The following is a 230686-nucleotide window of genomic DNA, read 5'->3' on the forward strand; positions in this document are numbered from 1 at the left end:
GACCTGGCCCACGGCGTGCTGCGCCTGCCGACGGCCCCCGGGGCGGCGCGGCCCTAGATGTACTGACCATGGAGGTTGGTGACAGGGTTCACGGTCGGGTGGTCTTGAAACGAGTGAGGGCCTTCTGGCCTGGTGTGGATTGCGACATCTGCACCGGCGACCAGAAAGGCCCTCATGCCACACCGTAACGCACCCCTGACCGAGACCGGACGCCTGCGCCTGGCCCGCTGCGTGGTCGAGGACGGCTGGCCGCTACGACGGGCCGCCGAACGCTTCCAGGTCTCACCGACCACCGCCAAGCGCTGGGCCGACCGCTACCGCGCGCTCGGCGAGGCCGGTATGGAAGACCGCTCCTCGCGCCCGCACCGCAGCCCGCGCCGGACCCCGACCCGAACCGAACGACGGATCGTCAAAGTCCGCGTCCTGCGCCGCTGGGGACCCGCCCGCATCGCCTACCTGCTGAACCTCAACCCGGCCACCGTGCACCGCGTCCTGACCCGCTACCGGCTCGCCCGCCTCGCCCACCTCGACCGCGCCACCGGCCGGGTGATACGCCGCTACGAGCACCGCGCGCCCGGCGAGCTGGTCCACGTCGACATCAAGAAACTCGGCAACATCCCCGACGGCGGAGGACACCGCGCCATCGGCCGCGAGGCCGGCCGCAGGACCCGCTCCGGCGCCGGCTACAGCTACTTGCACAACGCCGTCGACGACCACTCCCGCCTCGCCTACAGCGAGATCCTGTCCGACGAACGCAAGGAGACCGCCACCGCGTTCTGGACCCGGGCGAACGCGTTCTTCGCCCGGGCCGGGATCACCGTCCGACGCGTGCTGACCGACAACGGCGCCTGCTACAAGTCCCACCACTGGCGCGACACGCTGACCCGGGCCGGCATCACCCACAAGCGCACCCGCCCCTACCGGCCCCAGAGCAACGGCAAGGTCGAACGCTTCAACCGCACCCTGCTCGACGAATGGGCCTACGCACGGCCCTACCGCACCGAACAAGAACGCCGAGACGCCTACCCCGCCTGGCTCCACACCTACAATCACCACCGCGGACACACCGCACTCGCAGGCAAACCACCCGCCAGCCGCGTCCCCAACCTCACAGGACAGAACACCTAGAGCGCGCCGGACCCGCCCTGGGTCAGCAGTCGCTTCAACTCCTCGTCGCTGGGCAGCACTTCGGCCTCCCGGCCGTCCGGAACGAGTCGGTAGGTGCGCTCCAGCCAGGCCTTCACCTGCGGCCGGGACACCTCCAGCAGCGCGCTGCCGTACGGGGACTCCAACGCCACGTGCAGGGTGAGGCCGTGGCACGGGCAGTGGGTGGGCCACAGCTTGACGTCGCCCTGGCCGCTGAGCGAGTCCAGGCCGTCGCGCAGCAGCTCGCGGGAGAACACCCAGTCCGCCTCGTCGGGTCGGCCGACGTGGAAGGTCAGGCGCACCTCGTACGGCGCGGCCGCGTCGTAGCGGAACCGGGTGCGCACCTCGCCGAGCTGCTCCTCGTCCAGCGCGATCCGCAGCACCAGCACCTCCTCCACCGCACGGGGCTCGGCGGCCACGGCCTGCTCGCCGCCGGTGGGGGTGGCGGCGAGCGGCTGGTCGGACGGGGCGGACAGCGGATCGCGCGGCATGACGGTCTCTCCGAGGCGTGCTGGGTCTCCGCCCAGCCTGGCCCTGCGCACCGGCGCCTGCAACGGTTGCAGGGGGTTGCACACGCACTTTCGAACGGCCTGTTCCGGCCGTCCGCCGCCCCCGGACCGCAACGTCCCGATTCGCACCCCGGTTCGGTCCGGGGATCTGGCGGTCCGTCAGTCCGCTGATATTCTCGTCCCTCACGCGCCGTTCGCCCGGGCACCCCGGCGACACCGGGTGCGGCACCGGGTGCGGCGTCGCGTTCGGACCGGACGTCGGACGCGGACCAGACCCAGGAAGGGGAGCCCGGTGGCGCTCCGCGAGCACTCCCGGCCCGTCACCGCGGGCCGGACCGGACGGCACGGCCGGCCCCGGCCCTTCGGCGGCCGACTGCGGCTGCCCACCATCCGGTTCTCCGGCGCGGCGATGGCGATGTCCACCGTGGTCGGGATCAGCCTGGCCACCACCTGGCTCCTGAACGAGCAGCAGCAGATCGGCCGCCGCCCGGGCGTGACCGTCGGCGGCCCGCCCGTGCCCAGCCCCGACGCCTCCGCACCGACCGCCGACGCCACCCCCGTCGAGGAGCCCGTCGGCACCCAGGCCGTCCCGGTCCCCGCGCTCGGCACCGCGACCGCCTCCCCGCTCCCCGGCCCGACCCGCACCGCCGCCCGCCCGGCCGTCGCGACGAGCCGTCCGGCGACCCCGACGCCCTCGCCGTCGTTCAGCAGCCCCGCCGCGCCCACCGCGTCCCCGTCGCCGTCCCCCTCCGTGAGCGACAGCGGCACGCCGCTCGCCCCGTCCCCCTCCGTCCCGCCGCGCCCCGAACCGGACCCCACCCTGCCCCAACCGCTCAGCGGCACGGCCCGGGTGGACGCACTGGGCCGCACCGGCACCAGGCACGTCGTGCAGCTCCGACTCGACGAGACGATGACGGCCCTCCAGGTCGAGTTCCGCCTCACCCGCCCGGCCGCCCTCCCCGGCACCGTCCCCGCCACCGACCTCCCGGGCGCGGTCGCCACCGTCGCCCTGGAACGCGACACCCTGATCTACCGCTTCACCACCCCCTCCGACCAGCCGCTCCCCCCGGGCACCTACACCTTCACCGTCACCGGGGCGATCGCCGCCCCCACCCCCGCCACCCCCGAGACCTGGACCGCCTCCGCCTTCGCCCTCCCCACCACCCGCGCAGTCGCGGCGCGCGGCAGCTTCTGACGACCCCGCCAGGGGCTCGTGGGGGCACCCCCCGGCCTGGCGGCTGAGAGGTGCCCCCACGAGCCCCTGGCGGTTACCCCTTACTCGAAGGCCGCCCGCACCGCGCGAGTGCGTCGCAGGTCGTCGGTGCAGTCCGCCAGATTGCGGCGCAGCGAGGGCGTCAACTCCGGTGCAGCGAGCACCTGTTCCGCGGCGCTCAGCACCTCGGGGGTGGCGTGGGCGACGGGGTACAGGGTCTCGCCGAGCAGTCGGGAGATGATGTCGCCGCGCCGGTCGGCCTCGCCGATCCGTTCGAAGTAGCGCAGCGCGTACGCGCCCATCTCGTCGTCGGAGCCGGAGGTCCAGAACCCGCGGGCGGTGGCCTCCAGCACGCGGTTGGACATCGCGTCGGGCGTGAACAGGTCCTGCCAGGCCGCGGCCTTGGTCGCGCTCCCGGGGAGGGCGGCCCGGCAGCGCGCGGCGCCGAACTCGGCCTCGGTGCCGGGTTCGCGGGCGAGCTCGGCGGCGATCTGCGGTTCGTCGAGTTCGCCGAGCGAGGCCAGTCGGGCCAGGCCCGCCCAGCGCAGCTCGGGGCCGATCTCCAGCCCGGCGGGAACGCTCTCGCCGGTCAGCCAGCCGCGCAGTTCGGCGAGTTGCGGTTCGCCGCCGGAGGTCTCGACCGCGGCGCGCAGGGCGGCCAGCCGGATGCCGTCGCTGCTGTCGCCGGCGAGCAGGGCGCGGGCGGTGCGGCTGATCGCGGCGCGGCCTTCGGTGCGGCGGACGCCGGTCAGGTGGCGGCCGACGACGTGGACGTGGGCGAAGGTGAGCACCGCTTCGACGATGGAGTCGACGCTCTCGGCGGGCAGGTGGCGTTCCATCAGGCCGAGGTAGGCGGCCGGGTCGAGTTCGGCGTCCCGGACCAGGTCGCGGGCGTGGGCCCAGAGCACCGCGCGGGTGACGTCGTCCTCGACGGCGGACAGCGATTCGGTGACGAGCCGCCAGGAGTGCGCGTCCAGGCGGATCTTGGCCCAGGTGAGGTCGCCGTCGTTGGGGACGACCAGCTGGGCGCCGGCCTCGACCAGAGCGGGCACGGCGACCCGGCGGCCGGGGCCGAGCTCGACGGCGACGCGGCCGGCGGGGACGACGCGGCCGCCCTCGACCCGGTAGCCGCCGACCTCGATCAGGTGCGGACGCTCGCCCTCGTTGACCACGGTGAGCGCGGTCAGGGCGCCGTCGGCGGCGCGCTCGGTCTCGACCCGCAGGGTGTCGACGCCGCTGGTGCGCAGCCAGCTCTCGGCCCAGCCGTGCACGTCGCGGCCGCTGGCGGCGGCGAGCGCGGCCAGGAAGTCGGGCAGTTCGGCGTTGCCGTACAGGTGGTCGGCGAAGTAGGCGTTGAGGCCGGCGAAGAACGCCTCGTCACCGAGCCAGGCGACCAGCTGGCGCAGCGCGGACGCGCCCTTGGCGTAGGAGATGCCGTCGAAGTTGACCATGGCTTCGGCGACCGAGCGGGTGCCGTTGCCCGCCACCGGGTGGGTGGAGGCGCGCTGGTCGGCGTCGTAGCCCCAGCCCTTGCGCTGCACGGAGAAGCCGGTCCAGGTGCCGGTGAAGCGGGTGGATTCGGCGGCGATCCGGTAGCCGAGCATCTCGGCGAACGACTCGTTCAGCCACAGGTCGTCCCACCAGCGCATGGTGACCAGGTCGCCGAACCACATGTGGGCCATCTCGTGGCAGACCACCATGGCGCGGCGCTCGTGTTCGGCCTCGGTGGCCGGGGAGCGGAACAGCATCTCGTCGCGGAAGACCACGCAGCCGGGGTTCTCCATCGCGCCCCAGTTGAACTCGGGCACGAACGCCTGGTGGTACTCGCCGAACGGGTAGCGCTCGTCGAAGAGTTCGTGCAGCCGGTTGAAGGAGGCGGCGGTCACCTCGAACAGCTCGGGGGCCTCGCGGTCGAGTTCGGCGGCCAGCGAGCGGCGGGCGTGCAGGCCGAGCGGGATGCCGTCGTGCTCGCCGTACACCGAGTGCAGCGGGCCGGCGACCACGGTGAACAGGTAGGTGGAGATCGGCTTGGTGGCGACGAACTCCCACTGGCCGCCGTCGGACTTGACCGGTGCGCCGTTGGAGACCAGCGTCCAGTCGTCGGGGGCGGTGGCGGTGAGGGTGATCGGGGCCTTCAGGTCCGGCTGGTCGAAGCAGGCGAAGACCTTGGCCGCCAGGTCGGGGCCGCAGGTGGCGTACAGGTAGACGGCGTCGTCGGCCGGGTCGGTGTAGCGGTGCAGCCCCTCGCCGGTGCGCGAGTAGCGCATCTCGGCGTCGATGAGCAGCTCGTTCTCGGCGCGCAGGCCGGGCAGCGCGAGTCGGTTGCCGTCCAGGGCGGTCGCGTCCAGCGGCTGCCCGTTCAGGACGGCGCGGTGCAGGACGGCCGGTTCCAGGTCGACGAAGCTGTCACTGCCGGGCTCGGCGCATCCGAACCGGATCACGGTGGTGCTGCCGAACCGCTCGGGTCCGCGGGTCAGGTCGAGGTGGACGGTGTAGCCGCGGACCTCCAACAGGCGGGCACGGACAGTTGCTTCGGCTCGTTGCAGTGCTGGCATGACTGCATGCTCGCCGAGCCCGGCCGGGCCCGGCAAGCGGGTTGGACCCGGATTCGCTGGCGGCGTACCCGGGGCGGCCGGGAGGTTTGGCTAGGGTGTGTCGCGGCGGCGAGTCGAGGAGGAGCACGTGACGTCTGTTCTGGTGCAGGGCGGCAATGCGCCGCTCGGTGCGGGCCGGGTCGTGGTGGAGGTCACCGCGCCCAAGCAGCTGGACGTGTCCGGGCTACTGCTCGCCCAGTCCGGCAAGGTCCGTTCGGATGCCGATTTCGTCTTCTTCAACGCCCCGAACGGCCCCGGCGTGACGCACCGGCCGGCCGCCGGCGGCGCCCCCGACGCGATCGCCGTCGACACCGCGGCGGTGCCCGCGGACATCACCCGGATCGTGGTCACCGCCTCGCTGGACGACCGGCAGGCGACCTTCGCCGGCACCGAGCCGACCGCGACCGTCCGGGACGCCGACAGCGGCCGCGCGCTGTTCACCTTCACCCCGCCCCGGCTGGGCGTGGAGACCGCCCTGGTGGTGGTCGAGGTGTACCGGCGCGGCGCCGAGTGGAAGATCCGCGCCGTCGGCCAGGGCTACGCCAACGGCCTGGCGGGCATCGCCGGCGACTTCGGCGTCTCCGTCGAGGACGCGCCCCCGGCCCCGCCCGCCGCGCCGCCGATGCCCGCCGCCGCCCCGCCGATGCCGTCCGGGTCGCCGGCCGTCGGCAAGATCACCCTCGACAAGGGCCGGGTGAACCTGGTCAAGGGCGGCTCGGTCTCGCTGGAGAAGGCCGGAAAGCCGTTCCTCGCCGCGGTCCGGATGGGCCTGGGCTGGGAGCCCGCCGCGCACGGCCGGGGCATCGACCTGGACGCGTCGGTGATCGCCTTCGACGCCCGGCGCGAGAAGGTCGACACGGCGTGGTTCATGAAGCTGTCGGTCTTCAACGGCGCGATCGCGCACTCCGGCGACAACCTGACCGGCAAGGGCGGCGGCGACGACGAGTCCATCACCGTCCACCTGGAGGGCCTGCCCGCCGAGGTCTGCGGCCTGGTGTTCGTCGTCAACTCCTTCTCCGGTCAGAAGTTCACCGACGTGAAGAACGCCTACTGCCGGCTGGTCGACGCCGCCACCGGCGAGGAACTCGTCCGCTTCGACCTCACCCACGCCGAGCCCCGCACCGGCGTCGCCATGTGCAAGCTGGTCCGCCAGTTCTCCGGCGAGTGGGTGATGACCGCGCTCGGCGAGTACGTCGACGCCAAGACCGCCCGCTCCATGGTCAAGCCTGCCGCCGCGATGCTCTGAACCGCTCCCGCAACCCGCCCCCGCCGACTACCGTCTCCCCCAGCACGGCAACGACCGACCTGTTGGGCACGGCTGTTCGCGGGGGGCTTCGAATGAGCAACCAGATCGTCAAGGCGCTGGAGCACGGGGCGCAGAAGCTCGGCAGGACGCTGGCCGAGGACGCCGGGAAGGCGTTGAAGAACTTCTACCGGCACGCGGGCGACAACCTGAAGAAGGTCGCCAGGAACACCCGGGAGATCGAGGCCAAGCACGCCAAGGACCTGGAGAAGATCTTCAAGGGCGGCGGCAAGGGCGGCCCGGCGCACCCCCGTTCGGGCGGCGGGCGGCCCGGCCGACGCGGCGACTCGCATCCGAAGGGGCGCGGCCGCGACCAGGTGAAGAGCCCGCGCACGGAGGGCCGCGACCACGGCTCCCGCAAGTGTCCGGGCGAGCCGGTCGACATCGCCACGGGGCGGATGTTCATCGACCAGGTGGACGCCGCCCTGCCCGGTTCGCTGCCGCTGGAGTTCACCCGCAGCTTCGAGTCGGGTCTGCTGACGGGCCGTTGGATGGGCCCGAAGTGGATCTGCGCGTTCGACGAGCGACTGGAGATCGACGAGCAGGGCGTCGTCCACATCCGCCCCGACCGGATCACCCAGGCCTACCCCCACCCCGAGCCCGGCGACCCCGTCCACGCCTCGGCCGGCTCCCGCCGCGAACTCGACCTGGCAGACGGCCTGTTCACGATCACCGACCCCGCCACCGGCCTGGTCCGCACGTTCACCCCCACCCCGGCCGGCGACGAGGCCCTGCTCACCGAGGTCCGCGACCGCCACGGCCGCCACTACGCCCTCGCCTACGACGAGGACGGCGTCCCCCTCTCGATCACCCACTCCGGCGGCTACCGGCTCCTGGTCACCGTCGACGGCGACCGCATCACCGCCCTGCGCCTCGCCGGCGCCTCCGACACCGGCGGCGACGCCCTGCTCACCCGCTACGGCTACACCGACGGCCACCTCACCGCCGTCTACAACTCCAGCGGCAAGGCGATGCGCTTCACCAACGACGCCGCCGGCCGCCTCACCTCCTGGACCGACCGCAACGACTCCCAGTACCGCTACGCCTACGACGCCCACGACCGCGTCACCGACGAAGGCGGCACCACCGGCGCCCTCCGCTTCACCTTCGCCTACGGCGACCCCGACCCCGTCACCGGCCTCAGGACCCACACCGAGACCAACGCCCTCGGCCACACCACCGCCTACCTGATCAACGACCACGCCCAGGTCACCGCCGTCACCGACCCCCTCGGCCACACCACCCACTACGAACGCGACGACCACGACCGCCTCCTCGCCGAGACCGACCCCCTCGGCCGCACCACCCGCTACACGTACGACGGCGCCGGAGACCTCGTCTCGATCACCCGCCCCGACGGGCGGCAGTCCACGGCGCAGTACGGCGACCTCCTCGGCCTGCCGGTCCGGATCACCGAACCCGGCGGGGCCACCTGGCACCAGCGCTACGACGAGAACGGGCTGCGCACCGCCCTGGCCGGCCCGTCCGGCGGCGAGACCCGCTACGCGTACGACGAGCGCGGCCACCTGGCCTCGGTCACCGACGCGCTCGGCCACACCACCCGGGTGCGGTGCGACCCGGCCGGCCTGCCGGTCGAGGTCGTCGACCCCACCGGCGCGGCGGTCCGCTACGGGCGGGACGCCTTCGGGCGGGTCGTGGCCATCACCGACCCGCTCGGCGGCGCCGTCCGCTCACGCTGGACGGTCGAGGGCCACCTGGCCGAGCGGACCGGGACGGACGGCAGCACCGAACGGTGGACGTACGACGGCGAGGGCAACTGCCTCACCCACACCGACCAGCTGGGCCGGGTCACCGCCTTCGAGTACACCCACTTCGAGACCCTCGCCGCCCGCACCGGCCCCGACGGGGCCCGCGTCGAGTTCACCCACGACGCCCACATGCAGCTGGCGGCGGTCACCGACGCGCTCGGCCGGAGCTGGCACTACGCGTACGACGCGGCGGGCCGGGTGGTCGGCGAACGCGACTACCAGGGGCGTTCGTTGACGTACCGGCTGGACGCGGCGGGCCAGGTGCTCGCCGTCACCGACCCGCTCGGCCAGGTCACCGAGTACGCCTACGACCGGATCGGCCGCCTGGTCGGCCGGACCGTCGGCGACCGCCGGACGACCTACGCCTACAACGAGTCGGGCCACCTGGTGCGCGCGGAGAACCCCGACGCGACGGTCCTGCGCACCGTGGACGCGCTCGGCAACCTCCTCTCCGAGACGGTCGACGGCCGCACCCTGACCATCACCCGCGACCTGCTCGGCCGGCGCACCGGCCGGACCACGCCCTCCGGCCACCTCGGCGCCTGGACGTACGACGGAGCCGGCCGGGCGACCGCGCTGACCACCCCGGACGGCAGCCTCGCGTTCGACTACGACCCGGCCGGGCGCGAGACCCGGCGGACCGTCGGACAGCAGCTGGAGCTGTCCCGCACCTGGGACTCCCGGCACCGGCTGGCCGGCCAGTCCGCCCGGGCCGGCGGCCGCGTCCTCCAGCGGCGCAGCTACGACTACCGCGCGGACGGCGCCCTCGCCGCCGTCGACGACCTGCTCGGCGGCGCCCGCACCTTCGAGCTCGACCCGGGCGGGCGGGTCACCGCCGTCCGCGCGGCCGACTGGGAGGAGTCGTACGCCTACAACCCGGCCGGCGACCTCGTCTCCGCGCACTGGCCGGGCACCGGCGCCGTCCGGGCCGCGGTCGGGGAGCGGACGTACGCGGGCACCCAGGTCGTCACCGCGGGCCGGACCGGCTACGAGTACGACGCCGCAGGGCGCACCACGGTGCGGCGCGTCACCCGGCTGTCCCGCAAGCCCGACACCTGGCGCTACACCTGGGACGCCGAGGACCGGCTGACCGGGGTGACCACCCCGGACGGAACGCGCTGGCGCTACCGCTACGACCCGTTCGGACGCCGCACCGCCAAGGAGCGGCTGGCGGCCGACGGCACGGTCGACGAGCGCACCGACTTCACCTGGGACGGCTCGGTGCTCGCCGAGCAGACCACCCGCGCCCCGTACCTGCCGGGCCCGCACACCCTCAGCTGGGAGCACAGCGGCCTGCACCCGCTCACCCAGACCGAGTCCATCAGCACGGCCGAGCAGACCGACCGCCGGTTCTTCGCCATCGTCACCGACCTGGTCGGCACGCCCACCGAGCTGATCGAACCCGGCCACCGGGTCCATCGCCTGGCGCGCCACCCCGACGCTCTGGGGCCACACCAGCTGGCCCTCCGACAGCAGCACCTACACGCCGCTGCGCTTCCCCGGCCAGTACTTCGACCCGGAGACCCGGCTCCACTACAACGTCCACCGGTACTACAACCCGGAGACCGCACGGTATCTGACGCCGGATCCGCTCGGCCTGATCCCCGGCCCGAACCCGGACGCCTACGTCGGGAACCCGCAGATCTCCTGCGACCCGCTCGGCCTGTCGCCCCACCAGGACCACTCGGGCCCGCCGAAGGGCGAGCACAGCAATCCCTTCGAGACCCGCGAGGCGGCCGAGCGGGAGGCCTTCAAGCTGGCCGGCGTCCCGTACGGCGAGGAGCCGATCGCGCAGTGGAAGGTGGTCGGCGACAAGACCTACAAGAACATGCCGGGGCACGTCTACTCCAGCGATCCCACGCACTGGGGCAACTTCCGCCAGTTCGAGACCGAGCACGGGTCCCGGGTGGTCGTCGAGCACACCGACGACCCGGCCGGACTGCACTTCCACGCCGGCAAGCCCAAGGGCGACGACACCCGGGAACTGGTCAACTTCGGCTGGGACAACACGCCCAAGGGGTACACCGAGATGGAGCGCTACGGGAAGATCAACAAGCCCGGCGGCGACCACCACCTCTTCTACCGGAAGAAGTGACCCCGCCGCCTCGCGTCCGGTGACCGCTACGATCCCGGCATGCCGTTCCCGGCCCTCGCGGCCGGGAACGGCGACCACCGTCTCTTCGCATCGGAGGAACTGATGTCGGCCTCTCCCGAGGGATCTCCCGAGGAGTCGAGGACGCTCCTGCTGGAGCGCGCCGGTCTCACCGTCCTGGGCGCGCCGGACGAGGCCGGCCTGCCCGCCCCGGGTGTGGTCTGGAAGTCGGTCGCCGGGTTCCTCGTCGAGCCGGACGCCACCGTCCCGGTCTCGGCGCCCGACTGGGCCGAGCAGGTCGACGCCCGCTGGCTCGAACTCGCCCGCGACTCCGGCCTGATCGCCCCCGACGGCACGTTCCTGATCCACGTCGGCGGCCGCGGCCTGGGCCGCCTCGGCTGGGCCGTGGTCCGCTGGTCCGCCGGCGCGCGCCTCGCCGCCACCCTGACCGACGGCCCGCAGCAGCCCGAGTTCGTCACCATGGCCCGCGACGCCCACACCTCCTGCGGCGTGACGACCGAGGAGTACGACATCTGGCTGGTCCGAACGGACGACGGGACCCGCGGATTCGATCCGCAGGCCCCGTCGGGGAGTTGACGAACCGTCAGCCGCGGGTGGCCATCGCCCGCAGGAAGAAGGTCAGGTTCGCCGGGCGCTCCGCCAGACGACGCATGAAGTAGCCGTACCACTCCTGCCCGTAGGGCAGGTAGACGCGCATGGTGTTGCCGGCCTCGGCCAGGCGCAGCTGCTCCTCGGGGCGGATGCCGAACAGCATCTGGTACTCGAAGGAGGTGACGTCGCGGCGGTTCCACTCGGCCAGCTGGCCCGCGATCTTGATCATGTTGGGGTCGTGCGAGGCCACCATCGGATAGCCCTGACCGGCCATCAGGACCTTCAGCGCGCGGACGTACGCCAGGTCGACGTCGTGCTTGCCCTGGAAGGCGACCGACTCGGGCTCCTTGTAGGCGCCCTTGCAGATCCGGACCCGGGAGCCCTCGTGCGCCAGGTCGCGGCAGTCGGCCTCGGTGCGGCGCAGGTACGCCTGCAGGACGACGCCGAGCCACGGGAAGTCCTCGCGCAGCTCGCGGGCGATGGACAGGGTGGAGTCGGTGGTGGTGTGGTCCTCCATGTCGAGGGTCACCGTGGTGCCGGCGTCCGCGGCGGCCTGGCAGATCCGGCGGGCGTTCTCCAGCGCGATCTTCTCGCCGTCCACCGGCAGGAACTGGCCCACCGCGGAGAGCTTGACCGAGACCTCGGCGTCGGCGGCGAGGCCGGTCTCCTTGAGGGCGGTCAGCAGGTGCTCGTACGCCAGGGCGGTGCCCGCGGCCTGGGCGGCGTCCTTGGTGTCCTCACCGAGGTGGTCGAGGGTGACCTTGCGGCCGCTGTTGACCAGCGTCTCGGTCGCGGTCACACCCTGGTCGAGGCGGTCGCCGGCGACGAAGCGCTCGACTATCGCGTGGGTGGGCGGGAACTTCTCGACCATGGTGCGCACCTGCGGGGAGCGCGAGGCGGCGAGGAGGGCGGAACGGAGCATCGGGGACTCCCGGATCACGGATCAGCTGGTGGGGAGAGGTGGCGGGGCGGCCGGGGTGGCGGCCGCCCCGCCGGCGACATGGGGCTTGGTCAGCCCATGTGCGGGTAGCGGTAGTCCGTCGGCGGGACGAACGTCTCCTTGATGGACCGGGTGGACGTCCAGCGCATCAGGTTCTGCTTGGCGCCGGCCTTGTCGTTGGTGCCGGAGGCCCGGCCGCCGCCGAAGGGCTGCTGGCCGACGACGGCGCCGGTCGGCTTGTCGTTGATGTAGAAGTTGCCGGCGGCGTTGCGCAGCACGTGCATGGCGTGCTCCACGGCCTCGCGGTCCTGGGCGATGATCGAGCCGGTCAGGCCGTAGGACGACACCGACTCCATCTGCGCGAGCATCTCGTCGTAGTTCTCGTCCTGGTAGACGTGCACCGAGAGGATCGGGCCGAAGTACTCGTCCTTGAAGTACTCGGCGGACGGGTCCTCGCAGACCAGCACGGTCGGGCGGACGAAGTAGCCCACCGAGTCGTCGTAGGTGCCGCCGGCCAGGATCTCGACCTTCGGGTCGGCCTGGGCGCGGTCGATCGCGGCCTTGTTCTTGGCGAACGAACGCTCGTCGATCACGGCGCCCATGAAGTTCGCCAGGTCGGTGACGTCGCCCATGGTGAGCCACTCGACCTCGTCGCGGAAGTCGTCCTTCAGCTCGGCCCAGATCGAGGCCGGGACGTACGCGCGGGACAGCGCCGAGCACTTCTGGCCCTGGAACTCGAAGGCGCCGCGGGTCATCGCGGTCTTCAGGATCGCCTTGTCGGCGGACGGGTGGGCGACCAGGAAGTCCTTGCCGCCGGTCTCGCCGACGATCCGCGGGTAGGTGCGGTAGTTGGAGATGTTCTCGCCGACCGAGCGCCACAGGTGCTGGAAGGTGGCGGTGGAGCCGGTGAAGTGGATGCCGGCCAGCGCCGGGTGCTTCAGCGCGACCTCGGAGACGTCCAGGCCGTCGCCGGTAACCATGTTGATGACGCCCTTGGGCAGGCCCGCGGCCTCCAGCAGACGCATCAGGTAGTGCGCGGCGAACTGCTGCGTCGGGGACGGCTTCCAGATCACCACGTTGCCCATCAGCGCGGGCGCGGTCGGCAGGTTGAGGGCGATCGCGGTGAAGTTGAACGGGGTGATCGCGTAGACGAAGCCCTCCAGCGGGCGGTGGTCCATGCGGTTCCACACGCCGTCCGAGGAGATCGGCTGTTCGGCCAGGATCTGCCGGGCGAAGTGCACGTTGAAGCGCAGGAAGTCGACCAGCTCGCAGGGGGTGTCGATCTCCGCCTGCTGGGCGGTCTTCGACTGGCCGAGCATAGTGGCCGCGGCCAGCGTCTCGCGCCACGGGCCGGCCAGCAGGTCGGCGGCGCGCAGGAAGATCGCGGCGCGCGAGTCGAAGGAGAGCGCCTGCCAGGCCGGGGCGGCGGCCAGCGCGGTGTCGATGGCCTCGCGCGCGTCGTCCTGGGTGGCGTTGCGCAGCGTGCCGAGCCGGGCCGCGTGGTTGTGCGGCTGCACCACGTGGAACTCGGAGCCGCCGCCGAGGCGCTGCTCGCCGTTGATCGTCATGGTGAGCTGGATCGGCCCCTGGCCGCCCAGCTCCTTCAGCTTCGCCTCCAGGCGGACCCGCTCGGGGCTGCCCGGGGCGTAGCTGTGGACCGGCTCGTTGACCGGCGCGGGGACCTGGGTCACAGCATCCATGGCGCACGCTCTCCTTCTCGTCATGGGACTCCGACGGGGTTCACACGTCGGTCGTGAGACGAACGCTATTCCCCGTTCCCGCCGCCAACTGTTGGCCGCGCCGCCAAAGTCCCCCGCTCGCCGTTGTCCGCCCGGACGAACAGCGTCACGTCCCGGTCACGGCCGCCCGAACCTGTCCGGTTCACTAAACTCGTGCCCGGGATGTTGTCCGACCCGACGAAGACCGACGAGGACCGACGAAGCCCGACGAAGCCCGGACGAAGGACCCGCACATGAACGGCCTGCCGCTGCGCCAGCTGCTGATGTCGCTCGGCGAACCCCTGGTCGAACTCCAGGCCGCGCCCGCCGGCCTGGACGTCCCGGTCCGCCACGTCGCCATCCTCGACCCGGAGGACCCGCCGACCGCCGCGCCCGGCGAACTCGTCCTCGCCATCGGCGCCCGCGGCCGCGCCGCCCTCCCCGCCCTGCGGGCCGCCGGCCGCGCCCGGGCCGCCGCCGTCGCCGTCAAACTCGACGGCCCGGGCCAGGCCGACGCCCTGCGCGAGGCCGCCACCGAGGCCGGCGTCGCCCTGCTGTCGGTGCGCCGCGAAACCCGCTGGGAACACCTCGACTCGCTCGCCCGCACCCTGCTCACCGGCCCGGACAGCGCCGAACCCGGCGAGGCCGACACCGGCGACCTGTTCACGCTCGCCCAGACCGTGGCCGTCCTCACCGGCGGCATCGTCTCCATCGAGGACACCTCCAGCCGGGTGCTGGCCTACTCCCGGACCTCCGACTCCGACGAGGTCGACGACCTGCGCCGGCTCTCCATCCTGGGCCGCCAGGGGCCCGAGCCGTACCTCGCCAAGCTCCGCGAATGGGGCGTCTTCTCCCACCTGCGCGGCTCCGACGGCGCGATCGAGATCGCCGCCCACCCCGAACTCGGCATCCGCCGCCGCCTCGCCATCGCGATCCGCTCCGGCGCGCAGCCCCTCGGCACCATCTGGGTCCAGGAGGGCGCCCAGCCGCTCACCCCCACCGCCGACCGCGCCCTGGTCGGCGCCGCCCGCGTCGCCGCCGGCCAACTGGTGCGCCGCCGCCGCGAGTTGTCCGCCGACGCCCGACTCACCCAGACCCTGCTCACCGGCCTGCTCGAAGGCTCCACCGGCCCCCAGTCGCTCGCCACCCACCTCGGCCTCGACCTGCGCCGCCCCGCCACCGTCCTGGCCTACGCCCCGGCCGCCACCGCCGAACGCGACGCCGAACTCTCCCGCGACGAGGTCACCGGCCTGATCTCCGTCCACACCGCCGCCCGCCACCGCGGCGCCCTGCTCGCCCCGGTCGACTCCCGCATCTACGTCCTGCTCCCCGAACTCCCGCCCGGCCTCCCCCAGGCCACCCTCCGCGACTGGGCCCAGGAGACCGTCGACGCCGCCCGCACCCACCTCGCCATCCCGCTCCGCGCCGCCATCGGCCCCACCGTCCCCGCCCTCACCGACGTCCCCGCCTCCCGCGCCCAGGCCGACCGCATCCTCGACGCGATGGGCCGGGGCGGCGTCGTCCCGGACGTCGCCGCCCTGCACGACGTCCAGGCCGAGGTCCTGGTCTCCGAGGTCCTGGCCCTCCTCCACGACCGCCCCGAACTCCGCGACCCCCGCCTCACCGCCCTCACCACCTACGACGCCCGCCACCACACCCGCCTCGCCGAATCCGTCCTCGCCTACCTCGACGCCCTCGGCGAAGTCCGCACCGCGGCCGACACCCTCCACATCCACCCCAACACCTTGAGGTACCGGGTCCGGCGGGCCGAACAGTTGACGGGCCTGGACCTGGCCCAACCCCAGCAACGCCTCCTGGCCATGCTCCAGTTGAGGCTCACCGAATCCTGACCGGCCGCAGGCCGAACCCTCCTCCCCGCAGAAGTCCCGCGCCCCGACAGGGGCGCGGGGAACTGCGCGAGCAACCACCCGCCAACGGCAAGGTCCGCCCGAGGGAGAGCAACGCCCTTCCCCGGGCGGACCCCGGCCTCACCGCGGGTCACATCCGGTGCCACGGCCCCGTGATCGCCAGCATGATCCCGGGCTCCTGGATGTTCGCGAACAGCGTCCGCCCGTCGTGCGAGAACGTCACGCCCGTGAACTCGCTGAACTCCGGCGCCTCCGGCGTCCCGAGGTTCAGCTCGTTGCGCGCCAGCGCGTACGTCCGCCCCTCCGTCGTGGTGCCGAACAGGTGCTGCAGCCCGTTGCCGTCCTCGGCGATGATCAGGCCGCCGTGGGGCGAGACGGTGATGTTGTCGGGGCCGTCGAAGTTGCCCCTGTCGGTCCAGATGTCCGCGTTGACGCCGAGGATGACCTTCAGGGTCAGCGTCCGCCGGACCGGGTTGTAGAACCAGACCTGGCCGTCGTGCTGCAGCGGCGACTCCTCGCGGGCGAAGGAGGAGACGAAGTAGATGCCGCCGTCGCCCCACCACATGCCTTCGAGCTTGCGGGCCCGGGTGACCTCGCCGTCCTTGAACTGCTTGCGGATCGAGGTGGTCCGGGCGTCCCGGTCCGCGACCTTGACCCAGTCCGCGCCGTACGTGGTGCCGGGCTTGGTGGCCCGGGACAGGTCGTCGACCAGCTTGCCCTGGGAGTCGAACGCCTTCAGGGCCTCCAGGACGCCCGCGTCGGCGGCCAGCGTCCGCAGCTTGCCCTTGCCGTGCTTGAAGCCGGCCGGCGGGGTCCAGCGGTAGAAGAGCCCGTTGGGCTTGGCGGCGTCCTCGGTGAGGTAGGCGTGGCCGCGCTTCTCGTCGATGACGACGGCCTCGTGCGCGAACCGGCCGAAGGCCTTGATCGGCTGCGGGTTCCGGTTGGCGTCCTGGTCCTGCGGGTCGACCTCGAAGACGTAGCCGTGGTCCTTGGTGAAGCCGTTGGTGCCGGCCTTGTCCTCGGTCTCCTCGCAGGTCAGCCAGGTGTTCCACGGGGTGGCGCCACCGGCGCAGTTGGTGGCGGTACCGGCGATGCCGACCCACTCCCGGACCTTCCGCCTGCCGTGCCCGTGCCCGCGGCCCTTGCCCCGGTCGTCGCCCTGCTCGTCGTCGTTCCCGTGCCCGCGCCCGTGCCCGGACACCTCGACGACCGTGCAGCCGCCGGCCGCGGCCGGGTCGTAGACGTGGCCCTCCAGCAGCGGCACGGGGTGCGGCCACTTGGATCGCGCCCCGGCCAGCTCGTGGTTGTTGACCAGCAGGGTCGCCCCGTGGCGGCCCTCGAACGCGGCGGTGCCGTCGTGGTTGCTGGGGGTGCTCTCACCGGTGACCAGGGTGGTGGTGCCGGTCCGGGTGATGATCTCGTACGAGAAGCCCTTCGGCAGCGCCAGGATGCCCTCGGGGTCGGACACCAGCTCGCCGTAGCCGACCGCGGTGTGCCCGCCCTTGGCGAGAGCGGCCTCGCCGCCTTCCGGGGCGGCGATCGCCCCGGGGGCGGTGGCGAGCACCTCGGCGCTGCCGGCGATCAGCACGCCTGCGCCGAGCACGGTCGAACGGTTCACGAAGTCCCGGCGGGACAGCGACATGACGGTCACTCCTGAGGGGGAGGGTGCGGATCGGTGACCGTCAGAGTCCGGGCTGCGCGTGAACCGGACGTTAACCCGACGCTGCGTCAATGCGCCGATTGCCCGACCGTTTTACCAACCGGGGACCGCCGCATGACCAATGCTTTACCGCCGGCCGCGGTGCTGGGTGCGCTCGATCCGCCACTGCTCCCACGCGGTCAGCCAGGCCTCCTCGGTGCCGGACGGCAGCTCCGGGGTGCCGCCCGCCCACAGCCGTTCCCAGGCCCGCTGCGCGGGCAGGCTCGGCACCTCGCTGGCGAACACGGTGTACCGCACCACCTCCTCGACGGCCGCCGCGCCCTCCGGGGTGCCGGTCAGCCAGTCCACGTGGTGGGCGAGCCGGCCGAGGTGGTTGACCATCGAGGTGACGGCGACGTCCGCCTCGTCCTGGGTCTCCGAGGCGAGCCACATCTGCTGGCGCACCGTGCTCTCCCAGCGGACCCTGCGGTCCTCGCCGCGCAGGTGCCGGGGCAGCCGGGCGGAGCGGCCGGCCCGCAGCTGGGCCGCCATCGCGGTGGCCCGGGCGATGCCCTGCTCGACGAGTTCGCGGTGGGCGCGCAGGCCGAGTTCACCGGGGGTCGGCTCGGGCACCGGCGCGGGCGCGGCGGGCTGACGGGCGGCCAGGGTCCGCATCAGCGCGGTGCGGCCGATGATGTACTGCTCGAAGTCGGCGATCCGGCGCAGTTCGATCGCGCCGGGCGGCACGCCGCGTCCGGTGACGGTGACGGTCGCGCCGTCCATCCACAGCCGGCCGGCCCAGACGGTGCCTGCGCCGGGGCGGCGGTCCTCGTGGATCTGCAGGGCCCGCGGGTCGCCGTCCACGGTGATCCACTCGCGCAGCGCCCGGACGCCGCCGGGGGTGTCGCCCTCGTCGATGCCGAGGTGCTCGTACACCCGGTCGCGCTCGTCCTCGACCACGTCCTCCAGGTCGGGCAGCGGCTCGGTGAGCTCCACGTCGGGGCAGTAGGTGCGGACGGTCACGTACGGGCCGTCGGCCGAGTTCCAGTCGCCCGAACGGACCTCCACCCAGCCGAGTTCGCCGTTGTCGACGCCGAACTCGGCGAGCACGTCCCGCCCGGGCAGGCCGCCCGCGCGGTGCTCCCAGCCGAACACCGGGAACCCGGCCGCGGCCATCACCCGCCGGCTGTACGCCTCCTGGTCCGCGTAGACCTCCTCGATCTCCCACGGCCCGCTCGCGTGCTGCCTCTTCATCCCTCGCCGCACCCCCGGCACTCGCCACACCGTTCTCCCGCCGGGCGGGCCCGGCGCGTCCTGCCACCGGGCGGGCCCGGCGTCGCCCCACCATACGGCCCTGGGAACCTGTCGATCCATCAGCTCTTCGGCGGTCTTCCGACAGGTGGACGCGGCGAGGGCGCGCCCCGGTTGCCGTCAGCCCTGCGCGCGCAGCGAACGGGCCTTGATCGCGGCCCGTCGCGCCTCCTTGGCGACCTTGCGGTCCAGGTGGAGCGCGCCGACGACCTCCAGCACCTCGACGGTCAGCGGGTGCGGCACCCGCCACACCTCGCCGAAGTAGCTGGCCGGGTTGTCGGTGACCGGCAGGTCGGCGACCAGCGCCTGCAGGCGGCCGCCCTCGCCGGCGGTGAGCAGCAGCACGGCGGCCACCGAGTCGACCACCCGCCACAGCGCGACGGAGCGTTCGGCGGCCTCCACGTCCTCGTCGCGGGCCCGCAGCCACTCGCGGGCCAGGCCGCCGAGCTCGGGGTCGTCGACGACCTCCCGGACGGCGGGGACGGCGGCCGCGCCGAGGTCGCCGAGCGCGATCCCGCAGTAGTAGCGGCGCACCGGCGACTGCACGTCACGGCCCCGACCGCCGGACAGCAGCTCGCGGGCGGCGCCGACGGCGTCCTCCCGGGCGGCCAGCCAGGCCTTCAGCTCGGGCTCGGCGAGCCGGGCGCCGTTCTCGGCGAGGGTGCGCAGCAGGGCGGGGCCGTCGAGTTCGGCGAGGTCGCCGACCAGCGGGGCGTCGAAGCCGTCGGCGATCAGCCACTCGCGCACCGCGTACTGGCCGAGCGGGGTGAGCCGGACGGTGCCGAAGCGGGCGGCGTCCTCGTCGGTCAGCGGGTGGTCGGTGTCGACGGCCCCGGCGGCCGCGGTCGCGTCGTCCTCCTCCTCGAACAGCTCGGGGTCGATCGGGGTGTGCTCGACCAGGCCGAGTTCGGCGAGGTCGCCCAGCATCGGGTCGAGGACGACCATCAGGTCGGTGATCTCGCCGAGCATCTCCTCGTCGGGCTCCTCGCCCTCGGGGACGACCAGCAGCGCGGCCAGCACGCCGAGCGGCACGGTCTCGGCGCCGGGCTCGGCGAACGCGGTGGCCTCGTACAGCACGTGCAGCGCCTCGTCGAGGATCTCGGCGGCCTGGTCCCGGGCGTCCTCCACCTCGGCCAGTCCCTCGGGGTCGTCGCGCTCGCTGCCCTCGACCACCTCCGGGTCCACCGACTCGGCCTCGGCGGCGAGCTCGCGGACCAGCTCGGCGGCCTCGAACCACAGGCCGAGCACGGCTTCCGGGTCGCCGGCCTCGACGGCCGGCAGGTCGGGGCCGGGGACGGCGATGTGGGTGCCGCCCTCGGTGGTGCCGGTCTCCACCACGCCGAGGTCGCAGGCCAGCGCCCAGGCGCGCATCGCCTCGACCACGTCCTCCTCGTCCGGGTCCTCGATGCCGAGCATCCGGGCCGCCCGGACGCGGTCCTCCGGGCCGAGGTCGCCGTGCTCGTCGACGTCGCGGTGCGGGTCGACCCAGCGGCCCAGCGCGACCACCCGGGCGATCAGCGGGACGGCGAGCGCCGCGTCGGCGAGTTCGCGGTCCGCGGGCAGCACGATCGGCGGGACCAGCACCGCGGTGTCGTCGGGGTCCTCGTCGCCGCTCTGCGAGCCGTACAGCTCCGCAAGGTCGTAGTCGGCGGGCAGCAGGCCCTCGGCATCGGACGGCTGCTGCTCAGGGGTGTTCCGGCTTCGTCCGGCCATCGCGCGCGATCTCCCGCAGGTTCTTTCGGAGGACACCGCCGCCCGATGGGCAACCCGGCGGGTCCCGGCGGCGCGGGCCGGTGTGTCGGCCCGTCAACCCAGCGTATCGGCAGCCCTCACCGAACGCGTGACCTGCGCGGGCGTCCGCCCGAACGAGTGGGACGGTGCGGCCGAACGAGTACCCGGGTGCACGTATCCTTCGGTGGGCACCGCGCACACCCCCGCGCGTGCGCCCCCGGAGCGACGAGGCTCCGATCCCCTTTCATGCGCACACCCGCACCGTCCGGGTCCTGCCGCCATGCCACCACTCCCGGCCTGGTCGCACCCGACGGCGCCCGGCCACAGGAGACCCCTGCCATGGCGGACCTCTCCCCCGCCGGCCCCGGCCTGAGCACCGCTCAGTACGCCGGCCGCCGACTGTCGGAGGCCCTGCTTCCCCTGGAACTCGCCCCGCGGGCGCAGCTCCAGCTCTCCGCGATCAGCCGCTGGAACGCGCTGCGCGGCATCCGCGTCGGCCTGGTGGCCGCCGCCCTGCTGCTGATGCTGATCGGCGCCAACCTGGTCACGCCGCTCTACCCGACGCTCCAGCAGCGGCTCGGCCTGACCCCGCTCGACACCACGATCCTCTTCACGGTCTACGTGTTCGCCCTGGTCCCGGTGCTGGCCGCGGTCGGCCACTGGTCCGACCACCTGGGGCGACGCGCGCTGATCCTGCCCGCGGTGGCGCTCTCCGCCGCCGGCGACGCCGTCTTCGCCACCGCCGACTCGTTCTGGCAGCTGGCCGCCGGACGCGCCGTCCAGGGCATCGCGGTCGGCCTGTCCACCGGCGCGGCGGGCGCCGCCCTCGGCGACCTGCTGCCGGACCGGCCGACCCTGGCCGCCAAGCTCACGCTGGCCTGCTCGGCGGGCGGCGTCGCCCTCGGTCCGCTGGTCGGCGCGGCCATGGCCTCGGGTGCGAACCCGCTGCCCGACCTGTTCCTGGCGCACGCCGTCGCGCTGCTCGCCCTGTGCGTGCCCCTCGCCCTGGTGCATCCGCGGATGCCCGGCTCGGTCCGTCCGCCGGCCTCCCCGCCGCGCATCACCACGCCCGCGCACCTGCGCCCGCAGCGGCTGCGGCTGCCCCGCTCGGGCCGCCGCGAATTCCTCCTCGCCTCCGGCGCGGGCTTCGTCTCGTACGCGGTCTTCGGGGTCTACCTGGCCCTCGCCCCGGCGTTCGCCGGCACCCTGCTGCACACCGGGTCCCGGATGGCGGGCGCCGCCGTCGCGGCCCTGCTGCTCGGCTCCTCCGCGGCCGCCCAGCTGCTGGTCCCGCCGACCTCCGACCGCGTCGTGGTCGCCGCCGGCCTGATCGGCCTCGCCGCCGGCCTCGGCCTGCTCACCGCGGCCACCGCCACCGGCACCCCCGCGCTGCTCTTCATCGGCAGCGTGGTCGCCGGCGTCTCCCAGGGCATCGCCTTCCGCTCCCTGTTCACCACCACCGTCGCCGCCCTCGACCCGGCCCGCCGCGGCAGCGCGCTCTCCACCCTCTGGGTGATCGTCTACCTCGGCTCCTCCGCCCCGATCATCGCCGTCGGCGCCCTCACCCGCGCCTACGGCCTGCTCTCCGCCGTCACCGCCTTCGCCCTCCTCGCCGCCACCGCCTCCCTGGCCCTGGCCGCCGCGGTCCTGCGCAAGCGCTGACGGCGCCGCCCCGCGCCCCCGGGCGCCCCGGCGGCCGCCGGAGGGCATGCGGAAGGGGCGGGATCCGAGGATCCCGCCCCTTCCGGGCACTACTGGCCGATCAGACGTTGAAGCCGAGCGCGCGGAGCTGGTCGCGGCCGTCGTCGGTGATCTTGTCGGGGCCCCACGGCGGCATCCAGACCCAGTTGATGCGCAGGTCCTTCACCAGGCCGTCGGTGGCAGTGCGGGCCTGGTCCTCGATCACGTCGGTGAGGGGGCAGGCCGCGGAGGTGAGGGTCATGTCGACGGTGGCGGTGTCGTCCTCGTCGATGTGCAGACCGTAGATCAGGCCCAGGTTGACGACGTCGATGCCCAGTTCGGGGTCGACGACGTCCATCAGGGCCTCCATGAGGTCCTCGGTGGAGACGGTGCCGGCGGTGGTGAACGCACCGGGACTGTCGACCGCCACGGCCTCGGCCGGGGCGGCCTCGGGGGTCTCGTTCTCGCTCATGAATCAAGTGTCCTTACGGAGCGTCAGTCGGTGGTGATCTCGGGGTAGCCGGCCAGCGCCTTGGCGGTGGCGTCCTTCCAGGCCATCCAGCCGAGCAGGGCGCACTTGACCCGGGCCGGGTACTTGGAGACCCCGGCGAAGGCGACGGCGTCCTCCAGGATCTCCTCGTCGCCCTCGGACTGGCCCTTGCTCTGCATGAGTTCCAGGAAGGCCTCCTGGACCTGCTGGGCCTCGCCGACCGTCTTGCCGACCACCAGGTCGTTCAGCACGGAGGCGGAGGCCTGGCTGATCGAGCAGCCCTGCGACTCGTAGGAGACGTCCTGGACGACCGCCCCGTCGAGCTTCACCCGCAGGGTGATCTCGTCGCCGCAGGTCGGGTTGACGTGGTGCACCTCGGCGTCGCCGTCCCGCAGCCCCTTGCCGTGGGGGTTGCGGTAGTGGTCCAGGATGATCTCCTGGTACATCGAGTCGAGCTTCATGCGACCACCTCAGGCGAAGAAGTTGCGGACGTGGTGGAGGCCGTCGATCAGCGCGTCCACCTCACCGGGCGTGGAGTACAGATAGAACGACGCCCTGGTGGTCGCCGGAATTCCGTACCGCAGGCAGACCGGCCGTGCGCAGTGGTGGCCGACCCGGACCGCGATGCCCTGCTCGTCGAGCACCTGCCCGACGTCGTGCGGGTGAATGTCACCGAGCGTGAAGGAGATCGCCGCACCGCGGTCCACGGCCGTGCGCGGGCCGATGATCCGCAGGTCGGGCACCTCGGCGAGGCGCTCGATCGCGTAGGCGGTGATCGCGTGCTCGTGCGCGGCGACCTTGTCCATGCCGATCGCCGACAGGTAGTCGATGGCGGCGCCGAGGCCGATGGCCTGGGCGATCGGCGGGGTGCCGGCCTCGAACTTGTGCGGCGCGGGGGCGTAGGTGGACGAGCCCATGGTGACGGTCTCGATCATCTCGCCGCCGCCGAGGAACGGCGGGAGGTCCTCCAGGAGCTCCTGGCGGCCCCAGAGGACGCCGATGCCGGTCGGGGCGAGCATCTTGTGGCCGGTGAAGGCGACGAAGTCGGCCTCCAGCGCCTGCACGTCGAGGGCGGCGTGCGGGGCGGCCTGCGAGGCGTCGATGGCGACCAGCGCGCCGACCGACTGCGCCTTGCGGACGATGGTCTCCACCGGGTTGACGGTGCCCAGCAGGTTGGACACCAGCGTGACGGAGACGATCTTCGTCTTCTCGGTGATCAGCTCGTCGATGTTGGACAGGTCGAGCCGGCCCTCGTCGGTCAGCCCGAACCACTTCAGCTTCGCGCCGGTGCGCTGCGCGAGCAGCTGCCACGGCACGATGTTGGAGTGGTGCTCCATCTCGGTGATGACGATCTCCGAGTCGGCGTCCACCCGGTACGGCTCGTCGGCCCAACCCAGCATGTTGGCAACGAGGTTGAGCGACTCCGAGGCGTTCTTGGTGAAGATCACCTCGTTCCGGCTGGGCGCGTTGATGAAGGCCGCGACCTTGTCCCGGGCGCCCTCGTACAGCGCGGTCGCCTCCTCGGCGAGCACGTGCACGCCGCGGTGGACATTGGAGTTGTGCTGTTCGTAGTAGGCGTTCAGCGCGTCCAGCACCTGGCGCGGCTTCTGCGAGGTCGCCGCGTTGTCCAGGTACACCAGCGGCTTGCCGTCGTGCAGCACCCGCGACAGGACGGGGAAGTCCTTGCGGATCGCATCGGTGTCCAGAAGACCGGTCAGATGGGAGTAGGTCACTCGGAAGCGCCACCCTTCACGTAGCTCTCGTAGCCCTCTTCCTCCAGCTTGTCGGCAAGCTCGGCACCGCCGGACTCGACGATCCGGCCGCCCGCGAAGACGTGCACGTAGTCGGGCTTGATGTAGCGAAGGATGCGGGTGTAGTGGGTGACCAGCAGAGTGCCGACCTCGCCGGTCGAGCGGACCCGGTTGATGCCCTCGGAGACGATCCGCAGCGCGTCGACGTCCAGGCCGGAGTCGGTCTCGTCGAGGATCGCGACCTTCGGCTTGAGCAGCTCCAGCTGGAGGATCTCGTGGCGCTTCTTCTCACCGCCGGAGAAGCCCTCGTTGACGTTGCGCTCGGCGAACGCCGGGTCCATCTGCAGGGCGGCCATCGCCTCCTTGACCTCCTTGACCCACAGCCGCAGCTTGGGGGCCTCGCCGCGGACGGCGGTGGCGGCGGTGCGCAGGAAGTTGGAGACCGAGACGCCGGGGACCTCGACCGGGTACTGCATGGCCAGGAACAGGCCGGCCTTGGCGCGCTCGTCGACCGACATCTCCAGCACGTCCTCGCCGTCCAGCAGCACCTGGCCGCCGGTGACGGTGTACTTGGGGTGGCCGGCCAGCGAGTAGGCCAGGGTGGACTTGCCGGAGCCGTTCGGACCCATGATCGCGTGGGTCTCGCCCTGCTTGACCGTCAGGTCGACGCCCTTGAGGATCTGGCGCGGGCCGCCCTCGGCGTTGACGGAGACGTGCAGGTCGCGGATTTCAAGCGTTGCCATGGGGTACTCAGTTCTCCTGGTTGACGGAGACGAGCACATCGTCCCCTTCGATCTTTACGGGGTAGACGGCGACCGGCCTGGTCGCGGGCAGCCCGGACGGCTTTCCGGTGCGCAGGTCGAAGCTGGAGCCGTGCAGCCAGCACTCGATCATGCAGTCCTCGACCTCGCCCTCGGAGAGCGAGACGTTGGCGTGCGAGCAGATGTCGTTGATCGCGAACACGCCCTCGTCGGTCCGGACGATCGCCACCGGGACGCCGTTCAGCTCGACCTTCTTGGGCACGTCCTCCTGCAGCAGGCTCAGCGCGCAGGCGCGCACGTAGCCGGCGCTCATGCGACCGTCTCTTCCAGCTCGGCCTCGATCTTCGCCATCAGGCGGTCCTGGATCTCGGCGACGCCGATCTGCTGGACCAGCTCGGCGAAGAAGCCGCGCACCACCAGGCGGCGGGCCTCGTCGGCCGGGATGCCGCGGGACTGCAGGTAGAACAGCTGCTCGTCGTCGAAGCGGCCGGTCGCGGAGGCGTGGCCGGCGCCGACGATCTCGCCGGTCTCGATCTCCAGGTTGGGGACCGAGTCGACCCGGGCGCCGTCGGTGAGCACCAGGTTGCGGTTGAGCTCGTAGGTGTCGGTGCCGACCGCGGCCGCGCGGATCAGCACGTCGCCGATCCACACCGCGTGCGCGTCCTCGCCCTGCAGCGCGCCCTTGTAGGCGACGTTGGAGCGGCAGTGCGGGGTGTCGTGGTCGATGATCAGGCGGTGCTCCAGGTGCTGGCCCGCGTCCGCGAAGTACAGGCCGAACAGCTCGGCCTCGCCGCCGGGGCCCGCATAGGAGACCCGCGGGTGCAGGCGCACCACGTCGCCGCCGAAGGTGACCACCACGGACTTGAAGGTGGCGTCCCGGCCGACCAGCGCGTTGTGCTGGGCGGCGTGCACCGCGTCGCGCTCCCAGTCCTGGACGGAGACGAAGGTCAGCTTGGCGCCGTCGCCGACCAGCAGGTCGACGTTGGCGGCGCGGGTGCCGGTGCCGGAGTGGTTCAGCACCACGACGGCCTCGGCGAACGGCTTGACCTCGATCACCACGTGGGCGAAGCGGACCCCGCCCTCGCCGTGCACGTCGATCCGGACCGGCTCGGTCAGCACCGTCTCCGCGGGGACGGTCACCACCAGGGCCTGCTCGAAGGCGCTGAACGCCTGCGCGGCGACCCGGTCCACCGGGGTGCCGGCCTTGCCGATCCGGGCGTCGTCGCGGCCGACCAGCTCGGAGGTGACACCCTCCGGCAGGCCCAGCTCGATCTTGTCCTCACCGCGCACGGCATCGACCGCGGTGCCGTCGTGCAGGCCGGTGAGGCGGTGCATCGGCGTGAAGCGCCAGTCCTCCTCGCGGCCGGTCGGCACCGGGAAGTCGTTGACGTCGAAGGACGGCTTGACCGCGACCCGGGCGTCGATCGGCTGCCGGACGCTCTCGCGGCCGGTGCCCGGGCCGGCGAGCTGCGCGCCGGCGCCGGCGGTGCCCACCTCGATCGATCCGGCGGTGGTGGAGCCGGGGGTGTTCTGCTCAGCCATGGCTGTTCGTGTTGCTCTCTTTCGGAATGGTCGACGGACGGGCGGGGGCTGACGGCGCGTCAGCCGACCGCGCCCTCCATCTGCAGCTCGATCAGCCGGTTCAGCTCCAGCGCGTACTCCATCGGCAGCTCGCGCGCGATCGGCTCGACGAAGCCGCGGACGATCATCGCCATCGCCTCGGTCTCGGTCAGGCCGCGGCTCATCAGGTAGAAGAGCTGGTCCTCGGAGACCTTGGAGACCGTCGCCTCGTGGCCCATCGACACGTCGTCCTCACGGACGTCCACGTACGGGTAGGTGTCCGAGCGGGAGATCGTGTCGACCAGCAGCGCGTCGCACAGCACGTTCGACTTGGCGCCGTGCGAGCCCTCGCCGATCTCGATCAGACCGCGGTAGGAGGTGCGGCCGCCGCCGCGCGCCACCGACTTGGAGACGATGTGCGAGGAGGTGTTCGGCGCCATGTGGACCATCTTCGCGCCGGCGTCCTGGTGCTGGCCCTCGCCCGCGAAGGCGATCGACAGCGTCTCGCCCTTGGCGTGCTCGCCCATCAGGTAGACGGCCGGGTACTTCATGGTGACCTTGGAGCCGATGTTGCCGTCGACCCACTCCATGGTCGCGCCCTCGTACGCCACGGCGCGCTTGGTGACCAGGTTGTAGACGTTGTTCGACCAGTTCTGGATGGTCGTGTAGCGGCAGCGGCCGCCCTTCTTGACGATGATCTCCACCACCGCGGAGTGCAGCGAGTCCGAGGAGTAGATCGGCGCGGTGCAGCCCTCGACGTAGTGGACGTAGGCGTCCTCGTCGACGATGATCAGCGTCCGCTCGAACTGGCCCATGTTCTCGGTGTTGATTCGGAAGTAGGCCTGCAGCGGGATGTCCACGTGCACGCCCTTCGGCACGTAGATGAACGATCCGCCGGACCACACCGCGGTGTTCAGCGAGGCGAACTTGTTGTCGCCCACCGGGATGACGGTGCCGAAGTACTCCTTGAACAGCTCCGGGTGCTCGCGCAGCGCGGTGTCGGTGTCCAGGAAGATGACGCCCTGCTCCTCCAGGTCCTCGCGGATCTGGTGGTAGACGACCTCGGACTCGTACTGGGCGGCGACACCGGCGACCAGGCGCTGCTTCTCCGCCTCCGGGATGCCCAGCTTGTCGTAGGTCGCCTTGATGTCGGCGGGCAGGTCCTCCCAGGACTCCGCCTGCTTCTCGGTGGAGCGCACGAAGTACTTGATGTTGTCGAAGTCGATGCCCGACAGGTCGGAGCCCCAGGTCGGCATGGGCTTCTTGCCGAACAGCTTCAGGCCCTTGAGGCGAAGGTTGAGCATCCACTCGGACTCGTTCTTCTTCGCCGAGATGTCGCGGACGACCTCTTCGCTCAGGCCGCGCTTGGCGGCGGCACCGGCCGCGTCCGAGTCGGCCCAGCCGTACTCGTACGTGCCGAGACCTTCGAGCTCGGGGTGTGCGATGTCAGTCATGCGAGGTTCCTCCGCGCGGTGGAGCCGGTTTCGTTGGGGGACGTACCGGCAATCGGCACGGCACCGGGCGTCCGGGAGGACGACGGTGCGGCACCGGATGCCGGCACATACGTGGTGCAGACCCCGTCGCCGTGGGCGATGGTGGCCAGCCGTTGCACATGGGTGCCCAGGAGCTGCGAGAAGACCTCGGTCTCCGCCTCGCAGAGCTGCGGGAACTGCTCGGCGATGTGCGCGACCGGGCAGTGGTGCTGACAGAGCTGGGCGCCGGCCGGGGCGGCGGGCGCCGCGGCGGCGGACGGGACTCGCCGCACCGTGGCAGCGTACCCGTCGGCGCTCAGCGCCCGGGCCAGCGCCTCGGCGCGCTGCTGGGCGTCGGCCTGTTCGACCTCGCCCTGGTACTTCCGGCCCTGCTTGGCGAGCCGGGCCCGGGCGAAGGCGGCGACCGCCTGCTCGCCCGCCTCGCCGCCGCCGGCCGCCTCCGAGATCCAGCGCAGCGCGTCCGCGGCGAGCTGGTCGTAGGCCTGGTAGAAGGCGTCCCGCCCGCCGTCGGTCAGGGCGAACACCTTCGCCGGACGGCCCCGGCCGCGGCTGCCGTAGACCCGCTGCTCGCGGGACTCGACCAGCCCGGCGGCGGTCAGGCCGTCCAGGTGGCGGCGCACCGCGGCGGTGGTCAGGCCGAGGCGGCCGGCCAGGTCGGCGGCCGAGGACGGCCCGTGGTCGAGGATCGAGCGGGCGACTCGGTCCCGGGTCGCCCGGTGGCCGTCCACCAGGGCTTCGGCCGCCGTCGCGGGCACATCCCAGCTGGGAGCCTCGGGCTCCCGCTGGGCGTCGCGCTCGCGAATCTTTTTCACAACACGATTGTTGCGTAATTCGTCCGCGAGAGACAAGCCGTGACCCCGGTCTCACCGGTGGCCTCCGTCACGGAAGGCATGCCTTACCTGAAGAGGGCCGTGAACTGCTCCTACACTCGCCGGTATGCATGCAGACCCCGCCGTCGAGGTGACCGGACTGGTCAAGCGGTACGGCGACAAGACCGCCGTGGACGGCCTGGACCTGGCCATCGCGCGCGGCACCGTCACCGCGGTGCTCGGCCCCAACGGCGCGGGCAAGACCACCACGATCGAGACCTGCGAGGGCTACCGCCGCCCCGACGCCGGCGCCGTCCGGGTCCTCGGGCTGGACCCGGACGGGCAGGCCGGGCAGCTCAAACCGCGGATCGGCGTGATGCTCCAGTCCGGCGGCGTGTACGCCGGTGCGCGCGCCCTCGAAATGCTCCACCACACCGCGAAGCTGTACGCGAACCCGCTGCCGGTCGGCCCGCTCGCCGAACGCCTCGGCCTGGACTCCTGCGGCCGCACCCCCTACCGCCGCCTCTCCGGCGGCCAGCAGCAGCGCCTGGCCCTCGCCATGGCCGTGGTCGGCCGCCCCGAACTGGTCTTCCTGGACGAGCCCACCGCCGGCCTCGACCCGCAGGCCCGCCGCGCCACCTGGGAGCTGGTCACCGAACTGCGCGCCGCCGGGGTCACCGTCGTCCTCACCACCCACCAGATGGACGAGGCCGAACAGCTCGCCGACGACGTCGCGATCATCGACCGCGGCCGCGTCATCGCCCAGGGCTCCCCCGACCGGCTGCGCGGCGCCGACGCCCAGCTGCGCTTCGACGGCCCCGCCGGGCTGGACCTGGCCGGCCTGCGCAAGGTGCTCCCGGACGCCGCCGCGGTCGCCGAGCCCGCCCCCGGCTCGTACCGCGTCGAGGCCGTCCTGGACGCCGCCCTGCTCGCCGCCGTCACCGGTTGGTGCGCGGAGGTCGGGGTGATGCCCGACAAGCTCGCGGTGCAGCGCCGCAGCCTCGAAGACGTCTTCCTCGACCTGACCGGACGGGAACTGCGATGACCGCCACCGACCTCACCCCCCGCCCGGGCGCCGCCCCGGTCGGCCGGATGCTGCTCGCGCAGACCGCCCTGGAGACCAGGATGCTGCTGCGCAACGGCGAACAGCTGCTGCTCACCGTGGTCATCCCCACCGTGCTGCTGGTGCTGTTCTCCGCCGTCGACGTGGTCGCCGTGGACGGCCCCGGCAAACGCGTCGACTTCCTCGCCCCCGGCCTGCTGGCGCTCGCCGTGATGTCCACCGCCTTCACCGGCCAGGCCATCGCCACCGGCTTCGAGCGCCGCTACGGCGTCCTCAAGCGGCTCGGCGCGACGCCGCTGCCCCGCTGGGCGCTGCTCACCGCGAAGACCGGCTGCGTGCTGGTCACCGAACTGCTCCAGGTGCTGCTGCTCTCCGGCATCGCCCTGGGCCTCGGCTGGTCGCCGCACGGCAACCCGCTGGCGGTGCTGCTCCTGCTGGTGCTCGGCACCGCCGCGTTCTCCGGCCTCGGCCTGCTGATGGCCGGCACGCTGCGCGCGGAGGCCACCCTGGCCGGCGCCAACCTGGTGTTCATCCTGCTGCTGCTGGCCGGCGGCGTGGTCGTCCCGCTCGCCAAGTTCCCGGACGCGGTGCGCCCGGTGCTGGAGCTGCTGCCGATCTCGGCGCTCTCCGACGGCCTGCGCTCGGTCCTCCAGCTGGGCCATGGCATGCCCTGGTCCGACCTCGGCGTCCTGGGCGTCTGGTCGGTCCTCGGCCTGGCCGCCGCGGCCCGCTTCTTCCGCTGGGAGTAGCCCCCGGTCGGGGGCCACTCCGCGACGGCCCGCTCAGGAGGAGGCGGCGGCCTTCTTGCGCCGCGCCTTGTACACCAGGGCGCCGCCCGCGGCGAGCACCGCGGCGCCGCCGACGGTCAGCGGCACCAGCCCTTCGGCGCCGGTGAACGCCAGCCCGCCGCCACCGCCGCCGCCCGATCCGCCGTGGGTCGCCGACGGGGACGGCGTAGCGCCCGCCGGGGCGCTCTCCGACGGACCGCCCGAACCGCTCGGGCTCGGCGACTCGCCGCCGCCGGGGGTCGAGGCGCTGCCCGACGGCGACGGGCTCTCCGAGCCGCCGGTGCCGGTGGACGGCGACCCGGACGGGGTCGTGGTCGGCGTGGTGGGCGGCACCACGGTGCCCGGCAGGCACCCGGAGAACGGGTAGTGGTGGGTCTCGGCCCCGCCGCTGCCGGTGAGCGACTTGGCCCACACCGAGCCGTTGACCGGACCGCCCCTGCCCAGGTCGAACGCCGCGTTCGGGGCCAGGATGCTGCCCGGCCAGGCGTTGCCGCTGTGCTTGGTGATCTTCGTGGCGGTGGGGAAGTTCCACAGCAGCTTCGCGCGTTCGGCGCCGCCGTCCGCGGACTGCAGCTTGTCGTCCAGCACGTAGCTCTTCCTGGCGTTGTCCCAGATCAGGAAGCCGCTGGTGGGCGCCTTGGTCTGGTCGTAGCCGCCGCCGGTGACGGTGATCACGGTGGACGAGCCGGCCGGGACCTTCAGCTGGATCTCGTTCGCCTTCTGCAGGGTGTCCGCCGGGACCGTGAAGAAGTTGGCCCCGGCGTCGGAGCCGGTGAAGGTCAGCCGGCGGCCGTCGGCGACCGGGGCCGCGCCGGCGGTCTTCGCCAGCCCGGTGGAGAGCGCGCGCAGCTTGGCGAACTCGGCGGCGAAGTCGATCGGCGAGGGGCCCTTGGTGACGCCCTCCAGCTGGCCGCCGCCGATCACCTGGCCGGCCACCACGCCCTTGCCCTTCATCACCTGGACGTGGGCGCCGTTCTGGATCAGGTTGCCGCCGATCACCAGCGCGTTGCCGCCGGGGAGCGCGGCGACCTCGGCGGTGGTGAGCTCGTTGCCGACGGTGAAGCCGCCGTGGCTGAAATCGGCGTTGCCACCGACGGCCACCGCGCCTTCGGCGTCCGGGCTGTGGGTGTCGTCACCCTCGATGAACTCGCCGTACTTCCCGGCGACGCCGAGAGTGAGGCACTCGCCCTCGCCGGGGGCGGCGGTCGCGGTCGTCGGGACGACCAGGGCCGCGAGGGCGAGCGAGCCGCCGAGCGCCACGGCGGCAGCGGATATGGACTTGCGCATGTGCAGGACTCCGCGGGTGGATGCGGGCAGGAGATGAGGCCGACCCGTGAAAGGTCTGGACCAAGCCGCACTCTTTCGGCCAATTGTGAAGAGGTCAAGACCAATGACCGACACGCTCGAAATCGCCTGAATTGTCCGCGTGTCCCCTTTTCGCCCCCTCGGCCCGGCCACCGCGCCCGCCCCGACGCCCCCCGCCGGGGCCGCGCGTAAACCCGCCTACGATGGTCCGGTGACCAACCCGTTCTCCCTCCTCGCCGAGCGCTGGCACCCGAGCCCGCAGCACGTCCGCCGGGCGGCCATGGCCGCCCTGGTGATGAGCGTGGTGATCGTGGTCACCGGCGGCGCCGTCCGGCTCACCGACTCCGGCCTCGGCTGCACCACCTGGCCCCGCTGCACCGGCGAAAGCCTGACGCCGACCCCCGAGATGGGCATCCACGGCGTCATCGAGTTCACCAACCGGATGCTCACCTACGTGCTGTGCGCCGCCGTCGGCTGGTTCATCCTGGCCGCCCGCTGCTCCAAGCCGTGGCGGCACTCGCTCACCAGGCTCGGCTGGGCGCAGTTCTGGCTGGTGATGTCGAACGCGGTGATCGGCGGCATCACGGTGCTGACCCACCTCAACCCGTACGTGGTCAGCCTGCACATGGTGGCCTCGCTGGGCCTGCTGTGGACGGCGGTGCTCGGCTGGGAGCGGGCCAAGGAGGGCGACGGCGAGCCCCGGCTGCTGGTCGCCCCGGCGATCCACCGCTTCGCGCAGGTGCTGGTGGCGTCGATCGGCGCGCTCGCCCTGGTCGGCACCCTGGTCACCGGCGCCGGCCACCACCCGGGCTCGGCCGGCACCCCCCGCATCACCACCTTCGACTACGACCGGCTCACCCAGGCCCACGCCGACCTGGTGTTCCTCTCGGTCGGCCTGACGCTGGCCGCGCTGCTGGTGTTCGCCGCCGTGAAGGCCCCGGCGCCGGCCGTCGCCCGGGTCCGCGAGCTCTTCGGCCTGCTGATGATCCAGGGCGTGCTGGGCTTCATCCAGTACTTCACCGACGCGCCGGAGATCATGGTCGGCCTGCACATGCTGGGCGCCGCCCTGGTCTGGGCCGCCGCGCTGCGCATCCCGCTGGCGCTGCGCAGCCGCGCCGGGATCCCGGCGCAGGCCACCGCCCCGTCGACCGAACTGGTCGCCTGATCACCAGCGGTCCCAGTGCAGGACCTGCCCGCGCGGGATCCGCCGGGCCGGCCGGAAGTCGGTGCCGACGGTGTGGGCGAGCGGAATGAACGCGGCCAGCATCACCTCCCGGTGGGGCACGCCGAGCACCTCGGCGAGTTCGCGCTCCACCGGGCCCTGCGCCGTGGTCCACACGGTGCCCAGGCCGCGGGCCCGGGCGGCCAGCATGAAGCTCCACACCGCGGGCAGGATCGAGCCCCAGGTCATCGACTGGTCGAGCACCGAGGCGCCCTCGGTGCGGCCCTCGATCGCCGGGATCACGAAGGCCGGCACCCGGTGGACGTTGTCGTACAGGTGCTGCAGCCCGTCGTAGATGCGCTCCATGCTGCCGGGGTGGGCGTGCATCCGGGCGTGGTCGCGCGTGGTGGGCGGGGCGCCGCCGCCGGTGCGCAGCGCCGTGCGGAAGAGTTCCGCGACCCGCAGCCGCTGTTCGGTCCCGGTGACGACGAGGAAGTGCCAGCGCTGCCGGTTGCGGCCGGTGGGCGCCTGGGTGGCGAGGTCGACGCACTGTTCGATCAGCTCGCGGGAGACTTCGCGGTCGAGGTCCAGGCGCTTGCGAACGGCCCGGGTGGTGGACAGCAACTGGTCGGGGTCGAGGTCGAGCAGCACGGCACTCCCCTATCGTCTGACGGCAGACAGTTGTTGCGCAGATGATCCGGAAGCATACGAGTCCATCGATCGACGGTCAAACAATCTGCGGCCAGACGATTACACTGCACCGATCGACCGATCAGGAGGACGGATGACCGACGGCTACTTCCCGCAGCTCGCCGCCGAACGGCCCGACATCGCCCTGTGCCGCGCCTCGTCGGCGGTGGCCAGGGTCGCCGAGGCGCACGCCCGGGCGGCCGGCCTCGGCGTCGGCCCGCACCTGGTGCTGAAGATGCTCGCCGAGCGCGGCCCGGCCTCGCAGCGTGCCCTGGGCGAGCAGCTGCGGATCGACCGCACCGTGATGGTCGGCGTCTGCGACGGCCTGGAGCAGGACGGCCTGGTCCGCCGCGAACGCGACCCGGCCGACCGCCGCGCCTACGCCGTCACCCTCACCCCGGCGGGCCGCGCACGCCTGGCCGCCGCCGAACGCACGGTGCCCGCCCTGCTGGACGAGGCGCTCGCCCCGCTGAACGCGCAGGAGCGCGGACAGCTGTCCGCGCTCCTGCTCAAACTCACCGCCCTGGGGTGACGGGCGGTCAGATCTGGATGCCCGCCATCCGCTTCCACTCGTACGGGCCGGTCTTCACCTTCAGGCCCAGCTCGCCCTCGAAGTCGTCGTGCAGGGTGAGCCCGGCGAGCTCGGCGGCCCGGCGGCCGATCGCGTAGCTGGGCGCGACCTGGTCGCCCCAGGCGCCGTCCGCGCCGACCACCACGATGCGGGTGGCGGTGCGGCCGACGTACTCGACGACGCCGTCGGCGTGGCCGCCGTGCTGCGCGGCGAAGCTGCTCAGGTGCTTGGCAATGCGCTTGGCGCGGCGCTCGACGCGGGCGTCCGGCGCGGCGGTGGTGGCGGTCTCTGCGCTGGTCATGCCCGCATGCTACCGACCGGTAGCGCCGGTGGCGACGGCACCGCCCTGTGCCGACGGCCACATGGCGGGCAGCGGCAGCTCACCGGCCCCCGCGTAGGCCAGCGCGAAGGCCGCGCCCTCCGGCCCGGGGGCGGCGATCCGGCGGATCCGCTCCAGTCGCAGCCGCAGCGCGAAGCCGCGCTCGGCGGGCGGCAGCCCGGCGGGCAGGTGGAGCAGGTCGAGCAGCTGCTCGGAGAACTCCTGGGTCTGCCAGGCGGCGTCCAGCCGACGCCGCTGGTAGCCGTCCAGCCCGTCGCCGTCGTCGCCGCTCAGCTCGGCGAGCAGCGCGCCCGCCAGGTCGGCGGCGTCGGCGACCGCCGAGTTGAGGCCCTTGGCGCCGGACGGGGTGACGGTGTGCGCGGCGTCCCCGGCCAGCAGCAGCCGGCCCGACCGCATCCGGTCGGCGACCTTGCCGCGCATCCGCAGCATGCCGGTCTCCAGCAGCGCGCCGGGCGCGGGGTCGTCGGCGTCGAGCTCCAGCCGGCGGTGCAGCTCGCCTCGGATCCGCCGCTCGTCCCAGGCCGCCAGGTCCTCCCCGGCGGGGACCTCCAGGTAGAAGCGTCCGACGTCGGCGGTGCGCGGCATCATCCCGGCGAACCCGTCGGCGTGCACCGCGTAGCGGATCTGCTCGACCGGCCGGGGGATCCGGGCCAGCACCGTCAGCCAGTCGTACGGGTAGCGCCGCCCGGGCCCGTCGGCACCGTCGGGGAAGGCCGCGGCGACCGTGCCGTGCGCGCCGTCGCAGCCGATCGCGTACTCGGCGTGCAGCGGGCCGTCGGCGGTGTCCAGCACCGGCCGGCCGTCGGCGTCGAGCGCGACGCCCAGCACCGGGCGGTCGAACGCGATGCTGCCGCCGGCCTGCTCGTACGCGGCGATCAGGTCGCGCAGCAGCAGCTGCTGCGGGTACACCCAGTGCCGGACGCCCCCGGACAGCGCGCCGTAGTCGACCAGCACCCTCTCGCCGAGGCAGCTGATCTCGCACCGGCCGTGCCGCTCGCCCTCGGCGGTCAGCCGGTCGGCGAGGCCGAGCGCCCGCAGGTACTCCACCACCCGGTGCTCCAGCACCCCGGCCCGGGCGGCGCTCTCCACGGCGGCCCGGGAGAGCCGCTCGTGGACGGTGACGGCGACCCCGGCCCGGTGCAGCACGTGGGCGAGCACCAGCCCGGCGGGCCCGGCGCCGACGATCGCGACGGTGGTGGTGCGGCGGGTCATCGGCGGCCTCCGACGGCGAGCAGGGCAGCGACGGACGCGGCGGGCACCACGGCCGGGTTGAAGGTCTCGGTGACCACGGCCAGCGGCTGCGGACCGTGCCACATCAGGTAGGTCTTGTACGCGGCGTCCGCGCCGTCCCAGTCCCGCACCCCGGCGTCCAGCACGGTGCGCCGGTGGCCGGTGCCGGAGGCCTGCAGGGCGGCGCCGATCGGCGCCCCGGTGTCGGTCAGGCACTGCTCGGCGGCGGCGGAGAGCACCGGCCGGGCGACCACCGCGTTGCGGGAGAGCTCGACGCCGCCGTCGGTGAGCACCGAGCGGCGGACGATCAGCTCCTCGTCCGGGCCGGCCCGCAGCAGCGCCGCCGCGCCGGGCGGCGCCGCGGCCGCCGCGACCCGCAGGTGGTCGGCGCACCCGACCCGCACCGGCCCGCGGGTCCAGGCCGCCAGCAGGACGGTGGTGAGCCCGTCCGCGCCGAGCAGCATCCGGGTCGGCGGTTCGGCGAAGGCGCCGATCCGCTCGGCGAGCTCGGCCGGCTCCCGGGACAGGAACAGGTGTCCGGACAGGACGACGGACTGCAGCGGCATCGGTTTCCCCCGAAAGACGACGACAGGATCGCGGCGATCGCCGACCCTACTGGAGAACTGTTTCCGCTGACGAAACGTCACCCCTCGTCCGAGCACCGCCTCCCGCCCCGCGCCGCGCCGGCGTGAATACTGGCCCGGTGAACGATTTCCGTGGCTGGCCCGCCGAGGCGCTGGAGTTCTACGAACACTTGGAGGCCGACAACTCCAGGACGTTCTGGACGGCGCACCGCGCCCGGTACGAGGAGCAGGTGCGCGCCCCGATGGAGGCGCTGCTGGCCCGGCTGGAGCCCGAGTTCGGGCCGGGAAAGATCTTCCGGCCGAACCGGGACGTCCGGTTCTCGGCCGACAAGTCCCCGTACAAGACGCACATCGGCGCGGTGCTGGAGTCCGGCGGGTACGTGCAGCTGTCCGCCGAGGGGCTGGCCTGCGGGCTGGGCTACTACCACCTGGAGAGCGACCAGCTGGCGGCGTACCGCACCGCGGTCGCCGAGGAGCTGCCGGGCGCCGAGCTGGAGCGGGTGGTGGCGGCGGTGCGCGCCGCCGGGCCCGAGGTGGTCGGTCGGGACAGCCTGAAGACCGCCCCGCGCGGCTACCCGCGGGACCACCCGCGGATCGAGCTGCTGCGCCACAAGGGCCTGATCGCCTGGCAGGAGTGGGAGCCCGCGCCGTGGCTGGGCACCGCGAAGGCGTACGGCCGGGTCACCGGGTTCCTGCACGCGGCCGCGCCGCTGCACGAGTGGCTGGAGAACCACGTCGGCCCCAGCGGGCTTGCGCCGCGCTGAGGCCGAGGGGGTGGAACGGAGGGGGTGTCACCCGATGAACGGGTCGATCGCGATCTCCAGGAACAGCAGCGTCAGGTACGTGATCGACCAGTGGAACAGCCGCATCTCCTTGAGCTTGGCGCCCACGATGCCGGCCTTGGCGCGCGACTGGAGCGCGTACGCCTCCTTCATCCACAGCACGCCGAGCACGGCGGCGGTGACCGGGTACAGCCAGCTGGTGTGCGCGACCGGCCACACCAGCATCGAGGTCGCCACCATCACCCAGGAGTAGACGACGACCTGCTTGGCGACGCCGATGTTGCCGCGGATCACCGGCAGCATCGGCACGCCGGCCCGGGTGTAGTCGTCGCGGACCTTCATCGACAGCACCCAGGTGTGCGGCGGCGTCCAGAAGAACACCACCAGGAACAGCAGCAGCGCCGCCCAGGACAGCGAGTTGGTCACGGACGCCCAGCCGACGAAGACCGGCATGCAGCCGGCGATGCCGCCCCAGACGACGTTCTGCGCGGTGCGGCGCTTCAGGCCCAGCGTGTAGACGAACACGTAGAACAGCAGGGCGGCCAGCGCGAGCGCCGAGGACAGCCAGTTCACCAGGACGCCGAGCCAGACGGTGGAGACCACGGCCAGCGTGATGCCGAAGACCACGGCCTCCCGGGGGGAGACCATGCCGGTGACGATCGGGCGCCGCTCGGTGCGGGACATCACCGCGTCGATGTCGCGGTCGATGTACATGTTGAGCGCGTTGGCGCCGCCCGCGGACAGGTAGCCTCCGACCACCACCGCGAGCACCCGCCACAGGTTGGGCACGCCGCCCTGGGCCAGGAACATCACCGGCACCGTGGAGATCAGCAGCAGCTCGATGATCCGGGGTTTGGTGAGGGCGACGAAGGCCCCGATGCGGGCCCCGAACGGCCGGCGTACGGTGCTCGTCCCTACCACCCCGGCGGGGCGGGATTCGACGGCGGTCACGGACACCTCAACAGTCGATGAACTTCCACAGGCGTCCCGGAGACCCGCAGGGTGCCCACCGTCCGCGCTGCGCGTACCACGCAACCATAGACGCTCCATATCTCCCGATCCGCCCCGGGGTCCCCCGGCGAGCCGTGCGCCCGCGCGTCTTACGCCTCGGACGGGCAAACCCTCTCCTGACGGGTGAATGTAGGACAGAGGAATTGACGTCCCGACAGGGGAATGCGACGCCGCCGATCCTGGTTGCCCGGCACGCAGGGTGAGGTGCCTCGCAAACGGTAGGCTCGCACAGAGAAGCGGGATCAACCCTCCGTGATCGGCGCCGGCCACAGCGGCGTGGCCGACCGGTCCCCTTCACGGGGTGACACTTCTACAGAAATCCGGAAGGAGCCCTGAGTCAGGGTGAGCACGACGCCGAACGTATTCGAGTGGAGCGAGCTGGACCAGAGGGCCGTGGACACGGCCCGGGTCCTGGCCATGGACGCCGTGCAGAAGGTGGGGAACGGGCACCCGGGCACCGCCATGTCGCTGGCCCCCGCCGCGTACCTCATCTTCCAGCGCTTCCTGCGCCACGACCCGACCGACCCGACCTGGGCCGGCCGCGACCGCTTCGTGCTCTCCCCGGGGCACACCTCCCTCACGCTGTACACCCAGCTCTTCCTGTCCGGTTACGGACTGTCGCTGGACGACCTGAAGGCCTTCCGGGTCGCGGGCAGCCGCACCCCCGGCCACCCCGAGCACGGCCACACCGCCGGCGTCGAGACCACCACCGGCCCGCTCGGCCAGGGTGTCGGCAACGCGGTGGGCATGGCGATGGCCGCCCGCTACGAGCGCGGCCTGTTCGACCCGGACGCGCCGGCCGGCGCCTCGCCGTTCGACCACACCATCTGGGCGATCGTCTCCGACGGCGACCTCCAGGAGGGCATCTCCGCCGAGGCGTCCTCGCTGGCCGGCCACCAGAAGCTGGGCAACCTGGTCGCGCTGTACGACGACAACCACATCTCCATCGAGGGCGACACCGCCACCGCGTTCTCCGAGGACGTGCTGGCCCGCTACGAGGCGTACGGCTGGCACGTCCAGCGGGTCGTCCCGAAGTCGGACGGCGACATCGACGTCGTCGCGCTGGCCGCCGCGCTGGAGGCCGCCAAGGCGGAGACCGGCAAGCCGTCGATCATCGCGATGCGCACCATCATCGCCTGGCCCGCGCCGAACGCCCAGGACACCGCCAAGGCGCACGGCTCGGCCCTCGGCGACGCCGAGATCGCCGCCACCAAGAAGGTGCTGGGCTTCGACCCGCAGAAGACCTTCGAGGTGACCGACGAGGTCGTCGGGCACGCCCGCGAGGTCGTGCAGCGCGGCCAGGCCGCCCGCACCGCCTGGGAGGAGCAGCTGCGCGAGTGGCGCGCCGCCAACCCGCAGCGCGCCGCCGAGTACGACCGGATCCAGATCGGCGAGCTGCCCGACGGCTGGGAGAAGGCCCTGCCGGTCTTCCCGGCCGGCAAGGACGTCGCCACCCGCAAGGCCTCGGGCGACACGCTGAAGGCCGTCGGCAAGCTGGTCCCCGAGCTGTGGGGCGGCTCCGCGGACCTCGCCGAGTCCAACCTGACCACCATCGACGAGGAGTCCTCCTTCCTTCCGGAGGGCAACTCGCTCAAGAGCGCCTCGCCGTACGGCCGCACCGTCCACTACGGCATCCGCGAGCACGCCATGGGCTCCGTGATGAACGGCATCGCGCTGCACGGCCGCACCCGCATCTACGGCGGCACCTTCCTGGTGTTCTCCGACTACATGCGCCCCGCGGTCCGGCTCGCCGCGCTGATGAAGCTGCCGGTGGTCTACGTCTGGACGCACGACTCGATCGGCCTCGGCGAGGACGGCCCGACCCACCAGCCGGTCGAGCACCTGGCCGCGCTGCGCGCCATCCCCGGCCTCGCGGTGGTCCGCCCGGCGGACGCCAACGAGACCGCCGTGGTGTGGCGCACCGTGCTGGAGCGGCAGACCAGCCACCCCGGCCCGGTCGGCCTGGTGCTGACCCGGCAGGGCGTGCCGACCTTCGACCGCGAGGTGTTCGGCTCCGCCGAGGGCGCGGCCAAGGGCGGTTACGTGCTGGCCGAGGCCGAGGGCGGCGAGCCCAAGGTGATCCTGCTCGGCACCGGCTCCGAGGTGCAGCTGGCGATGCAGGCCCGCGAGGCGCTGCAGGCCGAGGGCACCCCCACCCGGGTGGTGTCGATGCCGTCCGTGGAGTGGTTCGCCGAGCAGGACCAGGCGTACCGCGACAGCGTGCTGCCGCCGAACGTCCGGGCCCGGGTCTCGGTCGAGGCGGGCATCGCCCAGGGCTGGCGCGAGCTGGTCGGCGACGCCGGTCGGATCATCAGCCTGGAGCACTTCGGCGCCTCCGCCGACTACAAGGTGCTCTACCAGGAGTTCGGCATCACCGCGGACGCCGTCGCCAACGCGGCCCGCGCCTCGCTGCGCACGGTCGAGGCCGTCTCCCGCTAGCGGTCACACCCGGCCCGGGGGGACCGCACTCCCCCCGGGGCCGGGTCCCCGGACTCCACCGCAGACGTACGAAGAACAGAAGAAGAGGGACTGAAGCACCATGACCGACGCATTGAACCGCCTCAGCGAAGAAGGCGTGGCGATCTGGCTGGACGACCTCAGCCGGGAGCGCCTGAACTCCGGCAACCTGGCCGAGCTGGTGCAGGAGAAGCACGTCGTCGGCGTCACCACCAACCCGACCATCTTCCAGAAGGCGATCGCCGGCAACGGCGCCTACAACCGCCAGCTGGAGGACCTCGCGGTGCGCAAGGTCACCACCGACGAGGCCGTCCGCATGATCACCACCTCGGACGTCCGCGACGCCGCCGACGTGCTGCGCCCGGTGTACGACGCCTCCAACGGCCGTGACGGCCGGGTCTCCATCGAGGTCGACCCGCGCCTCGCCCACGAGACCGCCGCGACCGTCGCCGAGGCCAAGCAGCTGTGGTGGCTGGTCGACCGCCCGAACGTGCTGATCAAGATCCCCGCCACGCTGGCCGGCCTGCCCGCGATCAGCGCCGTCCTGGCCAAGGGCATCAGCGTCAACGTCACGCTGATCTTCTCGCTGGAGCGCTACAAGGCCGTCATCGACGCCCACCTGACCGGCCTGGAGCAGGCCAAGGCCGCCGGCCTGGACCTCTCGCAGATCGAGTCGGTCGCCTCGTTCTTCGTCTCCCGGGTGGACACCGAGATCGACAAGCGCCTGGACGCCCTCGGCGGCGAGACCAAGGAGCTGCGCTCCAAGGCCGCCGTGGCCAACGCCCGCCTCGCCTACCAGGCGTACGAGGAGGTCTACGGCTCGGTCGACGGCGGCAAGCCCGCCTCGGCCCGCTGGGCGGCCCTGGAGGCGGCCGGCGCCAAGCCGCAGCGCCCGCTGTGGGCGTCCACCGGCGTCAAGGACCCGAACCTGCCGGACACCCTGTACGTGACCGAGCTGGTCGCCCCGGGCACCGTCAACACCATGCCCGAGGCCACCCTGGACGCCACCGACGACCACGGCGTCGTTACTGGCGACACCATCACCCCCAACTACGCGGACGCCAAGGCCGTGCTGGACGCGGTCACCGCGGCCGGCGTGGACTACGACGACGTGGTCCGGGTGCTGGAGGAGGAGGGCGTGCAGAAGTTCGAGGTCTCCTGGAACGAGCTGCTCGACACCGTCACCGCCGCGCTCCGGTCGCACGGCGACAACTGACACCTGCTCACGGAATCGACGCACGGAAAGCGGAGCACACCACAGTGAGCAACACCCAGCCGTACCCGGACGTGGAGGGAACGGAGCCGGCCGCGGGAGACACCCCGGTCCGGCCCGCCAACCCGCTGCGGGACCCCGCCGACCGCCGGCTCCCGAGGATCGCCGGGCCGTCCGGCCTGGTGATCTTCGGGGTCACCGGCGACCTGTCGCGCAAGAAGCTGATGCCGGCCGTCTACGACCTCGCCAACCGCGGCCTGCTGCCGCCGGGCTTCTCGCTGATCGGCTTCGCCCGGCGCGAATGGGCCGACGAGGACTTCGCGCAGGTGGTGCACGACGCCGTCAAGGAGCACGCGCGCACCCCCTTCCGCGAGGAGGTCTGGCAGCAGCTCGCCAAGGGCATGCGGTTCGTCCAGGGCGACTTCGGCGACGACGACGCCTTCGACACGCTGCGCCGCACCATCGAGGAACTCGACCAGGCGCAGGGCACCAGCGGCAACTTCGCGTTCTACCTGTCGGTGCCGCCGAAGTTCTTCCCCACCGTGGTCCAGCAGCTGAAGAAGCACGGCCTGACCGACCCGGCGCCGGGCTCCTGGCGCCGGGCGGTCATCGAGAAGCCGTTCGGCCACGACCTGGCCAGCGCCCAGGAGCTGAACCGGATCGTCCACGAGGTCTTCCCCCGTGACGAGGTCTTCCGGATCGACCACTACCTGGGCAAGGAGACCGTCCAGAACATCCTGGCGCTCCGCTTCGCCAACCAGATGTTCGAGCCGATCTGGAACCGGTCGTACGTCGACCACGTGCAGATCACCATGGCCGAGGACATCGGCATCGGCGGCCGGGCCGGCTACTACGACGGCATCGGCTCCGCCCGGGACGTCATCCAGAACCACCTGCTCCAGCTGATGGCGCTGACCGCCATCGAGGAGCCCGCGTCCTTCCACCCGAAGGCGCTGGTCGCCGAGAAGCTGAAGGTGCTCAGCGCCGTCAAGCTCCCCGCCGACCTGGGCAAGCACACCGTGCGCGGCCAGTACACCTCCGGCTGGCAGGGCGGCGAGGAGGTGGTCGGCTACCTGGACGAGGACGGCATCAACCCCGAGTCCAAGACCGACACCTACGCGGCCATCAAGCTGGAGATCAACAACCGGCGCTGGGCCGGCGTGCCGTTCTACCTGCGCACCGGCAAGCGGCTGGGCCGCCGGGTCACCGAGATCGCGGTGGTCTTCCAGCGCGCCCCGTACCTGCCGTTCGACTCCTACGCCACCGAGGAGCTCGGCCAGAACGCCCTGGTGATCCGCGTCCAGCCGGACGAGGGCGTCACCGTGCGCTTCGGCTCGAAGGTCCCCGGCACCGCGCTGGAGGTCCGCGACGTCACCATGGACTTCGCCTACGGCGAGTCGTTCACCGAGTCCAGCCCCGAGGCGTACGAGCGACTCATCCTGGACGTCCTGCTCGGCGACGCCAACCTCTTCCCGCGGCACCAGGAGGTCGAGCTGTCCTGGCAGATCCTCGACCCGATCGAGCAGTACTGGGACGCCAACGGCAAGCCCGCGCAGTACCCGGCCGGCACCTGGGGCCCGGTCGAGGCGGACGAGATGCTCGCACGAGACGGCAGGAGCTGGCGCCGCCCATGAAGATCGACCTGACGAACACCACGTCCAGCAAGATCAACGCTGCCCTGATGGACGCCCGCCGGGCCAGCGGTTCGACCGCCGCCGGCATGGTGCTGACCCTGGTCATCGTGACCGACGAGGGCAGCGCCTACGACGCCCTGAAGGCCGCCAACGACGCCTCCCGCGAGCACCCCTCGCGGACCCTGGCCGTCATCAAGCGGGCCGGCCGCTCGCCCCGCGCCCGGGCCGAGACCCGGCTGGACGCGGAGATCCTGGTCGGCAGCGACGCCGGCAGCGGCGAGACCGTCGTCCTGCGCATGCACGGCGAACTCGCCTCGCACGCCCAGTCCGTGGTGCTGCCGCTGCTGCTGCCGGACGCCCCCGTGGTGGTCTGGTGGCCGGACAACGCGCCGCTCAACCCCGCCCAGGACCCGCTCGGCGCGCTCGCCCAGCGCCGGATCACCGACGCGGTGACCGCCGAGTCCCCGGTCGGCCAGCTCGCCCAGCGGGCCTCCGGCTACACGCCCGGCGACACCGACCTGGCGTGGACCCGGATCACCGGCTGGCGCTCCATGCTGGCCGCCGCGCTCGACCAGCGCGACGTCGCGATCACCGCCGCGGTGGTCGAGGGCGAGTCGTACAACCCCAGCGTCGAACTGCTCGGCCTGTGGCTGCACAACCGCCTGCGGGTGCCGGTCGAACGGGTCGTCACCGGCGGCCCCGGCATCACCGCCGTCACGCTGCGCACCAAGGACGGCGACATCGTCCTGGACCGCCCCGACGGCCTGCTCGGCACCCTGTCGATGCCCGGTGCGCCCGACCGCATGGTCGCGCTCAAGCGCCGCGACACCGCCGAACTGATCGCCGAGGAACTGCGCCGCCTCGACCCCGACGACATCTACGCCACCGCCGTCCGCACCCCCGTGGACCGGCTGCGCGAACGGATCGCCGGAGTCGAGCACGCGGGCCCCGGCGGCACCGTCGAGGGCCACGCCGCAGAACACGCGGTCGCGGAACACCCGGTCGGCGAGCAGGAGACGCCCGCCGCCACCAAGAAGGCCGCCGCCCGCAGGAAGAGCGCCCAGTGAGCGCCGGGACGGTCCTGGTCCACCGCGACCCGGCCCTGCTCGCCGAAGCGGCCGCCGCCCGCCTGATCACCACCGTGGTCGACGCGCAGGCCGCACGCGGCAACGCCCACCTGGTGCTCACCGGCGGCCGCAACGGCAACGCCCTGCTCGCCGCGCTCGCCGCCCACCCGGCGCGCGACACGGTGAACTGGGCGCAGGTCGACCTCTGGTGGGGCGACGAGCGGTACCTCCCGCACGACGACCCGGAGCGCAACGCCGTCCAGGCCGCCGCGTTCCTGGACGCCGTCCGACCGCTCGGCGCCCGCATCCACCAGATGCCCGCCGACGACGGCGCCTCCCCCGAGGACGCCGCCGCCCGCTACGCCGCGGACCTGGCCGCGGCCGGCGCGGTCTTCGACGTCCTGCTCCTGGGCGTCGGCCCGGACGCGCACGTCGCCTCGCTGTTCCCCGGCCACCCCGGGGTCCACGAGACCGGCAGCACCGTCATCGCCGTCCACGACTCGCCGAAGCCCCCGCCGACGCGGATCTCCCTGTCCCTCCCCACCCTCCGCACCGCCCGCCAGGTGTGGCTCCTCGCCGCCGGCCCCGACAAGGCCGACGCCGTCGCCCTGGCCCGCACCACCGGGGACGCGAACACCGCCCCGGCGGGCGCGGTGACGGGCACCGAGAAGACCCTCTGGCTCCTGGACGAGGCGGCAGCCGCCAAACTGTCCTGACGCCCCGTCAACCCCCTGCGCCCACCCACCCGGCACCCCGCCGAGTGAGGTGACCCGACACCCGGACCGCCCGCAGCTTCCCACGCTCCATCAGGAACCTGCGGCCGGCCCGCGAAGGGGAACGCAGCAAGCCAGAAGCCGCCCACCCGGAGAACTCGAATCCCCGGGTGGGCGGCTTCAGCCGTTTCGGGTGCACTCCCGTGAGGGGCCGCGCACCCAGCAGAAAGCCGCCCGTCCAGGGAATCCGGTCCCCGGTGGGCGGCTTTCGCGTTGCCGTACGGCTCAGATCTCGCCGCGCAGCTTGGCCAGCGCCTCGGCGAGAATCGCCTCGCCGTCCGCGTCCGTCCGCCGCTCGCGCACATAGGCGAGGTGGGTCTTGTAGGGCTCGTTGCGGGCCGGGGCGGGCGGGTTGTGCTCGTCCTGGCCGGCGGGGAACCCGCAGCGGGGGCAGTCCCAGGTGTCCGGGATGGCCGCCTCCGCGGCGAAACTGGGGCGCGTCTCGTGCTTGTTCGCGCACCAGAAGGAGATCCGGTTGCGGGGGGCGGACTCGCCGCGCTCCGCCTCCCCCATCGGGCCGGCACCGACTCTGCTGCCTCGGATCGCGTTGCCACTTGCCACGGTCTGACTCCCCTGCGTGCTGGTGCCGTCCGGCCGCGGCTGGGCGGACGGTGGCGAAGTCGTCCTAGTGTAAGCGGCGGTTAAGGCTGCGCCACACCGCCGGCCGACTTCCTGTCAGATGCGAACGTCAGCTGCTGCCCTTGAGCAGCAGGCCGAGCACGATGATGCAGGCGAACCAGGCCAGGCCGATCACGATGGTGATGCGGTCGAGGTTCCGCTCGGCCACCGCGGAACCGCCGCCGGTGGACATCGCGCCACCGCCGAACATGTCGGACAGACCGCCGCCCTTGCCCTTGTGCAGCAGCACCAGCATGATCATCAGCACGCTGAGGACGATCAGCGCAATCTCGAACCCGAGAACCACGACGGGACCAACTCTCTCGAATCTTCGGCGAAGGGGCCGGGCCCGCGTTACGCGGTCCGGCCCCAAAGCCTACGTTGCTGCGGCGGCGTTAGCCTACTGCCTGGTCGCGGAAGCGCACGATCTTGACGAACTCGTCGGCGTCCAGCGAGGCGCCGCCGATCAGTCCGCCGTCGATGTCGGGCTTGGCCATCAGGCCGGCCGCCGACGAGGACTTCACCGAACCGCCGTACAGGACACGGACCTTGTCGGCCAGGTCGGTGCCGTACAGCTCGCCGAGCCGGGCCCGGATCGCGCCGCACACCTCCTGCGCGTCCTCGGGCGTCGCGACCTCGCCGGTGCCGATCGCCCAGACCGGCTCGTAGGCGACGACGATGCTCTCCGCGTCGCCGGCCGGGACGCCGTCCAGCGCGCCGTCCAGCTGCGCCAGGGTGTACGCGACGTGGGTGCCGGCCTTGCGGATCTCCAGCGGCTCGCCGATGCACAGGATCGGGGTGATCCCGTTGCGGTAGGCGGCCTTCACCTTGGCGTTGACGATCTCCTCGTTCTCGCCGTGGTACTGGCGGCGCTCGGAGTGGCCGATCACCGCGTAGGCGCAGTTCAGCTTCGCCAGCATCGCGCCGGACACCTCGCCGGTGTAGGCGCCGCCGTCGTGCTGGGAGATGTCCTGCGAGCCGTACTTGATCTTCAGCTTGTCGCCGTCGACCAGGGTCTGCACGGAGCGCAGGTCGGTGAACGGGACCAGCACCGCGACCTCGACGGCCGCGTAGTCCTTGTCGGCCAGCGAGAACGCCAGCTTCTGGGTGTGGCGGATGGCCTCGAAGTGGTCGAGGTTCATCTTCCAGTTGCCCGCCATCAGCGGGAGACGCTCAGTCATGTCTCTCTCAGTCCTCCAGGGCGGCGAGACCGGGAAGGGTCTTGCCCTCCAGGTACTCGAGGCTCGCGCCACCGCCGGTCGAGATGTGTCCGAACTTCGTCTCGTCGAACCCGAGGGTGCGCACCGCTGCCGCCGAGTCGCCGCCGCCGACCACCGTGAACGCGTCGGAGTCGAGCAGCGCCTGGGCCACGGCCCGGGTGCCGTCCGCGAACGCCGGGTGCTCGAACACGCCCATCGGGCCGTTCCAGAACACCGTCTTCGCGTCGGCGATCTTCTCCGCGAACAGCTGCGCGGTCTTCGGACCGATGTCCAGGCCCAGCGCGCCGTCCGGGATGGCGTCCACGTCGACCACCGCGTAGTCCTCGACCGGGGCGCCGGTCTTGACGTCCGGGAAGCTGCCGGACACCGCGGTGTCCAGCGGGATCACGAACTCCACGCCCTGCTCGGCGCCGCGCTTCAGGTAGTCCTGGACGACCGGGATCTGGTCCTCCTGGAGCAGTGAGGCACCGACGCCGTGGCCCTGGGCGGCAATGAAGGTGTACATCATGCCGCCGCCGATCAGGATCCGGTCGGCCTTGCCGAGCAGGTTCTCGATCACGCCGACCTTGTCGGAGACCTTGGAGCCGCCGAGCACCACCACGTACGGGCGGGCCACGTCCTCGGTGAGGCGCTTCAGGACGCCCACCTCGGTGGCGATCAGGTCGCCGACGGCGTGCGGCAGGCGGGCCGGCAGGTCGTAGACGGAGGCGTGCTTGCGGTGCACCGCACCGAAGCCGTCGCCGACGTACAGGTCCGCCAGGGCGGCCAGCTGATCGGCGAACGCGCCGCGCTCGGCGTCGTCCTTGGAGGTCTCGCCGGCGTTGAAGCGCAGGTTCTCCAGCAGCGTGACCTCGCCGTCGCCGAGAGCGGCGACGGTGGCCTTCGCGCTGTCCCCGACCGTGTCGGTGGCGAAGCTCACCGGGCGGCCCAGGATCTCGCCGAGGCGGACCGCCACCGGCGCGAGCGAGAACTTCGGGTCCGGCTCGCCCTTCGGGCGGCCCAGGTGCGAAGCGACGACCACCCGGGCGCCGCGCTCGACGAGCTTGGCGATGGTCGGCGCGACGGCGCGGATCCGGCCGTCGTCGGTGATGGTGTCACCGGACAGCGGCACGTTGAGGTCGGCGCGGACGAACACCCGCTTGCCGGAGACCTCCAGGTCTTCGATCGTCTTCACGGTCTTGCTCCTCGATGGATGGATCGGCAGGCGGCGACACGGGGCAGCGCATCACCGGGAAGGGTAGGACGGACGAGGGTGGGCGCAGCGGCAGGGCCCGGTCGGCGGTGACAGCCGTCCGGGCCCTGCCCCTTACGTCACGTCAGCTACCGCTGGGAGTCAGAGCTGCTCGCCGATGATGGCGACCAGGTCGACGAGGCGGTTCGAGTAGCCGAACTCGTTGTCGTACCAGCCGAGCACCTTGACCTGGTTCCCCTGAACCATCGTCAGCTTCGAGTCGAAGATGCAGGAGTGCGGGTCGTTCACGATGTCCGAGGACACGATCGGGTCTTCGGTGTACGCCAGGATGCCCTTCAGCGAGCCCTCCTGGGCGGCCTTCTGGAACGCGGCGTTGACCTCGTCCTTGGTGACCTCGCGCTCCAGGGTGACCACCAGGTCGGTGATGGAGCCGGTCGGGACCGGGACGCGCAGCGAGGTGCCGTCCAGCTTGCCCTTCAGCTGCGGCAGCACCAGGGCGGTGGCCTTGGCGGCGCCGGTCGAGGTCGGAATGATGTTCTGCGAGGCGGCGCGGGCGCGACGCAGGTCCTTGTGCGGGAAGTCCAGGGTGACCTGGTCGTTGGTGAAGGCGTGCACGGTGGTCATCAGACCCTTGACGATGCCGAAGTTCTCGTCCAGCACCTTCGCCATCGGCGCCACGCAGTTGGTGGTGCAGGAGGCGTTCGAGATGATGTCGTGCGCAGCCGCGTCGTACTTGTCGTCGTTGACGCCCAGCACGATGGTGATGTCCTCGTCGGTGGCGGGCGCCGAGATGACGACCTTCTTCGCACCGGCCGCCAGGTGCTTCTTCGCACCCTCGGCCTTGGTGAAGATACCGGTGGACTCGACGACGATGTCGGCGCCCAGCGCGGCCCAGGGAAGGTTGGCGGGGTCCCGCTCGGCGGTGACCTTGAAGGTGTGGCCATCGACCGTGATGGTGTCCTCGGTGTGCGAGACCTCGCCGGGGAAGGTACCGAGAGTGGTGTCGTACTTGAGCAGGTGAGCCAGCGTCTTGGTGTCGGTCAGGTCGTTGACGCCGACGATTTCGATGTCGGCGCCCTGCGCCTTGACCGCACGGAAGAAGTTGCGGCCGATGCGGCCGAACCCGTTGATGCCTACCCGGATCGTCACGAACCGATCTCCTTACAGGTACGCCGGGCCGGAGCCCGACGGGGGTGAAATTTTGGGTTTTCCCCGACCACTGCTGACCCTACCTCCCCCAAGTGTCGCAAGGCACATCGCCTCACCGGTAGGGCGCAAGGGCCCAGATGGCCGAAAGGAGCGTGCGGGCTTGTCCGCGGCGGATGCCGCGTCATGCTCCGCACGCCCCTTCGGGGTTGCGTTCCGGGAGGCTGACGGCCTGTCAGTTCAGGGCCATCTCCTCCGTGAGGTTGGCCTCGGTGTTGGGCAGGCCGAGTTCGGCAGCACGCTTGTCGGCCATCGCCAGCAGGCGACGGATCCGGCCCGCGACCGCGTCCTTGGTCAGCGGCGGGTCGGCGAGCGCGCCGAGCTCCTCCAGCGAGGCCTGCTTGTGCTGCATGCGCAGCGCGCCGGCCGCCGCCAGGTGCTCGGGCACCTCCTCGCCGAGGATCTCCAGCGCGCGGGCGACCCGGGCGCCGGCCGCGACCGCGGCGCGGGCCGAGCGGCGCAGGTTGGCGTCGTCGAAGTTGGCCAGCCGGTTGGCGGTGGCCCGCACCTCGCGGCGCATCCGGCGCTCCTCCCAGGCCAGCACCGACTCGTGCGCGCCGAGGCGGGTGAGCAGCGCGCCGATCGCGTCGCCGTCGCGGATCACCACCCGGTCGACGCCGCGCACCTCGCGGGCCTTGGCCGGGATGCCGAGCCGACGGGCCGCGCCGACCAGGGCCAGCGCCGCCTCCGAGCCCGGGCAGGTGATCTCCAGCGAGGAGGAGCGGCCCGGCTCGGTGAGCGAGCCGTGCGCCAGGAACGCACCGCGCCACGCGGCCTCCGCGTCGCAGGTCGCACCGGACACCACCGCCGGGGGCAGGCCCCGGATCGGCCGTCCGCGTCCGTCCACCAGCCCGGTCTGCCGGGCCAGCAACTCGCCGTCCTTCACCACCCGCACCACGTACCGGCTGCCGCGACGCAGCCCGCCGGGGGCCATCACCACCAGATCCGAGGAGTGTCCGAAGATCTCCAGGAGGTCCTTGCGCAGCCGCCGTGCCGCAATGCCGGTGTCCAGCTCCGCCTCGATCACGATGCGGCCGCTCACAATGTGCAGTCCGCCCGCAAAACGCAGGATCGCCGAGACCTCCGCCTTGCGGCAGCAGGCACGGGTGACGGGAAGCCGGGAGATCTCGTCTTTCACCGCTGCCGTCATCGCCATGGGCCGATCCTTCCATGAGTCCGGAAAATCCGGTCGTACGCCGCGGCCAAGAGCTCCGGGTCGTGTCGCGGGGTGCCGTCGGCGCGGGCCACCCGGTCGAGCACCAGGGCGGCGCCCATCCGCTTCGCGGCCTGCTCCAGGCCCGTCAGGTCGGCGATCCCGAAAGCGCCTCCGCTGACGGCCCGCTCATCCACCAGGATCGCATCCACCGCGAGGTCCGGAGCGTGGTCGGCGATCACCTCCAGGTGGCGCTGCGGGGTGAAGCCCTCGGTCTCGCCGGGCTGCGGCGCCAGGTTGAGGGTCAGCAGCCGGCGGGCCCGGGTCTCGACCAGGGCCTTGGCCAGCTCCGGCACCAGCAGGTGCGGCAGCACGCTGGTGAACCAGGACCCGGGGCCGAGCACCACCCAGTCCGCCTCCAGCACCGCCTGCACCGCGTCCGGGACGGCCGGCGGCTCGTCCGGCAGCAGCCGGACCGACTGCACCGTGCCGGGCGTCACCGCCACCGCGGCCTGGCCGCGCACCGCCGTCACCTCGCCCGGTCGCAGCGGGTCGTGGCCGCGCACCTGCGCCTCGATGTCCAGCGGCACCGCGGACATCGGCAGCACCCGGCCCTGCACGTTCAGCAGCCGGCCCACCCAGTTCAGCGCCTCCACCGGGTCGCCGAGCTTCTCCCACAGCGCCACGATCAGCAGGTTGCCGACGGCGTGGCCGCCGAGCTCTCCGTTGCCGGTGAAGCGCTGCTGGATCACCTCGGACCAGGTCCGGCCCCAGTCGTCGTCCCCGCACAGCGCGGCCAGCGCCTTGCGCAGGTCGCCGGGCGGGAGCACGCCGAGCTCGGCGCGCAGCCGCCCGCTGGAGCCGCCGTCGTCGGCGACGGTGACGACGGCGGTCAGCTCGGTGGTCAGCCGGCGCAGCGCGGACAGCGACGCGGACAGGCCCTGACCGCCGCCCAGGGCGGCGATCTTCGGCGCGCCGGGACGCTGCCCGGAGGTCCGCTCGGCAGGTCTGGTCCGGAGCTGCTGCCGCGCTGGCACGTATCCCGTCACGCCGACCCCATGTTCCTGTCTCGTGCACGGCCGGGGCGGCGGTACGGGTGGTTCCCGGCCGCTACTCCCGGCCCATGTCCCGGTGGACCAGCACCGTCTCGACCCCGTCCGCGATCAGACGTTTCGTCAGCTGCTCGGACATCGCGACACTGCGGTGTTTGCCTCCGGTGCAGCCTACGGCAAGCGTCATGTAGCGCTTCCCCTCGCGGCGGTAACCCTCGGTGATGATCCGCAGCAGCTCGGTGTAACCGTCCAGGAAGGGCTGCGCCCCGGGCTGCTGGAACACGTACTCTGCCACGTCCGGATCGGTTCCGGTACGGGCCCGCAGCTCCGGAACCCAGTGCGGGTTCGGCAGGAAGCGGCAGTCCACCACCAGGTCGGCGTCGACCGGCAGGCCGTACTTGAAGCCGAACGACATCACGGTGGCGCGCAGCTCCGGCTCGTCCTGGCCGGCGAACTGGGCGTCCATCTTGGCGCGCAGCTGGTGCACGTTGAGGTTCGAGGTGTCGACCACCAGGTCGGCCTCGCCGCGCAGCTCGCGGAGCAGCTCGCGCTCGCGGGCGATGCCGTCGACGATCCGGCCGTCGGCCTGCAGCGGGTGCGGGCGGCGCACCGACTCGAAGCGGCGCACCAGGGCGTCGTCGGAGGAGTCCAGGAACACCACCCGCAGGCGGACGCCGCGCTTCTCCAGCTCCTCCAGCGAGGTCAGCAGGTCGTCGAAGAACGTGCGGCCGCGCACGTCGACCACCACGCCGATCCGCGGCACCGCGCCCTGCGAGCGGGCCCCCAGGTCGACCATGGTGGGAATCAGCGCCGGCGGCAGGTTGTCGACCACGAACCAGCCGAGGTCCTCCAGGCACTTGGCCGCGGTGGAACGGCCCGCCCCGGACATGCCGGAGATGATCACCAGCTCGGGGGTGCTCTCTCCCCCGTTGGACACAGTCACGTCTCTTCCCCGCTTCTCGGTACTGCTGTGGCGCTACTGTCTTCGATGATCTCGCCGGTCGCGGTGTTCACTGCGAATGCGGCAGGTGTACGGGAGGCCAAGGCTGCGGCAACAGTCTCGGCCGTCCGGCGCCCGATCCCCGGGACCTCGCACAACTCGTCGACGGTGGCCGCGCGGAGCTTCTTCAGCGAACCGAAGTGCTTCAGCAGGGCCCGGCGGCGAGTCTCGCCGAGGCCGGGGACGGAGTCCAGTTCCCCCGCCGTGAGCCGCTTGGCCCGCTTCGAGCGCTGGTAGGTGATGGCGAACCTGTGCGCCTCGTCGCGCACCCGCTGCAGCAGGTACAGGCCCTCGCTGGAACGCGGCAGCACCACCGGGTCGTCCTCCCCCGGCAGCCACACCTCCTCCAGCCGCTTCGCCAGGCCGCACACCGCGACGTCGTCCATGCCCAGCTCGTCCAACGCCCGCTTCGCGGCCGCGACCTGCGGCTGCCCGCCGTCGACCACCAGCAGCTGCGGCGGGTACGCGAAACGCTTCGGGCGGCCGCTCTCGTCGATCAGCGACTCGCCCTCCTCCGGGACGGCCCACTCGCCGGTCTGCTCGCGCTCCTGGAGGTAGCGGCGGAACCTGCGGGTGATCACCTCGTGCATCGAGCGGACGTCGTCCTGGCCCTCGAAGCCCTTGATCTGGAACCGGCGGTACTCGCTCTTGCGGACCAGGCCGTCCTCGAACACCACCATGGACGCCACCACGTCCTCGCCCTGCAGGTGCGAGATGTCGAAGCACTCGATCCGCAGCGGCGCCGAGTCCAGCTCCAGCGCCTCGGCGATCTCCTGGAGCGCCCGGCTGCGGGTCGTCAGGTCCGAGGCGCGCTTGGTCTTGTGCAGCGCCAGCGCCTGCTGGGCGTTCCGCTGCACCGTCTCCATCAGGTCCTTCTTGTCGCCGCGCTGCGGCACCCGCAGATCGACCTGGGCGCCGCGCAGGCCCGACAGCCACTCGTGCACGGCCTCCTCCGGCATCGCCGGCACCAGCACCTCGCGCGGCACCTGCTCGGTGCCCGCGCCGTACAGCTGCTGCAGCGCGTGCTCGACCAGGCCCGCCGTGTCCACGTCCTCGACCTTGTCGGTCACCCAGCCGCGCTGACCGCGCACCCGGCCGCCGCGGACGTGGAAGATCTGCACGGCCGCTTCGAGCTCGTCCTCGGCGACCGCCAGCAGGTCCGCGTCGGTGCCGTCGCCCAGCACCACCGCGTTCTTCTCCATCGCGCGCCGCAGCGCCCCCAGGTCGTCGCGCAGCCGGGCCGCCTTCTCGTACTCCATCTCGGCGGCCGCGTCCTGCATCTGCAGCTCCAGGCGGCGCAGGTAGTTGCCCGTCCGGCCGGCCATGAAGTCGCAGAACTCCTCGGCGAGTTCACGGTGCTCGGCGGCGGTCACCCGGCCCACGCACGGCGCCGCGCACTTGCCGATGTAGCCCAACAGGCAGGGCCGGCCGACCTGTTGGGCCCGCTTGAACACGCCGTTCGAGCACGTCCGCACCGGGAACACCCGCAGCATCAGGTCGACCGTCTCGCGAATCGCCCACGCGTGCCCGTACGGGCCGAAGTAGCGCACGCCCTTCTTGTGCGCCCCGCGCATCACCTGGACCCGCGGGAACTCCTCGTTCAGCGTGACCGCCAGCTCCGGGTAGCTCTTGTCGTCCCGGTACTTGACGTTGAACCGCGGGTCGAACTCCTTGATCCAGGAGTACTCCAGCTGCAGCGCCTCGACCTCGGTGGACACCACCGTCCACTCCACCGACGCCGCGGTGGTCACCATCGTCGCGGTACGCGGATGCAGGTTCGCGACGTCCTGGAAGTACGAGGACAGCCGCTGCCGCAGGTTCTTCGCCTTGCCGACGTAGATGACCCGCCCGTGCGTGTCACGGAACTTGTACACCCCGGGCGAGAGCGGGATCGCCCCCGGAGCCGGACGGTAGGTGGACGGGTCAGCCATGCTCCTACCGTACCGACTGGCGCCGACACCTCGCGGCGATCACCAGCAACCGGACTCCTCCTGCCACGGACATCTACCACTCCGACCGGCTGTCCGCGGCAGATCCGCGAAACCGGACCCGGCCGGGCCGTTCTCCGCGAATCTGCGGTCGACCGATGTCAATGCCGCCCGGGAGAAGGACTGCTGTGAACGACCAGCCCCTGTTGGCCAACCCCGACCATTGGAGCGAGTTGGCCGGACTGCACCACTGGCGCACCCGGGCCTTCGTCGACCACCACGAGGAGCGCATCAGGCGCACCCAGCTGGAACACGACCTGCGGTCGATCGCGGCCATGGCCGCCGACCTGGCGGACCGGTCCAAGCGGATGCCGTGCTTGCTGCGCACGACGGTCGGGGAGGAACGGACCGTCTACCACTCGGCCGACGCCCCCTGCGGCCGGGTGACCGGCAGGGGGCGCAGCATCGAGTCGTTCACCCGGGTCCCCGAGGACCGAGTCGCGTACGCCGACCCCAAGTGGCGCTACATCTTCGTCGACCGCTGCTCCGCCTGTGGGTGGGACGACGCCGCCAGGGCCTACGGTCGGCGGCTGCTCGACACCAAGCTCCGTACGCAGTAGCGGATCGGGGCCCCGCCCCTGACGATGCGTCAGCCCTTGGTGACCTCCAGGTTCCCGTTCTGCACCGCGACCTGGTACTCCGGCAGCGGCTTCGGGGCCGGGCCGTCCAGCACCGCGCCGTCGGTGATCGCGAAACGGCTGCCGTGGCACAGGCACTGGATCTGTTCCTTGGCCACGCCGTTGACCAGGCAGCCGGCGTGGGTGCACTTCGCGCTGAAGGCCTTGTACTGGCCTGCGGTCGGCTGCGTCACGACGACGGCCTGGTCGCGGTACACCTTGCCGCCGCCGACCGGGATGCCCGCGGCCGAGCCGAGATCGATCGGGCCCGCGGACTTGGTCTCCTCCTTGCCGCCGTTCGACGAGCAGCCGGCCGCCGTGGCACCCGCCAGTGCAACGGCCGCGCAGCAGAGGACGGTACGACGGGACGCGACGGGCTCGGACATCGGGAACTCCTCGGTGCGGGGAAGGGCGCCAGCAACGTAGCACGCACAACGAGGTCCGCCCGGGGAGCCTCGTGCTCTCCCCGGGCGGACCTCGTTGACGCCCGCCGCCCGCCTTCGCGGGGGGCTACTTCTTCTTGCGCTTCACCGGCGTCGCGTCCGAGACGCCCGGGAGGATGTCCCTCAGGAACTTGCCGGTGTGGCTGGCCGTGGAGGCGGCGACCTCTTCCGGCGTGCCCTCGATGACGACGCTGCCGCCGCCGGAACCGCCCTCGGGGCCCATGTCGACCAGCCAGTCGGCGGTCTTGATGACGTCGAGGTTGTGTTCGATGACGATGACGGTGTTGCCCTTGTCGACCAGGCCTTCGAGGACCTTGATCAGCTTGCTGATGTCCTCGAAGTGCAGGCCGGTAGTGGGCTCGTCGAGGACGTAGACCGTGCGGCCGGTGGAGCGCTTCTGGAGTTCGGCGGAGAGCTTGACGCGCTGGGCCTCGCCGCCGGAGAGGGTGGTGGCGGGCTGGCCGAGGCGGACGTAGCCGAGGCCGACCTCCTTGAGGGTGCGCAGGTGGCGGGCGATCGCGGGGACGGCCTCGAAGAAGTCGAGGGCCTCCTCGATCGGCATGTCGAGCACCTCGGAGATGGACTTGCCCTTGTAGTGGACCTCCAGCGTCTCCCGGTTGTAGCGGGCGCCGTGGCAGACCTCGCAGGGGACGTAGACGTCCGGCAGGAAGTTCATCTCGATCTTGATGGTGCCGTCGCCGGAGCAGTTCTCGCAGCGGCCGCCCTTGACGTTGAACGAGAACCGGCCGGGCAGGTAGCCGCGGACCTTGGCCTCCTGGGTCTCCGCGAACAGCCGCCGCACGTGGTCGAAGACGCCGGTGTAGGTGGCCGGGTTGGAGCGCGGGGTGCGGCCGATCGGCGACTGGTCGACGTGCACGACCTTGTCGACCAGGTCGGTGCCGGTGATCCGGGTGTGCCGGCCGGGGACGCTGCGGGCGCCGTTCAGCTCACGGGCCAGGTGGGTGTAGAGGATGTCGTTGACCAGCGTCGACTTGCCGGAGCCGGAGACGCCGGTGACGGCGGTGAAGGTGCCGAGCGGGAAGGCGACCGTGACGTCCTTGAGGTTGTGCTCGCGGGCGCCGTGCACCACGATCTGCCGCTTCTTGTCGCGCGGGCGACGGGCGGCCGGGATCGGGATGGCGCGCTTGCCGGCCAGGTACTGGCCCGTCAGCGACTCGTCGTTCTTCAGCAGCTCCTTGAGCGAGCCGGAGTGGACGACCTTGCCGCCGTGCTCGCCGGCGCCGGGGCCGATGTCGACGATCCAGTCGGCGGTCTTGATGGTGTCCTCGTCGTGCTCGACGACGATCAGGGTGTTGCCGATGTCCCGCAGTCGGACCAGGGTCTCGATCAGGCGGTGGTTGTCGCGCTGGTGCAGGCCGATGGACGGCTCGTCCAGTACGTAGAGCACGCCGACCAGGCCGGAGCCGATCTGGGTGGCGAGCCGGATGCGCTGGGCCTCGCCGCCGGAGAGGGTGCCGGCGGCGCGGTTCAGCGAGAGGTAGTCGAGGCCGACGTCGACCAGGAAGCGCAGCCGCTCCAGGACCTCCTTGAGGACCCGCTCGGCGATCTTCTTGTCGCGGGCGTCGAGGCGGAGCGCACCGAGGAAGTCCGCGCAGTCGTTGATCGACATGGCGGAGACCTCGGCGATGGACTTCTCCATCACGGTGACCGCGAGGACCACCGGCTTGAGCCGGGTGCCCTTGCAGGTCGGGCAGGGCACCTCGCGCATGTAGCCCTCGAAGCGCTCGCGGCTGGAGTCGCTCTCCGACTCGGAGTGCCGCCGCGTCACGAACGGGACGGCGCCCTCGAACGCGGTGGTGTAGGAGCGCTCGCGGCCGTACCGGTTGCGGTAGCGCACCTCGACCTGGGTCTTGTGGCCGTACAGCAGGGCCTTGCGGGCGCGGACCGGGAGCCCGGCCCACGGGATGTCGGTGCGGAAGCCGAGTTCGCCGGCCAGCGCGTTGACCAGCCGCTGGAAGTACTCCTTGGTGGCGCCCTGCGACCACGGGTGGATGGCGCCCTCGTCGAGCGACTTCTCCGGGTCGGGGACGAGCAGCTCCGGGTCGACCTCCATCCGGTTGCCCAGGCCCGAGCAGTCGGGGCAGGCGCCGAACGGGGAGTTGAAGGAGAACGACCGCGGCTCCAACTCCTCGAAGGAGACGTCGTCGTAGGGGCAGTAGAGGTGCTCCGAGAACATCTTCTCGCGCTCGGGGTCGTCCTCCGGGAGGTCGACGAAGTCGAGCACCACCATGCCACCGGCCAGCTTGAGGGCCGTCTCCACCGAGTCGGTGAGGCGGCGCTTGGCACTGGACTTCACGGTGAGGCGGTCGATGACCACCTCGATGGTGTGCTTCTCCTGCTTCTTGAGCGTGGGCGGCTCGGTCAGCTGGACGGTCTGGCCGTCGACCCGGGCCCGGGCGTAGCCCTTGGACTGCAGGTCGGCGAAGAGGTCGACGAACTCGCCCTTGCGCTCCCGGACCACCGGGCTGAGCACCTGGAACCGGGTGCCCTCCTCCAGCGACAGCACCTTGTCGACGATGGCCTGCGGCGACTGCCGGGCGATCGGGCGGCCGCAGTGCGGACAGTGCGGCTTGCCGATCCGGGCGAACAGCAGGCGGAGGTAGTCGTACACCTCCGTGATGGTGCCGACGGTGGACCGCGGGTTGCGGCTGGTGGACTTCTGGTCGATCGAGACGGCCGGGGAGAGTCCCTCGATGAAGTCGACGTCGGGCTTGTCCATCTGCCCGAGGAACTGCCGGGCGTACGACGACAGCGACTCGACGTAGCGCCGCTGGCCCTCGGCGAAGATCGTGTCGAAGGCGAGCGAGGACTTGCCGGACCCGGAGAGGCCCGTGAAGACGATGAGGGAGTCCCGGGGCAGGTCGAGCGAGACGTTCTTGAGGTTGTGCTCGCGAGCACCGCGGACGACGAGGCGGTCTGCCACTGCTACTGGCGCCTTTCTCCGGGTCGAAATGTGAGGTGTGCTTCTTCCAGGATGCGCCCGCCAGCGTACTAGCTCATCTGTTCGAATACCGAACCTGTCCAGCGGGGTCCACCCAATTGAGTGAACGGCACCCGCGGCCGACGGTAGCGTCAACGACTGACAACCGTTCCGGGCAACGGCCCGGGCCGGTCGAGAACCGCCCGGAACCGCTCCACCGACCGTCGAAAGGCACCACCCGATGAGCGACGCGACCACCGCAGCCGAGCAGTTGCGGGCCACTGTCGAGAGCACCGACGTCCTGCTGCACACCCTGTCCGAGCTGAAGCCCGAAGACGTGTTCGAACCGTCCGGGCTGCCCGGCTGGACCCGCGGCCACGTGCTGGCGCACATCGCCCGCAACGCCGACTCGCTGGTCAACCTGCTGACCGGCGCCCGTACCGGCCGGGACATCCCGCAGTACGCGAGCCCGGCCGCCCGGGACGCCGACATCGAGGCCGGCTCCGGCCGGCCGCTGGAGGTGCAGCTGGCCGACGTCCGGGACAGCCAGCAGCGCTTCGTGGACGCCGCCCGGCTGCTCGCCCCCGAGCACTGGCAGGCCACCCTCACCCACCGCTCCGGCTACACCTTCCCGGCCTGGCAGCTGCCCGGGAAGCGGCTGGCCGAGTTGGAGTACCACCACGTCGACCTGAACGCCGGCTACACCCCGGCGCACTGGTCGGAGCCGTTCGCGATCGCCGAGTTCCGGCGCCTGGGCACCCACTTCGGCGCCCTCGACGGCCTGCCGGTGGTCCGGCTGATCGCCGAGGACACCGGACTGGAGGCCCGGCTCGGCGGCGCGGGCGAGCCGGAGCTGACCGTCGAGGGCCCGGTCCGGGCGCTCACCGGCTGGCTGTCCGGGCGTTCGGACGGCGACGGCCTGCAGGTGCACCGGGGCCACGAGGGCCTGGTCGACGCGCGCACCGCCCTGCCCGAGCTGCCCCCGATGGGATGATGGTGCCGGTTGACGGGACACCCCCAGCGGCAGCGAGGAGCGACGTGATGACGTACCACGGAACGGTCAGGGTCGGCGGTGCGCCGGACGTCCGGGAGCTGGCCCACCTGATCATCACCAAGGTGGCGGTCGGACCGTACGACAACAACGCCTACCTGCTGCGCTGCCGGGCCACCGACGAGCAGTTGCTGATCGACGCGGCCGCCGAGGCGCCGGTGCTGCTGGAGACCGTGGGCAGCCGGCTGGCCATGGTGGTCACCACCCACCGGCACCACGACCACTGGGGCGCGCTGGCCGAGGTGGTCGCCGCCACCGGGGCGCGCACCGCGGCCGGGCGGATCGACGCGGAGGGCATCGACGTGCCCACCGACGTCCCGCTGGAGGACGGCTCGGTGCTCCGGGTCGGGCAGATCGAGCTGACCGTCCGCCACCTGGTCGGCCACACCCCCGGCGCGATCGTGCTGGTCTACGACGACCCGCAGGGCCACCCGCACCTGTTCACCGGCGACTGCCTGTTCCCGGGCGGGGTGGGCAACACCTGGGGCGACCCGGCCGCCTTCGACTCGCTGTTCCGGGACGTCAACGGGAAGATCTTCGACGTCCTCCCGGACGAGACCTGGGTCTACCCGGGCCACGGCAACGACACCACGCTGGGCGCCGAGCGCCCGCACCTGCCGGAGTGGCGCGAACGCGGCTGGTGAGCGCACGCACGAGGGCCCCCGCCGGAGCGGGGGCCCTCGTGCGTGCCGTCAGGCCTCGATCTTCTCCGGCTTGTCGGAGTCGTCCTGCTTGCGCGCGGCGATCAGGCTGGTGACGGTGGTGACCGCCAGGGTGAGCAGGATGAAGCCCAGCGACACCGGGATGCTGATCTCCGGGACGTGCACCCCGGCCTCGTGCAGCGCGTGCAGCACCAGCTTCACGCCGATGAAGCCGAGGATCACCGACAGGCCGTAGGAGAGGTGGACCAGCTTCTTCAGCAGCCCGCCGATCAGGAAGTACAGCTGCCGCAGACCCATCAGCGCGAAGGCGTTGGCGGTGAAGACGATGTACGGGTCCTGGGTGAGACCGAAGATGGCGGGGATCGAGTCCAGCGCGAACAGCACGTCGGTGGTGCCGATCGCGATCATCACGATCAGCATCGGGGTCATCAGCCGGCGGCCGTTCTCCCGGACGAACAGCTTGGTGCCGTGGTACTGGTCGGTGGACGGGACGCGCTTCTGGATCGACTTGAGCAGCCGGTTCTCCTCGAAGTCCTCCTCGCCCTCCTCCTCGGCGCGGGCCTCCTTGAGCAGCTTCCAGGCGGTCCAGATCAGGAACCCGCCGAAGATGAAGAACACCCAGGAGAAGCTGGAGACCAGCGCCGCGCCGCCGGCGATGAAGACCGCCCGGAGCACCAGGGCGATGATCACACCGAACATCAGCACGCGCTGCTGGTAGATCTTCGGCACCGCGAACTTGCCCATGATCAGGATGAACACGAACAGGTTGTCGACGCTGAGCGACTTCTCGGTGATGTAGCCGGCGAAGAACTCCCCGGCCGGCTGCCCGCCGCCGTACCACCACAGGAATCCACCGAACAGCACCGCCAGCACGACCCAGACCGCGGTCCAGATCCCGGCCTCCTTGATGGAGACCTCGTGCGGCTTGCGACCGCCGATGAAGAAATCGGCCAGGATCAACAGGGCCAGCACCGCGATGGTGCCGGCCCACAGGCCTGCGGAAACGTCCATGACTGCTCCTCCGGCAGCTAGGCGAACATCGTCACTGCCGGAGGTCTCTTCCGCCGCACGGCGCGCCCATCGGTCGGCGCCGCACGGCCAGCGCCCCGGGATGCCGCGACGGGCAGCCGTGATGACGGGGTCACTGAACGGGGAATACTCCCCTCCGCTCCCGTCGAGAGTAACAGGAACGCCAAGGGAAGGTAAAGAAGGTAAAGGGATGCCCCCGGGTCGGGCCGGTCGGGCCTACAGGAAGGGCTCGACGAACGGCAGCATGTCCCGGAAGGTGCGGCCGGTGGCGGGCGCGCCGATCGCGGTCATCTTCCAGCCCGTGCCCCCCCTCTCCACCTTGGCCATGATCTGCCCGGTGTGGGTGCCGCCGCCGGTGAGGTCGTAGCGGGCCAGCTCCTGGCCGGTGGTCTCGTCGACCAGCCGGCAGTGCGCGTTCTGCACCTCCAGGAAGTTCTGGCCGCTGTACGAGCTGACGGTGAACACGATCTGGGTGACCCGGCGCGGCACCTTGGTCAGGTCGACCAGGATGCTCTCGTCGTCCTCGCCCGCGCCGACGCCGCCGACCAGGTTGTCGCCGGTGTGCTGCACCGACCCGTCGTTGCTGACCAGGTGCGAGAAGAACACCACGTCGCTCATCGCCTTGCCGTCGTACAGCAGGGCGGACGCGTCCAGGTCGATCTCCTTCGGGCGGCGGCTGAAGAAGCCGCGCTTGCCCGGAGCGGACTTCCAGCCGAGACCCATCCGGACCACGCTCAGAGTTCCGCCGCCGGACTTCGCCAGGCTGACGCTCTGACCCTTCGCCAGGCTCACCGACACGCCGACCACCCCATTCCTCCGGGTTGCCCCCGGTCTCGCACCCGACCGGCCGTGACAGGAGCGTCCTGGCCCCACGCCGGTCGCGCACCACCCTACGCTGCCGCCCCGCCGCCCCGGTCCGGGACGGCGAGACTGTGGCAGAACCACGACATGACGGCCGTTTCGGACCGTTCGGATCAGGCCATGCCGGCCTCTCGCATCTGGCGCAGCTCGCGCTTGAGCTCCTTGACCTCGTCGCGCAGCCGGGCCGCCACCTCGAACTGCAGCTCGGCGGCGGCGGTGTGCATCCGGTCCGTCATGTCCTGGATCAGCTCGGCGAGTTCGGCCGCGGGCAGGCTCTTGGCGGGCTTGCGGTCGAGGCCCAGCGAGGGCACCGGGGCCTTGCCCTTGCCCTGCTGGCGGTAGCCGGTGGCGAGCAGCTCCTCGGTGTCCACGTCCTCGCCGGCCATGGTGGAGAGCAGGTCGCCGATCTTCTTCCGCAGCGGCTGCGGGTCGATCCCGTGCTTCTCGTTGTACGCCTGCTGGACGATGCGACGGCGGTTGGTCTCGGAGATCGCCAGGTCCATCGCCGGGGTGATCTTGTCGGCGTACATGTGCACCTGGCCGGAGACGTTGCGCGCGGCACGGCCGATGGTCTGGATCAGCGAGGTGCCGGAGCGCAGGAAGCCCTCCTTGTCGGCGTCCAGGATCGCCACCAGCGACACCTCGGGCAGGTCCAGGCCCTCGCGCAGCAGGTTGATGCCGACCAGCACGTCGTACTCGCCGGCCCGCAGTTCGCGCAGCAGCTCGATCCGGCGCAGCGTGTCGACGTCGCTGTGCAGGTAGCGGACCCGGATGTCCAGCCCGAGGAAGTAGTCGGTGAGGTCCTCGGCCATCTTCTTGGTGAGCGTGGTGACCAGGACCCGCTCGTTCTTCTCCACCCGCTGCCGGATCTCGTGCACCAGGTCGTCGATCTGGCCCTCGGTCGGCTTGACGATCACCTCCGGGTCGATCAGGCCGGTCGGGCGGATGATCTGCTCCACCTGACCGTCGCCGCGCGCCAGTTCGTACTTGCCGGGGGTGGCCGACAGGTAGACGGTCTGGCCGATCCGCTCCTGGAACTCCTCCCACTTCAGCGGCCGGTTGTCCATCGCCGAGGGCAGCCGGAACCCGTGCTCGACCAGCGTGCGCTTGCGCGAGGCGTCGCCCTCGTACATCGCGCCGATCTGCGGGACCGTCACGTGCGACTCGTCGATGACCAGCAGGAAGTCCTCGGGGAAGTAGTCGAGCAGCGTGTTCGGCGGCGAGCCCGGCTCGCGGCCGTCGAAGTGCATCGAGTAGTTCTCCACGCCCGAGCAGGTGCCGATCTGACGGAGCATCTCGATGTCGTAGGTGGTGCGCATCCGCAGCCGCTGGGCCTCCAGCAGCTTGCCCTGCTTCTCCATCCGGGCGAGGGTCTGCTCCAGCTCGGTCTCGATGTCCCGGACCGCACGCTCCATCCGCTCCGGGCCGGCCACGTAGTGCGAGGCCGGGAAGACGTAGATCGAATCGTCCTGGCTGATCACCTCGCCGGTCAGCGGGTGCAGCGTGTACAGCGCCTCGATCTCGTCGCCGAACATCTCGATCCGGACGGCGAGTTCCTCGTACACCGGGAAGATCTCGATGGTGTCGCCGCGCACCCGGAACGTGCCGCGGCTGAACGCCAGGTCGTTGCGGGTGTACTGGATGTCCACGAAGCGGCGCAGCAGCGCGTCCCGGTCGACCTCCTCGCCGACCTTCAGCTGCACCATCCGGTCCACGTACTCCTGCGGCGTGCCGAGGCCGTAGATGCACGACACCGACGCCACCACCACGACGTCCCGCCGGGTGAGCAGGCTGTTGGTGGCGGAGTGGCGCAGCCGCTCGACCTCCTCGTTGATCGAGGAGTCCTTCTCGATGTACGTGTCCGTCTGGGGGACGTACGCCTCGGGCTGGTAGTAGTCGTAGTACGAGACGAAGTACTCGACCGCGTTGTTCGGCAGCAGCTCGCGGAACTCGTTCGCCAGCTGCGCGGCCAGCGTCTTGTTCGGCGCCATCACCAGGGTGGGCCGCTGCAGCTTCTCGATCATCCACGCAGTGGTGGCGGACTTACCGGTACCGGTGGCGCCGAGCAGGACGACGTCCTTCTCCCCGGCGCGGATCCGGCGCTCCAGCTCGGCGATGGCCGCCGGCTGGTCACCATTGGGCTGGAAGGGGCTGACGACCTCGAAGGGCGCCACGGACCGCTCAATACTCGTGATGGGACGCACGCATCCACGGTACGACCGGCCACCGACAGTCCGGGGCTCGTCCCGGCTGTCGGCGGACACCGCTAGCGTGCCCGGCATGACAGAGCTGGACGAACTGGTGCTCACGCCCGACGAACGGGCCCGCGGGGTCGACATCGACCGGGTGGTCTTCGCCATGGACTGGAGCGGCGAGGAGTCGCCCGGCCTGCTCGCGGCGTTCGTGGCCGAGCGGGTACGGGCCTTCGGGGCGGACCCGGCGGACGTCGACGACACCGTCGTCCGCCGCACCGCCGAGCAGGGCCCGACGCTGCGGCGCGGCGACCTTCCCGTCCGCCAGCTCGACCACCTGTCCGCGGTGCTGGCGGGCCTCGACTGCACGCTCCTGCTGGTGCACCAGGGCGACGACGCCTACACCGTGCTGGTCGCGCGAACCGGCGAGCCGCCCGAGCTGACCCACCGGGACAGCCCGGTACTGCCGTGGGGCGCCGGGCCGACCCTGGTCTGTCTGGACTGCCCCGGCTGCGGGCAGCAGTTGGTCTGGCAGCTGCCGCCCGACGAAACCCTGGCCGGGGAGCGCTGCGACTGCGGAACGCCGCTGTTCGACGCAGACGGCCGGCCGCTGCCGGGCGTCACCCTGAACGACTGAGGCGCGGCCGGACGGGCCGGACTACTTGGCGGAGTCCCGGGCCAGCGCGACCAGCCGGGACACCGCCCGCAGGTACTTCTTCCGGTAGCCGCCGCGCAGCATCTCCTCGGTGAACACCTGGTCGAACGGCACGCCCGACGCGGTGATCGGCAGCTCCCGGTCGTACATCCGGTCCGCCAGCACCACCAGGCGCAGCGCGGTCGCCTGGTCGTCGACCTGGCGGACGCCGCGCAGGAAGACCGAGCCGATGTCGTCCAGCAGGGCGCCGTAGCGGCTGGGGTGCACCTCCTTCAGGTGCTCCAGCAGGGCGTCGAAGTCGTCCAGCGAAGCGCCCGGGGCGGTGGCCGCGCGGTCCGTCACCTCGGCGTCGGTGTACGGCGGCGGCGCGTCCGGGAGACCGCGGTGGCGGTAGTCCTGGCCGTCGATCCGCACCGGGCGGAAGTGCGAGGACAGGCCCTGGATCTCCCGCATGAAGTCGGCGGCGGCGAACCGGCCCTCACCGAGCTTCTCCGGCAGCGTGTTCGACGTCGCGCAGAGATTGACGCCGTTCTCCACCAGCCGGCTCAGCAGCGTCGACACCAGCACGGTGTCGCCCGGGTCGTCCAGCTCGAACTCGTCGATGCACAGCAGCCGGTGCGAGCTCAGCGTCTTCACCGCACCCTGGAACGTCAGCGCCCCGACCAGGTTGGTCAGCTCCACGAACGTGCCGAACGCCTTCGGCCCCGGCACGGCGTGCCACAGCGACGCCAGCAGATGCGTTTTTCCTACGCCGTACCCGCCGTCCAGGTAGATCCCCGCGGGCCCGCTCGGCGCCGGCGCGGACCGCCGGAACCACCCGCGCTTCACCGGCTCCGCACCCGCGTTCAGGCTCGCCGCGAAACCCTCCAGGATCTGCACGGCCTCGTACTGGCTCGGCTGCGAGGAATCCGGCAGGTAACTGCCGAAACTCACGCCGGCGAACCGCGGCGGCGGCACCATCTCGGCCACCAGCCGCTCGGCCGGAACCACCGGCCGCCGAGAGGCGAGGGCTGTCACGGTACGGATTTCGGACTCCGAGGCAGGTGCAGACACGGAGAACAAGCGTACAGGTGAGCGGGAGAGCCGGCGGATGCGAGACCGGGCCGCGCAGGGGGCACCCGGTGGTGCTCGCCACTGCGAAACTTGAGCCATGGAGCAACTGATCGGCAACACCTCCGGCGCCCCCGGCAGCCTGGAGTGGCTGGCCCGGGCGTACGCGTATCCGGCGGACGGTCCGTGGCTGCGGGCGAACATGGTGGCGTCGTTGGACGGCGCGGCCCGGCTCGACGGCCTCTCGGACGGGCTGTCCAGCGAGGCGGACAAGCGGATCTTCGGGGTGCTGCGCGCACTGTGCGACGTGGTGCTGGTGGGGGCCGAGACGGTGCGGGCGGAGGGGTACCGGCCGGGGCGGGCGCGGAAGGAGTTCGCCGAGCAGCGCGCCGCGGCGGGTCAGTTGCCGGCCCCGGTGATCGCGGTGGTGACGCGGAGCCTGGACCTCGACCTCTCGGCGCCGCTGTTCACCGAGCCGCTGGTCCCGACGGTGGTGATCACCACTTCGGACGCCCCGGCCGACCGGCTGGCCCGGACCGCCGAGGTCGCCGAGGTGATCACCGCGGGAACGGGCACGGTGGACCTCCCGAGGGCGGTCGCGGCGCTCACGGAGCGTGGTTGGCGGCGGCAGCTCTCGGAGGGCGGTCCCCGTCTGCTCGGCCAACTCGCGGCGGACGGTCTGCTGGACGAGCTGTGCCTCTCGGTGGCCCCGCTGGTGACGGGAGGCGATTCACCGAGGATCGTGAACGGTCCGGGAATCGCGGACGTCCGGCGGATGCGGCTGGTGTCATTGATCGAGGAGAAAGGTTTCCTCTTCACCCGCTATCTGCGGCCGACCGATCCGGACCGCTCCCCGAGCGACCCCGCGCTCACCTGAGCCACTTCCTGACCGATGTGGACCACGTGTTCCGTGTGGCGCGTGTGCAGCGTGAGGAATCCTTCCTCCGGGCACTATGAAAGGAGGGGATGCCGGACCCGGGGGCCCGCACCAGCGAAGGGACTCACGTGTTCAAGACCGTACTGATGATCGAGAAGGCACTTTCCGACGCCGACGTGGAACTCGTCACCACTCTCCACGGCGACGAGCAGGTGTCCTTCGTCGTCCTGATGCAGCCGCGCGGCAAGCAGGACGAACTGCTGCGCGCCCTGGACGATGTGGCCCTCGGCCATCTCGACCAGGCGGTGCACGAGCACGACGAGCACGACGGCAACGGGCCCAGCCTCGCCGGGGAGTCCCTGGAGCACAGCCTGCGGCACCTGCAGCGGGCCGGTGCGGAGGCGGTCGGCGAGGTGGTCGAGCAGCAGCCGCTGGTGCGGCTGCGCGAGGTGGTGGAGGAGAACCGGGCCGACGAGGTACTGGTGCTGACCTCGCCGCACTTCGTCGAGGAGTTCTTCCACCGCGACTGGGCCTCCCGCGCCCGGCACGAGGTCGGCGTCCCCGTACTCAAGCTGTTCGCCAGCGACTCCTGACCCGCCTCCCGATTAGGGCAGAATCGTCCCGTGGTCCCGCGATGCAGGCGGGACCACGGGACGACCCGTTTCCGCCTCCTCACGCCAGTACGGAGCCAGCCTTGAACGACGCCGCGCACGACCTGCACGCCCCGCACTTCATCGGCATCGGCGGCGCCGGCATGTCCGGTCTGGCGAAGATCCTCGCGGTCCGCGGCGCGACCGTCTCGGGCAGCGACGCCAAGGAGTCGGACACCGTGCGGGCGCTGCGCGAGCTCGGCGCGACGGTGTTCGTCGGCCACGCGGCCGAGCACCTGCCGGCCGGGACGAGCAGCGTGGTGGTCTCCAGCGCGATCCGCGCCGACAACCCGGAGCTGGTGGCGGCGCAGGAGCGGGGCGTCCCGGTGGTGCACCGTTCGGACGCGCTGGCGGCGCTGATGGGCGGCCGTCGGGCGCTCGCGGTGGCGGGCACCCACGGGAAGACCACCACCACCTCGATGCTGGCGGTCAGCCTGGGCGAGCTGGGCCTGGAGCCCTCGTACGCGATCGGCGGCGACCTGGACCTGCCCGGGTCGAACGCGCACCACGGCGCGGGCGACATCTTCGTCGCGGAGGCGGACGAGAGCGACCGCAGCTTCCACAAATACGCGCCCGAGGTGGCGATCGTGCTGAACGTGGAGCTGGACCACCACGCCAACTACGCGTCGATGGAGGAGATCTACGAGTCCTTCGAGACGTTCGTCGGCCGGATCGTCCCCGGCGGCACCCTGGTGGTGTCGGCCGACCACGAGGGCGCCCGTGAGCTGACCCGCCGGGTCGCCGGGCGGGCGGGCCTGAACGTGGTGACGGTCGGCGCGGCCGAGGACGCGGACGTGCGGGTGCTGTCGGTGGCGGCGCGCGGCATGACCAGCGAGGTGACGGTCGAACTGGGCGGCGAGCGGCTGACGTTCACCGTCTCGGTGCCGGGCCGGCACTACGCGCACAACGCGGTGGCGGCGCTGGCCGCGGGCGTCGCGCTGGGCGTTCCGGCGGACGGGCTGGCGAAGGCGCTGGGCGCGTACACCGGCGTGCGGCGGCGGCTGCAGCTGAAGGGCGAGGCCCGCGGCGTCCAGGTGATCGACTCGTACGCGCACCACCCGACCGAGATGGCCGCCGACCTGGAGGCGATCCGCGAGGCGGCGGGCGCGGGCCGGGTGCTGGTGGTGTTCCAGCCGCACCTGTTCTCCCGCACCCAGCAGCTGGCCGAGGAGATGGGCCGGGCGCTGGCGCTGGCCGACGGCTCGGTCGTGCTGGACATCTACCCGGCCCGTGAGGACCCGATCCCGGGCGTCACCGCCGAGCTGATCATCGACGCGGCCCGCCGGGCCGGCGCGGACGTCCGGGCCGAGCACGAGTTCGCCGCCGCGCCCGCCGTGCTGGCCGGCCTGGCCCGCCCCGGCGACCTGGTGCTGACCATGGGCGCGGGCGACGTCACCAACCTGGGCCCGGAAATTCTGGGCGCCCTGGCGGACGTTGCACCTGCTGTCTGAGTCGAACGGCGAGCCCGGGAGAGTGCCGTGAGCTACGAGGTCCAGAAGTCCGACGCCGAGTGGCGGTCCGAGCTGAGCCCCGAGGAGTACCACGTGCTCCGCGAGGCCGGCACCGAGCGCCCGTTCGTCGGCGAGTACACCGACACCAGGACCGTCGGCGTGTACAGCTGCCGGGCGTGCGGCGCGGAGCTGTTCAGCAGCGAGACGAAGTTCGAGTCGCACTGCGGCTGGCCGTCGTACTACGCCCCGCTGGCCGGTGACTCGGTGGAGTACCTGGAGGACTCCAGCCTCGGGATGCGCCGGGTCGAGGTGCGCTGCAAGAAGTGCGGCAGCCACCTCGGGCACGTGTTCGAGGGCGAGGGCTACGACACGCCGACGGACCAGCGGTACTGCATCAACTCGATCTCGCTGCGGCTGAAGCCCGCCGAGTAGGAAGCGCCGACGCCCGCCCCCGTGGAAGACTGATCGCTCTTGTTCGGTCTGGACGTGGGTGGGGCGGGCGTGGCGCGGCGGCGGTCTTCCGGGGTGTGGTCGGTACTGGCGGAGGCGCAGCGTGAGCAGCACCGCCGCGTCGAGGCGCAGCGGAAGGCCGCGGCCGCCCAACAGCGGGACCACGAGCGGGCGCAGCGCGAGGCGCAGCGAGCCGCGGCGCGGGGCGAGCGCGAGGCACTGAAGGCGTACCAGCAGCAGCGGGACGCGGACGCGGCCCGTCGGACGGCCGAACTGGACGACCGGGTCGCCGAGTTGCGCGGGGTGCTGGCGGCGGGGCTGGCCGGTCCGGGGTTCTCGCTGGCGGAACAGAGCCGGGGCGGGCAGGGCGCGATCCCGCCGTTCGACCCGGGGCCGCTGGGCGTTCCGGTGCCGATGCCCGATCAGAACTGGTACCTGGTACCGCCGTTGACGGGCGCTCAGGCATACAACCCGGCGGCGCGCCGCCAGTGGGAGGAACAGGCCGGGCACGCCCGGGCCAGGTTCGAGTACGACTGGCAGGCGGCCTGGGCGGCCGAGCAGCAGCGGCAGCGCCAACTCGCCGACTACCGCGCCCAGTACGACGCGTGGGCGGCCGAGCGGCACCGCCTGCTGGCCGGGCAGAGCACCCAGGCGGGGCGGCTCGCGCAGCGGCTGCGGGCGGGCGAGGCGGCGGCGGTCGCCGAGTACTTCGAGGCGGTCGTCGACTGGCGGGAGGACTGGCCGGACGGCTTCCCCACCGACGGCGAGGCCTCCTGGGACGCGGACACCCGCCGACTGGTGGTGCGCTGGGAACTGCCCGCGTTCGACGTGGTGCCGACGGTCGGCCGCTACCGCTACGTCCGGTCCGACGACCGGGAGGACGAGGTGGCCCGGCCGGCCGGCCAGCGCAAGGAGATCTACCGCGAGGTGCTGGCGCAGTGCGCGCTGCGGGTCCTGGCGGAGGTGTTCCGGGCCGACCCCGACGGGCTGATCTCCACCGTCGGCCTGAACGGCGTCGTGGTGGCCCCGGACCCGGCGACCGGCCAGGAGGGCGACCGCTGCCTGCTGGCGGTGGAGGTGGACCGGGCGACCTTCGCCGGACTGGCCCTCGACCGCGTCGCACCGCTGGACTGCCTGCAGGACGCGCTCGGCGGACGGCTCTCCGCCCGGCCCGAGAAGGCCGACACGGTGGCCGAGATCCCGGCCGCCGCGACCTCCGCCGGGGACGGCGAGGAGCCGGACCTGTTCGCGATGGACCCGATCGAGTTCGAGAAGCTGATCGCCGAGCTGTTCCGCCGCCGCGGCTTCCGCACCAGCACCACCGCCCGCAGCGGCGACGAGGGCGTGGACGTGCTCGCCGAGGACCCCGACCCGATCACCGGCGGAAAGATCGTCATCCAGGCCAAGCGCTACCGGCACACCGTCTCCCCGAGCGCCGTCCGCGACCTGGAGTCCACGATGCGCCGCCAGGGCGCCAACCGCGGCATCCTGGTGACCACTTCGGGCTTCGGCCCCGGCTCGCGCAAGCACGCCGAGGGCCAGCCGCTCACCCTGGTGGACGGCCCGATGCTGCTCGCCCTGCTCCGCGAGCACGGCCTCCCCGGCCGACTGGGCCCCGCCCCGGCCCCCGCCCGGCAGGCCGACGGGCCTGCGGCCGTGGAGTTGACGCCCGGTCAGAACACCGTGCTGCCCGACGGCGAGGTACGGGTCCGCTTCCGGTCCGGCGGCGCGGACGCCGACCTGACGCTGCTGCTGCTCGACGCGCTCGGCAAGGTCCGGGCCGACGAGGACTTCGTCTTCTACCACCAGCCGACCGCGGCCGCCGGGGCCGTCACCCTGGAACCCGGCGACGGCAGCGCGGTGGTCCGCACCGACCGCCTGCCGACCACCGTCCACCGCGTGGCCGTGTCCGTGAACCTGGACGCCGACGGCGACGCCACCTGCGCGGACCTGATCGACCCGACGGTGGAACTCGCCGCCGGCCCCGGCCGCTGGACCTTCCGCCCACCGACCGACCCGGCCATCTCCGCGATGCTCGTCGCCGAGCTCTACCGCCACCCCGCCGACGGCTGGAAACTCCGTGCCGTCGGCCAGGGCTGGTCCGACGGCCTGGCGGGCCTGGCCCGCCACCACGGCGTCGACGTCGAGTAGCGGGCGAGGGCACCCCCGGAGTCAGAGCGTGCGGCTGTGCTTCCACTCCTCCGCGCAGACCCGGTACCCGAACCAGTCGTTGATGGCGAGCATCGGCGCGTTGTCGCCGTCGTTGTTGGTGTACGCCGCGGTCAGGCCGCGGGCCTGGGCGCGGTGCAGGGAGTGGGCCTTGGCGAGTTTGGCGAGGCCGCGGCCGCGGTGGGTGGAGCAGGTCGCGGTGAACGCGGACCAGTAGCTGCGGCCGTCGGTCTGGGCCGCGGAGAAGGCGACCGCCCGGCCCTGGTCGAGGACGACGGTGGTGAGGGTGTGGTCCTGGTCGGGCCGCTGCCAGATCTCGGCGAGCCAGCTCTCGTAGGACTGGTCCGCCAGGTCGAGGTCGCCGGGTTCGGCGCGGGTGCCGTCGATGTCGACCAGGTAGACGGGGTACGGGTCGTCCAGGAAGTCTGCGGCGGTGCGGAGTTCGATGCCGGGCGGGGTGGGCGGCAGTGGCGGCAGCGGGACGGTGAGGTCGCGGCCGGCGAACTGGGCGCGGCGGCCCCGCCGGTAGCCGCGGGCGGCGGCGAAGCCGAGGGCTTCGGGGGTGTCGTCCGCCCAGCCGTGGGCGTCGCGGACGCCGAGGCCGGCGAGTTCGCGTTCGGCGGCGGTGAGCAGCGCGGTGCCGATGCCGCTGCCGCGGTGCTCGGGCAGCACGCTGACGTTCAGGAAGCCCTGGTGCGGGACGGTGCTCTCGGTGACCGGGCCGAACCTCGCGGAGCCGACCACCTGTCCGGCGCGTTCGGCGACCAGCAGGTGGTAATGCGGCAGGCCGACGAGCCAGCTGGTCACCTCGGGTGTGACGACCAGGTGCGGTCGGCCGGCCCGGTAGGCGTCGGTGGCCCCGGCGGCGTCCTCGGGGGCGAACGGGCGGATGTCGTACGGCATCGAAGTCATAGGCATGTCACGTTAGTCAGTCGTTCGCCTGCGCGCCGCTGAATTTCCCCCACCTGCGGGCCGTCCTGTTCAGCGGGGCGGAAAGCTCAAGTTCAGCTCTGAGTTTCCGATGTCCCGCTTGGCACCGGCCCCGCCCGGATACACCCTCGGCAGGGGGAGTCGAGGCCGTCGAAAGGCCCGGCGGGAAGGGGTGGAATATGTCCTCGCACGGAATTCCGCGGTTGGGCACGGGGCTCGGCTGGCGCCCCGAGATCGACACCGCCGTGGAGCGGCTGCCCGGGCTGGACTGGGTGGAGGTGGTCGCCGAGAACGTCTGCGCCGACCACCTGCCGCCCTCGTTGACGGCGCTGCGGGGCCGGGGCGTGACGGTCGTTCCGCACGGCGTCTCGCTGGGCCTCGGCGATGCCGCCGAGCCCGATCCGGCACGGCTGGCGCGGCTGGCCGCGGTCGCCGAGGCGCTCGGTTCGCCGCTGGTCAGCGAGCATCTGGCGTTCGTCCGGGCGGGCGGCCTGGAGGCCGGCCACCTGCTGCCGGTGCCGCGCACCCGGGAGGCGTTGCGGGTGGTGGCCGCGAACGTGCGGATCGCCCAACAGGAACTGCCGGTTCCGTTGGCGCTGGAGAACATCGCCGCGCACCTGGCATGGCCGGGCGACGAGCTGACGGAGGCCCAGTTCCTCGCCGAACTCGTCGAGCGCACCGGCGTGCACCTGCTGGTGGACGTCGCCAACCTGCACACCAACCGGGTCAACCTGGGCGTCGACCCGGCCGCCGAGCTCGACCGGCTGCCGCTGGACGCGCTGGCCTACGTGCACGTCGCCGGCGGGGTGGAGCGCGACGGCGTCTGGCACGACACCCACACCCATCCCGTCACCGCCCCCGTGCTGGAGGTGCTCGCCGCACTGTGCGAACGCACCGACCCGCCCGGGGTGCTGCTGGAGCGGGACGGCGCCTACCCGCCGCCCGCCGAACTGTCCGCCGAACTCGACGCCGTCCGCCGGGTCCATCGCACGGCCCGCGACCACCGGAAGGAGCCCGACCGTGTCCGAACTGGACGAGTACCTGATCCGTGACCGCGCCGACGCCGAACTCGCCCTGGCCCGCCGCAACCTGGCCGCCCGTCAGGAGGAGCTGCTGACCGCCCTGGTGGCGGGCGGCCCCGCCCCCGTCGGGTTCGACCCGGCACACCTGCGCACCCAGTCCGAGGGCCTGCTCGCCAAGCGCCGGGAGACCGTCGGCCACCTGATGCCCGAACTGCCCGAGCTGCTCGGCCCGGACTTCGCACCGCTGTTCCGCCGCTACGCCGTCGGCCGCCCGCTCACCGGCGGCTACCGGGCCGACGCCCACGCCTTCGTCGCCTGGGCCCTGGACGCCGCACCCGCCGCGCCGTGGCACCCGGCCCTGCACCGTCTGCTCCACCCGGCCGCCCGCCGCTGGGCCGGTCTGCTGCCGCGCCGCACCGCCCGGGCGCACCGGTAGCCCTCGCGAACGCCGCACTCGGCACCACCTCACCGGCCGTGTCGCCGCCTCTCGCACCACTGCACGAAAGGACTTCGGGGGAATGTGGAACACCCAGTTCGTCGTGGCCCTGGTCATGGTCGCCCTGTCCATGGTCGTCGCCACCGTCTTCGACCGGCGCTGCCGCCGGGTCACCGAGCCCCGGGGCCTGCCCGGGAACGGCATGCCGCTGCTGGAAGCCGCGTTCCTGGCCGGCGGCCCGGCCCGGGCGGTGGACACCGCGCTGGTCCGGATGGAACGCGAGGGCCGGGTGGTGATCTCCCGGGCCCAGCGGGTCACGGTCACCGACGCCGCGCCGCGCGACGCCGTCGAGACCGTGCTGATCACCGCCGTCGGCGGCCGCACCGGGCGGGACCTGTCCGTGCTGCGCGCCTCCGTGCTGGGCAGCCCGGACGTGCAGCGGATCGGTGACGCCCTGGCCGCCCGCGGCCTGCTGCGCCGGCCCGCCGCGCTCAAGGCCGCCTGGCGGGCCCGCCGGCTGGTGGTGCTCGCGCTGGTGGTCACCCTGGTGCTGGGCACGGCCGCCACCGTCCAGTGGCTGTCCGAGCCGGGGCGGGACGCCGGCACTCCCCCGTTCTTCGCGTTCGGGGCGCTGGCCGTGGTCGCCGTCGTGCACCTGGTGGTCGGCCGGCCGCCGAAGGCGCGGATCACGCCCGCCGGGGAGCGTCAGCTGCAACTGATGCACGGCAGCAGCCCGTGGCGTCCGCGCGAGGTGGACCGCGGGCACGCCGCCCTGGTCGGCGCGTTCGCCCTGGACGGGCCCGCCGCGCTGAAGGACGCCGCGGACCGGCCGCTGCGCGAGGCGCTCGGCGGCACCGCGCCCCGGCCGGCCTCCCTGGTGAAGGCGGGGCGTTCGAGCAGCTCGGGCGGCGCGGCGGACACCGGAGGGGCCGCGGGCGCGGCGTGGTGCGGAACCACCGTCAGCTCCTGCGGCTCGTCCGGTTCCTCCGGACACTCGGGGCACTCGGGGCACTCCGGCGGGCACTCGGGGCACTCGGGCGGGCACTCCTGCGGCGGGTCCTCGCACTCCTGCGGGTCGTCGAGTTCGTGCGGTTCGTCCAGTTCGTGCGGGTCGAGCTGCGGCGGCGGGGGCTGCGGGTCCTGAGTCGGGGTCGTGTCACAGTTCGGTATCGCGGCAGGTGGATCCATTCCGCTTGCCGCGTGAGCGGGACTAGAACAAACACCATGTGGGTGCTGCTGCTGATCCCGACCTGTGCCGCCGCGGTGCTGTCCTGTCTGCGCCTGGTCCGGGTCGCCTCGGCCGCCGACGCCCTCGTCGAGCACCTGCCGACGGCCGACCGGACCTCGGGGATCGGTCTGTACGAGACCGCGTACCTGGCGGGCGGACCGGCCCGGGTGGTGGATCTGGCGCTGGTCCGGATGGCCGGGCTGGGCCGGCTGCACCTGGCGCACACCGGGTGGACCACGGTGGTCGATCCGCAGGGCCGGGGCCGGCTGGAGCGGGCCCTGATCACCGCGATCGGCCCCGAGGGCCAGTGCCGCACCGCCCAGTTGAAGGCGGCGCTGGCCGCCCACCCCACCGTCCGGGACATCGGCGACCGGCTGGCGCTGGCCGGTCTGGCCACGCCGGCGGAGGTCCGGGTCCGGGCGCTGCGGGCGATCCGGCACGTCCGGTACGCGCTGCTCGGGGCGGTCGCGATGCTGCTGCTCACGGTGGTGCTGAACTCCGACGGCGAACTGGCCCGGACGGCCGTCGCCTGGTACTCGCTGCCGCTGGTGCTGACCGGCGGCACCCTGATGATGGCCCGGGTCGACGTGCACTCCTACACCGCCTGGGCAGCCCCCGCCGGGCAGCGCCTGCTGCGCACCCTGCGCTGGCCGCACATCTGCCGGGCGGGCACCGACGACCTGCTCACCGCGGTCGCGATCCGCGGGCCCGAGGCCGTCCAGGACCCGCGTCTGCGGGCGGCGCTGAGCCACCGTTAGCCGGACGGGCCCGGGGCCGTCCGGGCCGAGTTCCGACGCCGCGTCAGCGCGTTGCGCGCCGGGGCCCTCCGGCCGCTCGCAGACTCGACGGCATGATTCGTCTCCGCATCGCCGCCGCGGCGGTCCTCGTCCTCTCGCCGGTCGTCCTGTCGGCGCCCGGCCCGGCGGCGCTCGCCGTCGAACAGCACCGGGCCCCGAGCCTCTCGCAGCCGCAGGCGTTCCGGACGCCCGCCGAGCAGCGGGTCGACACGTTCTTCTCCACGTACCGCGACGCCGTCCTCCAGGGCGAGCCCGAGGCCGCCAGGATGGTCCGGCAGAAGTACCTGACCGCCGACCTGAACGCCCGGCTCGACCGGTGGGCGCAGGCCAACGACGCCGACCCGGTGTTCCGGGCGCAGGACGTCCCGGTCGGCTGGACCGTCGCCCAGGACAGCAGCGGCGCCGGGCACACCGCCGTGCTGCTCACCGAGCAGTGGGGCGACGGCTCCACCACCCCCGTCGAGTACCAGCTGCGGCTGCCCGACCTGGTGATCGACGACCTGGAGAACGCCCCCGCGTGACCGCGCCCCGGAACGCCGACGGCCGCCGCCGCGCGGGGGCGCGGTGACGGCTGTCGGAGCGGTTCGGAGCGGTCGGGTCAGAACAGCCCGGCGACCAGGTCGCCGACCGACTTGCGGCGGCCGGTGAAGAACGGCACCTCCTCGCGCACGTGCAGCCGCGCGCGGGACGGGCGCAGGTCGCGCATCAGGTCGACGATGCGGTGCAGCTCGTCGGCCTCGAAGGCCAGCAGCCACTCGTAGTCGCCGAGCGCGAACGAGGCGACGGTGTTGGCGCGCACGTCCGGGTAGCCGCGGGCCATCTGGCCGTGCTCGGACAGCATCGCCCGGCGCTCCTCGTCGGGGAGCAGGTACCACTCGTAGGAGCGGACGAACGGGTAGACGCAGACGTACTCGCGGGCCCGCTCGTCGGCGAGGAACGCGGGGATGTGCGACTTGTTGAACTCGGCGGGGCGGTGCAGCGCCATGTTCGACCAGACCGGCTCCATCCGGCGGCCCAGCTCGGTGCGGCGGAAGCGGTTGTACGCCTCCTGCAGGTCGTCCGAGTTCTCCGCGTGCCACCAGATCATCAGATCGGCGTCGGCGCGCAGGCCGGACACGTCGTAGGTGCCGCGGATGGTGACGTCCTTGGCGGCGAGCTGCTCGAAGAGTGCGTCCACCTCGGCGACCAGGGCGGAACGGTCCTCGGGGAGGCCGTCCTTCAGCTTGAACACCGACCACATGGTGTAGCGGATGACCTGGTTGAGGTCGCGGGCCTTCTTCTTCACGGGCTGCTCAGTGCTTTCGGTCATGAGCCCATTGTCCCTTCTGTGCGGGTGGTTCCGGTGACGGGGTGGACGGCGGCGGCCCGACGGGCGCTCGCGACGACGGAGGGGATGCCGACGCCGTCGTAGGCGGCGCCGCAGACGGCGATGCCGCCGAGCGCGTCCAGCCGGGTGCGGATCCGGGCGACCCGGTCGAGGTGGCCGACCGGGTACTGCGGCAGACCGTCGGTCCAGCGGGTGACGGTGTGGTCGTACGGGGTGGCGCGCAGGCCGACGGCGGTCTGCAGGTCGGCCAGCGAACGGGCCACCAGGTCGGCGTCGTCCAGCTGGAGCGCGGCGGCCTCGCGGTGCCGGCCCAGCGAGGTGCGCAGCAGGAAGGTGTCCGGCGCGGAGCGTTCCAGCCAGGCCCACTTGTTGCTGGAGAAGGTGGACGCCTTGATGTTGCGGCGGTCCACCGGCGGCACCAGGAAGCCGCTGCCGACGAGCGGACTGTCCGCCAGGTCGGCGCGCCGGAAGGCGAGCGTGACCAGCGCCATCGAGGCGTACTCGATCCCCCGCAGCTCGGCCGCGGCGGCGGGCGCGTCGGCGGCGAGCAGCGCGGCGGCGTGCGGGGCGGGGACGGCCAGCACCACGGCGTCCGCGTGCAGTCGCCGTCCGCCGGTGGTGACCTGCCAGCCGTCGGGGGTGCGGCGCAGCGCCTCGACGGGGTGGCCGGTGAGCAGTTCGGCGCCGTGCGCGCGGTCGTGCGCGGCGATGGCGTCGGGGAAGGTGCCGAGGCCGCCGCGCAGGCCCTGGAAGACCGGGCCGGTGGCGGTCGAACGGCCGGTGAGCTCGCGCACCGCCTCGGTCAGCGAGCCGTCGCGCTGCGCCAGTGCCAGCAGCTGCGGGACTGCGGCGCGGATCGAGATCTCGTCGGCGTGCCCGGCGTACACGCCGCCGAGCAGCGGCTCGACCAGCCGGTCGACGACCTCGCGGCCGAGCCGGGCGGCGATGTAGGCGCCGATCGGGGCGTCGTCGCCGATCTCGGCGGGCTGCTCGTGGACGGCCCGCTCCAGGCCTTCGGGGGTGAGCACGCCGGACGCCTTCAGCGCGTCCAGGTCGCCGGGCACGCCCATCAACTGGCCGCCGGGCATCGGACGCAGGCCCTCCCGGGTCCAGATCGACGCCTTGGCGGTGGTCGGCGGCTCCAACTGCTCGCCGAGACCGACCTGCCGGGCCAGTTCGACGGCTTCCGGGCGGCGGGCCAGCATCGACTCCGCGCCGAGATCGACCCGGACGCCGCCGACCTCCCCGCCGCGCAGCTTGCCGCCGAAGCGGTCGGACGCCTCCAGCACGGTGACCCGCACCGGCCGGTCACTGAGGAAGGCGGCCGCGGCCAGGCCCGCGACGCCGCCACCGATCACCACGACGTGAGGTTTCGCCATGTCCCGCAGTCTTCCAGCCCTTATCCCGAATCCGGAATCGGCCCACGCGACCGCCGAGACCGCCGTGAGGCCGAGGCGTGATCGTTCCGGTACCGCCGGCGCGGGTCCGGTCCGCGGGCCCGCGCGTCACAGTGCTTGAGGGCGGGCGAGCGGCCCGCCGCACGGACACGGGGAGGGGACGGGCATGGGAGTACGGGTGCGCAGAGCGGGGGCGGCCGGCGTTCTGGCGGCGGTGCTGCTGCTGGCCGGGTGCAGCGCGAACGGCAGCGGCAGCAGCACATCCGCGGGCAAGGCCGACGACGCGGCGGCGGCCGCACCGGCCGACGCGAAGGCCGCGGCGGGCGCGGCGGGGACGGGCGGTGCGGGCGCGGGCGGTGCCACGGCCGCGCCGTCGGCCGGGGCGAGCGGGCAGCCGGTGAACCGGCAGATCGCCTACCAGGCCCGGATGACGATCAAGGTGGACGACCTGGAACCGGCCCGCGACAAGGCGGTGGACCTGGTCACCCAGGCGGGCGGATTCGTGTCGGGCGAGAGCCGGCGCGGAGCGGGCGAGGGCGCCCAGGCCACCCTGACGCTGAAGGTGCCGTCCGAGTCGTACCAGAAGACCGTGGACGCCATCGGCGGCCTCGGCCGGCGACTGGCCCTGACCAGCCAGGCCGACGACCTCACCGGCCAGATCGCCGACGTGGACAGCCGGGTCAAGTCGATGCGCGCCAGCGTGGACCGGGTGCGGGCCCTGATGGCGGAGGCCAAGACGCTGTCCGAAGTGGTCTCGCTGGAGAGCGAACTGACCCGCCGTGAGTCCGACCTGGAGGCCCTGGAGCGCCAGCAGCAGGCGCTGACCTCGCGCACCTCGCTCTCCACCGTGACGCTCGACCTGCTGACGGACTCCCAGCGCCCCACCGACGCGGTCGCCAAGCCCAAGGACGGCTTCTGGCACTCGGTCGGCAAGGCCCTCACCGGCGGCTGGCACGCGCTGCTGGCCGTCCTGCACGGCCTCCTGGTCGTCCTGGCCGCCGGCGCCCCGTTCCTGCTGGTCCTCGCCCCCGTCGCCTGGCTCCTCCTCCGTCTCCGCCGCACCCGCCCCCGCCCCACCCCGCCTCCGGCCCGGAACGCCTTCCCCGCCCCGCCCCAGCACCCGCCGACGCCCGGGACGGAGGACTGAGCCCACTGCGCCACGACGGCCGGCCGGGCCCGGGGACGCCAACAGGCGAACCCAGCGGCCCGGCCCCCGCCACGACCGGCCGGCGCCCGCGCAGCACGGCCGCCGCACTCGCACCCGCGCCGCGGACACCGGAGCCACGCCGAATCCGCCCGCACCGCGACCAGCCAGCGCAGCGACCCGAAGCCGGTACTTCACCGCACCCGGCAAACCTCGAACCCGACCGTCCGCCGCTCAGCGCAGCGCCGCCACCGGCCGGCCCCGGACCGCGTGCAGGGCCGCTGCGGTCGCGCAGGTCACGGCGATCGCCGCGCACAGCAGGGTCGTCGCGCTGCCGGGCCGACTGCCAGCGGCGGTGGAGTCGGCGGGCTGGTTCGCGGTGTGCGAGGCGCTGACGAACGCGACCCGGCACGGCGGCGCGTCCCGGGTCGAGGTGGTGGGCCGCCGCGAGGGCGGGCTGCTGGTGCTGGAGGTGTCCGACGACGGCCGGGGCGGCGCGGACCCGGCCCGGGGCACGGGGTTGACGGGACTGGCCGACCGGATCGCGGTGGTGGACGGCAGACTGTCCGTCAGCAGCCCGCCCGGCGGGCCGACCCTGCTGCGTGTGGAGATCCCGTGCCCGTTGCTGCCCGACGCCCGCTCCGCCTAGTGCTGGCCGAGGACTCCGTGCTGCTGCGGGAGGGTCTGGTGGGCCTGCTGGAGCGTTTCGGCCACACCGTGGCGGCGGCGGTCGGTGACGCCCCGTCACTGCTGACGGCGGTCGCCGAGCACCGGCCCGACCTGGTGGTCACCGACGTCCGGATGCCGCCGGGCCTGGCCGAGGAGGGCCTGCGCGCGGCGGTCGCGCTGCGCACCGGGCGGCCCGGGCTGCCGGTGCTGGTGCTCAGCCAGTACGTGCAGCGCTCGTACGCGGCGGAGCTGCTGGCCGACGGCGACGGCGCGGTGGGCTACCTGCTGAAGGACCGGGTCGGCCACGTCGAGGAGTTCCTGGACGCGGTGGACACGGTGGCGTCCGGCGGCACCGTGGTCGACCCGGAGGTGGTGCGCCGTCTGCTGTCCCGCCGCCGGGACCCGCTGGAGCGGCTGACGCCGCGCGAGCGGGAGGTACTGGAGCTGATGGCCCGGGGCTGCTCGAACGCGGAGATCTGCCGCCGGCTGGTGGTGTCGGAGGCGGCGGTGGCCAAGCACATCGGCAACATCCTGCTGAAGCTCGACCTGCCGCCCGCCGAGGACACCCACCGCCGGGTCCTGGCGGTGCTGGCCTTCCTCGGCGGCGACGAACCCCGCTGACGGGGCGTCAGCGGGCGCTGGCCTCGTGGACGAAGGCGACCAGGCGGGTCAGCGCGTCCGGGTCCATGGTCGGCATGACGCCGTGGCCGAGGTTGAAGATGTGGTGGCTGCCGCCGAGCGCCTGGGCGGCGTGCAGCACCTCGCGGGCCTTGGTCTCCACCACGTGCGTGGGGGCGTACAGCACGGCCGGGTCGAGGTTGCCCTGCAGGCCCTTGCCGGGGCCGACCCGGTTGGCGGCCTCGTCCAGCGGGACCCGCCAGTCGACGCCGACGATGTCCGCGCCGGCCTGGCCCATCAGGCCGAGCAGCTCGCCGGTGTTGACGCCGAAGTGGATCCGCGGCACCCCGTACGGCGCGACCGCGTCGAACACCTTGGCGCTGGCGGGCATCACCGAGCGGCGGTACTCGTCGGGGGCGAGCGCGCCCGCCCAGGAGTCGAACAGCTGGACCGCCGAGGCGCCCGCCTCGATCTGGATCTTCAGGAACGCCGAGGTGATCTGCGCGAGCCGGTCGACCAGCTCCGCCCACAGCTCGGGCGCGCCGTACATCATGGCCTTGGTGTTCTCGTACGACTTCGACGGGCCGCCCTCGATCAGGTAGCTGGCCAGCGTGAACGGGGCGCCGGCGAAGCCGATCAGCGGGGTGGCGCCGAGCTCGGCGACCAGCAGGCCGACCGCCTCGGTGATGTACGGCATGTCGTCCGGCTCCAGCGGACGCAGCCGCTGCAGGTCGGCCTTGGTGCGGATCGGGTCGGCGATCACCGGGCCGACGCCGCCCTTGATCTCCACGTCGATGCCGACCGCCTTGAGCGGGACCACGATGTCGGAGAAGAAGATCGCCGCGTCCACCTTGTGCCGGCGCACCGGCTGCAGGGTGATCTCCTTGACCAGCTCGGGCTGCATGCAGGCGTCGAGCATCGGGATGCCCTCGCGCACCTTCAGGTACTCGGGCAGCGAACGGCCGGCCTGCCGCATGAACCACACGGGGGTGTGCGGCACCGGCTCGTTGCGGGCGGCGCGCAGGAAGACGGAGTCGTACGCGGCGCCGCGGGGCCGCTGACCGGACTGGGCTGCGGGGGTCTCACTCACGCGTCACATCCTCGCACGCGACCGCTCCCGTCCCGGCCGCCGACCAGGCAAAACGGACACCTCGGACACCGGCGCGGCGCACAGCGGTCCCGGCCTGGCCGATTTCCGGAATTTCGGCACGCCGGAGGGACGAAAGTGCTCGGATTGCGGGCCCGCGCCACCTAGGCTTCCGAGCATGGCAGCGGTCGGCGGGCAATCCGCACAGGGTGGAGGAACGGGCGGGGAGTCGGCGCCGATCGAGTTCCGCGAGGCGGTCGAGGCGCTGACCGGGGCGCGGCTGCGTCCCGAGGTGCAGCTGTCCCCCCGGCCCGCCCCCCGCCGGCTGGCCCCTTACTCCTTCGCGCTGTCCGCCTCCGTCGAGGTGGACGGCGAGGAGCTGGCCGACGGCACCCTGGTGCTGCTGCACGACCCGTCCTCGCCGGAGGCCTGGAACGGCGACTTCCGGGTGGTCACCATGACCCGGGCCGAGCTGGAGCCGGAGATGGCGGGCGACCCGCTGCTGTCCGAGGTCGGCTGGAGCTGGCTGATGGACGCCCTGCAGGCGCACGGCGCCCGGTACGCCGAGCCGAGCGGCACGGTGACCAGGTGCCACTCGCAGTACTTCGGGGGGCTGGCCGAGCGCGGCGCCTCCACCGAGATCGAGCTGCGCGCGTCCTGGACGCCCGCCGACGGCCGCTTCGACCGGCACCTGGCCGCCTGGGCCGACCTGCTGTGCGTGTGCGCCGGGCTGCCGCCCGCCCCGTCCGCCCCGTCGCCGGCCGGCGACTCCGGCGGGCTCGGCGGCGTGGTCCCGATGCCGGCCCGCCGTCGGCCGCGCAACCCGCACTGACCGCGCCCCGGCCGCCCCGGCCGGTTCTTCCCGCCCCGCCCCCGCGCCGCCGCTCGCACGGCTGTCCCGCGCCCTCCGCCCCGTAGACACCCCGGGGGGACAGTCGCACGCCCCGGTCCGGCGACCACCCGCAGGGCTGACGGAGTGTGACTTCGTAGACGCTCCCGGTCAATTAACCGACCGTTTCCGATCAGCGCGTCGCCGAGAACGATCGAATCCGTGCGATTTCCGGGCACGTCGTACCGGTCGTCTGCACGATTTGTCCGTATTGTTACTCACCAGATCGTGATCACCCGCTAAAGCCGGTCACGGTTGATGCCGAAGGTGTCAGTGACCCTTTCCAGACGCGGAACACTCCGACCGCCCCCTCGGGGTTCCGTCCGCCACTCCCCCGCAGGAGGCCCCAGGTGTCGGTCCTTCTTGAGCACCCCGCAAACGTGGTCGCGTACCGTCCGACGAAGCCCACCGCCATGGTGGTCATCGCTGATCCCCGGGTCCGAAACACGGTGACCCGGCATCTATGGGCGCTCGGTGTCCGCGACGTCATCGAGGTCTCCTCGATCGCCGAGGCCCGGCCCCGCATCTCCAACCCGCGTGACATCTGCATCGCCGATGTCCACCTCCCCGACGGCTCCGGCCTGACCGTCCTGGCCGAGACCCGCGCCGCGGGCTGGCCCAACGGCCTGGCGCTGTCCGCCGCCGACGACATCGGCGCGGTCCGCTCGGCCCTGGCCGGCGGCGTCAAGGGCTACGTGGTCACCGGCACCCGCACCAGCATGGCGATGCCCGGCCGCCCCGGACTGCCGATCGGCGCCGGACTGGCCGGCCGGATGCGCCGCCCCGGAATCCCCGGCCACCACCCCGGAATGCACGGCGCCCCCGGCCAGCCCGGCGCCGCCCCCGGCGCTCCCGGCGCGCCCGGTGCGCAGCCCTCCGCCTACCGCGAGCTGTCCGGCCGTGAGGTCGAGGTGCTGCGGCTGGTCGCCGAGGGTCAGTCGAACAAGGCGATCGGCGTCGCGATGGGCCTGTCCGCGCTCACCGTGAAGAGCCACCTGGCCCGCATCGCCCGCAAGCTCGGCACCGGCGACCGGGCGGGGATGGTCGCGGTGGCGCTGCGCACCGGAATCATCCACTGATCCACATCGTCGCTGGTGGCGGCCCGGAGGAACGTTTCCTCCGGGCCGTTCCCGTTCGCTCCGGTGACGACCCGTCGTCCTGTCCGCTCGGCCGGCCGCCGCCCACCGGCACAGGTTCGAACATGGTCCGACCAGTCGGACAACACTCCCGGCGGCGGCACACGACGTACCCTAGGGAGGTGACCGACGCCGTAGCCTCCATCCCAGAAGAGATCGCCCCGGTTCCGCTCCTCGAACCCAGGGACGGACTCCCACCGGTGGTGTCGGACCCCGCGGCGCTCGCCGCCACCATCGCGGCCTTCCGCACCGGCACCGGCCCCGTCGCCGTCGACGCCGAACGCGCCTCCGGCTACCGCTACGGCCAGCGCGCCTACCTGATCCAGCTGCGCCGCAAGGGCGCGGGCACCGCGCTGATCGACCCGATCGCCTGCCCCGACCTGTCCGCGCTGGACGACGCCATCCACGACACCGAGTGGGTCGTGCACGCCGCCACCCAGGACCTGCCCTGCCTGTTCGACGTCGGCATGCACCCCGGCGTGCTGTTCGACACCGAACTCGCCGGCCGGCTCGCCGGCTTCCCCCGGGTCGGCCTCGGCCCGATGACCGAGAACGTCCTCGGCCTCTCCCTCGCCAAGGAACACTCCGCCGTCGACTGGTCGACCCGCCCGCTGCCCGAACCCTGGCTGCGCTACGCCGCACTCGACGTCGAAGTCCTGGTCGACCTGCGCGACGCCCTGGAGGCCGAACTCGACCGGCAGGGCAAGCTGGACTGGGCCCACCAGGAATTCGCCGCCCTCGCCGCCGCCCCCCGCCCCGCCCCCCGGGTCGACCCCTGGCGGCGCACCTCCCAGCTGCACAAGGTCCGCCGCCGCCGGCAGCTCGCCGCCGTCCGCGAACTCTGGCAGACCCGCGACCGGATCGCCCGCGAGCGCGACGTCTCCCCCGGCCGGGTCCTCGCCGACGCCGCGATCGTCAACGCGGCGCTCGCGATGCCGCTCAACGCGCCCGCGCTGATCGCCGTCCAGGGCTTCGGGCCCCGGGTCAACCGGCGCCAGCTCGACCAGTGGCTGGCCGCGATCGAACGCGCCCGGGAGATCCCGGAGTCCGCGCTGCCCTCCGCGACCGCCCCGCACGACGGGCCGCCGCCGCCCCGCGCCTGGGCCGAGAAGGACCCGGTCGCCGCGGCCCGCCTCACCGGCGCCCGCGCCGCCGTCACCGCCCTCGCCGAACAGCACCACCTCCCCGCGGAGAACCTGATCACCCCCGACCTGGTCCGCCGCGTCTCCTGGGAGCCCCCGGCGCAGCCGGACGCGACGGCCGTCTCCGACGCCCTGCGGGCCCTGGGGGCCCGCGCCTGGCAGACGGAGCTGGTCGCCCCGGCGCTGGCGGAGGCGTTCAAGGCGGCGAGCGAGTAGTAGCGCGTGGGGGTACCTCCCGGCCCGCCAGGGCTGGGGGAGAACTGCGCGACAAGCGCAAGGCCTGTCCGGAAGGTCGCGATCAACGGCAGGTCATTGCCCGCGTCGCGATCTTGCGATGGGGTGCCTTCCGCTGCGCGCAGTTCCGCGCGCCCCTGGTTGTGCTCTCCCTGTTCTCGCGCCCCGGGTTCACGCCCGCTCGCGTTTCGTGCCCGCTCGCGGTGCGTTCTCGCTCACTCTTTCTGCTCCTTGCCCGCCGTTGTTACTCGCGGGTAGATTGGTCGCGTAGCAGCGCCGATGTTTGGCGCGCTCGCCCAGCCATGTCCCCTTGGGAGGAGAGCCCCCGTGCCTCGTACCGCGAGGGACGTCGTCTTCGTCGACGGCGTCCGCACCCCGTTCGGCAAGGCCGGCCCGAAGGGCATGTACCACGAGACGCGGGCGGACGACCTGGTCGTCAAGTGCATCCGCGAGCTCGTGCGCCGCAACCCGAGCCTGCCGGTCGAGCGGATCGACGAGGTCGCCGTCGCGGCGACCACTCAGATCGGTGACCAGGGTCTGACCATCGGCCGTACCGCCGCGCTGCTGTCGGGTCTGCCGAAGTCCGTTCCGGGCTACTCGATCGACCGGATGTGCGCGGGTGCGATGACGGCCGTCACCACCACCGCGGGCGGCATCGCGTTCGGCGCCTACGACGTGGTCGTGGCCGGCGGCGTGGAGCACATGGGCCGGCACCCGATGGGCGAGGGCGTGGACCCGAACCCACGGTTCGTCTCGGAGAAGCTGGTCGACGAGTCCGCCCTGTTCATGGGCATGACGGCGGAGAACCTGCACGACCGCTTCCCGCACCTGACCAAGGAGCGGTGCGACGCGTACGCGGTGCGCTCGCAGGAGAAGGCGGCGAAGGCGTACGCCAACGGCGACATCCAGCCGGACCTGGTGCCGATCGCGATCCGCAACACCAACCCCGCCATCGGCGAGACCGGTTGGGGCCTGGCGACCACGGACGAGCCGATGCGCCCGGGCACCACCATGGAGTCGCTGGCCGGCCTGAAGACCCCGTTCCGTCCGCACGGCAACATCACCGCGGGCAACGCGGCGGGCCTGAACGACGGCGCGACCGCCTCGCTGCTGGCCGCCGAGGACGTGGCCCGCGAGCTGGGCCTGCCGGTCAAGATGCGTCTGGTGAGCTACGCGTTCGCGGGCGTCGAGCCCGAGGTGATGGGCATCGGTCCCGTCCCGGCGACCGAGAAGGCGCTGGCGAAGGCCGGTCTGACCATCGACGACATCGGCGCGTTCGAGGTCAACGAGGCGTTCGCCGTCCAGGTGCTGGCGTTCCTGGACCACTACGGCATCGCGGACGACGACGAGCGGGTCAACCCGTACGGCGGCGCGATCGCGTTCGGCCACCCGCTGGCCTCCTCCGGTGTGCGTCTGATGACTCAGCTGGCCCGCCGCTTCGAGCAGCGCCCGGACGTCCGCTACGGCCTGACCACCATGTGCATCGGCTTCGGCATGGGCGGAACCGTCATCTGGGAGAACCCGCACTTCGAGGGTGGTAAGTGACCATGAGCACCACTGAGATGCTGCAGCGCGCCGCCGAACTGTTCCCCGGCGAGGTCGTCACCACTGCGCACGTGCGCCACCTGGACCTGCCGCTGCAGGCCGGCAAGCTGGCGCTGATCACCCTGGACAACGGCTTCGACCACACCAAGCCGACCACCTTCGGCCCGGGTTCGCTGGCGAAGCTGTCCGAGGCGCTGGACCAGGTCGAGGCCGAGGCCGCCGAGGGCAAGGTGGTCGCCGTCGCGATCACCGGCAAGCCGTTCATCTTCGCGGTCGGCGCCGACCTCAAGGGCGTCGAGGTGCTCAAGGAGCACTCGGACGCCCTGGCCATCGGCAAGGGCGGCCACGACGTCTTCAAGCGGATCGCCGCGCTGCCCGTCCCGTCCTTCGCGTTCTACAACGGCGCGGCGATGGGCGGCGGCGTCGAGGTCGGCCTGCACTGCTCCTACCGCACCGTCAGCGCGGGCGTCCCGGCGTTCTCGCTGCCCGAGGTCTTCCTCGGCCTGGTGCCCGGCTGGGGCGGCTGCACCCTGCTGCCGAACCTGATCGGTCCGGCCAAGGCGGTCAAGGTCATCGTCGAGAACTCGATGGCCCAGAACAAGCAGCTCAAGGGCAAGGACGTCTTCGAGCTCGGCATCGCGGACGCGATCTTCGAGCCGGCCGACTTCCTGGAGCAGTCGCTGCTGTGGACCGCCAAGGTCCTCAAGGGCGACGTGGTCGTCGAGCGCGAGGAGTTCGACCGCGGCAAGGCGTGGGACGACGCCGTGCTGTGGGGCCGCTGGGTCGCCGACGCCAAGGTGCACGGGGCCGCTCCGGCCGCGTACAAGGCGCTCGACATCATCCAGCAGGTCAAGGACGGCGACCTGCAGGCGGGCTTCGACGCCGAGGACGCCGCGCTGGCCGACCTCATCATGAGCGGCGAGCTGCGCGCCGGCCTGTACGCCTTCAACCTGGTGCAGCGCCGCGCGAAGAAGCCGTTCGGCGCGCCGGACAAGTCGCTGGCCCGCCCGGTCACCAAGGTCGGCGTCGTCGGCGCCGGTCTGATGGCCTCCCAGCTGGCGCTGCTGTTCGCGCGCCGCCTGGAGGTGCCGGTGGTGCTCACCGACATCGACCAGGAGCGCATCGACAAGGGCGTGGGCTACGTCCACGGCGAGATCGACAAGCTGCTGGCGAAGGGCCGCATCGGCGGCGACAAGGCCAACAAGCTCAAGGGCCTGGTCTCCGGCCACCTCGACAAGGCCGTCGCGTTCGGCGACGCGGACTTCGTCATCGAGGCCGTCTTCGAGGAGATGGGCGTCAAGCAGAAGGTGTTCGCGGAGCTGGAGGCGGTGGTCTCGCCGACCACCATCCTGGCCACCAACACCTCCTCGCTGTCGGTCACCGAGATGGCGTCCAAGCTCCAGCACCCGGAGCGCGTGGTCGGCTTCCACTTCTTCAACCCGGTCGCGATCCTCCCGCTGCTGGAGATCGTCCGGGCCGAGAAGACCGATGACGCCTCGCTGGCCACCGCGTTCGGGGTCGCCAAGAAGCTGAAGAAGACCGCGGTGCTCACCAAGGACGCCCCGGCGTTCGTGGTCAACCGCATCCTGACCCGCTTCATGGGCGAGATCCAGAACATCATCGACGAGGGCACCTCGTTCGAGACCGTCGAGGCCGCGGTCAAGCCGCTCGGCCTGCCGATGTCCCCGATCGCCCTGCTCGAACTGGTCGGCCCGGCCATCGCCCTGCACGTCTCCGAGACGCTGCACGGCGCGTTCCCGGAGCGGTTCACCGTCTCCGAGAACCTCGGCAAGGTCGTCAAGGCCGGCAAGCGCGGCTTCTACATCTGGCAGGACGGCGCCCAGGTCCTCGACCCCGAGGTCCTCGCCCTCCTCACCTTCGGCGACTCCGTCCTGACGGAGGACCAGGTCCGCGCCCGCGCCCTGGACGCCGTCGCCCAGGAGATCGGCCTGATGCTCGACGAGGGCGTCGTCGGCGAGGCGCAGGACATCGACCTGTGCATGATCACCGGCGCCGGCTGGCCCTTCCACCTCGGCGGCATCACCCCGTACCTCGACCGCGAGGGCGTCTCCGAGCGCGTCAACGGCAAGAAGTTCCTGGCCCCGGGCCTGGCTTCGGTCCCCGCCTGACGAACCCACTGACGGGCGGCACTCCTCTCCTTCGGGACGGGGGTGCCGCCCGTCGGCGTTCGCGCGACTACGCTGGACCGGGCCACCCCAGGGAGGACCCGATGACCGCGCAGCCCGACCACTCCGCATACCGCGACGACGGGCTGATTCCGCGCCCCGAGAAGACCCCCGATGCCCTCCGCGCAGCCCTGGCTGCCGTCGCCCCGCACCGTCTCCCGGAGATGACGGAGCAGCAGGACGAAGCTTTCGCTCTCGCCGTCCGCGCCGGATCCATCGACCCGTTGCGCGCCTTCCTGAACACCTGGGCCGCCCACATCGAGGTCGCCCGCAGCCTCCGTACCGCCGCCCGCCTGCGCGAGGCCGAACACGCCGTGCAGACCCTTGAGCGCGACGACCCCCGCTGGAGCGAAGCCGTCCGCGAGAGCCTGGAGATCTTCAACCGGGCCTATGCGACGGTGAACGGATGACCTGGTCCTGGGAGTACCACCCGGACGACCAGTACGTCGCCGCCGAAGCACCCCCGGCTCTGCTTGCCGAGGTGGAGCTGCTCGCCGACGAACTGATCCGCGCTGCCGAAGCCCGCTACCTCAACGGCACTGGCCACCCGGGGACCGGCGAGGATCTGAGGACGGCCGCCGTGAGCAACCTCGCCAGCAGCGCGTCTGCATCTGCCAGGTCACCGATCTTGTAGCCCGGTATGCTGCCGGGTTTCCGCTTGAAGGGAGCCGTTGGCGTGCTGGTGCTGGTGCACGGCGGATTGTGGGACGAGGAGATGGACGCCGAGCGGTTCTGGGGGCGGACCGGGGTGGTGGCGGGGTTGCGGGGCGCCGGAGTGGCGGTGTGTGCGCCGGATCGGGCGATGCGGGCGGGGAGTTGGGAGGCGGAGGCGGAGCAGCTGGTGGCGGGGCTGCCGGACGGGCCGGTGGTGCTGGTCGGCGGGTCCAACGGGTGCTCGGTGGCGGTGCGGATGGCGCTTGCGGTGCCGGAGCGGGTGCGGGGGCTGGTGCTGGCGTGGCCGGCGACGGCCGGGGATGCGCGGGTGGACGTGCGGCTGCCGGCCGAGGTGGCGCCGTTGCTGGCGGGCGGGGTGCTGCGCGGGGTCGCGGACGAGGAGTTGACGGGGCTTCGGATGCCGGTGGCGGTGCTGCCGTCGGTGCCCGAGAACCCGGTGCACCAGCGGCGGACGGCGGAGGCGCTGCTGGCGCTGGTGCCGGGGGCGGTGGAGCTGCCGGGGTGTCCGGAGCCGCCGCACCCGCTGTTCCGGCCGGAGGGGCTGGTGGCGGCGCTGGCGGGGTTCAGTCGTCCTTGAGCCGGTCCTCGGTGCGGCCGTGGCGGCCCAGGCCGATGGCGTCGAACTCGTCGGGGCGGCCGTCGGCGGGGGCGCCGTCGCCCCTGACCGCCTCGTCCCGTCCGTCACTCATCGGGAGCAGCGCGAGGCCTGGGCGGGCGGGACGACGCGGGTGGCGGGGAGGTCGGCGGCGTTGGCGCGGAGCAGGGTGCCGGCCGCGACGACGGCCTCCAGGTAGTGGCCCACGGTCGGCGGCCTACTTCTTGAGGCGGTAGATGACGGTGTCCCCGGTGACGCCGACGACCTCGTAGTGGGTGTTGAGGAGGGTGGCGATGCGGGGCACCATGTCGGGCTGGTAGGGGGAGGTGCCGGAGTCGTCGACGACGACCTCCGGGAAGCCGTTGGTGGAGATCTCGTTGTCGAAGGTCTGCCAGGCCTCGGCGACGGAGTACTGTTCGCCGACCTTGTCCGCGCCCTTGCCGCCGCTGAAGTTGGTGAGGAAGCCGGCGGTGAGGTAGCGGGTGACGGGGCGTCGGTCGGCGAGCCAGTAGAGCTCGGGGTGCATGCCCCAGATCAGGACGGTGTCCTTGGGGGTGGTCTGGGCGGCGACGGCGGTGGCGACCTCGGTGGTCTGGGTGAGGCGCTGGCCGGGCCAGAGGACGGCGAGGACGCAGAAGAAGCTGCTGGCGAGGGCGGAGTAGATCAGGACGGGCCGCCACGAGATCGCGGAGGTGGCGACGGCGCCGACGCCGAGCAGGACCAGCGGGGGCATCAGCTGGAGGTAGTAGTGGCCGAAGAAGTGGAAGCCGATCGAGACGGCGATCACCGAGGAGGCGAGCCACATCCACAGGTCGACGGTGGAGCCGTGCTCGGGTCCGCGGGCGGGGACGGGTCGTCGGCGGTGACGCAGCCACAGGCGGTGGGCGAACGGCAGCAGGAAGGCCAGGCCGGCGCTCATCAGGATGGCGGAGTTGCCGAGTGCGCGGCCGATCATCTGGGGCCAGTCGGAGCCGAGGCCGGCGTAGTCGCCGGAGCCGGTGACGACCCAGAACAGGAAGCCCTTGGGCTTGGTGAGGATGACGGCGACCAGCGCTATCGGCAGCGCGAACCCGAAGCCGATCTTGGCGAGCGCGGGGGGCCAGCGGACGCCGCGGCGGCGGGTGTCCTGGAGGAGCATCCACAGCACGGGGAGCATGACCGCGCCGCCGGTCTGCTTGGTGAGCGAGCAGAGCGCGACCGCGATGCCGGCGGCCAGCCAGCGGCGGCGCTCGGCGTAGCGGAAGGCGGCGACCATCGCGGGCAGCATGAAGACTTCGAAGGTCGCGGCCTGGGTGTCCTCGGGCGAGAGCCCGATGGACACCAGCAGGTAGAGGATGCCCGCGTAGCGCCCGGCCTTGTCGCCCCAGCGGCCGCGGGCGAGCGAGGCCAGCAGGATCGCGGTGGCGAGGTGGGCGACGATCGCGAGGGTCCGCAGCGGCCAGAGCGAGGCGGAGCCGAAGAGCGCGAAGCAGGCTTCGTACAGCCAGGGCAGCAGCGGGGGTTTGCGGTCGACGACGGTGTCGTAGAGGACGCCGCCGTCGGCGAGCATCCGGGCCTGGGTGGCGAGGTAGCCCTCGTCGGGGCTCCACACGGGGCGCAGGAAGGACGGCAGGTGGGTCAGTGTGGCCAGCACGGCGAGCAGCGGGACCAGTCTGGTCCAGTACCCGGTGCGGAGGCGCTCTGGGAGGCGCTCGGCAAGGGCACGTGGGCTGCTCGTGAGGGTGAGGGACACGGATGACAACCTACCGGGCGTGGACGGGCGTAGTCAGGGGCAGTCCACGAATGAGTGTGACCGTCCGACAATAAGCGCACCGTCACAGGGCCAAAAGGCGGTCCCGTGACGGTGCGCTGGGGGGATTGCGAGTGGTCAGCTCCGGGCGAAGGAGCGGGTGCTGACCAGTGCTTCGATCTTCTTGGCGATGGCGGGCGCGGTGAGCCCGATCTCGTCGAGGATCTCGCCGCGCGAGGCGTGGTCGAGGAACTCCTGCGGGATGCCGAAGTCGCGCAGCGGCACGTCCACGTCGGCGTCGCGCAGCGCCTGGGCGATCGCGGAGCCGACGCCGCCGGCCCGGCCGTTGTCCTCGACGGTGACGACCAGGCGGTGCTGGGCGGCCAGGCCGGGCAGCGCGGCGTCGACCGGCTTGACCCAGCGCGGGTCGACCACGGTGCTGCTGATGCCCTGCTGGGCGAGCAGCTCGGCGGCCTCCAGGCAGGTCGGGGCCATCGCGCCGATCGAGACGATCAGCACGTCGGCGGCCTCGTCCGCGGAGTCGGCCTCGGGGCGGCGCAGCACGTCCATGCCGCCGACGGTGCCGACGGCGGGCACGGCGGGGCCGACGTTGCCCTTGGAGTAGCGGACCACGGTCGGGGCGTCGGCCACCTCGACGGCCTCGCGCAACTGGAGCCGGACCTGCTCGGCGTCGCGCGGCGCGGCCAGCCGCAGGCCGGGGACGACCTGCAGGATCGACATGTCCCACATGCCGTTGTGGGAGGCGCCGTCGGTGCCGGTGACGCCGGCCCGGTCGAGCACGAAGGTGACGCCGAGCTTGTGCAGTGCGACGTCCATCAGGACCTGGTCGAAGGCCCGGTTGAGGAAGGTCGCGTAGACCGCGACCACCGGGTGCAGGCCGTTGGTGGCCAGGCCGGCGGCGCAGACGGCGGCGTGCTGCTCGGCGATGCCGACGTCGAAGATCCGCTCCGGGTAGGCCTTGGCGAACGGGGCGAGGCCGACGGGGTGCAGCATGGCGGCGGTGATGGCGACCAGGTCGCGGCGCTCGCGGCCGAGCGCGACCATCTCCTCGCCGAACACCGACGTCCAGTCCTTGCCGGAGGTCTTGACCGGCAGGCCGGTGTCGGGGTGGATCACGCCGACCGCGTGGAAGCGGTCCTCGTCGTTGTTCTCGGCGGCGTGGTAGCCGCGGCCCTTCTCGGTGATGCAGTGCACGATGACCGGGCCGCCGAAGTTGCGGGCCTTGGTGAACGCGGACTCCAGCGCCTGCAGGTCGTGGCCGTCGATCGGGCCGAGGTACTTCAGGCCGAGGTCCTCGAACATGCCCTGCGGGGCGATGAAGTCCTTCAGGCCCTTCTTGGCGCCGTGCAGGGTGTCGAACATCGCCTGGCCGACCACGGGGGTGCGCTGCAGCGCGTCCTTGCCCCAGGACAGGAAGCGCTCGTAGCCCTGGGTGGTGCGCAGGGTGGCCAGGTGGTTGGCGAGGCCGCCGATGGTCGGCGAGTAGGACCGCTCGTTGTCGTTGACGACGATGACGATCGGCAGGTCCTGGCTGTCGGCGATGTTGTTCAGCGCCTCCCAGGCCATGCCGCCGGTGAGCGCGCCGTCGCCGATCACGGCGACCACGGGGCGGTCCTTGTGGCCCTGGATCTTGTTGGCCTTGGCGAGTCCGTCGGCGTAGCCGAGGACGGTGGAGGCGTGCGAGTTCTCGATCACGTCGTGCTCGGACTCGGCGCGCGAGGGGTAGCCGGACAGGCCGCCCTTCATCTTCAGCCGGGAGAAGTCCTGGCGGCCGGTCAGCAGCTTGTGGACGTAGCTCTGGTGACCGGTGTCGAACAGGATCCGGTCGCGCGGCGAGTCGAAGACCCGGTGCATGGCGAGGGTCAGCTCGACCACGCCGAGGTTGGGTCCGAGGTGGCCGCCGGTCTTGGAGACCTCCTCCACCAGGAAGGCGCGGATCTCCTCCGCGAGCTCCGCGAGCTGCGCGGGGGTGAGTCGATCGAGATCGCGCGGTCCCCGAATACGGGTCAGCAGGGCCACCCGTTCCTCCTCGTCCAAGTTCTCGCGCCCGCTCGGGCCCGGAGGGCGTACGCCCCGCTTGAGTCTAATGTCCATTACCCGGGCGTAGTGCGGCGGGCAACCCCGTCCCCCGTTCGGGTGGCAGGGGTGGAAAAGCACCGAACCGCGCGACCGGCCCCGCTAAGGCGGGGAAGTGTGCCGGTCGCGCGGGTGCGGGTGGTGCCGGGTCAGCCGCGTCCGTTGGACTTCTGGGTGCGGCGGGAGACCGAGTCCAGGACCACCGCGGCGAGCAGCACCGCGCCGGTGATCATGTACTGGATGGCCTGCTCGGCGCCCACCATGTCCAGGCCGGTGGTGATGGACTGGATGACCAGGATGCCGAGCAGCGCCGACCAGGTCTTGCCGCGGCCGCCGAACAGGCTGGTGCCGCCGATGACGGCCGCCGCGATGGCGTTCATCAGCATGTTGGCGCCACCGAGGCCCTTGTCCGCCGAGCCCTGCTGGGAGGCGATGAACAGGCCGCCGAGACCGGCCAGGCCGGCCGAGATCATGTACACCGAGGTACGCACCCAGGCGACGTTGATGCCGGCCCGGCGGGCCGCCTCGATGCCGCCGCCGACCGCGAAGATCTGCCGGCCGTAGCCGGTGCGGCGGAGCACGAAGTCGGTGATCGCGACGATGCCGACGAACAGCACCAGCGGCAGCGGCAGGCCGCGGTCCTGGTTGAGCACGTAGGCGACCACCAGCACGATCACGGCGAGCACGCCGGTGCGCATGGCGATCTCGGCGATCGGGCGGGCCGGCAGGCCGGCGGCCGTGCGGCGGCGGGCGTCGAGCAGCTGGCCGGCGGCGAACAGCGCGATGGAGAGGATCGCGGCCAGCCACGCCCAGACGATGTCACCGTCGCCCAGGAAGTAGGTGTCCAGGTTGGCGATGACGCCGTCGTTGAGGTTGTTGACGGTGCCGAGCTTGCCGATGACCAGGTTCTGCAGGCCGCTCCAGGCGAGCATGCCGGCCAGCGTGACCAGCAGCGCGGGCACGCCGATCTTCGAGAAGAAGAAGCCGTGCAGGGCGCCCAGGGCGACCGCGGCGGCGATGCCGATCAGCACCGCCAGCCACTCGTTGACGCCCTGGCGGACGGCCAGCACCGAGGAGATCGCGGCGGTGGCGCCGGCCACCGAGCCGAGCGAGAGGTCGATCTCGCCGAGCAGCAGCACGAAGACCACGCCGGTGGCGATCAGGCCGGGGCCGGCGATCCACTTGGTGATGTTGGTGACGTTGTCGGCGTTGAGGAAGTGGCCGGTCTTCCACTGGAAGACGGCGGCGATGATGATCAGGCCGACCACGACGGGCAGCGAGCCGAGCTCGCCGCTGCGGACCTTGCGGCCGAACTCGTCGAGGTAGCCGGCCAGGCCCTCCTTGCGGACCAGCAGGCGCGGGTCGACGGCGGGCGGGGTGGGCGTGGTGGGGGTCTCGGTGCTCACTTGGCGTCCTCCGCGATACGGGCCTGACGACGGGTCACCGCGTTGTCGGTGGCGCCGGTGATGGCGGAGATGATCTCCTCGTGCGAGGTGGTGGCCACCTCGAAGCTGCCGTTGTTGCGGCCCAGGCGGAGCACCGCGACGGTGTCCGCGACGGCCTTGACGTCGGCCATGTTGTGGCTGATCAGGATCACGCCGAGGCCCCGCTCGCGCAGCCGCTCGACCAGGTCGAGGACCTGGGCGGTCTGCTCGACGCCGAGGGCGGCGGTGGGCTCGTCCAGGATGACGATCTTCGGGTCGCCGACCAGGGCGCGGGCGATCGCGACCACCTGGCGCTGGCCGCCGGAGAGGCCGGCGATCGGGATCCGGACGCTGGGGATGCGGATCGACAGGGTGTCGAGGAGCTCGCGGGCCCGCTTCTCCATGGCGACCTCGTCCAGGGTGCCGAAGCGCTTGAGCTCACGGCCGAGGAACAGGTTGCCGACCACGTCGAGGTTGTCGCACAGGGCGAGGTCCTGGTAGACGGTGGCGATGCCGAGCGCCTGCGCGTCGTGCGGGCGGCCGATGGAGACCGGCTTGCCCTCCCACTCGATGACGCCCTCGTCGATCGGGTGCACGCCCGCGATGGTCTTGACCAGGGTGGACTTACCGGCGCCGTTGTCGCCGACCAGGGCGACGACCTCGCCCGCATGGACCTCCAGCTGCACGTCGGTGAGTGCCTGGACGGCACCGAAGCGCTTGGAGACCCCGCGCAACGCCAGTACGGGTGCGCCTGTCACGTGAACCATCTCCTTGAGTTCCGTGTCGGACCTGACGTTTCCGACACGGGCGACCCGCGCGCCGGTCCGGACGCGCGGGGTGGGACTGCTGGAACCGAAAGGGCCGACGGGAGCTTCCGGGTGGTCAGGAAGCTCCCGCCGGGCGGGTGTTACTGCAGGCCGGCCGCGGTGCAGGCAGCGGCGAAGTCGGCGGTGCAGATGTCCGCGACCTTGTACAGCTTGTCGGCGATCACGGTGTCCTTGATGTTCGCCTTGGTGACGACCTTGGGGTCCAGCAGGACGGACGGGATGCCCTTGTCCGCGCCGCTGTCGACCGTGGAGGTGGCGACGCCCTTGACGTCCTTGCCCTGGAGCAGGTTGACCGCGAGCTCGCCGGCCGCGTCGGCCAGCGGCTTGTAGGCCTTGTAGATGGTGAAGGCCTGGTCGCCGGAGACCAGTCGCTGGATCGCGTCCAGGCTCGCGTCCTGGCCGCCGACCGGGACGCTGATGCCCTGCGACTTCAGCTGGGTGATGATCGCGCCGGCCATGCCGTCGTTGGCGGAGTAGACGCCCTGGAAGCCGTCCTTGCCGAGCGAGGAGATGGCGGCGCCGATCTTCTGGCCCGCGACGGTGGGCTTCCACTCGCCGCTCTGCTCGTAGACGATGCCCTTGACCTTGCTGTCCAGCACCTTGTGCGCGCCGGTCTTGAACTGGGCGGCGTTCGGGTCGGCGTCGTCACCGTTGATCATCACGACGTTGGAGTCGGCGGCCTTGGCGCCGAGGGCGTCGACCAGGCCCTGGCCCTGGAGCTCGCCGACCTTCTCGTTGTCGAAGGAGACGTACGCGGAGACCGGGCCGCTGGCCAGGCGGTCGTACGCGACGACCTTGACGCCCTTGTCGGCGGCCTCCTTCACCCAGGTCTGGGTGGCCTTGGCGTCGAACGCGTCCAGGATGATCACCTTGACGCCCTGGGCGATCAGGGTGTCGAACTGCTGCTTCTGCTTCGACGCGGAGGCCTCGGCGTTGGCGTACTCGATCTTGCAGTCGGAGCAGAGCTCGTGGACCTTCGCCTCGATGAACGGCTTGTCGAAGGACTCGTAGCGGGTCGAGGAGGCGTTCTCCGGCAGCAGCAGGCCGATCGACTTGTTGTTGCCCGAGGCCGCGCCGTCCTTCTTGTCACTGCCGGCCTTGCCGCACGCGGCCATGGTCAGTGCCATCGAGACAGCGGCGGTGCCGACGACGACGCGACGCATCATTGCGTTCATGGTGGGGGGTGCCTCCCTGACAGAGCCGCAACGTTGCGGCGAGGTGGGCAGGAGTCAACCCCGTCACCAAGCTTGTCGTCAACAAGTAAAGCATCAGCCCCGGGGATTCAAACCCTTTCGTTATCTTCCTGAAGGCTCAGTCGAGATCGGACGGCCCGTCAGGGGCTCTCAGGAGCCCCTCGAAGCGACTCAGATCCCGCCCGTCTCCCCCATCTCACTCATCACCAGGGCCAACGCCCCGAGCACCTCGGCGCGGCCGCCCAGCGTCCCCGGGACCACCGACAGCTGGCGGGCGGCGCTGGGGATCGCGTACCGGGCCACCGAATCCCGGATCGGGGAAAGCACCAGCTCACCGGCCTCGGCCAGCTCTCCGCCCAGGATCACCCGGCGGGGGTTGAGCAGGTTGCACAGGGTGGCCACGCCCATGCCGATCTGGCGGCCGGCGTCGGCGATCACCCGGCGGCAGCCCAGATCGCCCTGCTGGGCCAGCTGCACCACCTTCCCGAGGGTCAGTTCGCCCGGGTGGTTGGCGTTCAAGAGGTTGAGCAGGTAGCGGGAGCCCACGAAGGTCTCCAGGCAGCCGCGGTTGCCGCAGCGGCACACCGGGCCCGCCTCGTCCAGCGTGATGTGCCCGATCTCACCCGCCGTGCCGCCCGGGCCGCGGTAGATCTGGCCGTTGATCACCAGTCCCGCGCCGACGCCGCTGGCCACCTTGATGTACGCCAGCTCGCCCAGGCCCCGCCCGGCGCCCCAGACCAGCTCGCCCAGCGCGCCCAGGTTGGCGTCGTTGTCCACGTGCACCGGCATGCCCAGGCGCTGCGCCAGCTCCTGACCGGGCATCACGCCGGTCCACCCGGGCAGGATCGCGGTCGAGCCGAGCGCCCCGGTCTCCTGGTCGATCGGGCCGGGCACGCCCAGGCCCACGCCGATCACCTTGTCGCTCCGGAAGCCGGCCTGCTCCAGCAGCCGCGCCACCATCCGCTCGGCCAGGTCGAACCCCTGCTGGGCGGAGACGTCCACGTCCAGCGGCTCGCTCTCCTCGGCCAGCACCCGGTGCGCCAGGTTGCCGACCGCCACCCGCAGGTGGGTGTGGCCGAAGTCCACGCCCACCACGATCCCGGCGTCCCCGCTCAGCGAGACGCTGCGCGCCCGGCGCCCGCCCGAGGAGGTGTCGGCGACCACCACGGTGCCGGACTCCTTGAGCTCCCGGACGATGTTGGACACCGTCGCGGCCGACAGCCCCGTGCCCCGGGCGATCTCGGCCTGGGTCAGCGATCCGGCCATCCGCACCGCCCGCAGCACCCGTTCGAGATTCGCCCGGTGCAGCGAGGACTGCGATCCCGGTGTGTCCGTCGACATGTTCCACCCTCCAGGGCGCACTTGCGTTCGTCCAAAGTCCAGCTTCAACTTCTGAACTCTATGCTCCGGTACCGATCGGAGGGCCCGTCAAGTACGAACACGGATCGTTACGCACGTGGGAGGATGCCCGGTAACCAAGCTCTGACGAAGGAGTCCTGCGTGCCTGGCACCAACTTGACCCGTGAGGAGGCCCGCACCCGGGCCGCACTCCTGCATGTGGAGGCGTACGACATCGAGCTCGACCTGAGCTCCGCGCGCGAGGGCGGCACCTTCCGGTCCACCACCGTGGTCCGGTTCACGGCCACCGAGCCCGGCGCCTCCACCTTCATCGACCTGGTCGCCCCCGCGGTCACCGAGATCGTCCTCAACGGCCGCGCGCTGCCGCTGGAGAACTTCTCCGACAGCCGCATCGCGCTGCCCGACCTGGCCGCCGAGAACGAGCTGCGGGTGGTCGCCGACTGCGCCTACACCAACACCGGCGAGGGCCTGCACCGCTTCGTCGACCCGGCCGACGGCGAGACCTACCTGTACACCCAGTTCGAGGTCCCGGACGCCCGCCGGGTGTTCGCCAACTTCGAGCAGCCCGACCTGAAGGCCGCCTTCGCCTTCACCGTCACCGCCCCGGCCGGCTGGGTCGTGATCTCCAACTCGCCGACCCCCGAGCCCGCCGGCGACGGCGACACCCGGGTGTGGACCTTCGAGCCCACCCCGCGGATGTCCACCTACATCACCGCCCTGGTGGCCGGCCCCTACGTCGGCGTGTTCGACGCCTACGAGAACGGCGCGCAGCGCGTGCCGCTCGGCGTCTACTGCCGCCCCTCGCTGCGCGAGTTCCTCGACGCCGACGCGATCTTCGCCGTCACCAAGCAGGGCTTCGACTACTTCCAGGACAAGTTCGACTTCGCCTACCCGTTCGCGAAGTACGACCAGCTGTTCGTCCCGGAGTTCAACGCCGGCGCGATGGAGAACGCGGGCGCCGTCACCCTCCGCGACCAGTACGTGTTCCGCTCCAAGGTCACCGACGCCTCCTACGAGCTGCGCGCCGCGACCATCCTGCACGAGCTCGCCCACATGTGGTTCGGCGACCTCGTCACCATGGAGTGGTGGAACGACCTGTGGCTGAACGAGTCGTTCGCCACCTTCGCCGAGGCGGTCTGCCAGGCCGAGGCCCCCGGCTCCAAGTGGCCGCACTCCTGGACCACCTTCGCCAACCAGATGAAGACCTGGGCGTACCGGCAGGACCAGCTGCCGTCCACCCACCCGATCATGGCGGAGATCAACGACCTGGAGGACGTCCAGGTCAACTTCGACGGCATCACCTACGCCAAGGGCGCGTCGGTGCTCAAGCAGCTGGTGGCGTACGTCGGCCAGGACGCCTTCTTCCAGGGCGTGCGCGCCTACTTCAAGCGCCACGCCTGGGGCAACACCCGCCTCACCGATCTGCTCGGCGCCCTTGAGGAGGCCAGCGGCCGCGACCTGCGCACCTGGTCCAAGGCGTGGCTGGAGACCGCCGGCATCAACGTGCTGCGGCCCGCCCTGGAGGTCTCCGCGGACGGCGTCATCGAGTCCTTCGCCGTCCTGCAGGAAGCCCCGGCGCTGCCCGCCGGCGCCCGCGGCGAGGCCGTGCTGCGCCCGCACCGCATCGCCATCGGCCTGTACGAGCTGGTCGACGGCGACCTGGTCCGCACCGACCGCATCGAGCTCGACGTGGACGGCGCGCGCACCGAGGTCCCGCAGCTGACCGGCCGCCCGCGGCCCGCCGTGCTGCTGCTCAACGACGACGACCTGTCCTACGCGAAGGTCCGCCTGGACGCCGAGTCGCTGGCCGTCGTCACCGAGCACCTCGGCGACTTCACCGACTCGCTCCCCCGCGCGCTGTGCTGGGCCTCCTCCTGGGACATGACCCGCGACGGCGAGCTCGCCACCCGCGACTACCTGTCGCTGGCGCTGTCCGGCCTGCGCCGCGAGAGCGACATCGGCGTGGTCCAGTCCGTGCACCGCCAGATCAAGGTCGCGCTGGAGCTGTACGCCGACCCGGCGTGGCGCGAGACCGGTCTGCAGCGCTGGGCCGCTGCCGCCGAGACCTCGCTGCGCGAGGCCCCCGCCGGCAGCGACCACCAGCTCGCCTGGGCCCGCGCGCTGGCCGCCTCGGCCCGGACCGACGGTCAGCTCGCGCTGCTCGCCGGCCTGCTGGACGGCTCGGAGACCATCGAGGGCCTGGCCGTCGACACCGAGCTGCGCTGGACCCTGCTCGGCCGCCTGGTCGCGACCGGCCGCGCCGACGAGGCCGCGATCGACGCGGAGCTCGCCCGCGACAACACCTCCTCCGGCCAGGAGCACGCCGCCACCTGCCGGGCGGCCCGCCCGACCGCCGAGGCCAAGGCCGAGGCCTGGGCGTCCGTGGTCGAGTCCGACACCCTCACCAACTACGTCCAGGAGGCCGTCATCGCCGGCTTCCAGCAGCCCGACCAGCGGGACCTGCTCGCGGCGTACACCGAGAAGTACTTCGCCTCGGTGAAGCAGGTGTGGGAGACCCGCAGCCACGAGATCTCCCAGCAGATCATCGGCGGCCTGTACCCCGCGTACTCCGTCTCGCAGGCCACCCTGGACGCCACCGACGCGTGGCTGGCCTCCGCCGACCCGGCCCCGGCCCTGCGCCGCCAGGTCGTCGAGGCCCGGGCGGGCGTGGAGCGGGCGCTGAAGGCTCAGGCCGCGGACCGCTGACGCGGAGTCGTGCGTGTGGGGGCCCGGGGGACGCGTTCTCCCGGGCCTCCGACGTGTTCGGAGGTGCCTCCGCCCGGCGATGGCGAGGGAGAACTGCGCGACAAGCGCACACCGGTCCGCAGGGTCGCGAGCACGTGCAGGTCACTGTCCTGCGTCGCGATCTTGCTGTTGGGTGCCTTCCGCTTCGCGCAGTTCCCAGTAGGCGCGAAGGTCTTGCAACGCCTACTCGGAGCGGGCCGACCCCGCATCTCTGAGGGGCCCGCCCATGTCGACCGCCACCCTTGCCCGCCCTGCCCGGCAATCCTCGCTCCCTCACAAGAGCATGGAAACCACACAGGCGGGCATCTGCCCCTGCCACGGTCGGCCGCAGGCTGACCTTCTGCTGCGCAAGTCAAAGATCGTCCGCGAGGGCGAGCGGGCCCTGTCCATCCGGGCACAGGAAGACCGGGGCCGCGCGTGGGTCGCCGAACAGGGGTACTGCGTTCGGACCGTGTGGAAGGAAAACCTGTCCGCCTGGTCGGACGTCAAGCGGCCCAAGATGGACGCCGCCCTTGACGCCGTGCTGGCTGGCGAAGTGCCGGTGCTGTGGTGCTACGCGCTCGACCGGTTCTCCCGCAAGGGGGCTGAGTCCGTCGTTCCGATCCTGGGCAAGGCCCGTGTGATCTTCGACTACGAGCGTCTCGACTCCATGGACGAACGCGACCGCCGTTGGATTCTCGACCGTGCCGAGACCGCGCGGGAGTACTCGCAGCGTCTGAGCCACAACGTCCGCGGCACCAAAGCGAAGCAGCAGAAAGAAGGACGGTGGCTCGGCCGGGCCCCGTTCGGTCTGACGGCGGACACGAATCGCCGACTCGCCCCGGACACCGCCCCGTACATGTGCCTGACGGCGGAACAGCAGGAGGTGACCCCGTGGGACGTCGTGAAGCGGATTTTCTGGGCGTTGTCGAACGGCACTTCCGCGCGGGCCCTGTCGCGGACGCTCAACTCTGAGGGTCTGCGCACCGGCACCGGTGCATACTGGCGTGCCAGCACCATTTGGGCAATCGTCGTCCACCCCGTGTACGAGGGGTGGTTGACCGTGGCCCCGGCAGTCGGCGCGCAGAAGTCGCACAAGCGGCCGTCCCGGTACATCCACCCCGACACCGGCGAGAACGTCCGTTGCGTCACTGACGAAACGCTGCCGCGCATGATCCCCGCCGAGCTTGCCGAGCGGGCCCGCCGAGTCCTGGCAGGCCACCAGATCATGGACAACAAGAAGCCCCGCCCGGGACGCCAGGTGCACCCGTTGCACGGGAAGCGAACCACGTGCGGCAACTGCGGCTCGGCCATGTCGTTGCAAGGGTGTAGCTACACCTGCAACCGGCGCGCTGCCAACGGAGGTTGCTCCGCTCCGGCGTCCGCGTCCCGTCCGGCGCTGCTGCGGTACGTCGTGGACGCGTGGTCGGCGCGGCTGCACTCGGCCGAGGACGACGACCCGCTGTTGATCGCCGTCGCCGAACGCTGGCAGGCCATCACCCGCCCCGAGGAAGGCGCAGAGGTGGCCGAGGCCCGCGCCGAAGTCGCTGCGGCAAAAGCGGAGTTGGACAAGTTCCACCAAGACAACGCTGCCGGGTTCTACTCCGGCCGTTCCGCCCGGTACCGCATGCCCGCGAAGAACCGTGCCGAGGCCCGGTTGGACGCCGCAGAGGAACGCCTCTCCGGACTGGTCGGCGGCGGCACCGTCGATATCACGTGGCTGATCGAAGGCAACGCCGCGGACACATGGCACCAGGCAGACCCGCAGTTGCAGCGCGACCTGTTGCACCTTGCGATAGATCAGGTGATCGTCACCCCCGCCCACGGCAAGCGCGTCCGGTTCAACGGAGTAGAGCGGGTCACCATCGTGTGGGCCACCCCCGAACAGGCCGAGGACGACGACTACACACAAGCGGCCTGACGGCCCAGCAGAGCCCCGGTAAGGCCCTATGCCTGCTGGGGCTTCGGCATGCCCGGGCACGTCTGACATCTGGACTGTCGACCCACGCCCGTAGTACGAAGGTGCGGTCTCAGGGCAGGACAGCCGAGTTGTAGAGGAACAGCGCATGCTTCAGGACACGGCCTGTCAGTACGCCCAACGTGAGCATGGAGAAGACGTCCCCGCGACCATGGTTCGTGCTGTTGACGGGATCGGTGACGTGCCGTGCTGCAACGACTGTGCATACCTGCACCACAAGACCACTATCCGAGAACACAGCTTCTGGAAAAACGCCTGGCCCGTCCTAGAGGCTGGGGCCTGTGCCGTCGCAACAGCCGCACTCCTGGCCGTGTTAGACGTTCACATCCTGTACGTCGTCACCGGCGCGGTAGGAGTCTTCGGGTATGCCCGAAAGAAGGGCTGAGCCACACCGGGCGATGAACCATCAGTGAGCCGAGCAAGCCGCCTGACGACCCGTAGAAGCCCCGAACAGCCCCGGTTGGTCCCCGTGACCGGCCGGGGCTTTCTGCTGCCCGCACACGGGCGCGTCGGGCCTCGGGCTCGCCGGCTCGGGCCGGGCCAACAGCGGGCCGAGCTGTGGTGGAGTGGTGGTTCTACCTATTTTTTTAGAACACATAGAAAAAATAGGAAGAAAGCTAGACCGGTACCACTTTCGCCACTGCACCACTCCCGGCAACGTCCGCTCCCTCTAGTAACCGGAAGACAGGCCGACCCCGGCCGCCCGACGGCGACGGGAAACGTCCGCTCCCTACTACCAGTGAGAGCAGGGACAACCCGGTCGGGGCTCTGGGAGACCGCCGCCACTCAGAACCTGGTCGAGCCGAGAGTAAGCCGCCCACTGCCAAGACACGTCAGACCGAGACCCCAGGGGAACAGTTCCATGCTCGCCAGTGCCCGCACACAGGTATCCGGGCTCGGGCCTGCCAACTCGGGCCGGGCCAACAGCGGGGCGAGTTGCGGTGGAGCGGTGGTTCTACCTGTTTTTTAGAACACATAGAAAAAATAAGAAGAAAGCCAGAACGGCCCCGCTTCCACCGCTCCACCGCACCGGCAACGTCCGCTCCCTCTTGGGAGGTAGAGGGACGGAGCGTCCAGGTTCACCGCCCGGCGATGGCGGGCGACGTTCGCTCCCTCTTAGTAAGTAGAGGGCGGGTTACCGCGCACCTATCACACTCGGGGCACCAGACACCGAGGAAACGTCGCATCCCCACTTCATGGTGACGGGGTAGCCAGGCCCCGACTCCCCTCCCCTCTCGCCGCTGATCGGCAGGGAGGGAAAAAGCTCACGCCGCAGCTACAAGCGTTTGTGCGGAGAGTGACGAATCGTCGCTCCGCTGAATCCGGATGGTAAATCCGAATCTGGGGTTTAACTACCCATCCTGCAAAGAGAATCAGGAGATAGTCACTATGGCCCTCACCCTTGCCGAGTCCGCGAAGCTCTCGACCGACGACCTTCAGCGAGGCGTCGTCGAAACTTTCGTCCAGGAATCGCCGATCCTCGACCGGCTGCCGCTGATCCAGTTCGAAGGAAACGCGTTCCGCTACAACGAGGAGTCCGCCCTTCCCGGGGTGTCGTTCCGCGCCGTCAACGAGGCGTACCCGGAGAGCGTGGGCGCGGTCAGCCCGCGTATCGAGACCCTGGCGATCCTCGGCGGCGACAGCGACGTCGACAAGTTCATCGTCAAGACCCGCGGCAACATCAACGACCAGCGCGCAATCCAGGAGACCATGAAGGTCAAGGCCGCGTCGGTCCACTTTTCCGACCAGTTCTTCAACGGCGACACGCAGGTGAACCCGCTCGGCTTCGACGGTCTGTGCAAGCGCCTGATCGGCCGCCAGGTCCTTGACGCCAAGGGCGCCGGGCCCATCTCCGGCGGCTACGACTTCTTCGACGCCCTGGACGCGCTGACCGCCCAGGTGCAGGGGATCACCAGCCAGAACGGCGCGCTGTACATGAACGCCGCGATCATCGCGAAGATCCGTTCCGGGTTCCGCCGACTCGGCGGCTCGGAACTGCTGACCGCGCAGATCCACGGCAAGGAAGTCACCATGTGGAACGGCATCCCGATGCTCGACCCCGGCCAGAAGCTCGACGGCACCGACGTCCTCCCGCTCACCACGGGTACGGGTGGCAAGGAGACCGGTGACATATACGCCGTCCGGTTCGGCAGCTCCGACGCGGACGGGGGAGTCACCGGTCTGACCAACGGTGGCATTCAGGTGACCGACCTTGGCGAGGCCCACGACAAGCCGGTGTTCCGGACCCGGATCGAGTTCTATTGCGGTATCGCGCTGTTCGGTGGCAAGGCCGCCGCCCGCCTGATGAACGTCCTCGCCGGCTGACCCCGCAACGCGCAACAACGGCCCCGCCTTGTCCTCCCCTTGCGGGTGGTCGAGGCGGGGCCTTTGTCGTTTCCGGGGGCTTCTGGCAGGGCAGCTACGCGGCGAGGTGCACCGGAACCAGCGTCCGAGCCCGTTCGTACAGGTTGCGTGCGTACTCGTTCCGAGGATGCGCAGCCAGCAGCCCCATCATGATCCGCACCCGGTCGTCCGCGCGTCCGCTCTGGACCTTCGGGTAGTCGTCCAGAGCAAGGTGCCACGTGCGGCATGCTTCCTCCAGATGACCGAGCTGGAGTTGCCGTTCCGCCAGAGTGGCACGGTGACGGACACGGCCGCGCTGGTAGACGGAGTAGCGCAGTCGGTCAGATTCGAGCATCGCCGCAACGGAACCACTTACGTCCTTGATGGCGTAACGGACTTGCGCTACGTGGTAGTTGAGCGAACTCGGATCGTATGATCCGAACGCTCTGCTCTCCGACTCCGCGACGTCCATTGCCCGTTCTGCGTCTGCGAGGTGGCGAAGTGCCGTGTTGGTGTCGCCCGAAACTGCGGCTGAATGCGCCTGCTGACCGGCGAGGAACGCCCGCATCCTCGGGCCCGCCACGGGAGACGCCGCAGCAGCAGCGTCGGCAAGTTGCATCGCCCGTCGCCCGTGCCCAAGGTCGACCGCTTGCACGCTCATCCCACGGAGGGTGGTGCAGTAGGTCAAGTGATCTTCGGCGACCCCGGCGAGTTCAAGTGCCTTGACGTAGTACTGCTGCGCGAGGCCGTGCAGCCCTTCGTCAACCGCCATGTATCCCGTCAGATAACACAGGTCGCTGGCGGCAGACATCATCGCCTTCCGCACGGCGTCCGGGGCTTCGGCGCGAAGGTACGGCCCCACGGTATTGACCAGGTAGCTGGCTGCCATCGGGCGTGCGGCCCGTCCGCCGAACTCGTCGTCAATGCTGCTGAGACGCTCGGTCATTGCTATGACGGATGCCACCTCGGGCATCCCTATCCGGATGGTCTGGCCGCGCTGGATGGACTCAGCTCGGGCAAGAACGTCTTGCCAGCCGGGAACGGTCAGCGCGACGGCGAACAGGCTTGCGCCGAGCACTCCACGGCGCGAGGGGTCCATGTCCTGCCTCCCCAGTTCGATCAACCCTTCGACAGTACCTGTAAGGGCGGGTTGGTCGGCGGGTGGCGGGAAGCCCGCTTCTGCGTGGGTCACGAGTCGGCCGAGCCGGCGAGTCAGGGCTTCGAGGATCGCAGTCTGGGCCGGGGGCTCGGGAACCGTCCCGCCGAGCCACTGGGAGACGGAGGGTTGGCTGTATGTCGTCGGTCGGCCGTTCTCAGTGCCGACCGCGTTCACGGCCCGCGCAAACGCGCTTTGTGTGTACTGACTGTCAGTCAAGAGCGCTGCTAGTAAACGGTTTGGCTTCCGTTCTGCCATGGGTGGGACTTCCCGCTCTTATGGGTCTTATATCTCCCGACACCTGCGAGCCTAGCGCGCAGCGTGGTCGTGCGGTTGCGTAGAGCCAAGGAGCTAACCAGCAACCAAGGGGCCATCGTGGCAAACCGCATGCTGCGCGGGATCGTCAAGGAACGGCGCAGGGAGGCAATCGAGGCGGGCGAAGCCTTGCGCGAAGTCTTCGAGGAGATCGGCGTTCCGCTCCCGGGGCTCACCATCGACCCGCGGGAACCGGTCACGGGTGATGTGCGAGTGAGTCCGGGGCGAATCGCGGCGAACGACGTGCTGATGGTCGTTGGCGTGCTGAGGGATGGGCTCGCCGCCCGCGATGCCGCGGTCAACTCGGTCACTCCGATGCCCTGTCCCAAGGTCGGTGACTTGGTGGTGGACACGGCGGCGGGCCGGTGCGGGACGTTCCAGGACGTGGACGGCGACCGGTGGCGTCTCGCCCCGGTGTTCGGCGACGGCGAGCCGTGGACGGCCGACCCGCATACGGTGCGGAGCGCGACCCTCAACGAACTGGTGCGGGTGGGCATGACGGCAAAGGTCAGCCACCACCAGAAGGCGGGGTAAACCGTGACGCGCTTGACGGCCGTGACGGGCGTAGTGGCGCTCGGCTCCGCCGTGTCGGCGGGTGGGGCGCTCGCCTTCGCCATGCTGGCACCGGATGACGGGGTGCGGTGGGTGGCGTGCTTCGTCGCCCTGGCGGTCGCGATGGTCGGTTGCTCATTCGGCCCGGACTGGTTCGAGTCGTGGCAGCGCCGCAGACGGGCCCGCACCGGCGCCCCGAGCCGCTGACTCCGAAGCGTCGTTCACAGATTCCCGCCAACGCCAGTCGCCACCTTCACAGACACCGCCCTACCCAACGGGCGGTGCCGGTTTCGGCGTCGGACAGCCGAGATCGGCAATCCCGCCCCGGGCGTACAGCACCAACCCCCGCGCCCGGGGCGGTCATCAATCGCCAACTCGATTCATGGGGTGGGAAGTTGAACGGTTCGAAGTTCGCCACCGAGGAGAAGGCCAACGCCGGCTATCTGGACGTGGCCGCGAACGCTCACGGCGAGGAAAAGGGACTGCTGACCTACCAGGCGTTGCAGCGGATCGACACGGAGCGCCCGCGTGTGGTCGAGATCGGCCCCGGAGGCGGCTCCGCCGTGGACTACCTTGCCTCGCGGCTCGCCACGGACAGCAGGGGCGGAACGGTGGATCTCACGCTGGTCGAAGTTCCCGGAGTGCAGTCCGCGACGTTGGCGGATGCCATGGTGAAGTACCGGAAGTCCGGCGGTCCGGTGGAGTTGATGGCTGGGTTCGCACAGGATCTCGGGTCGCTGCTTTCCGAGCCGGTGGACGTGATCTCGGCGTCCGCGCTGATGCACGAGGTGTACAGCTACGGCGGCGGGTACGGCGGACTTCACGACGTGATACGGACCCTGCCGACCGTGCTCCGGCCGGGGGGCCTCTTCGCGTACCGCGACGTGTACGCCGTCGACGCCGAGTCGCTGCACGTCCGGGTAACTCAGACGTACGACCGGCGACCGTGGACCCAGTTCCTGCGCATGTTCCTGCCCTTGTACCTCAGCGACGGAACGCACCCCTACCACGGTGCCCACGACGAAGTGGTGATCCGGCAGGACTCCCGACTTGCGCCACTGCGGGACATCGCCCCCGACCGCCCCGTGATCGTCGGCGCCCCGGTGGGGGTCTGCCGCGAGGTTCAGCGGCACTTCATCACGATGCGCGACTATGCGTGGCGGTCCGGTGTGCTCGGCTTCTCGCCCTACCTCGACGGCCAGTTGGCGGCCGACTGGAACAGCCGGCGCGCCGGACACAAGCAGGTGCACTACCGGCTGACGGAAAGCCGCCTGTCCGAGTCGCAGCGCGGCATGATGCTGGCGCTCAGCGAGCCGTTCGGAGACCACCTGACGGTGGACGGCGACGTCTTCGACATGTGCTCGGACATTGCCCTGTCCCGCTTCCTGGCGCTTGCCGAAGCTGGCGACGACCAGTGCCGCCCGGTATGGGAGGCGTGGTGCGTCCGTGAAGGTCGAGAGACGTACGCCTACCTGACGCTGGACGCGCTGCTGTCCGCGGTCGCCGTCAGCTCCACGGAATCGACCGGCAGCGACCCGACCATCCTCATGCCGGTGCACGTGTCGGACGTGACGCGCCGCAATCGCACCTACTACAACCGGTACTTGCAGCGCACCCTGTCCAATCCGCTGCGCGACGCCAAACAGCTCGTGCTTTTCTCGAACATTCGGCTGTCCGACACGGACCGGCTCCAGTCGGCGATGGACGCCATGCAGCGATGGTGCAGCCGCTCCACGCTGGCTCGCGTGTACTCGGCGGCCAGTACGGCAGGATGACGGCATGTCAGATTTGACGGAGATCGAGCGCAAGCGGGAACTCCCCGACCGGCAGGCACTGGCGGAACTGCTGATCGAACTCGGCTACACGGCCGACGCGCCCGTGACGGAGGTGGACACCTACTACAGCCGACCGGACGTGGACTACATGGCGACAGTCGAGTGCCTGCGGGTCCGCCGCCGAGACGGTGCCGCGGAGGTGACGTACAAGCCCGCGTCCACCGGGACCACGCACAGCGCGGACGACGTGGTGTCCAAGACCGAGACGAACGTGATCCTCGCCGAAGCCGACCAGGCTGCCGCAGCCGAACGGCTGCTCGCCAACATCGGCATGCGTGAGCTGGTGCGTGTGGTGAAGACCCGGGTCACCTACCGGCACCCCGACCTGCCGGGCGTGACCGTGAACATCGACACCGTCGGCGGGGCCGGGGTGTTCGTGGAAACGGAAGTCCTTCGGGACACCGCCGCCGGCGCGGTCGAGCTGATCGGAGAGGTGGAGAAGTCGTTGGGGATCTTCGGGAACTCGACAGTCTCCCTCCCGTACCGCGATCTGGTCATGCGGGCGGGAAGCTGACTTCGGCCCCGATGCTCTGCGCGTGGGGCGCGTCCGCATGAGCAGTAGCGGACGGGGCCTACGTGTCTGCCCTCGCCGCTAGCCGGGAGCGCAGACCACTCTCCTACGCCCCGTCCCGCCGGTGAACTTCGGCAGGGCGGGGCTCGCTGCTGCCCCGGGCTGCCACGTACGTGCCGCGCTGGGGCACGGTGTAGACCCACCCCTCTTCCCGGAGATACCGGACGGCATTCCGGGCTGTCTCACGGGCGACCCCGAAGCGCTGCGTAAGTGCGGACTCTGACGGGATCTTCCTGTCGGCAGCCAGCGCGTTGCGCTCAATGTCGGCGATGATCAACGCCGCAATCTGCCGGTAGACCGGAGTAGGCGCGTCGTGGTCGATCTCGGGTTGGTCCATGACTTCAAGCGTAGACAGCCACAGTTGTCCACCTTTGGTCCTATACGTCTATAGGCGTAGATAGACGTAGGTAGACAAGTTGAGTACGGTCGGGGACGACAAAGCCCCGGTAACCGGTCCTACGCGGTTACCAGGGCAAGAGCCGAAGTCCCCGGGAGGACTCCGACATGACCGACCCTATCGGGTGGACGCTGTGCGCGTTCCTGCCCCTACTACTGGCCAGCGTCGTGGCCTTGACGCTGTCCGGCGTCACCGACGAACCGACAGGCGCACCCCAAGAGCCCTTCCGCGTCGACGTCGCGGGGAACCGGCTCCCGAGCTGGGCCACCTATGACCGGCCCGTCGATATGGACGCACGCCGAAGGCAGGCCATGTTCGACGCACACAGCAGGACGGTTGCAGAACGGTTGGCGCGGGAGCAGCACAGGGCCGTTCTCCGGGCACAGGTTGAGAACCTGTCCCGCCATCGCGCCGAGCTGTTTGCCACCGCGTACGAACTCCCCGATCTGGCCGGGTTCGAGCACGACCTACGCCGCACCGCCTAGTGCGACCCGAGCCCCGTCCGGCATCGTCCGGACGGGGCTTCCGCTTGTCAGGGTTGGGCACTCTCACCACTTTCAAGGGTGTAGGGTCCACCCCCGCGCCCCTGGTTTCGCTCGGCGGGCAGGGTGATGCGGAAGGTCGTCGCGCCCGGTGCGCTGTGTGCCGTGGCGGTGCCGGCGTGGGCCTGGGTGACGGCTCGGACGATGGCGAGGCCGAGGCCGGTGGAGCCGGTGCGGCGGGAGCGGGTGGGGTCGCCGCGGACGAAGCGGTCGAAGATGTGCGGGAGGAGTTCGGGCGGGATGCCCGGGCCGTTGTCGGTGACGGTGAGGAGCACCTGGTCGGGGGTGGCGGAGAGCCGGAGGGTGACCTCGGTGCCGTCGGGTGTGTGGGTGCGGGCGTTGGCCAGCAGGTTCGCCACCACCTGGGTCAGCCGGTGCGGGTCGCCGGGGACCGTGACGGGTTCGGCGGGGAGTTCGAGCAGCCAGCGGTGCCGGGGCGCGGCGGCGCGGGCGTCGGCGGTGCAGTCCAGGGCGATCCGGGTCAGGTCGACGTCCTCGACGGCCAGCGGGCGGCCCGCGTCGAGGCGGGCGAGCAACAGGAGGTCCTCGACGACGGTGCCCATGCGCCGGGACTCGGCGGTGATCCGTTCCAGCGAGTGCCGGACGGGCTCGGGCACCGGGCCCGGGTGCCGCAGGGCGAGCTCGGCGTGGCCGCGGACGGCGGCCACGGGATTGCGCAGTTCGTGGCTGGCGTCGGCGGCGAACGCCCGGAGCCGCTCCTCGACGTCCTGCCGGCGGGTCAGCGCGTCGCCGATGTGGCCGAGCATCCGGTTCAGCGCGGCGCCGACCCGGCCGACCTCGGTGCCCTGGTCGTCGTCCGGGACGCGCTCGCCGAGGTCGACCGCGCCGCTGGCCAGGGGCAGCGCGGAGACCCGTTCGGCGGTGGCGACCACCCGTTCCAGCGGGCGCAGGGCGAGACGGACGCCGAGCGTCCCGGCGACGGTGGCGACGGCCAGCGCGGCGGCGAACACGACGAGTTCGATCAGCAGCAGGCGCTGCACGGTCTCGTCGAGGGGGTGCATCGGGAGGCCGGTGATCAGCACGTCCCCGTCGGAGCCGGCGACGGAGACGGCCCGGTAGTGGCCGAGCACGGACAGCGTGACGTCCCGCGGACGGCCGTTCACCGGGAGGGCGCGCAGGGTGTGTACGTCCCGGTCGGTGAGCGGGACGGCGGCGTCGCCGCCTGAGCCGCCGGCGATCGGGACGGGGTCGTCGTCGCCGGGCGGGATGCCGCCGACCACGGAGGCGTGGCTGACGGCGCCGTTCACCAGGCGGGCGCCGAAGGTGCCGGGGGACTGGGCGCGGGTGTCGTGGCCGCACGTGCCGGGGTGTTCGAGGCTGGACGCGTAGCGGCCGCCCGAGGCGTTCAGCTGCTCGTCGATCCGGTCGACCAGGAAGTGCCGCATCGCGCAGCTGGTGGCGACGCCGACGCCGACGCAGATCACGGTGAGCAGCGCCAGCACGCCTGCCACCAGCCGGCCCCGCAGGGTGCGGGGTCGTCCGACGCGGGTCATCCGGTGGGCGCCTTGAGCACGTAGCCGGCGCCGCGCACGGTGTGGATCATCGGCGGGCGGCCGGCGTCGATCTTGCGGCGCAGGTAGCTGATGTACAGCTCCACCACGTGGGCCTGGCCGCCGAAGTCGTAGGACCAGACGGCGTCCAGGATCTGCGCCTTGCTGAGCACCTGCCGGGGGTGCTCCATCAGGTAGCGCAGCAGCGCGAACTCGGTGGGGCTGAGGTCGACGACCTCGCCGCCGCGGCTGGTCTCCCGGGCCGCCGGGTCCAGGTGCAGGTCGCCGACGGTGAGGGTGCCGGGGTCGGCGGGGCCGGTGGGAGCGGCGCGGCGCAGTAGGCCGCGCAGCCGGACCACGACCTCCTCCAGGCTGAACGGCTTGGTGACGTAGTCGTCGCCGCCGGCGGAGATGCCGGCGATCCGGTCCTCGACGGCGTCCCGGGCGGTCAGGAACAGCACCCGCACCTCGGGGTCGGTGCGGTGCACCCGGCGCAGCACCTCCAGTCCGTCGCAGTCGGGCAGCATCACGTCCAGCACGACGGCGTGCGGGTGCCACTCGGCGGCGGCGGTGACGGCGTCGAGGCCGCAGGTGACGCCGCGGGCCTGCCAGCCCTCGTAGCGCAGAGCGCCGCAGATCACCTCGACCAGGTCGGGTTCGTCGTCGACCACCAGGACCCGCCAGGGGGTGTCCGCGTGCTGCATGGGCCCATTCTTGCGTCCCGGCATGAGAAAGCGGTGAGATCATCCGACCGCGTCCGGCCGGGCAGGGCCCGGGCGACCAGCACAAACACCGCCGTCACGGCCCCGGAACGGCGTCTTTTCATAGGGAACTGAGAGCTTCCGGTGCCACGGTGACGGTGCACTGACGAAGGAGGGCGCCCGTTGACCGCACTGACCACCCCGACCCGGGTCGCCCGTCGCGCCGCCCGGCGCCGCGCCCTCCCGCCCGACGCCGTCCGCCACGGTGCGCTCGCCCTGATCGCGCTCGGCGCCCTCGGTGTGCTCGCGCTGTGGTGGGTCGACACCCCGCGCATCGCCGGCGCCGCGGACTGGCTCACCGGCACCGCCCGGATCACCGGCCTGCTGGCCGGCTACGCCGCACCCGTCCTGCTGCTGCTGATGGCCCGCGTTCCGCTGCTCGAACGCGAGGTCGGGGCCGACCGGACGGCCCGCTGGCACGCCTTCGGCGGCCGCTACCTGGTGTCGCTGATCACCGTGCACGTGCTGACGGTCGTCTGCGGCTACGCGCTGACCAGCGGCCAGGGCCTGTGGGCCCAGGGCGTGGAGATCGTCCTGCACTTCCCCGACATGCTGAAGGCCACCGCCGCCACCCTGCTGATCCTCGGCACCGGGGCCGTCTCCGCCCGGGCCGCCCGCCGCCGGCTGAGTTACGAGGCCTGGTACTACCTGCACCTGGCCACCTACCTGGCCGTCGCGCTCGGCTTCGGCCACCAGCTCACCACCGGCGCCGACCTGGCCGACAACAAGGCGAAGGCCCTCTGGTACCTGCTGTACCTCGGCACCGCCGCCGTCCTGGGCTGGTACCGGCTGCTGCGGCCGTTCCTGCGCGACCGCCGGCACCGGCTGCGGGTCGCCGAGGTCCGGGCCGAGGGCCCGGGCGTGGTCTCGGTCTTCCTGACCGGCCGCCACCTGCACGAACTGCGCGCCGAGCCCGGCCAGTTCTTCCGCCTCCAGTTCCTCACCCCGCAGCTGCGCTGGGCCGCCAACCCCTACTCGATGTCCGCTCCCCCGCACCCGCACTTCCTCCGCTTCACCGTCAAGGGCCTGGGCGCGCACAGTGCGGCCGTCGCCGCCCTCGCCCCCGGCACCGCCGTCCGCGCCGAGGGCCCGTACGGGGCGTTCACCGCGCGACGCCGCCACGGCGGGCCGGTGCTGCTGCTCGGCGCGGGCGTCGGCGTCACCCCGCTGAGGGCGCTCTTCGAGACGCTGCCCGGACGGGTGACGCTCGTTCAGCGGGCCCGGCACCCCGAGGACGTGCTGTTCCGCCACGAGCTCGCGGCCGTCGCCGCCGGGGACCGGGGCAGGCGGGTGCACGAGCTGCTCGGCAGCCGCGAGCAGGTCGGCGACCTGGGTGCGGCACTGCACCGGCTGGTGCCGGACCTCGGCCGGCACGAGGTCTACCTGTGCGGGCCGGACGCGTTCACCGCCGAGGCGGTCCGCGCGCTGCGCGCCGCCGGGGTCCGGCCGTCCCGCATCCACCACGAGTCCTTCGCCTTCTAGGAGCCCCACCGCCATGCGCCGAGCCGTCATCACCGCCTCCGCGACCGCCGCCGGGGTCGTCCTGCTGCTCTCCCTGAAGCCGCACGACCCGTCCACCGCGGCCGCCATCTCCTCGTCCCCGGCCACCGGCGGCCCGAAGAGCAGCGCCGGCCCGACGCCCTCCCCGTCCGCGTCCTCGACGAACGCTTCCGGCGGCACCCGGACCGTCACCGGCAACGCCGTCAACACCCGGTACGGGCCGGTGCAGGTCCGGGTGACGCTCGACGGCAGCACGATCAGCAAGATCGACGTGATCCAGTACCCCAACCGGGACCGCCGCGACCAGGAGATCAACAGCTACGCCGTCCCGGAGCTCAACCAGGAGGCGATGGCCGCGCAGAACGCGCACATCGACGTGGTCTCCGGCGCCACCTACACCAGCGACGGCTACACCCGGTCGCTGCAGAGCGCGCTCGACCGGGCGGCGAAGAAGTGACCGCCGCTCACGTCGAACACGTGATGGGGACGGTCTTCTCCTTCACCGTCCGCGACCCCGGACCGGGCACCGCCGACGCCCTCACCCGGATCGTCGCCCGCCTGCACCGGATCGACGAGGTGTTCTCCCCGTACCGGCCGGAGAGCGAGATCAGCCGGCTCGGACGCGGCGAGCTCGAACTCGCCGCCTGCGACCCCGAGGTCCGGTGGGTGCTGGAGCGCTGCGCGGAGCTCGCCGCCGAGACCGACGGCTACTTCACCGCGACACCCGGCGGACGCCTCGACCCGAGCGGCTGGGTCAAGGGCTGGGCCGTCGAGGAGGCGTCCCGGGCGCTGCGTGACGCCGGCTCCGTCCAGCACTGCGTCAGCGGCGGCGGCGACGTCCAGACCGCCGGCGGCCCCTGGCGCATCGGCATCGCCGACCCGCACCGCCCCGGCGCCGTCGCCCACGTCGTCACCGGCCACGACCTCGCCGTCGCCACCTCCGGCACCGCCGAACGAGGCCCCCACATCCTCGACCCCCACACCGGCCGCCCCGCCACCGCCCTCGCCTCCCTCACCCTGGTCGGCCCCCGCCTCGCCCGCCTCGACGCCCTCGCCACCGCGGCCTTCGCCAGACCCGATCCCCTGCCCTGGCTCACCGCCCGCGGCATCCCGGCCCTCGCCGTCCACCCGGACGGGACCCGCGAGCAGACGCCGGACTTCCCCTGACGGACCGTCCGCCCTCGCCGTCCGGTGCGCGGACCGCCCCGGTAGCGTGGCGCCGTTCATGGTGCACGAGGGGTCGGGGGCGCAGCGGTGATCGTCGGTTACGGGTCGGACGACAGGCTCATGGACGTCCACCGGCCCGCGGGCGCGTCGGGACCGGTGCCGGCGGTGCTGCTCTGGCACGGCCGGGGCCCCGACGAGCGGGACGTCCTCGCGCCGGTGGCCCGCGCGGCGGCGGAGCTGGGCGTCGTGGTGCTGGTGCCGGACTGGCGTCCCGACGCTCCGGACGGCGGGCGGGCGCAGTTGTGGGAGTCGGTCGTCTTCGCACGGCGGAACGTGGCCGACTTCGGCGGGGATCCCGGGCGGATCGTGCTCGCCGGTTGGTCGCTGGGCGGCAAGGCCGCGGTGGGAGCGGCGCTGAATCCGGCGGCGTTCGGCGGTTGGCGGCCGCATGCCGCGGTGGGGATCGCCGGCGCGTACGGGTCGCCGGCGCCGTCCACCGGCACCGTGCCGATCGACGACGTCCGCAGGGCCGACCCGCTGCCGCCGGTGTGGCTGGTGCACGGCACCGCCGATCCGGTGGTGCCGGTCGCGCGTTCGCGCGAGTTGCACGCGGCGCTGCAGGAGTGCGGCCGACCGGTGTCGCTCGACGAGGTCGACACGGATCACGCCGGTGTCGTGCTGACCGAGTTCGTCCCCGAGCGCGCCCGCTGTCTGCCGAGCACCGCCCGTCACGCCGTCGAGGCGGGGTCGCGGACCGCCGAGGTGCTGGCGCTCGCGGCGCGGCACTCCGGCGACCGGTGAGCGGCGCTGCGGGGAGGAAACGACGGCGACTGCCGGGGTGGCCGAAAACGGTGGGTTTCGGCTGCCCCGGCAGTCGCCGTTCGGGTCCGGGGACCCGGAGGGTTACTTCTTCCGACCCGGGATCATGCAGAGGCCCGCGATCACCAGGAAGGAGACGATCGGGAGGGCGACAAACAGGCCCAGGGTCTGGCCGACGCTCAGGCCGGCGCCCGGGTCGTCGCCGTCGTCGCGTACGAGCGCCATGGCGGGCGACGACATCAGCATCATCAGCGTGGCCGCCGCGGTGACCGCACCGGCGCGCATTGCGTTCCTCTTGTCCACGTTTCCCAAGGTACCGGCCCCCTACAGCGGCTCGCCCGGCGGGGTGCGCCTGTCGGCGTGTCCCGCCGTCAGAGTGCCGAGCGGGGCGAGGGTTGCGGCGAGGGCGGCGGTGCCGGGGGCGGTGGCGATGCGGTCGAGGGTGCGGGGGGTTCCGGTGGCATCGGCGACCGGGAGGCGCCAGTTGGGGTACTGGTCCCAGGTGCCGGGGAGGTTCTGCGGGCGGGGGTCGCGGACGGTGTCGGGCAGCCAGACGCCGACCAGGCGGGCGGGGGTGGCGAGCAGGTAGGCGTACAGGGCCTCGGGGGTGACGGGCGCGCCGTCGGGGAGCAGGCCGAGGCGGACGAGTTCGCGCTGCCAGTCGGCGAGTTCGGCGGCGGCGGCCTGCTGCTCCTCGGCGAGGGGGCGGGCCAGCAGGCCGAGCTGGTGGCGGAGGGCGACGTGGTCGCCGGTGAGGCGGGCGGCGGTGCTGGGCAGGTCGTGGGTGGTGAGGGTGGCGAGGCAGCCGGCCCGCCAGCGGTCGGGGGGCAGGACGGCGCCGTCGGCGTGCCAGTCGCGTTCGAACCAGAGCACGGAGGTGCCGAGCACGCCGTGTTCGGCGAGCCGTTCGCGGACGCCGGGTTCGACGGTGCCGAGGTCCTCGCCGATGACGGCGGTGCCGGCCCGGTGGGCTTCCAGGGCGAGGACGGCGAGCATCGCCTCGGCGTCGTAGCGGACGTACGTGCCTTCGGTGGGTCGTGCGCCGACGGGCACCCACCAGAGCCGGAACAGGCCCATCACGTGGTCGATCCGGATCGCGCCGGCGTGCCGGGCGGCGGCCCGCAGCAGTTCGGCGTAGGGGGCGTAGCCGGTCTCGGCGAGGGCGTCGGGGCGCCACGGGGGCAGGCCCCAGTCCTGGCCGTGGGCGTTGAAGGCGTCGGGCGGGGCGCCGGTGGAGATGCCGGTGGCGAGGACGTCCTGCAGGACCCAGGCGTCCGCGCCGTCGGGGTGGACGCCGACGGCGAGGTCGTGGATCAGGCCGAGCGGCATGCCGGCGTCGGTGGCGGCCCGCTGGGCGGCGTGCAGCTGGTCGTCGACCAGCCAGGCCAGCCAGCGGTGGAACTCGATCCGGTCCGTCAACACGGCTTTCTCGGCGGCCACTTGGGGGTTGGACGGGTGGCGCAGGCCCTTCGGCCAGGAGTGCCAGGCGGCGCCGTGCACCTCCGCCAGCGCGTTCCACACCGCGTACCGTTCCAGCCACTGCCCCTCACGGCGGACGAACGCCCGGTACGCGGCTTCCCGGCCGACGCCGCGCGGCACGGTGTGCAGCAGTTCCAGCGCCTGCCGCTTGAGCGACCAGACCGCGTCGCGGTCGATCAGCGCGTCGTGTTCCAGCACTTCCTCGCGCAGCAGCCGGGCCCGGCGGGCCAGGTCGCGGACCTCCTCGTGCCGGGTGTACTCGGGGATCGCCTCGATCCGCAGGTGCACCGGGTCGGCGAAGCGGCGGGAGGACGGGCGGTAGGGGGACGGGTCGGAGGGCGCGCCGGGCATGCCCGCGTGCAGCGGGTTGATCTGCAGGAAGCCGGCGCCGAGTTCGGTGCCCGCCCACTGGGCGAGGTCGGCGAGGTCGGCGAGGTCGCCCATGCCCCAGGACCGGTCGCTCAGCACCGAGTACAGCTGGGCGAGGAAGCCCCAACTGCGCTGCCGCGGTTCGGGGATGCGCGGCGGGGCGACGATCAGCGCGGCGCGGCCGGTCCGTTCGCCCGCCGTCACGTGCAGGGTGTGCCGGCCGAGCGGGACGTCCTCCGGCAGCCACCAGGAGTGGTCGTGGGCGAGTTCCCAGGAGCCGCCGTCCTCCAGTTCCAGCCGCACCTCGGCGTCCGCCGGCAGGTCGAGCGCGGTGCGCCGGCCCTGCCAGGCGACCACGGTGGGGGGCAGCAGCCGCCGGGCCTGTTCGGCGCGGTGCCGCTCCAGCGCCTCGGCGGCGAGCTCGGGCGTCCCCGCCGCCACGCCCAGTGCGGCGAGCACGGCGCCGAGGGTGCGCGGCGAGACCTGGACCGGCCCGGCCCCGGCGTCGTACTCGGTGTCCACCCCGTACGCGTGGGCCAGCGCCAGCAGTTCCGGTGGCGCGGGCGGGTTGTCCTCCGCCGGCACCTGCTCGGTCCCCATCTGCTCACGGTCAAGGTATGCGGCCACTCAGCGCACTCCGTCCTCGGACTCCCGAACGCCAACAGCCACAGTCCTACCCGCGCACCTGTCCGCCGACCCCGATCGACACGGCCCCGGGCCCGCGCCGGACGGGTGAACGTCCCGTCGCCGGGTTGCCGGGCGCCCCGGCGCGGCAGGACCGGCTCGGCCACCCGGGCCCTCGGCCCCCAGGTGTCGCCCCGTCATCCGCGCGGTGCCGTCCGGACGTTCGAAAGCGCAGCAATATCGTGCGATAACGGACATAGCTGCCAGGGGCGTTGACAGGGACGCGGAGAGCTGATGGGCTGGTCGGGCCGGATGGCCGCGGGGGGCCGGGGCGGGCCGGGGGGCCGGTGAACTGGGCGTTCAGGGCGAGGAGGCTCCGGTGCAGGCGCGGGTGTCGGTGGCGGCAGGGCGTCGACTGCGGCAGCAGTTGGAGCAGAGCACGGCGCTGCGCGAGGTGCTGTACCACCCGGCGGCGCTGACGGCGCGCCGGACGGCGGCCCGGACGGCCCGTCAACTCGCACCGCGCGCCGCGGACCGGTTCATCGCCGACATCAAGGGCACGGACCCGCTGCTGGCCTCGGTGCGCGCCGAGCGGCGGGCGGGGCGGCGCGGCAGCGCGCTGCGGCTGGCGGCGACGCTGTCGGCGGCGGCCGTGGTCGGCGGGCTGCTGATCCCGGCGCAGAGCTTCGCGGCGGAGCCGGGCGACCGCCGGGCGGTGTCCGCGGAGGCGGACGTCCCGGGCGCGGCGGAGGCGTCGCTGCCGCTGGGCTCGCTGGCGGACCCCCAGGTGTTCCCGCGCCCGCAGCAGCTGCGGCCGGGCGGCCGGCCGGTGTCGGTGCCCCGGCAGGTGACGGTGGTGCTGGCGGACGGCGCGGACGGCCCGGCGGTGGACGCGGTGCGCACGCTGCTGCACCGGGCCGGCGCGACCGAGGTGGCGACCGTGCCGGAGGCCCCCGCGACGCCGGCGGCGGGGTCGCTGGTGGTGTTCGTGGGCGGCCCGCACGAGGGCGCGGGCGGCGCGACCGACCGGGCGCTGCGCGCCCTCGCGGTGGCGGCCGGCCTGAAGGACACCGAGGTGCCGCCGCTGGCGGACCTGCCGTCCGGCGGCCACCTGCTGGCGACGGGTCAGCTGCCCACCGCGGGCGGCGCGTACGGCGCGGTGGTGCTGGCGGGCGTCGACGGCGAGGGCACGTTCTACGCGACGCAGAGCCTGGCGCAGCTGCTGTCCCCGATCGGGCCGGGCCAGGGCCAGGGCGCGGTGGGCGACAAGGGCTTCCCGGGCGTGCTGGTGCGGGACTGGCCGAGCGGCGCGCCGGTGCGCGGCACCGCCGAGTCGTTCTACGGGGAGCCGTGGAGCGCCGCGCAGCGGCTGGCGGCGATGGACTTCCTGGGCCGCACCAAGCAGAACTTCTTCCTGTACGCGCCGGGCGGCGACCCGTACCGCTCCAGGCGCTGGCGCGAGCCCTACCCGGCCGATCAGGTACGGGAGTTGACGGATCTGGCGGGCCGGGCCCGGGACAACCACGTGACACTGGCGTACGCGGTGAACCCGGGGCAGTCGTTCTGCTTCTCCTCCGGCAAGGACCTGGACGCGCTGGTCGCCAAGCTCGACGGGCTGCGTCAACTGGGCTTCCGGGCTTTCCAGTTGGACTTCGCGAACGTCTCCTACGACGAGTGGCACTGCGGCGCGGACCGCCGGAAGTTCGGCACCGGCCCGGCGGCGGCGGCGAAGGCGCAGGCCGCGGTGGCGGCAGCGGTGCAGAAGCGGCTGGTGGCGCCGCACCCGGAGCTGGCGCCGCTGGCGGTGATGCCCACGGAGTTCCAGAAGCAGGGCGCGACGCCGTACCGGTCGGCGCTGGCGGCGGCGCTGCCCGCCGAGGTGCAGGTGGTGTGGAGCGGCGGCGCGGCGATCGCCAAGCAGGTGACGGCCGGCCAACTCGCCGACACCGCAGGCCTGTTCCACCGCCCGCTGGTAACGCTGGACAACTACCCGGTGAACGACTCGGCGCCGGACCGGCTGTTCCTGGGCGGCTACGGCGGCCGGGACGCCGAGGTGGCGCAGCGCTCCGCGGTGCTGCTGACCTCGGCGATGAGCCAGCCGGTGGCGTCCCGGATTCCGCTGGCCACCGCTGCGGACTTCGGCTGGCAGCCGGCCGGGTACCAGCCGGAGCAGTCGCTGTCCTCGGCGCTGCGGCTGCTGACCGCGGGCCCGGCGCAGCAGGCCGCGGTGGCCGCGCTGGCCGGCAACAGCGCGTCCTCGGCGCTCGGCGGCAAGGAGTCGGCGTACCTGGCGCCGCTGGTGGAACGGTTCTGGGCGGCCGCAGAGCCGGCCTCGGGCGGGGCGGTCGACCAGGGGAAGCTGCGGGAGGCGGCGCAGCCGCTGCGCGACGCGTTCACGGTGATGGCGGACGCCCCGAGGACGCTGGCCGCCGACCCGCTGGGCGCGGACGCCGCGCCGTGGCTGGCCCGGCTCTCGGCGTACGGCAGGGCCGGCCGGGCCGCGCTGGACATGCTGACCGCGCAGCACGCCGGCGACGGCGCGGCGGCCTGGCAGGCCCGGCTGGAGCTGGGCCGGCAGCGGTCGGTGCTGGAGCAGAACCCGGTGACGGTCGGCAAGGGCGTGCTGGACCCGTTCCTGGACCGGGCGGTGAAGGCCGCCGACACCTGGGCGGGCATCACCGCCGGCGCCTCCCCGACCACGACCATGGGCACCGCGCACGACCACGGCCCGGCGCTGATGGCGGACGGCTCCGCGCAGACCTTCTACTGGTCGGCGGCGCCGCCGCAGGTCGGCGACAGCTTCGGCCTGGACCTCGGCACCGCGAAGCCGCTGGGCACCGTGACGGTGCTGATGGGCGGGCGGGGCGACGACCCCGACGCGGCGTCGGCCACCGACGACTACCTGCGCGACGGAGTGCTGGAGTACTTCAGCGGCTCGGGCGGCTGGCAGCAGCTGGCGACGGTGCACGACCAGCGGGTGGTGATCGCGAACGCCCCGGCGGGCGCGGTCGCCAAGGCGGTGCGGCTGCGCGCCACCGGCGGGCAGAAGACCGCGGTCGCGGTGCGCGAGTTCACCGCCGGCGCCCCGGGCGTGGTGGACGCCGAGGTGAGCGGCCCGCCCGCGGTGCCCGGCTCCTCGCCGGGCGCGGTGCTGTCGGGCGACCCGGACTCGGCGTTCCGGGCGGCGGCCCCGCCCGCCGCGGGCGGCGCCCCGCTGACCGTGGAGCTGGGCGCGGCCCGCCCGCTGGACCGGCTGACGGTGCTGACCGACCCGACGGTGCGCGCCGAGGCGACCGCGCAGGTGCGCCACCCGGACGGCGCCTGGGTCGACCTCGGGCCGGTCCACCCCGGCTACAACGAGCTGCGCGCCGACGGCGCCCCGGTGGACTCGATCCGCCTGGTGTGGCGTCCCGGCGGCGAGGCCCCGGTGGTCAACCAGGTGATCCCCTGGTACGCGGACGTCCCCGCGGCCCGGGTGACGCTGGCCGATCCGACGCTGGACGTGGTGGCGGGCGCCGCCGCCCCGGCGCAGACCCGGGCCACCGTGGAGTCGGGCCGGGCGGACGCGCTGACCGGCCGGCTGACGGCGGAGGTCCCGGCGGTCGCCAAGGGCCTGACGGTGACACCGGCCCCGACCGTGACGGTGCCGCGCGGCGGCAGGGCCACCGCCCCGGTGCAGGTCTCGGCGGCCGCCGACACCCCGTCCGGCACCTACCGGGTGCCGGTGGTGTTCACGGCGGGCGGCCTGACGGTCCGCCAGGAGCTCCAGGTGCACGTGGTCCCGCCGACCGGCGGCCCGGACCTGGCCCGTTCCGCCACCGCCTCCTCCTCGGGCGACGACAGCGGGAAGACCCCGGCGGCGGCGATCGCCGACGGCGACCCGAAGACCTCCTGGACGGCCCCGGCGAAGGACGACGCCTGGGTGCAGCTGCGGCTGCCGCAGACCGCCCGGCTGGGCACGGCGGTGCTGCGCTGGGGCGACGCGTACGCCTCCCGGTACCGGCTGGAGACCTCGTCCGACGGGGTGTCGTGGACCACCGTGGCGGTGGTGGAGAACGGGCAGGGCGGCACCGAGACGGTCCGCTTCGACGCCCAGGACGCGCAGTACCTGCGGGTGCAGGGCGTCAGCCGGGCCGGCCGCTACGGGTACACGCTGTCCGCCGTCGAGCTGTACGGCGTCCAGGCCCCCTGACACGCGGCGGGCCGCCGACGCTCCCGCTGCGGGGGTGCGCCGGCGGCCCATGAGGCGTACCGAATGTCGTGTCGGGCAGGCCCTTGTCTGGTCAGGCGGAGAGCGGAGCGTGCTGCTCGCCGCGGCGGACGGAACGGGTGCGGACCGGGGACGGAACGGCGGGCGGCAGCTCCGTATGGTCGTGGTGTTCGAAGTCCCGGAACTGGTCGAGGCCGCCGTACGGCTCCAGGTAGGGCCGCCAGCGGGGGTCCTTGATCCCGGTGCCGATGACCCGCCAGGCCAGGCCGCTGGGCGCGGCCGGGGGGCGCTTCATCCGCCAGCCGAGGTCGGCGAGGTGCCGGTCGGCCTTGGTGTGGTTGCAGCGGCGGCAGGCCGCCACCACGTTGTCCCAGCGGTGCTGACCGCCCCGACTGCGCGGGATCACGTGGTCGACACTGGTGGCGGCGGCCCCGCAGTACACGCATCGCCCGTGGTCGCGGGCGAACAACGCGCGCCGGGTGAGCGGCACGGGGCCTCGGTAGGGAACCCGCACGAAACGGGTCAGTTTGACGACGGACGGCGCCGGAACGGCGCTGGTGGCGCTGTGCAGAGTGGTTCCCGCGTCCTCCAGGGCGATCGCCTTGTGATTGAGGACCAGGATGAGTGCGCGTCGCATCGAGACGACACCGAGTGGCTCGTACGACGCGTTGAGGACAAGGACATGCGGCACGGGGCCTCCTTGGACGCCTGCGGCGCGTGGCTCGCGCCGAGTCGAGCGGGCGATCGTGCCCCTTGCGGGGCGCGATCTCCCTCAGTGTCGCCTTACGCCCTCGTACGACGCCACCATTTCTCTGTGAACGGGCCACCCGCGCAGGGTGGATCTTGCGCGACCGCCCATAGGCGGTATGCCCAGCTCGGGGCCCTCCTGCACCCACCGTGGCCGGGGCGGTGCGGACGGTGGCCGGAACCGGTCCGACCGGCCGTCCGGGCGGGTGAACGAGGTCGCGGAGGCCCGATGGCCAGGCCCTAGAGTGGGGCGATGCTCGCCGACGACACTCCCCCCGACGCCGCCACGCCGACCTTCAACCTGCCCACCAGCGCCGCCGAGGTGACCGACTCCACCCGGCAGGCCGCCAGCTGGCTCGACGACAACTGGCAGGGCTGGCTGATCGACGGGCTGCGGATCGTCTTCATCATGCTGCTCGCGCTGGTACTGCGGGCGGTGGTCCGCAAGGTCATCGACAAGCTGGTCGCCCGGATGGGCCGCCCCGCCGAGGCCGACAACGACCACGGCGTGATCGGCGGGCTGCTGGCCAACAGCGGCGTCGTCAACACCGAGCGCCGCCAGCAGCGTTCCGAGGCGATCGGCTCGGTGCTGCGCTCGGTGGCGTCCTTCAGCATCCTCGGCACCGCCTCGCTGATGGCCCTGTCGGTGCTCGGCGTGGACCTGGCCCCGCTGCTGGCCTCCGCCGGTGTCGCCGGTGTGGCGATCGGTTTCGGCGCCCGCAACCTGGTCACCGACTTCCTCTCCGGCGTCTTCATGATCATGGAGGACCAGTACGGCGTCGGCGACGAGATCGACACCGGCGTCGCCACCGGCACCGTGCTGGAGGTCGGCCTGCGGGTCACCAAGCTGCGCGGCTCCGGCGGCGAGATCTGGTACATCCGCAACGGCGAGGTCAAGCGGATCGCCAACATGAGCCAGGGCTGGGGCACCGCCTCGGTGGACGTCCAGGTCGGCTACAAGGAGGACCTGGAGCGGGTCGAGCTGCTGATCACCGAGGCCGCCGAGCAGCTCTCCAAGGAATCCCCCTACGACGAGCTGATCTGGGGCCGGGTCAAGGTTCTCGGCGTCGAGTCGGTGGCCGTCGACTCGTTGGAGCTGCGGATCGAGGCCCGCTGCACGCCCGGCAAGTCCGCGCAGGTCTCCCGCGCGCTGCGGCTGCGCATCAAGGCCGCGTTCGACCTGGCCGGCGTCAAGCTCAAGGAGGAGGCCCCGGCCGCAGTGCCCGCCCAGGCCGCCGCGCCCGAGATCCTGCCGCCGTCCGCGCTGTCCGACCCCAGCTCGGCGCGCTCGCTGGCGGCCAAGCCGATACCGACCCAGCCGTAACGCGACGCACCGACGGCCGGGGCCCCGGGAGTTCGAACTCCCAGGGCTCCGGCCGTCGCTGTCACTGCGTCAGGCGCGACGCCTCCGCACGGCGATCAGCACGCCGGCGCCGGCCACCAGCAGCGCCACTCCGCCGACCACGGCGTACCTCAGCGCGGTGTCGTCCAGGCCGGTGAAGGCCAGGCCGCCGGGCGACGACGGCTGCGGCGAACCGCTCTGCGGCGGCGCGGGCGTCGGGTCGACGCCGGGCGCGGGCGGCGGGGTGGGGGCCGGGGTGGTGGGCGGCGGGGGGACCAGCTTGTTGACGGCGGTGGTGGTGACGCCGTCCGCCAAGTGCTCGTCATCCAGCACGACCGGGCCGAGGACGGGCTGCTCCGGCACCTGGTAGCCCTCGGGCGGGGTGACCTCCTGCCAGTAGTACGTGCCCTGGTCGGCGACGGTGCGGCAGGTGCCGTCCCCGCCGGTGGTGCACGGCTCGCCGACCTTGGTGTCGCCGTCCTGCTGCAGGCCGTCGGTGCCGTTCGACTCCCGCCACAGCTGGAAGACGGCCCCCGGCAGCGGCTTGCCGTCCTGGTCGTTCTTCACCAGGCGCAACTCGCCCTGCTGGGGCGTGAACCCGAAGTCGAAGCCGTGGTCGTTCTGCCCCGGACCGCCGGTGGTCAACGCCCGCTCCGCGAACTGCCCGTGGGCGTCGGCCTTGGCCGGCAGCCAGTGGTACAGCGGGCCGCCCTCGGCGTAGTCGGCCGGGTTGTCGAGGCGGACGGTGTAGGCGGTGTTCGGCTTCAGACCACCCGTCACATTGGTGTTGTCGAAGTAGTACTCACCGCGCTCGGTGGTCTTCGCCGTGCCGACCTTCTTGCCGTCCGCGTCGTACAGGTTGACGGTCACTCCGGCGGCCGACTTCTGCTGCGGGAGCTGCTGACCGGAGCGCTCCGGGTCGTACCAGACCCGGTTGCCGATCTGCAGCGGGGCACGGTCGCAGAGCACTTCGAGGTCGCCCATCGAGGTGCCCTTGCCGAAGGCCGCACGCTGGTTGAGCGGATTCAGGCGCACCCCCGCACCGGGGTCCACGGTGCCGTCGCGCAGGGTGAAGAGCGGGCCGTAGCCGTAGGTGGTGTCGTCCGGGTCGACGCCGGCGGCAGCGATGGAGGTCTCCACCTTGGACAGCGCCAGGCCCGCGTAGGCGGCGTTCGGGTGGTAGGTGACGCCGTTGATGGTGACCCGGTGGGAGTCGAAGAACTTGGTGCCGCGCGGGCCGAGGCCGCAGCCGCCGTTGACGTCCATCACGTACGTGCCACCGGACTTGCAGGCCTTGTCCAGGTCACCATTGGCCCAGACCGGGGCCGTCAGGTTCGCGCCGGAGACGCGGTCGGCGGCCCGGTCGCGGAAGGCCAGCAGCATCGAACTGTCGGTCTCGAAGCCGATCTCGCCGAGCACCGGTTCGGGCTTGGCGAACCCGGCCCCGCCGCACGGCTTCCCGCCTTCGCCGGCCGGCCAGACGTCCGTCCACGGATACCAGCCCGCACCCCGGCAGAGCGGGTCGGCGGCCCGGAAGTAGGACGGCTGGCGCGGGTAGTCGAGCGGCTGGTTCAGCACGGCCGCACCGAACTTCCCGGTGGCCGGGTCGAACGGCAGCACGATCGCCCGCAGGTCCTCGGTCTTCTGGGTGGACTGGCCGGAGCAGACGCCGCCGAGGTAGCCGACGCCGTCCTGCATGCCGAGGCCGAACGGCCGCCAGTCGTCCGCCGACGGGCAGTCCGGCGTCGGAACGGTGTACACGGCCTTGGGCTTCTCCACCGTCTTCGCCGTGGCGTCGTACCGGTACAGCTTCCGGTCGTGGAGGTTGACCACGTACAGGTCGCGGCCGTCCTCGCTGAGCTTCAGCCCGCCGAGACTCTCCTTTCCCGGCGCCGCGATGAAACCTGCGTCGTCGCCCGCGTGCGCGGTGGCGCCGGCGTCCGGGACGGTGGTGAACAACGCGGTCGCCTTCGTCTCCGGGTCGGTGACGTAGATCGCGCCCGGCCCGCCCGGGCCGTAACCGGTACCGGACTTGGCCTGCGCGGAACTGAACAGCCGCCGGTCGTCCCGGTTCCAGGCCAGACCGAACACCGTGCCGGTCTGCGCGCCGGTCGCCAGGTCGGTCACCTGCCCGGAGGCGTCGGCCGACTTACGGGTCCGGTACGGGAGGCTCACCAGGGTGTGCCGGTCGGCCGGTTCACTGGTGGCGGGCTGGCAGGCCGTCGCCAGCGGGGCGTTCTGCTGGCAGTAGTCGGCCGGGTTCCACAGACCGGTCGTCAGTGTGGCCTGCTTGCCGCCGGAGAGGTCGACGAACTCGGTGCTGCTGCTCAGCCTGTCCGGCGCACCGGCCAGGCCCTCGCGGGACGCGAACGCCGGATACAGCAGGCCGGGTTGGGGATTGACCACATCGACGCGGTACTTGCCGCTCGCCGTCGCCTTGGCGGGCTTCAGCGTCACCGTGCCGTCGGCGGCCGTCACCGCGGTGCGCACCGCACCGTCGTCGCCGGTCAGGGTGACCGTCACCCCGGCCATCCCCGGATTCAGCACCGGGCTGTACGTCCCGCTCTCGTCCACCGCGCGAACCACCCGCACCGTCACCGAACCGTCCGCGGTGACCGCGGGCGCGGAGACTGCCGGACCGGTCGCTATCCCGGCCGCCAGCAGAGCGGCCAGCGCGGCAGGACGCCGATAACCGCTTCTCTTGAGTTGCACGTTCCTCCTTCGTTCCGGCGCGCCCCTCCCCCCGGGAGGGGCGCGCCCGTTGGGACGGAGGCTAGCGGGTCCCGGAGGGCGCTCGGAACCTCGGATTCCGTTTTCGCCGGATTAGGACAACGGCACGACTGCATAACGGAGATGACGTTCACTCAGTCACGAATGCCGACAGGGGCCCCGGGGTGGTCCCGGAGCCCCTGCGCCACTGCTGTCACCGCGTCAGGCGCGACGCCTCCGCACGGCGATCAGCACGCCGGCGCCGGCCACCAACAGCGCCACTCCGCCGACCAGGGTGTACCTGAGGGCGGTGTCGTCCGTGCCGGTGAAGGCCAGGCTGCCGCCCGACGGCTGCGTCGGGGCCTGGGTGGGCCTCGGCGTCGCCGGCGGGGTGGGTGCCGGGGTGGTGGGCGGCGGCGGGATCAGCTTGTTGACGGCGGTGGTGGTGACGCCGCCCTCCAGGTGCTCGTCGTCCAGCACGACCGGGCCGAGGACGGGCTGCTCCGGCACCTGGTAGCCCTTGGGCGGGGCGACCTCCTGCCAGTAGTACGTGCCCTGGTCGGCGACGGTGCGGCAGGTTCCGTCGTCGCCGGTGGTGCAGGGCTCGCCGACCTTGGTGTCGCCGTCCTGCTGCAGCCCCTCGGTGTCGTTCGACTCCCGCCACAACTGGAAGACCGCACCGGGCAGCGGCTTGCCGTCCTGGTCGTTCTTCACCAGGCGCAACTCGCCTTGCTGGCGGGCGAAGCCGAAGTCGAAGGTGTGGTCGTTCTGACCGGGGCCGCCGGTCTTCAGTGCCCGCTCGACGTACGTGCCGCCCTTGGGGATCGTCCCGTCGGAGTCGATCGTCCGGTTGTCGCCGACGTTCGCCTTGGTCGGGACCCAGTGGTACAGCGGGCCGCCCTTGGCGTAGTCCGCCGGATTGTCGAGCTTGACGGTGTAGGCGGTGTTGGGCTTCAGGCCGCCGGTGACGTTGGTGTTGTCGAAGTAGTACTCGCCGCGCGCGGTGGTCTTCGCAGTGCCGACCTTCTTGCCGTCGGCGTCGTACAGGTTCACCGTCGCGCCCACGACCGGCTTCTGCTGCGGCAGTTGCAGGCCCGAACGCTCCGGGTCGTACCAGACCCGGTTGCCGATCTGCAGCGGCGCCTTGTCGCAGAGCACCTCCAGGTCGCCCATTGCGGAGCCCTTGCCGAAGCTGGAGCGGCCGTCGGAGAGCTCCTGCCCCATGCCCGGGTCCTTCTCGCCGGTGCGCAGGGTGAACATGGTGCCGGCGGTGACGATGTGGTCGAGCACGTCGTAGCCGGAGGTGGCGATGGATTTCTCCACCTTGGACAGGGCCAGGCCCGCGTAGGTGGCGTAGGTGTGCGAGTCGTAGTAGCGGCGGACGTCGTAGAAACCCTTGCCGCGGGTGGTGATCCCGCAGCCGAGGTTGACGTCCATCACGTACGTGTCACCGGACTTGCACGCCTTGTTCAGGTCACCGGACGCGAGCGCCCTCACACCACCCGGAGGAGCCGGCTGCCCGGCGCTCGGGTAGGCGTTGGCCTGGTCGGGGTAACGGTCGCGGAAGGACAGCAGCATGGAGCCGTCCGTCTCGAACCCGATCTCGCCGAGCTCGGGCTGCCCGTAGAAGTTGCAGCGGTCGGCCGGCTTGACGTCCGTCCACGGGTACCAGTTGTAGGTGTTGCAGGGGACGGTGGGCGTGCCTCGGTGGTCCATCGGCTGGTTCAGCACGGCCGTGCCGAACTTCCCGGTGGCCGGGTCGAACGGCAGGACGATCGCGCGCAGGTCGCCGACCTTCTGGGTCGACTGGCCGGAGCAGACGCCGCCGAGGTACCCGACGCCGTCCTGCATGCCGAGGCCGAACGGCCGCCAGTCGTCCGCCGACGGGCAGTCCGGCGTCGGAACGGTGTACACGGCCTTGGGCTTCTCCACCGTCTTCGCCGTGGCGTCGTACCGGTACAGCTTCCGGTTGTTGAGGTTGACCACGTACAGGTCGCGGCCGTCCTCGCTGAGCTTCAGCCCGCCCAGGCTCTCCTTGCCGACCGCCGCCATGAACGCCGGGTCGAGGAGGCCTTCGTGCACACTGCTGCCCGCGTCGGGGACGGTGGTGAACAGCTTGGTGGTCTTCGTCGCCGGGTCGGTGACGTAGATTCCGCCCGCCCCGCCGGGGCCGTAGTTCGTGTCGCGCTTCGCCTGGGCCGAGCTGAACAGCCGTCGGCCGTCCCGGTCCCAGGCCAGGCCGAACACGTTGCCGGTGCCGGCGGAGGTGCTGAGGTCGGTGACGTCCTGGTTCACGCCACGGGCCTGGTACGGGTAGCTCAGTACGGTCCGCTTGGTCGCCGGGTCGGTCACCGCGGGCTGGCAGGCGGTGGCCAGCGGGGCGTTCTGCTGGCAGTAGTCGGCCGGGTTCCACAGACCGGTCGTCAGCGTGGCCTGCTTGCCCGCCGACAGGTCGACGAACTCCGTGTTGCTGCTCAGCTTTTCCGGAGCCCCGGCCAGACCCTCACGGGACGCGAACGCCGGATACAGCACGCCCGGCTTCGGGTTGACCACGTCCACCCGGTACTTACCGCTCGCGGTCGCCTTCGCGGGCTTCAGCGTCACCGTGCCGTCGGCCGCCGTCACCGCCGTCCGCACCGCACCGTCCTCGCCGGTCAACGTCACCGTCACCCCGGCCATCCCCGGATTCAGGACCAGGTTGTACATCCCGCTCTCGTCCACGGCGCGAACCACCCGCACCGTCACCGAACCGTCCGCCGTGGCGGCCGGCGCCGAGACCGCCGGGCCGGTGGCTATCCCGGCCGCCAGCAGAGCGGCCAGCGCGGCAGGACGCCGGTAACCGCTTCTCTTGTGTTGCACGTTCTCCCCTCCTGTGGTCGGCGCCCACTCCCCCGAGGAGACGCACGATGTGACGGAAGGTTAGCGGCACCTGGACGGGCCACGGAACTTGGTCCTCCACTTCCGCAACGGCCTTACGATCTTGCGCGGCTGACGCTCACTCAGCAGCCCGGGCGCCACGCCGGAAAGCTACCGCTCGTAGGCCCACGAACAGCACGCTCACCACCACCGACCGGACGAAAGGGCCCCGGGAAACTGCCCCGGGGCCCCTCGGTCGTGCGTCGGTGCTCGGGCGTCAGTTGGTGCGGCGCTTCCGGGCGACGATCAGGATTCCGGTGCCGACCACCAGCAGGACCGCTCCGCCGACCACGGTCCAGGTCAGCGCGGTGTCGTCCATGCCGGTGAAGGCCAGGCCGCCCGACGGCTGCGTCGGGGCCTGGGTGGGCCTCGGCGTCGCCGGCGGGGTGGGTGCCGGGGTGGTGGGCGGCGGCGGGATCAGCTTGTTGACGGCGGTCGTGGTGATGCCGTCGTCCAGGTGGTCGTCGTCGAGGACGATCGGTCCCAGGACGGGCTGTTCGGGGGTCTGGTAGCCCTTGGGCTGGGTGACCTCCTGCCAGTAGTAGCTGCCCTTGTCGACGGCGGGGGCGGTGCAGGTGCCGTCGTCGGCCGTGGTGCAGGGCTCGCCGACCTTGGTGTCCGCCTTGTCGCCGTCGGTCTGGAGGCCGTCGGTGCCGTTGGTCTCGCGCCACAGCTGGAACACGGCGCCGGGCAGCGGCTTGCCGTCCTGATCGTGCTTGACCAGGCGCAGCGCGCCCTGCTGCTGGCTGAACCCGAAGTCGAAGGTGTGGTCGTTCTGGCCCGGGCCGCCCGTGGTGAGCGCGCGCTCGACGTAGGTGCCGCCCTTGGGGACGGTGCCGTCGGAGTCGATCGCCTTGTTGTCGCCGACGTTCGCCTTGGTCGGGACCCAGTGGTACAGCGGGCCGCCCTTGGCGTAGTCCGCCGGGTCGTCCAGGCGGATCGTGTACTTGGTGTTCGGCTTGAGCCCGCCGGTGACGTTGGTGTTGTCGAAGTAGTACTCACCCCGCGCGGTGGTCTTCGCGGTACCGACCTTCTTGCCGTCGGCGTCGTACAGGTTCACGGTCGCGCCCGGAACGGGCTTCTGCTGCGGCAGCTGGAGGCCCGAGCGCTCCGGGTCGTACCAGACCCGGTTGCCGATCTGCAGCGGCGCCTTGTCGCAGAGCACTTCGAGGTCGGCCATCGCCGCGCCCTTGCCGAACCGCGAGTTCTCGGTGGACAGTTCGTTGCCGAAGCCCGGGTCCTGCGCACCGTTGCGGAGGGTGAACATGGTGCCGGCCGTGTACGCGTGGTTGAACACGTCGTAGCCGGAGGTGGCGATGGACGACTCCACCTTGGACAGGGCCAGGCCCGCGTAGGTGGCGTAGGCGTGCACGTCGCCGACGCGCCGGGTGTCGAAGAAGCCCTTGCCGCGGGTGGTGATCCCGCAGCCGAGGTTGACGTCCATCACGTAGGCGTCGCCGGACTTGCAGGCCTTGTTGAGATCGGCGGAGGCGATCGCGAACACGTAGTCGGCGCCCATGGTGCCGCTGGCCTGGTCGCCGTAGCGGTCGCGGAAGGAGAGCAGCATGGAGCCGTCGGTCTCGAAGCCGACCTCGCCGAGCTCGGGCTGGCCGTAGAACCAGCAGGCGCCGTCGGTCGGCTTGCTGTCCTTCCACGGGTACCAGTAGTAGCCGCTGCAGGTGCTCGGGGCCGCGCCGCGGTAGTCCAGCGGCTGGTCGAGGACGGCCGTGCCGAACGTGCCGGTGGCCGGGTCGAACGGCAGGACGATCGCCCGCAGGTCGCCGAGCCTCTGGGTGGACTGGCCGGAGCAGACGCCGCCGAGGTAGCCGACGCCGTCCTGCATGCCGAGGCCGAACGGCCGCCAGTCGTCCGCCGACGGGCAGTTCGGCGTCGGGATCGCGTAGACGGCCTTGGGCTTCTCCACCGTCTTCGCCGTGGCGTCGTAGCGGTACAGCTTGCGGTTGTTGAGGTTGACCACGTACAGGTCGCGGCCGTCCTCGCTGAGCTTCAGCCCGCCCAGGCTCTCCTTGCCCGGGGCGGCGAAGAAGCCGACGTCACCGCCGGGGGTGTGGGCCGTGCTGCCCGCGTCCGGCACGGTGGCGAACAGTGAAGTCGCCTTCGTCGTCGGGTCGGTGACGTAGATCGCGCCCGGTCCGCCGGGGCCGTACGGCGCGTCGCGCTTGGCCTGGGCCGAGCTGAACAGCCGCCGGTCCTCGCGGTTCCAGGCGATGCCGAACACGTTGCCGGTGTCACCGGCGGTGCCGACGTCGGTGACGTCCTGGTTCACTCCCCGGGAGCGGTACGGGAAGGTGAGCAGCGTCCGCTTGGTCGCCGGGTCGGTGACCGAGGGCTGGCAGGCCGTGGCCAGCGGGGCGTTCTGCTGGCAGTAGTCGGCCGGGTTCCACAGGCCGGTGGTGAGCGTCGCCTGCTTGCCCGCCGAGCGGTCGACGAACTCCTCGTTGCTGCTGAGCTTGTCCGGCGCACCGGCCAGACCCTCACGGGAGGCGAAGGCCGGGTACAGCACGCCCGGCTTCGGATTGACCACCTCGACGCGGTACTTGCCGCTCGCCGTCGCCTTCGCGGGCTTCAGCGTCACCGTGCCGTCGGCCGCCGTCACCGCCGTCCGCACCGCACCGTCCTCGCCGGTCAGCGTGACCGTCACCCCGGCCATCCCCGGGTTCAGCACCGGGCTGTACGTCCCGCTCTCGTCCACCGCGCGAACCACCCGCACCGTCACCGAACCGTCCGCCGTGGCGGCCGGTGCGGAAACGGCCGGACCGGTGGCGATCCCTGCCGCGAGTAACGCCGCCAGCGCGGCGGAGCGTCGACAACCGCTCTTCCTGAGTTGCACGTTCCTCCCCTCCTGTTCGTCGGCGCCCGCTCCCCCCGGAGTGGGCACACGATGAGTCGGAGGGTAGCGGCACCGGCCGGACTACGGAACAGCGCCCTCCACTTTCCCCACAAAGGAGTAACGCGCTTTGTTGACACGCTGACTGACGGTCCGTCAGCTGCCGGCTTCCGCAGTCGCTCCGCGCGCCCCTGCCGACACTCCGGTAACGAACACGCATCCGACCGTTGACATCGCGCCCCGGGGATTGGAAACTTTCCTAACAGTTGGCCGCGTCGGTGTCACCGGATGGAGGATGATCGGGCCCGTGACCACCCAGAAGAGTCCCCGTTCCCCGCAGGCCGGCACGCCCAGTCTGCTCCGGGCCATAAACGACCGTGCCGCGCTGGAACTGCTGCTCGCCAACGGCCCATTGTCCCGCACCCAGATCGGGAGTCTGACCGGGCTGTCGAAGCCGACCGCGTCCCAGCTGCTGGCCCGGCTGGAGGCCGCGGGCCTGGTGGTGCCGGTGGGGACGACCGCGGGCGGGCCGGGGCCCAACGCGCAGCTGTACCAGGTGAATCCGGCCGCCGGGTACGTCGCGGGGCTGGACGTGACCAGCACGACGGTGCGGGTCGCGGTGGCCGACATCACCGGGGTGACGCTGGCCGAGCACCAGGTGTCCTGCAAGGGGTGGCCGGCGGCGACGACGGTGGAGCGGGTCGCGGAGGCGGTCGCCGAGACGGTGCGCCGCGCGCAGCTCCCGCCGGGTTCGCTGCGCGAGGCGGTGATAGGGATCGGCGGCGCGCCGGACCCGGTGACCGGCAAGCTGCGGTACGCCTCGCACCTGCCGGGCTGGCACTCGCCGCGCCTGCTGGAGGAGTTGGCGACGGCGATCGGCGCACCGGTGTCGATCGAGAACGACGTGAACCTGGCCGCGGTGGCGGAGCAGTCCGTGGGCGCGGCGGCCGGGTACGAGGACTTCGTGCTGCTGTGGGCCGAAGAAGGCATCGGCGCGGCGATCGTGCTGGCCGGCCGGCTGCACCGCGGCTTCACCGGCGGCGCGGGCGAGGTCGGCTACATGCCGGTGCCGGGCGCGCCGGTGTCGTTGAACTCCCGCCGGAAGCACTCCGGCGGGTTCCAGGACCTGGCCGGCGAGCCGGCGGTGCTGGCGCTGGCCCGGGCGCACGGGCTGCGCGGCGCCGACGCGGCGCAGGCGGTGGCCGCGGCCCTGGACGCCCCCGAGGGGGAGGCCTTCCTGGCGGAGCTCGCCGAGCGGCTGGCGGTCGGGCTGGCGGTGATCGCCTCGGTGGTCGACCCGGAACTGGTGGTGCTCTCCGGGGGCACGCCGACCGCCGGCGGAGAGCGCCTGCGGGAGCTGGTCCAGCAGGCGCTGGGCCGGATGTCGATCCCCCGGCCGGAGGTCCGGCTGTCCGCCCTCCCCGGTTCGCCCGTCCTGGCCGGTGCGCTGCAGCGCGCGCTGGCCAGCAGCCGGGACGCCCTGTTCAGCACCCGCTGAACCGGGCAGCACACCGGCCCGGCCCCGTCCGAGCGGGTCCGAGCCGCACGTCCGATCCGCACGTTCCCGCTCTCCCCTCACCCCGCACGGGCGCCGGGCCCCACCGGCCTGCGTCCGTACCCCCGTCAGGAGTGCCATCCGTGGACACCACCCGCAGCTCCCCGCTCGTCCGCCGCCCGCTGGCCGCGCTCGCCGCCGCGCTCTGCACGGCCGTCCTGGCCTCCGCCTGTACCGGCACCAACTCCGACGGCGCGGAGGACGGTTCGGCGGCCGGGCAGGACGTGACGATCACCTTCTGGCACGGCTGGAACCAGGACTCCGAGATGAAGGCGATCAACGACAACGTCGCCGCCTTCGAGAAGCTCCACCCGAACATCCACGTCAAGGTGCGGGAGAACATCTCCGACGAGAAGAGCGAGCAGGCGCTGCGGGCCGGCGGCCCGGACGCGCCGGACGTGGTGTCCTCGTTCAGCACCGACAACGTCGGCAAGTTCTGCTCCTCGCAGGTGTTCGCGGACCTCGGGCCGCTGATGAAGAAGGACGGCATCGACCCGACGAAGACCTTCCCGCCGGCGATGCTCCAGTACAGCCAGTACCAGGGCAACCAGTGCACGCTGCCGCTGCTCGGCGACGCCTACGGCCTGTACTGGAACAAGACCGCGTTCGCGCAGGCCGGGATCAGCGGCCCGCCGAAGACGTTCAGCGAATTCGCCGAGGACGCCGTCAAGTTGACGGTCCCGGACGGCGACTCGTTCAAGCAGCTCGGCTTCCTGCCGAACTACCACGGCTACGAGACGCCGATCGCGCACTACCTGGGCCAGTACGGCTCCGGCTACTTCGGCCCGGACGGCCGGTCGAGCGTGGCCACCGACCCGACCGTGGCGGCCGCGCTGACCTGGCAGAAGCAACTCGTCGACCGGCTCGGCGGGTTCGAGAAGCTGGAGAAGTACCGGACGACCTTCGGCGACGAGTTCAGCTCGAAGAACCCGTTCGCCACCGGGCAGGTCGCGATGAGCATGGACGGCGAGTGGCGGGCCGCCGCGCTGGCCGACGACAAGCCGTCCTTCGAGTGGGCGACCGCGCCGTTCCCGGTGCCGGACGAGCTGGCCTCCACCTACGGCCGCGGCTACCAGACCGGCACCATCATCGGCGTCGCCAACGGCTCCAAGAAGCGCACCGCGGCCTGGGAGTTCGTCAAGTACCTGACCACCGACACCGATGCGGTGGTGTCCTTCGCCAACGCGATCCACAACGTGCCGAGCACGCTGGCCGCACTGGACTCGCCGAAGCTGCAGGCCGACGCCAACGCCAGGACCTTCCTGGACATCGCCCGCAACCCGAACTCCTCGACCACCCCGGCCAGCGTCAACGGCGGCGCCTACCAGATCTCGCTGCAGAACTTCAGCTTCGAGGTCGAGTCCGGCCGGCAGACCGACCTGAAGGCGGGCCTCACGGCCACCGCCAGGGAGATCGACGCCGCGGTCGACCAGGCGAAGAAGTGACGGGCGCGCCATGGCACTCGTGAGCTCCCCCGTCCCGCCGGCGCTGCGGGCCAAGCGCCGGCGGGAGGCGGCCAGGACGCTGGCGTTCCTGTCCCCGTGGCTGATCGGGTTCGGGGTCTTCTTCCTGTACCCGCTGGTCTCGACGGTCTACTTCTCGTTCATGCACTACGACGGGTTCCGCGCGCCGACCTTCTCCGGCCTGCGGAACTGGGAGTACGTCCTCACCACGTACCCGTCGTTCTGGACCGGTCTCGGCAACACCCTGTGGCTGGTCGTGGTGATGGTCGGCCTGCGGGTGGTGTTCGGCCTCGGCATCGGGATGCTGATCACGAAGGTGAAGTCCGGCGCGGGGTTCTTCCGCACCGCCTTCTACCTGCCGTACCTGGCCCCGCCGGTGGCCGCCACCATGGCGTTCGCGTTCCTGCTGAACCCGGGCACCGGCCCGGTCAACCACCTGCTGGGCGAACTGGGCCTGCCGCAGCCGGGCTGGTTCAACGACCCCGCCTGGTCGAAGCCGGCGCTGACGCTGCTGGCCGTGTGGGGCATCGGCGACCTGATGGTGATCTTCATGGCGGCGCTGCTGGACGTCCCCAAGGAGCAGTACGAGGCGGCCCAGCTCGACGGCGCGAGCGCCTTCCAGCGGTTCCGGTACGTCACCCTGCCGAACATCTCGCCGATCGTGATGTTCGCGGTGGTCACCGGGGTGATCCAGACCATGCAGTACTACACGCAGGCGATCGTCGCCGGAAAGGTCGCCTCCGGCGTGATCGGCGGCTCCGGGCAGCAGTTCGAGCCCGGCTACCCGTCCGGCTCCACCTGGACGCTGCCGCAGATGGTCTACAACCTCGCCTTCCACCAGTCCGACTACGGCTCGGCCTGCGTCGTCGCGGTCGTCCTGCTCGCCCTCTCGATGGCGTTCACCTCGCTCCTGCTGCGCCGCAGGTCCGGCTTCCTGGCGGAGGACTGATCCCCGATGACCCTCGCCCCCGCCCTGCCGCGCGAGGCCGCCGCCCCGGCCCCCGCCGCCGCCCGCACCGCCCGCCGCCGGGCCGCCCTGCACTGGGTGGCCGTGCACGCGCTGGCGATCGCCGCCGCGCTGTTCTTCCTGCTGCCGTTCGTGTTCCTGTTCCTCACCTCGGTGATGACGGACCACCAGGCGCTCACCTCCGACCTGTGGCCGACCCGCTGGCAGTGGTCGAACTTCTCGAAGGTGTGGCACACCCCCGGCTTCCTCACCTGGTGGCGCAACACCCTGCTGTACGCGGCGGCCGGCACCGCGCTGACCGTCGTCTCCAGCCTGCCGGTGGCGTACGCGCTCGCCAAGTTCCGCTTCCGGGGCCGCAACCTGGCCCTGATGGCGGTGGTGTCGATGATGATGCTGCCGCCGCAGGTCACGATCATCCCGATGTACCTGTTCTGGGCCAAGCAGCTGCACCTGACCGGATCGCTGTGGCCGCTGATCGTCCCGATGGCGTTCGGCGACGCGTTCTCGATCTTCCTGCTGCGGCAGTTCCTGCTGACCATTCCCCGGGAGTACCTGGAGGCCGCCCGGATCGACGGCTGCGGCGAACTGCGCACCCTGCTGCGGGTGGTGCTGCCGATGGCGAGACCCGCCGTCGCCGCCGTCGCGCTGTTCCAGTTCTTCTACTGCTGGAACGACTACTTCGGCCCGCAGATCTACGCCAGCGAGAACCCCGGTGCCTGGACGCTGAGTTACGGCCTGGAGTCCTTCAAGAGCGCCCACCACACCAACTGGAACCTCACCATGGCGGCCACGCTGCTGGTGATGGCGCCGGTGATCGTTCTGTTCTTCTTCGCGCAACGCGCCTTCATCGAGGGCGTCACACTGACAGGGGTCAAGGGCTGATGTCCGCACTGAAGTTGGCAATCGTCGGCGGCGGTTCCACCTACACGCCGGAGTTGATCGACGGGTTCGCGCGGCTGCGCGACACCCTGCCGATCGGCGAACTCGTGCTGATAGACCCGGCCGTGGACCGCCTGGAGCTGATCGCCGGCCTGGCCCGCCGGATCTTCGCCAAGCAGGGCCACGACGCCGTCGTCTCCACCGCCACCGACGTCACCGCCGGCGTGCAGGGCGCCGACGCGGTGCTGCTGCAGCTGCGGGTCGGCGGACAGGCGGCCCGCAACCAGGACGAGACCTGGCCGCTGGAGTGCGGCTGCGTCGGCCAGGAGACCACCGGCGCCGGCGGCCTCGCCAAGGCGCTGCGCACCGTCCCCGTGGTGCTCGACATCGCCGAGCAGGTCCGCCGCACCAACCCGGACGCCTGGATCGTCGACTTCACCAACCCGGTCGGCATCGTCACCCGCGCCCTGCAGACCGCCGGCCACAAGGCCGTCGGCCTGTGCAACGTGGCGATCGGCTTCCAGCGCAAGTTCGCCGCCCACCTGGGCGTCGACCCGGAGCTGGTCCGCCTGGACCACGTCGGCCTGAACCACCTCACCTGGGAGCGCGGCGTCACCCTGCTCGACGCCCCGAACGCCGCCGGCGGCCGCGAGGTGCTGCCGCAGCTGCTCGCCGAGCACGGCGCGGCGATCGCCGCCGACCTGCACCTGCCCGAGCCGGTGATCCGGCGGCTCGGCGTCGTCCCGTCCTACTACCTGCGCTACTTCTACCAGCACGACCTGGTGGTGGAGGAGCTCAAGGTCAAGGGCTCGCGGGCCGCCGAGGTCGCCGCCATCGAGGCGCAGCTGCTGGAGATGTACGCCGACCCGGCGCTCGACACCAAGCCCGAGCTGCTCGGCAAGCGCGGCGGCGCGTTCTACTCGGAGGCCGCCGTCCAGCTGATCGCCTCGCTGCTCGGCACCGACGGCCGCACCACCGTGCAGGTGGTCAACACCCGCAACGACGGGGTGCTGCCGTTCCTGCCCGACGACGCGGTGATCGAGGTCCCGGCCGAGGTCGACGCCGCCGGCGTGCGCCCGCTGCCGCAGCGGCCCGTCGAGCCGCTGTACGCCGGCCTGATCGCAGGCGTCACCGCGTACGAGCACCTGGCGCTGGACGCCGCCCTGCGCGGCGGCCGCGACCGGGTCTTCGACGCGCTGCTCGCCCACCCGCTGGTCGGCCAGCTGGAACTCGCCGAGCGGCTCACCGACCGGCTGCTCGCACACAACCGCGACCACCTGAGCTGGGCGTGACCGCCGGCATGAGAACGACCAGTACCGACAGGCACCACCACGGGGAGACCGGCCGATGAGCCACGTCGCACACCTGCCCGGCGTCCTCGCGATAGACGCCGGCAACAGCAAGACCGACCTCGCCCTGGTCGGTGCCGACGGGCAGGTCCTCGGCACTGCCCGCGGCGGCGGCTTCCAGCCGCAGAACACCGGCTTCGAGGCCGCGGTCGCCGCGCTCGCCCCGCTGGTCGAGGACGTCGCCCGGCAGGCCGGCGTCCCGCTCCGGCCCGGCGGGCGGCCGCTGACCAGCCACGTCAGCGCCTGCCTGGCCAACGCCGACCTGCCCGTCGAGGAGCAGCGGCTGCACGAGGCGATCACCGCGCACGGCTGGGCGCCGTCCGTGCACGTCGCCAACGACACCTTCGGCCTGCTGCGGGCCGGCACCGACGGGCCGCTCGGCGTGGCCGTGGTGTGCGGCGCCGGCATCAACTGCGTCGGCCTGCGGCCCGACGGGCGCACCGCCCGCTGGCCCGCGCTCGGCAAGCTCACCGGCGACTGGGGCGGCGGCGGGGGACTCGCCGACGCCGCGATGTGGTACGCCGCCCGGGCCGAGGACGGGCGCGGCGAACCCACCCTGCTCTCCCCGATGATCGGCGCGCACTTCGGCCTGGCCGGGGCCAACGCCGTCGCCGAGGCCATGCACCTCGGGCAGCTCGCCCTGCCCCGGCTGCACGAGGTCTCCCAGGTGCTGTTCCGGGCCGCCGAGGCCGGCGACCCGATCGCGCTGTCGCTGGTCGACCGGCAGGCCGACGAGATCGTCCGGTTCGCCACCATCGCGCTGACCCGGCTCGACCTGCTCGACCGGCCCGTCCCGGTGGTCCTCGGCGGCGGTGTGCTCGCCTCCCGGCACCCGCTGCTGATCGACAACCTGACGGCCCGGCTGGCCGCCGCCGCCCCGCTCGCCGAACCGCGGATCGTGGTCGCCCCGCCGGTCCTCGGCGCGGCCCTGCTCGGCCTCGACCACCTCGACGCCGGCCCGGCCGCCCACCACCGGCTGCGCGCCGCCTACCCCACCGTCCACCCGGTGGCGGTCTGACGCGCCGTCGACCGCCGGTGGGAGCAGGAAGCTTCCTGCTCCCACCGGCGGCGTTCGGCGTCCCGGGATCCGGGGCTTGACCTTCACCTTCGGGGAAGGCCCAGCATCGGGGGTGCCGGACACCGGTCCGGCACGAGGAGGCGGGGATGGAGCTGCTGACCATCGGAGCGTTCGCCCGGGCGGCCCGGCTGTCGCCGAAGGCGCTGCGCCTGTACGACGAACTGGGGCTGCTGCGGCCCGCCCGCGTGGACCCGGTGACGGGCTACCGGCGGTACGAGCCGGGACAGTTGGAGCAGGCCCGGCTGGTGCTGTGGCTGCGCCGACTCGGCCTGCCGCTGGCCCGGATCCGGCTGGTGCTCGGCCTGGAGCCCGCCCGGGCGGCCGAGGAGGTCGCCCGGTACTGGCAGTCGGTGCTGGCCGAGACCGAGGCCCGCCGGGAGCTCGCCGCCATCCTCGTCGACCACCTCTCGGGGAAGGCCACCACCATGACGAACCACCCGACGACGGGCGCCCTGCGCATCCGGTACGCGGCACGGACGGACGCGGGCCTGGTCCGCGCACGCAACGACGACACGGCCTACGCCGACGCCGGGCTGATCGCCGTCGCCGACGGCATGGGCCCGCAGGGGGGCGGCGGCCCGGCCGGCGCCGCCGCGATCGAGGCGCTGAAGGAACTCCGGCTGCCCGCCGGGGAGTTGCTGAACGTCCTGGAGGAGGCGGTGGCCCGGATCGACGCCAGGGTCGGCGAGGCCTCGGACCTCCCGGAGGTGGGGACCACGCTGACGGCGATGCTGTGGTCGGAGCCGCAGCTCGCCCTGGTGCACATCGGCGACTCCCGCGCGTACCTGCTGCGCGGCGGCGAACTGTTCCAGATCACCCACGACCACACCCTGGTGCAGTCGATGGTCGACGACGGCCGCCTGACCCTGGCGGAGGCCGACTCGCACCCGCAACGCGCCCTGCTGGTCCGGGCGTTGACGGGGTCGGGCGACAACCGGCCCGACGTGTCGCTGCACACCGCCCGCGCGGGCGACCGCTACCTGCTCTGCTCGGACGGCCTGTCCCGGTGGGTCGCCGACGACGCCCTGCACACCGTGCTGAGCACCGTCGCGGCGCCGGAGCAGGCGGTGCAGCAGCTGATCGCGGCGGCCAACCGGGCGGGCGGGCCGGACAACATCGCCTGCGCGGTCGCGGACGTCGTGGTCGACGAGTGACCGGCCGCTCCACCCCGGCGGATGCGGCTCCGCGCAGCTGACGGTACGTCATGGCAGGGACAGGTTCCGGGTACGTGTTTCGATTGGGGAAAATCTCGACGACCTGCGCAGGATGCCCCGTTCTGTCCGTTGAACGGCACCGCGCGGGGCCGCTAGCGTCGCGCACTCACAGCGTGTCCGACGGGGGTGCGCGGGGAGACCGGGAGCCGACGCCAGATGGCGATCCGTAAGTCCACCATGCAGGAGCAGGTCGCCGCGGCGATCGCCGCGATCGAGCCGAACGACCGCCCGGTGGTGACCTTCCACACCATTTCGGGCCCGAGCCCGTGGCTGATGAGCCAGCTCGGCCTGATCGGCCAGCTGTTCGTGAAGTACTACTTCGTCACCCTGACCCACCGGGTGGTCACCGTGCACCGCGCCTCCCGGATGAGCAACCGTCCGCAGGAGCTGGTGCACGTGATCCCGCTGGACCAGGCCCGCGCGGCGATCACCGACGTCAACCGCGCCACCCTGTGGAGCTCGCTGAAGTTCCAGTTCCCGGGCGAGCCGAAGCCGACCCGCCTGAACATCGGCCGCTACTGGCGCAACGAGCTGGACACCTTCGTCAACAGCCTGTTCGGCGGCGGCCCGGCCGTCCCGCCGCAGGGCCAGCCGGCCTACAACCCGTACCAGGCCTGATCCGACGCCGAAGCGCCCGCCCGGAGGTCCGGACGGGCGCTTCGCGTTCGACGGACCGTCAGCGCAGGTGCGCGGCGGCCCACTCGGCGAGCAGCCGGGCGCAGCCGTCCACGGACTCCTGCCAGCTGAACTCCGCGCCGTCGCCGGCCTCGTCGCTGACGTGCTTGACCAGGCGGACGGACAGCTCGGCGCGGCGGGCGACGGTGGCGAGCGCGTAGCCCTCCATGTCCACCAGGTCGGCGGTGCGGGCGAGCCGGTCGCGGTCGGCGTCGGAGGAGACGAACCGGTCGCCGGTGGCGAGCACCGGCCCGTCGGCGGCGAGGTCGATCGGGCCGTCCAGCGGGCGGCCGACGAGCTGCTCCAGCAGCGGGGTGTCCAGGTCGTGCTGGAGCACCCGGCCGATCTCGTGGGTGCCGGCCAGGCCGGGCCGCAGCGCCCCGGCGGTGCCCAGGTTGACCACCTCGGACGGCCGCGCGCCGCCCGCCAGCACGGTGGCCAGCGCGGCCGCCGCGTTGACCTTCCCCATGCCGGTCAGCAGCACCGGCAGTCCGGCGTCCAGGTGCGCGGCCTCCTCGGGCAGCGCGAGGACGAGCAGGGGGCGGTCGGGGGTCACGGTTCCGATCAGGCGCATGGCGTCCAGCTTACGAGGGGCGGAACCGCCCGATGCCGAACGGGCGTCGCAGCGGGCGCGGACCGCACACCGTCCGGACGGACACGAAGAGATCAACTCCCGCTCAACTCGGGTGTGGTGGCGGCCGCGGACCGCCATACTGCGGGATGACGGGGGACGTCGGACGGGGAGGTCGGACGGTGGCAGCACCGACGGTGGCACAGCAGCAGGCGGGCACGGTCGCACCGCCCGCGGCCCGCGGACCAGGGCCGGTGGCGCGGCTGCGCCGGGCGGCGGCCACCCCGCCGGGGCGGCTGCGCGCGGCGGGCGCGGTCCTGGCCGCACTGGTGCTGCTGTTCGGCGCGGTCGCGGTGTGGCAGTCCGCACACCGTTCCCGGGCGGCCGGGCAGGTGGTGTCGGTCGGCGGCCCGCTCAGCCAGGACGCCGCCGAGATCTACCGCCGGCTGGCGGACGCCGACGCGACCGCCGCCGCCGGGTTCCTGCTGGCCGGCAACGAGCCCGCCGAGGTCCGCGCCCGCTACCAGGACGACCTGGCGACCGCCGCCCGGCTGCTGGCCGAGGCCGCGGGCCGCAGCGGCGACTCGGCCGAGTCGCAGTCCGCGCTCGCCGAGCTCAACCGGCAACTGCCGCGCTACGCGGGCCTGGTGGAGACCGCCCGGGCCGTCGACCGGCAGGGCCTGCCGCTCGGCGGGGCCTACCTGCGGTACGCCTCCGACCTGATGCAGGGCACCGTCCTGCCGCAGGCGCAGCGCCTGGCCGACGCCGAATCGGCCGGCCTGGACGCCGACTACCGCACCGCCGGGGCCGTCCCGTGGACGGCGCTGGCACTCGGCGCACTGGCGCTGGCCGCACTGGTCCGCTACCAGGTGCTGCTGTTCCGGCGCACCAACCGGGTGTTCAACCTCGGGCTGCTCGGCGGTTCGCTGGCGGTGCTGGCCGCACTGGGGTGGCTGCTGGCGGGCACCCTGACGGCGGGCGACGACCTGGCGGGCAGCCGCACGTACGGCACCCGGCCGCTGCGGGAGCTGGACCAGGTGCGGATCACGGCACTCCAGGCGCACACCGCGGAGAACCTCGACCTGGTGGCCCGCGGCGCCAGCGACAGGTACACCAAGCAGTGGGACGGCCTGGCCGCCGCGCTCGACGCCGACGTGCGCACCCCCGGTTCGGTCACCCGGCTGGTGGCCGGCGCGGATCCCGCGACGATCGGCCCGCTGACCGACGCCGCAAACGCGTACCGGCAGTGGCAGGACCGGCACAAGGACGCCGCCGCGAAGAACTCGGCCGGCGACTACGAGGCCGCGCTGCAACGGACGTTGACCGCGGGCGGCGCCGACACCGCGGACGCCGCGTTCCGGGCCGCCGACGGGAAGTGGGCGGCCGCCGCGCAGACCGAGCAGGACGCGTTCGCCCGCCGGGCGGGCGGCGTGGACGGCGTGCTGGCCGGGCAGGCGGTGGCCGCCGGCGTGCTGTCCGTGCTGGGCGCGGCCGCCGTGCTGCGCGGCATCGGCCGCCGACTGGCCGAGTACCGGTAGGAGGGGGACAAAGGATGCGCACGGCAAGGTCACGTTTCCTGGTGGCGGCGGCAGTGCTCGCGGCCGGGGTGCTCGGCACCGGCAGCGCCGACGGCGCGGGCGGGCCCGCCCCGCGGGCCGCGCTCGAAGCACCGGCAGCCCCCGCGGCGCCCGCCGACACCTGCGACCCGACGGATTCGCTGCCGCCCCGGCAGACCGTCGGGGCGAAGATCGCCAAGATCCGCGAGCGCGGCACGCTGATCGTCGGCGTCGACCAGAACAGCTACCACTGGGGGTTCCGCAACCCGCAGACCGGACGGATCGAGGGCTTCGACCTCGACCTGGCGCACGCCCTCGCCAAGTCGCTGCTCGGCGACCCCGACCGGATCACCCTGAAGACCGTGCCGACCCCCCGTCGGGTCGAGGCGGTGAAGAACGGCGAGGTCGACCTGATCGCCCGCACCATGACCATCACCTGCGAGCGCAAGAAGGACATCGCCTTCTCCGTCCCGTACTTCCGGGTCGCCCAGCGGGCGGTGGTGCCGAAGGCCGCGCACGCGACGACGCTGGACGGCGCGCTGAAGGGCAAGCGGGCGTGCGTGGCGCAGACCTCCTCCTCGGAGGCCGAGCTGAAGCGCAACCCGCACGGCACCGTCTCGGTGCTCGCCCTGGAGAGCCAGCTGGACTGCCTGGTGCGGATGCAACTCGGCGAGGTGGACGCCACTTTGACGGACATCGAGCTGGCCGCCGCCCAGGTCGCCCAGGACCCGATGGTGGAGATGGTCGGCGAGCCGTTCCTGCCCGCGTACATGGGGGTGGCGATGAACCAGAACGACACCGACCTGATCGCCTGGGTCAACCAGGTGCTGGCCGACCGGCAGGCCGACGGCAGCTGGCGGGCGTCCTACGACCACTGGCTGCGCGACACCATGGGGGCCCCGGACCCGTACCTGCCGTGACCCGCCCGGCGCGACGTCGGGGGACCGCCGTCCGCACCGCACCGGGCGTCGGGGAGACTTGCCGCCGACGGGCCGACGCCCCGTCACCGCATGCGTGGCCGAGAGGAGGAACCGCGATGGCCGGAGGGACCCGCCCGGTGATGAACCGTGAGCAGGTGGACCGGGCGCTGGCGCAGCTGGGCGCCGAGCGCGACGCGGTCGAGGCGGCACTGCTGGCGCTCCAGGACCACCCCGGGCTGCGGCTGCTGACCGGCGCCGAACTGTCCGGGCGCACCCGGGAGCGCTGGGCGGTCGCCGAGGGCGGCTTGGCCCTGCTGTGGGCGCTGTTCGACCGGTACGCGGAGGCGCTCGCCTCGGCCCGCGCGGTCCGCTCGCGCCGCACCCGGCCCACCGCCGCCGAACTCGCCGAGCTCGGCGAACTGCTCTCCGGCCGCGCGGTCGCCGTCTCCGGCGGCCGGCTCCCCGAGGCGGCCGGTCAACTCGGCGTGCCCGCCCGGCTGGTGGAACGCGTCACGCTGACCGAGCTGCTGGAGCGGATGAACGGCTGGTACGCCGTGGTGGTCGAAGTGGTCAGCGCGGTCGACGCGGTGTGGTCGGCCCTGCCCGCCCGGATCGACCTGCTGCTCGCCGAACTCGGCCGGGTGCAGATGCTCGCGCTCTCCGTCGGCGTGCGCTCCGGCGCGCACCCGCTGGCCGACGATCTCGACCAGCTGGCCGGGCAGTTGACGGCGCTCCGGGCCGAGGTGGTGGCCGACCCGCTGTCCCTGTGGCGGCCGAGCCGGGTCCCCGCGCAGCGCGGCCGGGGCGCCGAGGACGCTGCCTGGGCCTCCCCCACCGGCGCCGTCGACACCGGGAGCTTCGACCGGATGGGTCGTGCCCTGGACGACGTCCGGGTCGAACTGGAGGGGCTGCTGCGGCTGCGCGACGAGTCCCACGAACGCCTCCAGCAGGTCGCCGACCTGCTCCAGCGCGCCGACCTGACGCTCGCCGAGGCACGGCGGGCCCGCGGCGAGGTGCTGGCGAAGATCGCCGCCACCGAGGTGCCCGCCGTGCCCGGCCCGGCGTCCGCGCTGCGCGAGGCGATCGGGCAGGCCGTCGACTACCAGCAGACCGGCCAGTGGCACCGGCTCGGCCCGCTGCTGGACGCCCTGGAGAACGCCGCCGCCAAGGAGCTCGGCCGGGCCCGGCAGGCGCTCACCGAGGTCGCCCAGCCGCTCGCCGTCCGGGCCGAGCTGCGCGGCCGGCTGGAGGCGTACAAGGCGATGGCCGCCCGGCTCGGCCTGGCCGAGGACCCCGAGGTGGTCGAACGCTTCGAGAAGGCCCGCTGGCTGCTCTGGAGCGCCCCCTGCGACCTGCGGGCCGGCGCCGAGGCCGTCGCCCGCTTCCAGCAGGCGCTGCGCGCACCGGAACGGCAGCCCGCACCGCAGACCGAGGACAGTGCCGAGGGGGAGGAAACCGATGGCTGAGGCGTGCGCCCGTCCGGGCTGCGACGGCGAGATCGACGGCGACGGCTACTGCACCGAGTGCGGGCTGGCCCCGGCCGCCACCGGCACCACGGGGTCGGCGGCGTCGGCGGCGTCGGCGGCGTCGGCGGCGTCGGCGGCGTCCGTGGCGTCCGTCGCATCCGTCGCATCCGTCGCATCCGTCGCATCCGTCGCATCCGCAGTCTGCGGCCGGGCCGGCTGCGACGGCGAGATCGACGCCGACGGCTACTGCACCGAGTGCGGACTCGCCCGCACCACCGCCGCCGCGCCCGTCCCCGCCGCGCCCGTCCCCGCCGCGCCCGTCCCCGTCCCTGCCCCGCGCGCGGCCCCCGCCGTCGGCGGGCCGTGCGGCCGCCCCGACTGCGACGGCGAGATCGACGCCGACGGCTTCTGCACCGAGTGCGGCCTGGCCCCCGCCACCACCGCCGGCACCGCCACGGCCCCGGCGTCCACGGCGTCCGCCTCCTCGCCGCGCACCTCCTCCGGCCGCTCCGTCTCGGTGCGCGGCTCCCGGAGCGGCACCGGCGCCAGTGGCCGGCGCGGCAACCTCGGCGCGGGCCTGGTCACGGTGCCGCCGGTGCCGACCGCCGACCCGTCGAAGGCCGTACTAACGGACCCGCAGGTCCCCGAGAACCGGCGGTTCTGCTCGCGCTGCGACCACCCGGTGGGCCGGGAGAAGAACGGCGTCCCCGGCCGCCCCGAGGGCTTCTGCACCAAGTGCGGCACCCCGTACTCGTTCACCCCGAAGCTGGTGCGCGGCGATCTGGTCGGCGGCCAGTACGAGGTGATGGGCTGCCTGGCGCACGGCGGGCTCGGCTGGATCTACCTGGCGGTCGACCGCCGGGTCAACGACCGCTGGGTGGTGCTCAAGGGCCTGCTGGACAGCGGCGACGAGGACGCGTTGGCGGTGGCGATCGCCGAGCGCCGCTTCCTGGCCGAGGTCGACCACCCGAACATCGTCCGGATCATCAACTTCGTCGAGCACCCCGACGCCCGCACGGCCGCCGCCGACGGCTACATCGTGATGGAGTACGTCGGCGGCAAGTCGCTCAAGGACATCGCCGCCGAACGCCGCACCCCGGACGGCCGGCGGGCGCCGCTGCCGGTCGAGCAGGCCGTCGCGTACGCGCTGGAGGCACTGCCCGCGCTCGGCCACCTGCACGCCCGCGGGCTGGTGTACTGCGACTTCAAGCCCGACAACGTGATCCAGTCGGACGACACCCTGAAGCTGATCGACCTGGGCGCGGTGCGCCGGCACGACGACGACGGGCCGATCTACGGCACGGTCGGCTACCAGGCCCCGGAGATCGCCACCGACGGGCCCTCCCCCGCCTCCGACCTGTACACCGTGGGCCGCACGCTGGCCGTGCTGACCCTCGACTTCCCCGGCTGGACCGACCGGCGGCGGCACGAACTGCCGGGCCCGGACGAGGCCGAGCTGCTCGCCCGCCACGAGTCCTTCCACCGCTTCCTGCTGCGCGCCACCGACTCGGACCCGGCCCGCCGGTTCGCCTCCGCCGAGGAGATGGCCGGCCAGCTCACCGGCGTGCTGCGCGAGGTGCTGAGCCGCCAGGACGGTCGGCCCCGGCCCGCCGTCTCCACCCTGTTCGGCCCGGAACTGCGGGTCGTGGACCCCGAGTTCGGCGAGCAGCCGACGGACGCCCGGGCCGCCGCGCTGGCCCTGCCCGCGCCACTGGTCGACCCGGCCGACCCCAACGCCGGCTTCCTGTCCGCGCTGCCCGCCGCCGACCCCGCCGAGGCCCTCACCGCACTGCGCGCGGCCGGCGCCGACTCCCCCGAGCTGCGACTGCGGGTGGTGCGCGCCTACCTGGAACTCGCCGACGACGACACCGCCGGCCAGGCGCTGGCCGCCCTGGAGACCGAACACCCCGGCGACTGGCGGGTGGTGTGGTACCGCGGACTGGCCGCGCTCGCCGCCGGCCGGGCCGAGGCCGCCGCGGAGGCCTTCGACGCCGTGTACGACGCCTTCCCGGGCGAGGCCGCGCCCAAGCTGGCGCTCGCGGTCTGTGCCGAACTGCTCGACCACAACGGGCGGGCCGCCGCCCACTACGGGCTGGTCGGCGGCGCCGACCGGTCGTTCGTCGGCGCCGCGTTCGGACTGGCCCGGGTCCGGCTGCGGGCCGGCGACCGGCCGGGCGCGGTCGCCGCGCTGGAGTCGGTGCCGGAGAGCTCCACGCACCACACCGCGGCCCGGATCGGCGCGGTCCGCGCCCGGCTGCGCGGCCGCGCCGCGACCGAGGCGCTGGCCGCCGAACTCACCGACAGTTCCGCCCAGCTGACGGCCCTCGCGCTGGACGCCCGGCGACGTGCGGAACTCGCCGCCGAGGTGCTGGAGACGGCCCTCGACTGGGTGCTCGCCGGGGCCGCGGGGAAGCCCGCCACGCTGACCGTGCTGGGACATCCCGCCGCGGAACGGGAACTGCGGCTTGCCCTGGAACACTCCTACCGGGTGTTGGCTCGGTTGACCGACCGTGCCGAGAAAAGGATCGAGTGGGTGGAACGGGCCAACCGGGCCCGCCCCCGGACGTGGGTGTGAACATGCCGCAGCAGACCGAGTGCCCGACCTGTGCCGAACCGCTGGGGCCCCAGGACGCCTTCTGCGGGGCCTGCGGCACTGCCCTGACCGGGCCGCCGACCCTCCGCGACCTGCCGGTGGTGCCCAGCTGCCCGAACTGCGGCTCCACCGAGCTCGCCGACGGCTGGTGCCAGGGCTGCGGGCACGCCCAGCCCCGCGCCCGCGACCACCAGGAACGCGAGGTGACGGGCGTCGCCGCGGTCTCCGACCGCGGCCTGCGCCACCACCGCAACGAGGACGCGTTCGGCGTCGCCACCGCCGAGGCACCGGACGGCACGCCCGCCGTGGTCGCCGTGGTCTGCGACGGCGTCTCCTCCTCCGCCCGCCCCGACGAGGCGTCCGCCACCGCCGTCACCGCCGCCACCGACTCGCTGCTCGCCGCACTGCAGGCCGGCCGCGACCCCGGCCAGGCCATGCGGGAGGCGATCGGCGCCGCCAACCGGGCCGTCACCGCGCTCGCCCACGACGGCACCCCCGCCGAACCGGGCCGCCACAACAACGCGCCCGCCTGCACCTACGTCAGCGCGGTCAGCGCCGCCGGCCTGGTCACCATCGGCTGGGTCGGCGACACCCGCGCCTACTGGATCCCCGACGACCGGGAGTCCGCCGAGCCGTACCGCCTCACCGAGGACGACTCCTGGGCGGCCCGGATGGTCGCCGCCCGGCTGATGGACGAGGCCGAGGCGTACGCCGACCCGCGCGCCCACGCCATCACCGGCTGGCTCGGCGCCGACGCCGAGGACCTCGACCCGCACACCGTCAGCTTCACCCCGCACGTCCCCGGGGTGCTGCTGATCTGCACCGACGGCCTGTGGAACTACGCCGAGGCCGCCACCGACCTGGCGTTCTTCGTCCGCGCCGACGCCCGCACCGAACCGCTGGCCGCCGCCCGGGCGCTGGTCGGCTTCGCCGTCGAACGCGGCGGGCACGACAACATCACCGTCGCCGTGCTGCCGATCGACCCGCCGGTCGCCACCGCCGCCCACGACGCCACCCTGCTCGACGTCCCGCTGCCGCGCGCCGCCGAGGAGGACGCCACCGTGCCGCTGCGCCGGGCCGCCGAACCGGCCGCGAACTGACCCCTCCCGCCGACCGGCTCCCGATCGCCTCGCCGGCCGCCCGATTCCGGACCGTCCGACTTCTGATCGTCCGACTTCCGACTGCCTGCCTTCCGACTGCCCGACTTCCGACCGTCCGACAGGAGCCCACCGCATGGCCTCGTTGTCCAAGCCCGGCACGCCGAGATTCGACGTCGACGTCTTCCAGAACGAGTACCTGGCCCAGGGATCCCGGGAGGTCAACGCGATCGTCACGGTGACCGCGACCGGCGGCGGCACCTCCGGCGGGCGGCCGCTCGGCGCGGCCGCCGGGACGGACGCCGCCGTGGTGCTGGTGATCGACTGCTCCGGCTCGATGGAGCACCCGAACACCAAGATGCGGCACGCCCGGGAGGCCACCGCCGCCGCCATCGACACGCTGCGCGACGGCGTCGCGTTCGCCGTGGTGGCCGGCACCCACGAGGCCGTCGACGTCTTCCCCGGCAACGGCCGGCTCGCCGTCGTCGACCAGTACACCCGCGGCCACGCCAAGGAGGCGCTGCGCCGCCTCAAGCCGTCCGGCGGCACCGCGATCGGCACCTGGATCAGCAAGGCCCGGCAGCTGTTCGACTCGCACCCGCAGGCGTCGATCCGGCACGCCGTCCTGCTCACCGACGGCCGCAACGAGCACGAGAAGCCCGCCGACCTGCAGCGCGCCCTGGACGCGGCGACCGGCGCCTTCACCGCCGACTGCCGGGGCGTCGGCACCGACTGGGACGTCGCCGAACTGCGGAAGATATCCTCCGCGCTGCTCGGCACCGTCGACATCGTCGCCGAACCCTCCGGCCTCGCCGAGGACTTCCGCGCCATGATGGCCGACACCATGGACAAGCAGGTCGCCGACGTGGCGCTGCGGGTGTGGACACCCGCCAACGCGCAGGTGAAGTTCGTCAAGCAGGTCGCACCCGCCGTCGAGGACCTCACCGCGCGCCGCGCCGCGGCCGGGCCCCGGGCCGGGGACTACCCGACCGGGTCGTGGGGCGACGAGTCCCGCGACTACCACGTGTGCGTGGAGGTCCCGGCCGCCGCCGTCGGCAACGAGATGCTGGCCGCCCGGGTCAGCCTGGTGCTGCCGCAGCCCGACGGCACCGCCGAGGTGCTCGGTCAGGGCCTGGTGCGCGCCGTGTGGACCGACGACCTGGCCTCCTCGACCCGGATCAACTCCCAGGTCGCGCACTACACCGGCCAGGCCGAACTCGCCGAGTCGATCCGCGACGGCATGGAGGCCCACCGGGCCGGTGACCTGGACCGCGCCACCGCCAAACTCGGCGCCGCCGTCCGCCTCGCCCACGCGGGCGGCAACGAGGGCACGCTCAAGCTGCTGCAGAAGGTGGTGGACGTGGTCGACGCCAGGGAGGGTACCGTTCGGTTCCGTAAGAACGTGAGCGAGGCCGACTCGATGACACTCGAGACCCGATCGACCAAGACCGTACGCGTGAAGAAGTGAGCCGGACACCCGCCGGACCCGAACCTGCTGGAGTGTGGGGGACCTGATGCCGATCTGCCCTAGGGGACACGAGTCTCAGGCCGAGGACTGGTGCGACTACTGCGGATTCCCGATGACCCCGCCGCCCGGACTGGCGATCCCCGGATTCCCGTCCGCGCCGGCCCAGCCCGGCGGCCCCGGCGCGCCTGCCGCGCCGCAGGCCCCGTACGGCGGCGGGTACCCGCCGGCCGGCCCGGGCAGCACCCCGCCGTCCGGCACCCCGGCCGGGGGCGGCGGCTACTTCGAGCCGCGCCGCCCCGCCACCCCGGCGGGCGGCACCCCGCTCGCCCCCGCCCCCGGCGGCGGCGCGCCCGCGGCGCCCGGCCCGTACGGCGCACCGCCGGCGGCCCCCGCCGCGGCGGCGGCCACCTGCCCGATCTGCCGCAGCCCGCAGACCGGCCGGTACTGCGAGGAGTGCGGGTACGACTACAACCTGGCCACCTCGGCCCGCCCGCCGGGCGGCCCCGCCCCGGTCGGGCACCAGCCGCCGCCCGTTCCGCAGCCCGTCGGCGGCCCGCACGGCCGCCCCGAGCCGGGCCGGGCCCCGCAGGCCCCGCCGGCCGCGCAGCACGGCTACGGCTTCCCGCCGCCGGCCGCGCCCGCCGGGTTCGAGCCGTCCAGATTCGAGCCGTCCGCGTTCGAACCGGCCGCACCCGCGCCGGCCGGCTTCGAACGGCCGACGCCGTTCGAGCGGCCGCAGCAGCCGTTCGAGCCGCAGTCCCCGTACGAGCGGCCGGGCTACCAGCAGCCCGCGCCCGGCTACCCGGCCGCGCCGGGCGGACCGGCCGCGCCGTCGTTCGACAAGCAGCCGCCGGCGGCCTTCCCCGACGGCGACTACGAGCGCCCCGGCCCGGTCTACGCCGAGCCGTCCGGCCCGCAGCAGGGACACCAGCAGCGTCCCCCGCAGCAGAGCGACGACGACTTCGGCACCTCGTTCCGGCTGACCCCGCCCGGGCAGCAGGGGCACGGCCGGCCGCCGGCCGCCGCTCCGCAGCGCACCAGCTGGTTCGCCGTGGTGGCCGCCGACCACGACTACTTCGCCGACATGATGGCGCGCAGCGGCCCGGAGGCGGCCGGACTGGCCTTCCCGCCGTACACCCCGGAGCGGCGGATCCCGCTGACCGGCCGGGGCCAGCTGCGGATCGGTCGGCGCAGCCAGCAGCGCGGCACCGTGCCGGAGATCGACCTGTCGGTCTCCCCGGAGGACCCGGGCGCCTCGCACCAGCACGCCCTGCTGGCCGAGCAGCCGGACGGCGGCTGGGTGGTGGTCGACCAGGACTCCACCAACGGCACCACCCTCAACGGCGGCCCGGACACCCTGCCGCCGCACACCGCGATCCCGCTGAACGACGGCGACCGCATCCACATCGGCGCCTGGACCACCATCACGGTGCACCGGGCCTGACCGCACGTCAGCGGGGCCTTCGCCCTGACGGCCTGTCATCACCGCTCCGGCGGCGGGGCGTTCACCGCTCCCGCCGCCGGTCCGCGGTGTGCGCGATCCATCACCGAACGATCAAAAATTCACACCAAAGTGTTCGTTGGCGCCCCGCGCACCCCCTACGCTTCGCCCCATGACTGAAGCAATAACCGCGGACGGGATCCGGAAGCGGTACGGGGATGTCCAGGCTGTCGACGGAGTGTCACTCTCCGTCAGCACTGGCGAGTTCTACGGCCTGCTCGGGCCGAACGGGGCCGGCAAGACCACCACACTGGAGATCCTGGAGGGCATCCGGGAGGCCGACGAGGGCCGTGTCGAGCTGCTCGGCATGTCGCCGTGGCCGCGCAACGCCAAGCTGCTGCCGCGCATCGGCGTGCAGTTCCAGGCGTCGGCGTTCTTCAACAAGCTGAGCGCGCGCGAGACCATCCGCACCTTCGCCTCCTTCTACGGCATCGGCCCGAAGGCCGCCGACGCGATGCTGGAGCGGGTCGGCCTGACCGAGTCCGCAGGCGTGCTGACCGACAAGATGTCCGGCGGCCAGGCCCAGCGCCTGTCCATCGCCTGCGCCCTGGTGCACGACCCGGAGCTGGTGTTCCTCGACGAGCCGACCACCGGCCTCGACCCGCAGGCCCGCCGCAACCTGTGGGACCTGCTGCGCGACATCAACGCCGAGGGCCGCACCGTCGTCCTCACCACCCACTACCTGGACGAGGCGGAGATCCTCTGCGACCGCGTCTCGGTGATGGACCACGGCAAGGTGCTGAAGACCGGCGCGCCCGCCGCCCTGGTCCGCGAGATCGACGATACCGTCCGGATCCGGGTGGAATCCGGAATGCTGACCGCCGACCGGGCCCGTGACCTGCTCACCACCGCGGGCGCCGCGTTCAGCAACCTGGAGGACGACGGCACCACCCTGGCCCTGTCGACCCACGCGCCCGGACCGGTGCTCTCCATGCTGGCCGAGGAGAACGCGCTGCGCGGCCTCGAGGTCCGCGGCGCCACCCTGGAGGACGTCTTCCTCCAGCTGACCGGACGGGAGTACCGGGCATGACCGCCACCGACCAGGCCCGCACCTCCCCCGCCGTCGACGGCGGACGGGAGAAGGCCAACGCCTTCGTCGGATTGTCCCGGGTCATGCTGCTCGGCTTCGTCCGCGACAAGGGCACCCTGTTCTTCACGCTGGCGCTGCCGCTGATGTTCCTGGTGCTGTTCGGCGTCCTCTACAAGGGCGGCGGCACCTCGCACGTCAAGGTCGCCGAGGTCGGCCAGGTCAAGCTGCTCGACCAGCTGAAGGACCAGAAGGACGGCCCGCTGTCCGTCCTGGAGATCACCACCTTCACCGACGAGAACGCCGCGCTCGCCAAGGTCAAGAAGGGCGAGCTCGACGGCCTGGTGTCCGAGGGCCCCGACGGCAAGGTGGTGCTCCGGTTCAGCCAGGCCGACCAGGTCAAGGCCGGCACCGTGCAGGGCATCGTGAACTCCCTGGTGCAGACGGCCAACCAGCTGTCCTCGCACGCCACCCCGGCGTACACGCTGGACGCCTCCAAGGTCGAGGACGATTCCACCAAGCCGATCCAGTACCTGACGCCCGGCCTGCTCGCCTACGCGGTCTCCATGGGCGCCGTCTACGGCGCCTCGTTCACCCTGGTGACCTGGCGCAAGAAGCGGGTGCTGCGCCGCCTGCGGCTGGCGCCCATCTCGGCGGGCACCATCGTCGCCGCCCGGGTGGTGGTCAGCGTGATCGTGGCGCTCGCCCAGACCGCGCTGTTCCTCGCGGTCGCGCAGCTCGACTTCTTCGGCCTCAAGCTCACCGGCAACTGGTGGCTGGTGATCCCGCTGGTGATCTGCGCCACCCTGGCCTTCATGTCGATCGGCCTGCTCACCGGTTCGCTGGCGAAGTCCGAGGAATCGGCGAACGGCATGAACCAGCTGATCATCCTGCCGATGTCCTTCCTCGGCGGCGCGTTCATCCCGCTGGACTTCGCGCCGAGCTGGCTGCAGGACGTCTCCAGGGCCCTGCCGCTGCGCTACCTGATCAACCCCGCCAAGTCGGTGCTCAGCCAGGGCGGCGGCATCGCCGAGGCACTGCCCGGCATGGGCATCCTGCTGGGCTTCACGGTGGTGCTGAGCGCCATCGCCTGGCGCTTCTTCAACTGGGACGACGCGTAGCCGTCCGTACCCTCCCCGCGACAGGGGTCGTACACCGAAAGTCCCGGTGTACGGCCCCTGTCGGCGTCTGCGACCATGGACGGGTGACTGACACCGGGCGCGACACCGCACACGAGGAGACCGTGCAGACGACGGCGGCGGAGGAGGAGCCGAGCTTCTACGACCGCGTCGGCGGCGAGCAGACCTTCCGCCGGCTGGTCCACTTCTTCTACCAGGGCGTCGCCCAGGACGAGTTGCTCCGCCCGATGTACCCGGAGGAGGACCTCGGCCCCGCCGAGGAGCGCTTCGCGCTGTTCCTGATGCAGTACTGGGGCGGCCCGCGCACCTACAGCGATCGCCGCGGCCACCCGCGCCTGCGGATGCGGCACGTCCCGTTCCAGGTCGACCGGGCCGCCCACGACGCCTGGCTGCGGCACATGCGCACCGCCCTCGACCGGCTCGCGCTGCCCGCCGAGGACGACCGCGAGCTGTGGAACTACATGACGTACGCCGCCGCCGCGATGATCAACACGGCGGGCTGAGGCCTTCCCGTGCCTACCGCAGCGGGCTGAGGCCCAGGCCCGCGCCCGGTGCGCCGCCGGTCCGCAGGGCGACCGAGCCGGCGGGGGCGTCCAGCCGCAGCCAGGGGCCCGCCCGGTGCGCCTGCAGCGGGGCGCCTGGCCGCAGGAAGCCGATCGCGTGGGCGGCGTGCGCGGCCCGCAGCGGCAGGCCCTCGACGGCGCCCAGCGGCCGGGACCAGATCTCGTCCGCCAGCGCGTCCACCACCTCCCGGCTCCGGTGGTGCTCCGGCACCTCGGCGGTGCGCCGCTTGAACTCGGCGACGGCGGCGCGCACTTCGTCCATCACCAGGTCGACCGGCGGCTGCCCGAGCGGCTGCCAGCCGGAGCGCGGTGGCAGCAGGCCCGCCCAGGACGGGCCGGTGACCGGGGCGGGCAGCGTCAGGCGGGCGCCCGGCTCGTCCACGGACTCCAGCAACTGCCCGGCGGAGACGGTCAGATCGGCCGCCGCCACCTCGCCGGCCGGCCGGACGGTGCGCAGCGCGAGCACCGCGGACCCGCCCAGCGGCAGCCGCCCGAACACGGCCAGCACCCCGCCGCCGTCCGCGCCCGGCACCGCCTGCAGCCGGACCGCGGCGGCCCGGTCGAAGCGGAGCAGCCGTCCCAGGAAGGCCGCCAGGTCGGCGGCCTCGCCCTGGTCGGCGAGGTCGAGGCGGGGGTTCGCGGTCACCGGGGTTCAGCTCGATTCGTCAGTGCGGCGGTCTCGGTGCGACGTCGGCAGAGGCCGGTCAGACGGCGGCGGGCTGCTCGTCCATGAAGCGGGCGAGGAACTCGCGCTCCACCGGGCTGATCCGGCGCGGGCGGCCCTCGGCCAGGTTGTAGGGGACGACCACGGTGGAGGCGGTGACGTAGACCGTCTCGGTGCCGTCCTCGGCGACGTCCTTGATCTCGTAGGAGACGGTCAGCGAGGCTCCGCCGATCTTCGTCACCCAGGTCTCGATGGTGACCGGCTCGGGGCGGTGCACCAGCGGGCGCTTGTAGTCGATCTCGTGGCGCGCCACCACGGACCCGCCCGCGAACTCCCCGGCGCCGGCCTCGGCGGCCTGGGTGAACATGAAGTCGATCCGGGCCTCCTCCAGGTAGCGCAGGAAGACCACGTTGTTGACGTGACCGAAGGCGTCCATGTCCGACCACCGCAGGGGGCAGGCGTAGATGTGACGTGCCACGGTGTTCTCCTCAGATCAGGTGGACCCGCAGGAAGCCTACGGGCCGCGGCCCGGCAGTCCGCCCCGAGGGGGTGGGCTGCCGGGCCGCCGGTGCGTCCGCGGATCAGCCGCGGGTGAGCTTCTTGTAGGTCGCACGGTGCGGGCGGGCCGCATCGGCGCCCAGGCGCTCGATCTTGTTCTTCTCGTAGGACTCGAAGTTGCCCTCGAACCAGAACCACTTGCTGTCGCCCTCGTAGGCGAGGATGTGGGTGGCCACTCGGTCCAGGAACCAGCGGTCGTGGGAGATGACCACGGCGCAGCCGGGGAACTCCAGCAGCGCGTTCTCCAGCGAGGACAGCGTCTCGACGTCGAGGTCGTTGGTCGGCTCGTCGAGGAGCAGCAGGTTGCCGCCCTGCTTGAGGGTCAGCGCCAGGTTCAGGCGGTTGCGCTCACCGCCGGACAGCACGCCGGCCGGCTTCTGCTGGTCCGGGCCCTTGAAGCCGAACGCGGAAACGTAGGCGCGGGACGGCATCTCGACCTGGCCGACGTTGATCCAGTCGAGGCCGTCGGAGACGACCTCCCACAGGGTCTTCTTCGGGTCGATGTTGGAGCGGGTCTGGTCGACGTAGCTGATCTTGACGGTCTCGCCGACCTTGACCGTGCCGCTGTCCGGGGTCTCCAGGTCCTGGAGCATCTTGAACAGGGTGGTCTTGCCCGCGCCGTTCGGGCCGATGATGCCGACGATGCCGTTGCGCGGCAGGGTGAAGCTCAGGTCGTCGATCAGGACCTTCTCGCCGAAGGCCTTGTTGAGGTGGTCGACCTCGATGACGACGCTGCCCAGACGCGGGCCCGGCGGGATCTGGATCTCCTCGAAGTCCAGCTTCCGCATCTTGTCGGCCTCGGCCGCCATCTCCTCGTAACGGGCGAGGCGGGCCTTGGACTTGGCCTGGCGGCCCTTGGCGTTGGAGCGGACCCACTCCAGCTCTTCCTTGAGCCGCTTGGCGCGCTTGGCGTCCTTCTGGCCCTCGACCTTGAGACGGGTCTGCTTGGTCTCCAGGTAGGTGGAGTAGTTGCCCTCGTACGGGTAGGCGCGGCCGCGGTCGAGCTCGAGGATCCACTCGGCGACGTTGTCCAGGAAGTACCGGTCGTGGGTGACGGCGACGACGGTGCCGGGGTACTTCTCCAGGTGCTGCTCCAGCCAGTTCACCGACTCGGCGTCCAGGTGGTTGGTGGGCTCGTCGAGCAGCAGCAGGTCGGGCTGCTCCAGCAGCAGCTTGCACAGCGCCACGCGGCGCTTCTCGCCGCCGGACAGCTTGGTGACCGGCCAGTCGCCGGGCGGGCAGCCCAGCGCGTCCATGGCCTGCTCCAGCTGGGCGTCCAGGTCCCAGGCGTTGGCGTGGTCCAGGTCCTCCTGGAGCTTGCCCATCTCCTCGAGCAGCGCGTCCGAGTAGTCGGTCGCCATCAGCTCGGCGATCTCGTTGAACCGGTCGAGCTTGCCCTTGGTCTCCTTGACGCCGTCCTGGACGTTCTCCAGCACGGTCTTCGTCTCGTCCAGCGGCGGCTCCTGCTGGAGCATGCCGACGGTGAAGCCCGGCGAGAGGAAGGCGTCGCCGTTGGAGGGCTGGTCCAGGCCGGCCATCATGCGCAGCACGGTGGACTTGCCGGCGCCGTTGGGGCCGACGACGCCGATCTTCGCCCCGGGGAGGAAGGAGAGCGTCACGTCGTCAAGGATGACCTTGTCGCCGTGTGCCTTGCGCACCTTGCGCATGGTGTAGATGTATTCCGCCACGTGAGATCGCTCCGGCGTCGTCGTCGAGTAATCGGCTTGCAGCCTTCCATTGTGCCGTAAGGCCGATGCCGCCCCGAACGCCCTTCGGGCCGGGCGGCGACCGGCCGGGCCGCAGGCTGCGGCGGCCCGGCACGCGAACGGCCCCGCCCCCACGGCGCGGGGGCGGGGCCGCCCCTCCCCGGCGGGCGGCCGGGGAGGGTCAGCGTGCGGGTCAGGCGCGGCTGTGGCGGCCGCGGCGGCGCAGGCCGTAGACCGCGGCGCCACCGGCGACGACCAGGACGCCGGCGATCGCGGCGGTGACGCCGGTGCCCATGCCGCCACCGGTGGAGGCCAGCTCAGGGCCGGTGGGGGTGGGCGACGGGGTCGGGGTGACCGGCGGCAGGGTGTTGCTGTCGGTCTTGCAGTTCAGCACGCCGCTGAAGGTCTGCGAGAAGCCACCGGGGCCGGTGACGGTGAAGTTGTAGGCGGTGTCCTCGGCGACCGGCAGGACGACGTCCTGGGTGGCGCCGGGCTTCACGGTGACGTTCTTGCCGCCGACGGTGAAGTTCCAGTCCCGGTCGCCCTTGTTGGAGACGGTGAGGACCAGCGCGCCCTGCGTGCAGTCGACCTTGCCGGTGGCGGTCGGGATCGGGCCGGCGGGCGCCCAGGCGACGGTGGCGAGGGCGTTGACCTTGACCTTGTTGCTGCCGGCCAGGATCAGCGTCTGGCTGTGCTTGCCGTTGTCGTCGCCGACGAACGCCCGGCCGAGCTTGACGGTGGCGGTGGCGTCCGCGGTGATGGTGGCGGTGCCCGCGTCCGCACCGGCCGGGACCTTCGCGAACAGCTGGTCGCCGTTCTTGGCGGTCTTCACCGGGGCGCCGCTCTTGTCGACCAGGCTGACGCCCGCGTCGGTGCCCTTCTTGTCCAGCGCGACGGTGACGTCGGCGGCGCCGCCGCCGGTGGTGACGGTGATCGGGCCGACCAGCTCGCCGCTCTTGCCCGCGACCGAGCCCGGGTTGAGCGCCAGCGAGGGCTTGGGCTCCTCGGCGCCGCCCTTGGCCTCGGCCTGGGCGATCAGCCACGCGATGAGCTTCTCGGTCTTCGGGTAGTCACCCGCCATCCGGACCGGGATGTTCGGGTCGGAGAAGTGCCAGATCGCGACCTGGGTGCCCGCGGCGGCGTCGCTCTTGGTCAGGCCGTCGATCCCGGACGACTTGGAGAGCGCGACCTCGTCGATGTTCGGGAACGAGTTCTCGAGTATCCACTGGATCTTCGGGCCGGCCTTGGCCTTGACCTTCTCCGGCTGCGAGAGCGAGGTGGAGGCCCAGTCGGTCTCGTGGTAGGTGGCGGTCTTGATCGTGTCGTTGAGCAGGTCGATGCAGTAGACGGCCAGGGTGGACTCGGTACCGGTCACCCCGAGGGTGAGCTGCCCCGCGGTGACGGGCAGCCAGTGGCCCGGGCGGGTCTCGGACTCGGTCTTCTGTCCGTAGAGGACGTTGCCCTGCAGCTTCCCGGTCACGCCCGAGGACGGACCGTCGGCGGCGGCGGCCGTGCCGGTGGCGAGCAGCCCCGACCCGACGACCAGCCCCGACGCGAGCATGACAGCGACGACGCGGGAGACAGCCCGCCTCTGCTTGTGGAACATGTGCGATCCCTCCGGGCGGCGACGTGCCGGTGGCAACCCGCCCCCTGCAAAGCGGCACCCCCTGTGGCGCCGCTGCACGTGTGTGGACCAGACGCATCCTATTGACGCGGCCCGAGCGCCTGGGGGCCGTAGCAAATCAGGACGATATCGTGGCTGTTTCGTTATCAAAGAGCAGGCTGTCAACGGGAGTTGATGAGTCGACATAAAGTCACGGGGCGCCCGCCGCGGCAATCAGGATTGCACCGATCGGTGCCTCAGGTGCCCAGAATCCGTCAGTTCAGAACCTCCTCCGTCACATCCGAACCTTCCGGCCCCGCAGGCCCGCCGCCCCCACCGGCCGGGCCGCCCGCCGACCCGCCCGCCGCGCCCGCCGCCGCCTCGGCCTCCCGGCGGGCCGCCACCGCCTTGACGATCCACTCCGGCACCGCCTCCTCCACCAGTCGCACCGCCCGCGACCCGCCCCGCGCCGGGCCCGCCGGCCATTCGGCCGCCGAACTCCCTTGCACCGCCGCCGCCTTGGCCTCCACCGCGCGCTTGAAGAGGGAGGTGCCGCGAGCGAGGTCGTGACCCACCGCGCGGGCGTCGATCTCCACCTCGGTGCGCCGGCTGCCCTCCTCCCCCCACTCGCGCACCCGCAGCCGGCCGCTCACCAGCACCGGGTCCCCCTTGCTGACGGAGCCGACCAGGTTGACCGCGAGCCGCCGCCAGGCCACCACCGTCACCCAGGTGGTCTCGCCGTCCGACCAGTCGCCGCGCTCCCGGTCGTAGCGCCGCTCGGTGGCGGCCAGCCGGAACGTGGCGACGGCCACCCCGCCGGCCGTCTCCCGGTACGTCACATTCGAGGCCGCATTGCCGACCATCGTCACCAGCGCGCCGTCCATTTCCCTGCCTCCGTTCTCCGGCCGCCGCACCGGCCGGTCCGCTATTCGCCGACGGGATTTTCCGCCGCGGACAGATCCTCCACCTGCCGGTGAATTCGGACCGGCGACTTCCCTTCCCCTGTGGAAAACTCGGCCCTGTGGAAAACCGGGGTAACTCGCAGGAGTGAAATATCGGTAATTTCCTGTTCGGAATCGATCACGCGACGTGACGACCGCAGGGCGTGTCCACGACAAAGAGGGTCGTGCACCTGCAGGACACCTGAACTCCACCGCCGAAACCCCGAACGAGTGGGCGTCAACTCGCCCCGTCCATGTCATCCACCTGAACGAACCCCAAAACATGCCCCCACCCGCGGGCCCGCCCGGGGGATTGCCGCGCCGAATGCATAACGGGTGGGGCGGCAGCCCCGTAACGACTGCACAACGTCCGGCTCCGGGACGCCGCAGAACGCTGCGCACCAGAGCACTACCTGCGATTATCGGACCGCCCCGTGGAGGCCGACACACCCCGGTCCGGTCTTCGAAGTCCAGGTGGCAGAACTGAACACCCGTATCCTGTCCCGGAACATCCCGTCCCGGTGCCCAGGCCCGGCAAGCGGGCCGACGTCACACCCGGCCCCCATAGCTCAGCGGATAGAGCACCCGCCTTCTAAGCGGTAGGTCGCAGGTTCGAATCCTGCTGGGGGCACACCAGGCTCCGACCCGGCACCCGCCGAGGAGCCCCACCCCCGCCCCGGTCAGCTTCCGACCGGGTCCGGCCGCTCCCCCGTCACCAGGGCGGCCAGGAAGCCGTCCAGCAGGGCGCGTTGACGCTCCGGCGGGAATTCGGCGGGCGCGAACAGGGCCTGCACCACCAGTCCGAGCGCGAAGGACTGCGCCAGCGCGGCGAGGTCCGCGGCCGGCCGGTCGGCGGGGAGCTCGCCCCGTTCCTGGGCCTCGGCGCACAGCTCGGTCATCCGCCGCCGCGCCCGGCGGTAGCGCTCGGCGTGCTCGGCGGTCAGCCCGGGGTCGGTGAGCGCCGCGTCCCAGGAGCCGACCCAGATCCGGTTGCCGGCCGCGCCCGCGCCGTCCAGCGGCAGGATGTCCAGCAGGGCGGCGCGCAGCACGGCCAGACCGCGGGCGGTGGCGGCCTCCTCGGTGGCGGGGCGGCGGCGTTCGGCGGCCTGCCGGTCGAGGACGTCCAGCGCGTGGGCGACCAGCGCCCGCTTGTTCGGGAAGTAGTGGGTGAGCAGCCCGGTGGAGGCGCCGAGTTCGGCGGCCACGGCGCGCAGGGTGAGTCCGCCGAAGCCGCGGGCGGCGAGCACCCGCCAGACCGCCTCGGAGACGTCCCGGCGGCGTGCTTCGTGGTCTCCGCGGGCGGGTGGTGTCATGCGCGTTAGGGTACCTACCAAACGTTTGTTATGTATGTCGGACCGCCGGAGGGGTTGCCCATGTACACCGTCGCACTGGCCGAGGACGCCGAGCTGCGCCCGCTGGAGCCCTGGCAGGCCGAGGAGTTCCTGGCGCACATCGACCGCGCCCGGGCCACCGTCGACCCGTTCATCCCGTGGGCGACCTTCAGCACCGACCTGGAGTCGGCCCGCGCGACCCTGCAGCGGTACGCCGACCGGCAGAGCAGCGACTCCGGCCGGATCTACGGGATCTGGCTCGGCGGCGCCCTGGTCGGCGGGGTGATGTTCGTCCGCTTCGAGACCGGGACCGGGGTGTGCGAGATCGGCGCGTGGACGGAGCCGGCCGGTCGTGGCCGCGGCCTGGTCACCGCCGCGGTCCGGCGCCTGCTGGACTACGCGTTCCTGGAGCGCGGCCTGCACCGCGCCGAGTGGTGGAACTCCACGGTGAACCCGGCCAGCCGCGCGGTCGCCCAGCGCCTCGGCATGACGCTGGACGGGACGATGCGCCAGTCCACCGAGCACCTCGGCGAGCGCCTCGACCTGGAGGTCTGGTCGATGCTGGCCCCGGAGTGGCGGGCGCAGGGCGCCTCCGCTTGATCCTGATCACCTGGTGAACGCCCGGCGTGCTGTGGAAGGCTGACGACCAGTCCCCTTCTCCACCTTCCCGGAGGCCGTGATGTCCGCGAGCACCGTTCCGCTCGACCGCCCCGGCCCCGGGGACACCGAGCTGCCGACCGGCGTGGACGGCCTGCGCTGCTGGGTGGGCGCGGACCGGGTGGCGACGGTGCTGCTGGACCGGCCCGAGCGCCGCAACGCGGTGACCGGCGCCATGTGGCGGGCGCTGCCTGGCCTGCTGGCCGAGCTGGGCGCGCGCGCCGACGTCCGGGCACTGCTGCTGACCGGCGCGGAGGGCGCCTTCTCGGCGGGCGCGGACATCGCCGAACTCGCCGACGTGTACGCCGATCCGGCCGCCGCGGACGCCTACCACGCGCTGAACGTGGCGGCCGAGGAGGCGCTGGCGGCGTTCCCCCGGCCGACCCTGGCGGTGATCCACGGCGCCTGCGTGGGCGGCGGCTGCCAGCTGGCGGTCGCCTGCGACCTGCGGTTCGCCGCCGAGGACGCCCGCCTCGGCATCACCCCGGCCAAGCTGGGCGTGGTGTACCCGGCGGTGCCGACGCTCCGCCTGGCCGCCCTGGTCGGCCCGGCCCGCGCCAAGTACCTGCTGTTCTCCGGGGCCCTCGTCCCGGCCGCCCGCGCGGAACTCTTCGGCCTGCTCGACGAAGTCCTCCCGCCCGCCGAACTGGACGCCCGCGCCCGCGAGTTCGCCCGCCTGCTGACCCACCGCTCGCCCCAGACCATCGGCGCGGCCAAAGCCGCCCTGGCCGCCGCCCCGGAGAGCGCCGCAGCTGCCCTGGAGCCCTGGGAACGCGCCTCCCGCACCGCACCGGACGTCCGCGAGGGCCTGGCGGCGTTCCTGGAACGACGCGAGCCGGAGTTCTGAGCGGCCCGGCGGCCCGGGGTTGTTCGAAGGTGTCCCGCGTGGTGCTGCGGGACCACACCCGGGCCCGGACGGTGGTCGGCGCGCTGGTGGGGGCTGCCGCCGCCGGACTGGCCTTCCGGTCCGCCCGCTGACCGGCGGCCGGCGGGTCGTCAGCGGATCGGGGCGCCCGAGATGGCTCGGGCGATGACCAGGCGCTGGATTTCGCTGGTGCCCTCGAACACGGTGTAGATGGCGCTGTCGCGGTGCATGCGCTCGACCGGGTACTCGCGGGTGAAGCCGTTGCCGCCGAGGATCTGCATGGCCTGGGCGGTGACGAACTTGGCGGTCTCGCCGGCGTACAGCTTGGACATCGAGCCTTCGGCGTTGGTGAAGGGCCGGTTGTTGACGGCCATCCAGGAGGCGCGCCAGACCAGCAGGCGCGCGGCGTCGATCCGGGTCTTCATGTCGGCCAGCTGGAAGGCGACGCCCTGGTTCTCGATGATCGGCCTGCCGAACTGGACCCGGGTCTTCGCGTAGTCGAGCGCGACCTCGTACGCGGCCCGGGCGATGCCGATGGCCTGCGCGCCGACGGCCGGTCGGGAGGCCTCGAAGGTGGCCATCGCGGCGTTCTTGCCGCCGCCCTTGGCGCCCTCGCGGGCGCGGGCGAGGCGGGCGTCCAGCTTCTCCTTGCCGCCGAGCAGGCAGTGGCCGGGGATCCGGACGTCGTCGAGGACGACCTCGGCGGTGTGCGAGGCGCGGATGCCGTGCTTCTTGAACTTCTGGCCCTGGCTCAGGCCCTTGGTGCCGGGCGGGATCAGGAAGGACGCCTGGCCGCGCGCGCCGAGCTCGGGGTCGACGGTGGCGACCACCACGTGGACGTGCGCGATGCCGCCGTTGGTGGCCCAGGTCTTGGTGCCGTTGATCACCCACTCGTCCTTGGCCCGGTCGTAGACGGCCCGGGTGCGCAGCGCGGAGACGTCGGAGCCGGCGTCGGGCTCGGAGGAGCAGAACGCGGCGACCTTGACGTCGTCGGGGGTGCCGAACATCTGCGGCGCCCAGGTGCCGATCTGCTCGTCGGTGCCGTTGGCGAGCACCGCGACGGCGGCCAGGGTGGTGCCGGTGATGGCCAGGCCGATGCCGGCGTCGCCCCAGAACAGTTCCTCCATGGCGATCGGGATGCCGACGCCGGACGGGTCGAAGAACTGCTGGGCGTAGAAGTCGAGCGAGTAGATGCCGATCTTCGCGGCCTCCTGGATGATCGGCCAGGGCGTCTCCTCGCGCTCGTCCCACTCGGCCGCGGCCGGGCGGATGACGTCGGCGGCGAAGCCGTGCAGCCAGTCGCGGACGGCGATCTGGTCCGGCCCCGGGTCGAGCGAGAAGGTGGTCATGGTCGGCCTCCAGGAGACGGGGGTTGCGGGTCGGAGTGTCCGCGCCACTGCGCTGTTACCTCCGGTAACATGGCGGCGAGTCTGCTACCGATAGGTAACCGGTGTCAACGCCCGTTCAGGCCCCACCCGCACGAGGAGCAGCGCATGACCTCCGAACCCCGCCGCGAACAACTGCTCAACGCCGCCGACCGGGTCGTCCAGCGCGAGGGCCCGGGCGCCAGCATGAACGCCATCGCCGCCGAGGCGGGCATCACCAAGCCCATCCTGTACCGGCATTTCGGCGACCGGAACGGCCTGATCGGCGCGTTGACGGCACGTCACACGGCCGGCCTGCTGGCCGCCGTCCGGGCCGCCCTGAACGAGCCGCTGGAGCGCCGCGACCGGGTCGAGCACGTGCTGGACGTCTACCTGGCCGCGATCGAGTCCCGCCCGCAGGTGTACCGGCTGCTCACCCACCCCGAACCCGGCGACCCCACCGGCGCGGGCAACGCGCTGGCGCCCGCGCTGCGGCAGATCGCCGAGGAGATCACCCGCGCCATCCAGCAGCAGATCGACCTCGGCCAGGACGGACCGCTGCTCTCCGAGACCTGGGGCCGCTCGATCACCGGCATGGTGCTGGCGGCCGGCGACTGGTGGCTGGAGACCCGCCCGTGCCCGCGCGCCCGGATGGTGCAGGCGCTCGCCGACCTGCTGTGGGGCCGGCTGTCCGCCGCCGCCGACCTGCCGCCGATGCTCGCCGCCCCGGAGGCCTGACCCTCCATCAAACATGAGCACGTCTCACCTCTTGTGCGGCGGGGGCGGCTCCGGCAGGATCGGCGCACCCCACCCCTCCCCCACCCCGCCGCGAGGTGCCCCGTGCGCGTCCGCCGCTCCGCCGCCGCCCTGCTGCTCTCCGCCGTCGCCGTCCTCGGCACCGTCTCGGCCGGCCCGCCCGCCGACCACGCCGACCGGTTCGACGCCCGCCAGGTCTCCGCGACCACCCTCGCCGACGGCCGCACCGCCTTCACCGACCGGCACGGCCGCGTCCTCGACCTGCGCGGGTTCAACCTCGACAAGTACGACGAGACCACCGAGGCCGACCTGCGCGACCTCGCCGCGCACGGCTTCCGGCTGATCCGCGTCGCCGTCTCCTGGGCCCGCCTCGAACCCGCCCCCGGCCGCTACGACCGAGCCCAACTCGCCCGGCTGCACCGCATCCTGGACTGGGCCGAGAAGTACCGCCTGTACGCCGTCGTCGACTTCCACCAGGACGTCTACGGGCAGTACTTCGGCGGCGGCGACGGCGGCGCCCCCTCCTGGGCGACCCGCGACGACGGCCTGCCGTTCACGCCCGACCCGAACGACTGGTTCGCCGGCTACTTCCAGCCCGCCGTCCAGGCCGCCTTCCGCCACCTCTACGACGACCGCGACCTGCAGCGCGCCCAGGCCGACCTGTACGCCACCGTCGCCCGCGAACTGCGCGGCCACCGCGCCCTGCTGGGCTACGACCTGTTCAACGAGCCGTTCGGCCCGGTGGACGGCGACCCCACCGACCCGGCCGTCCTCGCCGCCTCCGCCGCCGCCCTCGAACAGGGCCGGCTCCCCGCCATGTACCGCCGCCTGATCTCGGCGGTCCGCCAGGTCGACCGCGACGCCTGGCTGTTCGTCGAACCCACCGTGCTGGTCGGCCAGGGCGTCCCCACCCGGCTCCCCGCCTTCGCCGACCCCCGCCCGGGCGCCGACCGGATCGGCTACGCCCCGCACTTCTACGACACCGCCGTCGAAGCCGGCCGGGACTGGGACCCCGCAGGCGGCTTCATCGACGCCTACACCGACGCCATCGCCGCCTACCCCCGCGCCCACCGTCTCCCCGTGCTGGTCGGCGAATGGGGCCCGCCCAGCGCCGCCACCCCCGGCAACGCCGAACTGATCCGCCGTCAGGTCACCGCGATGAACGGCTTCGCCGCCGCCTGGACCATGTGGTACTGGTGCCGCGGCACCGGCGGCTACTGCGCCCTCACCCCCACCGGCCGTCCGGCCCCCGGCTACGAACCGGTCTTCGACGGAAAGCCGTAGGACGCGCAGGCACGTACCCGCATGCCCTCGGCCCCGCTGCCCGCGCAGGTCCCCGCGCCCCGTCCGGGGCGCGGGGACCTGCGAAGCGGCAGGGCGTCGTCGGTCAGGTCCGCCCGACTCGCAGCGGCCCCGTGACGGACGGCCTACTTCAGCCCGCGCCGAGCAAGCAGCGGTTCGATCGAGGGCTCCCGCTCCAGCACCGCCCGCACGGAGTCCATCGCGTCCCGGCTGCCGCCCCGCGACAGCAGCTCGGCCCGGAACAGCTCGCCGCTCTCCCGCACCGGTCGCCCGTTGCCGCCGAACCACTCCACCGTGTCGGCGTCCAGCACCTCCGACCAGATGTACGCGTAGTACCCAGCGCTGTAGCCGTTCGAGAACACGTGGTTGAAGTACCCGGTGCGGTACCGCGGCGGCACCGTCGCCATCGCGACGCCCGCCTCGGCCAGCGCCTGCGCCTCGAACGCCTCCGCGTCCTCGACGGTCGCCCCGGCGGGCAGCGAGTGCCACGCCCAGTCGAGCAGGGCGGCGGCCAGGTACTCGACCGTCCGGAAGCCCTGTCCGTAGTTCTCGGCGGCCAGCATCCGCTGCACCGTCTCGGCGGGCAGCGGCTCACCGGTGACGTGGTGCCGGGCGTAGTTGGCCAGCACTTCGGGGCGGGTCATCCACATCTCGTTGACCTGGGACGGGAATTCGACGAAGTCCCGCGGCACCTCGGTGCCCGCGAACAGCGGGTACTGCACGTCCGAGAACAGGCCGTGCAGCGCGTGCCCGAACTCGTGGAACAGCGTCCGCACCTCGTCCCAGCTGAGCAGCGCCGGCTCCCCGGCGGCGGGGCGGCCGATGTTGAGGTTGTTGACCACCACCGGCTTCTGGCCCAGCAGCCGGGACTGCGAGACCAGTTCGTTCATCCACGCGCCGCCGCGCTTGGACTCGCGGGCGTAGAAGTCCCCGATGAACAGGCCGAGGGCGGACCCGTCGGCGTCCGTCACCTCGAAAACCCGGGCGTCGGGGTGGTAGGCCGTCAGTTCGGGCCGCTCGGTGAACCGCAGGCCGTAGGCCAGGCCGGCCGCGAAGAACACGCCGTCCTGGAGCACCCGCTCCAGCTCGAAGTAGGGGCGAAGCGCCGCGGTGTCCACGTCGTAGCGCTCGGCGCGCACCTTCTCGGCGTAGAACGCCCAGTCGTGGGCGGCGAGTTCGGCGACCCCGTCGGCGGCCGCGGCGGCCGCCAGCTCGGCGGCCTCGCGCTGCGCGTTGGCGACGGCGGGCCCGACCAGCCGGCCGAGCATCGCGCCGACCGCCTCGACGGTGCCGGCGGTCTCGTCGGCGACCACGTACGCCGCGTGGCTGGCGTGGCCGAGCAGCGCGGCGCGTTCGGCGCGCAGTGCGGCCATCCGGGCGGCCAGCGGGCCGTTGGTGTCCAGGCCGCGCCGCAGCGAGGCGGTGAGCAGCCGCTCGCGCAGCGCCCGGTCGGTGAGCTGGTCGAGTTCGGTCTGGTTGGAGAAGTTCTTCAGGCTGAGCACCCAGCGGCCGTCGTGGCCGAGCGCGCGGGCGTTCTCGGCGGCGGAGGCGATCGCGCCGGCGGGCAGCCCGTCGAGCGCGTCGGCGCTGTCCACGACGATCGCGCCGGCCAGCGAGGCCTCGTGGGTGTTCCTGCGGAACGCGGCGGCGTCGGCGGCGAGTTGGGTGTTGATCTCGCGCAGTCGCTGCTGGCCGTCCTGGTCGAGGCGGGCGCCGGCCCGGACGAACGCGGTGTGGCGGCGCTCCAGCAGGCGCAGCGACTCGGCGTCCAGGCCGAGTTCGTGGCGGTCGTGGTGCAGGGCGTCGAGGCGGGCGAACAGCGCCGCGTCCAGGTGGATCGCGTCGTGGTGCGCGGCCAGCCGGGGGCTGATCTCGGCGTCGAGCTCCTGGACGACGGGGGTGGTGTCGGAGGCGTCCTGGTTCTCGAACACCACCCTCACCCGGCGCAGCACCGCACCGGAACGCTCCAGCGCCACCACGGTGTTGTCGAAGGTCGGCGGCTCCGGGTCGGCGACGATCGCGGCGATCTCGGCGAGCTGGTCGGCCATGCCGCGCTCGAATGCCGGACGGTAGTGCTCTTCCCGGATCTCGGCGAAGGGCGGAAGCTCGAACACCAGGGTGCTGGGCGAGAAGAAGGGGTTGTCGCTCATGTCCGCCGACCCTACGGGTCTCCGGGCCCCGGCGGAACACCGAACCCCCACCTGCGGGCCGCGTGCCGACTGTCACCGGCACCGGCTACCGTCGACAGGTCCCCCACCGCACGACCCCGAACGACCCCCGTCCCGAACCGGAAGGAGCCCCCGCCCGTGCGATACGCCCTGGTGCCCGACCCGCACGGCCCGGGCGGGCGGCTGCGCCCGCTGGCCGAGGACGGCGCCCCGCTCGGGCCGGCCGTGCAGGTGCCGAGGCTGGCCGAGGCGGTGGCCGCCGTGGAGGCCGAGCACGCGCCGCGCTGGGTGTGGCCGACGGCCGACACCGCGTACGGCCCGCTGCTGGCCGGGCTGCCGGAGCGGGTGGCGCGCTGCCACGACCTGCGGCTGACCGAGACGCTGCTGCTCGGCCACGAGGGCCGGTTCGGCGCGCCGCGTTCGCTCGGCGCGGCCTGGGCGCGGCTGCGCGGGCTGCCGGTGCCGGCCGACCTCCCGGAGGGCGCGCTGCCCGACGAGGACGGCCTGTTCGCCCCGGACCGGCTCCAACTCCCGCCCGGCACCGACGCGTTGGAGGCCACGGTGGCCGTCCACGCGGAGCAGCTGCGGCGGCTCGCGGCGATCGCCGACCCGGCGGCCCGGTCCCGGTTCCGGCTGCTGGTGGCGGCCGAGTCGGCGGGGGCGCTGCTGGCCTGCGAGATGGCGTACGACGGGCTGCCGTGGCGGGCCGACGTGCACGACGCGCTGCTGACCGAGCTGCTCGGCCCGCGCCCGACCATGCCGGGCACCCTGCCCGGGCGGCTGTCCGAGCTCGCCGTGGAGGTCCAACAGGCGCTCGGCGCCCGGCCGTTCAACCTGGACTCGCACACCCAGGTGATCAAGGCGTTCGCCGACCGCGGCATCCAGCTGTCCTCCACCCGCTCCCGGGAGCTGAAGGCGATCGACCACCCGGCGGCCGCCCTGATGGCCCGTTACAAGGAGCTGTCGCGGCTGCACACCGCGCACGGCTGGGCCTGGCAGGCGGCGTGGGCGCGCGGCGGCCGCTTCCGTCCCGAGTACGTGGTGGGCGGCGTGGTCACCGGCCGCTGGGCGTCCCGCGGCGGCGGCGCGCTGCAGATCCCGCGCACCCTGCGCCGCGCCGTGGTCGCCGACCCGGGCTGGCTGCTGGTGGTCGCGGACGCCGCGCAGCTGGAGCCGCGGGTGCTGGCCGCGATGTCCGGCGACCGCGGCCTGGCCCGCACCGCCGCCGGCGGCGACCTGTACGCGGCGCTCGCCGCCAGCGCCTTCCAGGGCGACCGGGAGAAGGCCAAGCTGGGCCTGCTGGGCGCGATGTACGGCCAGACGGGCGGCGGCATCGGCCCGCTGCTGAACACGCTGCGCCGCCGCTATCCGGCCGCGATGGGCTACGTGGAGGCCGCGGCCCGCACCGGCGAGGACGGCGGCGTGGTCTCCTCCCGCCTCGGCCGGGTCTGCCCGCCGCCCTCGGCGGACTGGCTGGACCTCACCGAGGCCCCGGAGCCCGGCGAGGCGGCCGGTCGCTCGGCCCGCGCCCGCGGCCGCTTCACCCGCAACTTCGTCATCCAGGGCAGCGGCGCCGACTGGGCGCTGGCCCTGCTGGCGGCGCTGCGCCGCCGGCTGTCCGCGCTGCACTCCGGCCCGGACCGCCCGCACCTGGTGTTCTTCCAGCACGACGAGGTGGTGGTGCACACCCCCGCCGACCTGGCCGACGCGGTGTCCGCCGAGGTCACCGCGGCCGCCGAGGAGGCCGCCGCCCTGGTCTTCGGCGACACCCCGGTCCGCTTCCCGCTCAGCACCGCCGTGGTCGACTGCTACGGCGACGCCAAGTGACCGCCGCCGCGCTCACCGCGCGGACGGGGCGGGCCGGGTGATCAGCAGCAGCAGCGCGTCGTCGCCGAGTCCGCCGCCGGTGTGCGCCAGCAGGTCGGCGTACAGGCGGGCGACGGCGGTGTCCAGGTCGGTGAGCGAGCGCCAGCCGTCCTTGACCAGCGGGCCGACGCGTTCGGCCAGCGGGTAGAAGGCGCCGGAGCGTCGGCCCTTGGCCTCGATCACGCCGTCCGTGCACAGCACCAGGACCTCCTGCGGGCCGAACGGGACGGCGGTGGAACAGGGCGCGCCGTCGGTGGCGAGGTCGCCGAGGCCGAGCGGCAGCCACGGGTCGGCGGCCTCCAGTTCCTCGGCGCGGCCGTCGGCGCGGACCCGGATCGGCGGGACGTGGCCGAGGTGCACCAGGTCGACGGGGCCGGAGGCGTGGAACTCGGCGAACAGCGCGGTGGTGAACTCCCCGTCGGCGACGTGCCGGTGCATGCTGGCCTCGATCCGGGCGGCGACGTCCGGCAGCCGTTCCTCGTCGTAGGCGGCCTCGCGGAACGCGCCGAGCACCACGGCGGCGGTCTGCACCGCGCCGAGGCCCTTGCCGCGGACGTCGCCGACCAGCACCCGGGTGCCGTGCGGGGTGTCCAGGACGGAGTACAGGTCGCCGCCGATCCGGGCGGCGTCCGCGGCGGAGACGTAGCGCACGGACAGCCGCAGCGGCCCGACGACCGGGTCGGGCTGGCTCAGCAATGCCCGCTGGGCGGCCTCCGCGACCGAGCTGACGGCGGCGAAGGCCGCGGCTCTTCGCATCCGCAGCTCGGCGACGAAGGCACTGAACGCGCTCAGCACGATGTAGCTGATCGTCGCGCCGAACAGGAAGCGGCTGTCGGACGGGACGGTGACCCGGTCGTAGTAGCGGTTGAGGGCGAACATCACCAGCAGGCCGAGCAGGCAGGTCATGAGCAGCTCGCGCGGTCTGAGGGTGAGTGCGGCGACGGACGGCACGACGACCATCAGCGGCGCGAGATAGGTGCCCGACCCGGCCAGCAGGTCGGCCAGCGTCACCAGGCCGATGGCCACCAGCGCGGGCGCGGCCCGCAGCAGCGGGGAGACGTCCTGCAGGTCGGCGGCGAGCAGCGCGCCCCGACGCCGGGTGGACGGCACGTCGTCGCTCCCGGTGGCCGCCGCGCGATCCCGGCGTCGAATGGGCACGTTTCGAACATATCGGACCTTCGTCCGCCCTGCCCCGCCCCACGAAGCGGGCGACGGCCGGGCGGCCCGACCGTTCGAAGCAGCGGGGCGGGGGCCGGTCGGGCGGCGGGCCGCCGGTCGTTGCGGGCGGGCGGCCCGTGCGGACTAGGCTCAAAGGCGGGCCGGGCCCCGCCGGTCGAGAATGTCGTCCACCCCTGGAAGGAATACCCCTGGGGGGTATGCTGTTGTCGTCGGTACAAGCAGCGAGCGCCCGGAGGCCACCATGTCCAGCACCGTCACCTACACCGTCAGCGGCATGAGCTGCGGCCACTGCGAGAAGGCCATCAACGGCGAGGTCTCCGGCCTGCCGGGCGTCACCGCCGTCGCCTCCGACGCCAAGGCCGGCACCGTCACCGTGACCGCCGAGTCCCCGCTCAGCGACGAGCAGATCGCCGCCGCCGTGGACGAGGCGGGCTACGAGCTGGTCGGCCGGACCGCCTGACCCGCCCGCGGGGACGGTCCGGCCCGTCCGGGCCGCCCCCCGCGCCGCCGAGAGAGAACGAGCCGATGAGCACCACCACCGATCCCGCCGCCCCGGCCGGTCCCCGGGAGCGCGTCGAACTGGCGATCGGCGGCATGACCTGCGCCTCCTGCGCCGCCCGGATCGAGAAGAAGCTGAACCGGATCGACGGCGTCGAGGCCAGCGTCAACTTCGCGACCGAGAAGGCCCGGGTGGACTTCGGCCCCGGCGTCACCGTCGCCGACCTGATCGCCGGTGTGGAGAAGACCGGCTACACCGCCGAACTCCCGCCCCCGCCGGCCCCCGAGCCCGAGGCACCCGCGTCGGAGGCCCCCCGGGATCCGCTGCGGGACCGGCTGCTGATCAGCGCCGTGCTCAGCCTCCCGGTGGTGCTGCTCTCGATGCTTCCGGCCCTGCAGTTCGACAACTGGCAGTGGCTGGCCTTCGCCCTCACCGGCCCCGTCGTGGTGTACGGCGGCCTGCCGTTCCACCGCGCCGCCTGGACCAACGCCCGGCACGGCGCCGCCACCATGGACACCCTGGTCTCGCTCGGCACCCTGGCCGCCTTCGGCTGGTCCGTGTGGGCCCTGTTCTGGGGCCGGGCCGGGATGCCCGGCATGCGGCACTCCTTCAGCTTCACCGTCGACCGCACCGGCGCCTCCTCCACCCTGTACCTGGAGACCGCGGCCGCCGTCACCGCCCTGATCCTGCTCGGCCGCTGGCTGGAGGCCCGCTCCAAGCGCCGCGCGGGCGCCGCCCTGCACGCCCTGCTGGACCTCGGTGCCAAGGACGTGGCGGTGCTGCGCGGCGGCCGGGAGACCCGTGTCCCGGTCGATCAACTCGCCGTCGGCGACCGGTTCGTGGTCCGTCCCGGCGAGAAGATCGCCACCGACGGCACGGTCGTCGAGGGCAGCTCCGCCGTGGACGCCTCGATGCTGACCGGCGAGTCGGTGCCGGTCGAGGTCGCCGTCGGCGACCCCGTCACCGGCGCGACCGTCAACGCGGGCGGCCGGCTGGTGGTCGAGGCCACCAGGGTCGGCGCGGACACCCAGCTGGCCCGGATGGCGAAGCTGGTCGAGGACGCCCAGAACGGCAAGGCCGCCGCCCAGCGCCTCGCCGACCGGATCTCCGGCGTGTTCGTGCCCGCCGTCATCCTGATCGCCCTCGGCACCCTGGTCGTCTGGCTGTTGGCCACCGAGAGCCCCACCGAGGCGTTCACCGCCGCCGTCGCGGTGCTGATCATCGCCTGCCCCTGCGCCCTGGGCCTGGCCACCCCGACCGCCCTGATGGTCGGCACCGGACGCGGCGCCCAGCTGGGCATCCTGATCAAGGGCCCCGAGGTCCTGGAGAACACCCGCAAGGTCGACACCATCGTGCTGGACAAGACCGGCACCGTGACCACCGGCCGGATGACCCTGGTCGGCGTCCACACCGCCGAGAACGCCACCGAGGACGAGGCGCTGCGGCTGGCCGGCGCGCTGGAGCACGCCTCCGAGCACCCGATCGCCCAGGCCGTGGCCACCGCCGCACAGGAGAGGTTCGGCACGCTGGAGCCGGTCGACGGCTTCGAGAACGTCCCGGGCCTGGGCGTCCGCGGCACCGTCGACGGCCACGCGGTGGCCGCCGGACGCGAGGCGCTGCTCGTCGGCACACCCCTTCCGCCCGCCCTCGCCGAGGCCGGGGCCGCCGCCGAGCGGGCCGGCCGGACCGCGATCGCGGTCGGCTGGGACGGCGCGGCGCGGGCCGTCCTGGAGGTCGCCGACGCAGTGAAGCCGACCAGCGCGGAGGCGATCGCCGAACTGCGGGCGCTGGGCCTGCGCCCCGTGCTGCTGACCGGTGACAACCGGCTGGTGGCGGAGTCGGTGGCGGCCGAGGTCGGCATCCCCGCCGAGGACGTGATCGCCGAGGTACTGCCCGAGGACAAGGTCGCCACCGTACGGCGGCTGCAGGCCGAGGGCCGCACCGTCGCAATGGTCGGCGACGGCGTCAACGACGCCGCCGCCCTCGCCCAGGCCGACCTGGGCCTGGCCATCGGCACCGGCACCGACGCCGCCATCGAGGCCGCCGACCTCACCCTCGTACGCGGCGACCTGCGCTCGGCCGCCGACGCGATCCGCCTCTCCCGCCGCACCCTCGCCACCATCAAGGGCAACCTGTTCTGGGCCTTCGCCTACAACGTCGCGGCCCTGCCGCTCGCCGCGACCGGCCTGCTCAACCCCATGATCGCAGGAGCGGCCATGGCCTTCTCCTCGGTCTTCGTGGTCGGCAACAGCCTGCGGCTGCGCAAGTTCCGACCGGCCTGACCGACCGGCCGGGGGCCTCAACGGCCGAGCAGCTCGCCGCCGTTGCAGTGCAGGATCTCGCCGGTGATGAAGCCGGCCTCCTCGGAGGCGAGGAAGCACACCGCGGCGGCGACCTCCCCGGACTCGCCGATCCGGCCGAGCAGGGTGCGCGCCGAGCGGCGGGCGACCTCCGCCTCGTCCAGGCGCGGCCCGAAGAACTCGGTGCCCGCCACCGTGCCGGGCGCCACGATGTTGGCGGTGATGCCGGACGGGCCGACCTGGGCGGCCAGGAAGTTGTTCCAGGCGTGCAGCGAGGCCTTCGCCGCCCCGTACGAGCCGGCGCCGCGCAGCGCGGCGATCGAGGAGACGGTGACGACCCGGCCGGAGCCGGGGGTGAGCCGGTCGCGGATGGACTCGGTGAGCAGCACCACGGTGAGCACGTTGCGTTCGAAGTCGCCGCGCCAGCGGGCCAGCACGGCGTGCGGGCCGGCGCCGAACACGGTCTCCCGGCTGCCGGCGTTGTTGACCAGCACGTCGATCCGGGCGGGCAGCGCGGCCAGCGCGGCCTCCACGGCGTCGGGGTCGGCCAGGTCGCACACCAGCGGGGTGACGTTGGGGCCGAGTTCCGCGGCGGCGTGGTCGAGGACCCCGGGGCGGCGGCCGACGATCACCACCCGCTCGCCCGCCTCGGCGAAGCGCCGGGCCACCTCAAAGCCGATGCCGGTGCCTCCACCGGTGACAACAACGTTCCTGGCCATGGCGCACTCCCTCCCTGACCGTTCACCGCTCCGCGGATGGCAGGCGGTCCGTACCGGATTGCCACGATTCTTATCACGCTGGGTTGCGGTGTCTGCGGGGTGGGTGACGCCGCGCGCTCGCCGTGCGGTGTGATATGCGCTCCGCCGTACGGGTGCGCAGATGCACACGGAGAGTGGAGAGAGGCAACTCACACCCCCCTGGCGTAACTCTGCGCCCCCTGTTACGTCTTACCTTTTGTAGAGCGGGGCTCCGGCGGGCCCCGGACGGTCGTCGATTCGTCGACGGCCCTCGCGCACGGCGCCGGGCCGGATCCGGGAGCCCGGGGATTGCTTTGAGCGGCCGTTCCCCACCCGGGGTCGTCCCGGGCGCCGTGCGCCCCACTCTCACAGACTCAAAAAAGGGGCCCGGCCCCCGCCTCCCTCATCGGGTGGCAGGGGGCCGGGCCCCTTCCGCGTGGGTGCGACTCGCTCAGCGCGCGTCGAGCGGCACGTAGTCGCGGATCTCGACGCCGGTGTAGATCTGCCGCGGGCGGCCGATCCGGCTGGTCGGGTCCTTGATCATCTCGTGCCAGTGGGCGATCCAGCCGGGCAGCCGGCCGAGCGCGAACAGCACGGTGAACATGCTGGTCGGGAAGCCCATGGCGCGGTAGATCAGGCCCGTGTAGAAGTCCACGTTCGGGTAGAGCTTGCGCGAGACGAAGAAGTCGTCCTTGAGCGCGTGCTCCTCCAGCTTGAGGGCGATCTCCAGCAGCTCGTCGGACTTGCCGAGCTGGGCCAGCACCTCGTGGGCGAGCACCTTGACCTGCGCGGCGCGCGGGTCGAACGCCTTGTAGACGCGGTGGCCGAAGCCCATCAGCTTGACGCCGTCCTCGCGGTTCTTCACCTTGCGGATGAAGGCGTCGACGTCGCCGCCGTCGTTCTTGATCTGCTCCAGCATCTCCAGCACGGCCTGGTTGGCGCCGCCGTGCAGCGGGCCCCAGAGCGCCGAGATGCCCGCCGAGATCGAGGCGAACAGGTTGGCGTGCGAGGAGCCGACCAGGCGCACCGTCGAGGTGGAGCAGTTCTGCTCGTGGTCGGCGTGCAGGATGAGCAGCTTGTCCAGGGCGTTGACCACGACCGGGTTCAGCTCGTAGTCCTCGGCCGGGACGGCGAAGGTCATCCGCAGGAAGTTCTCGACGTAGCCGAGGTCGTTGCGCGGGTAGACGAAGGGCTGGCCCACCGCCTTCTTGTACGCGTACGCCGCGATTGTCGGCAGCTTCGCCAGCAGGCGCACCGTCGACAGGTGGCGCTGGTCCGCGTCGAACGGGTTGTGGCTCTCCGGGTAGAAGGTGGAGAGCGCGCCGACCACCGAGGACAGCATCGCCATCGGGTGGGCGTCCCGCGGGAAGCCCTGGAAGAAGCGCTTGACGTCCTCGTGCAGCAGGGTGTGCTGGGTGATCTCGTTGTTGAACGTGGCCAGCTGGCCGGCGTTCGGCAGTTCACCGTTGATCAGCAGATAGGCGGTCTCGATGAAGTTGGCCTCACCGGCCAGCTGCTCGATCGGGTACCCGCGGTAACGCAGGATGCCGGCGTCACCGTCAATGAAGGTGATGGCGGACTTGTTGGCGGCGGTGTTGCCGAAACCGTTGTCCAGGGTGACCAGGCCGGTCTGCGGAAGCAGCTTCGAGATGTCGAAGCCGGCGTTGCCCGCAGTGCTCTCGACGACGGGGTACTCGTACTCGCCGTCCTGGTACCGCAGTACTACCGATTTGTCGCTCACGTCTTCCTCACCGACGAAATTTGATCCTCATCCGACTGCCCTGACTGTCTCAACGATCCCCCACCCGAAGGACGGCCGCGCACCGGGGGTGACCCCGGAAAGGACCAGGGCCTACAAACTCTGCTGCCGCAGCCGGTGCGAACCGGACAAGATCGGCACCAGACCAGGTTCCGCCCTAAATCTCTTCACGTCAAGACAACCTCTGGACGTACCGTACCCCCTGACCCGTGCCCCGCAGCCAATCTGTGGTCCAGCGCGGAGTGCCGCCGACCCGCGCTCACCGCCCGCACCGCCTGCCCGATCGCCTTCCGGGACCCCACCAGCACCACCAGCCTCTTCGCTCGCGTCACCGCGGTGTACAGCAGGTTGCGCTGGAGCATCGTCCACGCCGACGTCGTGACGGGAATCACCACCGCCGGGTACTCGCTGCCCTGCGAGCGGTGGATCGTCACCGCGTACGCGTGCGCCAACTCGTCCAGCTCGTCGAAGTCGTACGGCACCTCCTCGTCCTCGTCGGTCATCACCGTCAGCTTCTGGTCGTCCACACTGAGCGAGGTCACGACGCCCACTGTGCCGTTGAAGACGCCGCTGCGCCCCTTCTCGTAGTTGTTGCGGATCTGCGTGACCTTGTCGCCGACCCGGAACGTCCGCCCGCCGAAACGCCGTTCGGGCAGGCCCTCGCGGGCCGGCGTGACCGCCGACTGGAGCAGCGTGTTCAACGCGCCCGCCCCCGCCGGGCCGCGGTGCATCGGCGCCAGCACCTGGACGTCGCGCCGCGGATCCAGCCCGAACCGCTGCGGGATGCGCCGGGCCACCACGTCCACCGTCAGGCCGGCCGCGCGCTCCGCGTCGTCCTCCGCGAACAGGAAGAAGTCCGGCAGCCCCTCGGTCAGCGGCGGCAGACCCTCGTTGATCCGGTGCGCGTTCACCACCACGCCCGACTGCTGGGCCTGCCGGAAGATCCGGGTCAGCCGCACCGACGGGATCGGGCTGCCGGCCGACAGCAGGTCGCGCAGCACCTCGCCCGCGCCCACCGACGGCAGCTGGTCCACGTCCCCCACGAACAGCAGGTGCGCACCCGGCGCGACCGCCTTGACCAGCTTGTTCGCCAGGATCAGATCCAGCATCGACGCCTCGTCGACCACCACCAGGTCCGCGTCCAACGGCCGGTCCCGGTCGTACGCGGCGTCCCCGCCCGGCTTCAACTCCAGCAGCCGGTGCACCGTGGACGCCTCCGCGCCGGTCAGCTCCGCCAGCCGCTTCGCCGCCCGCCCGGTCGGCGCAGCCAGCACCACCTTCGCCCGCTTCGCCAACGCCAACTGCACGATCGACTTCACCGTGAACGACTTGCCGCAGCCCGGGCCGCCGGTCAGCACCGCGACCTTCTCGGTCAGCGCCAGCCGCACCGACTGCTCCTGCTCCGGGGCGAGTTCCGCACCCGTCCGCTTCGCCAACCAGCCCAGCGCGGCCGGCCAGTCCACGTCGCGGAACCACGGCATCCGGTCCTCGCCCGTCCGCAGCAGCCGCAGCAACTGGCCCGCCAGCGAGATCTCCGCCCGGTGGAACGGCACCAGGTACACCGCGGTGATCTCCAGGCCGTCCCCGCCCGGCAGCCGCTCGCGCACCACGCCCTCCGCCGCGACCAGCTCCGCCAGGCAGTCGATCACCAGCCCGACGTCCACCTGCAGCAGCTTCACGCCGTCCGCGATCAGCCGCTCCTCCGGCAGATAGCAGTGCCCCTGATCGGTCGACTGCGACAGCGCGTACTGCAGGCCCGCCTTCACCCGCTCCGGCGAATCGTGCGGAATCCCCACCGCCTGCGCGATCCGGTCCGCCGTCAGGAACCCGATGCCCCACACGTCCGACGCCAGCCGGTACGGCTGATTCTTCACCACCCCGATCGACGCGTCCGCGTACTGCTTGTAGATCCGCACCGCCAACGACGTCGACACCCCGACGCTCTGCAGGAAGACCATCACCTCCTTGATGGACTTCTGCTCCTCCCACGCCTTGGCGATCATCTTCGTCCGCTTCGGCCCCAGGCCCGGCACCTCGATCAGCCGCTTCGGCTCGTTCTCGATCACCTCCAGGGTCTCCACCCCGAACCGCTCCACGATCCGCTCCGCGAACCGCGGCCCGATGCCCTTGATCAACCCCGAGCCCAAGTACCGCTGGATGCCCTGCACGGTGGCCGGCAGCACCGTCGTGTAGTTCTCCACCGTGAACTGCCGCCCGTACTGCGGATGCGACCCCCACCGCCCGAACAACCGCAGGCTCTCCCCCACCTGCGCCCCGAGCAGCGCCCCCACCACCGTCAGCAGGTCGTTCGCCCCCCGCCCGGTGTCCACCCGCGCGACCGTATACCCCGTCTCCTCATTGGCGTACGTGATCCGCTCCAGGACCCCCTCCACCTGCGCAAGCTGCAACGGACACCTCACACCCAATCAGGACACATCGCACCGACGAACCTACCGCGAGCCACCGACACCCCTGCCCCGGGCGGAGGAACTGCCGCGACCGAGCACGACGGGGCCGTGCGCCGACGACGCACGACCCCGTTGCACTGTCCGACCGACTACTGCGCCCCTTCGCCGAGCCGCAGCAGCTGCGGGACCCGCCAACGCCCCGCCACCCCCTCCAACGCCGCCGCGCACGGCACCAGCACCAGCAGGGCGAGGGCCGCGACGGCGATGGCCGCCCAGTCGGGCGCGAACGCCGGCGCCCCCGGGCCGGAGGTGAAGGCGCGCAGGTCCAGGGCCGGGCCGAGCAGCCACGGCAGGCCCAGGCCGAGCAGGGTGCCGCCGATCACGGCCGCGGCCATCACCGGGAGCAGCTGGACCAGTTGGACGCCCGCTGCGGCCCTGGCGCCCAGGCCCAGGGTCCGCAGGTACGCGAGCATCCGGCCGCGCTCCGCGGAGCCGAGCAGCAGTTCCAGGACCACCGCCGCCAGCCCGAGCAGCAGGCCGATCGCCGCCGCCGATCGGAACGCCAGCTCCAGCGCGGACACCAGACCGTCGTCCGCCGACTCCCTCAACTGGCCCGCCAGGTCGCGCACTTCGACCGGCGCGCCGCGCAGCACCGCGCCACCGGCCGCCCCGGCGCCGCCCGCGCCCGCGGTCGCCGCCGAGGCCGCCACCACCGACCGCAGCCGGGCCCCGTCGATCCGCTGCGCGCCGGCCGGCGAGCCCGCGCGGCCGGGCTCGGCGAACAGCACCGCCGCGTTGCGCTGACCGGTCTGCCGGGGGAGGCGTTCCGCGGCGGGCCCGCCGAACACCAGCAGCGGGCCGCCGCCGACCTCGCCGACCACCGGCCCGATCGCCCGGTCCCGGTCCGCCCCGGCGGGCAGCACGCCGACGATCCGGACCCGGAACCTGCTCGCCCCCGCGTCCGCGTCGAACGACCCGTCGGGGAACCGCGCCGCCGTCCCCGCGTCGGCCAGCGCGGGCAGTTCCGCGCCCGCGACGAGCGGCGCGGACAGGCCCGCCGCGGCCAGCGCCGCCGCCACCGGGGAGCCCGGCTCCAGCCCCGCCAGCGCCGCCTGGTCGACCCCGACCAGGCCCACGCCCTTGACCACCGAACCGTCCTCGTCGGCCGTCAGCGCAGCCACCCCGCCGCGCACCGGCAGCACCCCGCCGACACCCGGCACCTTCGCCAACTCCTCCAGCGGCAACGGGCGTTGCGACGGCCCGAGGACCACCGCGTCCCCGCCGGTGCGCCACTGCGCAGCCTCCACCCGGCCGTGCCGCACCGTCCCGGACACCAGCGCGCCGAACACCGCGCAGGCCAGCGCCGGCACCAGGACCAGCAGCGCGGTCGCCGCCGCCGCGGAACGCCGCCCGGCCTGCGACAGGCCGACCAGCGCGACCGTGCCGCGCCGCCGCCGCGCCCAACCGGTCAGCACCCGCAGCGGCACCGGGTACACCCGCAGCACCACGACCACCGCCGCCAGACCCAACACCACCGGCACCAGGGCCAGTTGGGGATCCGGATCGGCCGTCCCCGGAGCCAGCGCGCCGCGCAGCCGCAACTGCAGCACGCCCATCGCCGCCAGCGCCAGCACCGCGCCCTCCAGCACCAACCGGCCGGACAGCCCCAACGCCCGCTTCACACCCCGCCGTTGCACCGGCTCCCGACCCGCGCGGCGCACCGCCCGGCCCTGCCACCACACCGCCGCCGCAGGCGCGCCCGCGACCAGCACGGCCGCCGCCACCGCCGGCCACCAGGCGCCGAGCGGCCGCTCCCCGGCCAACGGACCGGACACCGCCCGACCCGCCAACACCCCCACCAGGACCGCCGGAGCGGCCTCCAGCAGCCGCACCGCCGCCAACGCGGGCTCACCCGCCCCGCGCGCCCGCTGGAGCGCCAGCACCCCCTCCCTGCGCCGCGCCCCCAGCCGGGCCGCCGCCACCGCCGTGGACACCCCGATCGCCAACAGCCCCGCCAGCGCGAACGACTGCAGTGACACCGTCCGGGCCCGCTGCTCCGCGAACCGGTCCACCAGCGCCGACAGCCGCTCCTGCACCTGCGGCGGCGTCACCGTCCGCACTCCCGCCGAACACGGCGCCGCGTCCGAGACGATCTCGCCGCACACCCGGTCGACCGCCGACCGCTTGAACCCCTTTGCCCCGGACGCCAGTTCACGCACGCCCGCGGCCGTGCCACCGTTCCCCCAGGGCTGCTGCGCCACCCCGAACGCCCAGGTCGCCGACAGCGACAACGACCCGCGTGCCTCCATCGCCTCCAACCCCGCCGGAGCCACCAGCGCCTGCCCGTACCGGATGTACCCCTCCGGCACCGCCGCGTCCAACGGCTCGTTCAGCAGCGGGAGTTCGCGCCACAGGTCGTCCGCGCCGTCGAGCGGCTCGAACTCGCCGACCACCACCGCCTCGGTGGCCCCGGTCTGCCCGGACAACTGCACGCGCTGTCCGACCGCCAGCCCGAACTGCGCCAACCCCTTGCGGGACATGCCCAGTTCGATCGGCGCCTGCTTCGCTCCGTCCGGCTGCCCCGGCGCCCGGCCGGCCACCCAGCGCACCCGGTCGGCCGCGTCCTGCGCGTACGCCAGCGACACCGACCCGGCCCTGCCGTGCGGCCGGGCCACGCCCGCCCCCGACAGGTCCATGCCGTCGCTCTGCGCCCAGCCCGACACCCGCACCAGGGTGTGCGCCAACTCCCCCGACGACCCCTGCCGCATGCTCTCCCCGACCCGCGTCAGGTCGCTGTCCAACGAGCCGAACTGCGGTGCCGTGGACTGGCCGTAGAAGTTCCGCGGCGCGTGCACCGTCGCCCGCGCCGTCACCAGCGGCCCGTCCACCTGCGCCGCCGCCAGCCGCCGGTTCAGCTCCTTCGTCGACAGACCGTCGAACACCGGCGGCCACAGCAGCGACACCACCGTCAGCACCGCCGACACCACTGCCAGCACCACCAGCACCGGCCACCCCGTCCGGGCCTCCCGCAGCGCCGGACGCCACCCCCCGAACCCGCCGAGCCCGCTCATCCGTTCTCCCCCGCCCGCAGCTCACGCGCCAGATCGACCCGCGCCAACATCCGCGACAGCACCAGCACCACCGTGCCGACCCCCAGGCCGGTCGCCAGCACCACCATCGCCGTCCAACCCCAGCCCACCGTCAACTCCAGCGACGGGAACACCGCCCGGCCACTGCCGTCGACCACGATCAACGGCAGCACCACCGCCGCCAGCGCCACCCCCAGCGCCCCGCCCAGCAGCACCGAGAAACCCACCACCGCCAACTGCTCCAGCCGCAGCACGCCGGCCAACTGCCGACGTCGCACCCCGATCGCCCGCAGCACCGCGAACTCCCGCCGCCGCGACCGCGCCGAACCCACCGCGTGCACCGTGAACCCGGCCACCGCGAACACCGGCGACAGCACCAACGACAGCACCAGCGCACTGCGCCGGCCCGACCGGAACGGATCCGCCGCCAGCGCCGCCGCCCGCGACCGGACGCTCTCCACCCGGCCCAGCCGCGGATCCGCCGCGACCGCCCGCTCCGCCCGGTCCATCCCCGCCTTCGACTGCGCCGCCAGCCACCACGCCGTGTCCGTCACCGGCGGCAGCCCCAACCCCGACCGGGCCGCCGACAGCGCCGGCAGATCCACCAGCACCTGCGGCTGGTCCCGGTCCCCGCCGCCCGGGAACTCCGGCAGCACCCCGACGACCCGCAGCCCGAACAGGTCCTCCGAGGTGTCCATCAGCCGCACCTCGCCGCCCATCCCGAACCGGACCTTCCGCACGAACGCCTCGTTCACCAGCGCCGGCACCAGGTACCCCGCCACCGGCATCCCCGCCACCCGCTTCGGCGTCCCCGCCGGCACCAGCCCGAACGACACCCCGTCCGCACCGTCGCCCTGCAACGGATCCGACCCGCGCACCACCGCCGACAGCAACCCGCCGTCGGCCTTCGACACCTCGCACACCCCCGCATCGGCACGCTGCGGCCCGTCGTCCGGCACACCCGGACACCCGAGACCAGCCACCCTGATCTCCCCGCGCGTGACGTTCACCCAGCTCGCGCCGGACGGCACACTGGCCCCCTCGATCCCCGACACCGTCAGCCGGAAGGTCGCCCGCGGAAAACCCCGCGCCGCACTCCGCAACCCCAACTGCGTCACCTGGAGCGGGTAGTTCAACGACCCCGACGCCAACGGCAGCGACACCGTCCGCGCCACCCCGTCCGCCGTCAACTCCGCCTGCACCTGCGTCACCAGGCCGCTCGCGTCCTCCACCTGGGCCACCAGCCACACCCGGCCCACCCGGTCCGCGGCCGACACCGACACCCGCGCCCGCAGCTCCGACGGACGCCCCTCCAGCGGCATCCCGTGCACCGGCAGGTCCTTCCGCAACAACGCCAACTGCCCGTCCAGCGAGCCCGGTTCGAGATCCGACCGAACCGCGGGCACTGCATGCGTCCAGGCCCCAGACGCCATCCGCTCCGACGTCGCCACCGGCCGCACCGCCGACGTGTCCAACGCCAGCACCGAGACCTGCGACCCCTGGATCCGGCCCGCCACCTCGCCCACCGGTGTCACCGCCGCCACCCCCGGCACCGCCGACAACGCCGCCCGCCGCGCCCCCGCCGGCAACTCCCCGCCCGTCACCCGCAGATCCGCCCCCAGGTCGAACGCCGCCCGGTCCCGGTCGCTCGGCCCCTCACCCGCGATGGCCGTCGTCGTCAACGCCCCCACGGCCAACGCCAACGCCATCAACAGCACCGGCGCCGCCTGACCCGCCCGGCCCCGACTCACCTGCCAACCGCTCAACGGAGCCACCAGACCCCGCCCCCGCCGCGCCAACGACTCCAACGCCCGACCCAGCGGCGGCAACAGGCGCAACAGCAGCAACGCCGCCGCCACCGTCATCACCACCGGCGCCGCCACCAGCACCGGATCGAACCCCACCGCACTCGACGCCGGGCTCAACAACCCCTCGTACTGCCGCAGTTGCAGATACGCCAGCACCGCCACCGCCGCCAGCACCAAGTCCGCCCCGGCCCGCTGCGCCACCGCCCGCCGCGCACTGCGCGACGACACCTCCCGCTCACCGCCGTCCGCCGTCCACGCCACCGGCAGCAACGCCGCACAGCCGTGCAGCACCAGCGCCACCCCGGCCACCGCCCACGCCGCCGCACCCGACGCCTCCGCGGCCGCCCCGTCCACCGGCAGCCCCAGCCGCTCCAGCAGCCGCAGCAACGGCCCCGCCACCCACACACCCAGCAGCGCCGCCGGCACCGTGCACAGCGCCCACTCCGCCGCCGCGACACCCAGCAGCCGGGCCCGCCCCGCACCCCGCGCCAACTGCAACAGCAGCTCCGCCCGCCGGAACTCGGTCAGTTGACGGGCAGTCAGCACCATCGTCACCGCCGACAGCACCGCCAGCATCGTCACCGGCACCAGCATCCCCGACCGCGCCACCATCATCGGCGACCGCAGATCGTCCAACGCGGCCGGCAGGTCGCTCGACGCCCGCAACCCCTGCACCGAAGGCTCCGCACCCCGGAACACCGCCCGGACCACGTCACCCCCCGTCAGCCGCTCCACCCGCTCCCGCAGCAGTCCCAGGCCCTCCGGCTGCAACTGCCCCGGCTCCGGCAGGGCCGTCCACTCCACGTCCACCTGGTCGTGCAGCAGCGGATGCGTCCGCAGCAACTCCTGCGACGCCAACAGCAACCCCACCGACGACTCCACCGGCGACGTCGCCCGCCACGCCCGCCACAACCTCTCGGCCTCCGGCAGCTCCCGGTACACCCCGCTCACCGTGACCGCCAACGTCCCGCCGCCCGGCAGCGCCAACGGCACGTCCGCCCCCGTCGACACCCCCAGCCAACGCGCCGCCGACTCCGACACCGCCACCTGCGACAACCCCGCCGGCCAGGCGCCCTGCGCCAACTCCGCCACCCGCTGCGGCTCCGTCACCGCCAACGGCACCATCGCCAGCCCCGACGACGTCCCCGGCGCGGTCGCCTTCGGCAGCGGCGTCCGCACCGGCATCGACCCGTGCAGCACCTGATCGATCTCCGTCGGCATCCCCGGCAACGCCCGGTGCAGCGCCGCCCGCGCCGGTGCATCCGCCGCCGTGTCCCCGCCCTCGACGTACCGCCCCGACAACGAGACCGAAAGTCGCGGATCCCCAGCCAACCGGTGCCGCATCCCCTGCGTCACCGAACTCCCGGTCAGTGCTGTCAGCGCGGTCAACACCGCTACCGCCACCAGCACCGTCACCGCAGCCGCACCCAGCACCACCCCGTGCTGCCCCGCCCGCCGGACCCCCGCAGGCGAGCCCCACCCGTCCGCTCCCATGTCCCCCGAAGCCTTCCCGTCCACCGATGGTCTGGACCAATCTCGATGCCGGGCAGTCTGCCGCCAACCTCGCGCCCAGACAACAACCCGCCGATCACAGACCGGACTCGTTCCACACCGCTGCTCGGGAACGCGAAAAAGCCCCCCGCCGTAAAGGCGGGGGGCTTTCCCTGAAAAATTGTTCGGCGGCGTCCTACTCTCCCACAGGGTCCCCCCTGCAGTACCATCGGCGCTGTGAGGCTTAGCTTCCGGGTTCGGAATGTAACCGGGCGTTTCCCTCACGCTATGACCACCGAAACACTATGAAACTGTCGAACCGGAACCCGCACACCCCACAAGGGCGGGGCGGGATTTCTGTTCGTGGTTTCAGAACCAACACAGTGGACGCGAGCAACTGAGGACAAGCCCTCGGCCTATTAGTACCGGTCAACTCCACCCCTCACAGGGCTTCCATATCCGGCCTATCAACCCAGTCGTCTACTGGGAGCCTTACCCTCTCAAGGAGGTGGGAGTGCTCATCTCGAAGCAGGCTTCCCGCTTAGATGCTTTCAGCGGTTATCCCTCCCGAACGTAGCCAACCAGCCATGCCCTTGGCAGGACAACTGGCACACCAGAGGTTCGTCCGTCCCGGTCCTCTCGTACTAGGGACAGCCCTTCTCAACACTCCTACGCGCACAGCGGATAGGGACCGAACTGTCTCACGACGTTCTAAACCCAGCTCGCGTACCGCTTTAATGGGCGAACAGCCCAACCCTTGGGACCTACTCCAGCCCCAGGATGCGACGAGCCGACATCGAGGTGCCAAACCATCCCGTCGATATGGACTCTTGGGGAAGATCAGCCTGTTATCCCCGGGGTACCTTTTATCCGTTGAGCGACGGCGCTTCCACAAGCCACCGCCGGATCACTAGTCCCTACTTTCGTACCTGCTCGACCCGTCAGTCTCACAGTCAAGCTCCCTTGTGCACTTACACTCAACACCTGATTGCCAACCAGGCTGAGGGAACCTTTGGGCGCCTCCGTTACTCTTTAGGAGGCAACCGCCCCAGTTAAACTACCCACCAGACACTGTCCCTGATCCGGATCACGGACCCAGGTTAGACATCCAGCACGACCAGAGTGGTATTTCAACGGCGACTCCACCATGACTGGCGTCACGGCTTCAAAGTCTCCCACCTATCCTACACAAGCCGAACCGAACACCAATATCAAGCTATAGTAAAGGTCCCGGGGTCTTTCCGTCCTGCTGCGCGAAACGAGCATCTTTACTCGTAATGCAATTTCACCGGGCCTGTGGTTGAGACAGTCGAGAAGTCGTTACGCCATTCGTGCAGGTCGGAACTTACCCGACAAGGAATTTCGCTACCTTAGGATGGTTATAGTTACCACCGCCGTTTACTGGCGCTTAAGTTCTCAGCTTCGCCCGACCGAAATCGGACTAACCGGTCCCCTTAACGTTCCAGCACCGGGCAGGCGTCAGTCCGTATACATCGCCTTACGGCTTCGCACGGACCTGTGTTTTTAGTAAACAGTCGCTTCTCGCTGGTCTCTGCGGCCACCACCAGCTCAGGGAGCAAGTCCCATCACCAGCAATGGCCCCCCTTCTCCCGAAGTTACGGGGGCATTTTGCCGAGTTCCTTAACCACAGTTCACCCGAACGCCTCGGTATTCTCTACCTGACCACCTGAGTCGGTTTGGGGTACGGGCCGCCATGAAACTCGCTAGAGGCTTTTCTCGACAGCATAGGATCATCCACTTCACCACAATCGGCTCGGCATCAGGTCTCAGCCTTGATGTGAGGCGGATTTGCCTACCTCACGGCCTACACCCTTACCCCGGGACTACCACCGCCCGGGCTGGACTACCTTCCTGCGTCACCCCATCGCTCACCTACTGCAGACTTGGATCGGCGGCTCCACCACGTCCCATTGTCCGAAGACTCCGGGCCGGCTTCACGGCCTTAGCATCACCTGGTTCAGCGTTGGCGCTTCAAAGCGGGTACGGGAATATCAACCCGTTGTCCATCGACTACGCCTGTCGGCCTCGCCTTAGGTCCCGACTTACCCTGGGCAGATCAGCTTGACCCAGGAACCCTTGGTCAATCGGCGCAAGAGTTTCCCACTCTTGTATCGCTACTCATGCCTGCATTCTCACTCGTGAACCGTCCACAACTCGATTCCTCGGCTGCTTCACCCGGCACACGACGCTCCCCTACCCATCACAGCCTCCGTTGGGAGTATTGCTGCAATGACACGACTTCGGTGATGTGCTTGAGCCCCGCTACATTGTCGGCGCGGAATCACTTGACCAGTGAGCTATTACGCACTCTTTCAAGGGTGGCTGCTTCTAAGCCAACCTCCTGGTTGTCTCTGCGACTCCACATCCTTTCCCACTTAGCACACGCTTAGGGACCTTAGTCGGTGTTCTGGGCTGTTTCCCTCTCGACCATGGAGCTTATCCCCCACAGTCTCACTGCCGTGCTCTCACTTACCGGCATTCGGAGTTTGGCTAAGGTCAGTAACCCGGTGAGGCCCATCGCCTATCCAGTGCTCTACCTCCGGCAAGAAACACACGACGCTGCACCTAAATGCATTTCGGGGAGAACCAGCTATCACGGAGTTTGATTGGCCTTTCACCCCTAACCACAGGTCATCCCCCAGGTTTTCAACCCTGGTGGGTTCGGTCCTCCACACGGTCTTACCCGCGCTTCAACCTGCCCATGGCTAGATCACTCCGCTTCGGGTCTTGGGCATGCAACTCAAACGCCCTGTTCGGACTCGCTTTCGCTACGGCTACCCCACACGGGTTAACCTCGCTACACACCGCAAACTCGCAGGCTCATTCTTCAAAAGGCACGCAGTCACAGCCCGAAGGCTGCCCCCACGGCTTGTAGGCACACGGTTTCAGGTACTATTTCACTCCGCTCCCGCGGTACTTTTCACCATTCCCTCACGGTACTATCCGCTATCGGTCACCAGGGAATATTTAGGCTTAGCGGGTGGTCCCGCCAGATTCACACGGGATTTCTCGGGCCCCGTGCTACTTGGGAGAAGCTCAAGCGAGCCGTACAGATTTCGTCTACGGGGGTCTTACCCTCTACGCCGGACCTTTCGCATGTCCTTCGACTACCCATACGGTTTCTGACTCGCCCAGCCGCCGGCAGACGACTGAAGAACTTTCCCACAACCCCAACATGGCAACCCCTGCCGGGTCTCACACCATGCCGGTTTGGCCTCATCCGGTTTCGCTCGCCACTACTCCCGGAATCACGGTTGTTTTCTCTTCCTGCGGGTACTGAGATGTTTCACTTCCCCGCGTTCCCTCCACACTGCCTATGTGTTCAGCAGCGGGTGACAGCCCATGACGACTGCCGGGTTTCCCCATTCGGACACCCCCGGATCAAAGCTCGGTTGACAGCTCCCCGGGGCCTATCGCGGCCTCCCACGTCCTTCATCGGTTCCTGGTGCCAAGGCATCCACCGTGCGCCCTTAAAAACTTGGCCACAGATGCTCGCGTCCACTGTGCAGTTCTCAAACAACGACCAGACACCCAAACTCGGCAACCCTTGCGGGCGCCTCGCATGAGGCCGGCATCCCAGAAGAAACGATCACTCGTTCCCTCAGGACCCAACAACGTGCCCGACACACCCGACTCCGAACCCGCGTTCCACACCCCGAGGGGCAGTACTTGCGGTCATCACCGTGTGTGCCGAATAGTCAACGTTCCACCCATGAGCAACCAATCCGAGACGTTCGCTCGGATCTGGCTATGTGCTCCTTAGAAAGGAGGTGATCCAGCCGCACCTTCCGGTACGGCTACCTTGTTACGACTTCGTCCCAATCGCTGGTCCCACCTTCGACGGCTCCTCCCCTTACGGGTTAGGCCACCGGCTTCGGGTGTTACCGACTTTCGTGACGTGACGGGCGGTGTGTACAAGGCCCGGGAACGTATTCACCGCAGCATGCTGATCTGCGATTACTAGCAACTCCAACTTCATGGGGTCGAGTTGCAGACCCCAATCCGAACTGAGACCGGCTTTTTGGGATTCGCTCCGCCTCACGGCATCGCAGCCCTTTGTACCGGCCATTGTAGCACGTGTGCAGCCCAAGACATAAGGGGCATGATGATTTGACGTCGTCCCCACCTTCCTCCGAGTTGACCCCGGCAGTCTCCTGTGAGTCCCCGACATTACTCGCTGGCAACACAGAACAAGGGTTGCGCTCGTTGCGGGACTTAACCCAACATCTCACGACACGAGCTGACGACAACCATGCACCACCTGTACACCGACCACAAGGGGGCTGATATCTCTACCAGTTTCCGGTGTATGTCAAGCCTTGGTAAGGTTCTTCGCGTTGCGTCGAATTAAGCCACATGCTCCGCTGCTTGTGCGGGCCCCCGTCAATTCCTTTGAGTTTTAGCCTTGCGGCCGTACTCCCCAGGCGGGGAACTTAATGCGTTAGCTGCGGCACCGACGACGTGGAATGTCGCCAACACCTAGTTCCCAACGTTTACGGCGTGGACTACCAGGGTATCTAATCCTGTTCGCTCCCCACGCTTTCGCTCCTCAGCGTCAGTAATGGCCCAGAGATCCGCCTTCGCCACCGGTGTTCCTCCTGATATCTGCGCATTTCACCGCTACACCAGGAATTCCGATCTCCCCTACCACACTCTAGCCTGCCCGTATCGAATGCAGACCCGGGGTTAAGCCCCGGGCTTTCACATCCGACGCGACAGGCCGCCTACGAGCTCTTTACGCCCAATAATTCCGGACAACGCTCGCACCCTACGTATTACCGCGGCTGCTGGCACGTAGTTAGCCGGTGCTTCTTCTGCAGGTACCGTCACTTGCGCTTCTTCCCTGCTGAAAGAGGTTTACAACCCGAAGGCCGTCATCCCTCACGCGGCGTCGCTGCATCAGGCTTTCGCCCATTGTGCAATATTCCCCACTGCTGCCTCCCGTAGGAGTCTGGGCCGTGTCTCAGTCCCAGTGTGGCCGGTCGCCCTCTCAGGCCGGCTACCCGTCGTCGCCTTGGTAGGCCATTACCCCACCAACAAGCTGATAGGCCGCGGGATCATCCTGCACCGCCGGAGCTTTCCACCCACTCCCATGCAGGAGCAGGTCATATCCGGTATTAGACCTCGTTTCCAAGGCTTGTCCCAGAGTGCAGGGCAGATTTCCCACGTGTTACTCACCCGTTCGCCACTGATCCACCCCGAAGGGCTTCACCGTTCGACTTGCATGTGTTAAGCACGCCGCCAGCGTTCGTCCTGAGCCAGGATCAAACTCTCCGTGAATGCTTCCACGAAAGAGCGGCACAGCAACCACCGGAATAAGGCGGCCCTGCGCACTGCGTCCTCGCTAGTGATACTTCATAAAGGAATCTCCAACCGATCCAGAAGGACCGGCCGGGGATGTCAACATATCTGGCGTTGACTTTTGGCACGCTGTTGAGTTCTCAAGGAACGGACACTTCCTTCGAGCCGCATTTCTGCGGGCCCTCCGGGCGCTTCGTTCTTTCGTGTTCCCAGCTTATCAGATGTTTTCCGCTCCGTTTTCCGGAGTTTCATTCAGTCCGACTTGCTTTCGTTCGCCCCTCTCGGTGCGACTCCGGAACTGTACGGGGATCGGCGTCCGCAAAGCAAATCCGCCCCCGCACGCGAACGGTGCGGGGGCGGAAGGGGGCGCGGGACGTCTGGAAGGTCAGCGGACCTCGGTGATCTCGGGGCCGCGCGAGAAGGGGTCGATGGAGCCACCCGAGTAGGGGGACTCGGCGTCGGCGGGAGCCGCGGCGCCGTCGGCGACCATCTGCGCGTCCTCGGGGAGCTTGAGGACGATCGGGTCGCGGGGAGCCATGGGGGACTCACCACGGACCACGACGGTCTGCCGGAAGACCTCTTCGAGCAGGCCGGCCATCTCGGGCTGGACCGCGGCCTGGCCGGAGATCACGCCGCGCAGGAACCAGCGCGGGCCGTCACAGCCGATGAAGCGGACCAGCTGGACACCCTGGGTGCCGTCGGGGAGCTGCACCGGGACCTGGGCACGGAGGTGCCAGCCGAGGGTGCCTTCCTCTTCCTCGATGGCGCCGCCCTGGCTGGTGATGCCGTTGGCGATCTCCTCGCGGACCTCGCCCCAGATGCCCTCCGACTTGGGGGCGGCGAAGGCCTGCAGCTGAATGGCGCTGTTGCCGAGCACCAGGGTGGCGGCGACGATCGCGTCCCCGGCCACCTCGACCCGGAGCTCCATGCCCTCGACGCCGGGGACCAGCAGGCCACCCAGGTCGACGCGGCCCTCGGCGGGATTCTCCAGCTCGGAGATGTCCCACGGCCCGTCCGGGCGCGGGGCCGGCGGGAGGCCGACGCGGTCGGCCGGGTCGAGTTCGGTGTCGCTCTCGTTCTCGACGGAATCCTCGACGTCATCGGCCGTCTCGTCGGCGCTGATGGCGTCCTCGGCGAGCTGCTCGACAGCGTCCTCGCTCTTGCGACGACGGAACACGGTCACTGTCCTTCCCGGTCCAAGACCGAATCCAAGACCGAACGCGAATATCTGCTACCTGCTACCCACTGGACCGGCCGAAAATCGTTGCATCGTGCATCGCTTCCACCCGTTCGTCGTGCTGCTCGGCGGAGCCGAGACCGCGGCGCATGCTAGACCGCGGCGTGACCGCCGGTCGAGCCGAACCCGCCTTCGGCCCGGACCGAACCCGGGAGTTCACCCACTTCGTGGAAGCGGGCCTTCTCGACCTGCTGGATGACCAGCTGAGCAATTCGGTCGCCTCGCTTGAAGTTGACCGGCTCCCGAGGGTCCAGGTTGACGACGATCACCTTGATCTCACCACGGTACCCGGCATCGACCGTCCCTGGGGCGTTCACCAGTGCAACTCCGCAACGGGCTGCCAGACCCGAACGGGGGTGGACGAACGCGGCGTAGCCGTCCGGCAGCGCGATGGAGATGCCGGTGGGGAGCAGCGCGCGCTCACCGGGCTGGAGTACGGCGTCCTCGGTGGTGCGCAGGTCGGCGCCGGCGTCGCCGGGGTGCTCGTACGCGGGGAGCGGGATCTCCGGGTCGAGGCGGCGGATCAGGATGTCGACGGGCTGGCGGACGGGGTCGGTCACGGGTTCACCTCGAAGGCTCGGGCGCGTTTGATCTGGTCCGGGTCGTCCAGGACCTTCTGCACGTCCTCGGGACGGCCGTGCGTGGTGAAGTGTTCCAGCTTCACCTGGACGAACAGTGCCTGGGCGCGAATGGCGACCGGCCCGTCGGGGCCGCCGATCCGGCCTTCGGCGGCGCTGTAGACCTTGCGGCCGTGGACTCCGGTCACCTGTGCGTGGATGTGCAGCACGGAGTCGACGGGGACGGGGCGGACGAAGTCGGTCTCCAGGCGGCCGGTGACGGCGGGGGCGGCGAGCAGCCAGTTGAGCGTGCCGAGGGTCTCGTCCATGGCGCTGACCAGGACGCCGCCGTGGGCCAGCCCGGGGCCGCCCTGGTGGGCCGCCTTGACGGTGAACTGCGCGGTGACGTCGAGCTGTTCGCCGGCGACGGCGACGAGCTGGAGCCCGTGCGGGTGGTGCGGGCCGCAGCCGAAGCAGCCGTCGTAGTGGGAGCCGATGACGGTGCCGGGTGCGGGCGCGAGCGGGGAGCGGGGCGGCAGGACGGCGTCCGCAGGCGGGGTGGTGGGGGTGGGTCCGTTCACAGCGGTGACCCTACCTGCCGGTAGCTTCCCGGGACAGGCGCGCCGAGGGGCCCCGGCCACCGGGCCCGGCGTGTGCTGCGCCCACAATGGGAGGCATGTACGAGGAACGTCTCACCGTCCCGCGGTCCTGGTGGCTGCTGCCCGTGGCGCTCGGGCTTTCGTTCGGGCTGATCCTGCTCCGGTTCAGCGGGCTGGGCGCCCTGATCGGGCTGGTCGTGGGGGTGGCCGCCGGGGCGGCGGCCCTGAGCAGCTACGGCTCGCCCCGGATCCGGGTGGTGCAGGGGTCGCTGGTGGCCGGGCAGGCCCGGATCCCGGTGAGCGCGCTGGGCGAGGCCGAGGTGCTGAACCCGAAGGAGGCCGTGGCCTGGCGTTCGGTGAAGGCCGACCCGCGGGCTTTCATGCTGCTGCGCAGCTACGTCCCGACGGCGTTGAAGGTCGCGGTGACGGACCCGGCCGACCCGACGCCGTACCTGTACCTGTCGACCCGGTCTCCGCAGCGGTTGGCGGACGCCCTGGGCGAAGCGGCGGGCAGCCGGAGCCGCTGACCGGTCCGGGGGCTGCGGCGCGGCAGACCCGCGCGACGAACCCGGGCACACGGCGAGCGCGAAGAGCGCGGAGAACGCGAGAGCACGAACAGACCGAAAGGGACGGCCCCTGTGGTGGGGCCGTCCCTTTCGGTCTGTCTGCGTGCACTGCGGGTGCAGGCGCGCGGTTCGCGCTCTGCCGGGTGCGACCGCTCGGGACGGTCGCTGCTTCTGCCTCCGGCCTCGCTGCTCAAGGCCGGACGGGGCGGCGTACCGGGCCGGCGGAGGGGTCTCGCCCGCCCGGGCCAGTGCCGCGCCGTTTTCAGGCGCCGCAGTCCCGGCAGATCGGCTGGCCGTTCTTCTCGCTGTAGAGCTGGCTCCGGTGGTGAACCAGGAAGCAGCTCATGCAGGTGAACTCGTCGGCCTGCCGGGGCAGCACGCGGACCGAGAGTTCCTCGTTGGAGAGGTCGGCGCCGGGGAGCTCCAGACCCTCGTTGGCGTCGTACTCGTCGACGTCGACGGAACCGGAAGCCTTCTCGTTCCGGCGGGCCTTCAGTTCCTCGATGCTGTCCTCGTTGAGGTCGTCATCGGTCTTGCGTGGGGTGTCGTAGTCCGTTGCCATGTTTCGCTCTCCCCCTTTGGGTGTGTGCGGTATCTCCAGCGCACGTAACGCCTGGGGGGCCGGTCTTGTGCCCGACCCGAGGCCGAGATTGTGCCTTACTTCAAGCCCTGTTACTCAATCGACACCCGGCCCGAGGCCCGTTGGGATGATCGAACGGGGTCCGAACGCGGTCCACCGCGCGAGTGAACCGGTCGGAGCCGCGGACCGTTGATCGTGACGGTGGGTGGCGACCGTCCGGCGGCCGGGGTGACAACTCGACGGGGAGTAAAGGTTCTTGACGATCGTTCGAGCTGCCGGGGATCGCCCCGAATGGTGACTCACCGCTACCGACCAACCCGAACGGGTGATCACCCCGACGAGTGGCGCGATCGAGCCGCCCGGCGAGGTGTGATGTTCGTCACATCTGGCGCGAGTGCGGGCGTTTCCCGTGAAAACGGGCCTTTCGACCCGGTCGTGCGCGGTCGGATTGTCCGCATACCGACCGGAATCGAACGGAAGCGTTCCGTGTTCCGATGGCCACGCTCGGGCGTGGGCGGCGATCGGACTCGGCCCCGGCGGCGATCGGGCTCAGGCGCGGGCGGCGGCCGCGGCGGCCCGGCGGGCGAGCAGTGCGGCCTGGCGCTCGTCGAAGCGGGTGGCCTGGGCGTTCAGACCGTCCAGGAAGGCGCCCAGCTCGTCCTGGGCGTGCTGGCCGACCGGGCCGAGGCCGGTGATCTCCATGACCTTCAGGTGGCGCAGCACCGGCTGCAGCACGTCGTCGTGGTGGATCCGCAGGTTGTAGATGCCGCCGATGGCGATCTGGGCGGCCGAGCGCTCGAAGCCGGGCATGCCGTGGCCGGGCATCCGGAAGTTCAGCACCACGTCGGCGACGGCGCGCATGGCCTGGTCGGGGGCGATCTCCAGGGCGGCCTTCAGCAGGTTCCGGTAGAAGACCATGTGCAGGTTCTCGTCGTTGGCGATCTTGGCCAGCAGCTGGTCGCAGAGCTCGTCGCCGGAGTGGTGGCCGGTGTTGCGGTGGGCGATCCGGGTGGCCAGCTCCTGGAAGGCGACGTAGGCGACGGACTGCAGCATGCTGTGCGCGTTGTCGGACTCGAAGCCCTCCGACATGTGCGCCATCCGGGCCCGCTCCAGCTCGACCGGGTCGACGGCCCGGGTGGCCAGCAGGTAGTCGCGGATCGCTATGCCGTGCCGGCCCTCCTCCGCGGTCCAGCGGTGCACCCAGGTGCCCCAGGCGCCCTCGCGGCCGAACATGCTGGCGATCTCGTGGTGGTAGCTGGGGAGGTTGTCCTCGGTCAGCAGGTTGACCACCAGCGAGATCCGGGCCAGCGGGGTGACCTTGGACTGGTCGAGGGACCAGGCCTCGCCGCCGAGCACGCCGTCGAAGTCCCGCCCCCGGCTCCACGGCACGTACTCGTGCGGCATCCACTCCTTGGCCGCCTTGAGGTGACGATTCAGCTCGGTCTCCACGACCTCTTCGAGCGCGAGGATCAGCCTGGCGTCGGTCCAAGCGGTCGTTGCGGTGCGCTGCACGGGGGCGATGGTCACGGCGTTGCTCCTGCTGATGTGCGGGCGGACCTACGGCTGCGTAGGTTACGACACCGTAAGTTGTCGCGCCCGCAAATGACAAGCCGCCCCTGTCCAGCGCTTATGTCGTTCCGACAAAGGCTGAGCAGGGGCGGCTGAGGGCGTCCCGGCACCGGAAAACGCCGTGGGCGGGCACAGGCGGCCCGGAGGGCGGTCCGGCGACTAAGGGATGCGGACCTGGATGCGCAGGCCTCCTCCGGGGCGGGCAGTGGCCTCCAGGGTGCCTCCGTGGGCGCGCACCACGGAGCGGACGATCGACAGGCCGAGACCGACGCCCTTGTCGCTGCGGGTGCGGTCGGTGTTCTTCAGCCGGCGGAACGGCTCGAAGATGTGGTCCAGCTCGTAACCGGGCACCACCGGGCCGGTGTTGCTCACCACCAGCTCGCCGCCCCCGCCGCGGACCGCCGCGGTGGTGATCTCCACCCAGCCGCCGGGGCTGTTGTAGCGAACGGCGTTCTGCACCAGGTTGAGCGCGATCCGCTCCAGCAGCACGCCGTTGCCGTGGGCGGGCGCGGCGGCGAGCTCGGGGCGCAGCTCCACCTCGCGGTTGCCGGCCTCCGGGCGGATCTGCTCCAGCGCGCGCTGGGCGACCTCGGCGAGGTCGACCGGACGGCGCTCGGTCAGCTCGTTCTCGCTGCGGGCCAGCAGCAGCAGGCCCTCCACCAGCTGTTCGCTGCGCTCGTTGGTGGCCAGCAGGGTCTTGCCGAGCTGTTGCAGGTCGGGCGAGGTGTTCGGGTCGGAGAGCTGCACCTCCAGCAGGGTGCGGTTGATCGCCAGCGGGGTGCGCAGCTCGTGCGAGGCGTTGGCGACGAACCGGTGCTGGGAGTCGAAGGCGCGGTCGAGGCGCTCCAGCATCTCGTCGAAGGTGTCGGCGAGTTCCTTGAGCTCGTCGTCCGGGCCGTCCAGGTTGATCCGGCGGTGCAGGTCGGAGCCGGCCACCTCGCGGGCGGTGCGGGTGATCCGGCCGAGCGGGTGCAGCACCCGGCCGGCCACCGTGTAGCCGACCGCGAACGCGATCACGGCCAGGCAGACCAGCGCGGTGAGCGCCCTGCGCAGCAGCGCGGAGAGCGCCTCGTTGCTCCGGGTGGACTGGAAGTTCGCCAGCCACCGGTCGAGGTCGGCCTGGTTGGTCAGGTTGGTGCCGTCGTAGGCCCGCAGTGTGACGCCCTGGCCGAGGGTGAAGTGCGGCACCAGGTCGACCTGGAAGGCCGAGCGGACGAAGTAGTACATCAGCAGCAGCAGCACCACGCCGGCCATCAGGAACATCCCGCCGTACAGCAGGGTGAGCCGGATGCGGATGGTGGGGCGCAGCGACAGCCAGGCGAACAGACCGTCGCCGGGACGGTAGGCGTCGTCGTCCCGGCCGGGGCCGGGCCGGCGCGGGGGGTGGTTCGGACGCGGGGGCACCTGGCCCGGGCCCGGGGTGGGCACGCCGGGGGCCCCGCCGGGCGGTGGCGGGGTGGTCATGGCCGGAAGTCCTCTCAGACGGCGGTGGGGGTTGCGACGGGGCGGGTCAGACCCGGTAGCCGGAGCCGGGGACGGTGACGATCACCGGCGGGTCGCCGAGCTTGCGGCGGAGCGTCATCACGGTGACCCGGACCACGTTGGTGAACGGGTCGGTGTGCTCGTCCCAGGCCTTCTCCAGCAGCTGCTCGGCGGAGACCACCGCGCCGCCGGCCCGCATCAGGACCTCCAGTACGGCGAACTCCTTGGGGGCGAGCTGGACCGGCTTGCCCTCCCGGATCACCTCGCGGCGGCCCGGGTCGAGGCTGATCCCGGCGCGCTCCAGCACGGGCGGCAGCGGGACGGTGGCGCGCCGGCCCAGGGCGCGGACGCGGGCGACCAGCTCGCTGAACGCGAACGGCTTCGGGAGGTAGTCGTCGGCGCCGATCTCCAGGCCCTCGACGCGGTCGCTGATGTCGCCGGAGGCGGTCAGCATGATCACCCGGGTGGCCAGGCCCTGCTCGACGATGCGGCGGCAGACGTCGTCGCCGTGCACCAGCGGGAGGTCCCGGTCGAGCACCACCACGTCGTAGTCGTTCACGGCGATCCGCTGCAACGCGGCCTCCCCGTCGTAGACGACGTCGACCGCCATGGCCTCCCGGCGCAGACCGGTGGCGACGGCCTCGGCGAGCAGCTGCTCGTCCTCGACGACGAGTACCCGCACGGTGGTGTCCCTTCTCCTGGAGCGGCCCAGGCCGTGCTGCCCGTGCGGGCCGTGATGCGCCGGGCGCGGATCCGGGCATGCGGATCCGACGGTGCCTCCATCCTGCCTGGTCGCGCGGTAAAGCAGTCATAAGCCCGGTGCGCCGACGGCGAAACCGGAGGCGCCGGATGCCGCTTGGACTGTGACTCGGGCAACTTTCCGGCGAGTTGAGGTTTCCCGGCCCTGGGGGTGGGGAGGACACGTGCACACCGTGATGCCGCCCCGTGGCGGTTCTTCACGGCCACCACCCGCCGAGTGCCCCATCCGCACCGGCAGTGAATCGAGAGCCACCGGGTCGCGGCCCGCGCGCCGCCCGAGCACCCGACCGGATCCTGCACCGGTCGTCAGGTGTCCGTCCGGGGTTCATCCGATTCCGTGCCGGGGGGCTGCTCGGGACCGTGCCCGTCCGACACAGGAAAAGGGGGCCCGTATGGACGCCTTCACCGCCGGAATCCTTCAGCGGATCCAGAACGCCGAGCAGGATCTGCACCGCGCGATCGAATCCGGGGACGAGTTCCTGGCGGAGGTCGAGCAGTCCGAGCTGGAAGACCTTCAGCGTCTCGCCGCCGAACACGGCGTGGACCCGATGCTCGGAACGCACCGCTCCGCCGCCTGATCCCACCTTCAACGCACCAGCGAGCCCCGGCACGGTCTCCCGTACCGGGGCTTTTCGCTGTCCGGGGCGCCCGGGGCTCAGTCGTGCCAGGCGCCGAGTTCCTCCAGTCGGGCCTGCAGCGGCTCGAACACGCCGGGCGGGGCGGCGACGGTGAGCTCGCCGTCCGCGGGCAGGCCCGGGCGGGAGCCGGTGAGCGCGCCGGCCTCGCGGGCGATCAGCACGCCGGCCGCCCGGTCCCAGGGGGCCAGGCCGCGCTCGAAGTAGCCGTCGAAGCGGCCGGCGGCCAGGTCGCACAGGTCGACGGCGGCCGCACCGGCCCGGCGGATGTCGCGGACCTCGCCCATCAGCGCGTGCAGCACCTCGGCCTGGTGGACCCGCCGCTCGCGCAGGTAGCCGAAGCCGGTCGCCACCAGTGCCTGGCCCCAGACGGGGGCCGGGCGGACGGCGAGCGGGCGGCCGTTCAGCTGGGCGCCGCGGCCGCGCACCGCCTGGAACAGCTCGCCCCGGGCGGGCACCGAGACCACGCCGACCACTGCTTCGCCGTCCAGTTCGGCGGCCACGCTGACGGCCCAGGAGGGAAGCCCGTAAAGGTAGTTGACCGTGCCGTCGAGCGGGTCGACCACCCAGCGCACGCCGCTGGTGCCGGGGCGGTCGGCGCCCTCCTCGCCGAGGTAGCCGTCGTCGGGGCGGCGGGCCGAGATCAGCTCCAGCACGAGCTTCTCGGAGGCCAGGTCCATCTCGGTCACCACGTCCACCGGGCTGCTCTTGGTGGCGGCGACGCCGAGGTCCTCGGGTCGGCCGTCGCGGAGCAGTTCACCGGCGCGGGTGGCGGCCTCGACGGCGGTGGCGAGCAGGTCGTCCAGCAGTTCCACGTTTCGATCCTTCAGGCTTCGGCGGCGGCGGGGCGGGGTGCGCGCGGGTTGGGGCAGCAGGCGGTGGCGCACACGTCGTGGCTGGGGCCGAGGGCGCCCAGCGCGCAGCGGGTGACCGGCTCGCCGCGCTGGGCGGCGGCCCGTTCCACGACGAGTTCGCGGACGGCGGCGGCGAACCGCGGGTCGGCGCCGACGGTGGCGGCCCGGGCGACCGGCAGGCCGAGTTCGGCGGCCTTGGCCACCGCCTCGGTGTCCAGGTCGTACTTGACCTCCATGTGGTCGGAGACGAACCCGATCGGCACCATCACCACGGCCGCGGCGCCGTCGGCGTGCTGGGCCTCCAGGTGGTCGCAGATGTCCGGTTCCAGCCACGGGACGTGCGGGGCGCCGCTGCGGCTCTGGTAGACCAGCTGCCAGGGCCGGTCGGTGACGCCGGTGTGCTCGGCGACCGCCTCGACGATCAGCCGGGCGACGTCCAGGTGCTGGGCGACGTAGGCGCCGCCGGGAGTGCCGCGGGCCGGGTCGTCGGGGGCGCCGGAGGTCTCCGCCATGGCGGTCGGGATCGAGTGCGTGGTGAACGCCAGCCGGGCGTTCTCCCGTGCTCCGTCGGGGAGTTCGGCGAGTGCGGCGAGGGTGGCGTCGATCATCGGCCGGACGAAGCCGGGGTGGTTGTAGAAGTGCCGCAGCTTGTCGACGGTCAGCTCGGGCCGGCCCTCGGCGGCCAGCTGCGCCAGCGCGTCGGCCAGGTTCTCCCGGTACTGCCGGCAGCCGGAGAAGCCCGCGTAGGCGCTGGTGGCGAGCACCAGCACCCTGCGGTGCCCGTCGTCGGCGATCTCCCGCAGGGTGTCGACCAGGTACGGCGCCCAGTTCCGGTTGCCCCAGAAGACCGGCAGGTCGAGGCCGTGGTCGGCGAAGTCCTTGCGGAGCGCGGCCAGCAGCTCGCGGTTCTGCCCGTTGATCGGGCTGATCCCGTCGAACAGGAAGTAGTGCTTGCCGACCTCGATCAGCCGCTCCTTCGGGATGCCGCGTCCCCGGGTGACGTTCTCCAGGAAGGGCACCACGTCCTCGGGGCCCTCCGGCCCGCCGAAGGACAGCAGCAGCAGCGCGTCGTACGGCGCGGGGTCGGTGAGGGTGCGCGTGTCGGGCATGGCTCCGATCCTGCCACCCGTGACGGTGCGGCCCGCGCACGGCTGTCGGCGGCACGGTGTCCGGATTATCCCGGGTGCGGATGATGGATCACGGTTCGTAAGCTGTCCGGGCGATAGTTGTGCCTTACCGCTGTCTCTCGACCGCCCATCCGTGCCGCACCCCGTCCGACGGAGCCACCCCGTGCTGTCCAGCTACCGCCAGATATTCGCCGCTCCCGGCAGTCTGGCCTTCTCCTCCTCCGGGCTGATCGCCCGCCTGCCGATCTCGATGACGGGCATCGGCACCGTCACCATGCTCGCCGAGATGAAGGGCACCTTCTGGCTCGGCAGCGCACTGTCCGCCACCCTCGCGGTCTCCGCGGCGATCCTCGGCCCGTGGATCTCCCGGCTGGTCGACCGGCACGGCCAGCGCCGGATCGCACTGCCCGCCACCCTGGGCACCGTCCTGGCGGCGGCGGGCCTGCTGCTCGGCGCCCGGACCGGCCTGCCGGACTGGACGCTGTTCGTGTTCGCGGCCGGCATGGGCGTGATGCCGAGCACCGGGTCGATGGTCCGCGCCCGCTGGGCACACCTGTACCGGAACGAGCCGCCGAAGCTGCACACCGCGTACTCCTTCGAGGCGGTGGCGGACGAGATCTGCTTCATCGTCGGCCCGATACTCGCGGTCTCGCTGGCCACCACCGTGTTCCCCGAGTCCGGCGTGCTGCTGGCCGCGGTCTTCCTGGTGGTCGGCGTCCTGCTGTTCACCGGCCAGCGGCGCACCGAGCCGCCGGTGCATCCGGCCGCGCATCAGGCCGGGCCCAGCGTGATCGCCAACCGGGGCCTGCAGATCCTGGTGATGACGCTGGTCGCCACCGGCGGCGTGTTCGGCTCGGTCGAGGTGGTCACTGTCGCGTTCGCCAAGGCCCAGCAGCACACCGGCGCCTCCGGCCCGGTGCTGGCCGTCTACGCGCTCGGCTCCTGCCTGGCCGGCGCGGTGTTCGGCACCCTGAAGCCGGCCGGTTCGATGGCCCGCCGGTTCCTGATCGGGGTGACGGTGATGGCCGTCGGCATGGTGCCGCTGATCCTCGCGGCCCAGCTGATGGACGGCACCGCCGCGCTGATCGGCGTCGGCACCGCGCTGTTCCTGTCCGGTCTGGCCATCTCGCCGACCCTGATCACCGCGATGGCCCTGGTCGAGCGCCTGGTCCCGGCCGCCCAGCTGACCGAGGGCATGACCTGGACCACCACCGGCATGGCGCTGGGCGTGGCGGTCGGTTCCTCGGCGGCGGGCCTGGTGGTGGACGCCAGTGGCGCGGCCAACGGCTACTGGGTGCCGGTCGCCGCCGCGGGCTTCGGGGCACTGGCCGCGTACGCGGGCATGTCCCGGCTGCGCCACCAGCTGGCCGCGGCCGAGCAGCCGGCCGTGCCGGCGGAGTCCGTCGCCTCCTGACGTCCACGATGTGAGCCGCCCTCATGTTGGGTCCTTCGGACCATGGACCTGCACGCAGGCAGTGACTACGCTCCCCCTACCCGCCGGTAGAACCGGCAGGCGGTACGTGCGAGCGGGAGGGCTCTGGAGATGACCGAGGTCTGGCGGAACTGGGCGGGGAACCAGAGTGCGCGGCCCGCGCAGGTGACGGCGCCGGGCTCGGTCGAGGAGCTCGCGGCGGCGATCAAGGCGGCCGCCGAGGCCGACCGCCCCGTGAAGGCGGTCGGCTCCGGCCACTCGTTCACCGCGATCGCCGCCGCCGGCGACGCCGTGATGGTGCGCCCGGACCGGCTGACCGCGGTGCGCGGGATCGACCGCGCGGCGGGCACCGTCACCGTCGAGTCGGGCCTGCCGCTGCACCGGCTGAACCGGCTGCTGGCGGCCGCCGACCTGTCGCTGACCAACATGGGCGACATCGAGGTGCAGACGGTGGCCGGCGCCACCAGCACCGGCACCCACGGCACCGGCCGGGACTCCGGCTCGCTGGCGGCGCAGATCCGGGCGGTGGAGATCGTCCTCGCCGACGGCTCGGTGCAGACCTGCTCGGCCACCGAGAACCCCGAGCTCTTCCAGGGCGCCCGCCTCGGCCTGGGCGCGCTGGGCGTGATCAGCGCGCTGACCTTCGCAGTGGAGCCGATGTTCCTGCTCAGCGCGCACGAGAAGCCGATGGGCTTCGACGAGGTGCTCGGCGACTTCGACGAACTGACCGCCGTCAACGAGCACTTCGAGTTCTACTGGTTCCCGCACACCGACCGCTGCTCGACCAAGCGCAACAACCGCAGCCAGGGACCGGCCGCGCCGCTGCCGAAGTTCAAGGCCTGGCTGGACGACGACTTCGTCTCCAACACGGTGTGGGAGGGCGTCTGCCGGGTGGGCCGGACGTTCCCCGGCTCGATCCCGACCATCGCCCAGGTCGCCAGCCGCGCCTGGTCGGAGCGCCGCTTCACGGACCAGGCGTACAAGGTCTACACCAGCCCCCGCAAGGTCCGCTTCGTGGAGATGGAGTACGCGGTGCCGCGCGAGGCGGCCACCACCGTGCTGCGCGAGCTGAAGGCGCTGGTGGAGCGCTCCGACTGGCGGATCAGCTTCCCCGTCGAGGTCCGGACCGCCCCGGCGGACGACCTGTGGCTGTCCACCGCGAACGGCCGGGACAGCGTGTACATCGCCGTCCACCTGTACCGGGGCACCCGCGAACTGGGCTACTTCACCGAGGTGGAGAAGCTGATGACGGCCCACCGGGGTCGTCCGCACTGGGGCAAGCTGCACACCCGGGACGCCGAGTACCTGTCGTCCGTCTACCCGCACTTCGGCGACTTCACCGCGCTGCGCGACAAGGTCGACCCGGAGCGCCGGTTCGCCAACGACTACCTGCGCCGGGTGCTCGGCGCCTGACCGCCCGTCAGCCCGCCGCGCCCGCGCCCGCGCCGGGCGCGGCGTCCGGCCCGGCCGTGCCGGCCGGGGCTGGGCCGGGGTGGGCCTCGCCGGTGGCCGCCGGGGAGCCGCCGGCGCTGGGCGACGCGGTCGGCTCGGGCGTGGTGGACGGCCGGGCCGAGGTGCTGGGCGCGGGCGAGCCGGAACTCCCGGACGAGGGGCGGTCGCTGGGCCAGTGCCGGGACGGCTCGCTGCTCGGCGACTGCGCCGGGGCGGGCTGCTGCCGGTCGTCCTTGCCGCCGCCGTCGACGCCCTTGTCGCCACCGCCGACGGACGGGCGGGACGGGTTGAACGAAGTGCCGCTGCCGTCCTGGCCGGTGGTGATGTCGTGCAGCGGTTTTCCGGCGGCGAGTTCCACCGAGACGATCGGCACCATCGCAATAACGAACACCAGTGCGGATACCGCCGTGTAGGACTTCCAGGTCCACCGACGTTTCGCCCGCACCAACTGCGGCGCGTTCCAGTCCTGGCTGATTCCGCCCGCCGGAGCCGGCCGGGGAGGTTCGGCGGGCGCGGATTCGGCGCCGCGATTGCGCAGTCGTTCCCCGGTGCGTTTGAACAGGTGCTGGAAGACCGCGCTTCCGGTCGTCGCCCCCACCGAGACGACGGCCGCGCCGAGTATCGTTCCGTACACTCCGAGTTCCGAGGCGAGGACCGCGCCGACCACCGTCGCCAGCGCGCTCGCCGCGACCTGAGTCATCGTCAGATCAAGCCGCTTGCGCTCGCCCTTCTCCTCGGCACCGGCCGCTCCGTGCGCGAACTGCTCCCTCTGCTGCGGCATCACTGTCCCTCGGTCGGCGTGTCGGAATTTCGAACAAGTCTCTCCATCTTGCCCAAAGAAGGACACAAGGGTCGAAAATCCGGTTCCTCCCGGTCGATATATGTGAAGATGATCACCGTCCGCCGATCACCGGACGTCCTATGGGGTGCACACTCTTGAGATTCCGATGATTCGCGGGAGACTTGAGCGGCGAGCCGCCCCTCTGGATGCCACGAATGGAGTACTGTTCGTGGAGCCTGAGCCTTCGGTCCCGCCTGTCGACACTCCGTCAGACGACGGCCCGGGCGCCCGGGTGCGATGTCGACGGCGACGTGGCAAACAGGCAACCGTGCCACAGCGGCGCGCCCGGGTGAAAGCCCGACACGCCGGGTAACTCTGCAAGGTTGTGGCCACTCGCCAGCGGGCAGGCCACACTCAGTACGGGAGCAGCGACGCAGGTGACGTCGGCAGGCACCACCCGGGAGGTAACCGTGCCCGAACTGCGCGTCGTGGCCGTCAGCAACGACGGCACACGGCTGGTGCTCAAGGCTGCCGACAGCACGGAGTACACCCTTCCGATCGACGAGCGGCTGCGCGCCGCCGTCCGGGGTGACCGGCCGCGGCTGGGCCAGATCGAGATCGAGGTGGAGAGCCACCTCCGCCCGCGCGACATCCAGGCGCGGATACGAGCCGGTGCCTCCGCCGAGGAGGTCGCCCAGGCCGCCGGCATCTCGGTCGACCGCGTACGCCGCTTCGAGGGTCCCGTGCTGGCGGAGCGCGCCTTCATGGCCGAGCGGGCCCGCAAGACGGCGATCCGCCGCCACGGCGAGTCCACCGGCCCCCAGCTCGGCGAGGCCGTCGCCGAGCGGCTCGCGCTGCGCGGCGCCGAGAAGGACACCGAACGTTGGGACTCCTGGCGCCGCGACGACGGCACCTGGGAAGTCATCCTCACCTACCGCGCCGAGGGCGAACACCGCCGTGCCGCCTGGTCGTACGACCCGCCGCGGCGGCTGGTGCAGCCGAACGACGACGAGGCGCGCGCGCTGATCGGCGAGAACGTGGAACGCGAGGAGGACTCGGTCTTCCCGTTCATCCCGCGGATCGCCCGGCTGCCCCACGATCGCCCGGCGCGCCCGATGATCGAGCGTCCCTCCGCCGACCGCATCATGCACCGCGAGGCGGTCGCCGCGGTCTCCCCCGAACGCGACTCCCTCACCAGCCTGTTGGACGTCGTGCCCTCCTACCGCGGAGACCTGACGCCGGTCGGGCCGAGCGTGGAGACCACGGTCACCGAGGAGCCCGAGGAGATCGAGGAACCCGCGAGTGCGCCTGCGGCGAGCGTCGGCGCGGGCTCCGCGTACGCGGACATCCTGATGCCGCGGTCGGTCTCCCCGCACCGCGACCGCATGGTCGGCGCGACCGACCGCCAGGCCGAGGCGGACGGCGTCCGACCCGGGCGGCGGGCGACGGTGCCGAGCTGGGACGAGATCGTCTTCGGCTCGCGCCGCAAGAAGCCCGAGTAAGAGATCCGGGAGGGCCCCGTCAGGGGCCCGTGGGGGCACCTGGTTTGGTCCCTCCTACCTGCCTAGGCGACCGGGTTCTCCGGGTTCGCGGACCACTCGCTCCAGGAACCGGGGTACAGCGCAGCGCCCTGGTGGCCGGCGAGTTCGAGCGCGAGGAGTTGGTGGGCCGCCGTGACGCCGGAGCCGCAGTAGACGGCGGTGCGGGTGGGGTCGGTGACACCGAGGGCCGCGAACCGGGACGCGAGATCCGCAGCAGGGAGGAAGCGTCCGTCCGTCGCGAGATTCTCTGTCGTGGGGGCGGAGGCCGCGCCGGGGATGTGGCCGGCCCGGGGGTCGATGGGTTCGGTCTCGCCGCGGTAGCGTTCACCGGCCCTCGCGTCCAACAGGAGTCCGGTGCGGGCGAGTTCGGCGGCGCCGGTGGCGTCGACGGTGGGCAGGTGGCCGGGGTCGACCTTGAAGTCCCCGTTCCCGGTGGCGGGCGTCTCAAGGCTGAGCGGCTGCCCGGCGGCGAGCCACGCCGCGAGGCCGCCGTCGAGGACCCGGATGTCGGGGTGGCCCGCCCAGCGGAGCAGCCACCAGGCGCGGGCGGCGGAGAGCGAGGGTCCGGCGTCGTAGGCGACGACGGGGCGGCTCGTGGTGACGCCGGCCCGGCGCAGCGCGGTGGTGAGGCGTTCGACTCCGGGCAGCGGGTGGCGGCCGGCGGTGCCGGGCGGGTCGGCGAGTTCCTGGTCGAGGTCGAGGTAGTGCGCGCCGGGCAGGTGGCCCTTGGCGTACTCCTCGGCGCCGGGCGGGCCGCCGAGCTGCCAGCGGATGTCGAGCAGCACCGGCGGGTGCGGGGAGTCGAGCGCGGCGGCGAGTTCGGCGGCGGTGATCAGCGGCGAGGTCATGCTGCCATTGTGGCGGCAACCGACCTGACGCGGCATCAGCCTTCGAACGGAAGAACGTCCGGGGAGAGGACGGCGACCCGGGCGGTGGCTGCCGTGAGGCGGCGGCGGTGGTGGCGGCGGCAGAGCACCTCGTAGCCGATCTCGTCCTCGTTGACGGCGACGTCGCCGACCACGACCTGCGCGCCTTCGACCACCATGACGCCGCCGACGGTGCGGGCGTTGTGGGTGGCGCGGGCGCCGCACCAGCAGAGTGCCTCGACCTGGAGGACCTCGACCCGGTCGGCGAGTTCGATCAGTCGCTGGGAGCCGGGGAACAGCTTGGTGCGGAAGTCGGTGGTGATCCCGAAGGTGAACACGTCGATGCCCAACTCGTCCACGATGCGGGCGAGTTGGTCGATCTGTCCGGCGGAGAAGAACTGGGCTTCGTCGCAGATCAGGTAGTCGACCTTGCCGCCGGCCGAGAGCAGGTGGACCACGTACGCCTGGAAGTCGAACTCGTCGCCGACCTCGACCGCGTCGGCGCGCAGGCCCAGGCGGCTGGAGATGGTGGCGGCGCCGGCCCGGTCGTGGCGGGTGAAGATGATGCCCTGCCGGCCGCGGGCGGTGTGGTTGTGGTCCATCTGGAGGGCGAGCGTCGACTTGCCGCAGTCCATCGTGCCCGAGAAGAACACCAGTTCAGCCATGGGTGGAGCGTCAGCCTTTCGGGCGTGGGTGGTTGACGGGCCGGTCTCAGCCACGGACTTCGAGCAGCGGGACGAGTTGTTCGACGGGGGTCATCGAGCCGTGCAGGCCGATCATCTGGGACTCGCCGGGCTCGTTGCGGCTGGCGATGATCGCGATGTCGTCGCGCGCGGCGGCCACCACGTCGCCGATGCGGTGGTAGACCCGTTCGTCCACGTCGGGGCCGAACCAGCCCGCGGCGATGGCCTGGTCGCGGGTGGCGACCCACATCTGCTCGCCGAGGACCTCGCTCCACACCGCGTGCACGTCGCCGGCCGCGCCGGGGTGGGCGTACACGTGGCGGGCGCGGCCCTCGCCGCCGAGCAGGGCGACGCCGGCCGAGAGCTCCCAGTCCTCGTCGAAGTCGATCCGGTTCTCCGGGGTGACGTCGATCATGCCGTGGTCGGCGGTGACGTAGAGCGCGGAGCGCGGCGGGAGCTGTTCGGCGAGGCGGCGGGCGAGCCGGTCGACGGTGGACAGGGTGAGCCGCCACTCGTCCGAGTCGACGCCGAACCGGTGCCCGGCGGCGTCGAGTTCGCTCAGGTACGTGTAGACCAGGGCGCGGTCGTGCTCGGCCAGCCAGGCGGCCGCCCGGTCCATCCGCTCCTCGCCGGTGGTGCGGCCGAGGAAGGTGCCGCCGGAGAGCGCGACCTGGGTGAGCGGGGTGGCGGCGAACAGCGGGGAGGACACCTGGGCGGTGGCCACCCCCGCGAGGTGCGCCTGCTCGAAGACGGTCGGGTACGGCTGCCAGCCGTGCGGGTCCACCGGCGGCTGCCAGCGCAGCTGGTTCATCAGTTGGCCGCGGCCGGGGATCGCCACCGTGTATCCGGCCAGGCCGTGCTGCCCCGGCGGCAGGCCGGTGCCGACGGAGGCCAGCGAGGTGGCGGTGGTGGACGGGAAGCCGGCCGTGATCGGCTGGCCGGCGGCCGTCAGCGAGTTCAGGAAGGGCGCCCAGTCGGGGTGGCGGCGGATCAGCTCCCAGCCGAGGCCGTCCACCAGGAAGACGCACACCCGGTCGGCGGGCTCCAGCGGCAGCGTGGCGCGGTAGCCCGGCACGCCGAGGCCCGCCGCCAGGGTGGGCAGCAGGTCGGAGAGGGCGGCGCAGCCGTAGCGCGGGGCGGGTGCGTCGGCGGGGTCGAGCGGGTGGAACGCGTCGTAACCGTGATGCATACCGGGCTCAGCCGTTGGCCACGGTCGCCTCGGACAGCGCCCGGGCGAACACCAGCGCCTGGGCGACCGTCTCCGGACCGTCCCCGGCCTCGCTGACCCGCAGCGACAGGTCGTCGGCGGTGGCGGAGCCGGTGTAGCCGTGGTCCGCCTCGCAGTTCGGGTCGGAGCAGCCGGCCGGCTCCAGGTCGAGGCGCTGCACGGCGCCCCAGCCGATGGTGAGGACGACCTCGCGGGGCAGGGTGCCGGGGGTGTACGTCTCGGGGTTGGCGACCATGCGGCTGATCACCACGGAGTTGATCCGGTCCAGCCGGACCGTCTCGGTGGAGGTGGTGGCGTACGGCACGGGCGTGGCCGCGTCGCCGTTCTGCTCGTCGGTGTGGCTGACCACGAAGCGGGACGCGGTGAGCACCAGCACGGTGACGTGCCGGCGGACCTCGTTCGCGTCGAAGGTGGTCTCCTGGTGCACCAGGTACGAACTGATCGGCTCGGGGCCCACCGCGGACTCCACCGCCTCGGAGACCAGCGCCGGGTAGTAGCCGCTGCGCTCGATCGCGGACCGCAGGTCCTGCGTGGTGGTACCGGTCTTCGCCATATCTCCATCCTGGCATGTCCCGCCGCTCCGGCGGGTGGCACTGCGCCGGGTCGCCCGGCCCGTCGTCCTGCTGCCGGGCCCGGCGGCTGCCCGCTCCTGCCGGGCGGGCAACCACGCAAGATTACAGCGTGCTCATGGCGCGCGGTCCCAGATCGGTGCGGACCGGCAGCGGGGCGATCCGCACCCGGGCGCCCAGCACGGTCAGGCCGTGCGGGGCGACCACCACGGGCTCCAGGTCCACGGCGGCGATCTCCGGCAGGTCGTCGACCAGGCGGGAGACCCGGAGCAGCAGTTCCTCCAGCGCGCCGGTGTCCACCGCCTCCGCGCCGCGCCAGCCGAACAGCAGCGGCGCGGCCCGGACCTCCCGGATCAGTTCGGCCACGTCCCGGTCGGTGGCCGGGACCAGCCGGTGGGCGACGTCGCCGAGCAGTTCGGCGGGGGCGCCGGCCAGGCCGAAGGACAGGATGGTGCCGACCGCCGGGTCCACGGCGGCGCCGATCACGGTGTCCACGCCGCGCGGGGCGAGCCGCTGCACCACCAGCTCCGCCTGCGCGGCGCCGCCCAGCAGGGCGTCCAGCTCGCGGTGGGCGCGGCGCAGTTCGGCCTCGCTGGTGAGGTCGAGGCGGACGCTGCCGAGGTCGGGACGGTGGCGCAGGTGCTCGGCGGTGGCTTTCAGCGCAACGGGGTAGCCGAGCGTCGCCGCCGCCTTGACGGCGCTGCTCTCGTCGGGTGCGGCGAGCGTCGGACTGACCTCGATGCCGTAGTGGGCGAGCAGCGCGGCGGCGTCCAGGTCGGGCAGGGTGACCCGGGCCCCGCCGGACTGCAGCCGGGCGGCGACCGCCTCGCGGCTGCCCAGCGCCTGCTCGACCAGGTCGCGGGCGGCGCCCTCGTGCATGCCCTCCAGTTCGGGGACCCGGGCGGTCTCCTCGGCCTCGGCGCTGCGGCGTCGCCACTTGGCGTAGCGCACGGCGTCGGCGAGCGCGTGGACGGCGCGTTCCGGGGCCGGGTAGGCGGGCACTCCCCCGGTGCGCAGCCGGGTGACCAGGGCGGGCAGCGCGAGGTGGGCGAGCAGCAGCGGCTTGCCGAGCTCCCGGCCGCGCTCGGCGGCGTCCAGCAGTGCCTGGGCGATCTCCGGGGCGTCCTCGACCAGTTCGGGCGCGGACTCGGGGCCCTGCACGCCGATCGGCGGGATGGCGACGGCGATCACCGCGTCCACCTTCGGGTCGCCGAGTGCGGTGTCCAGCGCGATCCGGAAGTTCTCGCCGCTGGCGCCGGTGGTCAGGTCGACGGGGGTGCGCGGGCGCAGGCCGGAGCCCAGGCAGGTGTCGTAGGTGAGCAGCCCCAGCGAGTCGGAGTTGCCGACGATGGCGACCCGGCCGCCGGCCGGGAGCGGCTGGCCGGCCAGCAGTTCGCCGGTGTCGAAGAGTTCGGTGATGGTGTCCACCCGGATCACGCCGGCCTGCTGGAACAGTGCGTCCACGGTGGCGTCGCGCAGCCGGGTGGCGGCGGGCTGGACGGCGTGGCCGGGCGGCAGGCTGCCGGTGTGCCGGGCGCCCTTGAGCACCACCACCGGCTTGGCGGCGGCCAGTCGCCGGGCGATCCGGGTGAACTTCCGCGGGTTTCCGAACGACTCGAAGTACAGCAGCACCACGCCGGTGGCGGCGTCCTCCTCCCAGTACTGGAGCAGGTCGTTGCCGGAGACGTCGGCCCGGTTGCCGACCGAGGCGAACGAGGAGACGCCCAGGCCGCGCCGGTGCGCGGCCTCCAGCAGGGCGACGCCGATCGCGCCGGACTGGCAGAACACGCCGAACGGTCCGCGGCCGGGCAGCACCGGTGCGAGCGAGGCGTTCAGCCGGTGCTCGGGGTCGGTGTTGATCAGCCCGAAGGCGTTCGGGCCGACCACCCGCATGCCGGCGGCCCGGGCCTGCCGGACCAGCTCGCGTTGCCGGTCACGCCCGTCCGGGCCGGTCTCGGCGTACCCGGCGGTGACCACCACCAGGCCCTGCACGCCGTGCGCGCCGCACTCGGCGACCACGGCGGGGACGGCGGGCTCCGGCACCGCGATCACCGCCAGGTCGACCGGGCCGCGAATGTCCAGCACCGAACGGTGGGTGGGGACGCCGTCCAGCTCGGTGCCGGGCTCGACGGTGCGGTTCACGGCGTACACCGGGCCGTCGAAGCCCGTCCGGATGTCGCGCAGCAGCGCCCGGCCGACCGACTGCGGGTTGCGCGACACGCCGATCACGGCGATCGACCGGGGGGTCAACAGCCGCTGCACGGACCGGGCTTCGGCACGGTGCTCACGGGCCCGCATGACCGCGAGCGACGCGGCGGTGGGCTCCAGGTCGAACTCCAGGTGCACCACGCCGTCGGCGAAACTGCGCCGCTGGGTGTAGCCGGCGTCGGTGAACACCTTCACCATCTTCCGGTTCTCCGGCAGCACTTCGGCGGTGAACCGGCGGATGCCGCGCTCCTGGGCGACCGCCGCGATGTGCTCCAGCAGCGCGGAGGCGATGCCCCGCCCCTGGTGCGCGTCCTGCACCAGGAACGCCACCTCGGCGTCCGTCCCGGTGGTGGACGGCATGCCCGCCTTGTCGATCCGGTCGTACCGGACGGTGGCGATGAACCGGTCCCGCACCACCAGCGCCAGACCCACCCGGTTCACGTAGTCGTGGTGGGTGAACCGGCGCACGTCCTTGTCGGACAGGTGCGGGTACGGAGCGAAGAAGCGGAAGTACTTCGACTGGTCGGAGACCTGCTCGTAGAACTCCACCAGCCGGTCCGCGTCGTCCGCGGTGATCGGTCTGATCCGGGCCGTGCCGCCGTCACGCAGCAGGACGTCGGCCTCCCAGTGCTGCGGATAACCGTGCTCGGCCTCTTCGCGCGCCATGGCGTGCTTGACGGTGTCGTGCTCCACGGTCGTCAGGGTAGTCGTCGGCGAGCCTGATGGCGCCGCCCCTGCCGGGCACGGCACGCTGGCCCTGCTCGCGCCGGGTCGCAGACACACCGGCGTGCAACACTGGTCTAGACAACATCTGCACCACCCTGCACCACCTGAAAGGCACCTCTCATGGCTGAGCGCCGCGTCACCATCGGTTGGGCCGAGGGCCTGCACGCCCGTCCCGCCTCCATCTTCGTCAAGGCCGTCACCTCCACCGGCGTCCCCATGACCATCGCCAAGGAGACCGGCACCCCGGTCAACGCCGGCTCCATGCTCGGGCTGCTCGCCCTCGGCGCGGAGGGCGGCGAGACCGTCATCCTTTCGGCCGACGCGGAGGGCGCGGAAGCCGCGCTGGACCGGGTCGCCAAGATGGTTCAGGAAGGCCTGGACGAGCTCCCGGCTGCGTGACTCTTCGGTCCCCGTTCTTGACCCTCCGCATCCCCGAGCCCGCCGAATTCGCACTCACGTGCCCCCGACAGGCCTCCCGCCTGCATTAATGTCCCGGTGTGGTGATCTCAACCGACGTCGAAAACCCGCACGCTGTCAGGTCCGCCGCCGCGGACACTCTCGGGGTGGGTCTGGGCCTGTACCCCCTGGGCGTCGCGTTCGGCGTGCTGCTGGTGCAGAGCGGGTTCGACTGGTGGTGGGCGCCGGTGTTCTCGTCGCTGATCTACGCGGGCTCGCTGGAGTTCCTGGCGATCGGCCTGCTCCTCGCGGTGACACCGCTCGCGTCCGTCGCCGTCACCACCTTCCTGGTGAACTTCCGGCACGTCTTCTACGGACTCTCCTTCCCGCTGCACCGGGTTCGCGGTCGCGCCGCCAAGGCGTACAGCGTCTACGCGCTGACCGACGAGGCGTACGCCCTGGCCGCCGCCCGCCCGCACCTCACGGGTCGGCGGATCGTGGCGATCCAGGCGTTCTGCCAGGCGTACTGGGTGCTGGGCGGAGTGACGGGGGCGCTGCTGGGGGCCGCCCTGCCGGGCACCGTCCGGGGGCTGGACTTCGCGCTCACCGCGCTGTTCGCGGTCCTCGCCGTGGACGGCTGGCGGGCCACCCGTGACGTCCCGGGGCCGATCCTCGCGTTGCTGAGCGCACTGGCCGCGCTGCTGGTGGCGAAGGGCCAGCTGCTGGTGGTGGCACTGGGGTTGTACGTGGCGGCGCTGACCGTCCGCTACCTGCTGAGGGGGCGTCGTGCCTGAGTGGCGGTACGTGCTGGCCGGCCTGCTGGTGATGTTCACGGTGACGGTGCTGCTGCGGGCCGCGCCGTTCGTGCTGCTGGGCCGGGTCCGGGAGTCCGGGCTGCTGAGGTTCCTGGCGGCGACCATGCCGGCCGGGGTGATGGTGATCCTCACCGTCTACACCCTGCGGGACGTCCCGCCCTCCGGCGCGGGCCCGGCCGCCGCCGGCCTGGCCGCGACGCTGGGGCTGCACCTGTGGCGCCGCAGTGCCCTGCTGTCGATCGTCGCGGGGACGGCCGTCTACATGCTGGCGCTCCACCTCTCCTGACCTGCGGAGACGGGACGGGGCCGGAAATTCGGATGCGGGCGGCCCGCGCGGCGGCGTAGCGTCGGCGCCATGTCGACGCCCCGTATGTCCTAGCAAGAGGACCAGCTTCCACGCCACCCGTGTGTCCTCTTGCTGTTTCGGAGCGTCCTTTCATGATCACCGTCTGTGGTCTCGACGTGCGCATCGGCGCGCGCCTGCTGTTGCACGATGTCTCTTTCCACCTCGCCCCCGGCGACCGTGTCGGCCTGGTCGGCCGCAACGGCGCGGGGAAGACCACCCTCCTCTCCACGCTGGCCGGCCTCGCCGAGCCCGCCGCCGGCACCGTCGCGCACGCCGGTTCGACCGGGTACCTGCCGCAGGACTCCCGGGTCGCGGATCCGGCCGTCCCGGTGCTGGACCGGATCCTGTCCGCCCGCGGGTCGGACGACGCGCAGCGGGCGCTGCGCACGGCCGAGGCCGCGATGGCCACGGCCGAGGGGGCGGCGCTCGATCGGGCGCTGCGCGCCTACGCCCGCGCCGAGGCCGCGTTCGAGCGGTCCGGCGGGTACGCCGCACAGGCCGAGGCGGCCCGGGTCGCGGCGGGCCTGGGCCTGCCCGAGCGGCTGTTGGAGCAGCCGGTCGGCGACCTGTCGGGCGGCCAGAAGCGGCGGGTCGAGCTGGCCCGGATCCTGTTCGCCGGGCACGACACGCTGCTGCTGGACGAGCCGACCAACCACCTGGACGCCGAGTCGGTCGCCTGGCTGCGCGGCTTCCTGGCGTCCCACCGGGGCGGGCTGGTGCTGATCAGCCACGACCTGGAGCTGATCGGCGCGACGGTGAACCGGGTGTTCCACCTGGATCCCCGGCGGGCCGCGCTGGACGTGCACAACACCGGCTGGTCGGCATACCTGACGCAGCAGGCGGCGGACGAGCGGCGGCGCGCCCGGGAGCGGGCGAACGCGGAGCGCAAGGCGTCCAGCCTGCACGCGCAGGCGGAGCGGATGAAGGCGAACACGAACACCGCCTCGGCCGCGAAGTCGATGGCCAAGCGGGCGGACCGGCTGCTGGCGGGGACGGAGCCGGTGCGGAAGGCGGAGCGGACGGCGCGGATCCGGCTGCCGGAGCCCGCGCCGTGCGGGCGGATCCCGCTGGGCGCGATCAGCCTGGCGAAGGAGTACCGCGGCCACCGGGTGCTGACCGGGGTGGACCTGGCGGTGGACCGGGGCAGCCGGCTGGTGGTGCTCGGTCCGAACGGGGCCGGCAAGACCACCCTGCTGCGGCTGCTGGCGGGCCGTGAACTCCCGGACGGCGGCCGGACGGTGGCGGGGCCGGGCCTGCGGCTGGGCTACTTCGCGCAGGAGCACGACACCCTCGTCCCGGAGCGCACCGTGTTCGAGCACCTGTCGGCCGCCGCACCGAGGTTGACGGACGGCGAGGTGCGCTCGGTGCTCGGGTCGTACCTGTTCGGCGGGGACGACGCGGACAAGCCGGCCGGGGTGCTGTCCGGCGGCGAGAAGACCCGGCTGGCCCTGGCCTGCCTGGTGCACTCGGGCGCCAACGTGCTGCTGCTGGACGAGCCGACCAACAACCTCGACCCGGCGTCCCGGGACGAGGTGCTGCGCGCGGTCGCCGAGTACCCGGGCGCGATGGTGATGGTCACCCACGACCCGGACGCGCTCGGCGCGCTGCGCCCGGACCGGGTCCTGCTGCTGCCGGAGGCGCGCGAGGACCTGTGGGACGACCGCTACCGCGCGCTGGTCGCCTCGGACGCGCGGTGAGCCGGGCCGCCGGTCAGCGCCGGTCGAACTGCTGCTGGACGCACTGCGTCCACTGGCCGACCTCGCGGTACTCGTAGCAGTCCCGGGTCAGGTCCGCGAACCACACGGCGAAGACCGCTGTCACGGCGGCCGCCACGACGGCGAGGGCGGACAGCACGGTGCCGGTCAGGGCCATGCCCCGGCCGGCGCCGGTCCGGCGGGCGGTCCGCACCGCGAACGGGCCGAGGACCAGGCCGATCACGCCGAGCGCGCCGCCGACCACCACCGGGGAGGTCAGCAGCGCCACGGTGCCGAGCACCACGGCGGCCACGGCCGGCCGGGGGCTGCGGGTGTTCGGTGCGGTCGTCGGGTGGGTGTTCATCGTCGTCCTCTCCTCGTTCGGGTCGGGTCCGATCCTGGCGGCGGGGACGACCCGCGCACATCGCGGGAACAGGGGAACTGCGGCTCCCCCGGTCGGGGGAGGTCCGCCCTCGGCGGCCCGGCCATACTTGCGCCCATGACCTGGGGATTTCGGCCGCTGCTGCGCGGCTCCACGTACTCCGGCGCGCTGTTCGCGTTCTGCGCCGCGCCGGCGAGCCTCGTCCTGCTGCCGATCGCCGTGGTGCCGGCGACGGTCTGGGGCTCGGCGCCGTACGGGGCCCGCGCGGCGGTCACCGTGCTGCTCTGGGCGGCGCTGGTCGCCGCACTCGGCCTGCCCCGGATCACCCGGCGGGCGCTGACGGTGGGCGCCCGGCGGCTGCTCGCCGTGCCGCTGCCGGAGGTGCCCGCCGGACCGGCCGGCGGCGGCCGCTGGCGGACTCCGCTGTGGCTGGTGGCGCAGGTCGCGCTGGGCTGGATCGGCGGGCTGGGCTGCCTGCTGCTGTTCGTCGCCGGGGTGAGCCTGCCGGGCAACTGGCTCGGCGGGGAGGCCCGGCTGAGCTGGTCCGGCCGGTCGGTGCAGGTGACCGGCGTCTGGAGCTGGGTGGTCGCCGCGGTCTGTCTGCTGCTGGTCCCGGTGCTGTGCGCGACGGTGTCGGGCGGGCTGCGCCGGCTGGCGCTCCCGCTGCTCGGGCCCTCGGCGGCGGAGCGGCTGGCGCTGTCGGCCGAGCGGGAGCGGCGGCTGGCCGAACGCAACCGGCTGGCCCACGAGTTGCACGACTCGATCGGGCACACGCTGACCGCGACCACCATCCAGGCGGCGGTGGCCGGCGAGGTGCTCGCCGCCGACCCGGTGGCGGCGCGGGCCGCGCTGCGCAGCATCGAGGAGTCCGCCCGGGCCGCGCTGGAGGATCTCGACTACGTGCTGGGCGTGCTGCGCGAGGAGCAGCCCGGCACCGCCCCCGCCCGGACGCTGGCCGACCTGCCGGAGCTGCTGGAGCGGCTGGGGCACGCCGGTGCGGTGCTGGAGCCGGAGCTGTCCGGCGAGTTGACGCGGCTCCAGGGGACGCTGTCCCGGGCGGCGTACCGGATCCTCCAGGAGGGGCTGACCAACGCGCTGCGCCACGGCGCGGGCGGGCCGGTCGAGGTCCGGGTGGCGGCCGGGCGGGAGTTGTTGGAGCTCGCGGTGGTGAACCGGACCGGTGCGGCGACGGCAGTCGGCGCCCGGGCCTTCCCGACCTCCGGGCACGGCCTGCCCGGGCTGGCCGAGCGGGTCCGGCTGCTGAACGGCGAGTTCGAGGCCGGCCCGGACGGTTCGGAGCGCTGGCGGCTGGCGGTCCGGCTGCCCGTGCGGTGGTCGGCGTGACCGGCTCCGGCGGGCCCGTCACCCTGCTGATCGCGGACGACGACGCCATCACCCGCAGCGGCCTGCGCGTCCTGCTCGCCGCGCAGCCGGGCCTCGCGGTGCTCGGCGAGGCCGCCGACGGCGTCGAGGCGGTCGAGCAGGCCCGGCGGTTGCGGCCCGATGTGGTGCTGATGGACGTCCGGATGCCGCGCTGCGACGGGATCGAGGCCACCCGGCAGCTGCTGGCCGGGGCGGCCGACCCGCCGAAGGTCGTGATGATCACCACCTTCGAGAACGACGGCTACGTCACCGGGGCGCTCGGCGCCGGGGCGAGCGGCTTCGTGCTCAAGCGGCTGCCGGTCGGGCAGATCGCGGAGGCGGTGCGGGTGGTCGCGGCGGGTGAGGCGATCCTGTTCCCGGCGGCGCTGCGCCGGATGGTGACCGCCCGCCCGCGCGGTTCGGCCGAGGCACTGCCGCGGGCCGCACTGACGGCGCGGGAGGAGGAGGTGCTGCGGCTGATGGCCACCGGCCTGTCCAACCCGGAGATCGCCGAGGTGCTCACGGTGAGCACCGAGACGGCGAAGACGCACGTCGGGAACGTGTTGACCAAGCTCGGCGCGCAGAACCGGACGCACGCGGTGGTGATCGCGTACGAGTCCGGCCTGGTGGCGCCCGGCTTCCAGGCACCACCAGGGTTCTGACGCTGCGTCAGCCCTTGACGCAGATCACCTGCTTGAGGTGGGCGACCACCTCGACCAGGTCCTGCTGCTGGGCCATGACCTTCTCGATCTGCTTGTACGCACCCGGGATCTCGTCGACCACGCCGGCGTCCTTGCGGCACTCGACGCCCGCGGTCTGCTGGACGAGGTCCGCGGTGGTGAAGCGCTTCTTCGCCGCCGTCCGGCTCATCTTGCGGCCGGCGCCGTGCGAGGCCGAGTTGAAGGAGGCCGCGTTTCCGAGGCCCTTCACGATGTACGAGCCGGTGCCCATGGAGCCGGGGATGATCCCGTACTCGCCGGAGCCGGCCCGGATCGCGCCCTTGCGGGTGACCAGCAGGTCGACGCCGTCGTAGCGCTCCTCGGCGACGTAGTTGTGGTGGCAGGAGATCATCTCGCCGAAGGTGGCCCCGGCCTTCGGCAGTTCGCGGCGGACCGCGTCCTGGAACAGGGCCATCATCAGCGCCCGGTTGTGCTTGGCGTACTCCTGCGCCCAGAACAGGTCGGAGCGGTAGGCGGCCATCTGCGGGGTGTCGGCGATGAAGACCGCGAGGTCGCGGTCGATCAGGCCCTGGTTGTGCGGCAGCGAGCGGGCGATCGTCATGTGGTGCTCGGCGAGCTCCTTGCCGATGTTCCGCGAGCCGGAGTGCAGCATCAGCCAGACCGCGCCGTCGTCGTCCAGGCAGAGCTCGATGAAGTGGTTGCCGGAACCGAGCGTCGCCATCTGCAGGGCGGCCCGCTCGCGCCGCCACCGCACGTCGGGGGCGATGTCGTCGAAGCGCTGCCAGAAGTCGTCCCAGCCGGCGGTGGACCGGCCGGGCAGCTTGCCCGGGTCGATCGGGTCCTTGTGCAGACCGCGGCCGACGGGGATGGCCTGCTCGATCCGGTGGCGCAGGTGCGACAGGTCGTCCGGCAGGTCCTTCGCGGTCAGCGAGGACTTGACGGCCGTCATTCCGCAGCCGATGTCGACGCCGACCGCGGCCGGGCAGACCGCGCCGTTCATGGCGATGACGGAGCCGACGGTGGCGCCCTTGCCCAGGTGGACGTCCGGCATCACGGCGAGGCCGCGCAGCCAGGGCAGGGTGCTGATGTTGCGCAGCTGCTGCATGGCCTGGCCCTCGACGGTGGCCGGGTCGGCCCACATCCGGATCGGCACCCGGACGCCGGGGATCTCGGTGTACGACATGGTGATTCGACCTCCTGGGTCGCTGTTTTCCAGGGTGCCGCACGAAGACGCCCGGTGCGGCGGCGGGGAAGATCGGGGGCGGCCCGGCAGGGCGGGACCGCGGGCGGCAGACGGTGCCGCGCGGCGACTGCTCAGGCAGTTCGGTACGAACAACGGAAGGGCAGCCTCGGGGAGCGTCGTGGCTCGACCCGCATGGTGACCGCCTCCTTCCGCATTCGTCGCGACCGCGCGTCTCTCGCTCGGCCGGGGACATCTACCCACACCCGGCGACGGCCGTGCAATCGATTAAAACGCCGAGGGCCCGGCGGAGCTGACGCCCCGTCGGACCCTCGTGAGCAGCGCGGTCAGTTGGCGATGACCGTGACGTCGCCGATGCCGAGCGCCTTGACCGGCTCGGCGATCACCGAGGCGTCGCCGACCAGCACGGTGACCAGCCGGTCCGGCGGGAAGGCGGCGATCACGGCGCGGGCGGCCGCGTCGGTGTCGAGCTCGGCCAGCTGCCGGTAGAACTCGGCCTGGTAGGTGTCGGGCAGGTACTGCTCGACCTGGTCGGCCAGGGTGGCGGCGACCGATCCGGCCGTCTCGTACTTCAGCGGCGCGACGCCGACCAGGAACTGCACGGCCTCCTCGCGCTCGGCGTCGGTGAGGCCCTCGGCGGCCAGCGTGCGCAGGATGGTCCAGGTGTCCTGCAGCGCGGGCGCGGTGGACTCGGTGTCCACCGAGCCGCTGATCGCCAGCAGCCCGCGGCCGGAGCCGTCGGCGGCGGAGCGCAGCGGCTGGGCGAACGCCCGGACGCCGTACGTGTAGCCCTTCTCCTCGCGCAGCACCCGGTCGAGCCGGGAGGTGAGCGTGCCGCCGAGGCAGTAGATGCCGAGGACCTGCGCGGCCCACTCCGGGTCGTGCCGGTCCGGGCCGATCCGGCCGATCAGCAGCTGGGTCTGCACCGAGCCGGGCCGGTCGACGATGACCACCCGGCCGGTGTCGTCGGCGACCACCGGGCCGTGCACCGACGGCTCGACGCTCTCGCCGGTCCACCGGCCGAGGGTGGACTCCAGCAGCGCGACCAGGTCGACGCCGGTGAGGTCGCCGACCACCACCGCGGTGGCGGTGGACGGGCGCAGGTGGGCGTCGTAGAACGCCTTCACCGCGTCCCGGTCGATCCGCTTGACGCTGTCGGTGGAGCCGGCCCGCGGCCGGGACAGCCGGTCGTCGTCGGCGAACAACGCGGCGTACAGCGCCTTGGCGGCCCGCCGGGACGGGTTGGCCTGCTCATGGACGATCTCGTCGAGGCGGTTGGCGACCAGCCGCTCGATCTCCTCCGTGGGCAGCGCCGGGACCCGCAGGGCGTCTCCCAGCAGGGTGAGGCCGCGCTCCAGCCGGGAGGCCGGGACCTCCAGCGAGACCCGCAGCGCCGGGTGGTCGGCGTGGGTGTCCAGGGTGGCGCCGGCCCGCTCCAGCTCGGCCGCGAACTCCTCGGCGGTGAGCGTGTCGGTGCCCTCGGAGATCGCCCGGGACAGGATCGAGGCGACGCCGTCCAGGCCCTCGGGCTCGGCGGCCAGCGGCGCGTCCAGCACCACGTCGACGGCGACCAGCTGCTGGCCGGGCCGGTGGCAGTGCAGCACCGTCAGGCCGTTGGCCAGGGTGAGCCGTTCCGGCGCCGGGAACGCCCACGGGGTGGGGGTGCCGGGCTGCGGCTGCGGGTGGAAGTCCATCGCCGGGGTGTACTTCGCGGGGGTGTCGCTCACGCCGCCGCCTCCTCGTTCTCGGAGCTGTCGTCGTCGGTGCTGTCGTCGGGGGTCGGCTCGTACACCAGCACCGCCCGGTTGTCGGGGCGCAGCCGGGCGGCGGCCACCTCGCGGACCTCCTCGGCGGTGACGTCGAGGACCTTCGGGAGTGCCTCGTTCACCAGCTTCGGGTCGCCGAACAGCACGGCGTAGCGGCAGAGTTCGTCGGCGCGGCCGGCCACCGTGGCGAGCCGGTCCAGCCACTCGCGCTCGATCTGCGCCTGGGCGCGCTCGAGTTCCTCGGCGGTGGGGCCCTCGGCGGCGAACCGGGCGAGCTCCTCGTCGACGGCGGTCTCGATCTGCTCCAGCGTGGCGCCGGCGCCGGCCTTGACGTCCAGCCAGCCCAGCGAGGGCGCGCCGGCCAGCCGCAGCAGGCCGAAGCCGGCTGCGACGGCGGTGCGGTCGCGGCGGACCAGCCGGTTGTACAGCCGGGAGGACTCGCCGCTGCCCAGGATGGTGAGCGCCAGGTCGGCGGCGTCGGCCTGCCGGGTGCCGTCGTGCGGCAGCCGGTAGGCGGCCATCAGCGCGCGGGACGGGACGTCCTCCAGGACCAGCTCGCGGGCCTCGGCGTCCATGGTCTCGGGCAGCGAGCCGTCGCGCGGCGGCTGCTTGCCGTCGTGGCCGGGGATGGAGCCGAAGTACTTCTCCACCCAGGCGATGGTCTGCTCGGGGTCGAGGTCGCCGACGATCGACAGCACCGCGTTGTTGGGCGCGTAGTAGGTGCGGAAGAACGCCCGGGCGTCCTCCAGCGTGGCGGCGTCCAGGTCGGCCATCGAGCCGATCGGGGTGTGGTGGTAGGGGTGCTCGCCGGGGAAGGACAGCGCGGTGAGCTTCTCGAACGCGGTGCCGTAGGGCACGTTGTCGTAGCGCTGGCGGCGCTCGTTCTTCACCACGTCGCGCTGGTTCTCCATGGACGTGTCGTCCAGGGCGGCCAGCAGCGAGCCCATCCGGTCGGCCTCCAGCCAGAGCGCGAGCTCCAGTTGGTGCGCGGGCATGGTCTCGAAGTAGTTGGTGCGCTCGAAGCTGGTGGTGCCGTTGAGCGAGCCGCCGGCGCCCTGGACCAGTTCGAAGTGCCCGTTGTTGGAGACGTTCGCCGAACCCTGGAACATCAGGTGCTCGAAGAGGTGGGCGAGTCCGGTGCGCCCCTTCACCTCGTGCCGGGAGCCCACGTCGTACCACAGGCACACGGCCGTGACCGGAGTGAGGTGGTCCTCGGAGAGCACGACGCGCAGGCCGTTGGCCAGGCGGTGTTCGGTGATGGCGAGGCCGCTGGCGGGGCCGGGGTTGGCCATGCGGGGGTCCTTCCCGTCGTCGGTTCCGGAGTGTCCGGGCCGGGGGCTTGTGACGTCCCCCATTGTGGTGCAACGCACCGAGCCGCCGTCAGGTGTCCGGGTGGCAGGCGCGTTCGCCGGTGGCGGAAGCGGCCCGGGTGACAGGCGGTGTCCCACCGAGGGTCCACAATGGGGGGCGTTCACGCCCGCGTCCGCCCGCCCACCCCAGTACCGCAAGGGAGCCCCGCAGCGATGGCCCGCCGCAGTTCGCCCACCCCGCCGCCCGGTGACTTCGAGGAGCGCATCCTCGATGTCGATGTCGTGGACGAGATGCAGGGATCGTTCCTGGAGTACGCCTACTCGGTGATCTACTCCCGGGCCCTGCCGGACGCCCGCGACGGCCTGAAGCCGGTGCACCGCCGGATCCTGTACCAGGCCAACGAGATGGGCCTGCGCCCGGAGCGCGGCCACGTCAAGTGCGCGCGCCTGGTCGGCGAGGTGATGGGCCGGCTGCACCCGCACGGCGACGCCTCGATCTACGACGCCGTGGTGCGCCTGGCGCAGCCGTTCTCGATGCGGCTGCCGCTGATCGACGGTCACGGCAACTTCGGTTCGCTCGGCAACGACGACCCGCCGGCCGCGATGCGCTACACCGAGTCCCGGCTGACGGCGGCCTCGATGTCCATGGTGGAGTCGATCCACGAGGACACCGTCGACTTCGGCCCGAACTACGACGGCTCCGAGCAGGAGCCCCAGGTGCTCCCCTCGGCGTACCCGAACCTGCTGGTCAACGGCGCCACCGGCATCGCGGTCGGCATGGCCACCAACATGCCGCCGCACAACCTGTCCGAGGTGGTGGCCGCCGCCCGGCACCTGATCAAGCACCCGAACGCGGACCTGGAAACCCTGATGCGGTTCGTCCCGGGTCCCGACCTGCCGACCGGCGGCCGGATCGTCGGCCTGTCCGGCATCCGCGACGCGTACGAGTCCGGCCGCGGCACCTTCAAGATCCGCGCCACCACCACGATCGAGAACGTCACCGCCCGCCGCAAGGGCATCGTGGTCACCGAACTGCCGTACACGGTCGGCCCGGAGAAGGTGATCGCGAAGATCAAGGACCTGGTCAACGCGAAGAAGCTCCAGGGCATCGCCGACGTCAAGGACCTCACCGACCGCGAGCACGGCCTGCGCCTCGTCATCGAGGTGAAGAACGGGTTCGTCCCCGAGGCACTGCTGGAGCAGCTGTACAAGTTGACGCCGATGGAGGAGACCTTCGGCATCAACAACGTGGCGCTGGTGGACGGCCAGCCGCTGACGCTCGGTCTGAAGGAGCTGCTGGAGGTCTACGTCGACCACCGCTTCACGGTGGTCAAGCGCCGCAGCGACTTCCGCCGCCGCAAGCGCCAGGACCGGCTGCACCTGGTCGAGGGCCTGCTGATCGCCCTGGTCGACATCGACGAGGTGATCGCGCTCATCCGCAGCAGCGACGACGCGGCCCAGGCCAAGGAACGCCTGATGGAGCGCTTCGGCATCTCCGAGACGCAGACCGCGTACATCCTGGACACCCCGCTGCGCCGGCTCACCCGCTTCGACCGGGTCGAGCTGGAGGCCGAGCAGGCCAAGCTGCTCAAGGAGATCGCCGAGCTGACCGAGATCCTGGAGTCCGACACCAGGCTGCGTTCCGTGGTGTCCTCCGAACTCGGCGCGGTGGCCAAGCAGTTCGGCACCGAGCGGCGCACCGTGCTGCTGGAGGCCGGATCGGTGCCGTCGGCCGCGCTGTCGGTGCCGCTGGAGGTCGCCGACGACCCGTGCCGGGTGCTGCTGTCCTCCACCGGCCTGCTCGCCCGCACCTTCGACCTGGAGCCGGTCACCGAGGAGCCGTCCCGGGCCAAGCACGACGTGCTGGCCTCCGCCGTCCCCGCCACCGCCCGCGGCGACGTCGGCGTGGTCACCACGGCAGGCCGGGTGCTGCGCCTGCCGGTGATCGACCTGCCGGCGCTGCCCCCGGGCACCAGCGCGCTGTCCGGCGGCGCCGCGGTCTCCGAGTTCCTCCGGCTGGAGGCGGACGAGAAGGCCCTCGCGCTGACCACGCTGGACGAGTCCTCGCCGGGCCTGGCGCTCGGCACCGTGCAGGGCACGGTCAAGCGGGTGGTGCCCGAATGGCCCGCCAACAAGGACGAGTTCGAGGTGATCGCGCTCAAGGACGGCGACACCGTGATCGGCGCGATCGAGCTGCGCACCGGCGAGGAGGACCTGGTCTTCCTCACCTCCGACGCCCAGCTGCTGCGCTACCCGGCGGGCCAGGTCCGCCCGCAGGGCCGCCCGGCCGGCGGCATGGCCGGCATCAAGCTGGCCGACGGTGCCCGGGTGCTGTCCTTCACCGCCGTCGACCCCGCCGAGGACGCGGTGGTGCTCTCGGTGGCCGCCGCCACCGGCACGCTGGACGGCGAGCAGCAGACCAGCTGGAAGCTCACCCCGTTCGACCAGTACCCGCGCAAGGGCCGGGCCACCGGCGGCGTCCGCTGCCAGCGCTTCCTGCGCGGTGAGGACGGCCTGGCGTTCGCCTGGGTCGGCCCGGTGCCCGCCCTGGGCGCCACCGCCAACGGCCAGCCCGTCACCCTCCCGGAGCGCGACCCGCGCCGCGACGGCTCCGGCACCCCGGTGTCGGCGCAGATCGCCGCGGTCGGCGGCCGGATGTGAGACCCGCCTGACAGTGCGTCAGCCGGTCGGAGCGGCGGGGACTTTCCTGGGAGAGTCCCCGCCGCTCCGCATGTTCCGGGCCACCGACCGGATCGGCGAGTCGGCGCGACGACGTTCACTGCCGCACCGGCCGGAGGTCTCGCGGGCGAGGGTCAGCGGTGAGGGCGGCTTGGCGTGGCACGGCGGGATCCAGCCCGACGCCAACCGACCTGCCATCGGCGGGTCCGGCGGGGCCGATGGGTCCGGCGGGGCCGATGGGTCCGGCGGGGCCGGCAACGCAGCACCCCGAATCGACGCGCCGGACCACCGGACCAGGGTGCGCCCGGCCCGCGATCGGCTGCACCGTCCGGCCACTCCTGCGGTCTGCCGACCTCCGCCCGCTCCCGCCGTTCACCGCCCCTCGAACCCGCTGCCCGACCTGCCGGGCCGCCCTCGGTGGCCGGGAAACCCGCTCGCACTAGGGTGGGGCAGGTGAGCACCTGTACGACGCTGTCGCACGAACTGACCGAGCCGCTGACCGCCACCGCGGCCACCGCCACCACCTGGCTGCTGCTCGAACAGCCCGGCCCGTGGGGCGCCCAGGCGCTCACGGCCAGCCACCTCGACCCCGAACTCGGGGCCGCGCTGGACCGGGCGGTCGAAGGCACCGGGGTCCGGATCGCGCTGATCCGCCGACCCGGCCGGCACGCCGACACCGACACCGCAGCCCGGCACGAGGTGCTGATCGCGCACACCTCGCCCGCCGACCCGTGGGTGCGCCGGGCCCGCCTGGACTCCCCCGCCGCGCTGCTCGACCTCGACTTCGCCGCCCTCGGCGCGGGCCGCCACGACGGCTTCGGCGCCGAGCACGTCGGCGGCCCGATCGCCCTGGTGTGCACCAACGGCCGACGCGACCGCTGCTGCGCGCTGCTCGGCCGCCCGCTCGCCGCCGACCTGGCCTCCGCCGGCCACAGCGAGGTCTGGGAGGTCACCCACCTCGGCGGCCACCGCTTCTCCCCCACCATGCTGGTGCTGCCGCACGGCTACGCGTACGGCCGGCTCACCGCGGAGTCCGCCAAGGAGGTGCTGGCCGCCACCGCCGCCGGCCACACCACTCCCGCCCACTCGCGCGGCCGCTCGTACTGGCCCCGCCCGTCCCAGGCCGCCGAGCAGGCCGTCCGCGAACTGACCGGGGAGGCCGCCGCCGATGCGCTGACCATGCGTCAGGTCCCGGACGGCGACGGCTGGACGGTCGAGGTGGCGCACACCGACGGCCGCCGCTGGCGGGCGACCGTGGCGGAGTCCGCGAGCGAGCCGCCCCGGCCCGAGAGCTGCGGCAAGGCCCCGGGCACCCCGTCCCGGATGGACGTCACCGCCCTTGAGGCCCTCGCCGGATGAACGGGACGGGCCCCGCACCACCCGGTGCGGGGCCCGTCCTGCGACGCTCCGTCAGGCGGCTCCGGCGCCGGTCAGGGCGCGCACCTCCAGCTCGGCGTAGCCGTCCTCGTCGGCGGGCTCCCGGTCCAGCCAGGTGCCGATCGCGCCGGCCAGGAAGCCGAGCGGGATGGAGACCAGGCCGGGGTTCTCCAGCGGGAACCAGTGGAAGTCCATGCCGGGCAGCACCGAGGTCTTCGACCCGGAGACGACCGGCGAGAACAGCACCAGCACCACCGCCGGGATCAGGCCGCCGTACACCGACCAGACCGCGCCGCGGGTGGAGAAGCGCTTCCAGAACAGCGAGTACAGCAGCGTCGGCAGGTTCGCCGAGGCGGCCACCGCGAAGGCCAGGCCGACCAGGAAGGCGACGTTCAGGCGCTGCGCGTACAGGCTGAGCACGATCGCGAGGCCGCCGATCACCACGGCGGAGACCCGGGCCGCGATCACCTCCTCGCGCTCGGACAC

General features: G+C 72.3%; 185 protein-coding genes, 1 tRNA gene, 3 rRNA genes and 4 pseudogenes (2 of these 193 only partly in view). 98 read left to right on the forward strand and 95 right to left on the reverse strand.

Going from position 1 to position 230686, the window contains the following annotated elements; genetic code table 11:
• Together ACI1MP_RS11805 and ACI1MP_RS11810 are read left to right on the forward strand one after the other, a co-directional pair.
• Positions 1–57, forward strand: the end of a protein-coding gene (locus tag ACI1MP_RS11805) for a GAF domain-containing protein (protein ID WP_380339410.1). Its footprint begins 1212 nt before the window's first position; the window shows 57 of its 1269 coding nt (coding positions 1213–1269); its start codon lies beyond the left edge, outside the window; its stop codon occupies positions 55–57.
• Positions 58–174: 117 nt separating this feature from the next.
• Complete coding sequence (locus ACI1MP_RS11810) at positions 175–1128, forward strand: IS481 family transposase (protein WP_404868142.1); 954 nt, start codon at positions 175–177, stop codon at positions 1126–1128.
• On the opposite strand, the gene ACI1MP_RS11815 is transcribed toward ACI1MP_RS11810, so the two are convergent.
• A complete protein-coding gene (locus ACI1MP_RS11815; protein ID WP_380339413.1) occupies positions 1125–1637 on the reverse strand; it encodes an SsgA family sporulation/cell division regulator in 513 nt (170 codons plus the stop codon). The genes ACI1MP_RS11810 and ACI1MP_RS11815 overlap by 4 nt on opposite strands.
• Positions 1638–1947: 310 nt before the next feature.
• Between ACI1MP_RS11815 and ACI1MP_RS11820 the strand changes: the two genes are divergently transcribed.
• Positions 1948–2850, forward strand: a complete 903-nt coding sequence (locus tag ACI1MP_RS11820; protein WP_380339416.1) for a hypothetical protein — start codon at positions 1948–1950, stop codon at positions 2848–2850.
• Positions 2851–2930: 80 nt separating this feature from the next.
• Here the strand turns inward: ACI1MP_RS11820 and pepN (ACI1MP_RS11825) are convergent, their stop codons facing one another.
• Complete coding sequence (gene pepN, locus ACI1MP_RS11825; RefSeq protein ID WP_404868639.1) at positions 2931–5423, reverse strand: aminopeptidase N; 2493 nt, start codon at positions 5421–5423, stop codon at positions 2931–2933.
• A 139-nt stretch (positions 5424–5562) separates the two neighbouring features.
• Between pepN (ACI1MP_RS11825) and ACI1MP_RS11830 the strand changes: the two genes are divergently transcribed.
• The 4 genes and pseudogenes from ACI1MP_RS11830 (at position 5563) to ACI1MP_RS11845 (ending at position 11223) form a co-directional block, all read left to right on the forward strand.
• Positions 5563–6708 (forward strand): TerD family protein, encoded by a 1146-nt coding sequence (locus ACI1MP_RS11830; protein ID WP_404870797.1) that lies wholly within the window; start codon positions 5563–5565, stop codon positions 6706–6708.
• A gap of 92 nt (positions 6709–6800) precedes the next feature.
• Positions 6801–7325 (forward strand): annotated as a pseudogene (locus tag ACI1MP_RS11835) (DUF6531 domain-containing protein); the annotation flags it as partial.
• Between the two features lie 2698 nt (positions 7326–10023).
• On the forward strand, positions 10024–10629 hold the full coding sequence (locus tag ACI1MP_RS11840; RefSeq protein WP_404870798.1) for an RHS repeat-associated core domain-containing protein: 606 nt from the start codon (positions 10024–10026) through the stop codon (positions 10627–10629).
• Between the two features lie 39 nt (positions 10630–10668).
• Complete coding sequence (locus tag ACI1MP_RS11845; protein WP_404868640.1) at positions 10669–11223, forward strand: hypothetical protein; 555 nt, start codon at positions 10669–10671, stop codon at positions 11221–11223.
• Between the two features lie 7 nt (positions 11224–11230).
• Here the strand turns inward: ACI1MP_RS11845 and ACI1MP_RS11850 are convergent, their stop codons facing one another.
• Together ACI1MP_RS11850 and pruA are read right to left on the reverse strand one after the other, a co-directional pair.
• Complete coding sequence (locus ACI1MP_RS11850) at positions 11231–12160, reverse strand: proline dehydrogenase family protein (RefSeq protein WP_043910038.1); 930 nt, start codon at positions 12158–12160, stop codon at positions 11231–11233.
• 89 nt (positions 12161–12249) lie between these two features.
• A complete protein-coding gene (pruA, locus tag ACI1MP_RS11855) occupies positions 12250–13878 on the reverse strand; it encodes an L-glutamate gamma-semialdehyde dehydrogenase (RefSeq protein WP_100589724.1) in 1629 nt (542 codons plus the stop codon).
• Between the two features lie 272 nt (positions 13879–14150).
• Here pruA and ACI1MP_RS11860 point away from each other — a divergent pair, with 272 nt between their 5' ends.
• Entirely contained in the window at positions 14151–15746 is a 1596-nt protein-coding gene (locus ACI1MP_RS11860) for a PucR family transcriptional regulator (protein ID WP_380339429.1), read from the forward strand.
• Between the two features lie 148 nt (positions 15747–15894).
• Here the strand turns inward: ACI1MP_RS11860 and ACI1MP_RS11865 are convergent, their stop codons facing one another.
• The 3 genes from ACI1MP_RS11865 to ACI1MP_RS11875 all read right to left on the reverse strand — a co-directional run bounded on the left by ACI1MP_RS11865 (position 15895) and on the right by ACI1MP_RS11875 (position 20427).
• On the reverse strand, positions 15895–17406 hold the full coding sequence (locus tag ACI1MP_RS11865; RefSeq protein ID WP_380339431.1) for an alkaline phosphatase PhoX: 1512 nt from the start codon (positions 17404–17406) through the stop codon (positions 15895–15897).
• A 144-nt stretch (positions 17407–17550) separates the two neighbouring features.
• Positions 17551–18657, reverse strand: a complete 1107-nt coding sequence (locus tag ACI1MP_RS11870; protein ID WP_380339434.1) for a hypothetical protein — start codon at positions 18655–18657, stop codon at positions 17551–17553.
• A gap of 177 nt (positions 18658–18834) precedes the next feature.
• Positions 18835–20427: a hypothetical protein gene (locus tag ACI1MP_RS11875; RefSeq protein ID WP_100589720.1), complete on the reverse strand. Its 1593-nt coding sequence runs from the start codon at positions 20425–20427 to the stop codon at positions 18835–18837.
• A gap of 357 nt (positions 20428–20784) precedes the next feature.
• On the opposite strand from ACI1MP_RS11875, the gene ACI1MP_RS11880 reads away from it, so the two are divergent.
• Positions 20785–22107 carry an MFS transporter gene (locus ACI1MP_RS11880; protein WP_404868641.1) on the forward strand — a complete coding sequence of 441 codons (1323 nt, stop codon included), beginning with the start codon at positions 20785–20787 and terminating at the stop codon, positions 22105–22107.
• Between the two features lie 100 nt (positions 22108–22207).
• On the opposite strand, the gene ACI1MP_RS11885 is transcribed toward ACI1MP_RS11880, so the two are convergent.
• From ACI1MP_RS11885 to ACI1MP_RS11920, 8 genes are read right to left on the reverse strand one after another with little or no spacing between them, the layout of a single operon-like run.
• The gene (locus ACI1MP_RS11885) at positions 22208–22597 is read right to left on the reverse strand and encodes a metal-sulfur cluster assembly factor (RefSeq protein ID WP_369880794.1); all 390 of its coding nucleotides are present in this window, start codon (positions 22595–22597) and stop codon (positions 22208–22210) included.
• Positions 22598–22620: 23 nt separating this feature from the next.
• A complete protein-coding gene (gene sufU / locus ACI1MP_RS11890) occupies positions 22621–23076 on the reverse strand; it encodes a Fe-S cluster assembly sulfur transfer protein SufU (protein ID WP_404868642.1) in 456 nt (151 codons plus the stop codon).
• 9 nt (positions 23077–23085) lie between these two features.
• The gene (locus ACI1MP_RS11895) at positions 23086–24348 is read right to left on the reverse strand and encodes a cysteine desulfurase (RefSeq protein ID WP_100589718.1); all 1263 of its coding nucleotides are present in this window, start codon (positions 24346–24348) and stop codon (positions 23086–23088) included.
• A complete protein-coding gene (gene sufC, locus ACI1MP_RS11900) occupies positions 24345–25109 on the reverse strand; it encodes a Fe-S cluster assembly ATPase SufC (protein ID WP_043910029.1) in 765 nt (254 codons plus the stop codon). Before sufC ends, ACI1MP_RS11895 begins: the two co-directional genes overlap by 4 nt.
• Before the next feature lie 7 nt (positions 25110–25116).
• Positions 25117–25440, reverse strand: a complete 324-nt coding sequence (locus tag ACI1MP_RS11905) for a non-heme iron oxygenase ferredoxin subunit (protein ID WP_043910028.1) — start codon at positions 25438–25440, stop codon at positions 25117–25119.
• A complete protein-coding gene (gene sufD, locus ACI1MP_RS11910) occupies positions 25437–26669 on the reverse strand; it encodes a Fe-S cluster assembly protein SufD (RefSeq protein ID WP_404868643.1) in 1233 nt (410 codons plus the stop codon). The genes ACI1MP_RS11905 and sufD overlap by 4 nt, the downstream gene beginning before the upstream one ends.
• A 59-nt stretch (positions 26670–26728) precedes the next feature.
• On the reverse strand, positions 26729–28141 hold the full coding sequence (gene sufB, locus ACI1MP_RS11915; RefSeq protein WP_043910025.1) for a Fe-S cluster assembly protein SufB: 1413 nt from the start codon (positions 28139–28141) through the stop codon (positions 26729–26731).
• Positions 28138–28992, reverse strand: a complete 855-nt coding sequence (locus ACI1MP_RS11920; protein ID WP_157815823.1) for an HTH domain-containing protein — start codon at positions 28990–28992, stop codon at positions 28138–28140. Before ACI1MP_RS11920 ends, sufB begins: the two co-directional genes overlap by 4 nt.
• A 124-nt stretch (positions 28993–29116) precedes the next feature.
• On the opposite strand from ACI1MP_RS11920, the gene ACI1MP_RS11925 reads away from it, so the two are divergent.
• Entirely contained in the window at positions 29117–30034 is a 918-nt protein-coding gene (locus ACI1MP_RS11925; protein WP_404868644.1) for an ABC transporter ATP-binding protein, read from the forward strand.
• The gene (locus tag ACI1MP_RS11930) at positions 30031–30801 is read left to right on the forward strand and encodes an ABC transporter permease (RefSeq protein ID WP_189272511.1); all 771 of its coding nucleotides are present in this window, start codon (positions 30031–30033) and stop codon (positions 30799–30801) included. Before ACI1MP_RS11925 ends, ACI1MP_RS11930 begins: the two co-directional genes overlap by 4 nt.
• A 33-nt stretch (positions 30802–30834) precedes the next feature.
• Here the strand turns inward: ACI1MP_RS11930 and ACI1MP_RS11935 are convergent, their stop codons facing one another.
• A complete protein-coding gene (locus ACI1MP_RS11935; RefSeq protein ID WP_404868645.1) occupies positions 30835–32127 on the reverse strand; it encodes a choice-of-anchor A family protein in 1293 nt (430 codons plus the stop codon).
• Positions 32128–32356: 229 nt separating this feature from the next.
• On the opposite strand from ACI1MP_RS11935, the gene ACI1MP_RS11940 reads away from it, so the two are divergent.
• A complete protein-coding gene (locus tag ACI1MP_RS11940) occupies positions 32357–33310 on the forward strand; it encodes a heme A synthase (RefSeq protein WP_380339457.1) in 954 nt (317 codons plus the stop codon).
• On the opposite strand, the gene ACI1MP_RS11945 is transcribed toward ACI1MP_RS11940, so the two are convergent.
• Entirely contained in the window at positions 33311–33958 is a 648-nt protein-coding gene (locus ACI1MP_RS11945; protein WP_380339460.1) for a nitroreductase family protein, read from the reverse strand.
• A gap of 133 nt (positions 33959–34091) precedes the next feature.
• On the opposite strand from ACI1MP_RS11945, the gene ACI1MP_RS11950 reads away from it, so the two are divergent.
• Positions 34092–34529: a MarR family winged helix-turn-helix transcriptional regulator gene (locus tag ACI1MP_RS11950; protein ID WP_380339463.1), complete on the forward strand. Its 438-nt coding sequence runs from the start codon at positions 34092–34094 to the stop codon at positions 34527–34529.
• Between the two features lie 7 nt (positions 34530–34536).
• Here the strand turns inward: ACI1MP_RS11950 and ACI1MP_RS11955 are convergent, their stop codons facing one another.
• Genes ACI1MP_RS11955 through ACI1MP_RS11965 form a run of 3 tightly spaced genes read right to left on the reverse strand, consistent with a single transcriptional unit; the run spans position 34537 to position 36704 of the window.
• Positions 34537–34869, reverse strand: coding sequence for a hypothetical protein (locus ACI1MP_RS11955; protein WP_100589709.1), 333 nt, complete (start codon positions 34867–34869; stop codon positions 34537–34539).
• Positions 34870–34878: 9 nt separating this feature from the next.
• Positions 34879–36120, reverse strand: coding sequence for an FAD-dependent monooxygenase (locus ACI1MP_RS11960; protein ID WP_404868646.1), 1242 nt, complete (start codon positions 36118–36120; stop codon positions 34879–34881).
• The gene (locus ACI1MP_RS11965) at positions 36117–36704 is read right to left on the reverse strand and encodes a hypothetical protein (protein WP_404868647.1); all 588 of its coding nucleotides are present in this window, start codon (positions 36702–36704) and stop codon (positions 36117–36119) included. The genes ACI1MP_RS11960 and ACI1MP_RS11965 overlap by 4 nt, the downstream gene beginning before the upstream one ends.
• A gap of 137 nt (positions 36705–36841) precedes the next feature.
• Here ACI1MP_RS11965 and ACI1MP_RS11970 point away from each other — a divergent pair, with 137 nt between their 5' ends.
• A complete protein-coding gene (locus ACI1MP_RS11970) occupies positions 36842–37486 on the forward strand; it encodes a DUF2461 domain-containing protein (protein WP_100589706.1) in 645 nt (214 codons plus the stop codon).
• A 27-nt stretch (positions 37487–37513) separates the two neighbouring features.
• Here ACI1MP_RS11970 and ACI1MP_RS11975 read toward each other — a convergent pair whose 3' ends face one another.
• A complete protein-coding gene (locus tag ACI1MP_RS11975) occupies positions 37514–38455 on the reverse strand; it encodes a heme o synthase (RefSeq protein WP_100589752.1) in 942 nt (313 codons plus the stop codon).
• Between the two features lie 402 nt (positions 38456–38857).
• Between ACI1MP_RS11975 and tkt the strand changes: the two genes are divergently transcribed.
• The 5 genes from tkt to pgl all read left to right on the forward strand — a co-directional run bounded on the left by tkt (position 38858) and on the right by pgl (position 45602).
• On the forward strand, positions 38858–40954 hold the full coding sequence (gene tkt / locus ACI1MP_RS11980) for a transketolase (RefSeq protein WP_380339474.1): 2097 nt from the start codon (positions 38858–38860) through the stop codon (positions 40952–40954).
• Positions 40955–41054: 100 nt separating this feature from the next.
• Entirely contained in the window at positions 41055–42188 is a 1134-nt protein-coding gene (tal, locus tag ACI1MP_RS11985) for a transaldolase (RefSeq protein ID WP_380339477.1), read from the forward strand.
• A gap of 71 nt (positions 42189–42259) precedes the next feature.
• Complete coding sequence (gene zwf / locus ACI1MP_RS11990; RefSeq protein WP_100589751.1) at positions 42260–43819, forward strand: glucose-6-phosphate dehydrogenase; 1560 nt, start codon at positions 42260–42262, stop codon at positions 43817–43819.
• Positions 43816–44886 carry a glucose-6-phosphate dehydrogenase assembly protein OpcA gene (opcA, locus tag ACI1MP_RS11995; RefSeq protein WP_380339480.1) on the forward strand — a complete coding sequence of 357 codons (1071 nt, stop codon included), beginning with the start codon at positions 43816–43818 and terminating at the stop codon, positions 44884–44886. Before zwf ends, opcA begins: the two co-directional genes overlap by 4 nt.
• Positions 44883–45602, forward strand: a complete 720-nt coding sequence (gene pgl / locus ACI1MP_RS12000; protein ID WP_404868648.1) for a 6-phosphogluconolactonase — start codon at positions 44883–44885, stop codon at positions 45600–45602. Before opcA ends, pgl begins: the two co-directional genes overlap by 4 nt.
• A gap of 282 nt (positions 45603–45884) precedes the next feature.
• Here the strand turns inward: pgl and ACI1MP_RS12005 are convergent, their stop codons facing one another.
• From ACI1MP_RS12005 to uvrC, 9 genes are all read right to left on the reverse strand, one after another.
• Positions 45885–46220, reverse strand: coding sequence for an RNA polymerase-binding protein RbpA (locus ACI1MP_RS12005; RefSeq protein ID WP_073814874.1), 336 nt, complete (start codon positions 46218–46220; stop codon positions 45885–45887).
• 127 nt (positions 46221–46347) lie between these two features.
• Positions 46348–46584, reverse strand: coding sequence for a preprotein translocase subunit SecG (gene secG / locus ACI1MP_RS12010; RefSeq protein WP_100589701.1), 237 nt, complete (start codon positions 46582–46584; stop codon positions 46348–46350).
• 88 nt (positions 46585–46672) lie between these two features.
• Entirely contained in the window at positions 46673–47458 is a 786-nt protein-coding gene (tpiA, locus tag ACI1MP_RS12015) for a triose-phosphate isomerase (RefSeq protein WP_100589700.1), read from the reverse strand.
• Between the two features lie 7 nt (positions 47459–47465).
• Complete coding sequence (locus ACI1MP_RS12020) at positions 47466–48671, reverse strand: phosphoglycerate kinase (RefSeq protein WP_100589699.1); 1206 nt, start codon at positions 48669–48671, stop codon at positions 47466–47468.
• Between the two features lie 159 nt (positions 48672–48830).
• Positions 48831–49838: a type I glyceraldehyde-3-phosphate dehydrogenase gene (gene gap, locus ACI1MP_RS12025; RefSeq protein WP_380339488.1), complete on the reverse strand. Its 1008-nt coding sequence runs from the start codon at positions 49836–49838 to the stop codon at positions 48831–48833.
• Between the two features lie 232 nt (positions 49839–50070).
• Entirely contained in the window at positions 50071–51051 is a 981-nt protein-coding gene (gene whiA / locus ACI1MP_RS12030) for a DNA-binding protein WhiA (protein ID WP_043910002.1), read from the reverse strand.
• Entirely contained in the window at positions 51042–52097 is a 1056-nt protein-coding gene (gene yvcK / locus ACI1MP_RS12035; RefSeq protein ID WP_380339490.1) for a uridine diphosphate-N-acetylglucosamine-binding protein YvcK, read from the reverse strand. Before yvcK ends, whiA begins: the two co-directional genes overlap by 10 nt.
• Positions 52098–52158: 61 nt before the next feature.
• Entirely contained in the window at positions 52159–53043 is an 885-nt protein-coding gene (gene rapZ, locus ACI1MP_RS12040; protein ID WP_369880792.1) for an RNase adapter RapZ, read from the reverse strand.
• Entirely contained in the window at positions 53040–55031 is a 1992-nt protein-coding gene (gene uvrC / locus ACI1MP_RS12045; RefSeq protein ID WP_380339494.1) for an excinuclease ABC subunit UvrC, read from the reverse strand. The genes rapZ and uvrC overlap by 4 nt, the downstream gene beginning before the upstream one ends.
• A gap of 185 nt (positions 55032–55216) precedes the next feature.
• Between uvrC and ACI1MP_RS12050 the strand changes: the two genes are divergently transcribed.
• The gene (locus ACI1MP_RS12050) at positions 55217–55648 is read left to right on the forward strand and encodes a hypothetical protein (RefSeq protein WP_404868649.1); all 432 of its coding nucleotides are present in this window, start codon (positions 55217–55219) and stop codon (positions 55646–55648) included.
• Positions 55649–55677: 29 nt separating this feature from the next.
• Here ACI1MP_RS12050 and ACI1MP_RS12055 read toward each other — a convergent pair whose 3' ends face one another.
• On the reverse strand, positions 55678–56091 hold the full coding sequence (locus ACI1MP_RS12055) for a Rieske (2Fe-2S) protein (RefSeq protein WP_380339500.1): 414 nt from the start codon (positions 56089–56091) through the stop codon (positions 55678–55680).
• Between the two features lie 124 nt (positions 56092–56215).
• Positions 56216–59092, reverse strand: coding sequence for an excinuclease ABC subunit UvrA (gene uvrA / locus ACI1MP_RS12060; protein ID WP_380339502.1), 2877 nt, complete (start codon positions 59090–59092; stop codon positions 56216–56218).
• A gap of 238 nt (positions 59093–59330) precedes the next feature.
• On the opposite strand from uvrA, the gene ACI1MP_RS12065 reads away from it, so the two are divergent.
• The gene (locus ACI1MP_RS12065; RefSeq protein ID WP_404868650.1) at positions 59331–60083 is read left to right on the forward strand and encodes a maleylpyruvate isomerase family mycothiol-dependent enzyme; all 753 of its coding nucleotides are present in this window, start codon (positions 59331–59333) and stop codon (positions 60081–60083) included.
• A gap of 47 nt (positions 60084–60130) precedes the next feature.
• Complete coding sequence (locus tag ACI1MP_RS12070) at positions 60131–60784, forward strand: MBL fold metallo-hydrolase (protein WP_404868651.1); 654 nt, start codon at positions 60131–60133, stop codon at positions 60782–60784.
• 48 nt (positions 60785–60832) lie between these two features.
• Here the strand turns inward: ACI1MP_RS12070 and ACI1MP_RS12075 are convergent, their stop codons facing one another.
• The 3 genes from ACI1MP_RS12075 to uvrB form a co-directional block, all read right to left on the reverse strand.
• A complete protein-coding gene (locus tag ACI1MP_RS12075; RefSeq protein ID WP_404868652.1) occupies positions 60833–61813 on the reverse strand; it encodes a TerC family protein in 981 nt (326 codons plus the stop codon).
• A gap of 234 nt (positions 61814–62047) precedes the next feature.
• Positions 62048–62629 (reverse strand): TerD family protein, encoded by a 582-nt coding sequence (locus ACI1MP_RS12080; protein ID WP_404868653.1) that lies wholly within the window; start codon positions 62627–62629, stop codon positions 62048–62050.
• Positions 62630–62805: 176 nt separating this feature from the next.
• Positions 62806–64896, reverse strand: coding sequence for an excinuclease ABC subunit UvrB (gene uvrB, locus ACI1MP_RS12085; RefSeq protein WP_043909990.1), 2091 nt, complete (start codon positions 64894–64896; stop codon positions 62806–62808).
• A gap of 76 nt (positions 64897–64972) precedes the next feature.
• Here uvrB and ACI1MP_RS12090 point away from each other — a divergent pair, with 76 nt between their 5' ends.
• Positions 64973–65521 (forward strand): hypothetical protein, encoded by a 549-nt coding sequence (locus ACI1MP_RS12090; protein WP_404868654.1) that lies wholly within the window; start codon positions 64973–64975, stop codon positions 65519–65521.
• Between the two features lie 21 nt (positions 65522–65542).
• Here the strand turns inward: ACI1MP_RS12090 and zapE are convergent, their stop codons facing one another.
• Positions 65543–66499, reverse strand: coding sequence for a cell division protein ZapE (gene zapE, locus ACI1MP_RS12095; RefSeq protein ID WP_380339639.1), 957 nt, complete (start codon positions 66497–66499; stop codon positions 65543–65545).
• 190 nt (positions 66500–66689) lie between these two features.
• Here zapE and ACI1MP_RS12100 point away from each other — a divergent pair, with 190 nt between their 5' ends.
• The 5 genes from ACI1MP_RS12100 to ACI1MP_RS12120 all read left to right on the forward strand — a co-directional run bounded on the left by ACI1MP_RS12100 (position 66690) and on the right by ACI1MP_RS12120 (position 72168).
• A complete protein-coding gene (locus ACI1MP_RS12100; protein ID WP_380339514.1) occupies positions 66690–67466 on the forward strand; it encodes a pyrimidine reductase family protein in 777 nt (258 codons plus the stop codon).
• 128 nt (positions 67467–67594) lie between these two features.
• A complete protein-coding gene (locus ACI1MP_RS12105) occupies positions 67595–68059 on the forward strand; it encodes an indole-3-glycerol phosphate synthase (RefSeq protein ID WP_100589749.1) in 465 nt (154 codons plus the stop codon).
• A 122-nt stretch (positions 68060–68181) separates the two neighbouring features.
• Positions 68182–69567 carry a UDP-N-acetylmuramate--L-alanine ligase gene (gene murC / locus ACI1MP_RS12110; RefSeq protein WP_380339642.1) on the forward strand — a complete coding sequence of 462 codons (1386 nt, stop codon included), beginning with the start codon at positions 68182–68184 and terminating at the stop codon, positions 69565–69567.
• 27 nt (positions 69568–69594) lie between these two features.
• Entirely contained in the window at positions 69595–69999 is a 405-nt protein-coding gene (gene msrB / locus ACI1MP_RS12115) for a peptide-methionine (R)-S-oxide reductase MsrB (protein WP_100589684.1), read from the forward strand.
• A 93-nt stretch (positions 70000–70092) separates the two neighbouring features.
• Positions 70093–72168 (forward strand): restriction endonuclease, encoded by a 2076-nt coding sequence (locus tag ACI1MP_RS12120; protein WP_404868655.1) that lies wholly within the window; start codon positions 70093–70095, stop codon positions 72166–72168.
• Positions 72169–72189: 21 nt separating this feature from the next.
• On the opposite strand, the gene ACI1MP_RS12125 is transcribed toward ACI1MP_RS12120, so the two are convergent.
• Positions 72190–73104: a GNAT family N-acetyltransferase gene (locus tag ACI1MP_RS12125; RefSeq protein WP_380339520.1), complete on the reverse strand. Its 915-nt coding sequence runs from the start codon at positions 73102–73104 to the stop codon at positions 72190–72192.
• 206 nt (positions 73105–73310) lie between these two features.
• On the opposite strand from ACI1MP_RS12125, the pseudogene ACI1MP_RS12130 reads away from it, so the two are divergent.
• From ACI1MP_RS12130 to ACI1MP_RS12145, 4 genes and pseudogenes are all read left to right on the forward strand, one after another.
• Positions 73311–74574, forward strand: a pseudogene (locus ACI1MP_RS12130) (DUF692 domain-containing protein).
• A gap of 82 nt (positions 74575–74656) precedes the next feature.
• A complete protein-coding gene (locus ACI1MP_RS12135; protein ID WP_380339522.1) occupies positions 74657–75718 on the forward strand; it encodes a TIGR04222 domain-containing membrane protein in 1062 nt (353 codons plus the stop codon).
• Between the two features lie 80 nt (positions 75719–75798).
• On the forward strand, positions 75799–76560 hold the full coding sequence (locus tag ACI1MP_RS12140; protein ID WP_380339524.1) for a TIGR04222 domain-containing membrane protein: 762 nt from the start codon (positions 75799–75801) through the stop codon (positions 76558–76560).
• 92 nt (positions 76561–76652) lie between these two features.
• Positions 76653–77120, forward strand: coding sequence for a hypothetical protein (locus tag ACI1MP_RS12145; RefSeq protein WP_404868656.1), 468 nt, complete (start codon positions 76653–76655; stop codon positions 77118–77120).
• A gap of 77 nt (positions 77121–77197) precedes the next feature.
• Here the strand turns inward: ACI1MP_RS12145 and hemQ are convergent, their stop codons facing one another.
• Positions 77198–77908, reverse strand: coding sequence for a hydrogen peroxide-dependent heme synthase (gene hemQ, locus ACI1MP_RS12150; RefSeq protein ID WP_043909976.1), 711 nt, complete (start codon positions 77906–77908; stop codon positions 77198–77200).
• A pseudogene (gene hemG, locus ACI1MP_RS12155) lies at positions 77905–79338 on the reverse strand (protoporphyrinogen oxidase); the annotation flags it as partial. The gene hemQ and the pseudogene hemG, both read right to left, overlap by 4 nt.
• A 151-nt stretch (positions 79339–79489) precedes the next feature.
• Here hemG and ACI1MP_RS12160 point away from each other — a divergent pair.
• The 3 genes and pseudogenes from ACI1MP_RS12160 (at position 79490) to ACI1MP_RS12170 (ending at position 81757) form a co-directional block, all read left to right on the forward strand.
• Positions 79490–80470 carry a DUF4349 domain-containing protein gene (locus ACI1MP_RS12160; RefSeq protein WP_404868657.1) on the forward strand — a complete coding sequence of 327 codons (981 nt, stop codon included), beginning with the start codon at positions 79490–79492 and terminating at the stop codon, positions 80468–80470.
• Between the two features lie 322 nt (positions 80471–80792).
• Positions 80793–81116, forward strand: a pseudogene (locus ACI1MP_RS12165) (sensor histidine kinase); the annotation flags it as partial.
• Entirely contained in the window at positions 81083–81757 is a 675-nt protein-coding gene (locus ACI1MP_RS12170; protein WP_404868658.1) for a response regulator, read from the forward strand. The pseudogene ACI1MP_RS12165 and the gene ACI1MP_RS12170, both read left to right, overlap by 34 nt.
• A gap of 7 nt (positions 81758–81764) precedes the next feature.
• Here ACI1MP_RS12170 and hemE read toward each other — a convergent pair whose 3' ends face one another.
• Positions 81765–82844 (reverse strand): uroporphyrinogen decarboxylase, encoded by a 1080-nt coding sequence (gene hemE / locus ACI1MP_RS12175; RefSeq protein ID WP_363481044.1) that lies wholly within the window; start codon positions 82842–82844, stop codon positions 81765–81767.
• A gap of 175 nt (positions 82845–83019) precedes the next feature.
• On the opposite strand from hemE, the gene ACI1MP_RS12180 reads away from it, so the two are divergent.
• The 8 genes from ACI1MP_RS12180 to ACI1MP_RS12215 all read left to right on the forward strand — a co-directional run bounded on the left by ACI1MP_RS12180 (position 83020) and on the right by ACI1MP_RS12215 (position 91225).
• The gene (locus ACI1MP_RS12180) at positions 83020–83673 is read left to right on the forward strand and encodes a DUF3000 domain-containing protein (RefSeq protein ID WP_380339537.1); all 654 of its coding nucleotides are present in this window, start codon (positions 83020–83022) and stop codon (positions 83671–83673) included.
• 407 nt (positions 83674–84080) lie between these two features.
• Positions 84081–84809: a LuxR C-terminal-related transcriptional regulator gene (locus ACI1MP_RS12185; protein WP_404868659.1), complete on the forward strand. Its 729-nt coding sequence runs from the start codon at positions 84081–84083 to the stop codon at positions 84807–84809.
• A gap of 179 nt (positions 84810–84988) precedes the next feature.
• Positions 84989–86224 (forward strand): HRDC domain-containing protein, encoded by a 1236-nt coding sequence (locus ACI1MP_RS12190; RefSeq protein WP_380339540.1) that lies wholly within the window; start codon positions 84989–84991, stop codon positions 86222–86224.
• A 345-nt stretch (positions 86225–86569) separates the two neighbouring features.
• Positions 86570–87787, forward strand: a complete 1218-nt coding sequence (locus ACI1MP_RS12195; protein ID WP_100589672.1) for an acetyl-CoA C-acyltransferase — start codon at positions 86570–86572, stop codon at positions 87785–87787.
• A gap of 2 nt (positions 87788–87789) precedes the next feature.
• Complete coding sequence (locus ACI1MP_RS12200) at positions 87790–89916, forward strand: 3-hydroxyacyl-CoA dehydrogenase NAD-binding domain-containing protein (protein ID WP_043909968.1); 2127 nt, start codon at positions 87790–87792, stop codon at positions 89914–89916.
• A gap of 101 nt (positions 89917–90017) precedes the next feature.
• The gene (locus tag ACI1MP_RS12205) at positions 90018–90383 is read left to right on the forward strand and encodes a hypothetical protein (RefSeq protein ID WP_380339546.1); all 366 of its coding nucleotides are present in this window, start codon (positions 90018–90020) and stop codon (positions 90381–90383) included.
• Complete coding sequence (locus ACI1MP_RS12210) at positions 90380–90607, forward strand: hypothetical protein (RefSeq protein WP_404868660.1); 228 nt, start codon at positions 90380–90382, stop codon at positions 90605–90607. The genes ACI1MP_RS12205 and ACI1MP_RS12210 overlap by 4 nt, the downstream gene beginning before the upstream one ends.
• Before the next feature lie 24 nt (positions 90608–90631).
• Positions 90632–91225: an alpha/beta fold hydrolase gene (locus ACI1MP_RS12215; RefSeq protein ID WP_380339551.1), complete on the forward strand. Its 594-nt coding sequence runs from the start codon at positions 90632–90634 to the stop codon at positions 91223–91225.
• Here ACI1MP_RS12215 and ACI1MP_RS12220 read toward each other — a convergent pair.
• The 7 genes from ACI1MP_RS12220 to ACI1MP_RS12250 form a co-directional block, all read right to left on the reverse strand.
• Positions 91212–91337 (reverse strand): hypothetical protein, encoded by a 126-nt coding sequence (locus ACI1MP_RS12220; protein WP_404868661.1) that lies wholly within the window; start codon positions 91335–91337, stop codon positions 91212–91214. The two genes, ACI1MP_RS12215 and ACI1MP_RS12220, sit on opposite strands and share 14 nt — an antisense overlap.
• Positions 91338–91460: 123 nt before the next feature.
• Positions 91461–92975: a glycosyltransferase family 39 protein gene (locus ACI1MP_RS12225; RefSeq protein WP_100589670.1), complete on the reverse strand. Its 1515-nt coding sequence runs from the start codon at positions 92973–92975 to the stop codon at positions 91461–91463.
• Positions 92976–93110: 135 nt separating this feature from the next.
• Positions 93111–95012 (reverse strand): 1-deoxy-D-xylulose-5-phosphate synthase, encoded by a 1902-nt coding sequence (dxs, locus tag ACI1MP_RS12230; protein ID WP_200895355.1) that lies wholly within the window; start codon positions 95010–95012, stop codon positions 93111–93113.
• Positions 95013–95218: 206 nt separating this feature from the next.
• Positions 95219–96475, reverse strand: coding sequence for a sugar ABC transporter permease (locus ACI1MP_RS12235; RefSeq protein ID WP_043909962.1), 1257 nt, complete (start codon positions 96473–96475; stop codon positions 95219–95221).
• On the reverse strand, positions 96472–97260 hold the full coding sequence (locus tag ACI1MP_RS12240; protein ID WP_043909960.1) for an ATP-binding cassette domain-containing protein: 789 nt from the start codon (positions 97258–97260) through the stop codon (positions 96472–96474). The genes ACI1MP_RS12235 and ACI1MP_RS12240 overlap by 4 nt, the downstream gene beginning before the upstream one ends.
• 140 nt (positions 97261–97400) lie before the next feature.
• Complete coding sequence (locus tag ACI1MP_RS12245) at positions 97401–98495, reverse strand: sugar ABC transporter substrate-binding protein (protein WP_380339562.1); 1095 nt, start codon at positions 98493–98495, stop codon at positions 97401–97403.
• 189 nt (positions 98496–98684) lie between these two features.
• Positions 98685–99854, reverse strand: coding sequence for an ROK family transcriptional regulator (locus tag ACI1MP_RS12250; protein ID WP_043909958.1), 1170 nt, complete (start codon positions 99852–99854; stop codon positions 98685–98687).
• Positions 99855–100013: 159 nt separating this feature from the next.
• Here ACI1MP_RS12250 and pepN (ACI1MP_RS12255) point away from each other — a divergent pair, with 159 nt between their 5' ends.
• The 4 genes from pepN (ACI1MP_RS12255) to ACI1MP_RS12270 all read left to right on the forward strand — a co-directional run bounded on the left by pepN (ACI1MP_RS12255) (position 100014) and on the right by ACI1MP_RS12270 (position 106899).
• Entirely contained in the window at positions 100014–102578 is a 2565-nt protein-coding gene (pepN, locus tag ACI1MP_RS12255) for an aminopeptidase N (protein WP_404868662.1), read from the forward strand.
• Positions 102579–102843: 265 nt separating this feature from the next.
• Entirely contained in the window at positions 102844–104517 is a 1674-nt protein-coding gene (locus ACI1MP_RS12260; RefSeq protein WP_404868663.1) for a recombinase family protein, read from the forward strand.
• A gap of 145 nt (positions 104518–104662) precedes the next feature.
• A complete protein-coding gene (locus tag ACI1MP_RS12265; RefSeq protein WP_404868664.1) occupies positions 104663–104959 on the forward strand; it encodes a hypothetical protein in 297 nt (98 codons plus the stop codon).
• Between the two features lie 1004 nt (positions 104960–105963).
• Complete coding sequence (locus ACI1MP_RS12270) at positions 105964–106899, forward strand: major capsid protein (protein WP_404868665.1); 936 nt, start codon at positions 105964–105966, stop codon at positions 106897–106899.
• A gap of 94 nt (positions 106900–106993) precedes the next feature.
• Here the strand turns inward: ACI1MP_RS12270 and ACI1MP_RS12275 are convergent, their stop codons facing one another.
• Positions 106994–108331 (reverse strand): tetratricopeptide repeat protein, encoded by a 1338-nt coding sequence (locus ACI1MP_RS12275; RefSeq protein ID WP_198953237.1) that lies wholly within the window; start codon positions 108329–108331, stop codon positions 106994–106996.
• Positions 108332–108448: 117 nt separating this feature from the next.
• On the opposite strand from ACI1MP_RS12275, the gene ACI1MP_RS12280 reads away from it, so the two are divergent.
• The 4 genes from ACI1MP_RS12280 (at position 108449) to cyaB (ending at position 111289) form a co-directional block, all read left to right on the forward strand.
• Positions 108449–108922, forward strand: a complete 474-nt coding sequence (locus ACI1MP_RS12280) for a hypothetical protein (RefSeq protein ID WP_073809034.1) — start codon at positions 108449–108451, stop codon at positions 108920–108922.
• 3 nt (positions 108923–108925) lie between these two features.
• Positions 108926–109147 carry a hypothetical protein gene (locus ACI1MP_RS12285; protein ID WP_073809033.1) on the forward strand — a complete coding sequence of 74 codons (222 nt, stop codon included), beginning with the start codon at positions 108926–108928 and terminating at the stop codon, positions 109145–109147.
• 188 nt (positions 109148–109335) lie between these two features.
• The gene (locus tag ACI1MP_RS12290) at positions 109336–110715 is read left to right on the forward strand and encodes a hypothetical protein (protein WP_404868666.1); all 1380 of its coding nucleotides are present in this window, start codon (positions 109336–109338) and stop codon (positions 110713–110715) included.
• 4 nt (positions 110716–110719) lie between these two features.
• Positions 110720–111289, forward strand: coding sequence for a class IV adenylate cyclase (gene cyaB / locus ACI1MP_RS12295; RefSeq protein ID WP_073809030.1), 570 nt, complete (start codon positions 110720–110722; stop codon positions 111287–111289).
• A gap of 103 nt (positions 111290–111392) precedes the next feature.
• On the opposite strand, the gene ACI1MP_RS12300 is transcribed toward cyaB, so the two are convergent.
• Positions 111393–111683, reverse strand: a complete 291-nt coding sequence (locus ACI1MP_RS12300; protein WP_073809028.1) for a winged helix-turn-helix domain-containing protein — start codon at positions 111681–111683, stop codon at positions 111393–111395.
• A gap of 167 nt (positions 111684–111850) precedes the next feature.
• On the opposite strand from ACI1MP_RS12300, the gene ACI1MP_RS12305 reads away from it, so the two are divergent.
• Positions 111851–112228, forward strand: coding sequence for a hypothetical protein (locus tag ACI1MP_RS12305; RefSeq protein WP_404868667.1), 378 nt, complete (start codon positions 111851–111853; stop codon positions 112226–112228).
• Between the two features lie 47 nt (positions 112229–112275).
• Here the strand turns inward: ACI1MP_RS12305 and ACI1MP_RS12310 are convergent, their stop codons facing one another.
• Positions 112276–113799 (reverse strand): sensor histidine kinase, encoded by a 1524-nt coding sequence (locus ACI1MP_RS12310; protein ID WP_404868668.1) that lies wholly within the window; start codon positions 113797–113799, stop codon positions 112276–112278.
• Positions 113796–114500: a response regulator transcription factor gene (locus ACI1MP_RS12315; RefSeq protein WP_380339572.1), complete on the reverse strand. Its 705-nt coding sequence runs from the start codon at positions 114498–114500 to the stop codon at positions 113796–113798. Before ACI1MP_RS12315 ends, ACI1MP_RS12310 begins: the two co-directional genes overlap by 4 nt.
• Positions 114501–114680: 180 nt before the next feature.
• Here ACI1MP_RS12315 and ACI1MP_RS12320 point away from each other — a divergent pair, with 180 nt between their 5' ends.
• The 4 genes from ACI1MP_RS12320 (at position 114681) to ACI1MP_RS12335 (ending at position 118025) form a co-directional block, all read left to right on the forward strand.
• Positions 114681–116039, forward strand: a complete 1359-nt coding sequence (locus ACI1MP_RS12320) for a ferric reductase-like transmembrane domain-containing protein (protein ID WP_404868669.1) — start codon at positions 114681–114683, stop codon at positions 116037–116039.
• A gap of 13 nt (positions 116040–116052) precedes the next feature.
• Complete coding sequence (locus ACI1MP_RS12325; RefSeq protein WP_404868670.1) at positions 116053–116514, forward strand: FMN-binding protein; 462 nt, start codon at positions 116053–116055, stop codon at positions 116512–116514.
• Positions 116515–116537: 23 nt separating this feature from the next.
• Positions 116538–117224: an FAD:protein FMN transferase gene (locus tag ACI1MP_RS12330; RefSeq protein WP_100589742.1), complete on the forward strand. Its 687-nt coding sequence runs from the start codon at positions 116538–116540 to the stop codon at positions 117222–117224.
• Positions 117225–117344: 120 nt separating this feature from the next.
• The gene (locus tag ACI1MP_RS12335) at positions 117345–118025 is read left to right on the forward strand and encodes an alpha/beta hydrolase (protein ID WP_404868671.1); all 681 of its coding nucleotides are present in this window, start codon (positions 117345–117347) and stop codon (positions 118023–118025) included.
• A 102-nt stretch (positions 118026–118127) separates the two neighbouring features.
• Here ACI1MP_RS12335 and psbW read toward each other — a convergent pair whose 3' ends face one another.
• Both psbW and malQ read right to left on the reverse strand, forming a co-directional pair.
• Positions 118128–118346 carry a photosystem II reaction center protein PsbW gene (gene psbW, locus ACI1MP_RS12340; RefSeq protein WP_083462161.1) on the reverse strand — a complete coding sequence of 73 codons (219 nt, stop codon included), beginning with the start codon at positions 118344–118346 and terminating at the stop codon, positions 118128–118130.
• A gap of 21 nt (positions 118347–118367) precedes the next feature.
• The gene (gene malQ / locus ACI1MP_RS12345; protein WP_380339584.1) at positions 118368–120491 is read right to left on the reverse strand and encodes a 4-alpha-glucanotransferase; all 2124 of its coding nucleotides are present in this window, start codon (positions 120489–120491) and stop codon (positions 118368–118370) included.
• A gap of 403 nt (positions 120492–120894) precedes the next feature.
• Between malQ and ACI1MP_RS12350 the strand changes: the two genes are divergently transcribed.
• The gene (locus ACI1MP_RS12350; RefSeq protein ID WP_404868672.1) at positions 120895–124707 is read left to right on the forward strand and encodes a beta-N-acetylglucosaminidase domain-containing protein; all 3813 of its coding nucleotides are present in this window, start codon (positions 120895–120897) and stop codon (positions 124705–124707) included.
• A gap of 91 nt (positions 124708–124798) precedes the next feature.
• Here ACI1MP_RS12350 and ACI1MP_RS12355 read toward each other — a convergent pair whose 3' ends face one another.
• A complete protein-coding gene (locus ACI1MP_RS12355; protein WP_043909950.1) occupies positions 124799–125416 on the reverse strand; it encodes an HNH endonuclease in 618 nt (205 codons plus the stop codon).
• Between the two features lie 309 nt (positions 125417–125725).
• Here ACI1MP_RS12355 and ACI1MP_RS12360 point away from each other — a divergent pair, with 309 nt between their 5' ends.
• Positions 125726–126796, forward strand: a complete 1071-nt coding sequence (locus ACI1MP_RS12360) for a mechanosensitive ion channel family protein (protein WP_380339591.1) — start codon at positions 125726–125728, stop codon at positions 126794–126796.
• Positions 126797–126865: 69 nt separating this feature from the next.
• Here ACI1MP_RS12360 and ACI1MP_RS12365 read toward each other — a convergent pair whose 3' ends face one another.
• The 3 genes from ACI1MP_RS12365 to ACI1MP_RS12375 form a co-directional block, all read right to left on the reverse strand.
• Entirely contained in the window at positions 126866–129526 is a 2661-nt protein-coding gene (locus tag ACI1MP_RS12365) for an SdrD B-like domain-containing protein (protein WP_404868673.1), read from the reverse strand.
• Positions 129527–129745: 219 nt separating this feature from the next.
• Positions 129746–132382: an SdrD B-like domain-containing protein gene (locus ACI1MP_RS12370; protein WP_404868674.1), complete on the reverse strand. Its 2637-nt coding sequence runs from the start codon at positions 132380–132382 to the stop codon at positions 129746–129748.
• A gap of 274 nt (positions 132383–132656) precedes the next feature.
• Entirely contained in the window at positions 132657–135290 is a 2634-nt protein-coding gene (locus ACI1MP_RS12375; RefSeq protein ID WP_404868675.1) for an SdrD B-like domain-containing protein, read from the reverse strand.
• A 304-nt stretch (positions 135291–135594) separates the two neighbouring features.
• Here ACI1MP_RS12375 and ACI1MP_RS12380 point away from each other — a divergent pair, with 304 nt between their 5' ends.
• The 8 genes from ACI1MP_RS12380 (at position 135595) to ACI1MP_RS12415 (ending at position 144410) form a co-directional block, all read left to right on the forward strand.
• Positions 135595–136785 (forward strand): ROK family transcriptional regulator, encoded by a 1191-nt coding sequence (locus ACI1MP_RS12380; protein WP_380339599.1) that lies wholly within the window; start codon positions 135595–135597, stop codon positions 136783–136785.
• A 140-nt stretch (positions 136786–136925) separates the two neighbouring features.
• Entirely contained in the window at positions 136926–138287 is a 1362-nt protein-coding gene (locus tag ACI1MP_RS12385) for an ABC transporter substrate-binding protein (RefSeq protein ID WP_404868676.1), read from the forward strand.
• 10 nt (positions 138288–138297) lie between these two features.
• Positions 138298–139254: a carbohydrate ABC transporter permease gene (locus ACI1MP_RS12390; RefSeq protein WP_380339603.1), complete on the forward strand. Its 957-nt coding sequence runs from the start codon at positions 138298–138300 to the stop codon at positions 139252–139254.
• Between the two features lie 6 nt (positions 139255–139260).
• Positions 139261–140154: a carbohydrate ABC transporter permease gene (locus tag ACI1MP_RS12395; protein ID WP_100589657.1), complete on the forward strand. Its 894-nt coding sequence runs from the start codon at positions 139261–139263 to the stop codon at positions 140152–140154.
• Entirely contained in the window at positions 140154–141443 is a 1290-nt protein-coding gene (locus ACI1MP_RS12400; protein WP_404868677.1) for a 6-phospho-beta-glucosidase, read from the forward strand. Before ACI1MP_RS12395 ends, ACI1MP_RS12400 begins: the two co-directional genes overlap by 1 nt.
• A 55-nt stretch (positions 141444–141498) precedes the next feature.
• Positions 141499–142518, forward strand: a complete 1020-nt coding sequence (locus ACI1MP_RS12405) for an N-acetylglucosamine kinase (RefSeq protein ID WP_404868678.1) — start codon at positions 141499–141501, stop codon at positions 142516–142518.
• 146 nt (positions 142519–142664) lie between these two features.
• On the forward strand, positions 142665–143732 hold the full coding sequence (locus ACI1MP_RS12410) for a MerR family transcriptional regulator (protein ID WP_404868679.1): 1068 nt from the start codon (positions 142665–142667) through the stop codon (positions 143730–143732).
• Between the two features lie 216 nt (positions 143733–143948).
• A complete protein-coding gene (locus tag ACI1MP_RS12415; protein ID WP_404868680.1) occupies positions 143949–144410 on the forward strand; it encodes a hypothetical protein in 462 nt (153 codons plus the stop codon).
• Between the two features lie 58 nt (positions 144411–144468).
• Here the strand turns inward: ACI1MP_RS12415 and ACI1MP_RS12420 are convergent, their stop codons facing one another.
• Positions 144469–145041: a nucleosidase gene (locus ACI1MP_RS12420; protein WP_380339616.1), complete on the reverse strand. Its 573-nt coding sequence runs from the start codon at positions 145039–145041 to the stop codon at positions 144469–144471.
• Between the two features lie 179 nt (positions 145042–145220).
• Between ACI1MP_RS12420 and ACI1MP_RS12425 the strand changes: the two genes are divergently transcribed.
• The 10 genes from ACI1MP_RS12425 to ACI1MP_RS12470 all read left to right on the forward strand — a co-directional run bounded on the left by ACI1MP_RS12425 (position 145221) and on the right by ACI1MP_RS12470 (position 158308).
• Positions 145221–146576 carry a hypothetical protein gene (locus ACI1MP_RS12425; RefSeq protein WP_380339619.1) on the forward strand — a complete coding sequence of 452 codons (1356 nt, stop codon included), beginning with the start codon at positions 145221–145223 and terminating at the stop codon, positions 146574–146576.
• 14 nt (positions 146577–146590) lie between these two features.
• The gene (locus ACI1MP_RS12430) at positions 146591–147514 is read left to right on the forward strand and encodes a glutamate ABC transporter substrate-binding protein (protein ID WP_100589654.1); all 924 of its coding nucleotides are present in this window, start codon (positions 146591–146593) and stop codon (positions 147512–147514) included.
• A gap of 116 nt (positions 147515–147630) precedes the next feature.
• A complete protein-coding gene (locus tag ACI1MP_RS12435; protein ID WP_380339622.1) occupies positions 147631–148980 on the forward strand; it encodes a hypothetical protein in 1350 nt (449 codons plus the stop codon).
• Positions 148973–151555, forward strand: a complete 2583-nt coding sequence (locus tag ACI1MP_RS12440; RefSeq protein ID WP_404868681.1) for a tetratricopeptide repeat protein — start codon at positions 148973–148975, stop codon at positions 151553–151555. The genes ACI1MP_RS12435 and ACI1MP_RS12440 overlap by 8 nt, the downstream gene beginning before the upstream one ends.
• A gap of 2 nt (positions 151556–151557) precedes the next feature.
• Complete coding sequence (locus ACI1MP_RS12445; protein ID WP_404868682.1) at positions 151558–152673, forward strand: PP2C family serine/threonine-protein phosphatase; 1116 nt, start codon at positions 151558–151560, stop codon at positions 152671–152673.
• 133 nt (positions 152674–152806) lie between these two features.
• Positions 152807–154138: a vWA domain-containing protein gene (locus ACI1MP_RS12450; RefSeq protein ID WP_404868683.1), complete on the forward strand. Its 1332-nt coding sequence runs from the start codon at positions 152807–152809 to the stop codon at positions 154136–154138.
• 112 nt (positions 154139–154250) lie between these two features.
• Positions 154251–155582 carry an FHA domain-containing protein gene (locus ACI1MP_RS12455; RefSeq protein ID WP_404868684.1) on the forward strand — a complete coding sequence of 444 codons (1332 nt, stop codon included), beginning with the start codon at positions 154251–154253 and terminating at the stop codon, positions 155580–155582.
• 169 nt (positions 155583–155751) lie between these two features.
• On the forward strand, positions 155752–156669 hold the full coding sequence (locus ACI1MP_RS12460; protein WP_100590199.1) for an ABC transporter ATP-binding protein: 918 nt from the start codon (positions 155752–155754) through the stop codon (positions 156667–156669).
• The gene (locus ACI1MP_RS12465; RefSeq protein ID WP_380344414.1) at positions 156666–157787 is read left to right on the forward strand and encodes an ABC transporter permease; all 1122 of its coding nucleotides are present in this window, start codon (positions 156666–156668) and stop codon (positions 157785–157787) included. Before ACI1MP_RS12460 ends, ACI1MP_RS12465 begins: the two co-directional genes overlap by 4 nt.
• 83 nt (positions 157788–157870) lie before the next feature.
• Positions 157871–158308 carry a globin gene (locus ACI1MP_RS12470; RefSeq protein ID WP_380344411.1) on the forward strand — a complete coding sequence of 146 codons (438 nt, stop codon included), beginning with the start codon at positions 157871–157873 and terminating at the stop codon, positions 158306–158308.
• A gap of 13 nt (positions 158309–158321) precedes the next feature.
• Here ACI1MP_RS12470 and ACI1MP_RS12475 read toward each other — a convergent pair whose 3' ends face one another.
• The 5 genes from ACI1MP_RS12475 to ACI1MP_RS12495 form a co-directional block, all read right to left on the reverse strand.
• Positions 158322–159014, reverse strand: a complete 693-nt coding sequence (locus tag ACI1MP_RS12475; RefSeq protein ID WP_404868685.1) for a hypothetical protein — start codon at positions 159012–159014, stop codon at positions 158322–158324.
• A gap of 58 nt (positions 159015–159072) precedes the next feature.
• Positions 159073–159510 (reverse strand): thioesterase family protein, encoded by a 438-nt coding sequence (locus ACI1MP_RS12480; protein ID WP_083462158.1) that lies wholly within the window; start codon positions 159508–159510, stop codon positions 159073–159075.
• Positions 159511–159613: 103 nt separating this feature from the next.
• Positions 159614–161278: an energy-dependent translational throttle protein EttA gene (gene ettA, locus ACI1MP_RS12485; RefSeq protein WP_043909927.1), complete on the reverse strand. Its 1665-nt coding sequence runs from the start codon at positions 161276–161278 to the stop codon at positions 159614–159616.
• Between the two features lie 211 nt (positions 161279–161489).
• Positions 161490–162902 (reverse strand): Cys-Gln thioester bond-forming surface protein, encoded by a 1413-nt coding sequence (locus ACI1MP_RS12490; RefSeq protein ID WP_189276963.1) that lies wholly within the window; start codon positions 162900–162902, stop codon positions 161490–161492.
• 272 nt (positions 162903–163174) lie between these two features.
• Positions 163175–163783 carry a single-stranded DNA-binding protein gene (locus tag ACI1MP_RS12495; RefSeq protein WP_404868686.1) on the reverse strand — a complete coding sequence of 203 codons (609 nt, stop codon included), beginning with the start codon at positions 163781–163783 and terminating at the stop codon, positions 163175–163177.
• Positions 163784–164398: 615 nt separating this feature from the next.
• Between ACI1MP_RS12495 and ACI1MP_RS12500 the strand changes: the two genes are divergently transcribed.
• A tRNA-Arg gene (locus ACI1MP_RS12500) sits at positions 164399–164471 on the forward strand.
• A gap of 49 nt (positions 164472–164520) precedes the next feature.
• On the opposite strand, the gene ACI1MP_RS12505 is transcribed toward ACI1MP_RS12500, so the two are convergent.
• Positions 164521–165153 carry a TetR/AcrR family transcriptional regulator gene (locus tag ACI1MP_RS12505; RefSeq protein WP_100590204.1) on the reverse strand — a complete coding sequence of 211 codons (633 nt, stop codon included), beginning with the start codon at positions 165151–165153 and terminating at the stop codon, positions 164521–164523.
• A gap of 60 nt (positions 165154–165213) precedes the next feature.
• Between ACI1MP_RS12505 and ACI1MP_RS12510 the strand changes: the two genes are divergently transcribed.
• Complete coding sequence (locus tag ACI1MP_RS12510; protein ID WP_380344397.1) at positions 165214–165771, forward strand: GNAT family N-acetyltransferase; 558 nt, start codon at positions 165214–165216, stop codon at positions 165769–165771.
• Between the two features lie 79 nt (positions 165772–165850).
• Positions 165851–166675, forward strand: a complete 825-nt coding sequence (locus ACI1MP_RS12515) for an enoyl-CoA hydratase/isomerase family protein (protein ID WP_100590219.1) — start codon at positions 165851–165853, stop codon at positions 166673–166675.
• Between the two features lie 149 nt (positions 166676–166824).
• Here ACI1MP_RS12515 and ACI1MP_RS12520 read toward each other — a convergent pair whose 3' ends face one another.
• Entirely contained in the window at positions 166825–168042 is a 1218-nt protein-coding gene (locus ACI1MP_RS12520; protein WP_380344387.1) for an acyl-CoA dehydrogenase family protein, read from the reverse strand.
• 144 nt (positions 168043–168186) lie between these two features.
• Here ACI1MP_RS12520 and ACI1MP_RS12525 point away from each other — a divergent pair, with 144 nt between their 5' ends.
• On the forward strand, positions 168187–168795 hold the full coding sequence (locus tag ACI1MP_RS12525) for a TetR family transcriptional regulator (RefSeq protein WP_043909921.1): 609 nt from the start codon (positions 168187–168189) through the stop codon (positions 168793–168795).
• Positions 168796–168897: 102 nt separating this feature from the next.
• Positions 168898–170097: a glycoside hydrolase family 5 protein gene (locus ACI1MP_RS12530; RefSeq protein ID WP_404868687.1), complete on the forward strand. Its 1200-nt coding sequence runs from the start codon at positions 168898–168900 to the stop codon at positions 170095–170097.
• A gap of 143 nt (positions 170098–170240) precedes the next feature.
• Here the strand turns inward: ACI1MP_RS12530 and ACI1MP_RS12535 are convergent, their stop codons facing one another.
• On the reverse strand, positions 170241–172265 hold the full coding sequence (locus tag ACI1MP_RS12535; RefSeq protein ID WP_404868688.1) for a M3 family metallopeptidase: 2025 nt from the start codon (positions 172263–172265) through the stop codon (positions 170241–170243).
• 156 nt (positions 172266–172421) lie between these two features.
• On the opposite strand from ACI1MP_RS12535, the gene ACI1MP_RS12540 reads away from it, so the two are divergent.
• Positions 172422–174110, forward strand: coding sequence for a bifunctional 3'-5' exonuclease/DNA polymerase (locus tag ACI1MP_RS12540; protein WP_404868689.1), 1689 nt, complete (start codon positions 172422–172424; stop codon positions 174108–174110).
• 12 nt (positions 174111–174122) lie between these two features.
• Here ACI1MP_RS12540 and ACI1MP_RS12545 read toward each other — a convergent pair whose 3' ends face one another.
• The gene (locus tag ACI1MP_RS12545) at positions 174123–175307 is read right to left on the reverse strand and encodes a PP2C family protein-serine/threonine phosphatase (protein WP_380344376.1); all 1185 of its coding nucleotides are present in this window, start codon (positions 175305–175307) and stop codon (positions 174123–174125) included.
• Between the two features lie 262 nt (positions 175308–175569).
• Here ACI1MP_RS12545 and ACI1MP_RS12550 point away from each other — a divergent pair, with 262 nt between their 5' ends.
• Complete coding sequence (locus ACI1MP_RS12550) at positions 175570–175788, forward strand: heavy-metal-associated domain-containing protein (RefSeq protein ID WP_380344373.1); 219 nt, start codon at positions 175570–175572, stop codon at positions 175786–175788.
• 65 nt (positions 175789–175853) lie between these two features.
• Complete coding sequence (locus ACI1MP_RS12555) at positions 175854–178109, forward strand: heavy metal translocating P-type ATPase (protein ID WP_404868690.1); 2256 nt, start codon at positions 175854–175856, stop codon at positions 178107–178109.
• Positions 178110–178126: 17 nt separating this feature from the next.
• On the opposite strand, the gene ACI1MP_RS12560 is transcribed toward ACI1MP_RS12555, so the two are convergent.
• The 5 genes from ACI1MP_RS12560 to ACI1MP_RS12580 form a co-directional block, all read right to left on the reverse strand.
• Positions 178127–178846 (reverse strand): SDR family NAD(P)-dependent oxidoreductase, encoded by a 720-nt coding sequence (locus ACI1MP_RS12560; protein WP_100590213.1) that lies wholly within the window; start codon positions 178844–178846, stop codon positions 178127–178129.
• A 469-nt stretch (positions 178847–179315) separates the two neighbouring features.
• The gene (locus ACI1MP_RS12565; protein ID WP_380344722.1) at positions 179316–180605 is read right to left on the reverse strand and encodes a citrate synthase; all 1290 of its coding nucleotides are present in this window, start codon (positions 180603–180605) and stop codon (positions 179316–179318) included.
• A gap of 185 nt (positions 180606–180790) precedes the next feature.
• A complete protein-coding gene (locus ACI1MP_RS12570; protein WP_387994411.1) occupies positions 180791–183031 on the reverse strand; it encodes an ATP-dependent RecD-like DNA helicase in 2241 nt (746 codons plus the stop codon).
• Positions 183032–183180: 149 nt separating this feature from the next.
• Positions 183181–186102, reverse strand: a complete 2922-nt coding sequence (locus ACI1MP_RS12575) for an FtsX-like permease family protein (protein WP_404868691.1) — start codon at positions 186100–186102, stop codon at positions 183181–183183.
• On the reverse strand, positions 186099–188870 hold the full coding sequence (locus ACI1MP_RS12580) for an ABC transporter permease (RefSeq protein WP_404868692.1): 2772 nt from the start codon (positions 188868–188870) through the stop codon (positions 186099–186101). Before ACI1MP_RS12580 ends, ACI1MP_RS12575 begins: the two co-directional genes overlap by 4 nt.
• Positions 188871–188880: 10 nt before the next feature.
• Between ACI1MP_RS12580 and ACI1MP_RS12585 the strand changes: the two genes are divergently transcribed.
• Complete coding sequence (locus ACI1MP_RS12585) at positions 188881–189132, forward strand: hypothetical protein (RefSeq protein ID WP_380344732.1); 252 nt, start codon at positions 188881–188883, stop codon at positions 189130–189132.
• Between the two features lie 470 nt (positions 189133–189602).
• Here ACI1MP_RS12585 and rrf read toward each other — a convergent pair.
• From rrf to ACI1MP_RS12615, 6 genes are all read right to left on the reverse strand, one after another.
• Positions 189603–189719: ribosomal RNA gene (gene rrf / locus ACI1MP_RS12590) — 5S ribosomal RNA — on the reverse strand.
• A gap of 99 nt (positions 189720–189818) precedes the next feature.
• Positions 189819–192924: ribosomal RNA gene (locus tag ACI1MP_RS12595) — 23S ribosomal RNA — on the reverse strand.
• 279 nt (positions 192925–193203) lie between these two features.
• A 16S ribosomal RNA gene (locus tag ACI1MP_RS12600) occupies positions 193204–194720 on the reverse strand.
• Together the 16S, 23S and 5S rRNA genes form the textbook arrangement of a ribosomal RNA operon.
• Positions 194721–195126: 406 nt before the next feature.
• On the reverse strand, positions 195127–195918 hold the full coding sequence (locus ACI1MP_RS12605) for a DUF3710 domain-containing protein (protein WP_043912253.1): 792 nt from the start codon (positions 195916–195918) through the stop codon (positions 195127–195129).
• Between the two features lie 152 nt (positions 195919–196070).
• Positions 196071–196538 carry a dUTP diphosphatase gene (dut, locus tag ACI1MP_RS12610; RefSeq protein ID WP_380342233.1) on the reverse strand — a complete coding sequence of 156 codons (468 nt, stop codon included), beginning with the start codon at positions 196536–196538 and terminating at the stop codon, positions 196071–196073.
• Positions 196535–197116 carry a PaaI family thioesterase gene (locus tag ACI1MP_RS12615; protein ID WP_380342236.1) on the reverse strand — a complete coding sequence of 194 codons (582 nt, stop codon included), beginning with the start codon at positions 197114–197116 and terminating at the stop codon, positions 196535–196537. The genes dut and ACI1MP_RS12615 overlap by 4 nt, the downstream gene beginning before the upstream one ends.
• Before the next feature lie 95 nt (positions 197117–197211).
• Here ACI1MP_RS12615 and ACI1MP_RS12620 point away from each other — a divergent pair, with 95 nt between their 5' ends.
• Complete coding sequence (locus ACI1MP_RS12620) at positions 197212–197661, forward strand: DUF3093 domain-containing protein (protein WP_380342239.1); 450 nt, start codon at positions 197212–197214, stop codon at positions 197659–197661.
• Between the two features lie 301 nt (positions 197662–197962).
• Here the strand turns inward: ACI1MP_RS12620 and ACI1MP_RS12625 are convergent, their stop codons facing one another.
• The 4 genes from ACI1MP_RS12625 to ACI1MP_RS12640 all read right to left on the reverse strand — a co-directional run bounded on the left by ACI1MP_RS12625 (position 197963) and on the right by ACI1MP_RS12640 (position 202013).
• Positions 197963–198262 carry a DUF4193 domain-containing protein gene (locus tag ACI1MP_RS12625; RefSeq protein ID WP_043909894.1) on the reverse strand — a complete coding sequence of 100 codons (300 nt, stop codon included), beginning with the start codon at positions 198260–198262 and terminating at the stop codon, positions 197963–197965.
• Between the two features lie 567 nt (positions 198263–198829).
• Complete coding sequence (locus ACI1MP_RS12630) at positions 198830–199807, reverse strand: acyl-ACP desaturase (RefSeq protein ID WP_043909892.1); 978 nt, start codon at positions 199805–199807, stop codon at positions 198830–198832.
• A 201-nt stretch (positions 199808–200008) separates the two neighbouring features.
• Complete coding sequence (locus ACI1MP_RS12635; protein WP_100589825.1) at positions 200009–201313, reverse strand: HAMP domain-containing sensor histidine kinase; 1305 nt, start codon at positions 201311–201313, stop codon at positions 200009–200011.
• Between the two features lie 46 nt (positions 201314–201359).
• Positions 201360–202013: a response regulator transcription factor gene (locus ACI1MP_RS12640; RefSeq protein ID WP_043909888.1), complete on the reverse strand. Its 654-nt coding sequence runs from the start codon at positions 202011–202013 to the stop codon at positions 201360–201362.
• 469 nt (positions 202014–202482) lie between these two features.
• Here ACI1MP_RS12640 and ACI1MP_RS12645 point away from each other — a divergent pair, with 469 nt between their 5' ends.
• Entirely contained in the window at positions 202483–202668 is a 186-nt protein-coding gene (locus ACI1MP_RS12645; RefSeq protein WP_043909885.1) for a hypothetical protein, read from the forward strand.
• A 77-nt stretch (positions 202669–202745) separates the two neighbouring features.
• Here the strand turns inward: ACI1MP_RS12645 and ACI1MP_RS12650 are convergent, their stop codons facing one another.
• The gene (locus ACI1MP_RS12650) at positions 202746–203540 is read right to left on the reverse strand and encodes an inositol monophosphatase family protein (RefSeq protein ID WP_404868693.1); all 795 of its coding nucleotides are present in this window, start codon (positions 203538–203540) and stop codon (positions 202746–202748) included.
• An 11-nt stretch (positions 203541–203551) separates the two neighbouring features.
• Positions 203552–204688, reverse strand: coding sequence for a ferrochelatase (locus ACI1MP_RS12655; protein WP_404868694.1), 1137 nt, complete (start codon positions 204686–204688; stop codon positions 203552–203554).
• 181 nt (positions 204689–204869) lie between these two features.
• On the opposite strand from ACI1MP_RS12655, the gene ACI1MP_RS12660 reads away from it, so the two are divergent.
• Both ACI1MP_RS12660 and ACI1MP_RS12665 read left to right on the forward strand, forming a co-directional pair.
• Positions 204870–206120, forward strand: a complete 1251-nt coding sequence (locus tag ACI1MP_RS12660) for an MFS transporter (protein ID WP_404868695.1) — start codon at positions 204870–204872, stop codon at positions 206118–206120.
• Positions 206121–206249: 129 nt separating this feature from the next.
• Positions 206250–207551, forward strand: a complete 1302-nt coding sequence (locus tag ACI1MP_RS12665; protein ID WP_388000100.1) for a D-arabinono-1,4-lactone oxidase — start codon at positions 206250–206252, stop codon at positions 207549–207551.
• A gap of 7 nt (positions 207552–207558) precedes the next feature.
• Here ACI1MP_RS12665 and ACI1MP_RS12670 read toward each other — a convergent pair whose 3' ends face one another.
• Positions 207559–208371: a hypothetical protein gene (locus ACI1MP_RS12670; protein ID WP_404868696.1), complete on the reverse strand. Its 813-nt coding sequence runs from the start codon at positions 208369–208371 to the stop codon at positions 207559–207561.
• 437 nt (positions 208372–208808) lie between these two features.
• On the opposite strand from ACI1MP_RS12670, the gene sepH reads away from it, so the two are divergent.
• Positions 208809–209873, forward strand: a complete 1065-nt coding sequence (sepH, locus tag ACI1MP_RS12675; protein ID WP_380342260.1) for a septation protein SepH — start codon at positions 208809–208811, stop codon at positions 209871–209873.
• A gap of 62 nt (positions 209874–209935) precedes the next feature.
• On the opposite strand, the gene ACI1MP_RS12680 is transcribed toward sepH, so the two are convergent.
• The 5 genes from ACI1MP_RS12680 to ACI1MP_RS12700 all read right to left on the reverse strand — a co-directional run bounded on the left by ACI1MP_RS12680 (position 209936) and on the right by ACI1MP_RS12700 (position 216132).
• Positions 209936–210760, reverse strand: a complete 825-nt coding sequence (locus ACI1MP_RS12680) for a sulfurtransferase (RefSeq protein ID WP_404868697.1) — start codon at positions 210758–210760, stop codon at positions 209936–209938.
• 35 nt (positions 210761–210795) lie between these two features.
• Entirely contained in the window at positions 210796–211443 is a 648-nt protein-coding gene (locus ACI1MP_RS12685) for a thymidine kinase (protein ID WP_043909870.1), read from the reverse strand.
• 46 nt (positions 211444–211489) lie between these two features.
• The gene (locus ACI1MP_RS12690) at positions 211490–212650 is read right to left on the reverse strand and encodes an alkaline phosphatase family protein (RefSeq protein ID WP_380342267.1); all 1161 of its coding nucleotides are present in this window, start codon (positions 212648–212650) and stop codon (positions 211490–211492) included.
• A 7-nt stretch (positions 212651–212657) separates the two neighbouring features.
• Complete coding sequence (locus ACI1MP_RS12695) at positions 212658–213242, reverse strand: DUF5998 family protein (RefSeq protein WP_100589817.1); 585 nt, start codon at positions 213240–213242, stop codon at positions 212658–212660.
• 121 nt (positions 213243–213363) lie between these two features.
• Entirely contained in the window at positions 213364–216132 is a 2769-nt protein-coding gene (locus tag ACI1MP_RS12700) for a GNAT family N-acetyltransferase (RefSeq protein ID WP_404870799.1), read from the reverse strand.
• A gap of 180 nt (positions 216133–216312) precedes the next feature.
• On the opposite strand from ACI1MP_RS12700, the gene ACI1MP_RS12705 reads away from it, so the two are divergent.
• From ACI1MP_RS12705 to ACI1MP_RS12720, 4 genes are all read left to right on the forward strand, one after another.
• Entirely contained in the window at positions 216313–216591 is a 279-nt protein-coding gene (locus ACI1MP_RS12705) for an HPr family phosphocarrier protein (RefSeq protein WP_100589816.1), read from the forward strand.
• A gap of 98 nt (positions 216592–216689) precedes the next feature.
• Positions 216690–217382: an AzlC family ABC transporter permease gene (locus tag ACI1MP_RS12710; protein ID WP_404868698.1), complete on the forward strand. Its 693-nt coding sequence runs from the start codon at positions 216690–216692 to the stop codon at positions 217380–217382.
• Positions 217375–217689 (forward strand): branched-chain amino acid transporter permease, encoded by a 315-nt coding sequence (locus ACI1MP_RS12715; protein WP_404868699.1) that lies wholly within the window; start codon positions 217375–217377, stop codon positions 217687–217689. The genes ACI1MP_RS12710 and ACI1MP_RS12715 overlap by 8 nt, the downstream gene beginning before the upstream one ends.
• Positions 217690–217841: 152 nt before the next feature.
• Positions 217842–219446 (forward strand): ABC-F family ATP-binding cassette domain-containing protein, encoded by a 1605-nt coding sequence (locus ACI1MP_RS12720; RefSeq protein ID WP_404868700.1) that lies wholly within the window; start codon positions 217842–217844, stop codon positions 219444–219446.
• A gap of 13 nt (positions 219447–219459) precedes the next feature.
• On the opposite strand, the gene ACI1MP_RS12725 is transcribed toward ACI1MP_RS12720, so the two are convergent.
• A complete protein-coding gene (locus ACI1MP_RS12725; RefSeq protein ID WP_404868701.1) occupies positions 219460–219807 on the reverse strand; it encodes a DUF4190 domain-containing protein in 348 nt (115 codons plus the stop codon).
• A 135-nt stretch (positions 219808–219942) separates the two neighbouring features.
• On the opposite strand from ACI1MP_RS12725, the gene ACI1MP_RS12730 reads away from it, so the two are divergent.
• Positions 219943–221169, forward strand: coding sequence for a sensor histidine kinase (locus tag ACI1MP_RS12730; RefSeq protein WP_404868702.1), 1227 nt, complete (start codon positions 219943–219945; stop codon positions 221167–221169).
• Entirely contained in the window at positions 221166–221849 is a 684-nt protein-coding gene (locus ACI1MP_RS12735) for a response regulator (RefSeq protein ID WP_404868703.1), read from the forward strand. The genes ACI1MP_RS12730 and ACI1MP_RS12735 overlap by 4 nt, the downstream gene beginning before the upstream one ends.
• 7 nt (positions 221850–221856) lie before the next feature.
• On the opposite strand, the gene ACI1MP_RS12740 is transcribed toward ACI1MP_RS12735, so the two are convergent.
• From ACI1MP_RS12740 to ACI1MP_RS12750, 3 genes are all read right to left on the reverse strand, one after another.
• The gene (locus ACI1MP_RS12740; RefSeq protein WP_380342288.1) at positions 221857–223050 is read right to left on the reverse strand and encodes an RtcB family protein; all 1194 of its coding nucleotides are present in this window, start codon (positions 223048–223050) and stop codon (positions 221857–221859) included.
• A gap of 344 nt (positions 223051–223394) precedes the next feature.
• Positions 223395–224762 (reverse strand): M16 family metallopeptidase, encoded by a 1368-nt coding sequence (locus ACI1MP_RS12745; RefSeq protein ID WP_380342378.1) that lies wholly within the window; start codon positions 224760–224762, stop codon positions 223395–223397.
• A gap of 29 nt (positions 224763–224791) precedes the next feature.
• Entirely contained in the window at positions 224792–226126 is a 1335-nt protein-coding gene (locus tag ACI1MP_RS12750) for a M16 family metallopeptidase (protein ID WP_380342291.1), read from the reverse strand.
• Between the two features lie 231 nt (positions 226127–226357).
• Here ACI1MP_RS12750 and ACI1MP_RS12755 point away from each other — a divergent pair, with 231 nt between their 5' ends.
• Positions 226358–228805: a DNA topoisomerase (ATP-hydrolyzing) subunit A gene (locus tag ACI1MP_RS12755; RefSeq protein ID WP_380342294.1), complete on the forward strand. Its 2448-nt coding sequence runs from the start codon at positions 226358–226360 to the stop codon at positions 228803–228805.
• Positions 228806–229276: 471 nt separating this feature from the next.
• A complete protein-coding gene (locus ACI1MP_RS12760; RefSeq protein WP_404868704.1) occupies positions 229277–230182 on the forward strand; it encodes a sucrase ferredoxin in 906 nt (301 codons plus the stop codon).
• A 51-nt stretch (positions 230183–230233) separates the two neighbouring features.
• Here ACI1MP_RS12760 and ACI1MP_RS12765 read toward each other — a convergent pair whose 3' ends face one another.
• Positions 230234–230686, reverse strand: the 3' portion of a protein-coding gene (locus tag ACI1MP_RS12765; protein ID WP_100589808.1) for a cation acetate symporter. It continues 1155 nt past the right edge of the window; the window shows 453 of its 1608 coding nt (coding positions 1156–1608); its start codon lies beyond the right edge, outside the window; it ends in the stop codon at positions 230234–230236.

The sequence above is a fragment of the Kitasatospora griseola genome (assembly GCF_044999035.1).
Taxonomy (GTDB): Bacteria; Actinomycetota; Actinomycetes; order Streptomycetales; family Streptomycetaceae; genus Kitasatospora; species Kitasatospora griseola.

What these genes read in the sequence shown, in the direction of transcription:
- ACI1MP_RS11810 (WP_404868142.1), top strand. Translation starts at nt 175, where the DNA reads ATGCCACACCGTAACGCACCCCTGACCGAGACCGGACGCCTGCGCCTG.
- ACI1MP_RS11815 (WP_380339413.1), bottom strand. Translation starts at nt 1,637, where the DNA reads ATGCCGCGCGATCCGCTGTCCGCCCCGTCCGACCAGCCGCTCGCCGCC.
- pepN (WP_404868639.1), bottom strand. Translation starts at nt 5,423, where the DNA reads ATGCCAGCACTGCAACGAGCCGAAGCAACTGTCCGTGCCCGCCTGTTG.
- ACI1MP_RS11845 (WP_404868640.1), top strand. Translation starts at nt 10,669, where the DNA reads ATGCCGTTCCCGGCCCTCGCGGCCGGGAACGGCGACCACCGTCTCTTC.
- ACI1MP_RS11850 (WP_043910038.1), bottom strand. Translation starts at nt 12,160, where the DNA reads ATGCTCCGTTCCGCCCTCCTCGCCGCCTCGCGCTCCCCGCAGGTGCGC.
- pruA (WP_100589724.1), bottom strand. Translation starts at nt 13,878, where the DNA reads ATGGATGCTGTGACCCAGGTCCCCGCGCCGGTCAACGAGCCGGTCCAC.
- ACI1MP_RS11860 (WP_380339429.1), top strand. Translation starts at nt 14,151, where the DNA reads ATGAACGGCCTGCCGCTGCGCCAGCTGCTGATGTCGCTCGGCGAACCC.
- ACI1MP_RS11865 (WP_380339431.1), bottom strand. Translation starts at nt 17,406, where the DNA reads ATGTCGCTGTCCCGCCGGGACTTCGTGAACCGTTCGACCGTGCTCGGC.
- ACI1MP_RS11870 (WP_380339434.1), bottom strand. Translation starts at nt 18,657, where the DNA reads ATGAAGAGGCAGCACGCGAGCGGGCCGTGGGAGATCGAGGAGGTCTAC.
- ACI1MP_RS11875 (WP_100589720.1), bottom strand. Translation starts at nt 20,427, where the DNA reads ATGGCCGGACGAAGCCGGAACACCCCTGAGCAGCAGCCGTCCGATGCC.
- ACI1MP_RS11880 (WP_404868641.1), top strand. Translation starts at nt 20,785, where the DNA reads ATGGCGGACCTCTCCCCCGCCGGCCCCGGCCTGAGCACCGCTCAGTAC.
- ACI1MP_RS11885 (WP_369880794.1), bottom strand. Translation starts at nt 22,597, where the DNA reads ATGAGCGAGAACGAGACCCCCGAGGCCGCCCCGGCCGAGGCCGTGGCG.
- sufU (WP_404868642.1), bottom strand. Translation starts at nt 23,076, where the DNA reads ATGAAGCTCGACTCGATGTACCAGGAGATCATCCTGGACCACTACCGC.
- sufC (WP_043910029.1), bottom strand. Translation starts at nt 25,109, where the DNA reads ATGGCAACGCTTGAAATCCGCGACCTGCACGTCTCCGTCAACGCCGAG.
- ACI1MP_RS11905 (WP_043910028.1), bottom strand. Translation starts at nt 25,440, where the DNA reads ATGAGCGCCGGCTACGTGCGCGCCTGCGCGCTGAGCCTGCTGCAGGAG.
- sufD (WP_404868643.1), bottom strand. Translation starts at nt 26,669, where the DNA reads ATGGCTGAGCAGAACACCCCCGGCTCCACCACCGCCGGATCGATCGAG.
- sufB (WP_043910025.1), bottom strand. Translation starts at nt 28,141, where the DNA reads ATGACTGACATCGCACACCCCGAGCTCGAAGGTCTCGGCACGTACGAG.
- ACI1MP_RS11925 (WP_404868644.1), top strand. Translation starts at nt 29,117, where the DNA reads ATGCATGCAGACCCCGCCGTCGAGGTGACCGGACTGGTCAAGCGGTAC.
- ACI1MP_RS11930 (WP_189272511.1), top strand. Translation starts at nt 30,031, where the DNA reads ATGACCGCCACCGACCTCACCCCCCGCCCGGGCGCCGCCCCGGTCGGC.
- ACI1MP_RS11935 (WP_404868645.1), bottom strand. Translation starts at nt 32,127, where the DNA reads ATGCGCAAGTCCATATCCGCTGCCGCCGTGGCGCTCGGCGGCTCGCTC.
- ACI1MP_RS11950 (WP_380339463.1), top strand. Translation starts at nt 34,092, where the DNA reads ATGACCGACGGCTACTTCCCGCAGCTCGCCGCCGAACGGCCCGACATC.
- ACI1MP_RS11955 (WP_100589709.1), bottom strand. Translation starts at nt 34,869, where the DNA reads ATGACCAGCGCAGAGACCGCCACCACCGCCGCGCCGGACGCCCGCGTC.
- ACI1MP_RS11960 (WP_404868646.1), bottom strand. Translation starts at nt 36,120, where the DNA reads ATGACCCGCCGCACCACCACCGTCGCGATCGTCGGCGCCGGGCCCGCC.
- ACI1MP_RS11965 (WP_404868647.1), bottom strand. Translation starts at nt 36,704, where the DNA reads ATGCCGCTGCAGTCCGTCGTCCTGTCCGGACACCTGTTCCTGTCCCGG.
- tal (WP_380339477.1), top strand. Translation starts at nt 41,055, where the DNA reads ATGACCGACGCATTGAACCGCCTCAGCGAAGAAGGCGTGGCGATCTGG.
- opcA (WP_380339480.1), top strand. Translation starts at nt 43,816, where the DNA reads ATGAAGATCGACCTGACGAACACCACGTCCAGCAAGATCAACGCTGCC.
- tpiA (WP_100589700.1), bottom strand. Translation starts at nt 47,458, where the DNA reads ATGACTGAGCGTCTCCCGCTGATGGCGGGCAACTGGAAGATGAACCTC.
- whiA (WP_043910002.1), bottom strand. Translation starts at nt 51,051, where the DNA reads ATGGCGATGACGGCAGCGGTGAAAGACGAGATCTCCCGGCTTCCCGTC.
- uvrC (WP_380339494.1), bottom strand. Translation starts at nt 55,031, where the DNA reads ATGGCTGACCCGTCCACCTACCGTCCGGCTCCGGGGGCGATCCCGCTC.
- ACI1MP_RS12055 (WP_380339500.1), bottom strand. Translation starts at nt 56,091, where the DNA reads ATGTCCGAGCCCGTCGCGTCCCGTCGTACCGTCCTCTGCTGCGCGGCC.
- ACI1MP_RS12065 (WP_404868650.1), top strand. Translation starts at nt 59,331, where the DNA reads ATGAGCGACGCGACCACCGCAGCCGAGCAGTTGCGGGCCACTGTCGAG.
- ACI1MP_RS12070 (WP_404868651.1), top strand. Translation starts at nt 60,131, where the DNA reads ATGACGTACCACGGAACGGTCAGGGTCGGCGGTGCGCCGGACGTCCGG.
- ACI1MP_RS12075 (WP_404868652.1), bottom strand. Translation starts at nt 61,813, where the DNA reads ATGGACGTTTCCGCAGGCCTGTGGGCCGGCACCATCGCGGTGCTGGCC.
- ACI1MP_RS12090 (WP_404868654.1), top strand. Translation starts at nt 64,973, where the DNA reads ATGACAGAGCTGGACGAACTGGTGCTCACGCCCGACGAACGGGCCCGC.
- zapE (WP_380339639.1), bottom strand. Translation starts at nt 66,499, where the DNA reads ATGGTGCCGCCGCCGCGGTTCGCCGGCGTGAGTTTCGGCAGTTACCTG.
- ACI1MP_RS12100 (WP_380339514.1), top strand. Translation starts at nt 66,690, where the DNA reads ATGGAGCAACTGATCGGCAACACCTCCGGCGCCCCCGGCAGCCTGGAG.
- ACI1MP_RS12125 (WP_380339520.1), bottom strand. Translation starts at nt 73,104, where the DNA reads ATGCCTATGACTTCGATGCCGTACGACATCCGCCCGTTCGCCCCCGAG.
- ACI1MP_RS12135 (WP_380339522.1), top strand. Translation starts at nt 74,657, where the DNA reads ATGTGGAACACCCAGTTCGTCGTGGCCCTGGTCATGGTCGCCCTGTCC.
- ACI1MP_RS12140 (WP_380339524.1), top strand. Translation starts at nt 75,799, where the DNA reads ATGTGGGTGCTGCTGCTGATCCCGACCTGTGCCGCCGCGGTGCTGTCC.
- ACI1MP_RS12145 (WP_404868656.1), top strand. Translation starts at nt 76,653, where the DNA reads ATGATTCGTCTCCGCATCGCCGCCGCGGCGGTCCTCGTCCTCTCGCCG.
- hemQ (WP_043909976.1), bottom strand. Translation starts at nt 77,908, where the DNA reads ATGACCGAAAGCACTGAGCAGCCCGTGAAGAAGAAGGCCCGCGACCTC.
- ACI1MP_RS12160 (WP_404868657.1), top strand. Translation starts at nt 79,490, where the DNA reads ATGGGAGTACGGGTGCGCAGAGCGGGGGCGGCCGGCGTTCTGGCGGCG.
- ACI1MP_RS12180 (WP_380339537.1), top strand. Translation starts at nt 83,020, where the DNA reads ATGGCAGCGGTCGGCGGGCAATCCGCACAGGGTGGAGGAACGGGCGGG.
- ACI1MP_RS12200 (WP_043909968.1), top strand. Translation starts at nt 87,790, where the DNA reads ATGAGCACCACTGAGATGCTGCAGCGCGCCGCCGAACTGTTCCCCGGC.
- ACI1MP_RS12205 (WP_380339546.1), top strand. Translation starts at nt 90,018, where the DNA reads ATGACCGCGCAGCCCGACCACTCCGCATACCGCGACGACGGGCTGATT.
- ACI1MP_RS12210 (WP_404868660.1), top strand. Translation starts at nt 90,380, where the DNA reads ATGACCTGGTCCTGGGAGTACCACCCGGACGACCAGTACGTCGCCGCC.
- ACI1MP_RS12220 (WP_404868661.1), bottom strand. Translation starts at nt 91,337, where the DNA reads ATGAGTGACGGACGGGACGAGGCGGTCAGGGGCGACGGCGCCCCCGCC.
- ACI1MP_RS12240 (WP_043909960.1), bottom strand. Translation starts at nt 97,260, where the DNA reads ATGGTTCACGTGACAGGCGCACCCGTACTGGCGTTGCGCGGGGTCTCC.
- ACI1MP_RS12245 (WP_380339562.1), bottom strand. Translation starts at nt 98,495, where the DNA reads ATGAACGCAATGATGCGTCGCGTCGTCGTCGGCACCGCCGCTGTCTCG.
- ACI1MP_RS12250 (WP_043909958.1), bottom strand. Translation starts at nt 99,854, where the DNA reads ATGTCGACGGACACACCGGGATCGCAGTCCTCGCTGCACCGGGCGAAT.
- ACI1MP_RS12260 (WP_404868663.1), top strand. Translation starts at nt 102,844, where the DNA reads ATGTCGACCGCCACCCTTGCCCGCCCTGCCCGGCAATCCTCGCTCCCT.
- ACI1MP_RS12265 (WP_404868664.1), top strand. Translation starts at nt 104,663, where the DNA reads ATGCTTCAGGACACGGCCTGTCAGTACGCCCAACGTGAGCATGGAGAA.
- ACI1MP_RS12270 (WP_404868665.1), top strand. Translation starts at nt 105,964, where the DNA reads ATGGCCCTCACCCTTGCCGAGTCCGCGAAGCTCTCGACCGACGACCTT.
- ACI1MP_RS12275 (WP_198953237.1), bottom strand. Translation starts at nt 108,331, where the DNA reads ATGGCAGAACGGAAGCCAAACCGTTTACTAGCAGCGCTCTTGACTGAC.
- cyaB (WP_073809030.1), top strand. Translation starts at nt 110,720, where the DNA reads ATGTCAGATTTGACGGAGATCGAGCGCAAGCGGGAACTCCCCGACCGG.
- ACI1MP_RS12300 (WP_073809028.1), bottom strand. Translation starts at nt 111,683, where the DNA reads ATGGACCAACCCGAGATCGACCACGACGCGCCTACTCCGGTCTACCGG.
- ACI1MP_RS12305 (WP_404868667.1), top strand. Translation starts at nt 111,851, where the DNA reads ATGACCGACCCTATCGGGTGGACGCTGTGCGCGTTCCTGCCCCTACTA.
- ACI1MP_RS12310 (WP_404868668.1), bottom strand. Translation starts at nt 113,799, where the DNA reads ATGACCCGCGTCGGACGACCCCGCACCCTGCGGGGCCGGCTGGTGGCA.
- ACI1MP_RS12315 (WP_380339572.1), bottom strand. Translation starts at nt 114,500, where the DNA reads ATGCAGCACGCGGACACCCCCTGGCGGGTCCTGGTGGTCGACGACGAA.
- ACI1MP_RS12325 (WP_404868670.1), top strand. Translation starts at nt 116,053, where the DNA reads ATGCGCCGAGCCGTCATCACCGCCTCCGCGACCGCCGCCGGGGTCGTC.
- ACI1MP_RS12330 (WP_100589742.1), top strand. Translation starts at nt 116,538, where the DNA reads ATGGGGACGGTCTTCTCCTTCACCGTCCGCGACCCCGGACCGGGCACC.
- ACI1MP_RS12335 (WP_404868671.1), top strand. Translation starts at nt 117,345, where the DNA reads ATGGACGTCCACCGGCCCGCGGGCGCGTCGGGACCGGTGCCGGCGGTG.
- malQ (WP_380339584.1), bottom strand. Translation starts at nt 120,491, where the DNA reads ATGGGGACCGAGCAGGTGCCGGCGGAGGACAACCCGCCCGCGCCACCG.
- ACI1MP_RS12360 (WP_380339591.1), top strand. Translation starts at nt 125,726, where the DNA reads ATGCTCGCCGACGACACTCCCCCCGACGCCGCCACGCCGACCTTCAAC.
- ACI1MP_RS12390 (WP_380339603.1), top strand. Translation starts at nt 138,298, where the DNA reads ATGGCACTCGTGAGCTCCCCCGTCCCGCCGGCGCTGCGGGCCAAGCGC.
- ACI1MP_RS12395 (WP_100589657.1), top strand. Translation starts at nt 139,261, where the DNA reads ATGACCCTCGCCCCCGCCCTGCCGCGCGAGGCCGCCGCCCCGGCCCCC.
- ACI1MP_RS12400 (WP_404868677.1), top strand. Translation starts at nt 140,154, where the DNA reads ATGTCCGCACTGAAGTTGGCAATCGTCGGCGGCGGTTCCACCTACACG.
- ACI1MP_RS12405 (WP_404868678.1), top strand. Translation starts at nt 141,499, where the DNA reads ATGAGCCACGTCGCACACCTGCCCGGCGTCCTCGCGATAGACGCCGGC.
- ACI1MP_RS12410 (WP_404868679.1), top strand. Translation starts at nt 142,665, where the DNA reads ATGGAGCTGCTGACCATCGGAGCGTTCGCCCGGGCGGCCCGGCTGTCG.
- ACI1MP_RS12415 (WP_404868680.1), top strand. Translation starts at nt 143,949, where the DNA reads ATGGCGATCCGTAAGTCCACCATGCAGGAGCAGGTCGCCGCGGCGATC.
- ACI1MP_RS12420 (WP_380339616.1), bottom strand. Translation starts at nt 145,041, where the DNA reads ATGCGCCTGATCGGAACCGTGACCCCCGACCGCCCCCTGCTCGTCCTC.
- ACI1MP_RS12430 (WP_100589654.1), top strand. Translation starts at nt 146,591, where the DNA reads ATGCGCACGGCAAGGTCACGTTTCCTGGTGGCGGCGGCAGTGCTCGCG.
- ACI1MP_RS12435 (WP_380339622.1), top strand. Translation starts at nt 147,631, where the DNA reads ATGGCCGGAGGGACCCGCCCGGTGATGAACCGTGAGCAGGTGGACCGG.
- ACI1MP_RS12440 (WP_404868681.1), top strand. Translation starts at nt 148,973, where the DNA reads ATGGCTGAGGCGTGCGCCCGTCCGGGCTGCGACGGCGAGATCGACGGC.
- ACI1MP_RS12445 (WP_404868682.1), top strand. Translation starts at nt 151,558, where the DNA reads ATGCCGCAGCAGACCGAGTGCCCGACCTGTGCCGAACCGCTGGGGCCC.
- ACI1MP_RS12450 (WP_404868683.1), top strand. Translation starts at nt 152,807, where the DNA reads ATGGCCTCGTTGTCCAAGCCCGGCACGCCGAGATTCGACGTCGACGTC.
- ACI1MP_RS12455 (WP_404868684.1), top strand. Translation starts at nt 154,251, where the DNA reads ATGACCCCGCCGCCCGGACTGGCGATCCCCGGATTCCCGTCCGCGCCG.
- ACI1MP_RS12460 (WP_100590199.1), top strand. Translation starts at nt 155,752, where the DNA reads ATGACTGAAGCAATAACCGCGGACGGGATCCGGAAGCGGTACGGGGAT.
- ACI1MP_RS12465 (WP_380344414.1), top strand. Translation starts at nt 156,666, where the DNA reads ATGACCGCCACCGACCAGGCCCGCACCTCCCCCGCCGTCGACGGCGGA.
- ACI1MP_RS12490 (WP_189276963.1), bottom strand. Translation starts at nt 162,902, where the DNA reads ATGTTCCACAAGCAGAGGCGGGCTGTCTCCCGCGTCGTCGCTGTCATG.
- ACI1MP_RS12495 (WP_404868686.1), bottom strand. Translation starts at nt 163,783, where the DNA reads ATGGACGGCGCGCTGGTGACGATGGTCGGCAATGCGGCCTCGAATGTG.
- ACI1MP_RS12505 (WP_100590204.1), bottom strand. Translation starts at nt 165,153, where the DNA reads ATGACACCACCCGCCCGCGGAGACCACGAAGCACGCCGCCGGGACGTC.
- ACI1MP_RS12510 (WP_380344397.1), top strand. Translation starts at nt 165,214, where the DNA reads ATGTACACCGTCGCACTGGCCGAGGACGCCGAGCTGCGCCCGCTGGAG.
- ACI1MP_RS12515 (WP_100590219.1), top strand. Translation starts at nt 165,851, where the DNA reads ATGTCCGCGAGCACCGTTCCGCTCGACCGCCCCGGCCCCGGGGACACC.
- ACI1MP_RS12520 (WP_380344387.1), bottom strand. Translation starts at nt 168,042, where the DNA reads ATGACCACCTTCTCGCTCGACCCGGGGCCGGACCAGATCGCCGTCCGC.
- ACI1MP_RS12525 (WP_043909921.1), top strand. Translation starts at nt 168,187, where the DNA reads ATGACCTCCGAACCCCGCCGCGAACAACTGCTCAACGCCGCCGACCGG.
- ACI1MP_RS12535 (WP_404868688.1), bottom strand. Translation starts at nt 172,265, where the DNA reads ATGAGCGACAACCCCTTCTTCTCGCCCAGCACCCTGGTGTTCGAGCTT.
- ACI1MP_RS12550 (WP_380344373.1), top strand. Translation starts at nt 175,570, where the DNA reads ATGTCCAGCACCGTCACCTACACCGTCAGCGGCATGAGCTGCGGCCAC.
- ACI1MP_RS12555 (WP_404868690.1), top strand. Translation starts at nt 175,854, where the DNA reads ATGAGCACCACCACCGATCCCGCCGCCCCGGCCGGTCCCCGGGAGCGC.
- ACI1MP_RS12560 (WP_100590213.1), bottom strand. Translation starts at nt 178,846, where the DNA reads ATGGCCAGGAACGTTGTTGTCACCGGTGGAGGCACCGGCATCGGCTTT.
- ACI1MP_RS12575 (WP_404868691.1), bottom strand. Translation starts at nt 186,102, where the DNA reads ATGAGCGGGCTCGGCGGGTTCGGGGGGTGGCGTCCGGCGCTGCGGGAG.
- ACI1MP_RS12620 (WP_380342239.1), top strand. Translation starts at nt 197,212, where the DNA reads ATGTACGAGGAACGTCTCACCGTCCCGCGGTCCTGGTGGCTGCTGCCC.
- ACI1MP_RS12625 (WP_043909894.1), bottom strand. Translation starts at nt 198,262, where the DNA reads ATGGCAACGGACTACGACACCCCACGCAAGACCGATGACGACCTCAAC.
- ACI1MP_RS12635 (WP_100589825.1), bottom strand. Translation starts at nt 201,313, where the DNA reads ATGACCACCCCGCCACCGCCCGGCGGGGCCCCCGGCGTGCCCACCCCG.
- ACI1MP_RS12645 (WP_043909885.1), top strand. Translation starts at nt 202,483, where the DNA reads ATGGACGCCTTCACCGCCGGAATCCTTCAGCGGATCCAGAACGCCGAG.
- ACI1MP_RS12655 (WP_404868694.1), bottom strand. Translation starts at nt 204,688, where the DNA reads ATGCCCGACACGCGCACCCTCACCGACCCCGCGCCGTACGACGCGCTG.
- ACI1MP_RS12665 (WP_388000100.1), top strand. Translation starts at nt 206,250, where the DNA reads ATGACCGAGGTCTGGCGGAACTGGGCGGGGAACCAGAGTGCGCGGCCC.
- ACI1MP_RS12670 (WP_404868696.1), bottom strand. Translation starts at nt 208,371, where the DNA reads ATGCCGCAGCAGAGGGAGCAGTTCGCGCACGGAGCGGCCGGTGCCGAG.
- ACI1MP_RS12680 (WP_404868697.1), bottom strand. Translation starts at nt 210,760, where the DNA reads ATGACCTCGCCGCTGATCACCGCCGCCGAACTCGCCGCCGCGCTCGAC.
- ACI1MP_RS12685 (WP_043909870.1), bottom strand. Translation starts at nt 211,443, where the DNA reads ATGGCTGAACTGGTGTTCTTCTCGGGCACGATGGACTGCGGCAAGTCG.
- ACI1MP_RS12690 (WP_380342267.1), bottom strand. Translation starts at nt 212,650, where the DNA reads ATGCATCACGGTTACGACGCGTTCCACCCGCTCGACCCCGCCGACGCA.
- ACI1MP_RS12695 (WP_100589817.1), bottom strand. Translation starts at nt 213,242, where the DNA reads ATGGCGAAGACCGGTACCACCACGCAGGACCTGCGGTCCGCGATCGAG.
- ACI1MP_RS12700 (WP_404870799.1), bottom strand. Translation starts at nt 216,132, where the DNA reads ATGGCGCGCGAAGAGGCCGAGCACGGTTATCCGCAGCACTGGGAGGCC.
- ACI1MP_RS12705 (WP_100589816.1), top strand. Translation starts at nt 216,313, where the DNA reads ATGGCTGAGCGCCGCGTCACCATCGGTTGGGCCGAGGGCCTGCACGCC.
- ACI1MP_RS12720 (WP_404868700.1), top strand. Translation starts at nt 217,842, where the DNA reads ATGATCACCGTCTGTGGTCTCGACGTGCGCATCGGCGCGCGCCTGCTG.
- ACI1MP_RS12725 (WP_404868701.1), bottom strand. Translation starts at nt 219,807, where the DNA reads ATGAACACCCACCCGACGACCGCACCGAACACCCGCAGCCCCCGGCCG.
- ACI1MP_RS12730 (WP_404868702.1), top strand. Translation starts at nt 219,943, where the DNA reads ATGACCTGGGGATTTCGGCCGCTGCTGCGCGGCTCCACGTACTCCGGC.
- ACI1MP_RS12740 (WP_380342288.1), bottom strand. Translation starts at nt 223,050, where the DNA reads ATGTCGTACACCGAGATCCCCGGCGTCCGGGTGCCGATCCGGATGTGG.
- ACI1MP_RS12745 (WP_380342378.1), bottom strand. Translation starts at nt 224,762, where the DNA reads ATGGACTTCCACCCGCAGCCGCAGCCCGGCACCCCCACCCCGTGGGCG.
- ACI1MP_RS12750 (WP_380342291.1), bottom strand. Translation starts at nt 226,126, where the DNA reads ATGGCCAACCCCGGCCCCGCCAGCGGCCTCGCCATCACCGAACACCGC.
- ACI1MP_RS12755 (WP_380342294.1), top strand. Translation starts at nt 226,358, where the DNA reads ATGGCCCGCCGCAGTTCGCCCACCCCGCCGCCCGGTGACTTCGAGGAG.